This window comes from Cyanobacterium sp. HL-69 (assembly GCA_002813895.1).
Taxonomy (GTDB): Bacteria; Cyanobacteriota; Cyanobacteriia; order Cyanobacteriales; family Cyanobacteriaceae; genus Cyanobacterium.
Genome location: CP024912.1, coordinates 576,715 through 807,400 on the forward strand (window position 1 = coordinate 576,715; position 230,686 = coordinate 807,400).

General features: G+C 37.9%; 193 protein-coding genes, 5 tRNA genes and 5 pseudogenes (2 of these 203 running past the window's edge). 107 read left to right on the forward strand and 96 right to left on the reverse strand.

The window, feature by feature from the left end; genetic code table 11:
• The 3 genes from AA637_RS02670 to AA637_RS02680 all read left to right on the forward strand — a co-directional run.
• Window positions 1-2,465: the 3' portion of a DEAD/DEAH box helicase gene (locus tag AA637_RS02670; protein ID WP_446683786.1), read on the forward strand. The gene continues 1,009 nt to the left of window position 1, outside the view; the window shows 2,465 of its 3,474 coding nt (coding positions 1,010-3,474); its start codon lies beyond the left edge, outside the window; it ends in the stop codon at window positions 2,463-2,465.
• Between the two features lie 21 nt (window positions 2,466-2,486).
• Entirely contained in the window at window positions 2,487-4,505 is a 2,019-nt protein-coding gene (locus tag AA637_RS02675) for a Zn-binding domain-containing protein (RefSeq protein WP_446683787.1), read from the forward strand.
• A 188-nt stretch (window positions 4,506-4,693) separates the two neighbouring features.
• The gene (locus AA637_RS02680) at window positions 4,694-5,779 is read left to right on the forward strand and encodes a hypothetical protein (protein WP_446683788.1); all 1,086 of its coding nucleotides are present in this window, start codon (window positions 4,694-4,696) and stop codon (window positions 5,777-5,779) included.
• Here the strand turns inward: AA637_RS02680 and AA637_RS02685 are convergent.
• Window positions 5,772-6,619, reverse strand: a pseudogene (locus AA637_RS02685) (IS630 family transposase). The gene AA637_RS02680 and the pseudogene AA637_RS02685 overlap by 8 nt on opposite strands.
• 152 nt (window positions 6,620-6,771) lie before the next feature.
• Window positions 6,772-7,068, reverse strand: coding sequence for a transposase (locus AA637_RS02690; protein ID WP_446683789.1), 297 nt, complete (start codon window positions 7,066-7,068; stop codon window positions 6,772-6,774).
• Window positions 7,069-7,173: 105 nt separating this feature from the next.
• Between AA637_RS02690 and AA637_RS02695 the strand changes: the two genes are divergently transcribed.
• Together AA637_RS02695 and rplI are read left to right on the forward strand one after the other, a co-directional pair.
• A complete protein-coding gene (locus AA637_RS02695; protein WP_446683790.1) occupies window positions 7,174-7,416 on the forward strand; it encodes a hypothetical protein in 243 nt (80 codons plus the stop codon).
• Between the two features lie 370 nt (window positions 7,417-7,786).
• The gene (gene rplI / locus AA637_RS02700; protein WP_446683791.1) at window positions 7,787-8,245 is read left to right on the forward strand and encodes a 50S ribosomal protein L9; all 459 of its coding nucleotides are present in this window, start codon (window positions 7,787-7,789) and stop codon (window positions 8,243-8,245) included.
• A 171-nt stretch (window positions 8,246-8,416) separates the two neighbouring features.
• Here rplI and guaA read toward each other — a convergent pair whose 3' ends face one another.
• The 6 genes from guaA to cimA form a co-directional block, all read right to left on the reverse strand.
• A complete protein-coding gene (gene guaA / locus AA637_RS02705; protein WP_446684518.1) occupies window positions 8,417-9,964 on the reverse strand; it encodes a glutamine-hydrolyzing GMP synthase in 1,548 nt (515 codons plus the stop codon).
• Between the two features lie 469 nt (window positions 9,965-10,433).
• Window positions 10,434-10,523: transfer RNA gene (locus tag AA637_RS02710), tRNA-Ser, on the reverse strand.
• A 118-nt stretch (window positions 10,524-10,641) separates the two neighbouring features.
• A complete protein-coding gene (locus AA637_RS02715; protein WP_446683792.1) occupies window positions 10,642-11,736 on the reverse strand; it encodes a pyridoxal-phosphate-dependent aminotransferase family protein in 1,095 nt (364 codons plus the stop codon).
• Window positions 11,737-11,874: 138 nt separating this feature from the next.
• Entirely contained in the window at window positions 11,875-13,341 is a 1,467-nt protein-coding gene (locus AA637_RS02720) for a GAF domain-containing SpoIIE family protein phosphatase (protein WP_446683793.1), read from the reverse strand.
• 238 nt (window positions 13,342-13,579) lie between these two features.
• Complete coding sequence (locus tag AA637_RS02725) at window positions 13,580-15,244, reverse strand: DUF6930 domain-containing protein (RefSeq protein WP_446683794.1); 1,665 nt, start codon at window positions 15,242-15,244, stop codon at window positions 13,580-13,582.
• A 142-nt stretch (window positions 15,245-15,386) separates the two neighbouring features.
• Window positions 15,387-17,015, reverse strand: coding sequence for a citramalate synthase (gene cimA / locus AA637_RS02730; protein ID WP_446683795.1), 1,629 nt, complete (start codon window positions 17,013-17,015; stop codon window positions 15,387-15,389).
• 220 nt (window positions 17,016-17,235) lie between these two features.
• On the opposite strand from cimA, the gene purL reads away from it, so the two are divergent.
• Window positions 17,236-19,515: a phosphoribosylformylglycinamidine synthase subunit PurL gene (gene purL, locus AA637_RS02735; RefSeq protein WP_446683796.1), complete on the forward strand. Its 2,280-nt coding sequence runs from the start codon at window positions 17,236-17,238 to the stop codon at window positions 19,513-19,515.
• On the opposite strand, the gene AA637_RS02740 is transcribed toward purL, so the two are convergent.
• Window positions 19,516-20,520 carry a pentapeptide repeat-containing protein gene (locus AA637_RS02740; RefSeq protein ID WP_069791032.1) on the reverse strand — a complete coding sequence of 335 codons (1,005 nt, stop codon included), beginning with the start codon at window positions 20,518-20,520 and terminating at the stop codon, window positions 19,516-19,518. It abuts the gene before it with no gap.
• 390 nt (window positions 20,521-20,910) lie between these two features.
• Entirely contained in the window at window positions 20,911-21,735 is an 825-nt protein-coding gene (locus tag AA637_RS02745) for a hypothetical protein (RefSeq protein ID WP_446683797.1), read from the reverse strand.
• 281 nt (window positions 21,736-22,016) lie between these two features.
• On the opposite strand from AA637_RS02745, the gene AA637_RS02750 reads away from it, so the two are divergent.
• Window positions 22,017-23,174 (forward strand): cysteine desulfurase family protein, encoded by a 1,158-nt coding sequence (locus AA637_RS02750; RefSeq protein WP_446683798.1) that lies wholly within the window; start codon window positions 22,017-22,019, stop codon window positions 23,172-23,174.
• A 3-nt stretch (window positions 23,175-23,177) separates the two neighbouring features.
• Here the strand turns inward: AA637_RS02750 and AA637_RS02755 are convergent, their stop codons facing one another.
• Entirely contained in the window at window positions 23,178-23,603 is a 426-nt protein-coding gene (locus AA637_RS02755) for a hypothetical protein (RefSeq protein WP_446683799.1), read from the reverse strand.
• Between the two features lie 71 nt (window positions 23,604-23,674).
• The gene (gene lipB / locus AA637_RS02760; protein ID WP_446683800.1) at window positions 23,675-24,328 is read right to left on the reverse strand and encodes a lipoyl(octanoyl) transferase LipB; all 654 of its coding nucleotides are present in this window, start codon (window positions 24,326-24,328) and stop codon (window positions 23,675-23,677) included.
• Window positions 24,329-24,774: 446 nt separating this feature from the next.
• Here lipB and AA637_RS02765 point away from each other — a divergent pair, with 446 nt between their 5' ends.
• Window positions 24,775-27,189 carry a phosphoketolase family protein gene (locus tag AA637_RS02765; RefSeq protein ID WP_446683801.1) on the forward strand — a complete coding sequence of 805 codons (2,415 nt, stop codon included), beginning with the start codon at window positions 24,775-24,777 and terminating at the stop codon, window positions 27,187-27,189.
• 243 nt (window positions 27,190-27,432) lie between these two features.
• Here the strand turns inward: AA637_RS02765 and AA637_RS02770 are convergent, their stop codons facing one another.
• Entirely contained in the window at window positions 27,433-29,976 is a 2,544-nt protein-coding gene (locus tag AA637_RS02770; protein ID WP_446683802.1) for a DUF3536 domain-containing protein, read from the reverse strand.
• Window positions 29,977-30,407: 431 nt separating this feature from the next.
• Window positions 30,408-31,580: a 2'-O-glycosyltransferase CruG gene (gene cruG / locus AA637_RS02775; RefSeq protein ID WP_446683803.1), complete on the reverse strand. Its 1,173-nt coding sequence runs from the start codon at window positions 31,578-31,580 to the stop codon at window positions 30,408-30,410.
• A gap of 140 nt (window positions 31,581-31,720) precedes the next feature.
• Between cruG and AA637_RS02780 the strand changes: the two genes are divergently transcribed.
• A tRNA-Gly gene (locus AA637_RS02780) sits at window positions 31,721-31,791 on the forward strand.
• Between the two features lie 87 nt (window positions 31,792-31,878).
• On the forward strand, window positions 31,879-32,010 hold the full coding sequence (locus AA637_RS02785) for a hypothetical protein (protein WP_255365546.1): 132 nt from the start codon (window positions 31,879-31,881) through the stop codon (window positions 32,008-32,010).
• Window positions 32,011-32,238: 228 nt separating this feature from the next.
• Here the strand turns inward: AA637_RS02785 and AA637_RS02790 are convergent, their stop codons facing one another.
• Both AA637_RS02790 and AA637_RS02795 read right to left on the reverse strand, forming a co-directional pair.
• Complete coding sequence (locus AA637_RS02790; protein ID WP_446683804.1) at window positions 32,239-32,568, reverse strand: HepT-like ribonuclease domain-containing protein; 330 nt, start codon at window positions 32,566-32,568, stop codon at window positions 32,239-32,241.
• Window positions 32,522-32,875: a nucleotidyltransferase family protein gene (locus tag AA637_RS02795; RefSeq protein ID WP_446683805.1), complete on the reverse strand. Its 354-nt coding sequence runs from the start codon at window positions 32,873-32,875 to the stop codon at window positions 32,522-32,524. The genes AA637_RS02790 and AA637_RS02795 overlap by 47 nt, the downstream gene beginning before the upstream one ends.
• Window positions 32,876-33,079: 204 nt before the next feature.
• On the opposite strand from AA637_RS02795, the gene efp reads away from it, so the two are divergent.
• Together efp and accB are read left to right on the forward strand one after the other, a co-directional pair.
• Entirely contained in the window at window positions 33,080-33,640 is a 561-nt protein-coding gene (gene efp, locus AA637_RS02800) for an elongation factor P (protein WP_446683806.1), read from the forward strand.
• A 56-nt stretch (window positions 33,641-33,696) separates the two neighbouring features.
• Window positions 33,697-34,194, forward strand: coding sequence for an acetyl-CoA carboxylase biotin carboxyl carrier protein (gene accB / locus AA637_RS02805; protein ID WP_446683807.1), 498 nt, complete (start codon window positions 33,697-33,699; stop codon window positions 34,192-34,194).
• Between the two features lie 95 nt (window positions 34,195-34,289).
• Here accB and AA637_RS02810 read toward each other — a convergent pair whose 3' ends face one another.
• Complete coding sequence (locus AA637_RS02810) at window positions 34,290-34,490, reverse strand: hypothetical protein (protein ID WP_069790953.1); 201 nt, start codon at window positions 34,488-34,490, stop codon at window positions 34,290-34,292.
• 156 nt (window positions 34,491-34,646) lie between these two features.
• On the opposite strand from AA637_RS02810, the gene AA637_RS02815 reads away from it, so the two are divergent.
• From AA637_RS02815 to AA637_RS02825, 3 genes are all read left to right on the forward strand, one after another.
• Window positions 34,647-35,384 carry an HAD family hydrolase gene (locus AA637_RS02815; RefSeq protein ID WP_446683808.1) on the forward strand — a complete coding sequence of 246 codons (738 nt, stop codon included), beginning with the start codon at window positions 34,647-34,649 and terminating at the stop codon, window positions 35,382-35,384.
• A gap of 36 nt (window positions 35,385-35,420) precedes the next feature.
• Entirely contained in the window at window positions 35,421-36,863 is a 1,443-nt protein-coding gene (gene dacB / locus AA637_RS02820; protein ID WP_446683809.1) for a D-alanyl-D-alanine carboxypeptidase/D-alanyl-D-alanine endopeptidase, read from the forward strand.
• 279 nt (window positions 36,864-37,142) lie between these two features.
• Window positions 37,143-38,156, forward strand: coding sequence for a thiamine phosphate synthase (locus tag AA637_RS02825; RefSeq protein WP_446683810.1), 1,014 nt, complete (start codon window positions 37,143-37,145; stop codon window positions 38,154-38,156).
• Window positions 38,157-38,261: 105 nt separating this feature from the next.
• Here the strand turns inward: AA637_RS02825 and AA637_RS02830 are convergent, their stop codons facing one another.
• On the reverse strand, window positions 38,262-38,810 hold the full coding sequence (locus tag AA637_RS02830) for a deoxycytidylate deaminase (RefSeq protein ID WP_446683811.1): 549 nt from the start codon (window positions 38,808-38,810) through the stop codon (window positions 38,262-38,264).
• A 57-nt stretch (window positions 38,811-38,867) separates the two neighbouring features.
• Window positions 38,868-39,170 carry a 30S ribosomal protein PSRP-3 gene (locus AA637_RS02835; protein ID WP_201150064.1) on the reverse strand — a complete coding sequence of 101 codons (303 nt, stop codon included), beginning with the start codon at window positions 39,168-39,170 and terminating at the stop codon, window positions 38,868-38,870.
• 140 nt (window positions 39,171-39,310) lie between these two features.
• Here AA637_RS02835 and AA637_RS02840 point away from each other — a divergent pair, with 140 nt between their 5' ends.
• Both AA637_RS02840 and AA637_RS02845 read left to right on the forward strand, forming a co-directional pair.
• Window positions 39,311-40,081: a TIGR01548 family HAD-type hydrolase gene (locus AA637_RS02840; protein ID WP_446683812.1), complete on the forward strand. Its 771-nt coding sequence runs from the start codon at window positions 39,311-39,313 to the stop codon at window positions 40,079-40,081.
• A gap of 285 nt (window positions 40,082-40,366) precedes the next feature.
• A complete protein-coding gene (locus AA637_RS02845) occupies window positions 40,367-41,359 on the forward strand; it encodes a DnaJ C-terminal domain-containing protein (RefSeq protein ID WP_446683813.1) in 993 nt (330 codons plus the stop codon).
• 30 nt (window positions 41,360-41,389) lie between these two features.
• Here AA637_RS02845 and AA637_RS02850 read toward each other — a convergent pair whose 3' ends face one another.
• On the reverse strand, window positions 41,390-41,704 hold the full coding sequence (locus AA637_RS02850; protein WP_446683814.1) for a hypothetical protein: 315 nt from the start codon (window positions 41,702-41,704) through the stop codon (window positions 41,390-41,392).
• Between the two features lie 230 nt (window positions 41,705-41,934).
• Here AA637_RS02850 and AA637_RS02855 point away from each other — a divergent pair, with 230 nt between their 5' ends.
• A complete protein-coding gene (locus AA637_RS02855; RefSeq protein WP_446683815.1) occupies window positions 41,935-42,552 on the forward strand; it encodes a hypothetical protein in 618 nt (205 codons plus the stop codon).
• Window positions 42,553-42,586: 34 nt separating this feature from the next.
• Here the strand turns inward: AA637_RS02855 and AA637_RS02860 are convergent, their stop codons facing one another.
• Window positions 42,587-44,008, reverse strand: a complete 1,422-nt coding sequence (locus AA637_RS02860) for a methyltransferase domain-containing protein (protein ID WP_446683816.1) — start codon at window positions 44,006-44,008, stop codon at window positions 42,587-42,589.
• A gap of 250 nt (window positions 44,009-44,258) precedes the next feature.
• On the opposite strand from AA637_RS02860, the gene AA637_RS02865 reads away from it, so the two are divergent.
• Together AA637_RS02865 and glpK are read left to right on the forward strand one after the other, a co-directional pair.
• Window positions 44,259-50,354, forward strand: a complete 6,096-nt coding sequence (locus tag AA637_RS02865) for a translocation/assembly module TamB domain-containing protein (RefSeq protein ID WP_446683817.1) — start codon at window positions 44,259-44,261, stop codon at window positions 50,352-50,354.
• Between the two features lie 33 nt (window positions 50,355-50,387).
• Window positions 50,388-51,875 carry a glycerol kinase GlpK gene (gene glpK, locus AA637_RS02870; protein WP_446683818.1) on the forward strand — a complete coding sequence of 496 codons (1,488 nt, stop codon included), beginning with the start codon at window positions 50,388-50,390 and terminating at the stop codon, window positions 51,873-51,875.
• A gap of 15 nt (window positions 51,876-51,890) precedes the next feature.
• Here the strand turns inward: glpK and lpxC are convergent, their stop codons facing one another.
• Both lpxC and AA637_RS02880 read right to left on the reverse strand, forming a co-directional pair.
• Window positions 51,891-52,694, reverse strand: coding sequence for a UDP-3-O-acyl-N-acetylglucosamine deacetylase (lpxC, locus tag AA637_RS02875; protein ID WP_446683819.1), 804 nt, complete (start codon window positions 52,692-52,694; stop codon window positions 51,891-51,893).
• A 111-nt stretch (window positions 52,695-52,805) separates the two neighbouring features.
• Window positions 52,806-52,878 (reverse strand) — tRNA-Thr (locus AA637_RS02880).
• Window positions 52,879-53,288: 410 nt separating this feature from the next.
• Between AA637_RS02880 and AA637_RS02885 the strand changes: the two genes are divergently transcribed.
• A complete protein-coding gene (locus tag AA637_RS02885; protein ID WP_069790967.1) occupies window positions 53,289-53,792 on the forward strand; it encodes a TIGR02652 family protein in 504 nt (167 codons plus the stop codon).
• Window positions 53,793-53,856: 64 nt separating this feature from the next.
• Window positions 53,857-54,291, forward strand: coding sequence for a VOC family protein (locus AA637_RS02890; protein WP_446683820.1), 435 nt, complete (start codon window positions 53,857-53,859; stop codon window positions 54,289-54,291).
• Window positions 54,292-54,355: 64 nt separating this feature from the next.
• On the opposite strand, the gene dnaJ is transcribed toward AA637_RS02890, so the two are convergent.
• Both dnaJ and AA637_RS02900 read right to left on the reverse strand, forming a co-directional pair.
• Window positions 54,356-55,495, reverse strand: coding sequence for a molecular chaperone DnaJ (dnaJ, locus tag AA637_RS02895; protein ID WP_446683821.1), 1,140 nt, complete (start codon window positions 55,493-55,495; stop codon window positions 54,356-54,358).
• Between the two features lie 113 nt (window positions 55,496-55,608).
• Window positions 55,609-55,692: transfer RNA gene (locus tag AA637_RS02900), tRNA-Leu, on the reverse strand.
• 141 nt (window positions 55,693-55,833) lie between these two features.
• Between AA637_RS02900 and AA637_RS02905 the strand changes: the two are divergent.
• A pseudogene (locus AA637_RS02905) lies at window positions 55,834-56,230 on the forward strand (transposase).
• Window positions 56,231-56,259: 29 nt separating this feature from the next.
• Here AA637_RS02905 and AA637_RS02910 read toward each other — a convergent pair.
• The gene (locus tag AA637_RS02910; protein WP_446683822.1) at window positions 56,260-57,582 is read right to left on the reverse strand and encodes a TIGR03279 family radical SAM protein; all 1,323 of its coding nucleotides are present in this window, start codon (window positions 57,580-57,582) and stop codon (window positions 56,260-56,262) included.
• A 416-nt stretch (window positions 57,583-57,998) separates the two neighbouring features.
• On the opposite strand from AA637_RS02910, the gene AA637_RS02915 reads away from it, so the two are divergent.
• Window positions 57,999-58,682, forward strand: a complete 684-nt coding sequence (locus AA637_RS02915) for a DUF4033 domain-containing protein (RefSeq protein ID WP_446683823.1) — start codon at window positions 57,999-58,001, stop codon at window positions 58,680-58,682.
• Window positions 58,683-58,831: 149 nt separating this feature from the next.
• Window positions 58,832-59,107, forward strand: a pseudogene (locus AA637_RS02920) (glycosyltransferase family 1 protein); the annotation flags it as partial.
• Window positions 59,108-59,117: 10 nt separating this feature from the next.
• Here the strand turns inward: AA637_RS02920 and AA637_RS02925 are convergent.
• Window positions 59,118-59,875 (reverse strand): IS5 family transposase gene (locus tag AA637_RS02925; protein ID WP_446684519.1). Its coding sequence is split into 2 segments (ribosomal slippage): window positions 59,118-59,536 and window positions 59,536-59,875, totalling 759 coding nucleotides; the frame shifts between segments, so codons are not numbered across the junction.
• 76 nt (window positions 59,876-59,951) lie between these two features.
• On the opposite strand from AA637_RS02925, the pseudogene AA637_RS02930 reads away from it, so the two are divergent.
• Window positions 59,952-60,809 (forward strand): annotated as a pseudogene (locus AA637_RS02930) (glycosyltransferase family 4 protein); the annotation flags it as partial.
• Between the two features lie 572 nt (window positions 60,810-61,381).
• Here the strand turns inward: AA637_RS02930 and AA637_RS02935 are convergent.
• Both AA637_RS02935 and AA637_RS02940 read right to left on the reverse strand, forming a co-directional pair.
• Complete coding sequence (locus AA637_RS02935; protein WP_446683824.1) at window positions 61,382-63,424, reverse strand: amylo-alpha-1,6-glucosidase; 2,043 nt, start codon at window positions 63,422-63,424, stop codon at window positions 61,382-61,384.
• 110 nt (window positions 63,425-63,534) lie between these two features.
• The gene (locus AA637_RS02940; protein ID WP_446683825.1) at window positions 63,535-64,617 is read right to left on the reverse strand and encodes a glycosyltransferase family 4 protein; all 1,083 of its coding nucleotides are present in this window, start codon (window positions 64,615-64,617) and stop codon (window positions 63,535-63,537) included.
• Window positions 64,618-65,003: 386 nt separating this feature from the next.
• On the opposite strand from AA637_RS02940, the gene AA637_RS02945 reads away from it, so the two are divergent.
• From AA637_RS02945 to AA637_RS02990, 10 genes and pseudogenes are all read left to right on the forward strand, one after another.
• On the forward strand, window positions 65,004-65,684 hold the full coding sequence (locus AA637_RS02945; protein ID WP_446683826.1) for an RNA-guided endonuclease InsQ/TnpB family protein: 681 nt from the start codon (window positions 65,004-65,006) through the stop codon (window positions 65,682-65,684).
• 151 nt (window positions 65,685-65,835) lie between these two features.
• The gene (locus tag AA637_RS02950) at window positions 65,836-66,114 is read left to right on the forward strand and encodes a zinc ribbon domain-containing protein (RefSeq protein ID WP_446683827.1); all 279 of its coding nucleotides are present in this window, start codon (window positions 65,836-65,838) and stop codon (window positions 66,112-66,114) included.
• Between the two features lie 124 nt (window positions 66,115-66,238).
• A complete protein-coding gene (gene pedR, locus AA637_RS02955; RefSeq protein ID WP_069789706.1) occupies window positions 66,239-66,508 on the forward strand; it encodes a photosynthetic electron transport-dependent transcriptional regulator PedR in 270 nt (89 codons plus the stop codon).
• Window positions 66,509-66,698: 190 nt separating this feature from the next.
• The gene (locus tag AA637_RS02960) at window positions 66,699-69,221 is read left to right on the forward strand and encodes an exonuclease domain-containing protein (RefSeq protein WP_446683828.1); all 2,523 of its coding nucleotides are present in this window, start codon (window positions 66,699-66,701) and stop codon (window positions 69,219-69,221) included.
• A gap of 100 nt (window positions 69,222-69,321) precedes the next feature.
• Entirely contained in the window at window positions 69,322-70,503 is a 1,182-nt protein-coding gene (gene dnaN, locus AA637_RS02965; RefSeq protein WP_446683829.1) for a DNA polymerase III subunit beta, read from the forward strand.
• 121 nt (window positions 70,504-70,624) lie between these two features.
• Window positions 70,625-71,587 (forward strand): serine/threonine protein kinase, encoded by a 963-nt coding sequence (locus AA637_RS02970; protein WP_446683830.1) that lies wholly within the window; start codon window positions 70,625-70,627, stop codon window positions 71,585-71,587.
• A gap of 54 nt (window positions 71,588-71,641) precedes the next feature.
• Window positions 71,642-72,076 (forward strand): SH3 domain-containing protein, encoded by a 435-nt coding sequence (locus AA637_RS02975; protein ID WP_446683831.1) that lies wholly within the window; start codon window positions 71,642-71,644, stop codon window positions 72,074-72,076.
• A 198-nt stretch (window positions 72,077-72,274) separates the two neighbouring features.
• Window positions 72,275-72,952, forward strand: a pseudogene (locus AA637_RS02980) (M15 family metallopeptidase).
• 150 nt (window positions 72,953-73,102) lie between these two features.
• The gene (locus AA637_RS02985; protein WP_446683832.1) at window positions 73,103-74,818 is read left to right on the forward strand and encodes a protein kinase domain-containing protein; all 1,716 of its coding nucleotides are present in this window, start codon (window positions 73,103-73,105) and stop codon (window positions 74,816-74,818) included.
• A gap of 39 nt (window positions 74,819-74,857) precedes the next feature.
• Window positions 74,858-75,526 carry a protein kinase domain-containing protein gene (locus tag AA637_RS02990; RefSeq protein ID WP_446683833.1) on the forward strand — a complete coding sequence of 223 codons (669 nt, stop codon included), beginning with the start codon at window positions 74,858-74,860 and terminating at the stop codon, window positions 75,524-75,526.
• A gap of 91 nt (window positions 75,527-75,617) precedes the next feature.
• On the opposite strand, the gene AA637_RS02995 is transcribed toward AA637_RS02990, so the two are convergent.
• The 6 genes from AA637_RS02995 to AA637_RS03020 all read right to left on the reverse strand — a co-directional run bounded on the left by AA637_RS02995 (window position 75,618) and on the right by AA637_RS03020 (window position 79,740).
• A complete protein-coding gene (locus AA637_RS02995; protein WP_446683834.1) occupies window positions 75,618-76,319 on the reverse strand; it encodes a sugar transferase in 702 nt (233 codons plus the stop codon).
• Window positions 76,320-76,450: 131 nt separating this feature from the next.
• Window positions 76,451-77,575, reverse strand: a complete 1,125-nt coding sequence (locus AA637_RS03000; RefSeq protein WP_446683835.1) for a glycosyltransferase — start codon at window positions 77,573-77,575, stop codon at window positions 76,451-76,453.
• A gap of 6 nt (window positions 77,576-77,581) precedes the next feature.
• On the reverse strand, window positions 77,582-77,938 hold the full coding sequence (locus AA637_RS03005) for a single-stranded DNA-binding protein (RefSeq protein WP_446684520.1): 357 nt from the start codon (window positions 77,936-77,938) through the stop codon (window positions 77,582-77,584).
• 196 nt (window positions 77,939-78,134) lie between these two features.
• Window positions 78,135-78,611 carry a ribonuclease HI gene (rnhA, locus tag AA637_RS03010; RefSeq protein ID WP_446683836.1) on the reverse strand — a complete coding sequence of 159 codons (477 nt, stop codon included), beginning with the start codon at window positions 78,609-78,611 and terminating at the stop codon, window positions 78,135-78,137.
• A complete protein-coding gene (locus tag AA637_RS03015; RefSeq protein WP_446683837.1) occupies window positions 78,604-78,804 on the reverse strand; it encodes a hypothetical protein in 201 nt (66 codons plus the stop codon). Before AA637_RS03015 ends, rnhA begins: the two co-directional genes overlap by 8 nt.
• A 129-nt stretch (window positions 78,805-78,933) precedes the next feature.
• Window positions 78,934-79,740: a TPM domain-containing protein gene (locus AA637_RS03020; RefSeq protein ID WP_446683838.1), complete on the reverse strand. Its 807-nt coding sequence runs from the start codon at window positions 79,738-79,740 to the stop codon at window positions 78,934-78,936.
• A 211-nt stretch (window positions 79,741-79,951) separates the two neighbouring features.
• On the opposite strand from AA637_RS03020, the gene AA637_RS03025 reads away from it, so the two are divergent.
• Window positions 79,952-81,688 (forward strand): ABC transporter ATP-binding protein, encoded by a 1,737-nt coding sequence (locus AA637_RS03025; RefSeq protein ID WP_446683839.1) that lies wholly within the window; start codon window positions 79,952-79,954, stop codon window positions 81,686-81,688.
• Window positions 81,689-81,714: 26 nt separating this feature from the next.
• On the opposite strand, the gene AA637_RS03030 is transcribed toward AA637_RS03025, so the two are convergent.
• Window positions 81,715-82,143: a SufE family protein gene (locus AA637_RS03030; RefSeq protein ID WP_069789721.1), complete on the reverse strand. Its 429-nt coding sequence runs from the start codon at window positions 82,141-82,143 to the stop codon at window positions 81,715-81,717.
• A gap of 83 nt (window positions 82,144-82,226) precedes the next feature.
• Here AA637_RS03030 and AA637_RS03035 point away from each other — a divergent pair, with 83 nt between their 5' ends.
• A complete protein-coding gene (locus tag AA637_RS03035; RefSeq protein WP_446683840.1) occupies window positions 82,227-82,670 on the forward strand; it encodes a hypothetical protein in 444 nt (147 codons plus the stop codon).
• 10 nt (window positions 82,671-82,680) lie between these two features.
• Here the strand turns inward: AA637_RS03035 and AA637_RS03040 are convergent, their stop codons facing one another.
• Entirely contained in the window at window positions 82,681-83,448 is a 768-nt protein-coding gene (locus AA637_RS03040) for a glycerophosphodiester phosphodiesterase (protein ID WP_446683841.1), read from the reverse strand.
• 432 nt (window positions 83,449-83,880) lie between these two features.
• Window positions 83,881-84,792, reverse strand: coding sequence for an alpha/beta fold hydrolase (locus AA637_RS03045; protein ID WP_446683842.1), 912 nt, complete (start codon window positions 84,790-84,792; stop codon window positions 83,881-83,883).
• Window positions 84,793-85,002: 210 nt separating this feature from the next.
• Between AA637_RS03045 and AA637_RS03050 the strand changes: the two genes are divergently transcribed.
• The gene (locus tag AA637_RS03050) at window positions 85,003-86,901 is read left to right on the forward strand and encodes a S9 family peptidase (RefSeq protein ID WP_446683843.1); all 1,899 of its coding nucleotides are present in this window, start codon (window positions 85,003-85,005) and stop codon (window positions 86,899-86,901) included.
• 184 nt (window positions 86,902-87,085) lie between these two features.
• Here AA637_RS03050 and AA637_RS03055 read toward each other — a convergent pair whose 3' ends face one another.
• From AA637_RS03055 to AA637_RS03065, 3 genes are all read right to left on the reverse strand, one after another.
• Complete coding sequence (locus AA637_RS03055; RefSeq protein ID WP_069789726.1) at window positions 87,086-87,595, reverse strand: transcriptional repressor; 510 nt, start codon at window positions 87,593-87,595, stop codon at window positions 87,086-87,088.
• Between the two features lie 135 nt (window positions 87,596-87,730).
• Entirely contained in the window at window positions 87,731-88,792 is a 1,062-nt protein-coding gene (queA, locus tag AA637_RS03060; RefSeq protein WP_446683844.1) for a tRNA preQ1(34) S-adenosylmethionine ribosyltransferase-isomerase QueA, read from the reverse strand.
• 9 nt (window positions 88,793-88,801) lie between these two features.
• Window positions 88,802-89,818 (reverse strand): succinate dehydrogenase/fumarate reductase iron-sulfur subunit, encoded by a 1,017-nt coding sequence (locus AA637_RS03065; RefSeq protein ID WP_446683845.1) that lies wholly within the window; start codon window positions 89,816-89,818, stop codon window positions 88,802-88,804.
• Between the two features lie 314 nt (window positions 89,819-90,132).
• On the opposite strand from AA637_RS03065, the gene AA637_RS03070 reads away from it, so the two are divergent.
• Both AA637_RS03070 and AA637_RS03075 read left to right on the forward strand, forming a co-directional pair.
• On the forward strand, window positions 90,133-90,531 hold the full coding sequence (locus AA637_RS03070) for an AbrB family transcriptional regulator (protein WP_069789729.1): 399 nt from the start codon (window positions 90,133-90,135) through the stop codon (window positions 90,529-90,531).
• Window positions 90,532-90,944: 413 nt separating this feature from the next.
• Window positions 90,945-91,445 (forward strand): CPBP family intramembrane glutamic endopeptidase, encoded by a 501-nt coding sequence (locus tag AA637_RS03075; RefSeq protein ID WP_446683846.1) that lies wholly within the window; start codon window positions 90,945-90,947, stop codon window positions 91,443-91,445.
• Between the two features lie 5 nt (window positions 91,446-91,450).
• Here AA637_RS03075 and AA637_RS03080 read toward each other — a convergent pair whose 3' ends face one another.
• The gene (locus tag AA637_RS03080) at window positions 91,451-91,759 is read right to left on the reverse strand and encodes a DUF3067 family protein (protein WP_446683847.1); all 309 of its coding nucleotides are present in this window, start codon (window positions 91,757-91,759) and stop codon (window positions 91,451-91,453) included.
• A 293-nt stretch (window positions 91,760-92,052) separates the two neighbouring features.
• Here AA637_RS03080 and petC point away from each other — a divergent pair, with 293 nt between their 5' ends.
• The 3 genes from petC (at window position 92,053) to AA637_RS03095 (ending at window position 94,909) form a co-directional block, all read left to right on the forward strand.
• The gene (petC, locus tag AA637_RS03085; protein WP_069789732.1) at window positions 92,053-92,592 is read left to right on the forward strand and encodes a cytochrome b6-f complex iron-sulfur subunit; all 540 of its coding nucleotides are present in this window, start codon (window positions 92,053-92,055) and stop codon (window positions 92,590-92,592) included.
• Between the two features lie 66 nt (window positions 92,593-92,658).
• On the forward strand, window positions 92,659-93,639 hold the full coding sequence (gene petA / locus AA637_RS03090; protein WP_446683848.1) for a cytochrome f: 981 nt from the start codon (window positions 92,659-92,661) through the stop codon (window positions 93,637-93,639).
• A gap of 568 nt (window positions 93,640-94,207) precedes the next feature.
• On the forward strand, window positions 94,208-94,909 hold the full coding sequence (locus AA637_RS03095; RefSeq protein ID WP_446683849.1) for a hypothetical protein: 702 nt from the start codon (window positions 94,208-94,210) through the stop codon (window positions 94,907-94,909).
• A gap of 84 nt (window positions 94,910-94,993) precedes the next feature.
• On the opposite strand, the gene mtnA is transcribed toward AA637_RS03095, so the two are convergent.
• Window positions 94,994-96,121, reverse strand: coding sequence for an S-methyl-5-thioribose-1-phosphate isomerase (gene mtnA, locus AA637_RS03100; protein ID WP_446683850.1), 1,128 nt, complete (start codon window positions 96,119-96,121; stop codon window positions 94,994-94,996).
• A 165-nt stretch (window positions 96,122-96,286) separates the two neighbouring features.
• Window positions 96,287-97,162, reverse strand: a complete 876-nt coding sequence (glyQ, locus tag AA637_RS03105) for a glycine--tRNA ligase subunit alpha (RefSeq protein ID WP_446683851.1) — start codon at window positions 97,160-97,162, stop codon at window positions 96,287-96,289.
• A 121-nt stretch (window positions 97,163-97,283) separates the two neighbouring features.
• Here glyQ and AA637_RS03110 point away from each other — a divergent pair, with 121 nt between their 5' ends.
• The 3 genes from AA637_RS03110 (at window position 97,284) to argF (ending at window position 102,475) form a co-directional block, all read left to right on the forward strand.
• The gene (locus tag AA637_RS03110) at window positions 97,284-98,462 is read left to right on the forward strand and encodes a response regulator (RefSeq protein WP_446683852.1); all 1,179 of its coding nucleotides are present in this window, start codon (window positions 97,284-97,286) and stop codon (window positions 98,460-98,462) included.
• 83 nt (window positions 98,463-98,545) lie between these two features.
• On the forward strand, window positions 98,546-101,380 hold the full coding sequence (gene polA, locus AA637_RS03115; RefSeq protein WP_446683853.1) for a DNA polymerase I: 2,835 nt from the start codon (window positions 98,546-98,548) through the stop codon (window positions 101,378-101,380).
• 171 nt (window positions 101,381-101,551) lie between these two features.
• Window positions 101,552-102,475: an ornithine carbamoyltransferase gene (argF, locus tag AA637_RS03120; RefSeq protein WP_446683854.1), complete on the forward strand. Its 924-nt coding sequence runs from the start codon at window positions 101,552-101,554 to the stop codon at window positions 102,473-102,475.
• Window positions 102,476-102,902: 427 nt separating this feature from the next.
• Here argF and AA637_RS03125 read toward each other — a convergent pair whose 3' ends face one another.
• Entirely contained in the window at window positions 102,903-104,291 is a 1,389-nt protein-coding gene (locus AA637_RS03125) for a DUF4912 domain-containing protein (RefSeq protein ID WP_446683855.1), read from the reverse strand.
• 284 nt (window positions 104,292-104,575) lie between these two features.
• Here AA637_RS03125 and AA637_RS03130 point away from each other — a divergent pair, with 284 nt between their 5' ends.
• The 3 genes from AA637_RS03130 (at window position 104,576) to dps (ending at window position 106,016) form a co-directional block, all read left to right on the forward strand.
• Window positions 104,576-104,956, forward strand: a complete 381-nt coding sequence (locus AA637_RS03130) for a hypothetical protein (RefSeq protein ID WP_446683856.1) — start codon at window positions 104,576-104,578, stop codon at window positions 104,954-104,956.
• Window positions 104,949-105,422, forward strand: a complete 474-nt coding sequence (gene tadA, locus AA637_RS03135) for a tRNA adenosine(34) deaminase TadA (protein ID WP_446684521.1) — start codon at window positions 104,949-104,951, stop codon at window positions 105,420-105,422. The genes AA637_RS03130 and tadA overlap by 8 nt, the downstream gene beginning before the upstream one ends.
• A 108-nt stretch (window positions 105,423-105,530) precedes the next feature.
• Window positions 105,531-106,016 (forward strand): DNA starvation/stationary phase protection protein Dps, encoded by a 486-nt coding sequence (gene dps, locus AA637_RS03140; RefSeq protein WP_069789742.1) that lies wholly within the window; start codon window positions 105,531-105,533, stop codon window positions 106,014-106,016.
• A 32-nt stretch (window positions 106,017-106,048) separates the two neighbouring features.
• Here dps and AA637_RS03145 read toward each other — a convergent pair whose 3' ends face one another.
• The gene (locus tag AA637_RS03145) at window positions 106,049-107,659 is read right to left on the reverse strand and encodes an ABC transporter substrate-binding protein (RefSeq protein ID WP_446683857.1); all 1,611 of its coding nucleotides are present in this window, start codon (window positions 107,657-107,659) and stop codon (window positions 106,049-106,051) included.
• Window positions 107,660-107,881: 222 nt separating this feature from the next.
• Here AA637_RS03145 and pilM point away from each other — a divergent pair, with 222 nt between their 5' ends.
• The 5 genes from pilM to AA637_RS03170 all read left to right on the forward strand — a co-directional run bounded on the left by pilM (window position 107,882) and on the right by AA637_RS03170 (window position 114,754).
• Window positions 107,882-108,997, forward strand: a complete 1,116-nt coding sequence (gene pilM, locus AA637_RS03150) for a type IV pilus assembly protein PilM (RefSeq protein WP_069789744.1) — start codon at window positions 107,882-107,884, stop codon at window positions 108,995-108,997.
• Between the two features lie 3 nt (window positions 108,998-109,000).
• Window positions 109,001-109,825: a PilN domain-containing protein gene (locus AA637_RS03155; protein WP_446683858.1), complete on the forward strand. Its 825-nt coding sequence runs from the start codon at window positions 109,001-109,003 to the stop codon at window positions 109,823-109,825.
• 20 nt (window positions 109,826-109,845) lie between these two features.
• The gene (locus AA637_RS03160; RefSeq protein ID WP_446683859.1) at window positions 109,846-110,613 is read left to right on the forward strand and encodes a type II and III secretion system protein; all 768 of its coding nucleotides are present in this window, start codon (window positions 109,846-109,848) and stop codon (window positions 110,611-110,613) included.
• A 75-nt stretch (window positions 110,614-110,688) separates the two neighbouring features.
• On the forward strand, window positions 110,689-112,875 hold the full coding sequence (locus tag AA637_RS03165; protein WP_446683860.1) for a type II secretion system protein GspD: 2,187 nt from the start codon (window positions 110,689-110,691) through the stop codon (window positions 112,873-112,875).
• A gap of 466 nt (window positions 112,876-113,341) precedes the next feature.
• On the forward strand, window positions 113,342-114,754 hold the full coding sequence (locus AA637_RS03170) for a glycosyltransferase (protein ID WP_446683861.1): 1,413 nt from the start codon (window positions 113,342-113,344) through the stop codon (window positions 114,752-114,754).
• 136 nt (window positions 114,755-114,890) lie between these two features.
• On the opposite strand, the gene AA637_RS03175 is transcribed toward AA637_RS03170, so the two are convergent.
• From AA637_RS03175 to AA637_RS03195, 5 genes are all read right to left on the reverse strand, one after another.
• Window positions 114,891-115,445 carry a hypothetical protein gene (locus tag AA637_RS03175; protein WP_446683862.1) on the reverse strand — a complete coding sequence of 185 codons (555 nt, stop codon included), beginning with the start codon at window positions 115,443-115,445 and terminating at the stop codon, window positions 114,891-114,893.
• A 246-nt stretch (window positions 115,446-115,691) separates the two neighbouring features.
• Entirely contained in the window at window positions 115,692-116,213 is a 522-nt protein-coding gene (locus AA637_RS03180) for a YqeG family HAD IIIA-type phosphatase (RefSeq protein WP_446683863.1), read from the reverse strand.
• Window positions 116,214-116,414: 201 nt separating this feature from the next.
• The gene (locus tag AA637_RS03185) at window positions 116,415-117,842 is read right to left on the reverse strand and encodes a phosphoglucomutase/phosphomannomutase family protein (protein ID WP_446683864.1); all 1,428 of its coding nucleotides are present in this window, start codon (window positions 117,840-117,842) and stop codon (window positions 116,415-116,417) included.
• Between the two features lie 94 nt (window positions 117,843-117,936).
• Entirely contained in the window at window positions 117,937-118,944 is a 1,008-nt protein-coding gene (locus tag AA637_RS03190) for a phosphoribulokinase (RefSeq protein WP_446683865.1), read from the reverse strand.
• Window positions 118,945-119,133: 189 nt separating this feature from the next.
• Window positions 119,134-120,141 carry a LysR family transcriptional regulator gene (locus tag AA637_RS03195; protein WP_069789753.1) on the reverse strand — a complete coding sequence of 336 codons (1,008 nt, stop codon included), beginning with the start codon at window positions 120,139-120,141 and terminating at the stop codon, window positions 119,134-119,136.
• Window positions 120,142-120,414: 273 nt separating this feature from the next.
• Between AA637_RS03195 and AA637_RS03200 the strand changes: the two genes are divergently transcribed.
• The 5 genes from AA637_RS03200 (at window position 120,415) to AA637_RS03220 (ending at window position 123,927) form a co-directional block, all read left to right on the forward strand.
• Entirely contained in the window at window positions 120,415-121,092 is a 678-nt protein-coding gene (locus AA637_RS03200) for an NnrU family protein (protein ID WP_446684522.1), read from the forward strand.
• Window positions 121,093-121,258: 166 nt separating this feature from the next.
• Window positions 121,259-121,600 carry a thioredoxin family protein gene (locus tag AA637_RS03205; protein WP_069789754.1) on the forward strand — a complete coding sequence of 114 codons (342 nt, stop codon included), beginning with the start codon at window positions 121,259-121,261 and terminating at the stop codon, window positions 121,598-121,600.
• A 35-nt stretch (window positions 121,601-121,635) separates the two neighbouring features.
• Complete coding sequence (coaD, locus tag AA637_RS03210; RefSeq protein WP_446683866.1) at window positions 121,636-122,112, forward strand: pantetheine-phosphate adenylyltransferase; 477 nt, start codon at window positions 121,636-121,638, stop codon at window positions 122,110-122,112.
• An 87-nt stretch (window positions 122,113-122,199) separates the two neighbouring features.
• Complete coding sequence (locus AA637_RS03215) at window positions 122,200-123,162, forward strand: glycosyltransferase family 9 protein (protein ID WP_446683867.1); 963 nt, start codon at window positions 122,200-122,202, stop codon at window positions 123,160-123,162.
• Between the two features lie 186 nt (window positions 123,163-123,348).
• Window positions 123,349-123,927, forward strand: a complete 579-nt coding sequence (locus tag AA637_RS03220) for a D-glycero-alpha-D-manno-heptose-1,7-bisphosphate 7-phosphatase (RefSeq protein WP_446684523.1) — start codon at window positions 123,349-123,351, stop codon at window positions 123,925-123,927.
• Window positions 123,928-123,988: 61 nt separating this feature from the next.
• On the opposite strand, the gene pstB is transcribed toward AA637_RS03220, so the two are convergent.
• Entirely contained in the window at window positions 123,989-124,798 is an 810-nt protein-coding gene (pstB, locus tag AA637_RS03225) for a phosphate ABC transporter ATP-binding protein PstB (protein ID WP_446683868.1), read from the reverse strand.
• Window positions 124,799-124,972: 174 nt separating this feature from the next.
• Here pstB and AA637_RS03230 point away from each other — a divergent pair, with 174 nt between their 5' ends.
• Both AA637_RS03230 and AA637_RS03235 read left to right on the forward strand, forming a co-directional pair.
• A complete protein-coding gene (locus AA637_RS03230; protein WP_446683869.1) occupies window positions 124,973-126,169 on the forward strand; it encodes a tetratricopeptide repeat protein in 1,197 nt (398 codons plus the stop codon).
• Window positions 126,170-126,369: 200 nt separating this feature from the next.
• The gene (locus AA637_RS03235; protein WP_446683870.1) at window positions 126,370-127,275 is read left to right on the forward strand and encodes an alpha/beta fold hydrolase; all 906 of its coding nucleotides are present in this window, start codon (window positions 126,370-126,372) and stop codon (window positions 127,273-127,275) included.
• Window positions 127,276-127,436: 161 nt separating this feature from the next.
• Here the strand turns inward: AA637_RS03235 and mutS are convergent, their stop codons facing one another.
• The gene (gene mutS / locus AA637_RS03240) at window positions 127,437-130,058 is read right to left on the reverse strand and encodes a DNA mismatch repair protein MutS (protein WP_446683871.1); all 2,622 of its coding nucleotides are present in this window, start codon (window positions 130,056-130,058) and stop codon (window positions 127,437-127,439) included.
• Between the two features lie 109 nt (window positions 130,059-130,167).
• Between mutS and AA637_RS03245 the strand changes: the two genes are divergently transcribed.
• Window positions 130,168-130,911: an Eco47II family restriction endonuclease gene (locus tag AA637_RS03245; protein WP_446683872.1), complete on the forward strand. Its 744-nt coding sequence runs from the start codon at window positions 130,168-130,170 to the stop codon at window positions 130,909-130,911.
• Window positions 130,904-132,211, forward strand: coding sequence for a DNA (cytosine-5-)-methyltransferase (gene dcm / locus AA637_RS03250; protein WP_446683873.1), 1,308 nt, complete (start codon window positions 130,904-130,906; stop codon window positions 132,209-132,211). The genes AA637_RS03245 and dcm overlap by 8 nt, the downstream gene beginning before the upstream one ends.
• A gap of 56 nt (window positions 132,212-132,267) precedes the next feature.
• Here the strand turns inward: dcm and AA637_RS03255 are convergent, their stop codons facing one another.
• Window positions 132,268-133,023: a winged helix-turn-helix domain-containing protein gene (locus AA637_RS03255; RefSeq protein ID WP_446683874.1), complete on the reverse strand. Its 756-nt coding sequence runs from the start codon at window positions 133,021-133,023 to the stop codon at window positions 132,268-132,270.
• A 156-nt stretch (window positions 133,024-133,179) separates the two neighbouring features.
• On the opposite strand from AA637_RS03255, the gene AA637_RS03260 reads away from it, so the two are divergent.
• Both AA637_RS03260 and AA637_RS03265 read left to right on the forward strand, forming a co-directional pair.
• The gene (locus tag AA637_RS03260) at window positions 133,180-133,302 is read left to right on the forward strand and encodes a hypothetical protein (RefSeq protein WP_255365533.1); all 123 of its coding nucleotides are present in this window, start codon (window positions 133,180-133,182) and stop codon (window positions 133,300-133,302) included.
• Between the two features lie 12 nt (window positions 133,303-133,314).
• Complete coding sequence (locus tag AA637_RS03265; protein ID WP_446684524.1) at window positions 133,315-134,964, forward strand: MBL fold metallo-hydrolase; 1,650 nt, start codon at window positions 133,315-133,317, stop codon at window positions 134,962-134,964.
• Window positions 134,965-135,101: 137 nt separating this feature from the next.
• On the opposite strand, the gene AA637_RS03270 is transcribed toward AA637_RS03265, so the two are convergent.
• Window positions 135,102-136,793: an alpha/beta hydrolase gene (locus AA637_RS03270; protein WP_446683875.1), complete on the reverse strand. Its 1,692-nt coding sequence runs from the start codon at window positions 136,791-136,793 to the stop codon at window positions 135,102-135,104.
• A gap of 172 nt (window positions 136,794-136,965) precedes the next feature.
• Here AA637_RS03270 and AA637_RS03275 point away from each other — a divergent pair, with 172 nt between their 5' ends.
• From AA637_RS03275 to AA637_RS03285, 3 genes are read left to right on the forward strand one after another with little or no spacing between them, the layout of a single operon-like run.
• A complete protein-coding gene (locus AA637_RS03275; protein ID WP_201150047.1) occupies window positions 136,966-137,535 on the forward strand; it encodes a sigma-70 family RNA polymerase sigma factor in 570 nt (189 codons plus the stop codon).
• On the forward strand, window positions 137,532-137,900 hold the full coding sequence (locus AA637_RS03280; protein ID WP_446683876.1) for a hypothetical protein: 369 nt from the start codon (window positions 137,532-137,534) through the stop codon (window positions 137,898-137,900). Before AA637_RS03275 ends, AA637_RS03280 begins: the two co-directional genes overlap by 4 nt.
• Window positions 137,901-137,957: 57 nt before the next feature.
• A complete protein-coding gene (locus AA637_RS03285) occupies window positions 137,958-138,464 on the forward strand; it encodes a Spy/CpxP family protein refolding chaperone (RefSeq protein WP_446683877.1) in 507 nt (168 codons plus the stop codon).
• 371 nt (window positions 138,465-138,835) lie between these two features.
• Here the strand turns inward: AA637_RS03285 and AA637_RS03290 are convergent, their stop codons facing one another.
• From AA637_RS03290 to AA637_RS03310, 5 genes are all read right to left on the reverse strand, one after another.
• Window positions 138,836-141,082 carry an ATP-binding protein gene (locus tag AA637_RS03290; RefSeq protein WP_446683878.1) on the reverse strand — a complete coding sequence of 749 codons (2,247 nt, stop codon included), beginning with the start codon at window positions 141,080-141,082 and terminating at the stop codon, window positions 138,836-138,838.
• Between the two features lie 148 nt (window positions 141,083-141,230).
• Window positions 141,231-142,646 (reverse strand): GAF domain-containing sensor histidine kinase, encoded by a 1,416-nt coding sequence (locus AA637_RS03295; protein WP_446683879.1) that lies wholly within the window; start codon window positions 142,644-142,646, stop codon window positions 141,231-141,233.
• 110 nt (window positions 142,647-142,756) lie between these two features.
• Window positions 142,757-144,394: a SpoIID/LytB domain-containing protein gene (locus AA637_RS03300; RefSeq protein WP_446683880.1), complete on the reverse strand. Its 1,638-nt coding sequence runs from the start codon at window positions 144,392-144,394 to the stop codon at window positions 142,757-142,759.
• 3 nt (window positions 144,395-144,397) lie between these two features.
• On the reverse strand, window positions 144,398-145,036 hold the full coding sequence (locus AA637_RS03305; protein WP_446683881.1) for a DUF3038 domain-containing protein: 639 nt from the start codon (window positions 145,034-145,036) through the stop codon (window positions 144,398-144,400).
• Window positions 145,037-145,280: 244 nt separating this feature from the next.
• Entirely contained in the window at window positions 145,281-146,366 is a 1,086-nt protein-coding gene (locus AA637_RS03310; protein WP_446683882.1) for a linear amide C-N hydrolase, read from the reverse strand.
• A 207-nt stretch (window positions 146,367-146,573) separates the two neighbouring features.
• Here AA637_RS03310 and AA637_RS03315 point away from each other — a divergent pair, with 207 nt between their 5' ends.
• Window positions 146,574-147,416, forward strand: a complete 843-nt coding sequence (locus AA637_RS03315) for a mechanosensitive ion channel family protein (protein WP_446683883.1) — start codon at window positions 146,574-146,576, stop codon at window positions 147,414-147,416.
• Between the two features lie 8 nt (window positions 147,417-147,424).
• A complete protein-coding gene (locus tag AA637_RS03320) occupies window positions 147,425-147,856 on the forward strand; it encodes a YidH family protein (RefSeq protein WP_069790195.1) in 432 nt (143 codons plus the stop codon).
• On the opposite strand, the gene AA637_RS03325 is transcribed toward AA637_RS03320, so the two are convergent.
• Together AA637_RS03325 and AA637_RS03330 are read right to left on the reverse strand one after the other, a co-directional pair.
• Window positions 147,857-148,042, reverse strand: a complete 186-nt coding sequence (locus tag AA637_RS03325; protein WP_069790194.1) for a DUF3285 domain-containing protein — start codon at window positions 148,040-148,042, stop codon at window positions 147,857-147,859.
• 60 nt (window positions 148,043-148,102) lie between these two features.
• Window positions 148,103-148,987, reverse strand: coding sequence for an AEC family transporter (locus tag AA637_RS03330; RefSeq protein WP_446683884.1), 885 nt, complete (start codon window positions 148,985-148,987; stop codon window positions 148,103-148,105).
• A 188-nt stretch (window positions 148,988-149,175) separates the two neighbouring features.
• Between AA637_RS03330 and AA637_RS03335 the strand changes: the two genes are divergently transcribed.
• From AA637_RS03335 to AA637_RS03350, 4 genes are all read left to right on the forward strand, one after another.
• Complete coding sequence (locus AA637_RS03335) at window positions 149,176-150,690, forward strand: TonB family protein (RefSeq protein WP_446683885.1); 1,515 nt, start codon at window positions 149,176-149,178, stop codon at window positions 150,688-150,690.
• An 84-nt stretch (window positions 150,691-150,774) separates the two neighbouring features.
• Window positions 150,775-151,146: a PilZ domain-containing protein gene (locus AA637_RS03340; protein WP_446683886.1), complete on the forward strand. Its 372-nt coding sequence runs from the start codon at window positions 150,775-150,777 to the stop codon at window positions 151,144-151,146.
• 19 nt (window positions 151,147-151,165) lie between these two features.
• Window positions 151,166-152,203, forward strand: a complete 1,038-nt coding sequence (locus AA637_RS03345) for a bifunctional heptose 7-phosphate kinase/heptose 1-phosphate adenyltransferase (protein WP_446683887.1) — start codon at window positions 151,166-151,168, stop codon at window positions 152,201-152,203.
• A 61-nt stretch (window positions 152,204-152,264) separates the two neighbouring features.
• Window positions 152,265-153,740, forward strand: a complete 1,476-nt coding sequence (locus AA637_RS03350) for a Ycf66 family protein (protein WP_446683888.1) — start codon at window positions 152,265-152,267, stop codon at window positions 153,738-153,740.
• On the opposite strand, the gene AA637_RS03355 is transcribed toward AA637_RS03350, so the two are convergent.
• A complete protein-coding gene (locus AA637_RS03355) occupies window positions 153,737-155,887 on the reverse strand; it encodes a ComEC/Rec2 family competence protein (protein WP_446683889.1) in 2,151 nt (716 codons plus the stop codon). The genes AA637_RS03350 and AA637_RS03355 overlap by 4 nt on opposite strands.
• Window positions 155,888-156,422: 535 nt before the next feature.
• On the reverse strand, window positions 156,423-157,067 hold the full coding sequence (locus AA637_RS03360) for a lysophospholipid acyltransferase family protein (protein ID WP_446683890.1): 645 nt from the start codon (window positions 157,065-157,067) through the stop codon (window positions 156,423-156,425).
• Window positions 157,068-157,396: 329 nt separating this feature from the next.
• Here AA637_RS03360 and AA637_RS03365 point away from each other — a divergent pair, with 329 nt between their 5' ends.
• The 4 genes from AA637_RS03365 to AA637_RS03380 all read left to right on the forward strand — a co-directional run bounded on the left by AA637_RS03365 (window position 157,397) and on the right by AA637_RS03380 (window position 160,636).
• Entirely contained in the window at window positions 157,397-158,281 is an 885-nt protein-coding gene (locus AA637_RS03365; RefSeq protein WP_446683891.1) for a D-alanyl-D-alanine carboxypeptidase, read from the forward strand.
• A 121-nt stretch (window positions 158,282-158,402) separates the two neighbouring features.
• Complete coding sequence (locus AA637_RS03370; protein ID WP_446683892.1) at window positions 158,403-158,792, forward strand: DUF3110 domain-containing protein; 390 nt, start codon at window positions 158,403-158,405, stop codon at window positions 158,790-158,792.
• A gap of 99 nt (window positions 158,793-158,891) precedes the next feature.
• Complete coding sequence (gene murQ, locus AA637_RS03375; RefSeq protein WP_446683893.1) at window positions 158,892-159,797, forward strand: N-acetylmuramic acid 6-phosphate etherase; 906 nt, start codon at window positions 158,892-158,894, stop codon at window positions 159,795-159,797.
• 2 nt (window positions 159,798-159,799) lie between these two features.
• Complete coding sequence (locus tag AA637_RS03380) at window positions 159,800-160,636, forward strand: alpha/beta fold hydrolase (protein ID WP_446683894.1); 837 nt, start codon at window positions 159,800-159,802, stop codon at window positions 160,634-160,636.
• On the opposite strand, the gene AA637_RS03385 is transcribed toward AA637_RS03380, so the two are convergent.
• From AA637_RS03385 to AA637_RS03395, 3 genes are all read right to left on the reverse strand, one after another.
• Window positions 160,633-161,439, reverse strand: coding sequence for a GAF domain-containing protein (locus tag AA637_RS03385; RefSeq protein WP_069790206.1), 807 nt, complete (start codon window positions 161,437-161,439; stop codon window positions 160,633-160,635). The two genes, AA637_RS03380 and AA637_RS03385, sit on opposite strands and share 4 nt — an antisense overlap.
• A 281-nt stretch (window positions 161,440-161,720) precedes the next feature.
• Complete coding sequence (locus AA637_RS03390; protein WP_446683895.1) at window positions 161,721-162,662, reverse strand: glycosyltransferase; 942 nt, start codon at window positions 162,660-162,662, stop codon at window positions 161,721-161,723.
• Window positions 162,663-162,705: 43 nt separating this feature from the next.
• Entirely contained in the window at window positions 162,706-163,026 is a 321-nt protein-coding gene (locus tag AA637_RS03395) for a hypothetical protein (RefSeq protein WP_446683896.1), read from the reverse strand.
• 367 nt (window positions 163,027-163,393) lie between these two features.
• On the opposite strand from AA637_RS03395, the gene AA637_RS03400 reads away from it, so the two are divergent.
• The 6 genes from AA637_RS03400 to AA637_RS03425 all read left to right on the forward strand — a co-directional run bounded on the left by AA637_RS03400 (window position 163,394) and on the right by AA637_RS03425 (window position 170,400).
• Window positions 163,394-164,506, forward strand: a complete 1,113-nt coding sequence (locus AA637_RS03400) for an S-layer homology domain-containing protein (protein ID WP_446683897.1) — start codon at window positions 163,394-163,396, stop codon at window positions 164,504-164,506.
• A 107-nt stretch (window positions 164,507-164,613) separates the two neighbouring features.
• Entirely contained in the window at window positions 164,614-165,108 is a 495-nt protein-coding gene (locus tag AA637_RS03405) for a pentapeptide repeat-containing protein (RefSeq protein WP_446683898.1), read from the forward strand.
• Window positions 165,109-165,413: 305 nt separating this feature from the next.
• Window positions 165,414-165,896: a DUF4079 domain-containing protein gene (locus AA637_RS03410; protein ID WP_069790178.1), complete on the forward strand. Its 483-nt coding sequence runs from the start codon at window positions 165,414-165,416 to the stop codon at window positions 165,894-165,896.
• 89 nt (window positions 165,897-165,985) lie between these two features.
• Entirely contained in the window at window positions 165,986-168,625 is a 2,640-nt protein-coding gene (locus tag AA637_RS03415; protein WP_446683899.1) for a chloride channel protein, read from the forward strand.
• A gap of 131 nt (window positions 168,626-168,756) precedes the next feature.
• Window positions 168,757-169,794, forward strand: a complete 1,038-nt coding sequence (gene glpX, locus AA637_RS03420; RefSeq protein ID WP_446684525.1) for a class II fructose-bisphosphatase — start codon at window positions 168,757-168,759, stop codon at window positions 169,792-169,794.
• A 198-nt stretch (window positions 169,795-169,992) separates the two neighbouring features.
• Window positions 169,993-170,400 (forward strand): hypothetical protein, encoded by a 408-nt coding sequence (locus tag AA637_RS03425; protein ID WP_069790176.1) that lies wholly within the window; start codon window positions 169,993-169,995, stop codon window positions 170,398-170,400.
• A gap of 12 nt (window positions 170,401-170,412) precedes the next feature.
• Here the strand turns inward: AA637_RS03425 and pap are convergent, their stop codons facing one another.
• The 5 genes from pap to def all read right to left on the reverse strand — a co-directional run bounded on the left by pap (window position 170,413) and on the right by def (window position 175,772).
• A complete protein-coding gene (gene pap / locus AA637_RS03430) occupies window positions 170,413-171,900 on the reverse strand; it encodes a polyphosphate:AMP phosphotransferase (RefSeq protein WP_446683900.1) in 1,488 nt (495 codons plus the stop codon).
• 235 nt (window positions 171,901-172,135) lie between these two features.
• Window positions 172,136-173,278 carry a radical SAM protein gene (locus AA637_RS03435; protein ID WP_446683901.1) on the reverse strand — a complete coding sequence of 381 codons (1,143 nt, stop codon included), beginning with the start codon at window positions 173,276-173,278 and terminating at the stop codon, window positions 172,136-172,138.
• A gap of 105 nt (window positions 173,279-173,383) precedes the next feature.
• A complete protein-coding gene (locus tag AA637_RS03440) occupies window positions 173,384-174,034 on the reverse strand; it encodes a hypothetical protein (RefSeq protein WP_446683902.1) in 651 nt (216 codons plus the stop codon).
• Between the two features lie 125 nt (window positions 174,035-174,159).
• Window positions 174,160-175,275, reverse strand: a complete 1,116-nt coding sequence (gene lptC, locus AA637_RS03445; protein WP_446683903.1) for an LPS export ABC transporter periplasmic protein LptC — start codon at window positions 175,273-175,275, stop codon at window positions 174,160-174,162.
• 5 nt (window positions 175,276-175,280) lie between these two features.
• On the reverse strand, window positions 175,281-175,772 hold the full coding sequence (def, locus tag AA637_RS03450) for a peptide deformylase (RefSeq protein WP_446683904.1): 492 nt from the start codon (window positions 175,770-175,772) through the stop codon (window positions 175,281-175,283).
• A gap of 44 nt (window positions 175,773-175,816) precedes the next feature.
• On the opposite strand from def, the gene scpB reads away from it, so the two are divergent.
• The 3 genes from scpB to AA637_RS03465 all read left to right on the forward strand — a co-directional run bounded on the left by scpB (window position 175,817) and on the right by AA637_RS03465 (window position 177,771).
• Window positions 175,817-176,305, forward strand: a complete 489-nt coding sequence (scpB, locus tag AA637_RS03455) for an SMC-Scp complex subunit ScpB (protein ID WP_446683905.1) — start codon at window positions 175,817-175,819, stop codon at window positions 176,303-176,305.
• Between the two features lie 71 nt (window positions 176,306-176,376).
• On the forward strand, window positions 176,377-176,703 hold the full coding sequence (locus AA637_RS03460) for a DUF760 domain-containing protein (RefSeq protein ID WP_069790169.1): 327 nt from the start codon (window positions 176,377-176,379) through the stop codon (window positions 176,701-176,703).
• Between the two features lie 312 nt (window positions 176,704-177,015).
• Window positions 177,016-177,771, forward strand: a complete 756-nt coding sequence (locus AA637_RS03465; RefSeq protein WP_069790168.1) for a hypothetical protein — start codon at window positions 177,016-177,018, stop codon at window positions 177,769-177,771.
• Window positions 177,772-177,809: 38 nt separating this feature from the next.
• On the opposite strand, the gene AA637_RS03470 is transcribed toward AA637_RS03465, so the two are convergent.
• Window positions 177,810-178,181, reverse strand: coding sequence for an AbrB family transcriptional regulator (locus AA637_RS03470; protein WP_069790167.1), 372 nt, complete (start codon window positions 178,179-178,181; stop codon window positions 177,810-177,812).
• Between the two features lie 171 nt (window positions 178,182-178,352).
• On the opposite strand from AA637_RS03470, the gene AA637_RS03475 reads away from it, so the two are divergent.
• Window positions 178,353-178,796, forward strand: coding sequence for an Rrf2 family transcriptional regulator (locus AA637_RS03475; RefSeq protein WP_446683906.1), 444 nt, complete (start codon window positions 178,353-178,355; stop codon window positions 178,794-178,796).
• Window positions 178,797-178,804: 8 nt separating this feature from the next.
• A complete protein-coding gene (dprA, locus tag AA637_RS03480; RefSeq protein ID WP_446683907.1) occupies window positions 178,805-179,986 on the forward strand; it encodes a DNA-processing protein DprA in 1,182 nt (393 codons plus the stop codon).
• Window positions 179,987-180,050: 64 nt separating this feature from the next.
• Here dprA and AA637_RS03485 read toward each other — a convergent pair whose 3' ends face one another.
• From AA637_RS03485 to aroB, 3 genes are all read right to left on the reverse strand, one after another.
• Window positions 180,051-180,767 carry a hypothetical protein gene (locus AA637_RS03485; protein ID WP_446683908.1) on the reverse strand — a complete coding sequence of 239 codons (717 nt, stop codon included), beginning with the start codon at window positions 180,765-180,767 and terminating at the stop codon, window positions 180,051-180,053.
• Between the two features lie 129 nt (window positions 180,768-180,896).
• Window positions 180,897-182,519, reverse strand: coding sequence for an MFS transporter (locus AA637_RS03490; protein WP_446683909.1), 1,623 nt, complete (start codon window positions 182,517-182,519; stop codon window positions 180,897-180,899).
• A 94-nt stretch (window positions 182,520-182,613) separates the two neighbouring features.
• A complete protein-coding gene (gene aroB / locus AA637_RS03495; RefSeq protein WP_446683910.1) occupies window positions 182,614-183,699 on the reverse strand; it encodes a 3-dehydroquinate synthase in 1,086 nt (361 codons plus the stop codon).
• Between the two features lie 99 nt (window positions 183,700-183,798).
• Between aroB and petL the strand changes: the two genes are divergently transcribed.
• Window positions 183,799-183,894, forward strand: a complete 96-nt coding sequence (petL, locus tag AA637_RS03500) for a cytochrome b6-f complex subunit PetL (RefSeq protein ID WP_069790161.1) — start codon at window positions 183,799-183,801, stop codon at window positions 183,892-183,894.
• Window positions 183,895-184,002: 108 nt separating this feature from the next.
• Window positions 184,003-185,175, forward strand: a complete 1,173-nt coding sequence (locus tag AA637_RS03505; RefSeq protein ID WP_446683911.1) for a tetratricopeptide repeat protein — start codon at window positions 184,003-184,005, stop codon at window positions 185,173-185,175.
• 17 nt (window positions 185,176-185,192) lie between these two features.
• Here the strand turns inward: AA637_RS03505 and AA637_RS03510 are convergent, their stop codons facing one another.
• Window positions 185,193-185,573: a DUF7682 family zinc-binding protein gene (locus tag AA637_RS03510; protein ID WP_069790159.1), complete on the reverse strand. Its 381-nt coding sequence runs from the start codon at window positions 185,571-185,573 to the stop codon at window positions 185,193-185,195.
• A gap of 721 nt (window positions 185,574-186,294) precedes the next feature.
• Between AA637_RS03510 and proS the strand changes: the two genes are divergently transcribed.
• From proS to AA637_RS03535, 5 genes are all read left to right on the forward strand, one after another.
• Window positions 186,295-188,082, forward strand: coding sequence for a proline--tRNA ligase (gene proS, locus AA637_RS03515; RefSeq protein ID WP_446683912.1), 1,788 nt, complete (start codon window positions 186,295-186,297; stop codon window positions 188,080-188,082).
• A 322-nt stretch (window positions 188,083-188,404) separates the two neighbouring features.
• A complete protein-coding gene (hflX, locus tag AA637_RS03520) occupies window positions 188,405-190,090 on the forward strand; it encodes a GTPase HflX (RefSeq protein ID WP_446683913.1) in 1,686 nt (561 codons plus the stop codon).
• A gap of 111 nt (window positions 190,091-190,201) precedes the next feature.
• Window positions 190,202-190,933, forward strand: a complete 732-nt coding sequence (locus AA637_RS03525) for a dienelactone hydrolase family protein (RefSeq protein ID WP_446683914.1) — start codon at window positions 190,202-190,204, stop codon at window positions 190,931-190,933.
• 99 nt (window positions 190,934-191,032) lie between these two features.
• Entirely contained in the window at window positions 191,033-191,608 is a 576-nt protein-coding gene (locus AA637_RS03530) for a TerD family protein (protein WP_069791923.1), read from the forward strand.
• A 194-nt stretch (window positions 191,609-191,802) separates the two neighbouring features.
• The gene (locus AA637_RS03535) at window positions 191,803-195,138 is read left to right on the forward strand and encodes a ribonucleotide reductase N-terminal alpha domain-containing protein (protein ID WP_446683915.1); all 3,336 of its coding nucleotides are present in this window, start codon (window positions 191,803-191,805) and stop codon (window positions 195,136-195,138) included.
• A gap of 112 nt (window positions 195,139-195,250) precedes the next feature.
• Here the strand turns inward: AA637_RS03535 and AA637_RS03540 are convergent, their stop codons facing one another.
• The 9 genes from AA637_RS03540 to AA637_RS03580 form a co-directional block, all read right to left on the reverse strand.
• Window positions 195,251-195,787, reverse strand: coding sequence for a DoxX family protein (locus tag AA637_RS03540; protein ID WP_069791856.1), 537 nt, complete (start codon window positions 195,785-195,787; stop codon window positions 195,251-195,253).
• A gap of 292 nt (window positions 195,788-196,079) precedes the next feature.
• A complete protein-coding gene (locus AA637_RS03545) occupies window positions 196,080-196,787 on the reverse strand; it encodes a Crp/Fnr family transcriptional regulator (RefSeq protein ID WP_446683916.1) in 708 nt (235 codons plus the stop codon).
• A gap of 326 nt (window positions 196,788-197,113) precedes the next feature.
• Window positions 197,114-198,610, reverse strand: coding sequence for a diguanylate cyclase domain-containing protein (locus tag AA637_RS03550; RefSeq protein WP_446683917.1), 1,497 nt, complete (start codon window positions 198,608-198,610; stop codon window positions 197,114-197,116).
• 310 nt (window positions 198,611-198,920) lie between these two features.
• The gene (locus AA637_RS03555; protein ID WP_446683918.1) at window positions 198,921-199,637 is read right to left on the reverse strand and encodes a Crp/Fnr family transcriptional regulator; all 717 of its coding nucleotides are present in this window, start codon (window positions 199,635-199,637) and stop codon (window positions 198,921-198,923) included.
• Between the two features lie 120 nt (window positions 199,638-199,757).
• Window positions 199,758-200,843, reverse strand: coding sequence for a substrate-binding domain-containing protein (locus tag AA637_RS03560; protein ID WP_446683919.1), 1,086 nt, complete (start codon window positions 200,841-200,843; stop codon window positions 199,758-199,760).
• A gap of 126 nt (window positions 200,844-200,969) precedes the next feature.
• Window positions 200,970-201,686 carry a hypothetical protein gene (locus AA637_RS03565; protein WP_446683920.1) on the reverse strand — a complete coding sequence of 239 codons (717 nt, stop codon included), beginning with the start codon at window positions 201,684-201,686 and terminating at the stop codon, window positions 200,970-200,972.
• 23 nt (window positions 201,687-201,709) lie between these two features.
• Window positions 201,710-203,341, reverse strand: coding sequence for an extracellular solute-binding protein (locus tag AA637_RS03570; RefSeq protein WP_446683921.1), 1,632 nt, complete (start codon window positions 203,339-203,341; stop codon window positions 201,710-201,712).
• A 314-nt stretch (window positions 203,342-203,655) separates the two neighbouring features.
• Window positions 203,656-204,516: a metal ABC transporter permease gene (locus tag AA637_RS03575; protein ID WP_446683922.1), complete on the reverse strand. Its 861-nt coding sequence runs from the start codon at window positions 204,514-204,516 to the stop codon at window positions 203,656-203,658.
• A 104-nt stretch (window positions 204,517-204,620) separates the two neighbouring features.
• Complete coding sequence (locus AA637_RS03580; RefSeq protein ID WP_446683923.1) at window positions 204,621-205,343, reverse strand: metal ABC transporter ATP-binding protein; 723 nt, start codon at window positions 205,341-205,343, stop codon at window positions 204,621-204,623.
• A gap of 73 nt (window positions 205,344-205,416) precedes the next feature.
• Here AA637_RS03580 and AA637_RS03585 point away from each other — a divergent pair, with 73 nt between their 5' ends.
• The 8 genes from AA637_RS03585 (at window position 205,417) to AA637_RS03620 (ending at window position 214,326) form a co-directional block, all read left to right on the forward strand.
• Entirely contained in the window at window positions 205,417-206,433 is a 1,017-nt protein-coding gene (locus AA637_RS03585) for a metal ABC transporter solute-binding protein, Zn/Mn family (protein ID WP_446683924.1), read from the forward strand.
• A 195-nt stretch (window positions 206,434-206,628) separates the two neighbouring features.
• Window positions 206,629-207,510, forward strand: a complete 882-nt coding sequence (gene cruF, locus AA637_RS03590; RefSeq protein WP_446684526.1) for a gamma-carotene 1'-hydroxylase CruF — start codon at window positions 206,629-206,631, stop codon at window positions 207,508-207,510.
• Between the two features lie 151 nt (window positions 207,511-207,661).
• Complete coding sequence (locus tag AA637_RS03595) at window positions 207,662-208,540, forward strand: 4-hydroxybenzoate solanesyltransferase (RefSeq protein ID WP_446683925.1); 879 nt, start codon at window positions 207,662-207,664, stop codon at window positions 208,538-208,540.
• 12 nt (window positions 208,541-208,552) lie between these two features.
• Window positions 208,553-209,302, forward strand: a complete 750-nt coding sequence (locus AA637_RS03600; RefSeq protein WP_446683926.1) for a pantothenate kinase — start codon at window positions 208,553-208,555, stop codon at window positions 209,300-209,302.
• A 296-nt stretch (window positions 209,303-209,598) separates the two neighbouring features.
• Window positions 209,599-210,003 carry a rhodanese-like domain-containing protein gene (locus AA637_RS03605; protein ID WP_446683927.1) on the forward strand — a complete coding sequence of 135 codons (405 nt, stop codon included), beginning with the start codon at window positions 209,599-209,601 and terminating at the stop codon, window positions 210,001-210,003.
• A 103-nt stretch (window positions 210,004-210,106) separates the two neighbouring features.
• Window positions 210,107-210,574 (forward strand): DUF3122 domain-containing protein, encoded by a 468-nt coding sequence (locus tag AA637_RS03610; protein WP_446683928.1) that lies wholly within the window; start codon window positions 210,107-210,109, stop codon window positions 210,572-210,574.
• Window positions 210,575-210,888: 314 nt separating this feature from the next.
• Window positions 210,889-213,522 (forward strand): TIGR03960 family B12-binding radical SAM protein, encoded by a 2,634-nt coding sequence (locus AA637_RS03615; RefSeq protein ID WP_446683929.1) that lies wholly within the window; start codon window positions 210,889-210,891, stop codon window positions 213,520-213,522.
• A 279-nt stretch (window positions 213,523-213,801) separates the two neighbouring features.
• Window positions 213,802-214,326: a YdcF family protein gene (locus tag AA637_RS03620; RefSeq protein ID WP_446683930.1), complete on the forward strand. Its 525-nt coding sequence runs from the start codon at window positions 213,802-213,804 to the stop codon at window positions 214,324-214,326.
• A 45-nt stretch (window positions 214,327-214,371) separates the two neighbouring features.
• On the opposite strand, the gene AA637_RS03625 is transcribed toward AA637_RS03620, so the two are convergent.
• A tRNA-Val gene (locus tag AA637_RS03625) sits at window positions 214,372-214,443 on the reverse strand.
• Window positions 214,444-214,493: 50 nt separating this feature from the next.
• On the opposite strand from AA637_RS03625, the gene AA637_RS03630 reads away from it, so the two are divergent.
• Window positions 214,494-215,099 carry a metal-binding protein gene (locus AA637_RS03630; RefSeq protein WP_446683931.1) on the forward strand — a complete coding sequence of 202 codons (606 nt, stop codon included), beginning with the start codon at window positions 214,494-214,496 and terminating at the stop codon, window positions 215,097-215,099.
• On the opposite strand, the gene AA637_RS03635 is transcribed toward AA637_RS03630, so the two are convergent.
• The 9 genes from AA637_RS03635 to AA637_RS03675 form a co-directional block, all read right to left on the reverse strand.
• Window positions 215,096-216,616 (reverse strand): class I SAM-dependent methyltransferase, encoded by a 1,521-nt coding sequence (locus AA637_RS03635; protein WP_446683932.1) that lies wholly within the window; start codon window positions 216,614-216,616, stop codon window positions 215,096-215,098. The genes AA637_RS03630 and AA637_RS03635 overlap by 4 nt on opposite strands.
• Before the next feature lie 159 nt (window positions 216,617-216,775).
• Window positions 216,776-218,311 (reverse strand): anthranilate synthase component I, encoded by a 1,536-nt coding sequence (gene trpE, locus AA637_RS03640; protein ID WP_446683933.1) that lies wholly within the window; start codon window positions 218,309-218,311, stop codon window positions 216,776-216,778.
• Between the two features lie 224 nt (window positions 218,312-218,535).
• On the reverse strand, window positions 218,536-219,156 hold the full coding sequence (locus AA637_RS03645; protein WP_446683934.1) for a cytochrome c oxidase subunit 3: 621 nt from the start codon (window positions 219,154-219,156) through the stop codon (window positions 218,536-218,538).
• Window positions 219,157-219,353: 197 nt separating this feature from the next.
• Window positions 219,354-221,009 carry a cytochrome c oxidase subunit I gene (gene ctaD, locus AA637_RS03650; protein ID WP_446683935.1) on the reverse strand — a complete coding sequence of 552 codons (1,656 nt, stop codon included), beginning with the start codon at window positions 221,007-221,009 and terminating at the stop codon, window positions 219,354-219,356.
• Between the two features lie 143 nt (window positions 221,010-221,152).
• Complete coding sequence (locus AA637_RS03655) at window positions 221,153-222,118, reverse strand: cytochrome c oxidase subunit II (protein WP_446683936.1); 966 nt, start codon at window positions 222,116-222,118, stop codon at window positions 221,153-221,155.
• A 155-nt stretch (window positions 222,119-222,273) separates the two neighbouring features.
• Window positions 222,274-223,332, reverse strand: coding sequence for a DNA cytosine methyltransferase (locus tag AA637_RS03660; RefSeq protein ID WP_446683937.1), 1,059 nt, complete (start codon window positions 223,330-223,332; stop codon window positions 222,274-222,276).
• Window positions 223,325-224,434, reverse strand: a complete 1,110-nt coding sequence (locus tag AA637_RS03665; protein WP_446683938.1) for a hypothetical protein — start codon at window positions 224,432-224,434, stop codon at window positions 223,325-223,327. Before AA637_RS03665 ends, AA637_RS03660 begins: the two co-directional genes overlap by 8 nt.
• Window positions 224,431-226,377 (reverse strand): ABC transporter ATP-binding protein, encoded by a 1,947-nt coding sequence (locus AA637_RS03670; protein WP_446683939.1) that lies wholly within the window; start codon window positions 226,375-226,377, stop codon window positions 224,431-224,433. The genes AA637_RS03665 and AA637_RS03670 overlap by 4 nt, the downstream gene beginning before the upstream one ends.
• 150 nt (window positions 226,378-226,527) lie before the next feature.
• Window positions 226,528-227,958 (reverse strand): FAD-binding domain-containing protein, encoded by a 1,431-nt coding sequence (locus AA637_RS03675; RefSeq protein ID WP_446683940.1) that lies wholly within the window; start codon window positions 227,956-227,958, stop codon window positions 226,528-226,530.
• A 729-nt stretch (window positions 227,959-228,687) separates the two neighbouring features.
• On the opposite strand from AA637_RS03675, the gene AA637_RS03680 reads away from it, so the two are divergent.
• Window positions 228,688-230,686, forward strand: the start of a protein-coding gene (locus tag AA637_RS03680) for a hypothetical protein (RefSeq protein ID WP_446683941.1). 3,257 nt of this gene lie beyond the right edge of the window; only the first 1,999 of its 5,256 coding nucleotides appear in the window; the start codon lies at window positions 228,688-228,690; its stop codon lies beyond the right edge, outside the window.

Sequence of the window (230,686 nt, forward strand, 5' to 3'; positions counted from 1 at the left end):
GCGATATTCAGCAGAATCCGCCCCATATTTTGCTGACTAATTATGTGATGTTGGAGTTAATGTTAACCCGTGTTCATGAGTTACCGTTAATTGTCTCCCCTCACCTAAAATATTTGGTATTGGATGAATTACATACCTATAGAGGTCGTCAGGGGGCGGATGTGGCTTTGGTTATCCGCAAACTAAAACAGCGTAATCTAGCCAAACATAGGCAACAGAATATACTTTGCATTGGTACATCTGCCACCATGTCCACGGAGGGAACGAGGGAAAATCGTCAAAAAACCGTGGCTACGGTTGCCAGTAAACTTTTTGGGGTAGAAATTCAACCACAACAGGTGATTGATGAAACCTTAGAAAGAGCTATTACCCGTTCTTTTCCTACCATAACAGAATTACAAGATAGTATTAATCAGGGTTTACCCCCTGTTGAGCAACAAACAGAGGAAGCATTTAAAAATCATCCTCTTAGTGCTTTCATGGAAATGACGTTTGGATTGGAAAAAGAAGATGGTCATTTACAACGAAAATCCCCTATTTCTCTGGGGGAAGGGGCAACTGAACTAGCTAAATTAACCGATATTAACCTCGAAACCTGCTCAAATGTCTTAAAGGGGATGTTTTTATGGAGTAGCAAGTTAAACAGTGAAAATGAAAGTAATAAACTTCCTAAAGGCTTACCATTCCGACTCCATCAATTTGTCTCTCAGGGGGGAAGTGTTTACGCAACCCTTGAATCCCATGACAAAAGAGAATTAACCCTTGAAGGACAGTATAAGACTACGGGCGATCGCCTCTTATTTCCCTTACTATTTTGTCGTGAATGTGGTCATGATTATTATGGGGTAAAGTACGATAGGGAACGAGATCAAGTAACACCGCTTTTGCCTACTACCCTTGAAGATGATGATGAAGACACCCAAGAAGGATATATAACCTTAGATGAACCAGATTTATGGGATATACAGAATGAGGATCGTTTACCTGATAATTGGTATCGTAATCTTAAGAGTGGTAGAAAGATTAAAAAAGATTTTGAAGAGTTTGTACCCAGAGAACTTTATATTTACTCCGATGGTCATATTTTAACTGGGGCAGTGAGCAAAGATAATCCTATTCAACCAGTCCGCTGTTGGTTTATCCCTAAACCTTTTTTAACTTGTCTTAATTGTGGGGTGGTTTATACCAAGAAACCTAGTGAATATATAAAACTTGCCCGTTTGAGCAGTGAAGGACGTAGTACCGCTACGACTTTACTTTGTTTATCCACTATCAATCGTTTAAAATTAAATCCTTTAGTGGATGAGAGTGCAGAAAAAATTCTCAGTTTTACTGATAATCGTCAAGATGCTTCCCTACAAGCAGGGCATTTTAACGATTTTGTCCAAACTTCTTTTTTGAGGGCAAGTTTAAATAAAGCCTTACAAAAGGAAACCATATTAACCCATAAAAAACTAGCTTCTACAGTGGTTAAATACATGGGATTGTCTCAGGCTGACTATGCGGAAACTCCTTCCGACTCAGGTAGTGGCAAAAGACGTAATGAGGAAGCCTTTGAGCATTTAATCGAATATCGCCTCTATGAAGACTTAAAACGAGGATGGCGTATCGTTCAGCCCAATTTGGAACAATCTGGCTTATTAACCATTGAATATGACGGCTTAAAAGAACATTGTAACAATCAATCAGCATGGGAAAAACATCCTCACCCTATTCTCTTAAAAGCTACTCCAGAACAACGATTTCAAGGTGCGATCGTCCTTTTAGATCAACTACGAAAAAAATTAGCCCTTGACGCTGAAATACTACAAGAACAAGAAATAAGAGAGTTAAAACGAGAGGTAAATCAAGCCCTAAAAGAAAATTGGAAGATTGATACAAATGAATATACTCCATTTGCGACCTCTGCCACCATTGTAAACACTGGGGGTTCAGTTAAATTAACTCCCCGTAGTAAAGTAGCAGGTTATTTGCGTTCTTCTGCGGTATGGAATTGGTTGATAAATCCTCTGAGTGAAGATGAATATGAGAAGTTAATTGAAACCTTTATTAATATTTTGAAGGATGGGGGTTATTTAAAGGGTGAAAAGGATAATATTCAACTCAGAGTTGATTCTATGGTCTGGAAAGCTCAAAAAGTAGCTTCTATTCCTATTGACCCCACTACCATCAAAAGGTTGCAGGGCAGTAATCAAGATAGTCAACAGGTAAATAGGTTTTTTCAAAATTTTTATGAAGTCCAAGCCCAAACCATACAGGCAATGGAAGGGCGGGAACACACTGGACAAGTAACAAATCAAAACCGTCAAATGCGAGAGGATAAATTTAGACAAGGGGAATTATCCGCTTTATTTTGTTCTCCTACCATGGAGTTAGGTATTGATATTAGAGATTTAAGTGTTGTTCACCTCCGAAATGTTCCCCCCAATCCTGCGAATTATGCACAACGTAGTGGACGGGCGTGAAGAGGGGGACAAGAAGCATTAGTGATTACTTATGCGGCATCGGGAAGTGGACATGATCAGTATTTTTATCATCGTCAATCGCAGATGGTGTCAGGGGTAGTTGCACCGCCAAAGTTAGAGTTGGGCAACCCAGATTTGATTAAATCTCATCTTTACTCGTTATGGTTATTTCACACTAAAACCAGTTTTGGGAACTCCATGAATGAGATATTGGATTTAACTAAGCCTGATTATCCTATTTTGGATAGTTTGAGAGATCAATTCATTCTTTCTGAACATGGGTTACAGGTTTGTATTAAAGACGCTCAAAGGATTCTTCATGATGCCTTTTGTCAAGAGGATTTGAACCGTACCAGTTGGTATAGTGAGGATTGGGTTAAACAAGTTCTTGAAAATGCCCTTTATAGTTTTGACCGTGGGTGCGATCGTTGGCGTAAACTCTATCATGAGGCGGAAGTTCAATTACAGGAAGCCCGTGAGATTAAGGATAAAAGTCGTACTGGTAGTCTAACGGAATCGGATAGGGAAAAAGCGGATCGGTTAGAAAAAGATGCTTCCCGTCAGTTGGATTTATTGGTTGGGCAAAGCAGTAAAGGACGCTCTCAGAGTGAATTTGAGTTTTATCCTTATCGCTATTTTGCCAGTGAAGGATTTTTACCCGGTTTTAATTTCCCTCGTCTTCCTTTACGTTGTTTTATTCCTGCTGGGGATAAGGGTGAGTTCCTCTCTCGTCCTCGTAATGTAGCTATTCGGGAGTTAGCACCCCGTAATGTTGTTTATTATGAAAGCAGTAAGTTTCAAATTACCAAAACCAGAGTATCCCTCAAGGGGGTAAACTACAATTCGGTAAGTTGCTGTGAAAAATGCGGTTATTTCCATGAAGGTACAACCTTTAATCATAATACCTGTCAAAATTGTGGCTCTGCTGTAACCGATCGTTTAGATTATGGTTTAAAAATGGACACCATGATTACCCGAAGACGGGAACGCATTACTTGTGATGAAGAAGAGCGATTAAAATACGGTTATAATCTCACTACTCATTTTCGTTATGCCGATGGGAAGAAAAAAGAGGGTGTGGTTAGTTTAGAAGATGGAACGGAACTATTAAGGCTAACCTATGGGGAAACGGCGGAAATTAGGCGCATTAACAGAGGGTTACGCCGTTCTCAAGTTAAAGGTTTTACTTTGGATACTCAGACGGGGGAATGGGGTGATACCAATGGTAATAATTCTACTCCTAGCCAACAGCTTCAATCAGGGGTCAATTTGATGGTATCGGATACTTGTAATATTTTGGTAGTTGAGCCTCTCAAGTTGCCCGGTAAGCAAATGAATGAATTTCTAACTACTTTTCAATATGCTTTGGAACGAGCAATACAGGCATACTATAAGCTAGAAATGGATGAGTTAGGTTCTGAACGGTTGGGAGAGGGACGTTATCTTCTGTTTTGGGAGGCTTCTGAAGGTGGTGCAGGGGTTTTATCTCAATTATTTAACGACTCTCATGCTTTTCGTCATTTAGCCGATCGAGCTTTGGATATTTGTCATTTTATCCATGATAAGCCCAGTTGTTCTGTTGCTTGTTATGAGTGTCTGTTATCCTATCAAAATCAGTTCGATCACCCTTTGTTAAATCGTCATCTCATCAAGGATTTCTTAACCGAATTAACCGAAAGCGAATTAAGTTGTCTAAACTCTCATTCTAGTAACCATTTTGATGATTTAATGGCACATACTGATCCTAATTCTGATTATGAACGGGTAGTTCTAAGGGCGATCGCCCAAATGGGGTTACCTTTACCTGATAAGGCACAAGACTATTTTGCAGAAGCTCAATGTAAGCCTGATTTTACTTATACTAAGGCGAGGTTAGCAATCTTTTGTGATGGTTCAGTTCATGATAATCCTACTCAGATACAGTGCGATCGTATTAAGCGTCAAGATTTAGAGTTTTTGACGGGCTATAAACCTTTTGTTTTTGATTACAAAAAAGATTTAATGAAGCAAATTTCCTCGTTAAAACATTTACTGGATTGAACTTAATCAGTGAATAAATATGATTGTTTTGCAATAAAGCTAGAACCAGTAGTTTCTTTCAAAAATCGATGTTAAAAATATACAACTTTATTCCCATAACTTTATTGACCTCTAATTTATAGGTAATCTAGTCAGCTTTAAAATTATACAACTTTATTTTTAGGTAACAAAAAAATACAACGAAAAAAATGGTTTATAGACCCTCAAATTATATAACTTTATTACCTCGCTACAAAAGTAATCCTTTTACCTTTGATTTTACTCCTGCGTATTTACTTGATGAATCTGAAGAAACAAAATATCAATATCTACTATACTGGTTAAGTAACATTGGTAATTGTAGTTGGCAATTATTTAAGCAAACTTGTGAGTTATTAAATTTAGTAAATCCTCAAAGAATTATCAGAAGATTAAAATTATTAGGTCATGTTGAAATATCTGATGATGGAGCAAAATGTTTTATCAATCCCTGTATTCTACTAAAAATATTATCTAATTCAGAAGAAGAAACATTTATTTTATGTGGACAAAGAAACCAGAAGTTAATATCAATTTTGATAAACTATGGTGAGATAATATATAGTTCTCACCCCTTAAAAAATGCTCCTTATACCATAGAAATAAAATTTAACCACAGTCTTGATGTTAAAAATATTATTCAAGAGATTAAGAGCAGATATAATTTGGTAATTTATTATTATGATTTAACTATTTGTCAATTAGAAAATCTACCTAATTTTGAGCAATGGTTTGATGATTTACCGACTGTACAAGGTATTATACCTAGTTTATATGATTGGAAATATTTAGTTAATAATGATTTTACTGACTGTTTAAATCCAGATAAAACGGGAATGTACCAAATGTTCAAACATAATCAAGAAAAATCTTTAGATGCTATCAATTCTTTTTCAACAAAACCGATTGCAACTTTATTTTACGATCGAGATAAGCAATATTTTAAACAAGGGGATTGGTACGGTTTAAGATTTTTAACTTTAAAGAAAAATAATGAAAATATTTTATGGAAATATGATGTTAAATGGAAATATGATGTTAATAAGAGGCGTTTAGCTATTCCTTACAGTCAAAGATTACCAGAATTATATGAACGATTTTTGGTGTTAGCAGGAGGAATTTTACCTAGTTACAGCAAAACAGAAGACGATAATATCTGGTTAATTTATGAAAATATTAGCCTTGAATTACTGCAAACATTAGCAAACAAACTTGATCTTATAGTCAATCAAAATAAGACTGAGACATTTAGCTAGTACAATAATTATAAATTATTTCATATAAAGTTATTGTACTATTGCTATACATTTTTGCTCTTTTTAAAGCACTAAAATCGTGTTCAATATCATTTAAATCTGGTGAATAAGTTGGTAAAAACATTACTAGATGACCTGCTTCTTCTACTAATTCTTTTATCATATTTTTTCGGTGGATTGGTGCATTATCCATTATTAGTATTGAAAATTGTTTTAGTGATGGTAATAAATACATTTTTAGCCATGATTCAACACTTTCTGCATTTAAACTTCCTGTAAAGATCATTGGAGCAATAAAATCTTTTTCTTTCTTTCTTCTTCCTGCTACTAAATTTTCTCTTTTTCCTCGTTTTCCTTGTTTCTCATCATAAATTTTTTTTCCTTTTTTTGACCACCCATAAATGCAAGTACTTATTTCCTCAAATCCTGACTCATCAATAAATACCATACTCTTACTTCCGTATTTTTTGACTAATTCTCTTAATTTTTGTAAGTATTCTATTCTTTGTTTTCTATTTCTTTCTCTATAACGTAACTGTTTTTTTTTCTTGTTATGTTCATTTTTTTGAATGCATGAGATATTGCTGACATTGTTACTCCAAATTTTTTCGCTCTATCTATTAATTTATCATCTGGATTTTTCACTACATCTTCATATAGTGCTGATTTATCTAATTTTCTTTGACGAGTTTTGACCACTGTTGGTCTTAAATCTTTTCTATTCAACCATCTATATATTGATGCTCTTGATATTCCAAATATTCTCGATGCTTTTGTTACGTTACCTCTATTTTCTACATAGTCAATTACTTTTTGTCTTAATTCTATATCATGGGGCATTATACTTAAATATAAAAATAATTACTTCATCCATTATTTTACCCTTGATTGGTTCATACTTAAGTAAAGTGACTATAATATTAAGTTTGGATAATTCGTTATAAATAGATTGTATCTTCACAGTTACCCGACTGCTTGAGAATCAATGATTATTAATCGAGTCCAAGTGGATTTTTTTTTACTTTTTCCCTTAGTTGCTTATGAAGCTCACACATCACCATTTCAAAGATACCCTCTTTTTTCCAGTTTTTATAATGCCAGTAAACTGTAGAATAAGGCGGTAAATCCTTGGGTAAATCAGACCAATTACAGCCATTTTTGAGTTGATAAAAAATACCATCCCAAATTTGTCTTTTAGACCACTTTGGTGGACAAGTTCGTTTCTTTTTTGGTAACAGAGGTTTGATTACTTCCCATTCTTCATCACCTAGACTGCTAGAATATGCCATCCTTCTATTTCTCTATGTTTTCATCTCAATATTCTACTAGATACCAAATGGGTTCTATATGGCTTAATTGATGACACGCCCTAGAAAAAGAGAATATCTAAGAAATTGTGGTGTGACAAAAAAGAATGTGAACGAGAAATAAGAAAAGAATTAAAAAGAAGAAAAGTAGGATTGAGAAACCAATTAGGAAAAAGAACAGAAAAAGTAACAATGAGATGGATATTCCAATGCTTTCAAGGAATATATCTAGCAAAAATAAATGAAGAAGAAAGAATCGTGAATATGAATAAAGATAGAGAAGAAATATTAAAATATTTACCAGCAAAATGTCGTGAATACTATCAATAAAAAAACCTTGATAGTTAGTTAGGAAAACATCAACAAAAATAAGAGCCATTACAACATAAAATAAAAGTTGATGGCATAGGTTTGTGGTGAGAAAATATAGAGATAGTCCAAGAGTAAAATAGCAGAGAAAAAGACATATCGCCTTAAATTTGTTAAATCAGGAAAAGAGTTGTTCTCGAGGTAAAAAGGCAAAATGACTTAAGGCAGGATGGGATAATGATTACTTACTTAAGATTTTATCTGCTTGAGTATGCGTTCGCTCTGCCTTGTATTTATAATTAATTCCCATGGTTTGAGAAATTACTGTATAATTGTAATTTGTGACTAAATATGCTAACTATAAGAATTTCATAAACTAAAAGAGGTTAATATGGCGAAAAGATTACAAGTAGTCTTAAATAAAGATGTAACAAAATTAGGTAAAAGAGGGGATGTGGTAGAAGTTGCTCCTGGTTATGCTCGTAACTACATCGTACCCCAAGGATTCGGAGTATTAGCCACCGCTGGAGTATTACGTCAAGTAGAACAAAGAAGAGCAAAACAAGCCGAGCGTTTAGCCGCCATTCTCGAAGAAGCAAAATCTCGCAAAACTGCATTACAAACCATCAACAACTTTGTTATCCGTAAGCAATTAGGGGAAGATCAAGCAATTTTTGGTACTGTAACTACCCAAGATGTGGTAGAAGTTATCAAAACCAGTGCCGGTTTGGACATTGAACGTCAAGCCATTGAATTACCCGAAATCAAAAGAATCGGAACTTATAAAGCTCAAATCAAATTACACGCTGAGGTAATCGCGGAAGTTTCCATCGAAGTTGCTCCTCTTTAAGCTGACAATTGTTTCAGTTTACAATGAAATCACGACAAAAAAAGGGTCAAGGATTTAACCTTGACCTTATTTTTTTATATTGAGGAATGGTGACTATATTTTCTCGAGAGAATTGAAAATTGTATATTCTATGAAAGTTTAATTATCAATTCTCCATTATCAATTAATTACCTATTCCCATTCGATAGTTCCGGGGGGTTTAGAAGTAATATCATAAACTACTCGATTAACGCCTTTAACCTCATTAACAATACGGTTAGAAATGGTTTCGAGTAAATCATAAGGAGGTCTTGCCCAGTCTGCGGTCATACCATCTTCACTGGTAATTAATCTTAAAACAATGGGATAAGCATAGGTGCGCTTGTCACCCATTACTCCCACACTTTTTACAGGTAAAAGTACCGCAAAGGCTTGCCAAAAATCATGGTACATTCCCGCTTTTTTGATTTCATCCCTAACTACAAAATCAGCATCCCGAAGAATGTTGAGTTTTTCGGAAGTAACTTCCCCTAAGATACGAATGGCTAAACCAGGCCCGGGGAAAGGATGACGAGAAACAATCTCTTCTGGTAAATTGATGGCTCTTCCCAACTTACGAACTTCATCTTTAAATAGTTTGCGTAAAGGCTCAACTAATTTAAAGCGAAGATTTTTAGGTAAACCACCTACATTATGATGACTTTTAATTTTAACAGCTACTCTCTCCCCAGTTTTGGGATCTACATTGGTATCGGCAGATTCAATAACATCGGGATAAAGAGTACCTTGGGCAAGATAATCAAAAGGTCCTAGACGGGTAGATTCTTCTTCAAATACTTGGATGAATTCATGACCGATTTTACGGCGTTTTTCTTCAGGGTCGGTTACTCCTTCGATTTGGGCTAAGAAGCGATCGCGCCCATTGACATATACTACATTGATATGGAATTGATCATTAAATAATTCCACCAACCTTTCAGGCTCCCCTTTACGCATAAACCCTTGGTCAATAAACATACAAGTTAATTGATCTCCGATGGCTTCATGGAGTAAGAAAGCAAGGGTAGAAGAGTCAACCCCTCCCGAAAGAGCCAATAAAACCCTTTTATCTCCTACAGTTTCCCTAATCTCGGCAATGGATTGTTCTAAAAATGTTTGAGTAGTCCAAGTGGGTTCACAACCGCAGATATGATAAACAAAGTTACGAATCAGGGCAGAGCCATATTCAGAATGGATTACCTCTGGGTGAAATTGTACCCCAAATAATTTTTTGTCATGCTCGGCGATCGCCGCACAGGGAGTGTTTTCTGTATGGGCAAGAATTGAAAACCCCTCTGGTAATTGGGTACAAGAATCGCCATGGCTCATCCACATAGTCGAACCATTGTCCACATTGGTTAATAAATCGGTAGGATCATCAATAAACAAAGAAGCTTTACCATATTCGCCTCTTTTTGCCCTTTCAACTCCTCCCCCCAACTGTTTTACCATTAGTTGCATACCGTAACACACCCCTAAAACAGGAATGCCAAGACTCCATATTTCGGGATCACATTGAGGAGCATATTGATCATATACAGAATTAGGACCACCAGATAAAATGATACCCTTGGGGTTAAGTTCTTTGAGTTTTTCTGCACTGGTGCGATAGGAAATTACTTCAGAATAAACTTCCGTTTCTCGTATGCGACGGGCAATCAATTCGGAGTATTGTGAACCAAAATCAATAATCAGAATCATTTGACGTTTTGTTGTATCGTTGTTAGAAGAATTATTATTAGGTTGATCTTGCTTAGGAGGGAGGGGAGTTTCGGTTATAGTCACTTTCTCTGGTTGGTAAAGGTTGAGTAATCAAAAAATAAAAAATTCTAGCCTGAGAATAGCTAGAGTTTTCCTTAGAGGTGAAGAATTTTCGACCCTAATTTAAATATTCTTAACATCATATCATTACCTTTGAAGAATTTGGAATGAGGTTTGATAAAAATGGGTTTTTATACAAAATCCTGTTTGAATAATATACTAATTAGGGTGGGGAACAGGCAAAAGATATTAATTATTTATTGTCAGTTGTTACACGGTGGACAATAGTAAACTTTACTAATCGGATTTGGTATTATTTTGTTGAGGAAATGGAAAGAACACCAAGGAGCAATAAATTGATAATTGAAGTCACTCCTCTCTCCAATAATCAATACTCATTACTCTAAAACGGAGAGGGAGGGATTCGAACCCTCGGTGGAGCTATAAACCCCACAACTTCTTAGCAGGAAGCCGCTTTCAACCGCTCAGCCACCTCTCCAATTGCACTTAACAATTATAGCAGAAACTTAACTTTGTATGCAACTAAAATTGTGTGTATTTTAGGGGCTAAGGGCGATCGCCCCATAAACTAGAAAAATCGCCCTTAATATCTATCATTAACCCAACTCTTGTAAAGTAGCTTCAAGACTTGAAATAGCAGTTAAAACATCACGATCAGACATAAATCCGAGGTGTCCGATACGGAAAATTTTACCTTTAAGGTGATCTTGTCCTCCTGCTAAGGCAATATCATATTTTTTGCGCATAGTAGAGCGAATCGCTTCCGCATCATGCTTATCAGGGGCTACGGCAGTAACCGCATAACTAGCACAATCATCAGGGGCAAACAAAGGTAAACCCAAGGCTTTTACTTTGTCTCTGGTGAGGTGAGTTAATCTCTTGTGACGAGCAAAGATATTTTCTAACCCTTCCTCTTTCATCATCTGCAAAGATGCTTGGAGAGCAAACATTAAATTAATAGGAGGAGTAAAAGGAGAGCTATTTTTAGCATTAGCTTTTTTGTAGGGAGCTAAATCTAAATAGAACTTAGGTAAAGTAGCGGTTTCATAAGCCTTCCATGCCTTATCACTCACCGAGATAAATCCCAATCCGGGGGGAATCATATATCCTTTCTGAGAACCCGATGCCACCACATCCAGGGCCAACTCATCAATTTTGAGATCCACCGCTCCTAGGCTGGTGACAGCATCAACAATGATCAGAGCTTCCCCATGGGCTTTAACGTGTTTGTTGATGGTTTTAAGGTCATTTAACACCCCTGTGGAGGTTTCGGAGTGGGTAATGATGACAGCCTTAATTTTTTTCTCGGTGTCAGCTTCTAATTTTTCCCTAAAGGCTTCTGGATCTAATGGTTTTCCCCATTCGGCAGTAATTTCCTCTACTTCTAAACCGAATTTACGGCTCATGATTGCCCAACGCTCACCAAATTTACCATTATTGCCGACTAAGACAGAATCTCCAGCACTCAAGAAATTGATGATACCAGCTTCCATGGCTCCAGTACCAGAAACACAGAGGGTTAAAACCTCATTGGTGGTTTGATGTAACCATTTCAAATTATCATTAAGCTCTCCTATAATGGCACTAAAATCACCGCTACGATGCCCTATGGGATGTTGCGCCATGGCGAGTAAGACTCTTTCGGGAACAGGAGTAGGTCCCGGAATCATCAACATTAGTTTATCTTGCATATTCTTTCTATCTTTAAAACTTAAGTCTTCAGTTTAATCGAAAAGGTGTACAGGAAACAAATTTGCGTCTTTTTATTAATAAGATTTTTTTCGTTTCTATCGGAGTAAGTTTTTTGAGAAAAGTCCATAATGCAGACTTTACGCACAATCTTCATCACAGGGGCAATAATCAGCAGATGGCTTATGGCGTAAAATAATCATGGTCATATCATCTACATTGGAATGACCACCACCAATAAAGTTTTTGATTTCATCAAGAATATAATCGAGGATTTCTTGGGCATGGTCAAAATTTTCACAGGCATATTGAAAGGAGTTGACCAAATTTTCTTCATCAAACCTTTGGTTATTTTGATTAATGGCATCAGTTAAACCATCGGTATAGTATAAAACAGTGTCATGAACTCCCAATATAACTTCATCATCTTCATAATTAGAGTTGGGTTGTAAACCTACCAACATTCCCTCGGTATCTAGTTTTCTGACGTTGTTTGTGGAGGCATTCCAGTAAAGAGGGGGATTATGGGCGGCATTAGCATATCGGAGGGCATGACTACGGGGATCGTATTCTGAGTAGAAAAGAGTTACAAAGCGGTGGGAATTGTCGAGATCTGCATACATAACCCGATTTAGATGTTTTAGTACCCTAGCGGGAGAGTGACGGTTTAATACTTCTGCTCTCAACATTCCCCTCGTCATGGTCATAATTAGTCCTGCGGGTACTCCTTTTCCCATGACATCTCCAATGACAATACTCCATGATTGGCAGGGGGAATCGGGTACTTGTTCGGTATCTTGATCCCATTGATCGTAGTTGGCTGGGATAAAGTCGTAATAGTCTCCCCCTACTCTGTCGGCGGTTTCACATTTGGCAGCGAGTTCTAGTCCTGTGATGGTGGGACATTGTCGGGGTAATAGTCTGACTTGAATTTCTGAGGCGATTTCCAGTTCTCGATCTTGTCTTTCTTTGGACATTAATTTTACTGTTAATTCATGATTGGCGATCGCCACGGCGGTCTGATCAGAAACTAACTGAGTAAGGGTTTTACGGCTTTGAGTCCAAGAAAATTCGGGTTCGTGACTAAAAACATATAATCTTCCTTTTTCAACATTTTTACTCACCACAGGACTACTATATATCTGTAAATAACCAGAGAAATGATTATGGATTTTTTCTTGCACAAATACGGGAAAACAAGCTAACTTTGGATATGATTGTTCATTGGATTTATGCTTAGTTTCATAGGTATTTATTTCTTGAATAACCTGCAAAAAATCTTGATTTATTCTTTCTCTCAAAAGATTATTTTGACAATAAAACTGCTCTAATTCTACTTGATTATTTTCTTTATATAATACTAAAGCTCCCCCTTCTGCGTCAGTAACTCTAGTCACCATTAAGGGAGTTAGTTCTAAAAACTGATTTAAATTATTAAAATTACGTAGGGCAAAACTAAGGGATGTTAATAAATTCTGAATTTTATTTTGCTCTCTATGGAGATTAGAGATCATTTCTTTTAACGCTAAAACACTGGTATAGTTACCAGATTGGTAATTCTGGCTGATGGTTTTGGGATCTAGAGAATTAGAGTTAAAAATAGACACAGAAGTATGGGGATTAACGGTTGATAGTGAATATTAAGCTATTTTGGTTCAATTGACAATAAACTACGGGTAATTGAGAATTAATTTTTAGGGAAAAATTTTTAAGTCAAATTTTGACTATCCCTAGGGGTTTAGGGAAAGTAAAATATAGTTAAAGGATTTCTAGTATAGTGCTTTTCTTTAGTTTTAGGGATCTTTCTTTTAAGGTAAACCAAATAACAGTTTTTAAATGTCGTTATTACATCATTTCTATGTTTAAAACTAATTTATCTAATCCTGCCTTTTCTTTGGAAACTAACTCTGTAGCAAAGAATGCTAATATATGTTGTTCTTTGGGACTACCTCTATTTACCCCTGTAGAACCCATGGCGATCGCAACCCCACATTTACCCTGCCACTTTTTCGTTTTTTGAGACCATTTTTTAACAGTATTGGCAAAAGTTTCCCCTTCCTGTTCAATTTCTGCAATCACATGATTAATTCCCCCTTGGGTTTTAATCATGGGAAGGTCAAAGGTTCCACCATAAAAAGGATCCTCCCCTGACGTGAAAAATAAATACTCGATGCCTTCTTCTTTGATCAACTGTTCTACTACTAACTTACCTTTAGGGCGGGTAGTTTGTATAATAATTACGGGAATTTTGTCATTCTCATTTTCGAACTCTATTCCCTCCATATCAACCCATACCGAAGGTTTTGCCTCAATGGATTTAATAATATCTTCTGGGAAAGAAGCAAAAGAAATTACGCAATCCTCTGGGAATAAGTCACTGGAGATAATATCTGTGTCTTCCTCCTCAGCAAAATCATCATGCAAATTTCCTTCAATGGCTTCTAACTCGGCGGTGACTTCTGGCATGGTTCTCACCTTGACAGGATGAGGTTTATTATTCCCCCAAGGAAGTTTGATGGAATATTGATGGGAAATGTTTTGGGTTGGATCTTTTTCGAGGCGTTTTTTATTTTTCTGAACAAATTTGCCGAGGGCTTCTATACCAAGATAGAGAGGATCTAATTCTTCCACATCCACTAGGGGGCGGATACCTTCGTAGGGATGGATACTGCCAAACACCACTTGTACAGGGACATCATATTGTGCTTCGGCGAGAAATAATTCGTACCACAGTTGTTGCTCTTCGTCTTCTTCGTCAAAGTCTGAGTCATCAAGGGAAAAGTTAACAAACCAGCAATCTTGTTGCAAAAAGGCTCTTTCTATATCTCCTTCTTCCATGGTACTGTCACCTATTTCCCCTGCCATGAGTCTAAATTTTTTCATGGAATCAAGGGAACGATAGAAAATAACTCCAAATTCTTGACCCATCATGCCCATGACACAGGCGTACAATGATTCTACGTTGTAGGCATTGATTTTGATTTCGATTAAGTTATATTCTGCCAGGAGAGTCCAGGGGGCTTGTTCCCACATAAGGGCGATCGCCCTTTCTTCTAGTTTTTCTAATAGTTGAGGAGGAATATTTCCCACCTTTTGGGGTTGAACTTGTTGTAAGTTGTTCCATAACTCATCAAGGAGGGGTAAATCTCCCTGATAATCTACGTCAATGTCTAAACCCTGTAATGCTCCGCGCAAGAAAAATTGTAATTCCCTATCCCTGACTACCACTTTATGGGGACGAGCAGGTTCTGCGGGGCTTTGAGGTTTTTCGATCGCCTTTAATAAAGCCCTAACCATAGCCTCTGGTCCTGTATTACCTTTTACCACATCCATGGTACGAATAAAACCTTCTGAGCCATCTACCCAAACAATACACTGACCATTACTTTTTAATTCAGGCTCTAGGTTATCAAGCATCTCCCCAATGGGAAAAATATCCCCCTCCCAAACATGGGGAATTTGGGGAATTCTGTTAATACGATGTTTTGTGGTAACGGGTAAAGAGGACATAGAATTTCTATTTAGATAGAACAGGGGAGCGGGAAAAACCATTAATAATTGATAGTTGCCAACAAACAAAATCAATTAAAGTTGAATTTTCGATTTTCCCTTGATTTGTACATTGTACATTGTTAATCGGCGAATAAATGGATTAACTTTCCATGACAATAGCCGAGTTTTGCAAAAGGTGATTAATACCATATTCTAAACCTTCTACCACCGCTTGATAGGAGGCATCGATGATGTTGGTAGATACTCCCACCGTAGTCCACCTTTGCGCCCCATTGGTAGATTCTACCAGTACCCTTGTTTTGGCATTTGTTCCTGCGGTACTGTTTAAAATTCTAACCTTATAATCAGTAAGATAAAATCCAGCTATTTGGGGATAAAATTTTACCAAGGCTTTGCGCAGGGCCGCATCAAGGGCGCTAACGGGCCCATTTCCTTCGGCTACTTCTAACAATTCTTCGTTGCCCATGACTAATTTTATGGTAGCGAGGGCGTGGGTATAGGGTATTTGTTCGGTAATGGTAATGTCGGAGTGAACTTGAAAACCTTTTATTTCAAAAAGTTGTTTTCTTTTACCCAAGGCTTCGAGCATCAAAAGCTCAAAACTGGCTTCTGCCGCTTCAAATTGATAGCCTTCATGTTCAAGGGTTTTCAGTCTTTGTAAAATTTCTCGACATTTGGGGTTATTTTTGTCTAAATCAATGCCAAAGTTTTGGGCTTTGGAAAGTACATTGCTCAATCCTGATTGATCTGAGATGACGATACGCCGTTCATTACCGATGGCCTCAGGGACTATATGTTCATAGGTAAGGGGATTTCTAGCCACGGCAGACACATGGATACCGCCCTTATGGGCAAAGGCGGAACGCCCCACAAAGGGGGCATGGTCATCGGGGGCAAGGTTGACTATTTCGCTAATTAAACGGCTATTGGGGGTTAGTTGGGTTAGTTGTTCGGGTTCTAAGCAATGATAGTTTAGTTTTAGTTGTAGGTTGGGGATAAGGGTGCAAAGGTTGGCGTTACCACATCTTTCTCCATAGCCATTGATGGTTCCCTGTACCATGGTTGCCCCTTCTAGGACAGAGGCGATCGCATTGGCCACCGCTGTACCACTATCATTATGGGTATGAATCCCCAGTTGCACAGCGTCTGGATCATCCAAATCAAGGTTTAATTTATCCACCACCTCCCCTACAATCTGCCCGATTTCGTGGGGTAAAGTGCCTCCGTTGGTATCACAAAAAACTAACCATTTAGCCCCTGAGGCGATCGCCCCTTGGAGGGTAGCCAAAGCATAGTCTGGATTTGCTTTATAACCATCAAACCAATGCTCCGCATCATATATCACCTGCCTTTGCTGAGAAATTAGATAGCTGATACTATCCTGAATCATAGCAATATTTTCATCGAGGGAAGTTTTTAAACCCTCCGTAACGTGCAAATCCCAAGACTTCCCAAAAATAGTCACCCAGTGAGTGTTGGCCGCCAATATCGCCTTCAACATCGGATCTTCTGCCGCTTTTTTGTGGGGACGACGGGTAGAGCAAAACGCCACTACCTGAGCCTGTTTCAACGGCTCTTCCTTTAAACGCCAAAAAAACTGCACATCCTTCGGATTAGCACCCGGCCACCCTCCCTCAATGAAAGGAATACCCATCTCATCAAGTTTGCGCACAATTTGCAATTTATCATTAAGAGATAGTGAAATTCCCTCCCGTTGAGAGCCATCTCTGAGGGTGGTATCATAGAGCCAAATTTTTTTCCGAATCATAGTAGCTATTATATTTAACTTGTTTCAAAAAGATGCAAATTTTTCTGGCAATGGTTTAACGGTAAATAAATAAAACCATCTATTCATATTGTACCTTAGACCATTTATCCCCATGGCAAATAAGTTATTACTATCAATGTAGCGCCAAGAAAAAAGTTTGATTAGGATATGTGAATATGGGATAATAAAAGCGTTAATTCACGAAAATAAATAATTATTTATGTCAGCGCCCTTTACCCCTGAAGAAATTGCATCCGAAGGCTTGAAACCTTCTGAATATGAAGATATAGTCCAACGCTTAGGCAGACACCCCAACAAAGCAGAATTAGGGATGTTTGGGGTAATGTGGTCAGAACATTGTTGTTATAAAAACTCCCGTCCTCTCCTTTCCCAATTTCCCACTACAGGAGAAAGAATTTTAGTCGGCCCTGGGGAAAATGCAGGGGTAGTAGATTTTGGGGACGGTTTACAGGTTGCCTTCAAAATTGAATCCCATAATCATCCCAGTGCGATCGAGCCTTTTCAGGGAGCCGCCACAGGGGTAGGGGGCATCCTCAGAGACATTTTCACCATGGGAGCTCGTCCTATTGCCATTCTTAATTCTCTCAGATTTGGAAATTTAGATAACCCCCACACCAAAAGAATTTTTAAAGGAGTAGTAGAGGGTATAAGTCACTATGGCAATTGCATTGGGGTTCCCACCGTGGGGGGTGAAGTGTATTTTAACTCGGCCTATAAAGGAAACCCTCTTGTTAATGCCATGGCTATTGGCTTGATGGAAACAGAAACTATTGTCAAATCAGGAGCTTCTGGGGTAGGTAATCCTGTTTTATATGTGGGTTCTACCACAGGGCGTGATGGTATGGGGGGAGCAAGTTTCGCCAGTGCCGAGTTAACGGACGATTCTATGGACGATCGCCCCGCAGTCCAAGTAGGAGATCCTTTCCTCGAAAAATCCCTCGTAGAAGCCTGTTTGGAAGCATTTAAAACAGGGGCAGTGGTAGCGGCTCAAGACATGGGGGCAGCAGGAATTACCTGTTCCACCTCTGAAATGGCCGCCAAAGGGGGATTGGGCATCGAGTTAGACTTAGACAAAATCCCAGCAAGGGAAACAGGGATGATTCCTTACGAATATCTCCTTTCCGAGTCTCAAGAGAGAATGTTATTTGTCGCCCAAAAAGGCAGAGAACAAGAATTAATCGATATTTTCGAGCGTTGGGGACTCCATGCCGTGGTAGCGGGGAAGGTGATCGAAGAGCAAATCGTCCGTATCCTTCACCAAGGAAGCATCGCTGCCGAAGTGCCTTCCACCGCCCTAGCGGACAATACCCCTGTTTATCATCATGAGTTACTCTCCGAAGCCCCCGAATATGCCCAAAAGGCATGGGCTTGGAACGAAGCAAAATTGCCTGAGTGCGACGAAAACGGGGTAAAAGATCAAAAATGGTCTGAGGTTCTCTTAACCCTCCTCGATCAGCCCACTATCGCCTCTAAACGGTGGATTTATCGCCAATATGATCACCAAGTACAAAATAATACTGTCATGCTCCCTGGGGGCGCTGATGCGGCCATTGTTCGGGTGCGCCCTGTGAATGGTAAGCCTGAATTGGCGAAAACGGGTATAGCGGCAACCACAGACTGCAACCCCCGTTATGTCTATCTGGATCCTCATTGGGGGGCATCTTTGGCAGTGGCAGAAGCGGCTCGTAACCTTAGCTGTGTGGGGGCTGAACCCATTGCAGTGACGGATAATCTTAATTTTGGTAGTCCTGAAAAGCCCATCGGTTATTGGCAATTACATCACGCCTGTAGTGGTATTTCCGAAGCCTGTCGTCAGTTTGAAACCCCTGTAACGGGGGGTAATGTTTCCTTGTATAACGAAACGGTGGATAGCGATGGTAATCCTCAACCCATCTATCCTACCCCTGTGATTGGCATGGTGGGTTTGATTCCTGATATTACCAAAATTGCGGGGCAAGGATGGCAACAGGAAGGGGATTTAATTTATTTCTTAGGGGCTTTTAATCCTAGTTTGGGGGCTTCTGAATATTTAGCCACTATCCACGATACCATCGCTGGAAAACCTCCTACCCTTAATTTTGATTTAGAAAAAGCGGTACAAAAAGCCTGTCGTGAGGGGATTCGCCATGGTTTGGTAAATTCTGCCCATGACTGTGCGGAGGGTGGTTTTACTGTTGCTCTTGCAGAATGTTGTATCGGTGGCAATTTGGGTGCAGTGGTTAATTTACCTGCTTTTGATGGTCGTTTCGATACGGCTTTATTTGGGGAGTTGGCTAGTGCCATTATCGTCTCTGTTTCTCGTGATAATAAAGAGGCATGGGAACAGTTTTTGGCTGATAATTTACCTAATAATTGGCAGGAGATTGGCACGGTTAAGGGTAATAGTTTGGAAATTAATTCGGCTCAATCCCTTATCAATATTGACCTTGATTCTATGGTTGATACTTGGGAAAGTGCGATCGCCCGTCGCCTTAATTAACTATAAATGAACCTTCCCATCAGGCATGGTTGCCCCTGTCAGAATTGCATCTGATAAATCTATGCCTGATAAATCAGCATCCCGTAAATTTGCTCCTGTAAAATTAGCACCCCTGACAATAGCCCCATCAAGACAAGCCCCCCAAAGGTAAGCCCCGTGTAGGTTGGCATTACTTAAATCAGCACCCTTCAAATTAACCAAATTAAGATTAGTAAAACTTAAATCCGCCATTCTCAAATCCGTTTCACTCAAATCACTTTTCATCAAATTTGCTTGAACAAATTGAGCACCTTTTAACTGGCCTTTATTTAACACTACATTTTTTAAATTGGCCTTATCCAAAACACTGCGACGCATATAGGCAGACTGCATATTACTGCCACTAAAATCACTGCCATAGAGTTTCATGCCGCTCATTTTTGTCTCTTGTAAATCCATGGCACTAAAATTGATACCGTGTAAATCTAAGCCGTTGAGAAAAGCCCCTTTTAACTTAATGCCATAGAGTTTTGCCCCTCGCAAATTAGCACCACTTAACCTTGCCCCACTTAAATTTGTCCAATTCAAATTAGCCTTTTCTAAGTTAGCACCCCGTAAATTAATCCCTTCCAAGTTAGCACCACAAAGATTTACGGCTGGTAGATTTGCCATATAAAGGTTAACCCAATTTAATACCGCACCGCTGAGGGTTGCCCCTTGTAAATCTGCTTTGTGTAGTTGAGCTCCCTGTAAGTCAGCTTTAGTTAAATCAGCCTCTATTAATAGAGCTTCTTTGAGCTTTACAAAACTTAGATTTGCACCATAAAGAAAAGCACCGCGCAAATCAGATTCAAGTAAAAAACATCGTTGTAAATCTGACCAAGCCAAATGAGCTTCCATCAATTTAGAGCGAGACAAATTAGCATAACTTAAGTTCATGCCGCTTAAATTACTCTTACTAAGATTGATTTCTCTAAAGTCGCGATCGCCCTGATTATAACGCTTGAGTATATCACTTATTTGCATTTCTTCTCTCCTGAAACTAGGGGTTAAAATAGATTAATCAGTGATAAATAGCACCAAAAACAATTATCTTGATAATCTTTATTTTGTCTAAAACAGATGCTTTTTATAGAAACTAATCCTAAATTAATCAAGTCAAAATAACCCCCAGAGCTTAACTATTATCAATATACTGAGTGATTCCCTTGAGTTATTTGTCTTTAATTATATTATCCCCATTTCAAAAATAGTTCTATTATTAATAAAACCTAGCCAAAGTTATCTAAACTTGATTTTTAGTTACAAAAATATACAAAAAAAATCCGTAAAAAATACGGACGTTAATAAAAATAATAGGGGGCTTAAACCCCTTCTCTCCCCATAGATAAAAAAAAGAATTAACCCTGAGTAAATCTAAGACTCCCGAGGAATAAACTCTTTTTCCTCCTCTTTATAAAACCATGGAATGCCATCAGGATCTCGACTTTGACTCCAAATTCCGAAATCATCATCTAACTTTCTCTTACCCACAGTGCTAGGGCTAACCTCCAGACGCTTTGCCAACTCAGTTTGATTTAAAACTAAAGTAGAAGTCTCGATAACTTCCCCCAAATCAGACTTAATCACCTCTGGGGGGGCTACAGAAGGAGTATCATCCTCCTCAGAGATACTTTTGTTACTATGGTCACTAATAGATTCTTTGGTTGTCGATGAATCATCCGCGTCAACCGAAGTATCAACAACGGCAGAAGATTGGCTCGGAGTTTCAATTACTGTGGTAGCATTCTCATCGGAACAATGAGAATCAGATGAAGAGATTAAATTAGTTTTTGGTGCAGATTCGGTTTCACTATCATCAAGAATACTGCCCAAAGTGTTGGCTGTTAAAAAATAATAAACAACTCCTTGATCATCATAAAGTCTTTTTACTGCTCCATATTCCTCTTTTTTACGATCTAAATACCATTTAGATATACGAGAGCTTAAACCTGTTTTTGAAGATAAATCCAATATAGTTAAACATCCTTTATTGACGTTAACTAGTTGATTAAATAGAGGATCAATTTGTGTAGATAGTTGTTGCCATTGGTAGGTTTGCCATAGCTTCCACCCTAGTGCAAAAGCAAAAGCTCCCACTATTAGGGGCCAGGCGACAAAAACCACCATGGTTATAAGAGCGAAAGGCAGTAATACTAATAGTAAACCGTTAGCACCACTATCTATTACTTTTCCAGTCATAGTGTTAAGTGGTTAATTTGATTATGAACATTCTATTTTAGCTGATTTTGGGCTATCTCCTAAAATTGCAAAAAAAATTAATACGTTATTGTCAAAAGTGGTGTTACAAAGGTGGGTAATGGGGAATGGGCAATGGGGAATAGGCAATGGGTAATGGGGAATGGGCAATGGGGAATAGGCAATGGGCAATGGTAAACCATAATTGACAATCAACGACGATTAATGGACAATTAATTTATTATTAATTCTCGATTATCCATTATCCATTATCAATTAAGATCATGCGTCCAATATATTTAGATTGTCATGCTACTACTCCCATGGATAAAAGAGTTTTGGAGGCGATGATGCCTTTTTTTACGGATTATTTTGGCAATGCCTCTAGTGTTGCCCATGTTTATGGTTGGGAAGCAGAAGCAGGAATAAAACAGGCTAGAGAAATTATTGCGAGCGCCATTAATGCCAAGGAAAGTGAAATTGTTTTTACCAGTGGCGCCACGGAAGCAGATAATTTGGCCATCAAGGGGGTGGCAGAGGCTTATTTTGATAGAGGAAAACATATTATTACCGTGGCAACGGAGCATAAGGCGGTAATTGAGCCTTGCGAATATTTGATGGATTTAGGTTTTGAGGTGAGTTTTTTACCAGTAAATCAAAATGGTTTATTGGATTTGGATTTATTACAAAAGACGATGCGAGAGGATACTATTTTGGTATCCGTGATGGCGGCTAATAATGAAATTGGAGTATTGCAACCTTTAGCCGAAATTGGGAAGATTTGTTATGATAGGGGGGTTATTTTTCATACTGATGGGGCTCAGGCTATTGGTAAAATCCCCATTGATGTGCAATCAATGAATATTGATTTGATGTCTTTGACGGCTCACAAAATTTACGGGCCAAAGGGTATTGGGGCTTTATATATTCGTCGTCGCAATCCGAGGGTAAAAATTGCACCCCAAATTCAGGGGGGAGGGCAAGAAAATAAAATTCGCTCTGGTACTCTGTGTACTCCTAATATTGTGGGGTTTGGTAAGGCGGTAGAAGTGGCGATCGCCCTTATGGAAGCAGAAAACCTCAAACAAAAACAATTGAGAGATTATTTATGGCAAGAAATCAGTCAACTAGAAGGAGTTATCCTTAACGGTGACTTAGAAAAAAGACTACCAAACAACCTCAATATTAGTGTTAAAAATGTAGATGGTTCAGCTTTATTACTCGCCCTACAGCCCACTGTTGCGGTTTCTTCGGGTTCCGCTTGTACCTCCGAATCCACCAAACCTTCCCATGTTTTGACAGCCCTAGGACATTCCAAATCCCTTGCTCAAGCCTCCCTAAGATTTGGCATTGGTAGATTTAACACTGAGGAGGAAATAAAAAAAGTGGCACAAGCCACCCTAGATGCGGTTACAGCTCTACGAAAATCAGGCAGACAATAATTTTTAACAGGAGCGAGAAGTGCGATTTAAACGGCGGTGAATATCACTCAATGCCTTGGTATTTTTCACAGGCTCTCGGGGAGATGGTAATTCATTATTGGGCCAGTTATCCAAATCATCACACACACAACTAGACTCTTGAAACCCAACCGCAATAATAGGAACAGGCATACTACAACGGGCGCAATCACTAATATCCCACTTAGAAGAAAGCAATTCTTGAATCGTTTCGTTAGTACCTTTAACATAACAATCACCCGTGGCAGGATCTGAAATTAAATCCCAACATCTCTCAAATTCTAGGCTATAGCGATCGCCCATAACCACCCTCTTGGGCAAAATAGCCTTATTTTGACGGGCGATTATCACTGGTTTTTGTAACTGAAACCAATAGGCCAAATATTTTTTTACCGCTTCTGGAGATGCCATATATATCTACTTTTTTAGGTGTGTTAGCTCCATCCGATCATAACCCGTGATTTTCAAAACCCCCCAAATCTTTAGCTATTCTCAAGATTTGAATCATAACCAAAAACGTTTTTAAACATCATCACCAATTGTTTTTTAACCTCCTCCATGGACACATTAGACACAAAATTAACCAACCTCGTCACCGACTTATCTCGAATCCCACAGGGAATAATCTGCTCAAACCCCTCTAAATTACAGTCCACATTGAGGGCTAAACCGTGCATAGTAATCCATCTTTTAACCTTAATACCCATAGCACAAATTTTTTGCTCATTCACCCAAACCCCCGTTAAACCCTCAATTCTTGTTCCTTCCACCCCATAAAAAGCCAACAATTGAATTATCACCTCTTCTAATTGCCGTAAATACCAATGTAAATCCTGCTGATGGTTGCGTAAATTCAAAATGGGATATATCACAATCTGCCCTAGGCAATGATATGTTACCTCCCCGCCCCTTTCTGTGCGAAATAGCTGACCAGAAAAATCATTTAGGTCAAATTTGAGGTTGTCAAGGGTTGAACCCGTACCAAGGGTATAAACTGCGGGATGTTCTACTAATAATAAAACATCATCTAAATCGGCATGGTCTAACCTGTTTTGTACCAATTTTTTTTGATAATTCCATACTTTTTCATAGGGCATGACACCTAAATTTTCGATTAATAATCTTTTTTTTGCCATTATTAAACAAATAAATAAAAATTAATTAAATACTAAAAAAATAATTTATTTAACCTAATATTATAGTTGTTAAACTATCCATAGTGTAACTCTTAGCAAATTGTAGATGGTGAAATTTGCATGAAATAAAAAAATAGAGAATTAATTATAAAGTGATAATAAACAAAAAGAGAACTATCCATTATTAAAAATTTCCCCATTAATCATGATGTAACATGGATTAATTCGTCCTAAATCATCAAAAAGAGTTAAATAATATTTGTATTTGTGAAAAATATTGTCATCTTTTTTTAGTAGCCAATTATACTCTTATAACATTAATTTAATAAGCACATTTTTCAGAAAAAGTACACAAGGTTAAGCAATAGTTAAAAAATGCAAAAAAAGTTGAACCTCAAAAAATCTGATGCTAGACTGAGTACAAATACTGAAAGTATATTGCAATTATGGTTCAAACTCCCACACAACTAAATCAAGAGTCTTTAGTGTTAGACTCTGAGGAACTGAGAAAAATAGATGCCTACTGGCGCGCCTGTAACTATTTGGCGGTAGGAATGATCTATTTGCGTTCTAATCCTCTTTTAAAAGAACATCTAAAACCAGAAGATATTAAGTATAGATTATTAGGTCATTGGGGTTCTAGCCCAGGATTGAGTTTTGTATATGTGCATCTCAATCGCCTTATAAATAAGTATGACCTCAATATGATTTATTTGGCAGGACCTGGCCATGGGGCCCCTGGTATTCTTGCACCCGTATATTTAGAAGGTACTTATTCCGAGATTTATCCAGATAAAAGCATGGATGAGGAAGGAATGCGCAAGTTTTTTAAACAGTTTTCTTTTCCTGGCCATATTGGTAGCCATGTAACCCCAGAAACCCCTGGTTCGATTCATGAGGGGGGAGAGTTGGGTTATAGTTTATCCCACGCTTACGGCTCTATATTGGACAATCCTGATCTTATCTCCGTGGTGATGGTGGGTGATGGGGAGTCGGAAACTGGTCCTTTGGCGACTTCTTGGCACTCCAATAAGTTTATTAATCCTATCCGTGATGGGGCAGTGTTGCCGATTTTGCACCTCAATGGTTATAAGATTGCTAACCCTACTATTTTGTCTCGGATTTCCCATGAGGAGTTACACGCTTTATTTGTGGGTTACGGTTATGAGCCTTATTTTGTGGAAGGGGATGACCCTGAAATTATGCACCAGAAGATGGCTAAAACCCTTGAGGAGTGTGTTAATAAAATTAAGGAAATTCAGTCAGAAGCAAGAAACAGTGGTGTGCCTAAGCGTCCTAGATGGCCGATGATTGTTTTTCGCTCTCCGAAGGGGTGGACTGGCCCGAAAAATGTTGATGGTCATAAGGTGGAGAATTTTTGGCGATCGCACCAAGTTCCCATGGGCAATATGCACAGTAACACAGAACATTTGCGCCTATTAGAGGAGTGGATGAGAGGTTATAAACCAGAGGAGTTATTTGATGAAAATGGTACCTTGATTCCCGAATTACGAGAATTAGCACCGAAGGGGGCTAGGCGTATGAGTGCCAATCCCATTGCCAATGGGGGATTATTAAGAAAAGATCTTGATTTACCTGATTTTAAAGATCCTGAATATGCCCTACAAATTACCTCTCCTGGTAAAACTCGTTTTGAAAACACCAAAGCCATGGGGATTTTCTTGCGAGATGTTATGGCTCGTAATATGACCAGTTTTCGGGTATTTGGCCCCGATGAAACTGCTTCTAACCGTCTCCATCCCATTTATGAAGTCTCCAAAAAGGTATGGATGGCGGATTATTTACCCGAAGATGAAGATGGTGGAGAACTTTCCCCCGATGGTAGGGTAATGGAAATGTTGAGTGAGCATACCCTCGAAGGATGGCTCGAAACTTATCTCTTGACAGGGCGCCATGGTTTATTCCACACCTACGAAGCCTTTGCCCATGTCATTGATTCCATGTTTAACCAACACGCTAAATGGTTGGATATATGTAAAAATCATGTGCCTTGGCGATCGCCCGTATCCTCCCTCAATATCTTACTATCCTCCACAGTGTGGAGACAAGACCACAACGGCTTTTCCCACCAAGATCCAGGTTTTGTGGACTTAGTCACCAATAAAAGTGCAGATGTTACTAGGGTATATTTTCCCCCCGATGCCAACTGTTTATTAAGCGTCATTGACCACTGTTTGCGCAGTAAAGACTATGTCAACGTCATCGTCGCCGACAAACAAAGTCACCTCCAATATTTAACCATTGAAGATGCCGTCAAACACTGTACCAAAGGCATTGGCATTTGGGATTGGGCAGGGAATGACCATGAAAAAGGCAAAGCCAACGAGCCAGATGTAATTATGGCATCCTGCGGTGATGTACCTACCATGGAAGCCCTCGCTGCCACAGCGATTTTAAGGGAAGAATGTCCTGATCTCAAAGTAAGATTTGTTAACGTGGTGGACATCTTCAAATTGCAAGATGAAACCGAACATCCCCACGGCTTATCTCACCGAGACTTTGTCACCCTTTTCACCGAAGATAAACCCATTATCTTTAATTTCCATGGTTATCCTTGGTTAATTCATAAACTAGCTTATCGTCATCCTAATCCTGAGCGTCTCCATGTGAGAGGTTATAAGGAAGAAGGTAATATTAATACTCCCCTTGAGTTGGCTATTAAAAACCAAATTGATCGTTTCAATTTAGTTATTGATGTCATTGACCGTGTCCCAAAACTAGGATCTAAGGCAGGATACCTTAAGGAATTGATGAAAAATGAAATCATCGATAATCTTAACTATGCCCATACCCATGGTATTGATAAGGAAGAAATGCGCAATTGGCAATGGCCTTTTTAGGAATTATACTAAATCCCGTTCTAATAATATACTAATTAGGGTGGGGAACAGGGAATAGGGAACGGGGAACAGTTTTTCAAGGTTGATAGTTGTAGATTGATAAGCTAATTATCTCTATTCATAAGTTAACCCATAGGTATATTACCCAAGAAGAATTTGGTATTACTGCCAAGTAAGGCAAGGGGTTTAAACCCCTTGTTATTCAAGAAACAATTTCCCCACAGGGTCTAAAATTGCTAAAACCTATCTACCACAATGGACTGATAAATATTCCCCTAGCTTAAAGAGCGATCGCAATTTAGGACTATTGGGTATTAATGTTTCTTTTTCGATGATACTCTCGATGGATTTTTGATGAACAAAGAAATATAATTGCTCTTGTACCTTATGTAAACAAAGATCAATTTTTAATAGTTTACCCAAATCGATGATACTTTTAATACTATCAATATCCTGTTCAATGGTTTGAATCGAAGCACCATCCAAAATTTGAGTCAAGAAATCTCCCATCAGTTTTTCCAAAGTTTCCTTAGCATCTGGTATCTCTAACTTACAGTTTAAATGATCCGCCTCCGATGCGATCGCCTCTAACTCCATCAAATAACCCTCCACATTACAAGACATGGGGCATTTAGTCGCCAACTCCTGAATCACCTGAGTACAACGATAGGAAATTGCCACCTGGGCCGCCACCTGCAACTCTTGAGGCACGGGCATATCATCCCGATAATAAGCTAAAAGAATACTGTAATTATCTCGATATACCTGAGTATAAAGTTGATCAAGATGTTTTTTGGTCGTCTCCATCAACTTATCACGGATAATTAATTTCTCCTCCCCGAAAATCTGTTGCAAATCAAAAGACTGATTACCAAACAACTCACTCATCAACAAAATAACTTCCACCACACTTATATCCTTAAGGGCAGAGAATAATTTAGACTTAATCTGACTATAGGCTAAACGACTGGTAAAAGGTTGGATACAACAATGGAAATCCCACCCTCCTAGATGAATTACCCCAAAAACATAGTGAGAGCTTTCTAGGGTAATCTGAGAAGTTAATTTAACCTGCCCCACCGCTAAAGTTAATGAACCAACTTGCTGTTTTTGATAGTCTAATTGGTGCGCATCATAACAGTAGATTGTCTCATCCGTTGAATAATTGGTATAGAGAGAACTAATAGCATAATGGGCGGCTACTTGCTTGAGGGTAATTTGACTAGGGATTACCGACTGTAGATATACTTGTCCACCATTGCCATAACTCTCCACATTACTAGGTGCCTTTTTGAGACGCTTAATAAACTCTTTTTCTAATTGGATACCCGAAATTTCCCCCGCTAACTCCATAGCCCTTGAAGCATAACGTAATATCTGCGTACCCTCTGGACGGGAAATTTCTTCAAAAAACCATCCGCAACTGGTAAACATCAATAAAGAATTACGCTGCATCTCCAACAACCGTAAAGCGTCAATTTGTTCAGAAGGAGGTAAGGATTGACGGCTATGGTTTGCCAAAAACTTGTCCACATTGTCGGGGCTACGATCTAAAATAACTTTCACATACTCATCCCTCGCCTTCCAAATATCGATGAAATAGTTAGGGGCAACTTCTTCATATACCTTGGTTAACTCATCTCGTAACCAGTTGAGGCTATCCCGTAAAGGACGGCGCCATTTGAGGTGGAAACCTCCACCGCCCCCACAACCACAATCATCCTGCCACCTATCTACCCCATGGGAGCAACTCCAAGCGGTGACGGGTTTTAGTTCCACTTCCCAAGTGGGTTCTACTAAACTAAGATAGTGGGCATAATTGGTTACATTCCAGCCTTGCTGGGGAAATTCTTTTGTAAAGGCATAGGCGAGACATCTTTCGGTATCTCTTTTGTGGTGTCCAAAGGTTTCTCCATCGGTGGCAACAGAAATTAACTGAGATTTTCGGTCATCTCCTCTGATGGCTAACTTGAGACGGGAATAAAAGTTATGGCTACTAGATAACACATCCCCAAAACCCATATCTCCTGATATGGGGCCATCATAAAAGAATAGATCAATGTGACCATGTCCTTTAACATAACAACGATAGGGACGAGTAGGATCGATTTGTCCTCCTCCTACTTCTAACCATTCTCCTTTTGTGCCGTCGGGATTTGTGGGGCGACATTTTTTGGCTTGGCCTGGAGCAAGGATAATAAACTTTATCCCTTCATCGATTAACACTCCTAGGGTGGCGTAATCCACGGCGGTTTCTGCTAACCACATTCCTTCTGGATGGCGTCCAAATCTTTGATAGAAGTCGGTGATACCCCAGCGCACTTGGGTATATTTATCTTTTTCGTTGGCTAGGGGCAGAATAATATGATTATAAACCTGGGCGATCGCATTTCCGTGACCATTAAGCCTTGCACAACTCGCCTTATCTGCTTCTATAATCTTCTCATATACTTCTTGATCATATTTTTGCAACCATGACATTAGAGTAGCTCCAATATTGAAGCTCAAATATTCAAAGTTATTGACAATGCCCACTATCTGCCCTTGATCATTATATATACGAGCAAATACGTTGTTACGATAACATTCATGAAAAATTCTTTCATTCCAATCATGGAAAGGATGGGCGCTCGGTTGACGCTCAATGGCATTTAAGTAGGGGTTTTCTCTGGGAGGTTGGTAAAAATGCCCATGGACGGTTACATATATTCCTGTAGCTGTAGGTCGGGTATTTTCTTGCTTTTCAACGGTTAAATTCTTAGGGTTTGTTGCGGTAACTGTACTCATGGGGCGTAATCTGATAATCTATGTATCTTTAAATATTCTCGCTTTCTTTAGCCTAACACCTATTCTATAATATACAAATTAAGTGCGATCGGTTGTTAATATTTACTGAACTAACCACCCATTTTCCCTCAAATTATTTTTTTATTCATACTGTTATTTCCTTGTCCCCTCTACGTCCTAGTTCTTTTAGAGAATAATATTGTTATGAAAAACAACAACTCATTAAGATGTTAAGAATAGTTACAAAAATTGATTTTTTTGTTGACTTTTGTTCAAAAAACCCTGATAATAAGAGTGTATTTTATATAATAAAGTCCCAACTGTTTTTAGTCGAAAAACATTATATCTCCAATATTAATCATGATAGTACACTGGGCATTAAAAGCCCAGCCCAAACGCCCTTTTTTTAATATAAATTTACAAAATATTTACTACCCATAAGCTCTGCCTCGCCATGTTTTGGGTTTAGTGATAGCAGATATAAAAATACGGATGACGGCGAAAATATCGGCGGTGGGAGATAGCCAAAATAAGAAACGACTCGCTGATTTTCCTTTTTCATAGCTAGGGGCGATCGCACCTAAAAGAGCAAAACGAATTAACAATAAAAACAGATTAAGAATAAATAACAACTTAAAAGTCAGATAATCATAATGATGATAATTGAAGATACCGAAAATAGTTAGAGGTAACGGTAAACCCTGCACCAAAGCCAAGAAACCACACTCCCCCCACAACTGAGCCTTAGAAGCCGCATCCTTCAAATCCAAAGAGCGCCCCCACTCCTGCCAAGTTTCTTGCAAACCCTCATACATTCTCACCTTAATCAACTTTGCCCCATCCGCAAAACCCACCTTATAACCCTTCATCGCAGCCCCACGGGCAAGGGTAACATCATCACAAAAAGAATCAGAAGCCATGGAATATCCCTCTAAATCTTCCAATACCTTACGCTTAATCAAAAAACATTGACCATTGGCCATCACCGTTTCAGGAGTCATGGCATTTACCCCCGAAGACTCGAAGCGATATAACAAAGTCATCAACAAAGCAGGTTGCAACCACCATTCTCCCCCAGACTTGAGAATAAACTGAGGAGATAAGGACAAAACATCATAATTCTGAGTTTGGGCAAAATCAATCAAGCTAGGCACTAAACCGGGTTGGGGTTGAGTATCCGCATCAATGCCCAATATCCATTCACTATCTGGGGAACTAGACAAAAATCCGTTATGTAAAGCCCATGGGCGCCCTACCCAATTAGAAGGTAAAGGAGGATCACTTAGGAGTTTAACACGGGGATCTTTTTGTGCCACATCTTTTACTTTTTCCCTCGTGCCATCTTTCGAGTCGCTGTCAACTATTAATATCTCTCTTAGTTCATAGGTTTGACGGGTAATACCTGATAACATTCCATCAATGCGGTTTACTTCGTTGAGGGTGGGTACTACTACGGAAACTTTTGCTAACTGCTCAGGTTTTGCTGATTTGGGGGTAAGAGGGGGAAATCTTCTTGCCCCTCGAAATAGTCTGGCTAAAAGAATAAAGGTACAAACTCCCTGAAATAACAATAAAACGAAAAAAGTGAAGGTAACTATATCCATATTTCTTAATAAAATGTAATATGATTTTACCGTGATCAGGGTTATTTTTGAATTAAAAGGGGTTTTTTTAAGAGAGAAACTGAAAGTATCCTTGCACAATAAAAAAAGTTTCGCTATAATAGTTAACCAGCAAAGCGCCTGCGGGTGTAGTTTAGTGGTAAAACCTTAGCCTTCCAAGCTAATGATGGGGGTTCGATTCCCCCCACCCGCTTTGTAGATAAAAGTTGTTATACAATTCAGTGACGACCTTCTGTTGTACGTCAATAAAAAAACACAACTAAAACCTTAGGAAAATCCAATGGTTGCTCAAAAAGTCAAAAAATACCAAGACCTAGGGCTAAATTTGGACATGGTACAAAAAATCCTCGCCGATTTACAGATGAAAAACGATATATTCATCACTCAAGTGTTGATGAAAAATGTCAAATAATTTTTTTCCGCATAACTTTTTATTATTGAGGGAAAGTTTCTAGGGATCATTTTAGCCATGATTAATATATTTTTTCGATATTGATTTAATAATAATAAGTAGGTTGGCGAAATTAATTATAGCTCTTATTTTATTAAGACTCTTATGAACAAGGGGTTTAAACCCCTTGTTCATAAGAGTCTTAATTATGTCCACTTACTTAAGTGTTTTTTATTTAACTTTATGATTTTAACTCTCTAATTTATCAATAGACTCTAATAATTCAGGCATATTAGATTGAGTCACTTCCCATAAAATTTGAACATCAACTTCTTTATATTCATGGACAACACGATTACGCATTCCCCGAATCGCATTAAAGGGAATTTGAGGATATTTAGCAATAAAATCAGGAGTTAATCTGTTAACTGCTTCACCAATAATGATTATTTGATATAAAACCGATGATTGAGTTTTTTCGTCATTCAAAAAAGATTCCTGATCTAAATTAGTACAGAATTTAATAATCAAATTACAGGCTTTCATTAAATCTAAGATTGCTTCCTGATTTCTGTTCATAGATTATTTGAAAATGGTTTAAAACATTATTTTTTCTGATCCAGTTATGGCTATTTTCGATCGATCTTTTTGTCACCACATCAACAGCACGATTAAATAATAAACTGAATTGATATTCAATGGTGTCGAGATCGAAAAAAGTGATTTTTGCCTCTTCCGCAAAGGTGACTAATAAATCAATATCGCTGTTTTGATTAAAGTCATCTCTCAAAACTGAACCAAATAGGGCTAATTCGGTAATTTGCCATTGTTGACATACTCTACTAACATCAGTAATTTCTGTGTTTAGGCGGTGATAAATGTCCATAGCTAAATATCAAAACTTTCTACATCGGGTATATTTTCTAAGTTAGCATAAAGGAAATCCTCTCTTTGCACATTACCACCATAGTCATTAGAGTTATGCATTGTTCATTGACTTTTGCGTTGTCAATTGTTCCATTTTGAGGGAATATAGTTTAGGCGTTTTTATCGCTGTTGTATAAGATTTTGATTTGTATTAATAAATTGTATGATTTCTAGTAATGATTTTCGCACGGGTGTCAGCATCGAATTAGATGGCAGTGTATGGAAAGTTGTTGAGTTTCTCCATGTAAAACCGGGTAAAGGTGCAGCCTTTGTCCGTACTAAGCTCAAAAATGCCCGAACTGGTAACACCATGGAAAAAACTTTTAGGGCGGGGGAAACTGTACCCCAAGCGAACCTTGAGAAGCGCACCATGCAACATACCTACAAGGAAGGGGATCAATATGTGTTTATGGATATGGAAACCTTTGAAGAGGCGAGACTATCTGAGGAACAAATGGGCGATCGCTTCAAGTACCTAAAAGAGGAAATGGAGGTTAATATTCTTTTCTGGAATGATGCAGTTTTAGATGTGGAATTACCTACTTCTGTGGTATTAGAAATTACTGAAACTGATCCAGGGGTGAAAGGAGATACCGCCACAGGAGGCACAAAACCTGCCATAGTGGAAACAGGCGCCCAAGTTATGGTGCCTTTATTTATCTCTATCGGTGAAAAGATTAAAATTGATACCCGTACCGATACTTATTTAGGTAGAGAAAACTAAGCTAAGATTAACCTTGACTTTGTTAACATAAACCCTTTAGATCATAAAATTTAACAGTGCCAATAGATTTTAAGCAACTACAAGAATTTATAGAGGCGATCGCCACTACAGATATTACCGAGTTAACCATCAAAGAAGGAGACTTCGAGTTAACGGTTAATAAAAGTAAACCTGAGGTGGCCATGCCCAACTATACCATTACTCCAGCCCCTGTGCCTGTCACCCCGACAGTAGAAAATCCAGCCCCAGAGGCGATCGCACCTCCTAGCAATAGTATAGAAAAACCAGCGGAAGATCACAACAAAAAACGAGATAACTGGAAAGAAATTACCTCCCCCATGGTAGGTACATTTTACCGAGCATCAGCCCCTGGAGAATCCGCCTTCGTTGAAATAGGTGATAAAATTAGTGTGGGTAGCGTGGTATGTATCATCGAAGCCATGAAACTGATGAACGAAATTGAGTCTGAAATTACTGGGCAGGTGATGGAAATTGCCGTGGAAAATGGCGAACCCGTAGAATATGGACAAACCCTCCTTTGGGTTGCTACCTAAACCCCAATCTCATTAACTAAATTCCATGGTCATATTCAAGCCCCTAAATGACAAACCCTATTTCCTCACTCTTAGAAAATAGGGTAAAAACATCGTTAAATCTCATCAGGAATAACCCATTTAGGAGGCTCACTCAACTTCTTCAACCGGGCGGCCTCCGCCATTTCTAGCATCTTATCTAAAGAAGTATCATTCAAAAACTTTTTGGTTTCCTGAGCATATTCCTTATGGGGACAGTCATCCCCCAAAATACAACCGTTGACACACTCCACCTTACAATTTACATCTCTAGTCATAATCAATAATTGTCTTATCTGTGTTATTCCTCATCTGAAATTATCTCATATCTCGCCCCCCATCAAAGGATAGATAAACAAAAAAGGGCGATCGCCCCTTAAACATGAGTAAATTAGAATAAATTAACATCCCATATCCTGCCAAAACTTATCACCATGAAAACAATCACCTGCCAAGGGAAAACATTTGAAAACATAGAAGCCATCATCTTCGACAAAGATGGCACCCTAGCCGACTCCGAGAGCTTCCTACGAGAATTAGCCTTCAAACGTGCCAGACTCATTGACGTTCAAATACCAGGCACCAGCGAACCTCTACTAATGGCCTATGGAGTAGAAAGAGACTATCTCAACCCCACAGGATTAATGGCCGTCGGTAGCCACCACGAAAACTTGATTGTCTCCGCAGGATATATCGCCGAAACAGGTAGAAGCTGGTTTGAATCCCTCACCATCGCCCGAAAAAGTTTTGAAGAAGCCGATAAATCCCTACCCAATCGGGGTAACACCTCCCCCTTATTTGCAGGAAGTTTAGAAGTATTAGAAACCCTCTCCTCCGCAGGATTGCCCCTTGGCATCCTCTCCGCCGACAGTACCCAAGGAGTAGCCGAATTTGTCAAAAATCATAAACTAACTCCCTACATAGACCTTATCATGGGCGTAGATAGCGGATTATCGAAACCCGACCCCCGTTTATTTCTTCAAGCCTGTGAAAAAATGAAAGTCTCCCCCCAAAAAACCCTCATGATAGGAGACTCCCAAGGAGACATTGCCATGGCAAAAAATGCAGGGGCAGCAGGGGTAATTGGTATTTGTTGGCATAACCCCCAAGCCCATCACCTCAATACCGCCGATGTGGTAATCTCAGACTTAGCCATGGTTTCTGTTAGTTAACCATTAAAATGATTTTGTTATCATCATAAAAAAATCATGTTAAAAACCAGTTTAAAAGTTGTTTTTTCCCTTGTCTTTGCCCTTAATCCCCTTTATGGATATGAAGTCAAAGCAAAAGATAGCCCCAGAATATGCGAACAGGATTTAGGTAGAGAAATAGATGCCATTTTAAACAATCCAGCCCACCAAAGAGACACTTGGGGCATTTTGGTTCAGCAACTTAACTCAGGAGATACCATTTATCAGCGCAACAGCGAACAATACTTTATACCAGCCTCCAACGCCAAATTATTAACTACCGCCGCCGCCCTTCTCAAATTTGGAGCAAACCATCAAATTTCTACCCCCGTCTATTACACAGGGGAAATGCCCAATATAGATAGTTTAATCATAGTAGGTAACGGAGATCCCACCATTACCACCGCCAAGCTAGATGAAATAACCCAAACACTAGCAGAAAAAGGCGTTACCAGTATTAACCAACTGATTATCAAAGATGATGCCCCCTTTAGCGACATTATTAACGGTACATGGGAAAATTCTGACTTACCTTATTATTATGCACCCCCCGTCAGTAATATTATTCTTAATGAAAACACCGTCACTCTAAGTCTTTTAGGGCAACGAGTTAATCAACCTGCCACCATTCAATGGTCAGATAATCTTGGGGGAAGACAATGGCGAGTTATCAATAACGTTATTACTACCAATAATCCTGATGATAATAGTATTAGATTAATTCCTAATTGGCGGGAGTCAACGGTGGAGATTACAGGAGAATTAGGCGTAAATCAAGAATCTCGTCAGTGGTGGTTATCTATTCCTAATCCCCATCAATACTTTTTAGATAGTTTACAAGGGGCGCTCGGAGATCAAAATATTTCGGTTTCATCTACCCAAATTATTACCGATAACAACTTAGATAATTTAACTTCAGAAAATCAGTTAATGGAGATAAAATCAGAGCTTTTGTCAGACATTGTTAATGTCACTAATAAAGATAGTAATAACCTTTTTGCAGAAATATTATTAAGACAATTAAGAGAAGAAAATAGTAGCCAAAGTGAGCAACAAAAAGAGCTTTTGAACATGATAAACGTTGATCCTCAAACACACAATCTTCGAGATGGTTCAGGACTTTCTCGCCAAAATTTAATTACCCCTTCTGCGGTAACTGCTACCCTACAGGGAATGGCTAACACTGAGTATAGTAATCTTTTCCGTCAATCTTTGCCCATTGCGGGGGTTGATGGGACCCTTAGAAATCGTTTTCAAGATAGCCTCGCCCAAGGAAATTTTGCAGGTAAAACAGGAACTTTAACGGGGGTAACTGCTCTTTCGGGTTATTTGGAGGTGGAAAATTATCCTGATTTAGTAGTAAGTGTAATGGTTAATAAATCTGTACAAAATGCTGTTATGTTAAGGGAGACAACCGATAATATTATTGATACTGTTGCTCGAATAAAGGTATGTGAATAAACAAGATAAGCGAGTTGGACTGAAAAAGTGGAGTAGTGAAGGTGAGGAATGAGAAATCGGTAATGGTTTTTTTAAAGGGTTGAGCAATAAAATTTAAGTAGGTTGGCGAAATTAATTATAGCTCTTATTTTATTAAGACTCTTATGAAGAAGAGGTTTAAACCCCTTGCCTAAATCGATTTAATTATGCCCACTTACTTAACCCCATAAAATAAACTTTCTGGCAAAGTCTTTAAGGGATAACTCTAGGGATAAAATTTTAAAAATTAAACTAATAAATATGATTAATCAAAAAACAGCTATATATCGAATTTTAGATGCTAATTTGGACAGGGCAAGGGAAGGACTCAGAATCATTGAGGAATGGTGTCGTTTTGGGCTAAATGACGGCGATACTGCTTCGGTGTGTAAGGAGATGCGTCAAGACTTGGCTAGCTGGCACAGTGACGATTTACGCACATCTAGGGATACTCCTAATGACCCTGGGACGCAGTTAAGCCATCCCCAAGAGGAGGAAAGGGAAAGTTTAGAGGCTTTGTTACAGGCGAATTTTTGCCGTGTGCAGGAGGCTTTGAGGGTATTGGAGGAATATGCCAAGTTATATAACGGGGAGTTTGCTTCGGGGATGAAGCAGTTACGATACCAAGTTTATAGTTTGGAGAGTAAGTTGATTGGTAAATCTCGGCAACAGTTGTTGAGTAAGGTTAGTTTGTATTTGGTGACGATGCCTGTAGATAACTTTTTTGGGGTTGTGGAGTCGGCTTTGAAGGGGGGTTTAAAAATTGTTCAATATCGCCATAAAAATCAGGATGATTTGATTAAACTGAAGGAGGCATATAAGTTGAAACAATTATGCCATCAGTATGGAGCTTTATTTATTGTAAACGATCGCCCCGACATCGCCTTGGCAGTGAATGCGGATGGGGTACATCTGGGGCAAACGGATATGCCTGTGGGTTTAGCCCGACAAATATTAGGACAAAATAAAATTATTGGTAAATCTACCACTAACCCTCAAGAAATGGCGAAGGCTTTAGGAGAAGGGGTTGACTATATCGGGGTAGGGCCAGTTTATGAAACCCCCACCAAGGCAGGTAAAAAAGCATCGGGATTGGAATATGTGCGCTACGCCAAAGCTAATGCTACGGTACCTTGGTTTGCCATTGGGGGCATTGATGAAACTAATATCTCTGATGTGGCGAAGGCGGGGGCAAGTCGTACAGCGGTGGTGAGGGCTATCATGGAAGCGGAAAATCCTATGATTATGACTCAAAATCTTTTGTCACAATTGTAGATGAGGGGAATGGGGAATAGGCAACGGTAAAAAAAAATTGTTGTTTTGCTCCTAAAACACCTACCTATTCTGGAGAAATTTAATCTTAATGGAATATTTTTCTCCTTATTTCCCGATGCTGTCTTTTTTCAGTGAAACACAGTCGTTTAAAAATTCACTGGCTTTGATGGATATTCCGTGGGGAATGGACATTTTATGAAGTCTGATTAGTCCATCTTCTATATAATAATCTCTTACTGTCAGACGATCGCCCTTATTAAAATTCGTTTCGTAAAAAACTTCCCTAATACCAGCGGAAATAATTAATTTTAAACAGGAAATACAAGGCTCAAGGGTGACATAAATCGTGGCCCCCTCCGTAGAAATACCATGACGGGCTGCCCGCGCGATCGCATTTGCCTCGGCATGAACTGCCCTAGAAGGTAAATCCTTACTAGCATCACAACTGCTCAAACCCTCATAACAAAAACCTTGGGCTGTGCAATGTACCGAGCCAGAAGGGGGCCCATTATAACCCGTCGCCAACACTTGACGATTTTTGACGATGACAGCGCCCACGGGAAAAGCTAAACAAGTGGAGCGAGTAGCTGCCAACTTAGCCATTAGCATAAAATATTCATCCCATGAAGGGCGATTTTCTTCTCTATCAATCATTTATCAAATATAATAGTTTCTGAAGGGATAAATTTTACCCCTCCGATGAAAAAAGAATTAGTTTGTACCTGAGAAAACAACTCCAGGAAACTTTTGTTGAGCCTGTACCATAGAGGTAACTTTACCTTTTTCCTGCCAGAAATTGATGATTTCGGTGGCTTGGTTTAGTAATTCAATTTTTTCAGTCTCAGTAATCCAATTTTTTTTGTCTAACTCGTCTTTCAAGTCTTGCCAAGCATCACTACGAGGCCAGAAATAATAAGGAGTTAGGGGGCTTGTACCTTTGCTGATAACATAATCCACCGCTAAGGCAACGTCTTTATCTAACCAAACTACTTTTAATACAAAGCGACCGTCAATCTTAGTTTCTAAGGTTTCTACTGTGGCTTCCAATTAAACCTCCAAATAATAATTTTATATATAGTAACAATTTTGGACAATACTATATTATAGCTTAAATTGCATAGTGACAAAGTCTAGTTTTGGGGTAATTATTTTTTATGAGAACAATTGTAATATTTGATATTGATGGCGTACTTCGTGATGTAACTAATTCCTATCGTCGGGCTTTGGGGGATACGGTAGAGCATTTTACCCCAGGAAATTATCGCCCTACCATGGCGGACATTGATAGTTTGAAGGGTGAAGGGTTATGGAATAATGATTGGGAAGGCTCTCAGGAGTTGATTTACCGTTACTATGAAGGGGTGGGTAAATCTCGCTCTGATGTGAGTTATTCTTATGAGGAAATTGTACACTTTTTTCAGTGTCGTTACCGTGGACAAGATCCTGAAAATGCCGATACTTGGGATGGTTATATTACCCAAGAGCCTTTATTGGTGGATACAGATTTTTTTGAGAGTTTAACGAATAGGGGCTATCACTGGGGTTTTTTTAGTGGGGCAACAAAAGGTTCGGCTGAATATATCTTAACCCGCCGTTTAGGTTTAAAAGATCCTGTTTTGGTTGCCATGGAAGATGCCCCCGGAAAGCCTGATCCCACAGGTTTATTTTTGGCGGTAAACTCTATTAGGGAGAGGGATAATATTCAGGAGTCTTTGCCGATTATTTATTTGGGGGATACTGTCGCAGATATGATGACTATTTCTCGGGCTAAATCTATTAAACCAGATCATGATTTAAGGGCGATCGCCATTTTACCTCCTCACATCCATGGGCAAGACAATTTAATCAGCGATTATAGTCAAAAAATGCTTGATGCAGGGGCGCAAGAGGTTTTAACCAGAGTCACAGACTTTCTCAAAGGTTAAAAATTTAAAATAGTGGGTAATAACTATCGAATTACCCATTATTAACAAGGAACATATCACAGATAGGTTATCGTAGCAATTCTGTAAATCATTTTTTGAGTGGCGTTAAATTCATTGTTTTTGACGGTGACAAAAAAAGTAATTTAATCAAAAGTCCTGTTCGTATCATTTGCTTATCTCCTTCTTATTCTATACTAAGGTAAATGTTATACTGTTTAAGTAAAGTAAATTCTTCCTTACAAATTTCTAAATTTGATTTACTCATGGGAAGATGTCAATATTGTTATGAGTTTTGACAAGGGAAATTTGCGCACTACTGTGAATAATTATTATCAAATTTTAGGGGTTGAACCCTCAGCAACACTAACAGACATAAAAAAAGAATTTCGTACCCTTGCCAGGCGCTACCACCCAGACTTAAACCCGGGTGATAAAAGTGCCGAAGAAATGTTCAAGAAAATTAACGAAGCATATGACACCCTTTCCGATGATACTAAACGTTCTCAATACGATTTGTTAATTGGTAATTCCCGTCGTCGTGTTGTTCGCCCCAAAAGTAACAATAGCTCTGGTTTTCCTTTTTCCAATATCAATACGGTATGGGATGACCTACGCAATAATACAAAAGCCAATAGCCCTCGGGGAAATGTTTCCGATAATTCTCCCTCCAACTATAATCGCACCCGCCCCACCCGTACAGAAGACTATCAATCTAGCACGGCTAAACGCATTAAATCTGTACCTCCTCGCCCCAAATCAAAGGATATTGAGGCAAAGTTATCTCTACCCCTAGAAAAGGCATATTTAGGTGGTAGAGAGCGCATTCGTTTAGAAGATGGACGCTCTTTAGAGATTGATATGCCCCCAGCGATGTATCATGGACAAAAAATCAGACTCAAAGGGCAAGGTATTCGAGGAGGTGATTTATACCTCAAAATCCTAATTGAAGAGCATCCCTTTTTCAAGTTACAAAAAACAGACATTTCCTGTGAAATTCCCCTGACCCCTGCAGAAGCTATCGTGGGCGGTGCTATTGAAATTCCCACCATTGATGGCTTAGTCAAAATGAACGTCCCTTCAGGAGTTAAATCTGGACAGAGGTTGAAATTAGCCGACAAAGGTTATCCCAACATCCGAGGAGAAAGGGGTGACCAAATGGTTATTTTACGCATTGTACCCCCTAATCAGGTTTCCGACAAAGAAAAAGAACTATATAAACAAATTAGGGAAATAGAAACTTTTAATCCCCGTCAAGATTTATTAGATTATTATCAGTAATAATTTCTCCCAAGTATCTTGTCAAAACTTTTAAACTGCTTCTGCTGCTTTTTTGCTTTGAAATTTAGCCCTAGCCTTTGATTTCTTTTCTTCTTCCTCTTGGTCAAATGGTACAAACTCGATATGATTAAATAAAGTAGTTACGAAGGCAAATAGTAGGAAAGGTAAAGATAAAACCAAAACAATACCCACTGTAGCAAAAGCATAAATTTGTCTTGTACTACTCCAAAGGGCAAGGGTACTTGCCAGACTAATAAAAATTACAATCAACCAAATAATAATTTGGGCATAAATATCCCCAAAGGATAAAGTACAAATCATGCGATATTTATTTTCGTTATTCATAGTGCTAATAAAAAATTACTATAGTTAAACTAAACCTGTAAGTCCGTTTTAGCTCAAATTTTAAGATTTTTACCAGATTTGCAATAACAATTTACATTGTTTTTTTCTTTAGAAAAAATTAAGATTTCCTGAAAAAATGAGTAACTATCAATATTAGGATATTTTTTTCATAATTCAGTTAAAAATTTTAGCTATGATTCCTTATAGAAGAGATTTTAAGGAATTATATTATGGATATAAATGAATTGGTTGATAATAGGGACTACACCTTAATTATTGATAAAAGTAGTAGCTTAAACACTGATGACGGCATGGGCAAAACTCGCTGGCAAATTGCCCAAGAATCAACTTTTGCCCTCGCCCAAAAATGTGATGAGTTAGACTATGATGGCATCACTATTTATCTTTATTCAGGGCGCTTCCGCCGTTATGATAACGTTACTGCTGACAAAATAAAGGAAATCTATGCGGTAAATGAGCCTATGGGAAAATCTGACTTGAAGAGTGTACTTCAAGACGCGCTTGATAATTACTTTCAGAGAAAAGCAGAAGGTAAAGCAAAAACTAATGGAGAAACCATGTTGATTATGACTGATGGTATTCCTGATGAGCCAAAAGAAATTATAAAATTGATCATTGATGCTACCCACAAAATAGATAAAGATGAAGAATTAGGAATTTCTTTTATTCAAATCGGCAAAGATAAAAAAGCAACGGAATACTTTAAGGCATTGGATGATTTGTTAGAAGAAGCTGGGGCAAAATTTGACATTGTAGATACTATCACCCTAGAAGATATGCAACAAATGCCTCTTTCTCAGGTACTTCTAAACGCTTTGATTGATTAAATCGGTTTAAGGTGGGCATTGCCCACCAGTGTTTTTAGTGTAAAAAGCCCATGACGGCATAATCTTGACAACCATAAAAGTATTCACTAAACCTCAACGCTAATTCATCCCCTGTTAGACTATGATTAGGGATGGGATGTAGGTTTAACACTTCAACCTTCGGAAAACCTGCACATTCCAACATAAATGCTAAAGTTGAACTAGGAATAGGATTACGGTGAGTAGGATCATTATAAAAGTTGCGACTACCTACTAAAACATTATCAGGGTTTGGTGTCTCAAATATAACCATACCTTGGGTTTTCAAGACTCGTAAACACTGACGGAATAGATTGAGAATAATTTCAAGAGGTAAATGTTCGACTATATGAAATCCCGTAACTACATCTACGGAGTTATCTTCGAGAGATTGTAAATATTCGACACAGTCACTGATAATTACGTTTAAGCCATGATCATTACAATCTTGACTCATTACTTGATTTAGATCAACTCCTATTCCTTGATAACCCAATTCTTGAACTATTTCTAACCATTCTCCTCTACCACAACCAACATCGATAAAAAGAGAGTCTGCTTTGTTAATATTTAAATTTTCAATTAAATAACTATAGTCTTTTTTCAATACCGTTTTAATATCTTCTCTATCTCCTCTGAATTTATTTTCAAAGGCTAAATAAAAACTATCTAAGCTGTGATTATTTATTTTTTTATTAATATTTTCAATTCTAGATAATTTTTTATCTGTATCTTCATTATTTATTATTTTTACTAAATATTTAATTATTTCTTCTTGCTGATTTAATGTTTTGTTTAAATAAACATTTTTTTGTATTAAGTCATCATTTTCTCTTTTTAGTTGTCCAATAGATAACTTAACTTGTTCTATTTCCCATTGATTTTTAGTAAAATTTTCATTGATTTGTTTTTGTAAAATACGATTATTACTCTCAATATTTGCTGTGTTTTTATCTTTTAATTGATTAAAACTATGTTTGATTTCATTAGTAAAATGTATATTGTTATAAAAAATAGATTCTATTTTTGTATAGTTATTTTTGATAGACGTTAATAAATTTTTGTCTTGTTTTGTGAGAGTATCTAATGTATGAAATAAGTTTTTATTGACTTCTCTTTGATCCTTAAAAATATATGATAAACACTTTAATAATAAGCTAGCAAAAGGTTTAAATATTAAACGAGGAAACTTATTAAATGAATTAGGTAAACGGTTTCTTACTTTACTTCTTTCTAGGGCAAGTTTAGTAAAATGTTCAAATTCGTTGACTTGATGTTGAAATTCTTGTTCATTAATAGGTTCGATTTGAATTTGATTTAATTCAGTGCTTTTTATCTCTATATTATTAAATGTTGATGAAGTTACTTTTTGAGCATTGAGTTTAATTTTCTGGCTAATTTCATTAATGGTAATCTTAGGGGTATGGGTTTCTAACATAAAATACTAAATAAAAATGAATAAGACAAATTAATTATACAAAAACTGTAGGATTACGAATAACAGGAAAAAATTAATCTATTATTTTTCCATCATGAGAATAAAGAAAGTGTGGGGTTAGATAAGCAAGAAAAGGCGAAGTTTTAAAAAATAACCATTATCAAGGAAAGAGAAAGTATGAAGAAAGATGAAAAAAATCGGAAGTTAAGGTAACTTATGATTAGCAACCCTAACGGTGTGAGTGAGGCAAATGACAAATCCACAATCCCCCCAACCCGAAGACAATTCTAATACTTTTTTCCATAAAGTCAAACGAGTAGTCACTTCCCCACGAACTATTATTATTGTAGTAGTAGGTGGAGGTGCGATCGCCTCGGGAGCCTATTTAGGTGCAAAATATATTATTACCGAAGTCATACCCACCACCATCGAAGAAGAATTAGAAAAAGCCCTTGAAAGAGAAGTAAATATCGGCGAAATAAGCAGTTTTGGCTTCTCTCACCTCACCATCGATGATGTAACTCTTCCCCCCACCAGCGAAGATAACAGCTTTGTAGAAATCAAAAATATTAACGCCCGATTCAACCCCCTCCATATCCTTTTCCAAAGCCATCTCCCCCTCGATATTACCATCGAAGAAATTACCGCCCTTGGGCAACTAGACACCCTCATAACCGTTGATGAAGAAGAAGAAACCGAAATCCCCGAGAGTATCGACTTACCAGAATTACCCATCACTGCCGACATCAATCTCACCATCCAACAAGCCACCCTTGCCATTACCCCAAACCAATTAACCCAAGCCGTTGACATAGAAAACAAAATCAACCTTAACCTTCTCTATGACAACGACACCAACCCCCTCAGTTACAACATCCAATCCCAAATCGATGATAGTAATATCAACATTACAGGGAAAACTATCCTCACCACCACCCAAAGCGATAATAGAATCGAGATAGATAACTTTGACTTAACCCAAATTAATCCCATTCTCTCCACCCTTCCCCTCAACCTCACCCAAGGATTAGTAAATACCAACCTTGAAATTAATATCCCCTCCTTTGATAATTATCGTCAAACTCAAAGCAGGGGAAGTATAGCCATTACCGAGGTAGAAGGAGATTATATTTTCATAGGTGAAGATGAAAGTCAAATCATTATCCAACCCCTTCGTAGTGAAGCCTACATCACCGTTAACGGACAAATTATTAACCTTCAAGAAATTAACGCCAGTCTTGGCAACCTAGCAGGAAACCTCACGGGAAACATAGACTTAAACGAAGGTTATGACATCCAAGGAAATCTTAGCCCTATCAATGTTAACGATGCCCTTGCCTCCCTTGCCGTGATTTCCCCCGTTATTGTTAACGGTATTCTTCAAGGAGATTTAGCCGTCACAGGGGAAATTGATAACCCCCAAATTAACACTAATCTTGCCATTGAAAATACCATAGTTGATAAATTAGAATTGGGACAAACTGTTGTTTCTTTAGATAGTAATTTAGATGAAATTCGTTTAAACAGACTACAGATAAACCCAATTTCAGGGGGAGAAGTTTTTATCTCAGGTTTAATTAATACTAATTTGAAAGAAAAAATAGCTAATGAAGAAGAAATAACTATAAATGATTTGCCCCTACAAATAAATCTTAATGCCGACTTACCTACCCAAGAATTAATTAACGTCTATAACCTCTTACCTCCTGATATTAGGGTTAATAGATTACAAGCCACGGGAAACGTTACAGGCAATATTGGTAATCCTACGGCTTCAGTTAACTTTAATATCCGTGATGATGGTAGCCAAGAATTAGGCAACATTGCTGGTAGAGGAGAATTAACCTATGGTAATAATCAAGTAAAGGTTAATAATACCCAATTAATAGTCAATGATGGCACTATAGATATTGATGCCATAACGGATTTAGAGACAAACAATTGGAATGCAGACTTAGCCATTAATGCCATTACCCTTACTCCTTTTGTGCGTCAATATTGCTTAACCATGGGTAACTGCCCAGAAAATATAAACACCGCCACCCTCATCAGCGCCAATGAAGGTAATATTCAGGCAAGGGGTAATTTTAACAATCTTGATTTAGATAACATAGACGCTATCAGCAACTTACAACTAACTTTAGATGGAGGCAGTGTAGAAGTAGATAGCCGTCTGGAAAACGGTGTTATCCTTGCCAATGCTGATGCCAAGGAAATTAATCTAAATAATTTGATCACCGATTTTGCGGTAGATACTAATATTGTTACCAGTAACTTACAGCTAGAAAGTAGTATCCAAGAATTAATTACCTTCGGGCAACAAAACCTTACAACCCTAAATCTCAATCTAAGTAGTGAAGTATTGGTAAACGGAGGGTTAGTCAATTTATCAGGAAGTCTTAACCCCCAAAATACCGCTTTTCTTGCCACTGCTTCAGGAATTAACTTAAATAATCTCACCTCTCCCATTACCATCGAAACCAGTAGGGTAAATTTATCCCTCCTTACTGCCGAATTAATTAATAATCAAACTAACTTCACATCCATTGATAATGTCATCGCTTCTTTACCTAGTTTGATAGTTAATGCCGATAATCGCCTTCGTGGAGGAGGAGGAATTGTTAACAGTCAGACAAATATTAGTAATGGCTTAGTAAGAGTTAATGCCAATGCCCAAAATATTAACGCCCAACAATTAATTGCTGATTTTCCCCTCGATGTCAATCAAGTTAATAGTCAGATAAATATTAATGTATCCCTCCAAGAAGTTATCGCCACGGCAATTAATTATCTTGATACTCAAACTCTTTCCCCTCTCAATAGTCTGGTATTAAATGCCAATAGTAACTTTAACCTTGCCCAAGGGGGAGGGGTTGCGGTGACGAATATTAGTAACAATCAATGGGGTATTAATTTAAATACTGAGGATATAAATATTGATAACTTTGCCCAGCAATTAGACTTAAATTTAGATAATCAACTACTGGCTAACTCTCCCCTTAATAGTCAAGTGAATTTGAGGGGTAGTCTTGCCCCGTTATTAACTAATAACCCCACTGCCATGGTGGAAGTTACCCAAGCCTTGGTTAATTTGGGTGACAATAACCTTAATGCTAGGGGAAGATTTGATGTTGTTAATTTATTCTCGAATATCGATATAAATAATCTGGCTTTGGATATAGAAACCCAAGCAGATTTGGAGACAATTCCTGCCAATGCTATTTTGGCGCAATTTCCTCAAGAAGAGGGCATTCGGTTATTACCTGATGAGGCAAATTTATCGGGGGTAGGTAATTTTGTAGGTAGGTTTACGGGAAATAATTTGTTAACAAATCCCCTCGGAGAGAATAACTTACGTTTGGTGGGAGATGTGGAGTTAGCTAATTTAATTTTCAATGATATTCGATTTGAGCCTTTATTGGCTGGTAGTTTAAATGTGAATGGTAGTGAGGGAATTATTCTTGATTTACGGGGTGAGGAGGATGTTATCTATGCAAGGTTGATACCTAATAATATTACCCCTGTTACTTCTGATAATTATATTGCGTTTATTCCTGATCAAGTGTTAATTTCTCAGGGGGGAGAAGCTGGTTTTTTGGTGCAAGGGGAAAGAAGAGGAGAAGAGTTTACAGCTACGGTTAATAATTTTGATTTGGCTAGTTTAAGGATTAGCCCTGTGGCAAATTTTGGTATAGTGGGTAATTTACAGGGTAGGGTAGAGCAACAAACGACGGTTAATCTGAGGGATTTTAGTAGTAGGGGAAATATTCGTTTAAGGGAGATTGGTATTGGTAATATTATCGCTAATGAAATTAGTGCAGATTTTGTTTTAAGAGATGATATGGCGCAGTTGCAGGATGCTTCTTTACGTTTTGGTGATAGTGTCTATGCTTTGCAGGGTAGTTTTAATTTTGCAACTCAGGATATTGAGGGTAGGTTAAATGTGGATGGTGATGTAAGAGATATTTTCACGACTCTACAGATTAGTGATGTGGAAACGTTAGCTTCTATTGTGCAACAGATTCAAACTCAGGATGTTTTTGCGTCAGCGGATAGTATTCCTTCTCAATCGGTGGGGGATGGTAACGATACCATTGGTAATCAGGTTAATTTGTTGGGGAGTATTGATAGGCAAATTCAGGAGATTGCTAGACAAATTCAGGAGGGCGGGATGCCCACTAATTTGGATGTAATGGGGGCTTATCAAGGAGAAATTCTCATCGGTGGTAATTTGAGTAATCCCGTTGTCAATGTAGATTTTGAGGGGCGTAGTTGGCAATGGTTGCCTCAACCTTCTTATCCTGATATTGTGGATGGTTTGGGTTTAATTATCCAACAAAGTCAACCAGTTATAATTCCTCAAGTAACTTTACAGGCAGAGTTTCGGGATAATAATTTGGAGATACAACCTTTTGTGTTGGGGATAAATGATAGTGAGGTGGCTTTTGCTGGTAATTTATCTTTGAGTCAGCAGGAAGGGGATTTTAGGGTTTCTAATTTATCCTTAGATACTTTCAGCGCCTTTATTCCTGATTCTGATTTTGGGGGAATTATGGATATTGAGGGAAGTTTGGCTGGTAATTTATTAAATCCTGTCATTGAGGGTAATGTTTTGGTGCGTGATAGTAGTTTTGATGGGGCAATTTTAGCCCAAGAAGTCAGGGGTGATTTTTTGTATGAAAATTATTTGTTTAATTTTGTTTCTACGGCACCAGAGGAAATTCAGATAACTTCTACTTTACCTTATCATCCTTTATTTGCTACTCCTTTTCCTGCTACTTTGAATGTCTCTCTTGCTAAGGAGGCTTTGGAGGTGTTGGGAATTCTAACTCAAGGGCAGTTAGCTTTGACGGGGGGAGATGCCAATGCGGAATTCGATGTGGAAATTGCTTCTCTCAATCGTTTTATTGAAAATCCTGATTTGAATCAGGTGCAGGTTAGGGGTAAGGTTAATTTGGATAATGCCCAGTTGGAGTCTTCTAGTATTGAGGATTCTGTGATTGTGTCTGGGGAAGTAGATATTGATGGCAGGGCGATCGCCCTTAACCAAGTACAAGCTAAAATAAAGAATACTGAGATTAATCTGGAAGGTAGTTTACCCCTAACCAATGCCCAACCTGACAACGAAAATCCCCTCATCATTTCTATCCCTAACCAAACCCTTGATTTAACAAACCTCTACCGAGGGAGAGTCAACGCCGAAATTCGCATCGATGGCACAGTTTTAAACCCCCTTGTCGGCGGATTTTTCCAACTAGCAAGGGGTAGAGTCAGCATACCTAACCTCAACAATAACGGGCAACCTCTCACCCCCGAGGAAATCAACATCGCCAGTCAATGGCTAGGGGAAAATGGCCTCACCGCCGAAAGTGTTTTTCAACCACAAATCAACGACTTTGAAGTTAGTTTAAAAGATTTAGATATTTCCCAATTTGGGGTTTATCGCTTCTTATTTGACGGCGATTTAGTAGTTAACGGGAGGGGGATAAATCCCGATAATATCACCGCCCAAGGTCAATTAAACCTCCGTAGAGGACGCATTAATATAGGGGCTTCATCGGGGACTGGAATTTTAAGCAGTAGTATCAATGAACAAAATACCTTCTACCTCTCACGCACCAACGAAAACAGAGTTATTTTTCGACCTGATCAAAGTATATTAAATCCAGAAGTTGATATATTAGTAGAAGGGGATGTCGTGGACTATTCCCGCCAGCTTAACGCCACCAGAAATAACGAAATTTTAGATCCCATTGTCCGAGGAGGTAGGGGAGAAGCTGTTAGGGTAGAATTAGCCATCACAGGAAATTTGCAATCTCTCACCCCTCTAATCACGGGGCAAACTGCTAACAACTCTTGCGATACCTCTTCTTCCGATACCGTCATAGTCGACAAACAACAAGGGGGCTGGACTCAAGAAAAACTGGACTCAGTAGCCAGATGTACTACCATAGCAGGTAGATTTAATCCCGACAATTCCAATCTCGAAATCCTCAATTCTCCCCTAGTCAGATTAACAAGTATTCCGGGGCGTGGTCAAGGAGAATTAGTTAACTTAATCGTTGGGGGACAGTTTTTGGGCTTACTCAATCAATTAGAAGGTGCTGGGGAAATTGATTTAATTGAGAGCGGATTATTACAATTTATTGTTGTACCCTTGCTTGGAGATGTCACTTTTGGTATCAATGAAAGGGTTAGTAGTTGGGGAAGTCCTTTGGGGATGAGTGATTTAAGGGTTTTTCCTCTTGTTGAAGGGGTTTATCCTCTCGAAAATCGTTCTAATATTTCTGTATCCTACGACTATATCTTTAACGAATTTAGGGTACGGTATCAAAAAAGATTTTAACCAAAAAATTTTTAGTAACTATAAAATACATTCATGAATAAATACATTTTAGCCATAGATCAAGGAACAACAAGCACAAGGGCAATTCTTTTTCAAAAAAACGGTCATGTTTTGGCCACCGCCCAAGAAGAATTTACTCAATATTATCCTAACCCAGGGGAGGTAGAACATGATCCTCAAGAAATTTGGCAATCAGTTTTATCAGTGGTAGAAGGAGTATGTAATAAAGCCAATATAGAAAAAAAACAAATAGAAGCTATTGGGGTTACCAATCAACGGGAGACTACAGTAGTTTGGAATAAAGAAACAGGAAAACCCATTTATAATGCCATTGTCTGGCAAGATAGACGCACCTCCGCCACCATCGATGATTTGAAGGGAAGGGAGTTGCAAAAAGAGGTAAAAAGTAGATCTGGACTTTTGCTCGATGCTTACTTTTCTGGTAGTAAAGTAGAGTGGATTTTGGACAATGTCAAAGGGGCAAGAAAACTTGCTCATGCAGGAAAACTCGCTTTTGGTACCATTGATAGTTGGTTAATTTGGAATTTGACTGGGGGAAAAACCCATATTACTGATGTGGGTAATGCTTCTCGCACTCTTTTACTCAATGTTAACAAGGTACAATGGGATGTGCTTTTGTGTGAATTGTTTGATGTACCCATGAATATGCTTCCAGAGTTGTGCGACTCTAGTGGTATTGTGGCATATACTGATCCTAGCATTTTTGGGGAAGAAATTGCGATCGCAGGTATCGCAGGAGATCAACAGGCGGCTACTTTCGGACATACGGGCTTTCATCCTGGTATCGCCAAAAATACCTATGGCACGGGATGCTTTTTGATTTCTCCCACAGGAAAAGAGTTAGTTCCCTCAGAAAAAAGTCTTTTATCCACCATCTGTTGGAGCCTCAATGGGGAGATTACCTATGGTTTGGAGGGGAGTATATTGGCGGCAGGATCGGCTATTACGTGGCTTAGAGATGGCTTAGGTTTAATCAAGTCAGCCTCAGAAATTACCGAGTTGGCGGAATCTGTACCCGATACGGGGGATGTGTTTTTTGTTCCTGCTTTAGCGGGGTTAGGCTCTCCCTATTGGGATCAATATGCCAGAGGTACTATTGTAGGTATTAGCCGTGCTACTACGAAAGCTCACATCGCAAGGGCTACTTTAGAGGGCATCGCTTTTCAGGTGTATGATGTGGTACGCAGTTTGGAAACAGAATCAAATATCCCCCTCGAACTGTTGAAGGTTGATGGGGGGGCAGCCCGTAGTGATTTCCTGTTACAATTCCAAGCAGATTTGTTAGGGGTACCTGTGGAGCGCCCTGCGGGGGTTGAGCTTACAGCTAGGGGTGTAGCCTATTTTGCTGGGTTAGCAACGGGTTATTGGAAGGATTTACAAGAAATTCAACAGTTGGAAACCACTACCACTACTTTTAAGCCAAAAATATCCCAATCCCAAAGGGATGCCCTAACCAGTCGTTGGGCTGATGCTGTGGTGCGATCGCACGGTTGGGCTTAATTTTTAGGTAATCAATTACCTGTTATGGGCTTGAATTTGTCGGGCTAGTTGGGTGTGTAGTTGATGACTTGCTTTGTAGGCGAGATAATGGGCGGTAGGAATAGTGCCTAATAAACTCAAGTCACCCACTAAATCAAGGATTTTATGGCGCACTGGCTCATTATCAAACCGTAGGGGAGGGTTTACCCAGCCATCATGGCTACATACCAGGGCGTTACTGAGGTTACCCCCTTTGATTAATCCTTGACTTTGTAAGTATTCAATTTGTTCGGCAAATCCAAAAGTACGGGCAGGGGCGATCGCACTGGGGAAAGTTTCTCGCTCAGGATACCATGTAAACCATTGATTTTGAATAGCTTTGTAAGGAAAATCAACACCATAGGTAAACACCATTTTATCCGAAGGTAAGGCCGCCACAAAAGCATCTTTATGGCGTATCCAAATAGGCTCTTTAATAGTGTATTTACTCTCACTAAAATTGTAATTAGGTTGGTAAAGGCGATCACACCATAACTGCCCAGAGCCGTCCATCAGAGGTACTTCCGCCCCATCAATCTCCATACGCACATCATCAATACCACAGGCACACAAACTTGATAGCAAATGCTCCACCGTGCGCACCTTAGCCTCTCCCACCGCCAACTCCGTCGATAACAAAGTACTATCCACAGAATCGATAGTTGCAGGAATAGAAGGACTATCAGGCAAATCTACCCGCACAAAATATCTTCCTTTTCCCTTCTCCTCGGGAAACAGTTTCACCGTACTAACTTTACCTGAATGAAGTCCTACCCCTGTCAACTGAAAAGATTTAAACATAAAAAATAATTGAGAATTGATAATGGATCATTGAATTTTATTGTTTTACCATTGCCTATTCCCCGACAACGTTAATTGTCCATTGTACATTGTCCATTGTCAATTATTCCAAGCTACCTATGGGACTCGAACCCACAACCTAATCATTACGAATGATTCGCTCTACCAATTGAGCCAAGGTAGCACACAAATTTACCGATAACAATTATAACAAAACTCCCATAATAAGTCACTACTTGATTCCCAAAATATATTGCTGTGGTACAAAAATTTTAGCTCAAAGGCAATAGGTAATAAAAAAATGTACTTTGTAACTGTAAAAACGCTATGAGCAAGACAAAATGAATAAAAAAATAGATAGCTAACTTCTAGGAACAATAATGTAGCTTACAATTAATTAACTATATCCCTCTTTTGTCCCCAAAACAGGAATAATTAATTACTTGAGCTTGATATTCTGAATCAGAAAAAAGCCTGAAAACACTATTTGAAAATTAATTATCAATTATCAATTATCAATTATTAACACCTGCCCTGTTTTTGAAAGAAAATGTTAGATTTTGGATAGAGGAAATTAAGTACAGTAATTATTCGATGAACCTAAGTTTACAATATCCTGTTTTTGGCCCCCATATTCAATGCCCCCATTGTCGTCAACAGATAGAAGCCTTAACTCTAACTGATAGTTATTTATGCTCCCGTCATGGCGCTTTTGAGGCCAATCCTGAAACAAAAGTATTAGTACATTTACAATCAGGGCGCCATTGGCGATTGTGGGAGGAAAAGTGGTATCGGCAACATACCCATCCTGATGGCATTCGTTTTGAGATTCATGAAGCCCTTGACAGATTATATACAGAGGGTTATCGGGCTACTAAAGTAATTATTGCTCAACGGTATTATCGCTTAATTAGCTCTTATCTGGAGAAGGGTAATAATTGGATAGGAGATGGCACAAAGATTTATAAACTTTATGGTTTACCTGTAGAATTTAGTCCCGATGATGATGATTCCGAGCGCTGGGAAATTATTAATTTTAGCCTTGAAAAAGAAAAGGGAAGCCCCTCCCGTTATCCTTATTTTCGCCTTTTTGAATAATAAAATCATTGAGAAATTTGGTTTTTTTACCATTGCCTATTCCCTATTCCCCATTCCCTGATTTATGTTACATCACGTATCTATTCGCACTGCTAATATTTTAAGGGCGATCGCATTTTACCAATTATTAGGATTTTCGGTAAAAGAAAGATTTACCACAGGATATACCCTTGCCTGTTGGATGGAAGGGTTAAACAGTCGCATCGAATTAATAGAAATCCCCGAACCAAAACCAGCCCGCGATGCCTTCGGAGATGAACATTATGTAGGTTACTATCATTTATCCTTTGACGTGGGTAACTATACCGATAGCTTACCCCAATGGTTAAACAACCTCACAGAAACATTTGTAGAAGAAAACAAAGCAAACCCCCAACAAATAAAGCCCCTCAAAATTTTGTTACACCCCCAACAACAAATGATAGAAGATAAAGTTTTTGAAGTAGCCTTCATTGCCGACGATGACGGATTACCCATCGAATTATTATGTCAATGCTGATAAAAAAATCACAATTTAGTCCCCCCGAATTAACAGGGGGCAATAAAAGAGTAGATTAACCGAATTATTTCTTATGGAAAATACTTTCCAAGAAACCCTCAAAACCTCCCTTAGAAGTATGATCTCCTTTGATTTGAGCTAGTTTTTCTAGTAGATCTCTTTCCTCAGAACTAATTTTTGTCGGAATTTCCACATGAACAGTTATTAAATGATCCCCTCTACTCACAGCATTTCCTAACTTTGGTACCCCCTTATCACGGAGAGTGGTCACAGTATCAGGCTGTAAACCAGCGGGAATGGTAATTTCCTCATGCCCATCGATGGTAGCAACCTTGAGACGGCAACCTAAAATCGCTTGTAAATAACTAATAGTAATCTCTGAGTAAATATTATTACCATCGCGTTTAAATTGACTATCAGTTTCCACCGAGAGATAAACATACAAGTCTCCAGCAGGACCTCCACGGGTACCGGCATCCCCTTCCCCTGTCACCCTAAGACGAGTGCCATTATCTACCCCTGCAGGGATAGTAATTTTTAACTTTTTGTTTTGTTGTTTTCTACCTTGCCCACCGCAAGACTCACATTTTTCCTCAATAATTTGCCCCTCTCCGTTACAAGTAGGACATACCGTTACCTGAGCAAAACTACCAAAAGGAGTACGAGTAGCACGGCGCACCTGCCCCGCCCCATTACAAGTAGGACAGGTTTTTACTCCACTACCTTTTTTCGCCCCCGTGCCGTCACACACCTCACAGGTTTCTAGGTGAGGGATTTTGATTTCTTTTTCACCACCAAAAACCGCTTCACGGAATTTTAATCTTAAATCTAACCTGAGATCATCTCCTCTGGCAGGACCACGACGACGAGCGCCCGTAGTCGCACCACCACCGCCACCAAAACCACCGCCAAAGAAGGTTTCAAATATATCGGCAAAACCACCCATATCATTAGGATCAAAGCCTGATGCCCCGGCACCAGCCCCACTTACTCCAGCTTCTCCGAAACGATCATAACGGGCTTTAGTTTCTGGCTCTGAAAGCACTTCATAGGCCTTATTTATCTCTTTAAATTTATCTTCTGCCCCCGGCTCTTTGTTTACGTCGGGATGATATTTCCGCGCTTGTTGTCGATAAGCTCTTTTTATTTCTTGTTTGGTTGCATCACGGGAGACTCCGAGGATTTGGTAATAATCGCCTGACATATTGCTTGGTTCTATTTTCGTGATTGGTCTGCTTTTTTTACACTATTGTTTAACATTCTACTAGATTGCCTTAACATTATGTTACTTTAATCTAGTTTATGGTGTAAAAAAGATGCGCAAACCGGGACTTGAACCCGGAAGTCCTTAAGAACACTAGAATCTGAATCTAGCGCGTCTACCAATTCCGCCACTTGCGCCTTTAATTTCTAATAATAAAATATCTTACAGTTGTTGATCACTTTTTAGTTATTTTTTTCAGGAGCAAAGTAATTTGGTATTTAGAAGCTGTTTGAAAAGTCTTGGTGTAGAATATTTTGGTTAATAACTGAATGAAAAACATGACAAGATTATCATACGATACTGACCTCACTGATGACCAGTGGAAAATTTTAGAACCTTTAATTCTTCTGGCTAAAATTGGTGGGAGAAATCGTAGTTTGGACATCAGAGAAGTTCTAAATGGGATCTTTTATCTTGTTACTAACGGAATAAAATGGAGAGCGATGCCTCATGATTTTCTGAAGTGGCAGAGTGTTTAGAACATATCAAACGTACAGATTCAGACCCCTGTTTTAGTGTAGTTCCCAAAAATGGATCGTAAAGAGAACTTATTCTTGGCTTAGTCACTACCGAAGATTGAGTAAAGACTATGAATTTTTGCCCATTACTAGTGAAATGATGATTTTTGCTTGTATGATTCATTTTATGGTCAGACGATTAGAACCTCAACCTTAAAATATTTAAATCTCTTTATAAGTAACTTTTCAAACAGGTTCTGAAACTACTTCCATTAATTCCTTAATACCATTGACAGGAATTACTTTAACATGAAGTTTTTCTTCCAACTCTGCGATGGTGACGTCATCTAAAAATTTCGCCTCATCATGTTTTAACATTACCGAAGGCAAAAGAATCTTTTTCGTTAGTTTTTTTTCTGGTAATTTAGCCAATAAATCTTGCCCTGTAATTAAACCTGTTACTGTAATTTCTTGCCCCCAATAGTCACTATTTAAAGCCACTAAATTAACATTCAAATTCTCTACTTGGTTTAACTTCGCCACGAGGGGTTGAAAAGCCGTTTCCACTGCATTACCCACAATCCAAGTATATTCCTGTGGCTGGGCAATTTTGGCAGGTAAATTTTCGTTAGCGATGGTTTCAAACTCCTTTAAAAATTGTCTAATTGAGCCTACACCATTTCCAATTTGAGGATAGTCTTCGTAGTGGGATTCTGGGGGTAAATCTTCTTGGGCAATTAAAAACCATTCATCGGCCAACCAAGCAAAAGTAGAGCCACATTTTTCCCTAAATTTATCCTGTAAGGCTTGGACTTGTTTAATAACTTCTTTGGCTTTTTCTCGGCTAACGGGAATCAATTCATCTTCTTGGGGGCGAAATTTGGTTAAACCCACTGGCACAACAGCGGCACTAATTACCGCAGGAATTTCCCCTTGATGGAAGGAAAATAAATCGTTGAGGGTGGTTTCTAGGTGCTTACCGTCATTAATATTGGGGCATACGACCACTTGGGCATGGACTTGTAAACGTTTTTCTTGAAACCATGCTAAATTTTGCTTGATTTCCCCTGCCCGTTGATTTTTTAGTAGTCTAATTCTAATATCTGGCTCGGTGGCATGGACGGAAACATAAAGGGGAGAGAGGCGCATTTGTTCGATGCGATTCCATTCTCTGGTGGTTAAGTTTGTTAGGGTGAGATAACTACCATAAAGAAAACTGAGGCGATAATCATCGTCTTTGAGGTAGAGACTTTCTCTTTTCCCGTCAGGTTGTTGATCGATGAAGCAAAAGGGGCATTTATTGTTACACTGGATTAGCCCATCAAAGAGGGCATCTTCAAATTCTAAACCTAAGTTTTCGTCGTAGTCTTTTTCGATTTCTAGTAGGTGATTTTTGCCGTATTTATCGATAACTTCTAGTTCGAGATATTCATCGCTACAGAGAAATTGATAATCGATTAAGTCTCTTGGTTGCATTCCGTTGATGCTAACGATGGAGTCTCCTATTTCAAAGCCTATTTCTTCGGCAATGGATTGGGCAAGTATCTTACTAATACGGGCAGGTTTCATATTAATTGATAATGGGTAATTGATAGTTAATAATGGAAGATTTATCAGTAAAAAACCGAGGGAAACTTAATTAACTCCTAATCGTCTATTGTACATTGTTTCATTCTTGTCTTGGTTCACCCTCATCTTAATCCCCATGAAAAAAGGGGTTTTATCTATGGCTTTGTTGCATGAATGAGTAAGAAAAAAGGTTAGTTATATATAAAATGAAAAACTGTTTAATTTACCAGGAAGACAAACACAGGGAGGGAGTATCTCATTTAGGCAAAAACAAACAACAGTAATCCAAAACCCGTTCAAAAATTTTTTATTGTTGAGGGTTATTTTGCTGTCAATAATTTGAAATTGACATATATGTTAGATTCAAAGAAGAAACCTTAAAAGTTTTCACAACATTTAGTGAGTAAAAAGCATTTATGAACCTAGGGGAAAAAAGCACTACTGCTAAAACCGTTTACCATGATAATTTTATTGATCGTTTATTTATCGCCTTCTTTTGCCGTAAAATGGCGATCGCACTGGGGACAACAACAACCCTAAAAGGCTATGATGCCTTTGTGGATTTATCTCAAAAAATGGTTCAAGGGCGAAATCCTCAAGAGCAACAAGACTTAGTCGAAATAGTTCTAAAATCCTTGATACCATCTCCCATACTATACCTTACCCGTACTTTTGTTCCTGCCAATAAATGGGTATGTGAAGCCAATGCCAAGTTTGCCAAAATTTTATTTCCATGGTTAGTAGGGGTTTGTGAGTTACGAGAAGTAGAAATTGAAGACCAAAATAACCAAAAAATAGTACAAAATAGTGGAGTACATATCAAAAAATGTCGCTATCTCGAACAAAGTGGCTGTGCAGCCATGTGTATTAATATGTGCAAGTTACCCACTCAAAAGTTTTTTACCGAGTCTTTCGGCATTCCTGTCACCCTAACTCCCAATTTTGAAGACTTTAGTTGTGAAATGGTATTTGGACAAAATCCCCCTCCTTTCCATGAAGAAGATGCGTCTCGTCAACCCTGTCTCAAAGAGGTATGTGATACTGCCGTAACTTCCTCCTTCAGTAAAAATATCTCCCCTTGCCCTAAAATAGCCAAGTAACTCCTAGGGAATTATCCATTAATTTTATGGTCACAACTCATTTACCCATTTTCTCTGATAATCAAGAATGGCTGTCTTAATTTGACCAATAAGGGGGATAATTGTTAGTTAACGTTTATAAAGTATAGTAAAAGTTAACATTTAATTGAATGCACATTGCTTGGCTAGGGAAAAAAACACCTTTCTGTGGAAACGTGACATACAGCAGAGAAATTACTAATGCTTTGATGTCTAGGGGCTACAAGGTTAGTTTTCTCCATTTTGGTCAAGAAAATGATGATTCTATAGATGACCCTTACAATGCAGAGGTTAATTTACCTTTTATTTATAAATCTCAAATATATACCATTCCCACTCCTAAATCTAGTCAAATTTTATTACGATCGCTTCAGGAATTGCAACCCGATTTAGTCCATGCCTCCCTAGGGCGTGTCATCAATTAAGCCATATAACGACTGCGGCTAGATAAATAGCACCAAGAAAATTTATTTTTCGTTTATCATACCTAGTGGCTATGGCTCTATATTGTTTTAATCGGGCAAAAAAGTTCTCAATCAAATGTCTTGCTTGATATAAATACTTATCATATTCTCGTTGTTCTTTTCTATTTCTTTTTGGTGGAATAACCGCTATTTTATCCTGCTTCTTTAGCTTTTCCAGAACTCTTTCATCCGCATCATAACCTTTGTCCCCTAACAAAATATCTGCCTTTATTTCTTTTAGTAAAACATCTGCACCGTCCAAATCACATTTTTGTCCTCCGGTGAGGAAAAAACCTGTAGGATTACCTAATGCGTCAACCGTAGTATGAATTTTTGTACTTAAACCTCCTTTACTTCGACCTATTGCTTCCTCGTTTTTATCCCCCCTTTTGCACCAGCACTATGCTGGTGTGCTCTTACTATGGTTGAATCAATCATGGCATATTCATCGTCACTATCTCCTGCCAAAATTTGAAAAACCTTTTCCCAGACACCTTTTTTATTCCAACGACTAAAACGAGTATGAACCACTCGAAAATCACCAAATCGACTAGGTAAATCTCGCCAAGGAATACCAGCTCGATACCTGTACAATACCGCTTCGACAAAAAGTCGATTATCTTTGGCGGTGACTCCCACTGTACCAAATCGACCCGGTAATAAATCTTTAATTTTTTCCCATTGATCGTCTCTCAAACCATACCTGCGCATCTCTACCATATCCTCACTTTTGTCACAATTACTATCATCCTTATTTTATCTGTTATTCTCTTCTATTTGATGACACGCCCTAACCCTTTCTCCCCTAGATTTTAAGCTACCCGAAATTTGTCAACAACTCAATATTCCCCTCGTTGCTACCTTTCATCCCCCCTTCGATAGCCATTGGCGCAACATCAAATCTAGTACCCAATATCTAACCTATCAACTATACGCCCCCACTTTAGCTCGTTATGATAAGACCATTGTCTTTTCTCAATTACAACGGGATTTATTAATTAAGTTAGGAGTTGCTCCACAAAAACTGGCTATTATTCCCAATGGAGTCGATACGGACAAATATAAACCAGGACAGTCTTATTTTAAACAACAATTTCCAGACCATCATCTTTATGTGTATCAAGGTAGGGTAGCCGTAGAAAAAAATGTAGAATCTCTTTTGAAGGCTTGGAAATTATCTTCTCTCAAAAATGATAGTCGTTTATTAATCGTTGGTGATGGACACCTTACCCCCAATCTTAAAGGTAATTATAACCAAGATGATGGCATTATATGGTTAGGAGCGATCGCCGATGAAACTAAACGTATCGATATACTAAGGGGAGCAGACGTATTTATCTTACCATCCTTAGTAGAAGGATTATCCCTTTCACTCCTAGAGGCCATGGCCTGTGGTTTAGCCTGTGTCGCCACCGATGCAGGTGCCGACGGAGAAGTATTAGCCAATGCAGGTATTATTCTTAGTACCCAAGGAGTCACCACCCAACTAAAAACCGTACTACCCATGTTTTCTCACCATCCAGAATTATCCTCCTTGTTAGGGAAAAAAGCCAGAGCAAGAATTTTAGAAAAATACACCCTTCACGATAACGTCACCAAATTAGAAAAACTCTATCTTAGTTTACACAATAGAATTCTCATATAAGACAAAAATTTCCAGCATTGCTTAGTCATGTTATGAAATATGATTGAATGACGCTAGAAATTGAGACATCAAAATATTATCAGCATTGCCTGTTCTCTGCGGAGGTTTACTCCACAATTTTAATCAGCAAATAAAAACATTTTAATTCCTTATTCTTTATGCGATCGCCTGATTATTTATTTATATAAAATAAAAGATAATACTAAATCCCGTTTCAATAATATACTAATTAGGGCGGGGAACAGGGAACGGATAGTAATTGTTTATTGTCAATTGTTACACGGTGAATAATAGTAAACTCTACTAATCGGATTTGGTATAAGTAGGTTGGCGAAATTAATTATAGCTGTTATTTTATTAAGACTCTTATAAACAAGGGGTTTAAACCCCTTGCCTAAATCCATTTAATTATGCCTACTTACTTAACTAAAAATTGAGAAAAATAAATTGTAGTATATGTAAGTTTTGAATTCTCAAGAGTTATGTAATCAATTAATAGTAAGTAAAAATGGAAAGTGAAAAAAGAGGGTTAAGTAACCTGAGTTAGTTGATTGACTCTCTTGAATTTAGGCTCAGTAAGGGACAGAAATATTTAATTGTCCATTATCTATTATTTCTAGTAATTGAAAAATTACTCCCGTTGCCCATGCTTGGGGTAAACAAGCCACTGGGTATTTTACGGGGGTATGATTTTCTTGGCGGGAAAAGCCACAGAATAGCTCTGAGGGGCGATTATTCGGTTGTAGGCTAATCATGGCAATTAATCCTTCTGTCACTATTAGGGCTTGATCTACCATACCGATGTGATGTAATCCTTGGGCAATGATGGCACTGTCATGGGGCCACACAGAGCCTAGATGATAGCCCATGGGGTTATAGGCAGGGGATAGACTGCTAAGGGTACGAATGCCCCAACCACTAAACAAATCGGGCTTACAGAGACGATCGCCCACAGCCCTAGCTTTTTCATGGGTAAAAATATCCCATAGTAAACAGTGACCAGGATTAGAAGTAATACTATCGATGGGATTGCCCGTTTCATCTAAGCCCAAAGCACAATAATTTTCCGACTCTAGCCAAAAATCACGGTTGAACCTTTCTTTTAGTTCCTCCGCTTCAATTTTCCATTTTTGAGCAAGAGATAAATCTCCTATGATTGATGCAATTTCGCTCATCCTGATTTTTGCCCCATATACATAACCCTGTACCTCGCAAAGGGCGATCGCACCTTCTACCAATTCTCCCCGACTGTTAACAATACAATCACCCGAATCCTTCCAACCCTGATTCTGAATACCCCTGGAGGAGCGACATAAATAGGTTAGATAGCCTGTTTTTTTTGATTGGTCATCAATCCAGTTCATAGCGGCGATCGCATTTGACCATAACTTATCAAGAATATCTCGATCTCCAGTGCGATGAAAATAATCCGCCAACAAAATCAACCATAGGGGAGTAGCATCCACCGAACCATAGTAGGGGGTATGGGGAATCTCATCACACCTTGCCAACTCTCCTAACCTTAACTCATGGAGAATTTTCCCAGGGGATTCATCTCGCCAATCGTTATTCTCCGAACCTTGAAAATGTGCCAACGTCAGAAGAGTATCCCTAGCAATGCGAGAATCAAACGTTAAAGTTTGTCTTGCCGCAATCAAAGAATCCCGTCCAAACAAAGTCGAAAACCAAGGAATCCCCGCCACTAAAACCTTACCAAATCCAAAAGATTGTAGTAATAAATAAATATCCTCCTGAGCTTGTTCAATAATATTATTTATCACCGTGGAATCAGTACGAATTTTAGTAATTCCCTGATACCATTCCTCCTCCTCCCTTTTTGCCTCCTTGATTGCCCCTTGATAACTTTCAGGTAATGCAACATAGGAGCTAGGTTGATCATTCATTTTCGTCTGTAAATAGTAACCGAACTGAAAAACCTCTTGACTGTCAATCTTTACGTGCCAGACGACTGTATTACCCTTAATATAATCGGGCGGATGATGACAAAAATTAATTAAAGACTCTGCCAAAGAATTATCTAAACCTTGATAAGCAAAACTCAAATAATTATCTTCTATCGATAACTGTTTTAAATGTTGTCCTCTGTGATTGCGGCGATCATAATTTCTAATTTTAAATAAATCTTTAAAATCAGCCTGAAAACTTAAACTTACCTCAAACTCCAAAGGTGACGTACTATAGTTGCGCAGCTCGATTTCTTCCCACAAAGCACCGCGTAAGGCAATTTTCCTTTTGATACCCACTGCTCCCGGTTTTAAAACTCCCTTAATGGTAGGATTCGTACTATCAACAATGATAGAGTAACCTGTTTCGGCACAACTACCCAACAACACAGGGGAAACCCCTTCTATCTGTAACTCTGAACGACTCAAAAAACGGGTATCCTGACAAAATAACCCTGTCACGGTGTACTTTTGAGTATCAGCATAGGCAACTGTGTTTCCCAATGTATCTGTAATCAGAAATAAGTCATTGTCTTTAATAACGAGAGTGGGTTGACTTTGAAAATCTACGGCATAGGGTAGCTCTGATAATTCATTATCTAAAGCGGGTAAAAAGTTTTTACCATATAACTGATATGTTTTTTGAGCCATAGTTATTTAATAGACAATTAATAGTTGAGAATTGAGAATTAAACTTGATTCAATTTTGTTTTTTATAATACCAACGGGAAATAGGGTGGGCATTGCCCACCATTCTCAGGTTAACTAACTTTGGGTAAAATAACTCCTTTGGGACGACCATTGATAGAAGCAAAGCGTTGTTCTATTAGTTTCGTGTAAACTTCCTCGTAACCTTCGGTCATGTGTCTTGCACTAAATTTTTGCACCACATGATCTCGACAGGCAAGGCGATTTATATTACCTATTTTATCTATGGCACTAATCATCTCATCTAGGTTTTGGCATAGAAAACCTGTTTTTCCATGGGCGATAACTTCAGGGGCGGCCCCCATGGCGATCGCAATTACGGGAGTACCTGTTGCCATGGACTCTGTCATCACTAACCCAAAAGGTTCGCGCCAATTAATGGGGAATAAAGTGGCGATCGCACCTCCTATCAATTCACTTTTTTCTTTAGAACTAATTTCTCCCATCAACTGGATTTGTTTACCATCCACATGAACTAGAATTTCCCTTTCAAAAAATTCTCGATCAACTTCATCCACCTTACAGGCCATTTTTAATTTATAACCCGTACGCTTAGCTATTTCTATGGCACGGTGCGCACCTTTTTCAGGAGATACCCGCCCTAAAAAAGCTAAATATGGTTCTTTATCTGGGTGACTATGAAACTGATAAGCATCGATATTGATGCCATTATAGACATTCCCTACATAGTTTAAGTCGGGTAAAGGTTCCCGTTGAGAATAGGAAATACTCACATAATTTTGACGTTTACATTGACCAAACAAAAATCTATTTTCTGCGGATAAAGGGCCATGTAAAGTGTGAACAGTAGGTGTTTTCGTAAAATTAGCATAGGGTAGTGCTGCATAATCCACATGGGAATGAATTATGTCAAACTCATCAGCACGTTTATATACTTCTTGTAATTCCAAATTGAGATAAACATTGTAATCTTTCACTGTACTATCAGTACGGATAGCACGGGGATAAACAGAGTTTAGTTTGGCTAAGGTGCCAGAATCTCCCGAAGCGAACAAGGTAACTTCATGACCTCGTTTTACCAGTTCATCAGTCAACAAAGCTACCACTAATTCAATTCCGCCGTAGCCTGTGGGAGGAACTGTTTCCCACAATGGCGCAACTTGAGCGATACGCATATGTAACCTCCTTTATTATTTTGAGATTAAAATATTAAAAATATTGTAATTATGAATTGATTAAATATACTTAAGTAAAGTGATCATTCATACGTAAGTATTTGTCTCTTAATCCTAGTTAATAAACTATCCTTGTTGTCTGTAGTAGTTACCGTACTTAATGTTCGGATATTTCTACGAATTTTTGTGTGCTTTTATTGAATTTTATGTTAAGTATTAACTTACTTGACTAAGATTAAAGTTTTGAGTTTTTGTTCGTTAAAAATACTTTCCTTATTGTCACTTCAAGAAAAAATATAATTGGTCACAATATTAAGTGCGGAAGGTTGGCTTAATTATCTATCTTAAAATGTCGTTCGGTCTGGAATTTTGCACTGAGGGAGAGGATGGATTGGTCAAATTCCAGAAAATCAAGGATAAACGCCTGTTCAATTCAACAGGAGTATATTATATCTGCGGATGCTCCCTACCCCAATTACCATGTTCAAGCGAAGGCACTAACTAAAGCTAGAAAGGAAAACCCCAGACTAGCTTCTGTAAATGCACAAGTACAGCAACAAGTCTTAAGGACTCTGGAGAGAGCTTTTTTAGACCGTGAACGTAAAGGATTAGGGTATCCTCGTTTCAAAAAACATAGTCGGATGCGGTCATTCGTTTTTCCTCAAATGCTTAAAAATTGCATTAAAGGTAATCGAATCAAATTACCGCAATTAGGTTGGGTTAAATTTAGACAATCTCGTCCACTTCCCGATGGTTTCTTGGTAAAACAAGCTCGGATAGTGAGAAAAGCTACAGGATATTTTGTCATATTGTCCTTGCACTCAGATGTGGATATTCCCCAACCAATCCCTCATGGTCATCCTAAAGGTTTGGACATCGGCTTTATCTCAGCTGTGGTAACATCCGATAATGAACCCATCCCTAGACCTAGGTTCTTAAATAAGTATTCACGGGAGTTGAAAAGACTACAACGAATGCTGAAAAAGAAACAGAAAGGGTCTTGTGGATGGAAAAAGTTACAAAAGCGTATCGCTCGTTTACATTTTAAGACTACTCTCCCATCGTAAAGATTACCATTTCAAACTTTCCCATCATTTAGTGAAGGATGCAGGGATGATATTTGTCGAGGATATAAATTTCCGAATGTGGCAACGGTCATTCTTGTCAAAATCTAGTGCCGATTTTGGTTTTGGACAGTTCATTGATATTTTGGAATGGGTGTCTTTCCGAACAGATACTTACTTCTCCAAAGTAGATCACCGTTACACAAGTCAGGAGTGTCCTGAATGTGGGGCTAGAACAGGGAAGAAGGACTTAAAGGAACGAGTACACGAATGTCCAGAGTGTGCTTACACCACTGGGCGAGATCATGCTTCTGCTTTAGTAATCAGGAATCGTGGTTTAGATTTAGTGGCGGTCGGGCAGCCCGTCCAAGAAAAAGCGAGTGGAGATGGTCGCAGCGGGGGCGAGTTTACTCGTCTAGCCACGAATCTGTGAAGCTAGAATCCCCCGACATAATCTTTGATTTGTCGGTGGGAGTGTCAAATTTTTATATGTATAAGTTTTCGTTACAATAACCATAGGTAAATATTTATGTATCAATTAGGTAAAGCAAAAGAACATGGCGAGTGGTAAAAACCCCGACAATAATAGTTTATCCCAGAGAGAATTAGAAATTTTGGAGCTGGTAGCTACTGGCTTAACCAATAATGATATTGCGGAAAAATTGGAAATCAGCAAAAGAACAGTAGATAACCATATTAGTAATATCTTAACTAAAACGAAGACTGATAATAGAGTCGAGTTAGTTCGTTGGGCTTTGCAGTGGGGCAAAATTTGTCTTGATGAAGTTAATTGTTGTACGTTACCTGAGCATCTACCTTCAGAATAAACAATTAATCCTCTATTTTGATCATTAATTTCTTTTTAAAATATTTTATTTTTTAAATAGGTTTAATTAAAACAAACATTTAAGATGATAGTTACTCATACGAATACTTAACATAAAAGTTTTAAAAATATTTATATAGTATAGTAAAATATTATCATAAGTAATAAATCTAATTGTTTTTATTTGTCCTTTGAACTCTACTAATAATTCTGATAAAATTCAGTCTTCATTGTATTTTAACCCGCTTAAAAATGACCATGATTATATAGTTGTTGATACTGAAGGGCAAGATATTCTTAGGGAAATTGCTATTATCGATAATCAGGGAAAATTAGTCTATGAAGCCTTTGTAGAAGGGCATTATAATAATGGTTCACAAAAAATTAAATGTAAATCTTTAATACAAATTATTGATGATTTAGATAATTTATTACAGGGAAAAAATATTATATGTCATTCCGCAACCCATGATAAAAAGATATTAAAAAATAGTTTTCAAGCTACTACAAAAAAGTTTCCTGTTTGTAAATTTGTTTGTACTTTTCAACTTGCAAAAAGGTATTATCCTCACTATCCTAACTATTCTCTTGGGTATCTTAGTAAACAACTGAGACTTAAGGTTAAAAATCGCTTTTTTAATGATAATTTAGCCCATAGTGCGGTATATGATGCAAAATTTACCCATCAATTGTATTTACATTTACTTAGTATAAAAACTATGAATAAAACAATTATTTCTAAGTCAGAATTAAGTCAGTATCCTAACCCTTTTACTAGCAGCAGAGTAGATAATCCTTTTCAAACACACCTAGATTTTCAGCAAGTTTATCAGATAGAATATGAAAGTTTAAAGTCGATTTTAAAGGCTGTTAAAGTAGATGATAATAATCAGAGTAAGGGTGCTGTAGTTATTGGAGAGGCAGGAACAGGTAAAACTCATTTAATTATGAGAATTGCTAAGGAATTATTAGTAAGAAATCGTGTTTTATTTATCAGACAACCTAATAATCCAGACTATATTTTTTATCATATTTATAGTCGTATTTTAGAGTCTTTTAATGAGTCTGTAGAGGGAACAAATAGAACTCAATTAGAGCTTTTGATTGCCCATAGTTTTGTAAGTATTTTATCGAAAATTGATAAAGTTTATAATAGTCCTCAAGGAAAAAAAGTTATTGATAATTTTCGTGATGATAGTTTAAATATATATGAAGTGCTAGGTAAGGAAGACAGTAAAAAATATCAAGATAATTGGAATTTTATTGAACGTAATATTATTAATTGGTGGTCAGAAAATTTTTCTATTGGCGGTTATGGGTTAGAAATTTTAAAAGGGATGATCAAATTTTGTCGTTATAGTCGCTCTGACTTTAAAGATATAATTAGACGTTGGTTATCTGGGAAAGAATTAAGTGATGAGGAAGCGAATAAAATAGGTTTAAAAAACTGGAATGATGACCTAAGTAGAGAAGAATTTGCCCTGGATGCGATCGCCGTTTTCGGTAAATTATCAATGCTAGATGAACCATTAATTATGGTATTTGATCAACTAGAAGGACTAGGATTAAAACAAAATCAACATATATTGGAAAACTTTGGTTTAGCTATTAAAGAGATATTAACCCATGTACATAATAGTCTCGTTATTTTAAATCTTTTTCCTGACCGTTGGCAACAGTTTAAAGACTATTTTGATAGTTCGGTAGTTGATAGACTATCTCAAAATTGTATCACTTTATCTCCTCCAAAACCTCAACAAATTCGAGAAATTTTAAATCTAAAAACCCAAGCCGTTGGTTTGTCAATTACGGACTTTTGCACGGAAGCAGAATTAACAGATATTTTATCTCAATCATCTGTCAGAAGTATTATTAATCGAGCATCAGACTATTACCGTTATAAGGCTGAAAATGTTCCTCTTCCCGAAACAAAAACTAGCGTTAATTATAATTCCAGTAACTTAGAAAAAAGAGTTCAAGAGTTAGAAAATATTCTGCAACAGATAGCAAAATTAACTAATAATTTTCTTATAGAAAAAGATAATGATGAGGATGGTATTTCTTTATCTACCCTTTTTCTTGATGTACCATCACTCAAAAAAGAAGATACTAACAGTAAACAGGATGAGCTTTTTAAAGATAAATTAATAGAATCATTAAGACAGTTAAAAAATAATATTATTCAAGAATACCATCTCCCACAAATCATCACCGATTCTGATGATATTGGAAAACTGATTACTATTACGGAAACCATAGCTATTTATTATCAGAATGTAGAAATAAATCAGTTAAGATTAGGCAATAAAAGATTACCTGAACATATTGTCATTAATACTCAAAAAGAAGAATTTATTATAGGATTTCTTAATATAAGTAGTTCTAGTTTTAGTAGCAGATTACGTAATATTAACGAGTTAGTAAGTGCTAATTCTAAAAGTAAATTTTTGTTATGTAGGGATGAAAGAGAGCCTCAGATAAAAGGTAAAGTTGGCAAGTTAGAAATAGAAAAATTAAATAATACAAAAAACGGTCAATTTATTATTCTCGATGAAACTAGCCGTATTAACTTCGAGTTGGTTTATCAATTAATTATTCAGATTCAAGAGAAAGATTTAGAATTAGATTTAGCAAAATCTTTTTCTTTATTACCTGAAATCTTGGACGAAGATTCTTTGATAACCTTATTACTCAAAAAAATCATTAAAAATTAAAATCAGATTCTGAGTTAAAATATTGAGTCTGTGCAAAACTAACCATCTCCAGCGTTAGTTACTAATTCAGTATATTTATTTATATTCAACATAAAAAACCGTGAAGATTATCTGTTCTCAAAGTGAGCTAAAAAATAACTTATCCTTAGTAAGTCGTGCCGTACCAGGGCGTCCTACCCATCCTATCTTAGCTAATGTGTTATTGGTGGCGGATAGTGAAAAAAATACTGTTACCCTCACTGGGTTTGATTTAAGTTTGGGAATGCGTACCAGTTTTGCGGCGGAAGTTGAGGAAGAAGGTAGTATTACCATCCCTGCTAAATTATTTAATGATATAGTCAGTCGTTTACCTGAAGGGGAAATTACCGTTAGTTTTGATTCTGATGATGTTGATGATAATCCATTAGTTGCGATCGCATCTATGTATGGTAAATTTCAACTTAGGGGAGTATCAGCGGACGAATTTCCAGAATTACCAGCCGTAGAAAAGGAAGAAGCCTTAATGTTGCCCGTAACAGCATTGAGTGAAGGTTTAAAAGGCTCTTTATTTGCCGCTAGTGGTGACGAAGCCAAACAAATTTTAACAGGAATACACCTTACCCGTAACCTCGACACCCTCGAATTTGCCGCCACCGATGGACACCGTTTGGCAGTGGTAAAAACTACCGATGATAAAGAAGTATCGGAGGATGGAGAAGAAACCACCGATGAGGATATTTCCATCAGCGAAGAGCAAAATTTCACCATGACAATTCCAGCCCGGGCTTTACGGGAATTAGAGAGAATTTTAACCATGGCAAAAGAAGAAGATAACGTTGCCCTCTATGTGGATGATGGACAGGTGGTTTTTGAGTTGGGGGCGCAAAATTTAACCAGTCGCAAACTAGATGGCGCTTATCCTAATTATAACCAGTTAATTCCCACTTCTTTTGATCGCACCATGGTAGTAGAAAGAAAAAGAATTATTGAGAGTTTAGAGAGGGTATCAGTATTATTAGACCAAAAAAATAACATGGTTAAATTCACCCTTGATGGCAAAAATGACCAACTATTTTTATCCGTAGAAGCCAACGAATTAGGCAATGCAAAAGAAAGTATTGTCGCCGAAATTACAGGGGATGATTTCGAGATTGGTTTTAATATTCGTTATTTAATGGATGGTTTAAAAGCATTATCTTCTAACGAGATTACCTTCCATTTTAACGGGGCAATTCAACCAGTAATTGTTACTCCCCTTAGTGGTTTACAAATGAAATATTTAATCATGCCTGTTAAGCTATAGTTTTTTGTCGATGGTGGGCATTGCCCACCCTAATTTATTTCCTATCAAGATGTTTTTATGATCCCAAAAATAGCTATCATAAAACAAGGTTTATCACGTCAAATCCGTGGGGAAAATCCTGATGGGCAAAATAATTAATGGTAGATATGAAATAGTAGATAACCTTGCCAAAGGAGACATAAGGGAAACATTTCTCGCCAAAGATACTCAAATGCCCTCCGAAAAATTGGTGGTTATCAAAACACTAAAACCCCTTGATAGTCAAAACAATAACCTCGAATTAGTCCAAAATTTATTTGCTAAACAAGCTCAAATATTAGAACAAATAGGGCAAAACTCTACTCAAATCCCTACCCTTTACGACTATTTTACAGAAGATGAGCAGTTTTATCTCATTCAAGAATATATCGAAGGAAAAACCCTTGCAGACATAGGTATTATCAATTTTGCACGGTGTGAAGTCATCCTCTCATCCCTCCTCAATACCCTCAAATATATCCATAGTCAAAATATTATTCACCGTGACATTAAGCCAGAAAATATAATTATTCGTCAAAAGGATGGTTTACCCGTATTAACCGACTTTGGGGCAATCAAAGAAACCATGGGGGCGGTTGATAATCTTTCCGCAGAAAGCCCTAAAATAAATGCTACCACAGGTTTTATCGCTCCAGGGCAAAGCGCAGGAAGAATTATATTTAGTAGTGATTTATATGCCCTTGGGTTAACCATGATTTATGCCCTCACAGGGAAATATCCCCTCGAATTTGCCAATAATCCCCTCACGGGAGAATTAGATTGGGATAACTCATTGCCCAATATTCCAGCGCCCCTTAAAACCACCTTACAAAAAGCCATCAAAATAGAAGCGGGGCAAAGATACCATACAGCCCAAGAGATGTATTTAGCCCTCCATCAAAGTCAACCCCAAACCATCACCCAAGATACCGTGTTAGTCGCCCCCAATAATCCAAGGGAAATGAATACTTCTAGTTATAATCCCACCGTGGTAGTATCCCCTTCAGGACAAAAATTTACCCAAGGAAATTATCCCCATCCTGTCACTGGTGTCAATTATAGCTAAGGTTATTATCAACCGTCCAATCAAGGTAATAACAATAATAACATTATCATAATTTTGTTAACGGCTATCCTTGTCGCCATAGGGGTTTATGGGGGCTTTTTTATTGCCCAAACCATGAGAAATTCTCAAGGTGAATTTACCGCTACCCAAGGAGAAAGGGAAGAAGAAATTTTGCAGGAATTCATAGAAGAAACGGAAACCCCAGTGGAGGTTAACGAGGTGCAAACTCCTGCACCAAATCCTCCTGTAAACAACTCCCCTCCCCCTTCCGTAAATGTTCCTACAAATGCCCGTATTGGAGGCTCTATGGGAGTTAAAAATATTCGTTCGGGACCGGGTACGGCTTATGGAGTGGTGGGTAGTGGAGTGACAGGAGAGGGCATCGATATTTTAGATAGTGGTTATGATTCGGGAGGTTATTTGTGGTATCGGGTATATCATCCTGCTTCGGGGGTGACGGGATGGATGGCGGCACAGTTGGTTAATTAATTTGGGGTTGATTTTATGATGAAATTTTTTCGCTCTTTATTTTCTAATGTTCAATTTATTAATTTTTTCATCGCTTCTTTGGTAGTAGTGTTACTTTTTGGCTGGATTCATTTATCTAGTGATTCGGTAGATGATGGAGTGGTGAGAAATAATTCGGAGATTGTTATGGAAGAAATACCCACGGATGAAACTCAACCTATGGAAAATATCATTTCTCCCCCTTCTTCTGATGATGGGGATAATTCGCCCGAGTCTGAGTCGCAGGAGTTTAGTATTACTCCTGATTTACCGCCCCCTCTACCATCCTCAACTTCTCAACTACCCTCTGAAAATATGACTAATTCTTTGTTATCGGTGGCAAGTTTTGGGCATTTTCCCTATGCAGAAACTCCCCCAGAGCGATTGGTAAATATGGGTAAATACTATCACCGTACAGAATATTTGGACCAAGAAGAGGCGATCGCATTTAATGCTATGAAGGAGGGGGCTAAGGTTGAGGGGGTAGATTTAGTATTGATTTCAGGCTTTCGCTCAGTGCCTTCTCAAACGACTCTTTTTAATAATCAGGTGAGTAAAAGAGGTTCAGCGGAAGCAGCGGCAAGACTGAGCGCGCCCCCTGGTTATAGTGAACATAACACAGGATATGCGGTGGACATTGGGGATGGTAAATAACCAAATTTTGATTTTAAACCAGGGTTTGAATCTAGCAACGCTGGAAGGTGGCTTTTGATGAATGCTTCTCGCTATGGTTTTGAGTTGTCCTTTCCTCGTAATAATCGTCAGGGGGTTACTTATGAGCCATGGCACTGGCGTTTTGTGGGTTCACCCCGTGCTAATGAAATTTTTAATGTGGCTCGTCAATTTGCCCAAAATTAGTTTTTTTATTAATACTAATAATCTTTTAATAGTGTTATTTTAAAAGCAAAAAAAGGGTATCCTTATAGTAGTGTGAAAATATTTTTTTTACCCTAATTTAAACATAAAAAAAGTTAAGGGCGCTCACGAAGTGGCAGCCTACGGCTGATCATGAAATGGCACTGTGCGATCGCCTTTATACCCCAAAATTTAAAATATACCCTCAATCGAGCAAATGTCATGGCAGAAATAATTAACGGTCGCTACGAGATAATAGACACCCTTGGCAAAGGAGGCTTTGGAGAAACATTCATCGCCAAAGATACCCAGATGCCCTCAGCCAAATTAGTAGTTATCAAAAAACTAAAACCCCTCGATAGTCAAAATACCAACCTCGAATTGGTTCAAAACCTATTCGCCAAAGAGGCCCAAGTATTAGAACAACTAGGGCAAAATTGTACCCAAATCCCCACCCTTTACGCCTACCTCATCGAAGATGGGGAATTTTACCTCATCCAAGAACATATCGAAGGAGAAAGCCTTGCAGATATAGGTATCATTAACTTTGCTCGGTGTGAAGCCATTCTCTCATCCCTGCTCAATACCCTCAAATATATCCATAGTCAGAATATTATCCACCGTGACATTAAACCCGAAAATATCATCATCCGCAAAAGCGACGGTTTACCAGTATTAATAGACTTTGGTGCAGTAAAAGAAACCATGGGCGCCATGACAAGGAGTAATAGCTCAACGGTAAGCTCTGTAGTGGTGGGTACAAGGGGCTTTATGGCACCCGAACAAAGTGCAGGAAGAACCCTATTTAGTAGTGATTTGTATGCCCTAGGGTTAACTATGATTTATGGACTCACAGGCAAATATCCCATCGAATTTGCTAATAACCCCCTCACAGGAGAACTAGATTGGGATAGCTCATTACCCAATATTCCAGCACCCCTTAAAACCACCTTACAAAAAGCCATCAAAATGGAAGTAGGGCAAAGATACAGCACCGCCCAAGATATGTATTTAGCCCTCCATCAAAGCCAAACCCAAAGTACAACCCAAGATACTGTTTTAGTTGCCCCTGCCAATAATACAGGGGGAATGAATTCTTCTAGTTATAATCCCACCGTGGTGGCATCTCCTTCAGGACAAAATTTTAGTCAAGGCAGTGCGCCCCATCCCGTCAGTGGTGCCAATTATAGTCAAGGTTATTATCAACCCCCCAATCAAGGAAACAATAACAATATTATCGTAATTTTGTTAACCGCTATTCTTGTCGCAATTGGTGTTTCTGGGGGCTTTTTTGCCATGGAACAAATGAGAGCCAATCAAGCCGAGTTAGAGCGTATTGAGCAAGAAAAGGCGGAAGCAGAACAAAAACTAATTGAGGAACAAAAAAGAAGAGAAGAAGAGGAGGCAAAACGATTGGATTCGGAAAGATTGGCCTCAGAAGCTAACGACGCTAGGCTGAGGGCAGAAGAGGATAAGAGAAGGGCTGAACAAGAAGCCAGAAACAGAGTTATCCCAGTAAATAATCAACCTACCTCAATAAATAATCCTGATGTCAACACTGTAGATATTTCCGACGCTACTGTTTATATTCATTATCAGTCAAACGAATCAGGCGCTCGTTCTTTACAAGATCATTTGTTTTCGAGGGGAGTAAACATTGCGGATGAGATAGATCAAATAAATGGTATAAGAAAAAATGACATACGTTATTCAAATTCTTCAGCTCTACCTTTAGCAAGGGCAGTAAAAAATGAAATAGAATCATTTTATAGAAGTAGAGGTATTAATAAAAATCTCGAAATGATTGATTTATCAGCAAGAGGTTTTCAAACTCCTACGAATCAAATGGAAATATGGATTAATGAGTAGGCTACCGTAAAATGATTGAATCAACTAAATAAAGGCATAATGAATAGTCTTTTAATTAACCGTTATGAAGTAATTGACACCCTCGGCAAAGGAGGATTTGGAGAAACATTTCTCGCCAAAGATACCCAGATGCCCTCGAAGAAATTTGTTGTTATCAAAAAATTGAAACCGCTACATGATCAAACTGATAACCTCGATTTTTTACAAAAATTATTTCAAAAAGAAGCCCAAGTATTAGAACAGTTAGGGCAAAATTGCACCCAAATCCCCACCCTCTACGCCTCTTTTACAGAAGATGGTCAGTTTTACCTAATTCAAGAACATATCGAAGGAGAAAGCCTTGCAGATATAGGCATCATTAATTTTGCTCGGTGTGAAGCCATTCTCTCATCCCTGCTCAATACCCTCAAATATATCCATAGTCAAAATATTATCCACCGTGACATTAAACCCGAAAATATCATCATCCGTAAAAGCGACGGTTTACCAGTATTAATCGACTTTGGTGCAGTAAAAGAAACCATGGGTGCCATGACAAGAAGTAATGGCTCAACGGTAAGCTCTATGGTTATTGGTACGAGAGGCTTTATGGCACCCGAACAAAGTGCAGGAAGAAGCCTATTTAGTAGTGATTTGTATGCCCTAGGGTTAACTAGGAGTATTTCGTATTCGTCAGAATGCAATACAAGCAGAACAAACTTTGATTAATGTTGGTTTTAATCCAATTCTGATACCTCAAAATTAAAAGTAACAGAGTTGCTTATTATATATATTGTTTGCGTTTACTTTTATTATTCATCTAATACGCACCATTACTTTTAGTAAAAAACATGACGACAATAGTTTTAAGAATAATCCAAACATCAAAGAAAAAACTATTATTAATGACATAATAAACATCCATTAATACTCTACGGTGGTAGGGAATATCATTTCTGCCTGATACCTGCCATAATCCAGTGATACCTGGTTTGATGGTCAACACCTTATCAATTTTGTTGCCATACATATAAAGCTCATCAGGAACAAGGGGGCGAGGCCCTACGATACTCATGTCACCCTTTAAAACATTCCAAAATTGGGGAAACTCATCTAAGCTACTAGCCCTTAAAAATTTACCAATCCAAGTAATACGAGGATCTTTTTTTAGTTTAAAGTTATGTTCAAATTCTGCTCTTTTTTCGGGACATTCTGCTAAAATCTGATCTAAAATTCGGTCAGCATTTTTGACCATTGTTCTAAATTTTATACATTTAAAAGTTTTAAAGTTTTTTCCTACCCTTTCTTGATAATAAAAAATAGGTCCAGGAGAGCTAATTAAAATCAGTAAGGCGATGGTAAAGTACAAGGGAAAACAAACGATTAACACCGTAGCGGAAAAAATAATATCAAATGTTCTTTTATAACGATAGCTGTCCGAAATGTTTTGTCTTGCGATCGCACTGGGATTTGCTACGCGAGACGAACGTTTGCGAGACACAAATTGGGTATTGATGGTCATTGTTACTCCTCTAGTCACACCTGATTAGTTATCATCGAGAATAAAATGCTTTATATCCCGATAATTGAGGGAAAATAGTTAATTTATTAAGTTGATTTTATTATTACTCAAAATTGTTATCAATGAATGGTTTATTTTGAACTAAATCGATTTAAACATTGATCCACAAATCCTTGGTAAGAGTCTTGGAATATTTTGAGACTAAATTTTTGAGCATTGATAAGACAATTTTCCGCCCTGAAGTGAGGGGCTAAATTTTCAAAGGTGTTGACGGCTTTTATTAATGAATCTATGGTTTGAGACGGAAAAAATACCCCTGTACCTGTGTCGGGGTTCGTTTCCATGTCGATGACGGTTTCTAATGCACCTCCTCCTTTATAGGCTATTACGGGAGTGCCACAGGCCTGAGCTTCGACGATCGCAATGCCAAAATCTTCACAAGCACCGTATATAAAAGCTTTAGCGGATGATAAATATTTTTTGAGAGTTATATCATCCACCGACCCTAAAAGGGTAATATTGGGCTTGGCAATGGCTTCTATGGACTTAAATTCTGGTCCATCCCCAATAACTACGAGGGGTTTTCCCAATTTGTTAAAGGCTTCCACAATGAGAGAGACTTTTTTATAATTGACTAAACGAGATACTATTACATAAAAATCGGATTTTTGAGCTTCAAAGGGAAATTCATCTACTTGGACGGGGGGATAAATCACTTTGGCTTCCCGACGATAACAACGCCATATCCTTCGGGCTGTGTGGTGAGAGTTGGCGATAAAATAATCGACTCGGTTAGCAGAAATTACATCCCATTGCCTGAGTTGGTGCAAGATATAACGGGCAAAAAATCCTTTTAGGGCTGAAGTGCGATCGAGATAATCAAAAGTTAAATCCCACGCATAACGCATGGGAGTATGGCAGTAACATATATGTAGTTGATCTGGTCTGGTGATAATGCCTTTTGCCACGGCATGGGAAGAGGACAACACCAAGTCATATTCCGTCAGATTAAGTTGCTCGATGGCGATGGGTAATAAGGGTAAATACTTTTGTACTCCATTTTTGCTGAGGGGAAAATGTTGGAGAAAAGAAGTACCTATTTTTCGTCCATAAAGGTAACTTTGGGGGTTGGAAGACTCGAAATCGATCAAAGCGTATAGTTGAGCGTCTATTAGCTCTAAAATCTCTTTGACCACTAGCTCAGAGCCTCCCGTTGCCTTGGGGGTTAACCATTCATGGACTAACGCTGTTTTCATGAAAACTTAAAATTCATCATTATCGGAATTGTAGCTTTCATTATCCCGTTTTGAGCCTAATAAATCAAGGCGATCTACTCTTACCACAGGTTTTGAACGATTTACTCCTGTGTTGCGATCGCTCCAGGTATCAATTTTGAGGGATCCTTGAATACCTATCAAACTACCTTTTTTCGTATAATTAGCGGCGATTTCAGCGGTTTTTCCCCAAATTTCCAACTCAAACCAATCAGGCCCTTCATCTCTTTTACCACGACGATTTACCGCTAGGGTAAGACGACATTTGACACTCCCAGAATCAAAGTAACGAATTTCTGGATCTGCGCCGGTACGACCTACTAAATTAACCATGTTTAGACTCATGTTTTTGCCTATGCTCCGATACTGTACTAATATCTTACTATAATTTTGGGAGTTGGTGATATTAGATATGATTTCTAGTTGATTAGGGAACAGGCAACAGGCAATGGGCAATGGTGATAATATTTTGAGATTTAAATTTCTAATATCATTTAATTCTATTTCGTACAATAATTGAGCAACGCCCAATTTTTCTTTGTTAATTATAATTTTCATCGGGGGGCAAATCATCCCCATGGGCGGCCTCGAAGGCAAGGCGATCGCACCTTTCATTTTCTCTATTTCCTGCATGACCTTTCACCCAAATAAATTCTATGTCATGCTGCCGACACAGAGCCAACAAATCTGCCCACAAATCAGGGTTTTTCGCCTTTTCTTTGGCATTACGTTTCCAGCCATTTTTCTCCCACTTTTGCGCCCATCCTTTTGTGATGGCATTTACCACATATTGGGAGTCTGTATATAGTTTTACCTGACACCTTTTTTTTAATGTGCGCAAACCTGCGATCGCTGCAAACATTTCCATACGGTTATTAGTGGTTAAACTAAATCCCCCTGACAACTCCTTGCGATGGTCGCCATACAACAATACTACCCCGTAACCCCCCGCCCCCGGGTTGTGCAGACAAGAGCCATCAGTATAAATTTCTACCTGTTGTAATTCCTGTTTACTCATGGCTATTCCCTTTAAATATTCTATTCATCTGACTATTAATAAAATCCGTGATTGCTTTTTCATAATTAGAGGCGATCGCCAATAAAATCCCCCCAAAAATATACCACGGCAAAGGAGCAATAAAATTTTTTACCCACAACCCAAACTGAGCCAAAACAAACAACAAAACAAATAAAACTAACCAAGCCTTCATTATCAATTAACTCCTCACAACTGCCCACAATGTACCATGATACCTCGTAGATTTAAGAAAAAATCTTCCCTCTCCACAGAGGAGAAAGAAGAAAGACTGAGTATCATTTTTTAATAAATTTACAAAAAATTAAGTTTCCGACGCGGACTGCTGATTGAGTAAAGGAGAAAAATATGCCACCAAAGCCCCTAAAATAAAACCAATTACATTACGGAATAAAGGTAACCATTCACTCGTCCGAGTTACCACAGGGCCCATCCCAAAAGCAAAGAATAGAATTCCCCACAAAGGAGAAATAATTAATACCCACTGCCAAGCAAAAACTTGCCCCTCCTTACGAGGTAAAGCAGCCAAACCAAAAATAACTCCCCCCACCACAGAAGTAATCAAAGTTAAAATCCATTGCTCTTGAGGTAAACCAGGCACCACCAAACAACCCCCATCCTTTAAACAAGTTTCCACAGTGTCCATGGCTGTAACAATAGAATTATTCTCCCCGTTTTCACGGACATAATACATATTACCGAAGCGAGTTTGTAACTCAATCCAAAAAGTACGGGGCAATAAAGGGTAAACATCATCTCCTACACTAAAAGCAAGTAAATTTCCACCCCTGCCGTCAGCTACCAATAAAATACTCTGCTCATCCAAATTCCAAAACTTAATTACCGCTCTTCCAGGAGATTGATCATACTGAGTCAATATTCTTAACTTCCATCCCGTCTCCTGTTCAAATTTGTCAAACTCTTCAATCAAATTTTGTTCCTGCAAATCTGGCAAATAATTCGCCAAATCTAGTACGGGGGTAACTTCACTGGGTAACAATTGTGGATTGTTTACCGCTTGGGCCGGTTGAGGAGTAAATAACCATGTTGTTAATGTTAAGAGACAAACGGTTAAGGATAAAAAGATTTTAGTAAGAAGACGACTGTGCATAGTTTCTAACGAAAGATTACTTTTTGATAAGGGTTTTTAAGGTTTGTTACAAATATTAACCTTTATTCTAACTTACCTTTGGAATGGAAACACAGAATCAGGAAAAAAAACAACACACCAATAGATTTAAAATACTTTTTCTCATTTTGTAAGCCATCAAAAAGGTTCATTTTCAGGTAAACTTCATAAAGTCTATTTCAATCTACCAATCTTGGAAAAAAAAGCAAAATCGATTTATTGGCAACTAACCCCCTATGTTCGCCCTCAGCTAAAAACTATTGTGGGAGCATTCCTCTGCACCATTGGATTTACTATTTTCTGGCCTATATTGGCTTGGTTAGCAGGAGAAATGGCAGAATATGTTGGGCAGGGTGATTTAGCTTCTATTGTTTCCTTGGCAGGGTTCGCGGCCATAATATTTTTCATTCGGGGCATCGTACAATACGGGCAAGATACCCTTATGGCAAAGGCTGCGTTATACATTGCCCTCGATGTACGCAAATTGGTTTATGGACATTTACAAAAATTAAGTCTTAGTTATTTTGAGTCTGCAAAAACTGGGGATTTATCCTATCGTTTAACGGAAGATGTGGACAAAATAGGAGAGGTAATTAATAAAATATTTCAGCAATTTCTACCTAGTATTTTGCAATTAATTGCGGTTTTAGGGTACATGATTTATGTCAATTGGCAGCTAACTATTTCTACTTTAATTATTGCTCCTTTGATGGCTGTATTAATTGGAGCTTTTGGTTCAAGGTTGTTGGATTTGACTAGAAAAAGCCAAAATCGTATCTCTAATTTATCAGCATTGATTACGGAGGTTTTTGGTGGTATTAGATTAGTACAGGCTTTTGCGGCGGAAGAATATGAAATAAATCGCTTTGGTATTGAGGCAGAAAGTAATAGAAGAAGCAAGTTTGCCGCGGAAAGAATTAAGGCTCTGCAATTTGTGGTAGTGGGCTTTCTTGAGGCCATGAGTGTAATTTTGCTATTTTTCCTTGGAGGTTGGCAAATTTCTCAGGGTAATATGACGGGTACTGATTTTGTGAGCTACATTGCAGCGGTGGCTTTGTTAATTGATCCTATTTCTATTACTACGAATAATTATAATGAGTTTAAGCAGGGGGAGGCTTCGGTAGAGCGTGTTTTTGAGTTGTTAAGTTTACAACCTTTGGTAGTAGAAAAAACAGAACCTATTATTCTTGAAAAAGCTAGTGGTTTGGTAGAATATCGTAATGTTAGTTTTGCTTATAATGAAGAGAAATATGTTTTAAATAATATTGATTTATCAGTAAAAAAAGGAGAAACGATCGCCCTTGTGGGTACTTCTGGAGCGGGAAAAAGTACCATGGTGAACCTGTTACCTCGTTTCTATGATGTAACCGCAGGAGAGATTTTAATTGATGGTATTAATATCAAAGATTTAACCATTAAAAGCCTGAGAAAACAGATCGGAATTGTACCCCAAGAAACTAATTTATTTTCAGGAACTATTGCGGATAATATTGCTTTTGGTCAAACAGATTTTGATATTCAATTAGTAGAAAGAGCGGCTATAATTGCCAATGCAGATCATTTTGTGAAGGATTTAACCCAAGGTTACTATAGTTATGTAGGGGAAAGGGGTGTTAGTCTTTCTGGTGGACAAAGACAGCGCATTGCGATCGCACGGGCGATGTTTTTAGATCCCCCCATTCTCATCCTTGACGAAGCCACCTCGGCCCTCGACTCAGAGTCCGAAGCCCTGGTACAAGAGGCTCTCGAAAGGATTATGCAAGAGCGTACCGTATTCGTCATTGCCCACCGTCTAGCCACCGTCAGAAGGGCTGACCGCATCTTGGTATTGGATAAAGGTAAAATTATAGAGTCAGGTAATCATGAGCAATTATTAGAACAAAATGGACGTTATGCCCGTTTTCACGCTCAGCAATTCTATGATAATTAATAGTTTAAACCTCCATTGCCCTATCGTTAAGCCATAGACACAAGGGCTAACTGTTGCATCTTTTTAAAAATATTGAGAAAACCATTGGCACGGGAAGGAGTCAAACTAGCTTGTAAACCAGTTTCCTCGATAAAATCAGGTTCAATGGTAACAATTTCTTGGGGGGTTAAACCATTCAGAGAATCAATTAAAAAAGCCACTAATCCTTTTACCAATTGAGCATCAGAATCTCCCTGATAAAAAATTTGACCATCTTCTATATTTGAAATAATATAAACCTGGGATACACAACCAGAAACCTTATTTTCTGAAGTTTTAGCAGTTTCGGGTAATGTTTCTAACTTTTTGGCATACCATAGCAACTGCTCATATTTTTGCTTAGGATTTTCCCTACGTTTAAATTTCTGAACAATCTTATCTAATTTTTCAGGTCTTGTGGTGGAATTAGAAGTCATTTTATCGAATTGTAAATATGGAGAACATTTAACTGTACTTTCTAGTCTAGGATAGAAAACGGGAAAAAAAAGGCGAACTTAAAATGAATCACACAATTTTTCTATTTATCTCTAGGTGTAAGAAAGGTAATTTTGTTACTTTACAGGCTGTTTCAATTTTACTCTTTTTAGGTTCTTTTCTCGCTCCTCTTGCTATGGCACAGGGTTTGAGTAGGGAAATTAATGGCAATATGGGGGGAAGTGTAAATAGTGGCGATTGTGGTTATATTGGTGCTAATCCCCATCATGTTATCAACCTCAGTGAGCAAAATTTTTCCCTTCATCTTCGGGTAGAAGCTAGTCAAGGGCAACCTACTTTATTAATTATAGGACCAAATAAGGGCGATCGCACCTGTATCTTAGGAGATACGGGGGCTGGAAAATTACCGCAAATGGGTGGAGTTTGGGCCCCAGGGCAGTACTCTATTTATGTAGGAGAAACAAGGGGTAGTCAACATCCCTTTACCCTCAAAATTGTTAATAGATAAAAAATAATTGCTAATTTCTGCTAGAAGAATATTGTATTTGTCTGATAGTGTTAAGGTTATTTGTTGTAATCGAGTTTATCCCTATTTTTATAAATTTTTCAGCTATTTTTTTATTATCAACAGTCCATAAATGATATTCATATCCTCTGGCAATAAACTGATAAATATAATTTTTATTAAGAAATTGAGATACAGATGTACTGATACCATCTGCATCAATATCATCTAGTTTTTTTAATAATTTATGAGCTGATAAACTTGAGAGTTTAATGCTATTAAAAGTTTTTAGACTTAATAATAATAATGTTTTTAACTCTGGCATTTGCTGTTTTACATTTTTCAAAGTTTTACTATTAAAAGAGATAATTACCAACTGATTTAAATTGATTCTATTATTTTTTAGGATACGCAATAAGTAGGGGACAATCTCAGGATCTGATTTTATTTCTAAAAACAGCTTTGTCTCTGAAGGTAATATTGCTAAAACTTCCTCTAGGGTAGGAATTTTTTCATTTTTAAAAGCAGAATTAAACCAATATCCGACATCTAATTTTTGTAATTCTGCCAAGGTCGAATCCTTAACAATTAACTTTTTATTAGCAACTCTAGCCGTGTGTGAGTCGTGAATACAAACAATCCGTTTATCTTTGGTTAAGTGAAAATCTCCTTCTATGCCATCAGCCCCTTGGGCTATAGCCAATCGAAAAGCTGCAAGGGTGTTTTCAGGGCTTTCTTTTGGTAAACCTCGATGCGCTATTATCATTGGCTGTATTGCCATTATTCCTCCTCGTCAATAAAGTTGTGTAAGTTGTTAGTCGATTATAAATAGAGCAAAAAAACTCTCATCTCCCTATGGCTATATAATTTTGGAGATATTTGCTTATAATTTTACAACCCATATTATCAATGGGAAATATTTTATGAGAAATCGTGGTAAGACAACTATTTTTTTATTTCACTCAATCGACAAATTTATTTAGAAATAATAATCTTAATAATTTTCCATAAAATTTAAGATATAACAACAAAAATCAATGGTCAAATATATGAATTAAAAAAATAAGAATTAAGTTACAAATGTTCAAACAAAAGATTTAATTCTACACAAAAGGTAGATTTATTTTTTACCTTATTGATATTGAAAAGATTAGTTACTTCTTGAGAGACTAAGTGGATTTTATTACGATAGTGAGATATGTTTAAATAAAGTTTAAAGTAGCTCAATATATTTACGAATAAGACTAATGGTAACGGCGGGAAGTTCGAGATGGGGAGTTAATCCTACTTCTTCGATGACTTGGAAATATTTAATCGCATTGGGGTTCATCTCGGCAAGGCGTTTGCCTATTTCGGGGCTAGTAAATTGAGATTCTCTACCCCAGACTATGGCAGTGGGGATGGTTAGTTGCTCGATATGTTTGGATAAGTCAAAACATAAGTCTCCTCTGACAAAGGATAGGGCCGCATATTCGCCATTGGGTTGGGAGGCACTTTTGAGGTAGGAGGCGACTAATTCGGGGAAAATTCGTTGAGGATTGGCAAATTGTCTTTTTTCTAAAAAACTTTTAATGCCTGATTCACTGGCAACGCCGACATTATAAAAGAATTTATCTACTATGGGGGTACTGATTATTTGAGCAAATAGGCTTTTGGTGTAGTTTTCTTCAAAGTCTGATAATCCTGCGGGGGTGAAGAGAATTAGTTGTTTGAAAAGGTAAGGCTGTGCGATCGCCACTTGCACTAAAAAGGCGGCGGTAAGGGAGGAGGCGACAACGGTGGTAGGCTCTTGACATACCTGCTCTAAAAATTCTGTAATGGTAGTGAGGTAATCTTCTATGGTGTATTCTTTTTCGGGGTGAGCCGATTTTCCCCAACCAATTAAATCAGGGGCAATGATGCGATATTCCCCCGCAAAAGCAGGATAAACCTGTGACCACTCGTAAGCGGATGAACCTCCGCCAAAACCATGTAAAAACACTAAATTAGGTTTTTTTTCTTCTGATGAGGAAGATTGACCTAAATTTTGTACCGATTGCCAAAAAAAACTGTCGGAGGAGTAATAAACCATATCTCCTAGGCTAGTATTGACAATATTTTCGATGAATCCAAGAGATTTAAACATAAAAGAAACAGGAAATATTTTTGTATTTTGATATTAATTATTATGTTAATCCAATTCCCATCATAATCATTTATTCCTTAACTTATAATTTATCGGTTATTACTTCTTGTCTTTAACTTCTTTTTCTTCTATTTTTCTGGAGAGGATTCTTGTGTATCACAATCAATTTGTATGTCAAGATGATTATAAAGAAATTATAAAATTAATCCTATGACACCATCGAAAATAGCTAGTTACGGTGAATGGCGATCGCCCGTAACCTCCGATTTAATCGTCTCAGGGAGCATTGGTTTAAGTTCCGTCAAATTTGACCAAAAAGACGTTTATTGGCTCGAAAATCGCCCCTCAGAAGGGGGTAGAGCCGTTATAGTTCGCTATACCAACGGAAAAAAAGAAGATGTCACCCCTGCTCCTTTTAACGTCCGTAGCCGAGTCCATGAGTATGGAGGGGGAGCTTTTTTGATTGATAACGGTACCATTTATTTTAGTAACTATACAGATCAAAGGGTATATGTGCAGAAAATTGGACAACAACCCCACCCTCTCACCGCCGAATCAAAAGTACGATATACCGATTTTTGTCTTGATAAAAACCGTCATCGTTTAATTTGTGTTGCCGAAGATCATAGTAACCCAGAAAAAGAACCAGAAAATAAACTTGTCACCATCGATTTAAACACAGGGAAAGTAGAGAATTTGGTGCAAGGGGCAGACTTTTACACCTCCCCCCGCCTAAGCCCCGATAAATCGCAGTTGGCTTGGCTTTGTTGGCATCATCCCTATATGCCTTGGGAAAGTACCTTTTTACATCTAGGCACCTTTGATGAGGAAGGGAAAATCAGGAATGATGAAACCGTAGCAGGAAGCGACACCGAATCTATCTGTCAACCTGAATTTAGTCCTAACGGTCTTTTATATTTTAGTAGCGATCGCACCGATTGGTGGAACTTATATCGTCGTAACCAAGATGGCAAAATCGAATCGGTATATCCCCTTAACGCAGAATTTGGTTATCCCCATTGGGTATTTGGGGAATCTGTTTACGGTTTTGCCAATGAAAACACCATCGTTTGTACCTATACCCAAAACGGAATTTGGCATTTAGCTAGTTTAGACACCGAGAGAAAAAACCTTACTAATCTCAATATTGCCTATACCAATATTGCCTATTTACAGGTAAACGGCAGCCAAATTTTATTCACCGCTGGTTCTCCTAGTCAGCCCACCGCCGTGGTTTTGGGAGATACCATCAGCCAAGAAACTGACATATTACAACAGGCTAGTAACCTTGACTTAGACGTAGGTTATCTTACTCAACCCGAACAAATCGAATTTCCTACCAGTAACGGTAATACCGCCTATGCTTGGTATTATCCCCCCCAAAACAAAGACTATCAAGCCCCAGAAGGGGAATTACCTCCTTTGTTGGTAAAAAGCCACGGTGGCCCCACTGCCATGACTACCGCTGGTTATAATCTGCGTATTCAATACTGGACAAGTCGAGGTTTTGCCTTTGTGGATGTGAATTATGGTGGTAGTACGGGATATGGTCGAGAATATCGCCAAAGGTTAACTAAAAACTGGGGCATCGTTGATGTGGAGGATTGTATTAATGTTGCTAAATACCTGGTAGAAGCCAAAAAAGTTAATCAAGAAAAATTAGCAATTTCGGGGGGGAGTGCAGGGGGTTATACTACCTTAGCCGCTCTTACTTTCCATGATGTATTTAAGGCAGGGGCGAGTTATTATGGCATCGGAGATTTAGAAGTATTAGCCACCGACACCCATAAGTTTGAATCCCGTTATCTTGATAACCTCATCGGTAAATATCCCGAAGAAAAAGAAGTTTATAAAGTGCGATCGCCTTTATATCATATAGAAAAGCTATCCTGCCCCGTTGCCTTCTTCCAAGGATTAGAAGATAAAGTAGTACCTCCCAACCAAGCAGAGATGATGGTTAACGCCCTCACAGAAAAAGGAATTACCACCACCTACGTTACCTTTGCCGATGAAGGACACGGTTTTCGGAAAGCAGAAAATATCAAAAAAGCCCTCGATGGAGAGTTCAACTTTTACGCAAAAATTTTCGGATTTTCTTGCCAAAATTAAAACCCTTCAGTTATAATGTAACTACCTAACACTTAAACCACACCTAATAGCCAGAGCGAAACCCCTTTGCTCTGGCTCCCCTTTTTGTATAAAAGAGTTGGGTGTGAAATTGTTCGATTAGGGGAATGGGGAATAGGCAATATTTTTATTCAAAAAACCTTCATTATCCATTCTCAATTATCCATTACTTATGGTGCCCCTCAGCGATCGCACGACTGCAACACCACTCACTAGGTAAAGTAGAAGGCCAACCCATTTCCAAGGCTTCCTGACAAATAGTCATCACAGTCAATTGACAGTCAATTAGCTGAAAATCTTCCTTCTGACACTGTTTTAAACTGTGCTTGAGAATAGAATCGTCTTGAAATTCAATGGTTTTATTACACTGAATGCAGACAATATGATGATGGTGATGGGGATAGGGATGGTTTAACTCATAATGTTTATGACCCTCTGCCAATTCTAGCTCCCGTAACACCCTCATTTTAGTCATCAATTTAACACTACGATAAATAGTCGATAAACTAATGTTTTCCCCTTGCTCATCCAAGAGATTGTGTAACTCCTCAGCACTCAAATGATTTCCTTGGGGAAGGTTATAAAAAACATCCAAGATTTTCTCCCTTTGGGGAGTCATACGCCATCCCCTAGAGTTGAGCTTTTTTTTGATTGATGCGGTGGTGTCTAAAGCCATAAAGATTCCTGACAATTCTTTCTTTATTAATAATACTTCTCTTTGATGGCTATTTGCAACTACTTGGCTCTAATTGAGAATAAACCTCAAATATCTGTACAGATATAATTGATAATAATAGTTAATAATTAGGCTTTATCGTTTTGGTGCAATAAACATGGCATCGCCAAAGGAATAAAAACGATATTTTTCCTCGATCGCCCTTTGATATATACTAAGTAATCTTTCCCTACCAATGAGCGCTCCCACAAGCATCAACAGACTAGACTTTGGTAAATGAAAATTAGTAATTAATCCATCAATAACCTTAAATTCATAACCAGGGTAGATAAAAAGATTGGTTTTGCCACGGTAAGGCATCAGGGCATTATGATGGGCAAAAGTCCCCTCCAAAGCCCTAACTACCGTCGTACCGACACTTATTACTCTCCCCCCACGGCTTTTGGTTTCCTTAATTTTATGGATGGTTTCCTCATTTACTTCAATCCATTCTTGGTGCATGTCATGGTTAAGAATATCCTCAGTTTCCACAGGGCGAAATGTGCCGATACCCACATGGAGGGTGATATGGGCGATCGCTACTTGTTTCTGGGCTAAATTATTAAATACATCCTCCGTAAAATGTAGTCCTGCTGTTGGCGCTGCGATCGCCCCTTGCTTTTGGGCGTAAATAGTTTGATACTGGGATGGTAGTGCCTCGGAATCCGTCACATAGGGAGGAAATGGAATATTACCCAACTTATCCAAAACATCCCAAAAAGAAGCTCCATTACCCACCGTAAACTCTAAAATCCGTCCCCCGGTAGCCTCATCCTTATCAACCACCGTTGCCTTCAAATAAGCCCCCGTAGCTTCATCCTCAAAAACAATTTCCGCCCCCATACTAAATCGTTTTCCCGGTTTCACCAAAGCCAACCAACAAAGGGGAGACTTTTCCTCCACCAGCAACACCTCCACCATGGCACCCGTGGACTTTTTGCCATATAAACGAGCAGGAATTACACGGGTATTATTCAATACCAACAAATCCCCTGGTAAGAGTAAATCGGGAAGGCTAGAAAAAATTTTGTGGTCAATTCCTTCCTCTGGTTTTACCACCAACAGCCGAGATGAATCCCGAGGGATAACAGGATTCTGGGCAATTAATTCTTGGGGTAAAAAATAATCGTAACTAGATAACTTTAAATTTGGATCCATTTATTTATATTATTTGTTAATATCTGTTTGTAAGGGAACATTATCTTTTGTAGCAGATTGAACAGCATTTATGAGCGATCGCACTTCCAAAACTCCCTCAGAAGCCTCAAAAGAAAAAGGTAACTTTCCAGCCGCCAACACCTTCAAACCTACAGGGGCAAGACTCAACAATCCTCGTAAATCTCGAAAATAATTTCCCACCACCATCACCGCAAACTTACGCTCATCCACCCAACCCCCATCCTTCACCAAATCTACTAATACCTTACGATGACGAACAGGAGTACTACTTTTGCGAGACTCACGATCCAAAATTTTACCCTTTATCTTCGTAATTTGGTCTAAAGGTGCCACATCCATGGGGCATACCTCATTACACATATAGCAACGAGTACAACCCCAAGCCCCCGACTCAATATTATTATATTTAGTCAACCTATCATCCCCAAAATCATCCCTCGAATCATCCACCATTCGATAGGCTTTTGCCAAAGCATGGGGGCCGACAAAACTATCATTAACCTCCTTTGCATTACACTCAGAGTAACAAGCACCACAAAGAATACAATTTCCCGTTTGTTCTAATAATTTTCTTTCTTCTGGACTTTGTAAAAACTCTTTTTCTGGAATATTTCGGGCGTTGCTACTTACGTAGGGTTCAACTTTTTCTAAATCATTCCAAAAGTTCCCCATATCAACCACTAAGTCCTTCAATACGGGCATATTTCCTAAAGGAGAAATAATTATTTCAGGATTTTTTTCTTTTTCCCCAAAAGAAATTTTACTTAATTCTTCTCCCACATTTTCTTTACAAGCTAACGCCGAACGACCATTAATTTTCATGCCGCAACTACCGCAAATTGTGTTGCGACAATTTTTCCGAAAGGCAAGGCTACCATCGATTTCCCACTTAATTCGATTTAAACATTCAAGAATAGTATTCTTGGGATTTACCTCTAGGGTATAGTCTTGAAAATGGGGAGATAAATTATTGTTTTGACGGAGAATTTTAAAAGTAACTTTCATTTTTGCCTATAATTATTAGTATCACTATTTATATTCTCCGATCTTATTTTATAACCTACAAGGGAAATGATCTTAATTTTTGTTAAAAGTTCAATAATTATCCATATTTTTTTATTTTACTTCTTTAGATAATCTAAAAGCCACAAAGAAGAATTAATAAGTATTTTAGCCTTAGCTTACCTCAAGAAAAACGGAACTTAGGCAGAGAAAATATTAATAAGTCCATAAAAAAAGAGTAAATAATAGTGATTTAATGACATATTTTTGTTATGATAAATAGTGTAAAGAACAAATAACAAATGAGGAAAAAATATATGACAGAAGTAGCAACTACACCTTTGTCAGGGAAAGAGCTGTTACAAAAAGTAAAAGAATTATCTGATGTTCCCCGCCGTGAAAGGGCAAGACGTTGTGGCTACTATACCGAATCAAAAAACGGTAAAGTTAGGGTAAATTTAACTGATTTTTATGATGCTGTTTTATCTGCAAAAGGCGTTCCTTTAGATCCAGAAAGAACTAAAGATGGAAGAGGAAGAGAAGCAACTTTCCGTGTCAGTGTTCACAAAAACGGTCAAATCGTTATTGGTTCTAGCTACACTAAAAAAATGGGTTTACAATCAGGTGATGAATTTGAAATTAAGCTAGGTTACAAACATATTCACCTTAAACAAGTGGGAGAAGGAGACGATTTTGATATGGATGATGATGAATAAATTATCCTTAAATCTACCGAGATTTTATCGTTTAAAAAAAAATCTAATAATTTCCTTTTATTGAACCTTGTAAATAAATAATGATTGACTGGGAAAGCAATTTCATAACCTCAACCCTAATCAATGGCAATGGCATTATCAAAGTTATTTTGTTCTTGATAATATGGGGGGTTGTTTGGTTGCCAATTGCATTTCCCCTTACAAGGTTAATTAACTGGCACCCCGCCACCCCAATTTCAAACTCTCAAAAGCTAACACTAATCGTATCTCTTTATCTCATTGCTCCCTTATTGGCATGGGGAGTAATGAGCATAGATTTGCATAAAATAAGTTTGACTTTCAGTCTTAGCAACTTCAATTGTATCTTATGGGGTTATGTAATAGGAATTGTTACTATCATATTTACAAATCTGATGACATTTGCGTTCGGGTGGGCGGTATGGAAAAAACCTTCCCAGTTTTTAATGTCTGTGGTTAAAACTTTACCCCTATTATTATTGGTTAGTCTCCTCATCGCTTCGGTGGAAGAATTGATTTTTCGGGGGGTATTCAAGGATTTTTTGAGCCAAGACTATAATATTTGGCTAACAGCAATCATTTCTAGTGCTATATTTGCGGTGCTTCATCTTATTTGGGAGAGAAAAAACACTATTCCTCAGTTACCCGGATTATTTTTAATGGGAATGGTCTTGTTTTATTGTGTATATCTTCTCAACGGTAATTTATCTATGGCCATAGGCATCCATGGGGGATGGGTAGTAACCCTTGCTACCCTCGATACCCTTGATTTGTACGAATATAATACCGATGCTAATCCTTGGCTATGGGGATGTAAGGAAAGACCTTTGGGCAGTGTGGCAGGGATGTTTATATTATTGTTAACGTTATCAATTGTTCAATATTTTTTGGCTTAAATTTTTTAAACAATCCATTCCGAGGCGCGATCGCCCAAATCCAAGAAAATACTAACCGCTTTACCCAAACGAGGACGGTTTTTAGCTTCCAGAATGCCCACTTGTACTTGATTTACCACTCCCCAACCACTAAGATAGGTGGCAATTTGTTCTAAATGGGCATCATATTCTTCTATGGACAGGGGGAAAGAGCTTTGTTCTAAATATTTCCACATTACCTGAAAATATATACGATCCTTGATCCGTAAAATTTGTACATCATAGGAACAACCCCATTTATTGAAAATTAATGCTTGTAATTCTTTTCCTGTCATAGTTACACTGTTTTATCCTGGACATTTTAAGGTAAATCATGCTCATTTATTGAATTTGCTTATAGCAAAAATCAGAAAAAATGATATGTAGTTTATAATAATTCATAGAAGGGTTTGATCCTTAACACCGTAAATTAAGGTTTTTCCCCAGAAAACAGGGAATAACAATACTCAAAAAGGTTCATTTTTTGTAATAATTAAATAATAACTTGGATTTACCTCCCAAAAAAAGCCTATTTGCATTATTATTGGTCAAACCAAAGTTAAACATAATAAATTAGATAAATTTAAATATGACACAGATTCCTGCTAACTCTGATGTACCTGATATGGGGCGCCGTCAGTTCATGAATTTACTGACCTTTGGAACAATTACTGGTATTGCTGCGGGTGCTTTATACCCCGTAGTTAGTTATTTTATCCCTAAATCTGCTGGGGGTGCTGGTGGTGGTATCACGGCAAAGGATAAACTAGGGAATGATCTTTCTGCTAGTAAGTTCACTGCTAACCGTCAACCAGGCGATCGCAGTTTAGCCCAAGGATTGAAAGGAGATCCCACATATCTTATTGTGAGTGAAGATCAACAAATTGCATCCTATGGATTAAACGCCGTATGTACTCACCTTGGTTGTGTAGTACCTTGGAATGCCTCAGAAAATAAATTTATCTGTCCTTGTCACGGCTCCCAGTATAACAACGAAGGAAAAATGGTTCGTGGACCTGCTCCCCTTTCCCTTGCCCTTGTCCATGCCGACGTTAACGATGACAAAGTTATCTTAACCGATTGGGAAGAAACTGATTTCCGTGATGGCTCCAAACCTTGGTGGGCTTAGTCAATTTTCCTTATAAACCTTTAACGGTAAACAATTTAACAAAAATTAAGTAATTGTAAAATATCGATGAGAAATCATTTTCCTTTAGACAGTATAGTCAAAAATATTAGTAGGTTGTTGTTAGTGGCGATCGCCTCTACTTGCTTCTTCCTCGTCAACGACATCTTCCTACCCCAAGCAGCCAATGCTTACCCCTTCTGGGCTCAAGAAACCGCTCCTATGACCCCCAGAGAAGCCACTGGTCGCATTGTATGTGCCAACTGTCATCTCGCTGCCAAACCTGCCGAAGTGGAAATTCCCCAAGCAGTACTACCCGATACCGTATTTGAAGCAGTGGTCAAAATTCCCTATGATCATTCCCAACAACAGGTATTAGGAGATGGCTCTAAAGGTGGATTAAATGTCGGTGCCGTATTAATGCTACCCGATGGCTTCCAAATCGCTCCTGATGACCGCATTCCCGAAGAAATGAAGGAAAAAATCGGTGGAGTTTATTACCAATCTTACCGTGAAGGTCAAGAAAACTGGGTATTAGTCGGACCCATGCCTGGAGATGAATATGAAGAAATCGTCTTCCCTGTACTATCTCCTGACCCTGCCACCAATCCTAACATTCATTTTGGTAAATATTCCGTTCACTTGGGCGCCAACAGAGGTAGAGGACAATTATATCCTACTGGTCAATTAAGTAATAACAACGCTTTCAAAGCTCCCGTTGCTGGGGTAGTTAGCGACATTACCGAAGAAGAAGCGGGTGGATATTTGGTAACTATCACCACCGCTGAAGGTGATACCAATACCGTTAATATTCCTGTAGGCCCTGAATTAATCGTTAGTAATGGTCAAGAGGTTGCCACTGGAGAGTTGTTAACCAATGATCCTAATGTGGGTGGTTTTGGACAAAAAGATACGGAAGTAGTATTACAAAGCCCCGCTCGTATTGCTTGGTTACTCTTGTTTATTGGCGGTATTATGTTAGCTCAAATTCTTCTTGTATTGAAGAAGAAACAAATCGAAAAAGTACAAGAAGCAGGGATGTATTTCTAATCAAAATATCATTTTTCTCTGATTTACTTTTAAGGGGCATTAGCCCCTTTTTTTTGTTTATTAATATGCTAAAAAAGCATAAGGGCGATCGCCTTTATAAAACCATCAATAATATATATTCCTAAGACTATCAAAGTTTCTCAAGATGAGAAAAAGTTGATTAGGATTAAGTACCACTGATTAATTTTCAACATATTGAATTCTATCAAAATTAATTTTAGATTTTCTTTATATTTAATCGTTATAAGTTATAATCATAACTAACAAGAATAAAGTAAAATTGTAGTAGCACTTTTGAGTAATTTAGTAAAAAAGTAACCTTAAAAAAGTAAAGTAAATGGGTGAAAACCTTTGTTTACGAATAGGATCAAGATTTTTTACTATTTTAAAAAAAATTACAAATTGCATGACAGCGTTATATTTCCTAAAAAACGGTATCACAAAATACAAAAAAGTTAGTGAGCAGAGCAAATTTAGCAAACTTAATTTTAAAAGATGTTTTTTATGGAAATAAACTATTTTAGAAAATTTCTTCGATAAAAAATTCATTATTAAAATGGGGCAAATAATGAAAGGTGATATAGCGATGAAAGAAAATATTAATACTTCTGAAAAAAAACTAATAGGAGAAATACTGTTAGAGGCTGGATTAATAACTCCATCTCAATTAGAAGTAGCATTGGCAGATCAAAGTCAGTTTTTTAAATTAAAAATAGGGGAAATTTTAGCCCTTAGAGGCTGGTTAAAATCGCAAACCGCTGATTTTTTAGTGGAAATAGAAAATAAGAAATCGGCAAAAGTTTATAAAAAAGAATATCCTATCGGATACTATTTTAAAAAAGCTGGTTTACTATCCCATGAACAAATTGATAATATTCTTGTGGAGCAAAAAAAACTAGGCATAAAATTTTGTGAGACAGCGATACTCAAAGGCTACTTAAAACAGCAAACTGCGGAATTTTTTCTCGATTTTCTCTCCAAAGATGGACAAGATTATCATAATAATGATGATGATGATATAGATTGCGATGATACTATTTTACGAACTGAAGAAAAAGATATTACCAATGGTAAAAATATTAAGGTGACAAGAATAATGAAGGATACTAATGGGGATGATTTTCATAGTGCCGAGACACACATAGCACCTATCACAGAAGAAGAGGATATAATAATTACTCCCCAAGAAATAATTATTATCTCTAATACAGAAGCGAAATGTTTTTATTATGGTGGTGTTGCCTACAGTCCTATTTCTATTGACAATTGAGACTTACACCATATCAAATCAAAGATTGTGATGGGGGTGATTCTTGGTTCACAGACACTTAACTAACTTTATCAAAACCTCATATTACAAGACAACTGGACTTAAATCTGGATAAAGATTAGCTATACCCTCAGCACTAGCAGGGCATACACCCCTATCGGTAATTAAACCAGTAATTAGACGGGCGGGGGTTACATCAAAACCATAGTTAACCGCAGGGCTATTTTCGGGAGTTAATAATACTTCGGTAATTTCCCCATCTTTTAATCCTTTAATATATTTTACTTCCGTAGCGTCTCGTTGCTCAATGGGAATTTGTTTCACACCGTCGCTAATTGTCCAATCAAAGGCTGAATAGGTGAGGGCAACGTAAAAGGGGATGTTGTTATCCTTGGCTGCCAATGCCTTAAGATAGGTGCCGATTTTATTAGCTACATCTCCAGTATAGCTGGTGCGATCGCTCCCTACTATAACTATATCCACCATACCATGTTGCATGAGATGACCACCCACATTATCAGGGATGACGGTATGGGGTACGCCCTGTTGCCCTAACTCCCAAGCTGTCAACCTTGCCCCTTGGTTACGGGGGCGAGTTTCATCCACCCACACATGGACTTTTAATCCTTTGCGATGGGCTTCATAAATGGGGGAGGTTGCGGTGCCATTATCCACACAACCAAGCCATCCTGCATTACAGTGGGTAAGAATGTTTACGGTGTCACCCTGTTTTTTGTTGCTAAGGGCTTGTATCAACTCGAAGCCGTGTTCCCCGATACTCTTACATAATTGTATATCCTCAAGGGCGATCGCCCCTGCCACTTCCAAAGTTTTTTTAATGATTGCCTCGATGTCATTCCCCAAGGGTGCAACGGCTTCCAATTGACGATTTACCGCCCACTCTAAATTAACTGCGGTTGGTCTAGTAGCACACAGTTTCGCCCCCATTGCCATCAAAAACCCTTGCACCTCAAATTTTTCTTGAGCCTTAGCTTCAAGGGAAGCTAGGTACATTCCATACCCCGCAGAAGCACCGATTACCCCTGCACCCCTCACGTGCATTTCCTTAAGGGCGATCGCCACGTCTTGCACCGTCCTTAAATCCTCAATCACAAACCGATGGGGCAAATGCCGTTGATCAATTATCTGTATTACCGTAGGCTCATCAGCCTTTAACCAAATAGTACGAAAAGGCTTCCCATTAACATCCATATAACAACTTCCCCGTGATTCTCAAAGAGGAAAATCATATCACAATAAGAAACCATTAACATCGAAAATGTTAAATAATGCAGTGTATCATAAGCAGATTCCTTTCAAAACAGTTTTGATGGATAGTTAGTATGCAACAAAGAATAAGGGGGAATTTTGATGATTCTACTTTGCTATGAGAGGGAATCCCAGACTTTCCCTTTGGGCTAGGTATTGATGGGCGACTTCACGGGCTAAATTCCTGATTCTACCTATATAACGGGTTCTTTCTGCCACAGCAATTACCCCTCTAGCATCGAGGAGATTGAAACAGTGGGAGCATTTGAGGACATAATCAAGGGAGGGTAAGACTAGATTCTTGTCAATGAGTTGTTTTGCCTCTTCTTCGTACAAATTAAAAAGTTTGAAGAGTAAGTCGGGGTTAGATGCTTCAAAGTTGTAGGTACATTGTTCAATTTCCCCTTGCAAAAATATATCTCCGTATTTAAGTTTGTCATTCCATTGGATGTCGTAAATGCTGTCAACGTCTTGGAGATACATAGCCAAACGCTCTAAACCGTAGGTAATTTCGATCGCCACGGGCTTACAATCAATACCGCCACACTGTTGAAAATAAGTAAACTGAGTAATTTCCATACCATCTAACCATACTTCCCAACCCACACCCCAAGCACCGAGGGTGGGAGATTCCCAGTTATCTTCTACAAAACGAATATCATGATCTTCTGGATGAATACCAAGGGCTTTGAGGGATTCAAGGTAAATTTCTTGGATATTGTCGGGGGAGGGTTTGATAATTACTTGGTATTGATAATAGTGTTGTACTCGGTTAGGATTTTCCCCATAACGACCATCGGTGGGGCGCCGACAAGGCTCTACATAAGCCACCGACCAAGGTTCAGGGCCGATCGCCCTTAGAAAGGTATGATGATTCATGGTACCAGCACCTTTTTCTGTATCGTAGGATTGAGCTATCATACAGCCCCTTACACTCCAAAAATCATTTAAACTAGCGATAATATTTTGAAAGTTAATAGTCATGAATTACAATAATAATTATTAAAATAAAAATTTCTTAATTTACTAAACTGAATCAACAAGTATGAGACTATACTTAGAAATCAGTTAAATTTTGCTCAAGCATACATATAATTTATCACTAATGGATACGCCCCCAACTGAAAACTACAGTGTCCCCATCAAGGAGTTTGTAGCTTCAAAGCAAACTTATTTATTCAATACCCTGAAAAAACATCAATTCACAGGAGAGTTAACCCTGAGTTATCCGGGTAATACTGAATGGAAGTTTTATTTAAATTTGGGCAGAATCGTGTACGGCACTGGGGGAGAGCATTCCGTAAGGCGATGGCGCCGTAATTTGACCGCTTATTTACCAGAAATCGCCACTGACCAAAGTTTTTTGGAAAAGGAGTTACAGTGGATTGCGGAGCAAAAGGAAATAAAAATTTGTTGGGATTATGATTTATTAAAGCGCTGGTTATCTTTGGGAAAAATTTCTCGTAATCAAGTATTAGAGATGATTAATGCGATGTTGATGGAGATATTTTTTGACCTTAATCAAGTCCCTGAAATTATTTTTCGTCTTGATTCTGATTTTGAAATTCCTTTATCTGAACAAATCTTTTTGATTGATAGTAATAAGATTATTACCCCCGCTTGGAAGGCTTGGCAACAGTGGTTGGGGGCAAAAATGGCAGATCGTTCTCCCAATAAGGCTTTGGGCATTAAATATTCCGAGGAATTAAAGTTAAAATGTCCTCCCAAGGTATATCAAGTTTTTACTAAATTAATCAACGGGCGCAATACCATTCGGGATTTGGCATGGCAACTAAAAAGGGAGTTGTACCAAGTGGGCAAGTTACTTTTGCCTTACATTGAGGAGGGTTATATTAGTCTTAATTCCATTGCTGATTTGCCTCCCCCAGTTTCTGCTACTACCATTGTTCAAGAGGAGAGAAATATTTTGGTGGCTTGTATTGATGATAGTCCAGCTATCTGTCAAACTCTCCAAAGTATTGTTAAACCTGCGGGTTATCGTTTTCTAGCTATTACTGACCCCATAAAGGCGATCGCCACTATTCTAGCATCAAAACCAGACATAATATTCCTTGATTTGGTAATGCCCAATGCCAATGGTTATGAAATCTGTGCCAGTATTCGTAAACTTTCTTTTTTCCGCAATACTCCCATTGTTATCCTCACTTCTAATGATGGCATGGTGGAAAGGGTACGCACAAAAATAGTCGGTGCCACTGATTTTCTCTCGAAACCCATACAGCCCGATGAGGTTTTAAATATGATTAGTAAACATCGACCGTAAAACAATTGACAATGGACGATGGACAATGGACAATTACGGTAAGCTAAAATCTTCTGATTCATACCATACAAACATCATTCTTCATGGATTCATTATTTCTCCTCATTGATGGACATTCCCTCGCTTACCGTGCTTACTATGCCTTTGCTAAGGCAAAAAAAGGACCGTTGCGCACCTCTACGGGTATTCCTACCAGCGTTTGTTATGGCTTCCTAAATTCCTTGTTTCAGTTGATTGACAGTTATCAACCACAGCTAATGGCGATCGCATTTGACCTCAGAGAAGCAACTTTCCGCCATACTGCTGACGCTAATTATAAGGCAGATCGCAAGGAAACCCCCGATGATTTTATAGAAGATTTATATAACCTTCAGCAACTATTACAAGCCCTTAATATCAGCATTGTCACCGCCTCTGGTTACGAAGCCGATGACGTTTTAGGTACTCTTGCTCTTCAAGCATCCCAAGAAAATTACGCCGTAAAAATAGTAAGTGGCGATCGGGATTTATTTCAATTGGTAGATGATGAGGGAAAAATTAGCGTTCTTTATCCCGACAAAAACTTTGGTAAATACAACGAATTTACCGAAAAGGAAGTTTTTGACAAAATGCAGGTAAAAACCAAGCAAATAGTCGATTTTAAAGCCCTCTGCGGAGACAAATCAGATAGCATACCAGGGGTGTTAGGTATCGGAGAAAAAACCGCCGTTAAATTATTAGAAGAATACGATAATTTAGCTAATGTTTACACTAATATTAACCAGATAAAAGGGGCAACTCAAAAGAAACTAATAAATGGGGAAAAAGATGCCCTTCATTCTCAATATTTAGCTCAAATAATTACTGATATAGCATTAGAAAATGATTTAAATGATTATCAATTAACAGGGATAAATCAAGAACAAGTAATAACTTTATTAGAACAATTAGAATTAAAAAGTTTTATAACTCAGATCAACAAAATTCAAGGGAAGTTAGGAGGAGAAGAATTTAAACTCACATCTCCCAATGAAGCCCAAGAAAGTGAACAATTATCTTTATTTAATACTCCTAGTAAACAGGCAACTATCAATCCTATTATTGTTGATACTGAGGAAAAATTAGCCGATTTAATTACTAAGTTAAAACAACAAACTGATAGTAAAAAACCAACCGCATGGGATACCGAAACCAACTCCCTAGATACCCAAGAAGCCGATTTGCTAGGGATAGGTTGTTGTTGGGGTGACACAGAAAAAGAAAGTGCTTATATTCCCCTCAAACATACCCAAGGGCAACAGTTGGCCTCAGATATGGTGTTAGAAAAATTAAAACCTATTCTTGAAAGTGAAGAATATCCTAAAACCTTGCAAAATGCTAAATTTGATCGTTTAGTTTTTGCCCATCAAGGTATGGAATTAAAAGGGGTTGTCTTTGATACCATGTTATCTAGTTATGTGTTGCAACCCGAACAAAGTCATAAGTTAAGTAGTCTTTGTTTGCAATACTTAACCGATACTGTATCCCAAGATTATGATGATTTGGGGTTAAAAAAAGGAGAAACCATTGCTAATTTATCCATTGAAACCGCTGCTTCTTACTGTGCCTTAGATGCGATCGCTACTTATAAATTAACGATAATCTTAGAAAAAGAATTAAATAAAATTCCCGAATTACAAAAAGTATTTAACCTTGAAGTAAAACTAGAGCCAATTTTGGCACAAATGGAAAAGGATGGCATCGCCGTGGATAAAGAATATTTAGAGCCATTATCCCAACAAATCGGTCAAGATTTAGAACAAATTGAACAAAAAGCCTATGAATTAGCAGGGGAAAAACTTAACCTAGCTTCTCCCAAACAATTAAGCGAATTACTGTTTGAAAAACTAGGACTTGATACCCGCAAAACCAAGAAAACTAAAACAGGATATTCCACCAATCAAGTAATATTAGAAAAACTAGAAAAAGACCATCCCATCATTCCCGAAATCCTACAACATCGCACCCTTTCTAAACTAAAATCCACCTATGTAGATAGTTTACCAACCTTAATTAATTCCCATACCCAAAGAATCCACACCCACTACAATCAAACCGTCACCGCCACAGGCAGACTCTCATCATCCAATCCTAACTTACAAAATATCCCCATTCGCTCCGAATTTTCTAAGCAAATTAGAAGAGCATTTATTCCCCAAGAACATTGGTTATTTTTAGGGGCAGACTATTCACAAATTGAACTGAGAATTTTAGCTCATCTTAGCCAAGAACCTATTTTAATTGAAGCCTACCAAAATAATCAAGATATTCATACCGTCACCGCTCAATTATTGTTAGATAAAACAGAGATAGATTCCTATGAAAGAAACCTCGGAAAAACTATTAATTTTGGCGTAATTTATGGCATGGGAGCGCAGAAATTTGCCCGTAAAACAGGGGTAAGTGTAAAAGAAGCTCAACAATTTATCCAGATTTATCAAGAAAAATATGCAGGTATTTTTAATTACCTAGAAAGAATGAAAAGAGAGGCTCTTGGCAATGGTTTTGTCACCACCATTTTAGGACGTAGAAGATACTTTAATTTTGGAAATAGTGCCTTAGCTTCATTACGAGGAAAAGCACCAAAGTCTATTGATTTAGATAAATTAAAACTAAATAATTATGATGCCCAAGCCTTGAGGGCGGCGGCTAATGCACCCATTCAGGGTTCTAGTGCCGATATTATAAAGATGGCTATGGTAAAAATTAATCAATTATTATCATCCTATGAAAGTAAGTTATTATTACAAGTTCATGACGAATTAGTTTTTGAAATACCCCCCTATGAAGTAGAAGAATTAACTATTAAAATTAAAGATATTATGGAAAATGTGGTTAGTTTATCTATCCCTTTAATTGTGGATATTCGCACAGGAAAAAACTGGATGGAAACAAAGTAAGTAAATTAATGAAGAGTTAATAATAAAAAATTGATTTTTTGTTTTTCATTGTTTTCCTAACTCCACTTTTTCATGAAACCCTTAATAATATTTTCATAAAAAAAATCAACACCATGGGAATTGTTCGTTAAAATAAGGGATTATTAAAATTAGTCTAAAACAACTTAATTTATGAGCAATTTGACAGGAAGAGACTTATTAAATATCACAGACTTAAACGCAACAGAAATAAAAACCATTCTTGACTTAGCCATTGACTTAAAAAATGGCAAAAAAGAGTTTAACTGTAATAAAACTCTTGGGCTATTGTTTTACAAGGCTTCCACCCGTACCCGTGTATCTTTCAGCGTTGCCATGTATCAATTGGGGGGCAATGTTATTGATTTAAACCCCAGTCGTACCCAAGTGGGTAGAGGAGAGCCAATCCAAGACACAGCAAGGGTATTAAATCGTTATTTAGACATACTTGCCATTCGTACTTTTGCCCAAGAAGACATAAAAACTTTTGCGGATTACTGTGATATTCCTATTATTAATGCTCTTACTGATTTAGAACATCCCTGTCAAATTCTGGCGGATTTACAAACTATCCAAGAAAAATTTGGAACATTAAATGGTTTAACCATGACTTACCTCGGAGATGGTAACAATGTGGCCAATTCTTTGCTTTTAGGTGGTGTGCTGATGGGGATGAATGTCCGTTTGGCTTGTCCAGAAGGTTATCTTCCTTCCCCTAACATTGTGGCACAAGCCCAAGCCTTCGCCACTAAACCAGAGCAAGTAGTTATTACCCAAGATATTCAGGGGGCGGTAGAAAATGCCCATGTTTTATATACGGATGTATGGGCAAGTATGGGGCAGGAGGAGGAAACTGAGCAACGAATTCCCATTTTTATGCCCTATCAAATTAACAAAGAATTACTTAATATCGCTGATAAAGATGCCATTGTATTACATTGTCTTCCTGCTTATCGAGAAAAAGAAATTACTAATGAAGTGATGGAAGGCTCTCAATCTCGTATTTGGGATCAAGCGGAGAATAGGATGCACGCCCAAAAGGCTTTGATGGCTTGTTTATTGGGGTTAAATAACTGATGTTACGCAAAAAAGATAATTAGTTCTTGGTTTGAGGTGTCAGGTATCGGGTATCAGGTTCAAAAATTTAGAAAAATTCTATGTTAATTAATGGTCTGATTTTCACTTTCTCAATAACCTAATAAAAACTTTTCGTATTTTTAACGTAAGAAGATACAATCTATCTATAAAAAAAGCCCCTCTCCATGGGAAAGGGGACAAAAACTAGATTATTATTTATTGCTTTTTGACGGGCAGGGGTCATTCAAAGTAGGAATAAAAAACCCTTAAACTCTTATCAATACTAGAATACGGCGTTTGGGAAAATTCAAAATTAAGAAGTAGTTAAAAATGTTTTGATTATTAATTTATAACCATAAACCATTGAAAACTATTGCCTATTGCCCATTGCCTATTCCCTGCCCCGATGAAAAGATTTTAGAATGAATTACCCCTGCTTTTTGACGGGGGGAAACCATTCAAGGGTGGCTTCTTCTTTGGTGTTGGTATTACGGGAAGGGGTTTCACGGGTAAATTCCATGTGAATGGAGCGGGTTTGCTCACCATCGGCAGCTACGGCAATGATGGGATAGTCAATTAGACCGTCTTGGAAGGACATCTGGAAGCGGAAAGTGCCATCAGGGTTGAGTTTGATAGGTCTTCCACCAATGGTGACGGTGGCATCAGGTTCGGTAGCACCATAAACGATTAATTCAGCGTCAGCTACCAACCAGAATTTGCGAGGTTGGGCGGTAATGCCTAATCCAGCCCCTGAGCCACTAGCCAATAATCCGGCACCAGAGCCACTGGCCATCATGCCAACCCCTGAGCCTCCTGCGTAGCCCACCATGCCCATTCCCGCACCAGAGGCGGTGGGTACAGCCCACATACCGATCCCTGAAGGAAATACATAAGAACTAAGGGCATTTTCGGGGATCATGGAGCTAGGGGCTTGTTGCATACTGCCATACAGTGAACCTGCTACCCTCTGGGCTTCGGTACCTTGTGCCATGCCAAATATTTCGTCGTAGATTTCGCTGTTTTGTTTGGTGGCTTCTTGGGCTTGTTGAGCATGAGCAGCGGCGATCGCAGCTTTTTTGGCAGGAGGGGTTAATTGATGAACAGTTTTACCGTTCAAGTCTTCTTCCCAATTAACAGTAATAAATACATCTTCTACCCAATCGCTAGGATAAACGGGGGGAACACGTACGGGGGCAGAACGAGCCAACACTAACCAACGTCCATCCACACAACGATAACCGATGTCGATCAAATAATCGCGATCGCTCACAGGAATAGGTAAATACCACTCTCTGGCTAATTCATCACAAAGATACTCTTGGATATTGTGGGGGCTTTGATATTCAATGTTAATGTCAGTAACATCATATAATCGTAGGGCTAACTGTTGCCCCCCTTGCATTCTAAAAGTTTCTTTTTGTTCGTGAGGTACATCCCAATAAGCATAAGCCCATTGAGGATCCCGGGGTAATAATACAATTCTACTTTCTCCATAACCTCCAGGAAGCTCTCCGATGCTATCATCAACGGAGGCTAGGGTTGCCATGGAAAGATCTTCTTGCCCTTGTCCGACATCAAATTTTGACACTTCCATTTTCGGTTCTCTCTGATTATTAACTGGACTAGATTTTGATAAATTATTGGTATTAACAGTATTTATTGCGTTGGTGGGTGTGAGTTCTTTTTGCTTGACTTGGATCGCATTTAGTAATTGTGCTTTCCTCATGCGACTATAGCGAGGAATATTAAGCTCACTCGCTACCTTGCGCAGTTGCCTTAAAGTCATTTCCTCAATAGGTGGTCGTGATTTTGACATGAGATCAAATCTCCGTGGGATTGGTAAGTTAATATGTTTTTGGCCATATTAGAACCTGTTTTTAAGCGATATATTTAGTGATTTTCTCTCTTTTAACAAGATCGGGGATCACTTATTTAGCCCTATCTAACACAATAAATCCTTTATTTGTCAAGGGCTTTAGGGATTAGTTTTCTTTTCATGACGAAATATTAAGGGTTTGGGGATCATTATTGTTAAATTTTCATGACATTATATTTTAAGGTTATGTTTTCCTAGCAAAATTTTTGTAAAATAATGCCATCATGATAAAAATTAAACTTAAATGGATCATCGCCCTGGGTACTTTTATCTCGCCGTTATTTTTTACGAGTACCCATAGTCATGCCTCCCACTGGTTGGAATGTAATTTTGAGGTGAAAATTAACCAAGTTTCCGCCACCCATGTGCGCATTAGCCCAAAGCGTTTTAGGGGAGGAGATGGCTCGATAGAAATGGATAGACGCTCTTGTCTTCGAGCCATTGGTAATAGTGACGTGCCCATGTCACAGGTGAACCAAGGAAAAAATTTATTACATCCTGGGGCCATTTTACATGGACGCTGGGCAGAATATGGTGCCATGACTCCCAACGGTGCCATATCTTCCCGTGGTTGGTCGTTTACGCCCCTCCCAAAGGATGATTAATTCCACCTATCAAACCCATTTAAAATGGATGAATGAGGCCTACAAACAAGCCCAAGAAGCAGGAAAAGAGGGAGAAATCCCCGTGGGGGCTGTCATTGTCGATGAAAATGAGCAGTTAATTGCGATCGCCCATAACCGAAAAGAAAGAGATTTTGATGCCACCGCCCACGCCGAAATCCTTGCCATCCGTCAAGCATCACACATCAAAAAAAATTGGCGATTGGATGGGTGTACCCTATACGTCACCCTTGAGCCATGCCCCATGTGTACAGGAGCAATAATTCATAGTCGCATATCTACCCTCGTATATGGAGTCGATGACTACAAAACAGGCACCGTGCGCACCGTCATGAATTTGCCCGATAGTTACTGCTCCAACCATTCCTTAGAAGTGATAGCAGGAATCAAAGAAAAAGACTGTAAAATATTATTACAACAATGGTTCAAAACTAAAAGAAACCTGTAGAGTTTGCAGTTTGGGGTAAATATTTGTTAAGGTGAAAAAGGTAAGTAGCTAATTGTAAGCTATACACCATAAGAAATAGCAATAATTTACTAGGAGAATAATACATATATGGGAACCCATTTATATAGTACCCGTTTAGACTTAAACGAAGAAGTCCGTGACAAAGTCGCAACCTTATTAAACCAAACCTTAGCCACCACCCTAGATCTCAAAACCCACACAAAACAAGCCCATTGGAACGTAAAAGGTAAAGACTTTTACCAACTTCATAACTTTTTCGATGAAATGGCAGGAGAATTAGAAGGGTATGTGGACATGGTAGCCGAAAGGGTAACAGCCTTAGCATCTGTGGCTCTTGGTACTGCAAAAGTAGCCGCCACCAATTCTGTCTTAGAAGAATATCCTCTAACCGCAGTGACAGGAGAAGAACATTTAAAGGCTTTAGCCGATAGATATGCCGCCTATGGCGCCCACTTAAGAAAAGCCATTGACATAACCGATGGATTAGGGGATGCTGATACTGCCGACTTATACACCGAAATTTCTCGTACCATCGATATGCGTCTTTGGTTTATCGAAGCCCATTTACACTAAGGTTAGTGATGAGGGTTGTGGTCAATAATTAATTATTTACGATGGATGGTTTTAAATTCAAACTTATAACCATTTTCACTCAACCCCTCAAAGTCTGGAACTATTTGCACTAGGGGGATTTGTAACAAACTATCTTTTTCTTTTCCATAGTCCGATAGTTTAATGCCCTCTTGTAATAGTTTATTTAAATTTCCTCGATGGGGATTAAGAGTCATAGCACTGACAACTTCTTGAAAAATATTATAAACTAACTCCTCATTCCATCCCTCCATCATCTGCCCATGGACAACAACATCAGAAGAAAATCCCCAAGGTAAAGCCATAACCATTTGATCCACCGCCTCGGCTCCTTCGGTTAGGGTGTTATCATTAAATAAATTTTCGCTACTTAAAATCGGTAAAAAATAATTGTTTTCCTTGGCAATGTTGATGGCTTCAGAAAGTCGATTTTGCCCCAATGCCATCACTATCGTATTCGCTCCCGTAACGGTTTTTAATGTTTCTTCGGGGGTAGAATTTTGACTCACATCTACTTCTACTATTACATTACCCTGCCACAGAGGTAAGTTTTCGATGATGGCTGACTTAAACTTGATACTATCATCATCCTGAGAGTCGTAAAATATAATCCCGTTAGGAGGAGAATTGAGACTGTTACCATAATTCAATAAAGCCTGAGTTGCCATGGTTAAGTAAATATCCTGCCGATTTTCTGGCTCAATGATTTGTAACTCTTCTTCTTGTTGCTTCCATTGAATATTCATGGGAGAAATGACTCCCAAACCCTGCTCTTGATAGATCGATAAAGCTAAATAACTATTCGCATCCAGACGATAATCTATTATTCCTAGAATGTTATTAGCATTGAGGATATTTTGGCTCAAGGTTTCTATGTCTGCACCCTGATAATTAACTATTACCACTTCTAATAATCTTTGGTCATCATTACTGGGTTGTTGGTTAAACTCTTTTTGATAACGGGCGACCCCAGAGAGTAAATTTATATCTTTTTCCATGTTGCCTGTAATAGTAATGGCGAAGGTGAGGGGATTTCCACGACTATGGGCGATCGCATTTTGCTGGTATATTTGAGCCTCATAATCATCCCCATTATCCTCTATATATTCCCCATAAAGGGCGATCGCCCTTTGCCAATGCCCCCGCCCAAAAGCATCAGCGCCCGAACGTTTGAGAGGATTAACCTCAAAAAAAATTTTTTCCCCCTGACTAATAAAATTATTTCCATCTTTAGAAACCAAACCCACAGATAAATTATTGCTATATTCCCCCAAAATTCTTTGATTTAAAATAACCATCGATAAATTAGTTAAAATTATTCCCAAAATCGTTCCTAAAATTAAAAATCTCCAACCAACACCAACACTTTTATCTCTCAACAAAAAAGCAACCAAAGAAAAAATATTTTCAGAATCATCAATCTCTTTTTTATTCAACTCAACTTGTCCTACCCTCGTCTCATCAGACCCACTAAAAACAGATTTTCCCGCCTCCCTAGGCAAAAAACAAATAGGACAAATATCAGTGAAATTTTCCACCACCTGATGATTTCCAAGACAAAGGGGATAATCCTGATTATTTTTCGCCATACCATCACAAATCCAAGGACGTAAAACAGTAGCCATAAAAAATTGTTGAAGATAGCTTACCAAACAAGTTATATGTACATATTAGTATCAAATCATTTTCCAGTAAAAAAAATTAATAGGACTTTTTTCTCAATGTTTATATAATCTTGGATAAGCTAAATAAAAAAACTTGGAAAGAATCGCAGAAAAAACTTAAAATAAAATAAATTATTAAAAAAAATCCCTTATTAAGTAAAAATACGTAAAAATCAAAATAAAATGGTAGGTTTTTTAAGCAATTTACTGGGAGGACAAGGAAAAGGAGTAGGGATAGAAATTAATCCCGATCGCATTTCCTTGGCACAAGTAAGCAAAAAAGGGCAACAATATAAACTTCTCAAATATCAATCTCTGGAAGTACCCGAAGAAATATTTGAAGAAGGACAAATAAAAGACTCCGAAGCCCTTGCCGAATTGATCGAACAACTGCTCAAAGAAGCAAAAATCAAACCCAAACAAGTGGCCACATCAGTGCCGATGAGAGAATCGATCATCAGAATTTTGCCCATTCCCGCAGAATTAAATGATCAAGAACTCAAAGACACAGTTTTAAATCATGAAGCTAGTCTGTATCTACCCTATCCCAAAGAAGAAGTAGATCTTGACTATCAAAAACTAGGTTACTTCGTAGATGATAGTGACGGCATCGAAAAAGTCCAAGTTTTACTGGTGGCTACCCGTAAAGAAAACACCGATCTTTACCTAGAAACATTCCAACAAGCGGGAATGGATATTAAAGTCCTAGAAATAAATAGTTTCTCCCTCATTAGAACCCTCAAACCACAACTACAGCAGTTTAGCGCCAGTGAAGCAGTTGTATTAGTTGACATTGAATTTGACAGTACCGAAATCGCCATCATTGTCGAAGGAGTACCCCAATTTTCCCGTACCGTACCCATCGGCACTTATCAAATGCAGATTGCCCTAGCTCAAGCCATGAATCTGCCCACCTCTAAAAATACCGAAATTCTCCAAGATATTACCATTCCTAACAATCCCGACCAAACCTCCACTAGCAGCACCAGTAGCCAAACTTGGATTAACCCCGGTATGGATTCATTGTTGAGAGTATTAGGGGAATTGGTGGACGAATTAAGGCGATCGGTTAACTTTTATATCAACCAAAGCGGAGATGTAGAAGTTGTGCAAATTTTGATCGCAGGCCCCGGAGCTGGACTGGCTCAAATTGACGAATTTTTCACCAAAAAACTTAATATTCCAGCCACCCTCTTTGATCCCGTAACATCATTAGGAATTACAATGAAAGAGGAATTATCAGGTATGGAAAGATACGGTTTAGGAACAGTGTTGGGTTTAGCCATGAGGATGAATTAGATTATGCACAATATTGACATTAACTTTCTTAAAGAAAGAAAACAAGATGCCATCACTCAGGTAGGTAAAACCGCTGGTTTTAAGAAAGAAACCACCATGGCGGAGAGAATCCCCATTTTTATTGGTTCGGGGGTTGCGGTGTTCCTCATCGCCGCGGTGGGGGGAGCTTCTTTGTTGCTCAATAATCAAAAAACATCCACTGAAGCTAGTATTGGTCAATTAGAGTCAGAAATTCAAAGACTACAGGGACAAAACGCCGAAGTTAATCAAATTCAACAGGAGATTGATAATATTAATGGGCAGGTGGGGATTTTGGTGAGTGTTTTTGATGAGATTAAACCTTGGTCCGCTATGTTGCGGGAGATTTCGTTTTTAACACCCCCCAATGTCCAAATTCAATCGATCACTCAATCAGGAAGTAGGGGACTTACCATTGCTGGTTTTGCTGATTCCTATGATGATGTAAACGATTTTATGTTAACTCTCAAGGCTTCTAGTTTTCTTAATGGTAATGAAACTCGCCTGACTAGCACCAGTTTAACCGAAAACCCCAGTACTGTAGCCACTAGCCGAGCGCAACTGGAGGCTGCCGATGGTGATGAACCTGTAGCCGCTAATGATAGTTTGATCATTTCCTTGGGTCAGGTTGTATCTTTTAATATCACTACCGAAATTAATGATGTTCCATCTACGGAATTGGTTAATTTACTGGATAGTCGAGGGGCGATCGGTTTGGTGAGCCGTATTGAGGCTTTAAGACAATTGGGGGCTTTAGATATTGAACCCATTGTACAAGAACAACCCGCTGAAGAAGAAACTACTCAATAACTAATAACAAAGGAGGAATTATGACTACATCTTTCACCACTACCGAAGATTTTGGCGATGAGGCAGAGGGTTTTGGCCCGGAGTCAAACTATCCAGAAGTATTTGGTATAATTTTTACCCCAAAGGCAACGGGGATTACTATAGGCGTGGTGGGCTTTATCATTGCCGCTTTTTTGGGCTGGACGCAATTACGCCCTGTAAGTGAGGAGTTATCGACCTTACGAGCAGAAAAAAGTGAGAAAGAAGGACAGCTTAATCAATTGAGCGAGAGTGATTTAGAACAAAGAATCACTACGAAGCGAGGGGAATTAGAACAGGCAGAAAATCTAAAAGTTCAGGTGGAAAGTTTGTTCGCCCAAGAGCGCACCTTAGAGACTGTTTTATTGGACTTGAATCAATTTGTTAATAGTTCTAATGTCACTATGACCAGTTATACTCCTTCGGGGGATAGGGCTGCGGTAAGTGATGATAGTTTTGGACAGATTGCTATTAATAATATTCAAGTTAAAAGTTATAATCTCAACCTAGAAGGTAGTTTTTCTAATTTAATATCTTTTGTGCAAGATTTGGAAAGATTGCAACCTTTTTTGGTGGTGCAAAATTTTAATGCCACGGTTTCTACCCCCCAGCAGTATTTGTTGGAAAATAATCAGGTTTTTCCTTTTGGTTCTCCCGAACTCAGTACCACTATTACTATTAGTGCTTTATTTTCTGATGTTCAAGATATTGCTCCCCCAGCAGAAGAAGGAGAAGCTACAGAAGGAGCCACGGAGGAAACTACTGAATAATTTTTTTTAGGTTTACTGTCTGAGCATTTTTTTATAATTATTTTTTAACCCCATTGTGTGTAGGAGTTTAATTTCATGAGTTTATTGTCTTCCCGTCAAGTTCGGTTTGTTAGTAGCACCGTTGCAATTCTTCTTGGTTATCAGTCATGGGCGATCGCCTCCCCTAACCGCCATAATGCCCCCCCTAATGACCTCGTACCCCTACTACTAGCCCAAAATAACGAAGTATTATTTCCCAACCCTGACGTACGCATCGACGGGCAACCCGTACGTCCCACAAACATTGAAGCGGCTCCCCCTTTCCAACAAAGAGCAGTAGCTCCGCCTACTGGTGATATATCCGTTTCCAATACCGATATTAGCACTCAAAATGTAAATCTTGGAACCACTGCTGTCGTTCCTCGCTTAGTTCTTCGGGATGCTCCCCTTGATGAAGTTTTAAAAATACTTGCCCGTGCCGCTGGTCTGAGTATTATGTTTGATTATTCTAAAGCACAAGAACAAGGAGAAGGGGCATCAATACTTAGAGAACTTATTACTATTGATTTGGAGGGGGAAAGAGTACAGGATATATTTAATAATCTTTTAAAACTTAATCGTCTCGAAGCCTATAGACAAGGTAACACAATTTTTGTGGGTGAAAGTTTACCTTATTCTGTTAATGACACCATTAGTCGCACCCTTAGAGTTAATCAAGCAAATGCTGGTACTCTTGCCGCTCAACTAGCCCTTGCCGGTGCTACAGTTCAAGAAGTATCAGAAATTTTTCAAGAAGAAAGAAATGCTGAAGGTGTTTTGATTGGTAGAACTGTTACAGGCAGGGAAATTAGACCGTTAAGTGCCGCTGATAATCAGGCTAATCAAGGAACTCCTTTACCTTTGAGAAGGCTAAGTGCTACCGTGGATGAGAGAACCAATGCGATTACTCTCACAGGAACTCCAGATCAAGTAAGAATTGCCAGTAACTTAATTCTTCAATCAGATGTGAGATTAAGACAAGTTGCTGTTAACGTCCGTATTGTAGATGTCCAATTAGACCAAGGCACCAGCTTCGGCTCTAGTTTTTCCTTTGGAGTTGATAACACAGGTATCGTACAAGATGGAGGAACAGGAGTAATCAACTTTGGAACTAGAGATCAGAATGTGAGTTCTGAGGATTTTCGTATAGGTCCTGATGGTAACTTAATTCCTGGCTTTGATGAGTCGATTATCATTACAGAAGGATTCACCAGAGATTTAGCTCAAACTTTAACAGAATCTTTAGCTAATGATCTGACTTCAACGAACAATGATGATTTAAACCGCACCTTCCAAGACACTATTGATAGAACCCTTGGGCAATTTGGTAATAATACAGCTTTTAACCGAGATCAAGCGGAAGATTTACAAAGAGCTTTAGTTAATAACCTTGCCAGAACCATTACTGAATCTAACGTTAATAATGATACGACTAACATAACTGATAACATTAGTCGTAACGTAGTGAGAACCCTACAGGGTTTACCCATCGGAAGTCCTCGTTCTGGTCGTATTTCTCCTTTTGGCAGTGACTTCAACCCCGCACAGCCGGGGGTAGGTGCTGCTACAACCCCCGGAAGAAATTTTAACCTTCCCCAAGCCTTCCTTGCTCAAATTCGCTCTAGTATTAGCTCAGGTAACGCCAAAATCTTGACAGATCCCACTCTTGTAGTACAGGAAAGCCAAACAGGAAGTGTTTCTTTGGTTGAAAATGTTGTGACTAGTGTATTAACGGAGGTTGATGTAGAAAGTGGCGTGAGAACTGTTACCCCAGTCATTGAACCAGCAGGACTTAATCTATCAGTGCAAGTTGATCGTATTGATGATAACGGATTTATCAGTTTATTAGTCAATCCCAGTATCAGCGCTCCAGGTAACCCTCAAATATTCGATAGTGGTGGCGGTGCTAGTAACGTTATTACTCCCTTGGTGGAAAGAAGTGTCTCTTCTGGCTTAATTCGCCTTCGGGATGGTCAAACTTTGATTCTTTCAGGTATTATTCAGGATGCTGAACGGGTACAAGTATCTAAAATTCCTATCCTCGGAGATTTACCCCTCATTGGTAGTTTATTTCGTTCTACTTTTACAGATAAAACCAGATCTGAGGTTATTGTTATGTTAACACCCCAAATTCTAAATGACTCGGAAGGTTACAGTGGTATGGGATACCAATATACTCCTAGTGCAGAAACGGGACAAATTCTCAGAAATCGTGGGGTAAATATTCCAGGAAGTCCTTTTTAAGGATATTTTAAGACAAGGGGTTAGATCCCCTTGTTTGCGGTATTCAAAGGAAACAATTTTTTGTGGAATTATTGAAGTTATACCAAATCCGTAAATAAAAATATACCTTAGTTCAATTCATTGAACGATAAACTGTTAGCCTTGTAATTCATTGCAAGGCGGGGGTGATGTACTCTACCATTCGGATTTAGTATTAGACATATGAGACGCTTATGGTGAGCGTTGATATATCTTGTAACATACAGAGTCGTATAAAGCTGAATCATATCTGACTTTTGATGAACTGGAGGAAAGTCTTGACTAGGAAAATTAGTTTTAATTTGATAGTCGAAAAAGAATTAAAAAAACTGGATAAATTAGCTCAAAAAAAGATTCTTATTTGTGGCTAAAAATAATTTTGTGCATAAGTCACGTTAGAATAAAGAAGATTTTAGGTAAATGGAAGAAAAGGAGCTGATATTTAACTATGCCAGACAAAAAAAACCCAGAAATTGACCCTATTCCCTCGTTATTAGCGGAATTTTCGGATCCTGAAATGGAGGAGGAAGAGTTTAGAAATGATTTCTTTCAGGGGTTGTCGGGCAGAAGAAAAAAGGCCGCTTTTGCTTTAACTCTTATTTGGGGTGTAACTATTGGTTTACATCTTTTTCCTTGGAATTTTTCCCTCATCATATTTTTAGGGCTATTGATTTTTGTTGAAATGGTGAGATTAATTTTTAGCACGTCTAAAAATGCGAATCTACCTGAGTTTGAGCAGATGGACAGTTTACCTTTTGTTTCTTTGTTGGTTTCGGCAAAAAATGAGGAGGCTGTGATCAAGAAATTGGTAAAGATGTTGCTAAATATCGATTATCCTAGTCATTTATATGAGTTATGGATTGTGAATGATAATAGCGGCGATCGCACTGGTAAAATATTAGATGAATTAACCCAAGAATATTCCCAATTAAATGTCATCCACCGAGACGGTTTGGCAAAGGGTGGTAAATCAGGGGCGTTAAATTTTGCCTTTTCTAAGTGCAAGGGAGAGGTTATCGGAGTGTTTGATGCTGATGCGGTAATTCCTGAGAATTTATTACAAAAGGTTGTACCTCTGTTTGTCAGGGAAAACATTGGGGCAGTGCAAGTGAGAAAAGCGATTTCTAATCCTGCCGAAAATTTTTGGACGAGGGGGCAATGGGTAGAAATGTCCCTCGATAGTTATTTCCAAAGACAGAGAATTAACTGCGGTGGCATCGGAGAGTTGAGGGGTAATGGGCAATTTGTCCGTCGTGATGCCCTTAATAGTTGTGGTGGTTGGAACGAGGAAACTATCACCGATGACCTTGATCTTACCATTCGTTTACATCTTGATCACTGGGACATCGATATTTTAGAACATCCTGCGGTGGGTGAAGAAGGGGTTAAAAGTGCGATCGCACTCTGGCATCAGAGAAGCCGTTGGGCAGAAGGTGGTTATCAACGTTACTTCGACTATTGGCGTTTTATCCTCAGTAATCGCCTCGGGTGGCACAAAAAATTTGACCTCATTTTCTTCTTTATGGTTCAGTATATTTTCCCTACCGCCGCCATTCCCGACTTAGTAATGGTGTTAACCCGTCATCGCTTTCCCCTTGTGGCACCCCTCAGCAGTATTACTCTATTTCTCGCCTTTTGGGGTATGTACACAGGTTTAAAACGCAGTCAGAACAAAAAGTCATTTACCATAGCTCAACATATCATCATGATAGGACAAAGTTTCCTTGGCTTGGTTTATATGGTTCACTGGTTTATCGTCATGCCAGTTACTACTGCCCGAATGTCTGTACGCCAAAAACGCCTCAAATGGGTTAAAACTGTCCATGAAGGAGACACCGAAGAAAACCTCGAATTAGCCTAAAGTAATCTTTCTGTTGTTAATTGGGGGTTGCCGCAAAAAATGGATTCGTGAGGGCAGGAAATAGGCAAAAGTTTAATGTGACTCAGCGCACTCTATTGGTTAAAAAATAAACCAAAAATATAAACAAACTAGAAACCTACAAAAACAAATTAATATCCCTCGCTAAAATCCAACCTCTACGTAAATCATCATCTTTTCCTAATTCACGGGGTTTTTTTGTGCCATAGAACCAAGGGCGAGATGAACTATCGGCAGTTATGGCAATAATAATATTTTCTTCAATGATTATTTGACAACTATTTTTTTTACAGTCAAAATCATTGATTTTTTTATCTAAAATTAACGGTTGAAAATCATCCCATGTTTCCAATGGTGACAAATATCTCCCCTCTTTATCCTGACTATACATTGTACCTGTGAGGGGTTTTTGTTGAGAATACTGGGTAGGATGGCAGCTTAACCATCTACCGTTAACCGTTAACCAGTCATTAGCACTAAAAATGGTACACACCAACCACTCTTGTTTTCTTTCTTTGATTTGACTCAACCTTAAGCCAAAAAAACCATAACCTCCCATACCATAGCTACCAGCATAATAAGTAATATCAACAATGTAGCGATTGTTCACTAGAGCCGAATTTGCATAGGTAATAAAATCTTTGCTGTGGGAGGCATTGATAATTTTATCCATTAATAATTGCTTTTTTTATTATTATGATTATTCAAAATATCTACCTAGTATAAAGGACATTCTGCCGTAGCAGAATGTCCCGTCATTTTATATGGAGTTATATATACTTAAGGTCTTTATATAAGCTGACCTCAATTTATCTTCGAAAACTATAATGACATATATCTAAAGTTTTCTTAATTTTCTTAAGATTTATTTAATATTTATTTGCACAAGATAAACAAATTATAAGAAATGTTACAAATGTTAATTTTTATAAACAGAAACACCTATTTTTTGGGAAAACCAAACTTCAAAATTACGAATAGAAAATAGAGGACTTTTTGATATTTCGGTGCTTTCCATGGGTTCAACAAAAATTGTAAACATACCCAAACGATTTCCTGCTAATACGTCAGTAAATAATCTATCTCCTACCATGGCAACCTTATCTACGGGGTGATTCATGGCATCAACTGCCTGACGGAGTTTTTTACGGGATGGCTTTCTAGCACCAAAAATAAAAGGAACATCAAGGCTAGATGCGATCGCACTTATACGACTTTTACTGAGATTATTACTAACTAACCATAAATCTACCAGAGGACGAACTTCTGTAATCCAGTCCATTAATTCAGTGGAAATAATACTTTGTTTAAAAGGTACAAGGGTTTCATCCACATCCAAAACTAAACCCTTTAAACCATATTCTTGAATGATAGAAGGGCTTAGTTTTGTAACAACATCGCCCAAAACTAAATCTGGTTGTAACAAAAGAGATTTTGACATAAAAAAATTAGTTATTTTAAATTTACAGTAGTTTTCCAATAACTAAACCACCATAAAAGAAACTATACCCTTTAAAATGGTTCAACCCTATGAAAAATGACTGTAAGCATTCTATTCGAGACTAGATAATTTAAACAGTATAAAAATTATTGATTCAATAAATGCGATCGCCTCATAATTTGTTGTAGCAAAAATAGCACTTTAACCAAACTCTACCTTAGCCCAATTAAGATTTTCATGGACAGTTTTCAAGGAATTCCCCTCAGAATATAACCGCAATAAAGGTTCAGTACCACTAAAACGAATTAATAACCAACTCTCATCCTCAAGACGATATTTATAACCATCAATAGCAAGACAATCAATCACCTTTTTCCCTGCAATTTCTTCTAAAGGCTTACTAGCGAGGGTAGCTTGTAACTGATTTTTTTGCTCCATACTCCCAAGGGTTAAATCAATGCGATCATATTGAGATACAAAATTAGTTTTTTTCTGTAAATCTCCGTACAATTCCCCAATGCCCTTCCCTGACTTCACCATGGCTTCAAGGACATATAAAGCCGATAAAAGAGCATCTCGTTCGGGAATATGGGTACTATACCCCACTCCCCCAGATTCTTCTCCCCCCACCAACACCTGAGTTGTTAGCATCTTCTCAGCGATGTATTTATAACCGATAGGAGTTTCTGAGAGAGGAATATCAAATAAATCTGCTACTTTGGGGATTAAATCTGAACCGCTGACAGTTTTAATAATTTCTCCCTTCAACCCTCTTCTTTGGGATAAATGCTCGATAAAAATAGGAATTAAAATTTGTGTACTACAATAATTACCCTCACTATCCACCGCCGCAATGCGATCGCAATCTCCATCAAACACTAAACCGACTCTAAGGGCATCAGAATCGTTTTTACCCCTTTCCTTAACCTCACGAAACAACTCAGGGATATACCGAGCCAAAGGCTCAGGAGCATTCCCCCCAAACAAAGGATCTCTTTGACTATTTATTTCATTGATATTACATCCAAGGATACGACCCAACCCCGTAGATGCCGCTCCGTGCATCACATCCACAATTACATCTAATTTACCCGCCGAAATCCCTTCCACAATGGCAGACACATCCACCAAACTAGCCAACTGCTTAGTATAACTATCCCAAGGATCAAACTTTGTAATCGTACCCACCTCAGTCGGTTTCGGTAAATCCGTATCCAGCAAAGCCTCAATCTTACTTGTCACATCCCCAGAAACAGAACCCCCAAAACCACCCTTCACCTTCAAGCCCAAATACTGAGCAGGGTTATGACTAGCCGTCAACACCAAAGCCCCCAAAGCATTTTGACTATAAGCCGCCCAACTAAAAGCAGGGGTGGGGGCATAACTATCCGCCAACAATACATCGTAGCCATACTCCTGTAACGCTTGAGAAGCTACCAACGCAAAATCTTCCGCCAAAAAACGACGATCAAAACCCACCACCATCAACTTACCATGGGGGTTGTCTTCTTGTAACACCTTCGCACACAGGGGAGCCAACTTCGCCACCCGTTCCATGGTAAAGTCAGCGGCAATTACTCCACGCCACCCATCAGTACCAAACTTAATTGGATTAGCTTGAAAACCCATAACAGTAACCTACAACACTAAGTTAAGAGCGGAATCATTAATAATACGAGCCTAAAAATTTCCTAACACTTAAAGCCCACCACCTAAAAAAAAATTAAACCTTAGCAACCTCTTGGGCTTCGCTATTGGCTACGGTACCAGTAATTTGTTCGTAGGTTTCACGCATTTTTAGACCGACTAAAACTTGGAATAAACCAGTACCATTATTAGAACCAGGGTAGTCCTTATGTTTTAACAATAATTCGGTCATTTCGCCATAGTATTTAGTACCTGTACGGCTGAGGTGACTTTCAACATAGATCATTTCTTCTAAATTGTCGAACTGACCATCAATTTCAAGGATAGAAACTTCATTACCCATGTAGTTATCAGGTCCATAATACATTTTTAGACCAGGATAAGAACAGGTTAACTTACGTCCACAGGGGCGCCAATCAATGGTAGAACCTTCATCAAATAAGTAGGTAGGATTGAAATGTTCGATACCTTCTTTTTCGATTAAACGAACTCTCAAGATTTTACCTTCTTTTTCTTCTATTAATTGAGTAGGTAATACTTGGATAACAATATCTGCGTGTTGTTTTTGTGGCTCAATGTAAGCGGTGAAGTCAGGTTTTCTAGCATTGATAGAAGCTACAACATCATCATAACTGTGACCTCTTTCGGCCATATCACGCTGAATTTTCCACTGAATTTTTACTTCTTCGCTAATGTCGAGGTAAACGCTGAAGTCAACTAATTCTCTTACTCTAGCATCATAAAGAGGATGTAAACCCTCGATTACAATTACTTTATTGGGTTCAATTTTTTCGGGAGGATCTAATTCTCCAGTTTCGTGGTTATAAATAGGTTTATCAATAGCTTGACCATCTTTTAAGGCTTTAATTTGTTCTGCCATTAAGTCGAAGTTGTTGGCTTTAGGATTCAAAGCGGTAACACCTGCTGCTTTTCTACCTTTACGGTCTAAACTATGATAGTCATCAAGACAGATAACGGTCATAAATTCTTTACCGAATAAATCTTCTAAACGACGTAAAAAGGTTGATTTACCGCAGCCAGAGTCTCCGGCTACTCCAATAATTACTACTTTATCTTGAGTCATTTTTTCCTCTATATGTGAAACTAATATACTTTATATAAGTAATCTTGCTATTGATTGTTATCTTATCAGTCAATTGCACACTATTCTATATCTAATTGTTTTGTTTGTTAATCTTAATTGTTGAAAAGGTGAATAAGTGATAACACAATTAACAATTACCCTTGGGGAAATTAGGTATGGTGATAATAATTAAACATCTTCTGCAATTTCTACTTCTGTTTTCTCCAAAAATACTTGATTCTCTTGGGATAGTTTTTCTAGGGATTGATTATAATTTTCGGTGGAAAACTGGGGTAATATTTCTTTAATAAATGCTTCGGCGGCTTTGGAGCGATAGCGATTGGAGTTGACAATAACCGAAAGAGTGCGCCTAATTTCTACTCCTTCGATGGGGGCGCGGTGCAATACTCCCATTTTTAGTTCTTTTTCGATCGCCGTTATGGACACAAAAGAAGCTCCTAATCCTGATAAAACGGCATTTTTAATGGCCTCTATGGAGTTTAACTCCATTTCTACTTTTAGATCATTAGTATTAATACCGCTACGGGTTAAAACCTGATCAATGACTTTACGAATAGTAGATTGGGAGTCGAGGGTAATGTAATTGAGGTGGTATAAATCATCCTTGGCAATGGTTTCTTGTTCAGCAAAGGGATGATTCGAGGGGATTATCAACGCCAATTCATCCTCAGCATAGGGGATAATCTCTAATACATCTTGTAATTCGGAAGGCACTTCACCGCCAATTATAGCTAAATCCACTTGTCCGTTTGCCACGGCCCAAGAGGTACGACGGGTGGAGTGTACCTGTAACTGTACGGAAACATAAGGATATTTTTGGTGAAATAAACCAATCATGCGGGGTAGTAAATATGTTCCTGTGGTTTGGGAAGCTCCCACAATCAGGGTTCCCCCCTGCAAATTTTGTAAATCTTCAATGGCACGGCAGGTTTCTTGACAAAGGGTAATAATTTTTTCACCATAGGCAAGTAAGAGATTTCCCGCTTCAGTTAATTGCGCTTTTCTTCCTCCCCTGTCGAATAAAGGTACTGTTAATTGTTTTTCCAAATTTTGTATTTGTAAACTGATAGCGGGTTGAGAGACATAGAGACTATCTGCCGCCCGTTTAAAACTACCCTCATCGGCAATTGCCTTCAAAATCCGTAATTGATCAAGGGAAAAAGGAATCTCAGCCATAGTAAAATTAGATTTCGTTATTTAGAATTTTAATTTATTTTCTGAAAATAATGACCAAAACTAGATATTAAATAGATTGGGATCAGTTTTGACCCTATTTATTGATAAGATCTAGGTAATCAGTAAAATAAGTATTTATTATATATTTATCCCATAAGTATAAACTTTATGTTCCCCTTTGCGGTAGAAATAATTAACTTTTTTCCTCAATATTTCCCCCCCCTATTGGCCGTTGTCAATCTTCCACCATGGTTAACCCCTAGTCATTTAATCATGGTGGGTTTATTGGTGGGCTTTGCGATCGCCCATAGCGGTTTAGCCGCCCTCAGACCATGGGGAGAGAGTAAAATAGGAGCAAGACTATATCGGGTACTATTTGCCCTTGTTAGCATCCCCTTTGCCACCGTATTAATTATTTACTTTTTTAACCATCGTTATGATGGAGCCGTATTATGGCAAATCCAAGACGTGTCAGGGGTAAAAACCACCGTTTGGATATTATCCGCCATTTCCTTTATATTTCTTTATCCTGCTACCTTTAACCTATTGGAAATTGCCGCTATCCAAAAACCCCAAGTACATTTATACGAATCAGGCATTATCCGCATTACCCGACATCCTCAAATGGTAGGACAAGTAATCTGGTGTATTGCTCACACCATCTGGCTAGGCACTACTTTTACCATTGTCACCTCCTTGGGTTTAATTGGTCATCATCTTTTTGCCGTTTGGCATGGAGATAAAAGACTGACTAAACGTTATGGAGAAGCATTTTTGAAAGTCAAAGAAAGAACCTCTATCTTACCTGGGTTGGCCATTTTTGATGGCAGACAAACCCTACAAGGTAAAGAATTTTTGAAACCTGCCTATGTGGGAGTAACTGCATTTACTCTTTTATTTTGGTTTATTCACCCTTGGTTAATGACTGTAACAAGTCGTGTCAATTGGTAATTTGATTGGATGATTTTCCCTTCCATCTTGCACAATATAGGTAGGGGATCAATAATGGCACTAAGAAAAATTATTTAAAAGACTTATTTTAAGTTACCTTCTTAGGCTATTATCTGATTCGACATCGCTATTTTATAAATTTTTAAACTATTAGAAATAAATTAATATGATTTCTGTCACTCAAGAATCTTTTGATAGAGAAGTTTTACAATCTTCTCATATGGTTTTAATCAATTTTTGGGCGCCTTGGTGTGGTTTGTGTACCATGCTGCAACCTATCCTCAATCGTCTTGAGTCGGAGTGGGAAACGGAGTTAAAAATAGTTAGTGTTAACGCTGACCAAAATTTACGTTTAGCTAATAACTATAGTCTTAGTAGTCTGCCCACCCTGATTTTGATGCATCGAGGGGAAATTATTGAGCGTTTAGAAAGTTTCCATAATAGAGAACATTTATATAAAACTGTTAATGATGTGATGTTGCATCTACTGCACCAAACCACTGCTTAAATATAATTAATTTATTCTCCATTTTCTTTAAATTCATGATTGCAATATACCCCGGTAGTTTTGATCCTATTACCCTCGGACATTTGGACTTAATACAACGGGGTAGTGTTTTATTTGAACAGATAATAGTGGCGGTATTAAAAAATCCTAATAAAAAACCTTTATTTAGTTTAGAAACTAGGGTAAAACAGATTCGTCTTTGTACCCAAGATATTCCTAATGTAGAAGTAGATACCTTTTCGGGGTTGACAGTGGAATATGCCAAGTTAAAACAAGCAGGGGTATTATTAAGGGGTTTGAGGGTTTTATCAGACTTTGAGCAGGAGTTACAAATGGCTCATATTAATAAAACTCTGGCGAATAATGTGGAAACGGTTTTTTTGGCAACCAATACGGAGCATAGTTTTGTTAGTAGTAGTGTGGTTAAAGAAATTGCTCGATTTGGCGGTAAAATTGATCATCTGGTACCAGAGGCGATCGCCCCTGATATTTACAAAGCATTACAAAAGTAACCTAAGATTTTTTACAAAACATAACAGCTATGGTCAACGGATACCTTAAAATTAAGCTCATATAGATAGTTAATTTATTTTATTACAATGCGGATTTTAGCTCTTATTCCAGGTGGTATCGGAGATCAAATTTTATTTTTTCCCACCCTAAAAAGTATTAAAGATCAATACCCCAAGGCAATTATTGACGTATTAGTAGAACCTAGGTCAAAAAATGCCTACCGTGTCTGTCCTCACGTCAAAGAAGTTCTAGTATTTGATTATAAAGATAAAAACGGACTAGCCGACTACCTAAACCTCCTTGGTATCATTAGAGATAGGGAATATGAAGTAGCCGTAACCCTCGGACAAAATTGGGCTGTCGGCTTCTTATTATGGCTTGATGGCATTCCTACCCGTGTAGGTTACAAAAGTTCTAAATCTTGGTTTATCAATAACCCTGTCGAACTAAAAACCGAGCAATATGCCGCCTATATGTACCATGACTTAGTCCATGGATTAAACATCACTCAATCTTGCCCCCCTGTGTCTATTAACGTACCCAAAGAAGACATTGAATGGGCAGAGGTAGAACAAAAACGTCTCGACATCAAAGAATCTGGTTATATCCTCATTCATGGGGGATCCAGTGAGCTCGCCAAAACCAAAGGCATCGATAAAATTTACCCTGTGCCAAAATGGCAAAGAATTGTCGAAGATGTCCAGAGAAAACAACCCAATCTTCCCATCGTTTTACTAAATGGTCCTGATGATCAAGAATGGATAGCAGAAATGTTGCAGTTATGTAACAACCTTAAAGTAATTAGTCCCCCAGATATTGGCAAACTATCCGCCTTTATCGCAGGTGCTAACCTAATGTTATGTACAGACAGCGCCCCCATGCACTTATCCGTAGCGGTAGGTACTTATACCATAGCCCTATTTGGTCCTACTCAAGCCGATAAACTATTACCGCCCCACAGCGATAAATTTATTGGTCTTCAATCCCTTAGTAAAAACATTGCCGACATATCCACAGACAAAATTTTAGAAAAAATGTGGCAAGGTTAAAAATAATTGTCAATTAATATTATAGGTTTAAAACCTTATCCTTTATGTAAGGTGGGCATTGCCCACCAATATTATTAATATTAGATTACGCTAATAAAAGGTAAAAAGATAGGTTAAAAATCAAAAAATATCAAGTTAAATAAAATTAGTTAAAATTACTTTTCAGCAAAAATAAAGGTTATGGTCGTGGCGAAAAAAGCAGTTTTTTTAGATCGTGATGGTGTTTTAAATGTTGAGGCAGGATATATACATAATGTAGAAGATTTACAACTAATACCCAATGTTGCCAAAGCGGTTAAAAAAATTAACGATAGTGGCTTTTTTTGTTGTCTAGTTTCCAATCAATCAGGCCCTGCGAGGGGTTATTATCCCGATAGTCATGTTAAAGCATTACACCAAAGATTAGAACACTTATTATGGCAAGAAGCCCAAGCCAAACTAGATGCCCTTTATTACTGCCCCTATCTCAGTCCTCAGGCAGGGGGAGTAAACCCTGAATTTACCTACTGGGGTACATGGCGAAAACCTAATACGGGAATGCTGGTGGCAGCCGCATGGGAGCATAATTTAGACCTAAAAGGTAGCTTTATGGTGGGAGATAAAGCCACAGATGTAGATTTGGCCCACAATGCAGGGTTAACAGGTATTCTGGTTACTACTGGTTATGGTACTAAGGTTATGGGGGGGCAGTATCAGCACAAAACTCATCCTGATTACATTGCCTCAGATTTGAGTGAAGCGGTAGATTGGATTTTGCAGTGTTAGAAGTGGAATATTGACGCTCTCATCTTTGATTTAATAGTGGGCGATGTGTCGCCCTACTTTTCTAACCAAAACGTCCGCTTACATATTGTTGGGTGGCTTCTTCGGCTGGATTTTGGAAAATATTTTCGGTTTTATCATATTCCACCAAATAACCTAATTTTCCTCCTCCTCCTTCAACGCTACGGGCATTAAAAAAGGCGGTTAAATCTGATACCCTAGAAGCCTGTTGCATATTGTGAGTAACAATGACAATGGTATAGTCTCGTTTCAATTCATGGATGGATTCTTCTACCTTTAGGGTGGAAATGGGATCTAGCGCAGAACAAGGTTCATCCATTAAAATAACATCAGGTTTAATGGCAATGGTACAGGCGATACATAGGCGCTGTTGTTGCCCCCCAGAAAGGGCTAGGCCACTTTGCTTTAGTTTGTCTTTTACTTCATCCCATACGGCTGCTTTACGTAAGGAGTCTTCTACTAAGTCATCCATATTTCCTTGATAACCATTGAGCCTTGCCCCCCAAGCAATATTTTCGTAGATAGATTTGGGAAAGGGGTTAGCTTTTTGGAATACCATACCTATTCTAGATCTTAATCCCACAGGATCTACTCCTTTGGCGTAGATATCTTTGCCTTTGAAGGTGATTCTCCCCTGGACTCTAGCACTGGCGACTAAGTCATTCATGCGGTTAATACATCGAAGGATGGTACTTTTACCACAACCAGAAGGCCCGATAAAAGCAACGGCGTTATTTTTGGGAATGTCTATGTTTACCCCTGCTACGGCTTTATGAGTACCATAATAAACATCTACGTTTTCGATCTGGACTACGGGTTCTTGTGCTATATTTTTATCTGATTCTGGACTCATGATTATTTTTAGTAATTTAAAATATGGGGCTAAACCTTTTTGTCTGGATAAGGTTAAACTAAATTATTGTAAGGCTCGGATGAAAGTTGAGTAATAAAAAAACAAATTTACAGTAATTATAGTCTGAGTGTAGCGGTTATAAGTTAAGACAAAATTAACAAATTTGAAAATACGATGAGTAATATTTCCCTATGTATGATTGTCCGAAATGAGGCGAAATCTTTGCCTAAGTGTCTTGGCAGTGTGAAGGACTTGGTTTCAGAGATGATAGTTGTGGATACGGGTTCAACGGATGATACTAGGGAAGTTGCTCGGGGTTTTGGGGCGAAGGTGGTGGATTATGGGTGGAATGATAATTTTGCTGAGGCGAGAAATTTTGGTTTGGGGTTTGTGGAGTCGGATTGGGTGTTGGTGTTGGATGCGGATGAGGTTTTTAATGGTCAGTTAATTTCGGCGGTGGAGAAGGCGACTAGGGTGGATGACAATTTGGTAGTCAATTTGGTGCGCCATGAGGTGGGGGCTAATTCTTCTCCTTATTCGTTGTTGTCTCGTTTATTTCGTCGTCATCCTAAAATTAAGTTTTCTCGTCCTTATCATGCTTTAATTGATGATGCAGTGATGGATTTGTTGAGGGAGGAGAGTCATTGGCGGGTGGTGGATTTGCCTGAAGTGGCGATCGCCCATTATGGTTATCAACCTGCTATCATTGAGGCACAGGATAAGGCTAAACGGGCAAGGGTTGCCATGGAGTCTTATTTACAGGACAATCCTAATGATAGTTATGCCTGTAGTAAATTAGGGGCTTTATATCTTCAGTTAGGGGAAAGAAAAAAGGGTTTAAAGTTATTAACTAAGGGTTTGAAGTTACATGGTAGTAGCCCTGCGGTTACGTTTGAGTTGCACTATCATCTTGCTAATGCCTCAGTGAAAGATAATCAGTTTGACTCGGCCATAAAACACTATGAAAAGGCGATCGCCCTTCCCCTTTTACCTATCATAAAATTAGGGGCATATCATAACTATGCTAGTTTAGCTTATCAACGGAAAGAATATCTAAAGGCGATCGAGTTGTACCAAGAATGTTTGAAAATAAAACCCGATTTTCCCCTCGTTTATTATAATCTTGGTTTATGCTACAAAGCCCTAGGACGCAATTTCAAAGCCATCAGTGCCTATCAAACCGCCATTAAACTTAATCCTACCGATGCCTATTCCTATCAAAATCTAGGGCTATTGTTATACAGACAAGCACAATACGAAGAAAGTCAACAAGCCTTACAACAAGCCGTAATGCTTCATCGTCAACAAAATCCGAATTTTGCCCTACAATTAGAACAAGAGTTAAAGGCGATCGGTTTTTCCTTTGAATAAGTAGTGATTAATGGATAATTAATTTTTACCAATTCTCACGCCTCTACTGTTCTTTGACATAAAAAATCTGATACTTAACGTAGATAAATCTTTAGAATGAATCCCCCCTGCCCTTTTAACGGGAGATGTCGAAGACAGAGGAGTAGGGATTTAGGGGGCAAAACGGTAATGCTTTTCACAACTGATTACTTGAACTTAATATGACTTGGAAAGAAAAAACAGGAAATCAAAGGGATTGGCATTGGCGAGGGTGGAAAATTCGCTATAGCTACATCAGAGTTAACCCTGAAAATAAAAACAACGATATTCCCATAATTTTATTACACGGTTTTGGGGCTTCTATCGGACATTGGCGCCACAATATTCCTGTATTAAAAAAAAATCACACCGTTTATGCCCTAGATTTACTTGGTTTTGGGGCATCCCGCAAAGCCTACACCAATTATGATGTTACTTTATGGTCTGAATTAGTGTATGATTTTTGGCGAGAATTTATCAATGTACCCGTAATTATCATAGGTAATTCTATCGGTTCATTAATTGCTCTTTTTGCCACCGCCCAACATCCTACCATGGTGCATAGATTGGTAATGTTGAGTTTACCTGATTTATCGGCAAGGCAGAAGATGTTACCCAAGTTTGTTTTACCTTTAGTTAAAACCCTTGAAACTATTGTGGCTTCTCCTTTACTTATCAGGATAATATTTTTGGTTGCTCGTCGCCCTGGGGTAATTCGTAAGTGGTTGGGGGTTGCCTATGTGGATAAAACTTCCGTGGATGATGAATTGGTGGATATTATTGCCACACCTCCCCAAGATAAGGGGGCAGCGCGCACTTTAATCGCCCTGAGTAAGTCCGTTAATCAATCTGATTTTTCTTTATCTGCAAGGGAATTATTAGGGCAGGTTAATATTCCTATGTTACTACTTTGGGGTAAGGGCGATCGCTTCATACCCCCTACCATAGCCCCCCAATTAGCTACGGTTAACCCCTTAATTACCTTAAATTTATTGGATGATTTGGGGCATTGTCTCCACGACGAAAAACCCGATTTATTTCACCAAATTTTATTTGATTGGCTGAGAGTAATAGACACTAATACTTAGGGGAGAAAGTAATAATATCGATTATTTCTCTTTTGCCACTTTCCAAAAGAAAAAGTAAGAACATTACTAGCTTTTACACCTCATGATAAATAGTACATGAATAAATCAAAACTAGAAAACTGTTTCAGTCTTCACTACAAAACTTTTTCATCAAAGCCTAATTATTCAAAAATATCTAACTGATTCATAATTTCCTCGGTATTATCTTGATTAGAAGGGGTTAACTTTTTAATATTTTTCCTCAAACCCATGGCGATTTTACTGTGTTTTTCGATTTGAGTCATAACTTGTTTCGCACGGCTAATTACAACTTTTGGTAAACCTGCCAATCTTCCCGCTTCAATACCATAGGATTTATCAGCACCCCCAGGTTTGACTTCATGGAGAAAAATTATTTCGTTTTCTAACTCCTTCACCGTTACCTGATAGTTAGCCACATTATCTAAAATAGAAGCCAATTCGTTTAACTCGTGGTAATGGGTAGCAAAAATAGTACGACTTTGGATTTCAATGGCAAGGTATTCGGCAACCGCCCAAGCAATGGATAAACCGTCAAAGGTGGCTGTACCTCTACCGATTTCATCTAATAACACCAAAGATTTATCGGTGGCATGGTTAAGAATGTTGGCAGTTTCGTTCATTTCCACCATAAAAGTAGATTGCCCTGTGGCGATGTCATCCACCGCACCCACACGGGTAAAAATGCGATCGCATATACTTATTTTGGCACTTTCTGCAGGAATAAAACTACCTATTTGAGTCATTAATTGAATCAAACCAACTTGGCGAAGATAACAACTTTTTCCACTAGCATTAGGTCCAGTTAATACTATTAAATCAGGGGTTTTTTCTGCCCCCAAAGAGGTAGAATTAGGCACAAACATGCCAAAACCTAATATTTTTTCCACCACAGGATGACGACCATTTTTAATTTTAATGGTACGATCTTCGGTAATTTCAGGACGGTTATAATCTTGATATACTGCTAACTCCGCCAGTCCGCTTAATACATCCATAGCGGCGATCGCTCTTGCAACTTTCCTTATTTCGTCAGTTTTTTGTGCCACCGTAGAACGTAAATCCACAAAAATTTGATACTCAAACTTTGCCAAGTCATCTTTTGCATTTAAAATGCGATTTTCCTTTTCTTTTAACTCAGCAGTAATGTATCTTTCTTCATTCAATAAAGTTTGTTTACGCTGATAATTTTCGGGAGCAAATTCTGCCTTAGAACGGGGCATACTGATATAATAACCAAAGGTTTTGTTATAACCCACCTTCAAATTATTAATTCCCGTGCGCTCCCTTTCCGTCACCTCCAGATTAGCCAACCATTCCTTATCCCCATCAATTAAACGGCGCATCTCATCCAACTGCTTATTTACCCCATCTCGGATAATACCCCCCTCCTTCACGTGTTGCGGAGGAGACTCCACCAAAGAATCTACCACCTCTTTACCCAACTCCTCCAACTCAGGCGGTACATTTTGCAAAGCTTGGAAATAGAGCGATTTACCTTCTTTCGCCAACTCTGCTAAATAGGTCAATTTTAATAAAGAATCCCCCAAATTGAGCAACTCCTTCGGATTTGCCGTACTTGCACCAACTCGGCCCGTAATACGTTCTAAATCATAGATACTCTTAAATAAACTCCTCATTTCCTCCCGCAAGGGCAAATTATCAATTAACTCAGCAATGGTATCTTGACGGGCTATAATTCCCCGCTTACTGAGTAGAGGTTGCAATAACCAACGCCTGAGCGCCCTTGCCCCCATAGCGGTACAAGTCTTATCCAAAGCCCACAATAAAGAGCCATGAAAGGTGTTGTCTCGCACCGTAGTAGTGATTTCGAGGTTTCGTCGTGAGGTGGCATCTAGCATCAAATAATCTGCAACACTGTAAGTGCTAATAAGTTGCAATGGTACTTGATTCGCCTTTTGGGTATCCTGCACATAGTCGAGTAAACCTCCTGCAGCCCGAATGGCGAGGGGTAAATGTTCACAACCGACTCCCTCTAAGGATTTGAGTTTAAATTCTAATAATAATTTGGGTTTAGCTTCGTTAATATCAAAGGTTTTTTGCGATCGCAACGTATAACAAAAACAATCAGGAAGAAACTCAGGGAGATGTTCCGACTTTTGCCCCGGACGCAATAAACTATTAATATCAGGAGCATTGATAGGAAACAAAATTTCCGCAGGTTGCAACCTCAACAATTCCGTCGCCAAACTGGTTAAATCTTTGCTCTGGGTAGTAAAAAATTCCCCCGTAGAAATATCTGCATAAGCCAAACCCCAATGCTCTTTTGCTACCACCACCGCCGCTAAAAAATTGTTTTGCCGAGAGGGTAACATCTCATCTTCTGTTACCGTGCCGGGGGTTAATAACTTAGTAATCGCCCGTTTAACTAACCTTTTCTCCGCCGTTGCCTTAGAAGCATCCTCCACCTGATCACAGATTACCACCCCATACCCCTTTTCTACCAATTGTCTCGCATAACGATCAAGGGCGTGATGGGGTACACCAGTCATGGCAATTCTACCCACATTTTGCCCCGCATCCTTACTGGTAATGACTAACTCCAATTCTTGGGCAATTGTCACCGCATCCTGAAAAAAGCACTCAAAAAAATCTCCCACCCTATACAGTAAAAGACAGTTAGGATATTGTTCCTTTACCTCCACATAATGATGATACATGGGGGTTAAGTCTTTGATGTTGATTAACCGATAATCTTCGTGGGGAGCGTTTCTGGTGGCTTTGGTGGTAACAATTTCCGTCATTATTTCCTATCAATTTTTGGGCTTTTCCTATTCTATTATTAACTACGATGAGGAAACTAATCAATAATCAACCACTAATATTTTTTAAACTTACTTACAAAATTCAAATATGTCAAAATATAATCTCAGGTTTATAACCGACACGGATTTATATAATCATACGAAAGAAACCGTTGAAAAATATACATTTAAAATAAACTTAAAAACCTTTAGTAAGAATTTAATTGATCCTATTAAATTAACATTCAATTCTAAAGTTTATAACAAAAATATTGTTGATGTTATTGAAAACGAAATAATTAGACAAATGGATAAGTCAAATACTAATCACATTGGTTATTTTCATCAAAATATTTTTCAATATATGGGTAATGGATGGGAAGTGCCAAAACGGGGTTATGACGTAATAAATAAAAAATTAAATTACTATGTTGAAATGAAAAATAAACATAATACGATGAACTCTTCATCATCACAAAAAACTTATATGAGAATGCAAAACACATTATTAAATAATCCTGAAGCAACCTGTATGCTGGTTGAAGTAGTGGCAAAAAAGAGTCAGAATATAGTGTGGAATATTAATTTAGATGGTAATACTGTTTCTAATGGTCAAATCAGAAGAGTATCAATAGATAAATTCTATGAATTGGTAACAGGAGAAAAAACTGCTTTTAAACAACTATGTGAAATTTTACCATCGGTAATTGATGATATTATAAGTAGAACAGAATTAGATGAAAAACAAAATACTGTCATTTCAGAATTATTAGAAATATCACCTAATTTATTAAAAAGTATTTATTTACTATCTTTCCGTAAATATCAAGGATTTGATCAGTTTAATGTCTAAAGAATTTGTCACAGAAGCTCTACTAGCTGATATTTTGTCAGTGTCTCGATCCACCATAGAAAAATGGAAAATCAGCGGTAAAATTACACCCTCTAAAAATGGTGAATATTGCTTAGAAGATTTACAATATTTTCCTTCTATTAAATCAATGATAAATTCTCAGTGGGAAAAACAACAAAACATAATTCCTAAAAGAAAATATCAATCCATCGAACTTTTTGCAGGGGCTGGTGGTTTAGGCATTGGCTTAGAAAAAGCAGGTTTTGATACCATTGCTTTAAATGAAATCTATAAAGATTCTTGCAATACTTTACGACATAATCGCCCCCATTGGAATGTAATTGAAGGAGATATTAGTAAGGTTAATTTTTTAAACTATAGTCAATATAATATTGATTTATTATCAGGAGGATTTCCTTGTCAGGCTTTTTCCTATGCTGGAAATAAATTAGGATTTGAAGATACTAGGGGCACTTTATTTTTTGAATTTGCTAGGGCTATTAAGGAGTTACAACCCAAAATTTTTGTAGGGGAAAATGTACGAGGTTTACTAAATCATGAACAGGGTAAAACTTTAAATGCAATTAAGTCAGTAATTTCTGAATTAGGGTATGTTTTAATTGAGCCGAGAGTTTTAAAAGCTATTTTTTATCGTGTACCTCAAAAGCGAGAAAGATTATTTTTAATAGGTATTAGACAGGATTTATTTAACTATACAAATTTCATTTGGCCTGAGCCTTTTTCACGCATTATGACTTTAAAAGATGCCTTAAAAAAAGGAGAATTATATAATAGTGATTGTCCTCCCTCTGCTGGTCAAAATTATCCTGTTAAAAAACAAAAAGTAATGGATTTAGTACCCCCAGGGGGTTGTTGGACAGATTTGCCAGAAGATATTAAACGTGAGTATATGGGCAAAAGTTATTTTTTGGGGGGAGGAAAAACGGGTATAGCTAGAAGATTATCTTTTGAACTTCCTAGCTTAACTTTAACTTGTTCTCCTGCTCAAAAACAAACGGAAAGATGTCACCCCCAAGAAACTAGACCTCTAAATATTCGGGAGTATGCTAGGATTCAAACATTTCCTGATGATTGGAGTTTTATGGGTTCAATCAGTAGTCAGTATAGGCAGATAGGTAATGCTGTGCCTGTTAATTTGGCTTGGGCTTTGGGTAATTGTCTGATAGCTGTGTTGAATCAAATAGAGGATAAGGTTGAGTTACAGGATAGGGAGTTTAATGAGACTGCTTTTGCCAATCACCAACAAATGGATTTATTTGACTCAAGTTGCTATGGGTGAATTATTTTTTGTTAATACTTTATCCATAATTCACCTTTTTGTTAGATAAACTCAATTTAGCCAAAACGATAACCAAAACCTCTTACGGTAATGATATATTCTGGATGACTAGGATCTAATTCTAATTTTTCTCTTAGCCAACGGATATGAACATCAACGGTTTTTGTGTCTCCGAGAAAGTCTGCTCCCCAAATGTTGTTGATTAATTGATCTCTATCCCATACTCTTTTAGGATAGGTCATGAATAGCTCTAAGAGTTTAAATTCTTTGGGAGATAGGCTTACGGCTTGGTTTCTGACGGTTACTCTACATTCATCGGGGAAAAGGGTAATTTCTTTGTATTGTTTTACGTTTTCTGGAGGGGCGTTGTTGATGCTGTTGCGACGAATTAAGGCACGACAACGGGCGACTAATTCTTTCATGCTGAAAGGTTTGGTTAGGTAGTCGTCGGCACCTACTTCTAGTCCTAATACTCTATCGGTTTCGGCGGTTTTGGCACTTAGAATGAGGATGGGAATATTATTTCCTCGATGTCTGAGTAAGCGACATATATCTAAGCCGTTTACTTCTGGTAACATTAGGTCTAAGATTATCATGTCAAAACCTTGTTTTTCGGTGGTTTGGCTGGTTTGACGTTCTAGTAAATTCAGTGCTTCTCTGCCGTTGTGGGTATTGGTTACTTGGTATCCTTCTTCTTCAAGGTTGAGACTAATCATGTTTCGGATTAAGTCTTCGTCTTCAATGACGAGAATACGGCTGGGAAGTTGTCTTTTGGTAGTGGAGGCAATGGGTGGTAAGTCCAGAGTAAGCATAAAAACTCTCTATGTTTTGTTCTCTAATAACATTTATATCAGAAATATGACTTGGGGATTCGATTTTGGTTTATTAATTTTATTAAAAGTTTTTGTCCTATGGTTGGGTAATGGATTAGATTAGTAGTTAAGTAGTTATTAGAGATTTAAGCAATTATGGATGTTAAACTATTATTATTGATTTTGACTGGTTTATTTATCGTAGCGGCTCCGTTTTTCGGTACTAGAAATGGTTTTTATGATTCCGATAATTATGACGGGAATGGCTCTGCTCACTAATTTATGGCGGTTATGATTCAACAGCAGGAATGTTCTTCTTCTCCATCTTTTCATTTGTCTTGCTCTCCTTTGGCAGTGGGTCATGATACTGAAGGATTGGCTATTATGTTAAATGTGGGAGAATACCGCATTTTGCTTGATTGTGGTTTGGAGAATATAAAGTCTCTTCTGGTTGATCAATCTTTACCGCCCCATTGGGTTTTTTGTACCCATGCTCACCATGATCATGGGAGGGGTTTGCTTTCTTTACATGAAGTATATCCTCATCTTCCTATTTATTGTAGTGAGGTTACAAAAAAACTTTTACCTCTCAATTGGTTGAGGGCTGATGGCTCCATGGTGGAGCCTTTTTGTGATAGTATTCCGTGGCGATCGCCTTTACAATTAGAAAAGAATTTAAGTGTAGAATTATACCCTGCTGGACATCTACCGGGGGCCGCCGCTGTTTTATTCCGTTATCATCACGGGGATAGGGTTTATAAAATCTTCTATACGGGGGATTTTTGCCTTTCTAATCTTCAGTTGGTGGAGGGTTTATCCCTCGATAATATGCGTGGTTTAAGCCCTGATGTGTTGATTATTGAGGGTACCTATGGCACTGCCCGTCACCCCCATCGTCGTCAACAGGAAAAACATTTGATGACTAAAATTCGAGAGGCGATCGCATCTAACATCAATGTTATTCTACCAGTACCAACCTTCGGTTTAGGACAAGAATTATTAAAATTGTTGCGATCACACCATCAATTTACAGGGGCAAACATTGATATATGGGTAGATGGTAACGTGGCGATCGCCTGTGACCTATACTTAGAATTAATAGATTATTTTCCCGCTAATGTCCAAAACTTTGCCAAACATCAACCCCTGTTTTGGGATGAAAAAATTAAGCCAAGAATGAGAAGATTAACCCCTAACATTAATAGAAAAAAAATAGGGGAAGAAACATCTATTATCTTGACCGATGACCTATCAAAAATAGACGAATATTGTCAAAATAATGACTATAAATGGTTAATATTGACCCCAGAACATTCAAAAATTAATAAAAGTAAAACCTTTAACCAAATTATAAATAAACTAAATACCGAAAAAGTAATCGTAGAAAATTATCTATTAGCAGAACATAGCGACGGACGAAATACCACCCAACTAATCCACAACCTCCGTCCTCAACACGTCATTTTTGTCCATGGCACCCCCAACTACCTCGCCGACTTAACCGCCCTCGAAGAATTACAAAATCGTTACCAACTCCACTGCCCCGAAGTAAACATCAAAGTAGATTTACCCATCGGAGAGCAATTTATTCAACCAAAAATTAGCCCCCAACAAAACTACGAAGGAGAATTAAACGAAACAGGAGCATATATTACCATCACCTTACCAGAGCAACTAAACAAAGATTCTCGTTGGCAAAATTTTGCGGATACAGGGCTAATAGAAGCCCGTTGGCAAGGGGAAGAATTAGTTTTAAGGGGTTTATCTCAACGGGAATTATTACAGCAAAATAGCTCTATTCGTCGTCAACTAAATGCCGAATCATGTCATAACTGTGCTTATTATGACGAAGATTGCTGTCACAACGAAAAATCCCCCCTCAATGGTTTTGAAGTACCAGAAGATGGATTTTGCCCCGCCTTTGAAGATAATGGACAATAAAACTTATTTCCCATTGCTGAATAAATCAAAAGCTGTAAATATAAAGAATTTGGGCATACTCATAGCTGTCAAAAAAATACGCAAAAATCGCCATTATAAATTAACATCATGACCCCACTTTTTTCATCACATTCTAATTAATTATTAGTAAAAATAATGTTGAAATTTTGGTCAACAAATCGTTGATAAACCTCTCGTAAAGGAGGGATAGATTGCTCATTTACCACATAGGTTTTAAACTCTTGACCTTCGCTCAAATATTCAGCATATCCAGCTTGAAGGTAGGGTTTATAGTTTTCATTATTCCTCTGATGCACTTCAAAAAATGCCAACATCATCGAATGGGTGTATTCATTCAAAAGTACGGGAGAAGGAAGAGTTAAATTTGTAACCGTGCTGATTAAATCACTAATCCCTGCATCTAGCTGAGAAAAATCCACATGAGCTTGTCCTTCTTGTAGTTGCAAATATACATCAGGAATTTCTAATAGAGGATGAGTTTGAGCCAACTCAAACACAAAAGGCGTTGCAGGATCATAACTACCCGCTGCGATAAAAAGGGGAACTTCTAAAGAGTTAACTCCCTCTGGTCCAAAAATGCCACCGTTAACGGGATTCATGGCAAAAATAGCTTTTATCCTCTCATCCCTAAATTGATAGTCTTCTTGGGGCAGTTGTAAGGCTCTACATTGCAAAATAAGGGCGGTATTGAGGTTGCCTATATCTAGGTTGCAACGTTCATTGAGTCTGTCCCAGTCAAAGGTTGCGCCTCCCACGGCCAGAGCGGTATATCCTCCAAAGGAATGTCCGAAAATACCTACGTTTTGGGTATCTAGTCTGCCTTGCCATCGAGATTGATTCAAAAGTTCTAATTCATCAAGGGTGTGAGTAATATCGAGGGGACGGTTGATAAATTCTTCTCTGACAAATAGTTCTCCTGTAAATCCTTTGATAAAGTCTTCGGTTTGTTTGATGTCACTGCCAATATGTTGGGGCATAATTACGAAGTAACCATAGGAGGCTAGGTGTTCGGCCCTGGCGTGAAAGTCTTCGGGACGGGAACTAAGTCCATGGGAAATGATAACTACGGGGGTATTTTCTACGGTTTGGGTGGGGTAATATATTTCGGCGTAGTATCTTCTGTTACGGGATTCATCTAGTAAGTTAATGGTTTCTTGGCGAAAGGGGATGTTTCCTTGTTGGCGAATATCAGGCAGGTTGGCGTAGTTGATTCCCCTAGATTCACGGCTTTGTATTTCTGCTTGTTTGATAACTTCTTGTTCGTAGATGGCGCTGGCTTGGAGGACTGTTTCGACTTGTTGGGTATAGCGTAGGATGCGCTGAATGTCTATTTCGACATCTACGGCAAGGTTTTTGAGGATGTTGATGAGGGTTAGTCCTTCGGGTTGGAGGGCTGATGTTATTAATGCTCCACGAATTAAGTATTTGCCGTTACTTCCTCCTTTGATGTTGATTACGCTACCGAAGTAGGTGAGGAGTCTTTCGGCTTCTTCTGTGTTGAGGGAACGAGAAATTAAGATAGGATCTACTGCTACGGGGGTTATGAGGGCTTCTCTAAACTGTTGTTTTTGTTCTTCGTTTACCCCTGCGAGGTTTAGATAGGTTTGTAGGTTTCGGTTAACGGTACCTGTTTCGGCAAATAGTTGTAGAGATTCTACTTTGAGGGTTAAACTAAGGGGGTTATAGATGAATGATATGTTACGGGCGATCGCCTCTTGTGTGTTAATAATTTCAGCAATCCCGATGGTAGTTAACGTTGCGATCGCACTGAGGGCAATGGCGCTAATTTTATTTACTCGAAAAATCATAAATAATTAGTTTTTATAAATAATGGAATGAGCAGAAGACACAAGACAAGGCAATGGCTTTTCTATATTAGTCTAATACCACAATAACGACTTATCGATTATCAATTATTTATTGAACCTTTTAAAAATCTTCCATGTCTAAAATGGTGAGTCAATTAAAAAACAAAGATTTATGACAGTGTTAGCGGATGATCACACCAAAATGACCGATTCTGAATTAATTCAGAGGTGTCAACTTGGCGACGAGAGTTCCTTTCGTTTAGTATATCAACGTTACCGACACAAGGTAAGAGCAACTTTGTTCAAGCTATGCGGTCAAGAAATACTTGATGATTTAACCCAAGAAGTTTTCTTAAAAGCGTGGAAGGCGTTGCCAAAACTTAGGGAATCGAGATATTTTTCAACTTGGCTATACCGCATTTGTTGGAATGTTGCGTGCGATCGCCGTAAACAATTAGCCAAAATTCGTAGAGACAAAAAAACTCTTTATCAATATGCTCCTGAAGTAGTCCTTGACCAAGGACAGTTATTACAAATGCACTATCAGGAGATAGTACAACAAGGGTTACAAAATCTCAAAATGGATCATCGTGTGGTTTTAGTTTTACATGACCTAGAAGACTTACCCCAAAAGGAGATTGCCGAAATACTATCTATTCCCGTGGGTACAGTAAAATCAAGATTGTTTAATGCTCGTAAAGCCATGCGTAAATTTTTAGAACATCAGGGGGTTAAAATATGAGCAAATTTTTCCATCACCATTCTTCTGAGGATGAAGAACTTGTCGATTTCCTCAAAAACTATTGTCCTGATAATCCTTTAGAACGTTCTAACCATGAACAATTATTATTTAGGGCGATCGCACAAGAGGGAAAATCTAGTCATAAAAAAATGTTCCGTTGGCGTTGGGCCATTCCCACCAGTTTGGTGACGGGTTTATTAATTGTGTGGGGCGCATCCACCACTCAACAATTTAGCCCTCAAGTAGCCCAAGAAACAACAGAATTAGAAGCCTTTATGTTTGAAGTTTGGTCTTACTCCTCTACCAGTCAGAATGCAGAATTTAACCCTGACTCTGACTACGTTACTTTTACTAACGACTACTAAAGAGTTTTTTAGAACTCACAACTTAACATTACACCATTCATTAGGAAAAAAAAGATTATGAAGAACAATATTAGCCGATTATTAGCTTTAACTACCATTTTAACCCTCACTGGTGGCACAAGGGCGATCGCCCTTGACGTTGATACCATCAACCTTGAAACCAGCCTAAACGAAACCATCGAACTAGCCCAAGCCAGAGAAGGAGGCAAAAGATGGGGGGCAAATAAACCAGGACAAAGCCGTTTAATTGAAGAATTAAACCTTACCTCAGAACAACAACAACAGATGGTTGAAATAAAAAATAAATATGAACCTCAAATGACCAACCTCCGAGAAGAAATTCGCACCGAGCGCCAAGCCCTGCGAATCATGATGAATAACAATCAATCCGCCGATGCTATCCGTGCCAAAAATCAAACCATCTCGAACCTAACTCAACAAATGCGAGAACTAGGTTTTGAAACCATGCTCGAAATGCGCGAAGTTTTGACCCCACAACAAAGGGAGCAACTAAGCCAAATCATGAACGAAAGAAGATCTAGTAACCGTCGAAATCCTCAATAATTAAAGTTTATAGTAAAAAGTAGTTTCAACTCTTTCTATCATCAAACTTCAAAATTATACTAAATCCTGTTTCAATAATATACTAATTAGGGTGGGTAATGAGGAACAGGCAACAGACAAAAGATAATAATTGTTTATTATCAATTGTTATACGGTGGATAATAGTAAACCTGATAAATCGGATTTGGTATTACGTTCCGAAGGTGGGTAATGCCCACCTCAACTACAACTAATAAAAAATGCACAAATAATGGTTATTTGTCGCCAAAATCTGTGCATATTTTTCCTGTATCAGTAGCTGTTGCCATTAATGTCTTCCATTGGTTTTTTAAATCTCTGAAATATAAAAATTTCAAGTAAATTTCTAAACCCTAACTAGCTCTTTCCATTACTTTATTAATCTTTTTAAGCAAAATGCGAGGTTGCAAAGGCTTCAATAAATATTCATCCACCCCAAAATTAGATAACTCCTCCCAATCTTGACCACTAATTTCATCCCGAATAATCATCAAATAAACATCAGGATTACTCAAAGCCTTAATTTCCATGGCTAAAGTTAAAGAAACCGATTGATTTTGTTCTAAAACAATCACCCGAGGATTTATTAAATCAATCTTACTAACGGCATCTGTAACATCAAATAACCAAATCACCTGATAATCGGCCGCTGTCAGCAACTCACACAAAAAAGTACCAATTTCGTCATCTTCACAAATAACCACCACAGTCTTATTCACCTCGCCATTAGGCAAAGAAGTAGATTTTTCTGGCTGTCGAATCAAAGGACTAGAATCAGAATTGGGTAAATAAACCGTAAAGCTAGAACCCTTATCAACCAAGGACTCTACCTCGATTATCCCCCCATGAAGTTCCACCAAATGCTTAGTTAGAGCCAATCCCAGCCCTGTTCCCGGATTCGTACGAGTACGATAATTTTCTAGTTGTTGAAATTTAGTAAACAACAAAGGAAGTTGCTCTTCACAAATTCCAATACCTGTATCCTCCACCTGAAAAACCCCTTGATTACCTTCTCTCCATACCCTTAAAATTACCTCTCCTCCTGCCCCTGTAAACTTGATGGCATTGTCAATCAAATTAAGCAGTATTTGATAAAGTCTTTCTCCATCAGCATAAAATAAATCTTCATTCTCTTCCACTCGATAATCCATTTGTACCATCACCCCTTTATTACGGGCAATTTCCAAACCATAAAGCAAGACCATCTGAGCGATACTTTTAAGGGCGATCGCCTCTATATTTAATAAATACTTACCCGACTCAATTTCTGTAAAATCAAGAATATTATTAATTAACTGTAATAACTTTCGTCCATTATCTTGAATTATTTTTAAATATCTAGTTTGCTTTTCTGGAGTTAAAATGCGATCGCTACCATCCTTCGACCAATGTAACAAAGTTCCCGATAAACCAATAATACAAGTCAAAGGAGTTCTTAATTCGTGACTAATACTACCCAAAAACTCACTCTTAGACTGTTGGGCTACCTCCGCCAAAATTAAAGCATCCTGTAGTTGCTTTGCCTTCTTTTCTACCTGCTTCTCTAGGGCTTTTTTTTGTTCCTGCAACTGTTGATAATAATCATATTGATACACTGCCACAGCTAAATACTCGCTAATATGCTTTAGAAACTTAATCTCATTATCATGCCAAACCCTGACACTTTCGCACTGATGAGCAACGAGTAAAGCCCATGTTCGGTGCTTAACTACAATAGGAATAATTATTTTGGCTTTTACCTTTAATTTCCCCATTACTTCAACTAAATAATCATCTAAACTACTGTTACCAACATCATCAACAATGAGGATAAAATCTTCCGCATACTTACCTTCACAATCAATGCCCTTAAAGTAATCATCATTACTCAAACTTAGTAAAGAGTCGATGTTTTTTGATGCCTTAGTTTCATAGGTGACAATATCAATACACCTTTTTTCATCATCCTTTTCAAAAGGGACGTTGATTTGATAGATAAACAGACGATCTATTTTTAATAAACTTTGAACCTGATCCAAAGTAGTTTGAATAATAGATTCTAAATTTATATTATCTTGAATTTTTTGAGTTAATGTATGCAAGATTTCTTCTTGCTTAATTCTATTTTCTAAAATAGTTTCAATGGAATAAGTCTCTGTAAGAGCGTTATTCTCCGCTTTCTCTTTTAGATTAAGAGGATTACTAAAAATTTCTAAAACGTCAACAATAAATTGTTGACCATAACTATTATTTCCTATAGAAATATGATCAAGATTTTTTTCTATTTTTTTATTATGTTGTAAACTAAAAAAAGGTTTAATTTTGTCATAAAACTTTTTAATTTCTTGAAGACAAAAGCTAATAGTTACCTGAGAATAAAAATCGTTAATTTCTTTTTCTATCAAAAGAAGTGCTTGAAATTCAGGATTAATAATTAACTTAAAATTATGATAATAAATATTTTTTATGGCTGTTTTTTTCGTTTTACTAAAGTCACTCTGACTGAGAAAAATGAAATCATCCTCCTGTTTTTTAGCAGTTTCTTCCCAGAGATGATAAAGTTTATCTAACATCTGTTGAGAGATAATTTTGTTATGGAGAGAGAGATTATAGTTAGCCATTAGATATATTTTATTTAAATGAGTTGGCTAAAATTAATTCGCTTATATTACTATGATGAATCTTATTTAGCTATTTTGATAAAACTGTAATCTTTTCTAAAGATTAGAGAATAATATAATGATGAAGCTACGGAGATAGTATATCAATTTAGTGGGATTCAAGGTGATGAGGGGTTGTGGGAATATTCACCTCAAAGCGATAGCCCAATTCTGGGGTTCCTTTTAGTTTGATATTGCCTTGTTGCAATTTTGCTAGATGACAACTAAATAATAGGGTTATCATATCGTAGCTACAGGTTTTAATCTCATCCAAATAAGATTTTATTTGCTCTTCAGATTTATTTTTTTTATCTGTGTCATAATACCGTTGAATTGCTTTGAGATAGCTTTCTGTTTTTTCGTAGGGAATACCATCTCCTAGCCATGGATGTTTGATGATGGTGGTTATTTTAATCTCAGATTGCTGGTGGGAAAAATGGACTTGAATATTGCCTCCCGGTCTAGCGGTTTCTATAATAGTTGTGACAAGATAATAAATGGTCTGTTTAATTTTTTCTCTATCCAAATACCAAAGTTTTTCCCCAGGTTCGAGGGATATGCGTAGGGAACATTGTTTATTTTGAGCAGAAATTTGTAAGGACTGAGTAATTTGTCCTGCTATTATTTCAATATCAACTAGGCTTAGTTCTAAATTGTTGTTATTTTCTATGACTCCAAGGCTAGTAATTTCATCTAATAAGGCGGTGATTTCTTGACCACTATCATAGATAATGTTTAGGTATTCCAGTTGTTTTTCATTTATTTTGCCATAGATACCTTGTTTTAGGACGCTAGACATACCTATAACGGAGGTTAGGGGGAGGGATATTTTTTGAATTAATTGATTAACTAATTTTATCCTCAGATTAATTGAATAAGTACTTTGATAGTCTAGGTTATGGTCAGATAGTGTTTGAAGAGAAGAGGAGAGTTGATTTATGTTGCTCTCATAGCTTATGTTTTGGGGTGTTTGAGCGTTATTGATTAAAAAGTCTCTTTCATATTCTGCGATGCACCAACGGGCGGTAAGGGAAAAATATTCGATTTGTTCATCGGAAAATGGACGAGATTCTAGGTCAAAGATTTCTAAACAACCAATACATTCTCCCTCGGCGGTAATGAGAGGTACACCTAAGTAGGCTTTAATTTGATGATGTTGCACCAAGACATTTTGGAAAAAAAAAGAATCTTTTAGGGTATTCTCAATTTTGAGGGGTTTTTTACTATCAATTACGTAGGTGGCGAAAGAATCTTCTTTGGGGATTTTACGAGAGCGGATTAATTCACTATTGAAGCCAAAGTTGGCAACCCCGAATCCTGATTTAAAGTTGTATTCTTCCCCATGGAGAATGCCTAAGATACATATGGGGGCATTAAGCACACGGGCTGATATTTGGGTGGCTTCGTCAAACATGGGAATGACTTTATTTTTATTCAGCTCTAACCGTGCGATCGCCTCTTGGTGACGATTCTTTCTCTCCTCTGGAGATTCATTATGCCAATGACAAAATAGGGGTGTCAGCATCCGACTGGGGAGTTAGTGTTGATTGTATTTTAAAATTCTATAACTTTTTTGGTCAATGAACCTCAGTAATTTAAAAGAATTGTCAATTTTGAGTTATTTATTATCAATTATCAATTATTTGCCCCTTGCCACCAAACAATGGAAGTATTAAGGGGCTGAATTGTTGCTTCTGGATAATAAAATTCGAGAATTTGTTGGGCAGAATAACCCCGACTAGCAAGATTATAACTGCCAAATTGACTTAAGCCTACCCCATGACCAAAACCACCTCCTACAAAACGATAGCCATCCAATTGATTACCATTTGTATATATTGGCTCAAGGTAAAATAAGGTACTCACAGGAGGCTCAAAAGCGCTTCTTACCTCATTTTTTTCTAGTTTTACCATACCTAAATCCGTTTCCACTTCCATGACCAAGATTCTACCTGATATGGAGCGTTGAGTAACTTCCATTTTTTTGATGGTTGTAAATTCTGCCAAGGGATGACGGATTCGCTCCAAATACTTACGTAAATCGTTGTTAAGATCATCAAGGGCGCGGGGACGATTCCAGCGAAATAGACGGCGCCCCACCTCGTTAAACCCCCTATCAAGGGAGATAAAACGTCTAAAGTTTGCCTCAACGCTAAGGGGATTTTGTTCTAAATTCCAAATGGGGGTAGGGGCATCGATCACTGGTTGAAGGTAAGATCTATCTTCCCCATTCCAAGTGTCACTAAAGGCTGATGTGATGCCCCCAGAGGTGGAAAAATAGAGAGCATCCACCAACTCATCATCATAGGTTAATACTAAACCACGGGTAGAGGCGATCGCCCGATCCGACAGATTAGAAGTTTGTGCCAATCCATAATATACCTGACAATGGGTTGTAGCACACATTTCATAATTATCAGCCTCAAAGCGACGGGTATTACGCAGGGCATAAGTACGGGCAATAATGGTTTGTGCTTCCGCAGCCGCTCGGGGTGCATTAGCCCCAATTTCATGGGGTACCACCCCTCGTAAATAAGTTTCTATATCAACCCGATTCACAAGGGTATAGTTACCGTAGGCATTGGGTTGGATGTTTAAACGACCACCATACAAACGCACAGGACCATCATTTCCTTCCCTTACCCTCACCAAATTTTTATTGGTCAAAATATCAAGGTAATCAACCGTATAACTACTGTTGCCCACAGAAAAAGCCACTTCAGGAATTTCTAATAAAACCTCCGTTTCAATATAAACCCCCTCCATATCCGAGGCTTTAATGCTATTTAACAACAACCTTTTGAGTAAAGGAGTATTGTAAACATCCCTTTTTGCCCATACCTGCCAGCGTCCTGGTTGAGTAATTTCCACCTCAATGCCCAAATTTCGCCAACGGTTAGCATCATCCTCCGCTGTTTCAAAGGTAGCATGATCTCCCAAAATAACGATTTCCTGAATTTTTCTTTCTTCAAGGGCTTTTGGGGCAATGGTCAAAGTAACTTGATTTGTGGCAAGATTACGCACAGGGTTATTACCATCCTCTCCCCGCTCACGAAATCTGAGGTTAAGACTATCCCCCTCCGTACTACTGATAATTAACTTATCATCTCCTTCTTCCCCAAATCGTTGTACCACACCAACCCTCAACTCCACCCCTTGGGCGGCAGAATAGGGTATATTAACCCCCAAAAGAAGCATAGAAGAAAAAAGAATAGACCACTGGTTAGCCAAGAGATTATGGCACACCAAGGAAGTTAACGATTTATGACTCATGACTTAATCTACCTCTCCATCAAATAAACGAACCCATAATCTTTCCATTCCCCTTGTACCGCTGTAAAACAAAAGTTCCTCTAACAAAGAAAGAGCCAACTGATTCAACTCTTGGGGAGATGCTAAATATACAGAAACTTTAGCTCTTTTGGGGTTCATCCTAGAAATAAAGTGAGACTTAAAACGGGTGAAATATTCTGATAATCGAAAATTGTTCTCCAAGGGTATATCCTTATCCCTCATCTGTTGTACTGCCAATAGTAACTGAGTCATTGGCACAAGCAATTGTTTTGCACAAGTGTGGGTCAAAAGAATTAATGTTTTTAATTGTTCGGGGCTTAATATTTCTCGGTTATAACATTTACGCCAAGGGTTCGTACAACGTAAGCGCCACAAATCAACTCGGTTATTGATAATGCCCTGAAGTCCCACATGGTGAGAAGTTGCCAACATTTCTTCTGATGCTCCTAATCTCAGAGCTTCGATCGCCAATAGTAACAGATCTAACTGTTGTTGTACTCTTAACATTCCTCTGGTGGGGGGAGAGGAAATATCTGGTAATGTGTCGAGAATCACGGGAAATGGATTACCTCCACTAGAATCATTATTCGGATTAGGAGTTAAGGGTACAGACTGGGTCATCTGGAAATTGTTGGTAAAATTACTGATCAATATTAATACTTTTGATGTACTGGATTGAAAAAAGTTTCCTTTTTGATCCGATTTTTATATTATCACAAGGTCTAATTATCTTTTTCTAGTATATATTCCTGTTTCAATCCCTTATCTACCACCCAAATTAAGTTTATTCTTTATATCTAAAAAATAGTCTCTGATTTGAGTGGCAGAAAATATATTTCATTTATGTAGAGTGGCTGTCTAAAATTTAATCCGCTGCTGGAAGAAACTGCATTGTTTCGGTCGTTTCAAATAGTCCTGAAGTATCCCCAGAAAAAATTGTACCGTCAGTGAGGGTTAATTTTCGGCTTGGACTCCCCGCTGATAAGTCTAAGTTAGCCATATCGACCCAAAAAACATTGGGCTGACGAGTTGACTCAAAGAAATAGCGTCGATTTTTTTGATCGGCCACAGTACGCCAAATAGTTGAGGAGATTTCGGGGCGTTCGGGAGTTGAAATACCTAGGGGAACGGAAGTGTTACGCATTACGGAAAAAACATTGGCAATTCCTTGCACCGCATCGGCGGTTTTAGGGACGGCATTGATATAAAAAGAAGCTCTCACAAAGCGATCGCTCGCTCGATTAGTACCGGGTAACATGGTTGTACCACCAATATTTTGCCAATAACCATTTAATGCCATTTGTTGCTCAAAGGGGGGCGAGTTGGTCATAACTTGATAGTCTCGGCTATGGTGAATTTGCAACTTCCCATCAATATATTCAAAAATGGCCGAATCCCCTGTGGCATCAGAGATAGAAAGGTGAACGGTTCCTTCTTTTCCGTCGGGGGATTTCATGGGGATAACATAAAATTCGTCTTTCTCCATGGCCGCCACTGCTTCTTCTACGGTGGCGAAGTTGTCGAGCATATACTGTACCCATAGGGATAATGATATTGCTTTACGAGAATCATCCGCACTGGGGGTGGGAAATTCTGTTTCAGTGAGATAAAGCATATTAGCCACTAACCCCATTTCGTTCATGCCATCGGCGATGCCAATATCCCAAACACTAACCCCCACGCTACCATATTTTGATGTCCAAGCCATGGATTTTGCTCCCGCTAGTCCACTTCTTTCTATGCCCCTTGGAAATGCCCACAGGTTGCTATCCATCTGGGTTAGCCAATCCATGGTACGACCAGTGATGACTAGATTTTCGTTTCCAAGATATACTGCTCTGGTACAGCCTAAGACAGGGAGTTGAAGCAAATTAACCATCATGGCTGAAAGTGCGATCGCTTTGACGAAGTCGGAATTATTGATAAGGTTGGTAAACGATGATAAAAACATCAAGATTTTTCCCATTTTATGAATAGTTTAATCTTTTACGATGATATTTAAATTCAACTTTCTGGTTATATATTTATAATTATTTGTTACATTCTGATGATGCTCCCGTAGTTTCTTTTTTTCTTCGTAATTAATTTTAATAGTAGGGGCTATAATTATTAGAAATAATAATAAGTTTAGATAATTTAGATATAAAAACATAAATTTATGGGTAAGGAAATAGGAAAAAATTTGGTTTTTGCTCCGGCAGACATGGCAGAAGATGTCTCGCAGAAGTTGGCGACAAATTTTACTCTCGAGAAAGTACTTTATGCTCTTTTAGCCTTATTTCTTGCCTATGGGGCTGTTTTTTTCATCCAAAAAATTACTAATTGGATTGCAGAAAGAGTACCTCGCCGTTATCGCTTATTAACAAAGCAATCTTTACCTTTTTGGAAGGGGTTAATTTTAATTAGCACTATTACTTATTTGATAAGGTTATTTTTTAATCTATCTGAATCTAATTTGTTAGCGTTGACTGGTAGTATCGCCGTAGCCGTGGGTTTTGCTTTTAAAGATTATATTAGTTCTATTATTGCTGGGGTGGTTGCCTTATTTGAAAGTCCTTATCGTGTGGGCGATCGCGTTCAGATAGGCGATCACTATGGAGAGGTTGTCAGCTATGGCTTACGGGGTATTCAAATTCAAACCCCCGATGATAATACTGTCACCATACCCCATAATAAAGCATGGACAGAAGCTATCTCAAACTCCAATGGTGGTAATTTAGAAGCTCAAGTTGCCACAGAGTTTTTCTTTGAGCATGATGCGGATGATGAAATGATTATTAATATTCTTTATCAGGCGGCCTATAGCAGTAAATATACTCAATTAAAATTACCTATTGCTGTGTTGATGAAAGAGGAAGAATGGGGAACAAAATTTAAACTACGTTGTTATCCCATGGATGCAAGGGATGAGTTTCCCTATCAAACAGATTTAATTCGTCGAGCAAAAAAAGCCTTAGCCCGTCATAATGTTGCTTATCTAAAAAGACTTTCGGATGGTTAATTTTTCCCATGTCTAAATTACCAAAAATAGACCGCCAAAGAGAGCATCAAGCCAACGAACGCACCTTCTTGGCATGGTTACGTACTTCCATTGCCCTTATCGGTTTTGGTTTTGCCCTCACCCGTTTTGGTATTTTCCTTAAACAGTTAGAAATATCTTTAACAAGGGAAAGACTTAGTCAAAATGGCTTACTCAACTCGGAAAATTTAGGTGTTGTCCTCGTGGTTTTAGGAATATTAGTCATTGGAGTTGCCCTTCATAACTATAATCGAGCTTTTTGGCAAATTGAAAGGGCTGAGTATCAACCTAATCGTTTTATGGTGTTTATGACAGCCCTTCTGGTGGTTATTGTGGGTTTTCTGAGTTTGGCGGTGATGATTAGACGCAATCCTTTACCTATTTACAATCCTCCGTCACCACAAAATTATCTCGACGACTAACTATCTAGTTAAATAAGAAACTCCTACCAAAAAAGCCAATAAACCAACAGTAGTTAAAAAGAAATGCTTTAACGAAAGCCCCCCCTTATTAACCATATTACGCATGGCTAATTTTACATAACTAGGTTTTTCCTCTACATTATTTTCAGGCTTCGTATCCACAGACTCAGGACGAGAATTAGTCATAATTATTTATCTAAAAATTAATTTAATATTCCTGTCTTAGCTTAACAAATTCAAAAGCCATTATATTAACCAAATCACCACAGGTAAAGTAATAAAACTCATTACCGTAGAAATGATAATAGTTTGAGCTACAATAGTCCCATTCCCCCCAAACTCCTTCACCATCACAAGAGTATTAACCGCCGTAGGCATAGCCGTTTGTAATACCAACACCTGTAAATCTATCCCCTCCAATCCCGTTATTCTGCCTACTCCCACCGCTATCAAAGGGGCGACAATTAACTTAGCCAAAGCCAATAAACACTCCCCCAGCGTCAAAATAAATTTGCTTTGTGCCAACTGCATTCCCAAAATGATCAAAGCAATAGGAATTGCCGAAATTCCCAATAACTCCATACTTCTGCCTAAATTAAACGGCAACTCAACCCCACTAATATTGAGCATAGCCCCAAAAACCATCGCCCAAATCAAAGGAAGCCTTAAAGTTAAAATAATTCCCTTTTTGATTCCTCTGTTACTCAAAATAGCAGGAAGCATTCCAAATAAAAAAATACTAGAACCAATCATATAAATAATAGCTCTATCTAAACCCTCATCTCCTAATGCAAAAGTAGTTATCGGTAAGCCCATATTGCCATTATTCGGGCAAAGAATCACTGCAAAAATACTTTGTCGGTTATCCTTATCAACCTTGAGAATGAATGCAAATAACCAAATTACACCATAAATAACTAGAGAAATTAGCCCATAAGTTAAGATAATGAGTACGACACTTCTTCCCGAAACCGTATTACGATAGAGGCTATCTGCCACAATAGCAGGGGCAAGAATATAAATACTCAACTGACAAAGACTAGATTGATCTAAATTTAGCTTTTGCCCTGCGATGTAACCGATAATAATTATTAACCCGACAGGTAAAACCGCCGACAAAATTACATTCATAAAACTTTTTACGAGGATAATACAATATATACTAGCCTCGTATCACTCCAGAAAAGTCATTTAACTATTCTGAAGCAATGCTTTTAAACTTAATCTTATTTATCCGAAAAGTAACCATTCACCAGTTGCCAATAAACTTGTTAAAATACTGAAGGAATATTACAGTTAAATTTTTAGGCTTACATAATATGGTAGTCACCGCAAATCGTAAGGCATCCTCCCTCGGTAAATTTAAGAAACCATTACAAAAAATTAACTGGTCATTACTGGCATCCATTGCATTTCATGGAGCATTCTTTGGTCTTATTTTACCGGAACTAAACTTAAATTCTCAGTCAGAAAACGCTGATATATCGGGGGAAACTAACGTAATTGAATTAAATGCCCTTGAACAAACAAGACTACCTAATGTTTCTAGCCCCCAAAGGTTTGCTAATTTCAATAATTTGAACCTTCCCAACGGCACAGAAAATGGCATTGATAGCATTCCTATGCCCAATTTTGATGGTTTACCATTTTCCTCCTATGACAACTCCTTTTCTTCCTTACCTGCCCCCCCACCTTTACCACCTATTTCAGGGGGGTTTAACTCTAACTATGGCGGTAATATTATTGACATTCCAGCGCCCATAAATTTACCAGCGCCCCCTCCCCTCAGTTTTAACGCTAATATTCCAGCGCCCCCTAGTTTCAACGATACCCCTATTACCAATAATAATTTTGACAACTTAGAAGGAAGAGTTATTGATATAGTGCCAAAATCTCCTGAAGAAGAAGCGGAAATTCGCCGTGCTATTTTTCAGGGTAGAGATGAGCAAGATATTGCCAATCCTCGGGATGTTTTTAATAATCGCAACTCTTCTATCGCGAGAAATGAAACTAATGAAAATGATGAGCCTTTAGTTAATATTGTCTCTAATAATCCCAATAATAATACCCAAACGGAAAATTTAACCCCTAGAATAGCCCCAAGGGATGAAAATGTTAGTGATGAAGAAGCGAGAAAAAATTACATCGCTTGGCTTCAAGATGTAGAAAATCCTACTCCTCAAGAAATTACTATCACAGGTATTTATCCCTCAGAGGCTTGTGCTAACGACATTGAAGGAATAGCAACCTATGGAGTAAGTGTTAATAGTCAGGGAGGTGTAATTAACACTCAACTTATTAAAAGTTCGGGTTATCCTTTACTTAATAGTCAAGCCCTTGAACAAATTAAAGCAAGAAGTTTTGAAAATGGCACAGGGGCAAACAAGCCTTTCCATGTTTATGTGGAATTTAAGCCCACTAATGAGGTATGTGCATCTAGTGCTTCCACTACTAATAATAATTCCCCAACTCCAGTTAATAACTCGCCTAATAACAATCAAACTCCCACCGTTAATCCTCCTGCCAATAACAGTCAAAATCCGGTGGACAATAACCCCCCAAGGGCGAGAAACAATGCCCCAGAAATAAATTCTTCAGGGGTAACTCCAGCCCAACTTAATATTAATCCTCCAGCTAATCCTCCTAAAACTCCCGAATCGGTGAGAGATATTCTTTCTAATACTCAATCTCAGAATAGTAATAATAGCTCGGAAAATCAGTCTCCACAAAACTCTAACGATGAGGAGTTAGATATAGAAAATGGTGCTAATTCCCTCGGAGGTGAGCCTATTACTCCAGAAAACAAAGATTTAGAATTAGAATTTATAGATTAATTTTCATTAAAAAAGAAAGTTATAACAATGTAAAAAAAGATAAAATAGTATCATAACAAAACTAATAAAAAAGGTATTTTTTTTATGGCGGAAATAAATAATAAAAGAAGTAGCCGTCGAGTTTTGGCTGTATGTAAGGCATTAGATAATGACGGGCATTTTGTGGGTTTTACCCTCGACATTACCAAGGATGGTATCCATTTGATTGTGGAAAAATCGTTTAACCCTTCATCCACCTTTGATTTAATGCTTAATTATCATTTTGATTCTGATACTCAGTTGTCTAATGTCCCCATTACCGTGGAGAAAATGTGGCGTAAATCTACCAATGATGAATATGATCAAATTGGTGCTAAAATTGTTGACACAAAACAACCAGAAGCCCTGGCACAGTTAGTGGCTTTTTGTGACAAAAGAGCGAAAGAAAAATATGAATTTTCTCTCGAATTAATTTAATTTACCCCGTTTATTTATCATGATTGATGAGCAGGAATTTATCCTTAAATTAAGACAAGAAAAACATCGATTAAATGAAGTTTTAGATAGTTTTAAAAACCTTAATTTACTGGTGATAGGAGATTTAACCCTTGATGAGTTTTTGACAGGAGAAGTTGAGCGACTTTCGAGGGAAGCCCCTGTCTTAATATTACGTCATGAAGACACTAATCAAATTCCCGGGGGCGGTGCCAATGCTGTTTATAATTTGGCTAAACTGGGGGCTAATATTCGAGTGGCTGGATATGTGGGAAACGACATTCAGGGGGATGCCCTTTTAAAAATTTTTGAGTCTGCCCATATCGACACGAGGGGCATCATAAAAGATTATAGTCGCCCTACGGTGACCAAGACTCGTATTGCTGGTCATGCGAGGCAGTCTGTTACTCAACAAATCGTTAGGGTTGATAGAAAATCTGATGCTTTACCTTCTGAAGAGTTACAGTTAGAATTATCAGATTATATCGAAGGTCAATTGTACCATGTGGATGGGGTAGTTTGTTCGGATTATGGGGATGGGGTATTTACTCAACCTATTATTAAGTCTTCTTTAAATCATCATTTGGTGGTGGTGGATACTCAAAAGGATTTACAACGGTTTTCGGGGGCAACGCTTTTTACTCCTAATTTACCTGAGGCTGAATTGGCGGTGGGTTATGCTATCAATGATGAAGCTAGTGTGTTGTCGGCAGGAAAGGATTTATTAGCTAAGACTCAGGCTAAATATATGTTGATTACTAGGGGTGAGGAGGGAATGAGTTTGTTTTCTTACCAAGATAATCAATTACGGGTAGAGCATATTCCTGCTTTTAATCGCACGGATGTTTTTGATGTGACGGGGGCAGGAGATACAGTGGTGGCGGCACTTTCTTTGGCTTTATGTAGTGGGGCGACTCCTTGGGAGGCAGCGGTTTTGGGCAATTTGGCTGCTAGTATTGTGGTAAGAGTATTTGGCACGGCAACTACTTCTATTGAGGAAATGAAGGAAGCTCTTAATATATATTTAGAGGAAAACTAGCGTTACTCCTTCCATTATAATAAAATGGTACAGCACAGCATAGCCATAAGGGAAACTCGTGATGTTAAGCTACTTTCTCGCCATTATTATTGTCATTGCCAGTTTAAATTTATATTTAAGCGCTTTTATTCGTCCCAAAATTCACCGTCGAGATGATTTTCTCTGGAGTGGGTTAGGATTATTTTACGGTTTGACTCTATGGGTTTGTGCGGGGAGAGTGAGTGGGGCTATTTTACTTTCTCAATTGGCTATTGTAACCGTTGCGATCGCCTTTATGTGGGAAAATATAAGTTTACGCAAGGCATGGATAGCTGAGGAAAAAAATACTTTAGAAGGTTTTTCGATACTAAGTTTTGTTTTAAATACTTTAGGTAAATTTTCTAAACCTAAAAAGAAAAAAGAAGTTATTTCTCAACAGGTAAAAGAGGAAAAAACTGCACCATCTGAGGAAGAAAATTTCCCCGAAATTACCCCAGAAATAAAAGAAGCCCTAGAAAAAGTTGAGGAAGAAGAAATTACTCAGTTTTCAGAAATAACCACCCCTGAAACTGTCAAGGAAACGGAGGAAAACAATTTAGAGACTCCACAAGAGGTAGTAACTAATGATTTAGCCCAAGAGTTGGAAGAAAATGCTCAACCTTCTCCACAAGAAGATGAATCTTTGATGATAAACCAAAAAGAGGATAAACAAGAAAATTCTTCAATGGTAGATGAGGAAGAAAAATCAACAGAATTACCCCAGAAAAAAAGTTTTCTCGGTGGAATCTTTAGTATTTTTAGCAAGAAAAAGAAATCAATTAAACAAGAAGAAAGTATCAGTAAAGAAGAAGATGACATAGGAGATAATTTTATTGATAATCCCGAAGATGAGAATAATAACGATGGATTTTTTGATGAGGAAGAAGAAGAAAATAAACAAGCCTCTCAAGACGCAGAAGAAAACACCTCTGATTTACCCATTGATGAGGAAACTTTAGCAGAATTTTCCCCTGATGAACAAACTGTTTCTGATAATGATGACATAACAGATTTAGAAGCCTCGGCGGATGATGAGACTGTGTTAGAAGATGATAATTATATAGATGACTTAGAAACTTCCTCTGATGATGAAACTGTTTTAGAAAAAACCTCTACGGATGAAGCACAAAACGATTTGTTAGAAGCATCTGCGGATGATGAAACTTTATTAGAGGATGACAGCTTTAATGAGGAAGAGAATATCTCCTTTAATCAAGATATGGATAGTGAGGATATTTCTGATGTTTCTAAAGATACTGGTGAGGAAAATTCTCTAGTTTCAGAAGTGATGGAAGAAGATAGTAATTTTATAGATGAGAATCCAGCGGAAATACCTTCAGAAGATACTATTAATTCTTTTGATGATGTAACGAATAAATTAAACTCCGAGAATCTTGTGGAGTCTGATAACTGGGATTTTTTGGATGATGAAGAGGAAAAAAAACCAGAGGATAATTCTTCGGCTGATAAGGGTGAAAACATTGATGACATCTTGGAGGAGTTTGATAAGAAAGATTAGTATAAAATTTCTTGGTATGGTAAAAAGCCTTTATCTGGTTGCCATTGAATTGTGCCTATTTCGTTTAGGGAATAGGTTTTGATATTTTTGGATTCTAATACTTCTTGTTGATTAAAATAGTTATAGTTAATGGCAATGGATGGGTTTAGTTGTTCAATTTTTGACATTGATAGGTTATTTCCAGACCATATTAAGTTATCAATTTTACCTATACTAGATGTATCTAAGTTAATGGTTTTGTCTGCATTTACTAGCATCCATTTTTTTTCTGCTATTTCCCATGTGATAATATTTAAGTCGTTGGAAATAGGATGTAAGTTAATAGGGTTATTTTGATTTTGGTAAATGTTTTTTATGTTAGTTTTTTGGTTTAGGTAGTTGAGGGATAAGTTGTTTTCGTTATTTGCTTTGACTAAAATTAAGTCAATGTTATTTATTCCTTGATGATTAAGAAAGTTCGTGACAGTATAATTTATATTATTTTTTTCTGGCAAATTAATAACATAATTACGAAGGTTATTCTCTATAACTATAATTGCCTGTTGATTACTCCTCATGATTGTAATTTGAGTTAAGTTTATTTTTTGGTAAGCAATGGGAATAATCATTAAACAAACTATAAAGATGCTTAATTCTCTCCATCTTTTTTGTAGTCTTTTATTAAAATAAATGGCGATATAAATAGAATAGGCAATTAGTATGGTTATTAGAGATATGTTACCCATTGCTAGGGATGAAAACGGTAAATTATTACTAATTTTTACAATCTCAATCATCAACCAAATGAAAGGATATAAAATAAGGGCGATCGCACTTGCTATAATAGGAAAAAATAAACCGATAAAACCACTTATGATGCCCCCCAAACTGACAATTAACACCAACGGAGAAACAATAATATTCGTCAAAATACTGTAGGGAGGAAGACGGTTAAAAATATAACCCTGTAAAGGTAAAATCCAAATAGTAGCCGACAAAGGCACCGCAATTAACCCCGCAACATTAATCGGTAAAAAATCTAAGCGGGAAACAATAGCAGGAAGAGTAACAATTAAGCCAAAAGTAGCCAAAAAACTAAGCTGAAAACCTAAATCCCAAATCCACAGAGGATTGATTAACAGTAAAATAAATCCCGTTAAAAATAAACTAGCAAAAATATTCACCCGACGATTATCATCCAAAAGGGCAATCAATACCCCCAACCCCATAAAACTAGCCCTCAATACCGAAGGATAAAAACCTGTAAGAGTCAGGTAAAACAAAAGACTAATTATCCCAAGACTTAAACGCCACCCAGAAGAAAGTTTTTTTGTTAGCCATAAAACAAAGCCCAATAAAAGAGATACATGGAAACCAGAAGCCGCTAAAATATGGGCTAATCCAGCATCCCGAAAAGAATCTTGAATATCAAAAGATAAATCAACCCCCCGACTACCAATTACCATGGCACTAACCAGAGTACCATGGGGAATATTAAGATAACGTACATGGGTTTGAATGACTCTTTTTCTCAACCAATATACTGACTGTTGATAAACGTTACCAAATTGATTTAACTCAACTTTTTCTGCGGTAAAACCAGCCCAAATTCCTTGCCTTGACAAAAAACTAGCAAAATCAAAACCCCCTGGTTGACTTGCCATGGGTGGTTGATACAATCTCCCTGTTAAAGTTACTTCCATGGAGGGAAATAAATCAATGGTTTCCAATAAGGGCGCTGTTACATATAGTTTACCGTTTACCTTTTTTCCTTCAAATTCCTTGGCTTCAAGGGTAAATCTTGCCCTTTGGTTACGATTTACTTGTAAGGGGGTAATAATTTTTCCTTTGACTTGTAAAGTACTATCAAAGTTGTTTTCTATCTGGTTGAGTTGATGACTTACATCAATATTTGAGGGAGTCGGTAAGCGCCATTGATAGTAATAGTAACCACTGACAATAGTTAAACCTGCTATTAACCACCATATCTTTTTTGGGGCGAAATGCCATTTTAAGGGAATAACAAAAGCGAGAGTTACACTGACAACAATAACTCCTAATATCAGTAATATCTCATTATTTTCAAAGATGCTTAACCTTGTCAAGAATAAGCCGATTACATAGGATATGATGAGCAAATATATTTTATAACTATCTCTATTAGGCATTATCTTAAGCCAAGATGCTATCTATTAATTGACATAATTTTAAATCATTTCCTAGAAAGTCAATCTTTTTATTCTATTTTGGGCGTTGCTGATTTTAAATATGATTTCTCGTTTAGGTGGAGAATAGGGAATGGTGATAATATTTTCATGTCTCAATTTTGAGCTACAAAAAACGAACTTTTCTTTTAAAGTACTCTCAAGTCAAAACAAATTCCTTAAATGTCTCTTTGTGTCCTTCGTGTGTTTGCGAGATATGATAAACGAGGGTCGATAGAATATTACAAAATGTTAAAGAATCGCTTTTTTTTCTTGACTTTTATCCTTTTACACGGGATGATAAAAATGTCTATAATACAATAGAAATCTGACTGTTTGTATTTATTTTTGTCAAGCCTCTCATTTTTTAAAAAATAACATAAACTCGGACAAACAACCACAACAAAAGCCAAAAAACTCATTTTTTTAACGTGAAAACCTTTATATTTATAAGATGCTAGTACTATCTAACACTTACCTCTGCTAAAACATTTTATAGTTAAACCCGATCATGAAGTTTATTAATTTCATCGGCGCAACTTTGCGTAACTAACTCTAAATCTTTTTTCTTGGTGGAAGCAGGAGGGGTAATAACATTCCCTATTCTGATAGTCACAGATGCAGGTTGAGGTAACTTTTTGCCATCTACTAAAATGTTTTCGGTACCACAAAGACAAACAGGTAATATGGATGCCTGAGATTTGGCAGCAATTAGGGCGGCTCCTAATTTGGGGTTGTAAACCCTACCATCAGCGGTGCGAGTACCTTCGATAAAGACACAGGTAGTCCATTCTTGCTCTATTCTAGCTAATGCTTGACGGATGGCGTTACGATCGCCCTCACCCCTACTAACAGGGTAAGCCCCTAAAAAGGAAATTAATTGACCAAAAAGACGAGAATTAAATAACTCTTGTTTTGCCATAAAAGAAATTCTGCGAGGAATGGCACAGGCAAGGATAGGCGGATCAAAAATACTGGCGTGATTACTGACAATCATCAACTTTCCCTCAGGGGGTACATTTTCCACATTTTCTACTTTGCCCCGAAAATAGAGATGAAAAAAAGGAGATACTACCAGAAACCTTGCTAAATAATAAATTGCTGGATTAGTCTTTTTAACGGATAATTTTGAATCCTTAGTCATTTTCTAATTCTTCTGTTAAGATACTTTAAGTCAATAAACCTGAGGGAAGCAGACACTGCCTAAAAGGAATGAAAGTTTTTTACTTTAGTAAATAGAGCGGGAATAATTGGTCCTTCGATTGAACTCCCATAGCGGTAATATACCTATCCCACAAGGTGTATGGTCAACCACCAACAGTTAATTATTATTCAAAATACATAAGTAGTATGGATAACTTATAAACCTTAATGCTTACTTTTAAAAAACCATAACCAATTTTTGAAACTTAAAATAATTAATTACTTCTAACACACCATAAAAACAATACATTTAACTCCGTTCATTATCATATGATTAAAAAGCAACATTTTATCACTTGGCTATCAATTCTTTCTTTTGCCTCCGCTGGGGCTGTATCAGCCCAAACCAATGCTTCTATCCTTGAGTTTAATCCCTCCTCTGAAGGGCAATCTATTCCCATCCCTATTATTCCTCCAGAAACTAGAAGTGTAGCTCCTAATATCTGTACCCCTGAATTAAACGCATCTATTCAACAGGTGATTGATGCCTACGGTGGAGGTTGGGGAATTTTGGTGCAAAGTCTGGAGACTGGGGAAACTATTTATCATTACAATGCAGATCGAGGTTTTATTCCTGCTTCTAATACAAAAATATTAACCACAGCGGCGGCTTTACAAAGAATGGATCCTAATGCTACCTTTAGCGGTAGCACTTCATTAAGGGAATGGATTAATGTCACTAATTTGAGAAGTAATAATTATTATGCTGATACATTATTGCGCCGTGTGGGTGGTTCGGCTACTGCTAAACAAATTTTGGCACAGATGGGGGTGAATCCTAGTGCTTTTCATTTTGCTGATGGCTCTGGATTATCTCGTAATAATGTTGCTACCCCAAGGGCGATCGTTGAGACTTTAAGAGTAATGTATAATGATCGTCATCGGGATGTATTTTTGGCATCTTTACCCACGGCAGGGGTAAGTGGTACTCTAACTAATCGCATGAGACAAACCCCTGTGCAGGGCATCGTGAGAGCAAAAACTGGTACTCTCAGGGGTGTAAGGGCTTTATCTGGTTATTTAGATCATCGGGAGCATGGTACTTTAATATTTAGTATTATGGCCAATCATCCTACTAATGTGGGTACTAATTTGGTAGGGGCGATCGATCAAATGTTAATTCGTATTAACATGGCTGGGCCTTGTGATTCTTAAAGAATTTGTAACAAAATTGACATAGGCATTTAACCATGAAAATATAGTTTATTAGCCCTATCCGTGATGGTTTTTGGTGGTGGGGGAGGTAATCTATATTTACAGTTTGGGAGTATGGTCTATGATTGTTTATGTCTTATTATACAATTCGGGAACGAGTAACGAGGGTATTCATACCTTACAAATAGGCGATCGCGATTGTGTGTTAATGTTTGAGTCTGAGGATGATGCGGTGCGCTATGGTTTGCTTTTGGAGGCTCAGGATTTTCCGTTGCCCTCGGCGGAGGGTATCGAAATAGAGGAAATTGAGGATTTTTGTGCCAGTGCGGGGTATGACTACAAATTTATCTCTGATGGGATGTTAGAAGTCCCCCCTGAGAATAATGTTGAGCATATGGACTGGGATATTGATGGTACTCCTCAAGCACCCATTACGGAAAATTCTTCGGAAGCGGAAATGTCTGCTTTTGAATTAGAGCGCATTCGGCGCCAATTGGAGGGGTTATTATAATTAATTGATAATTGAGAATGGATAATGGATAATGTTGTTTGACTGTTAATTAAAGTTTTAATGGTCAATAAACAACGTTGATAATTTTGGTTTTTAATCATGAATAATGAAATCACTAGGGGACATCTTTTAACTGAACAGATTAATCCTCTTAGTACTAATTTGGATCAGCTTTCTTGTTTGGAAATTGTTGATGTTTTTAATCAAGAGGATCAAAAAACCGTAGATGCGATCGCCCTTGCCCGTGAATCTTTAGCCCAAGCCATTGACATTACGGCTCAATCCCTTGGTAAAGGGGGGCGATTATTTTATATCGGAGCAGGTACCAGCGGACGCTTAGGGGTGCTTGATGCGGCGGAATGTCCCCCCACCTTTTGCACCGATCCCACCCTCGTACAAGGTATTCTAGCAGGGGGAGAAGGGGCTATGTTCAAAAGTTCCGAAGCCCTCGAAGACTTACCCGAAGATGGGGCAAAGGCGATCGCTCTTAACGACATTACCGAAATTGATGTAGTAATAGGCATCACCGCAGGAGGTACCACCCCTTACGTCCATGGAGCCTTAGAAGAAGCCAGAAAAAGAAAAGCCAAAACTGTTTTTATTAGTTGTATCCCCCAAGAGCAACTAAAAATAGAAGTAGATGTCGATATTAGACTACTCACAGGCCCTGAAGTTCTAGCAGGTTCAACCCGTCTCAAAGCAGGTACAGTAACAAAAATGGCATTAAACATCATTTCCACAGGGGCAATGGTAAAACTAGGCAAAGTTTACGGCAACAGAATGATCGACGTATCCGTCACCAACAGTAAACTATTAGACAGAGCCTTAAGAATTATTACCGACTTAACCGACTTAGAGCGAGAAAAAGCCCAAGAATTATTAACCGCCAGTGGCTCAAAAGTAAAATTAGCCCTATTAATGCACTGGAAAAACCTTAGTAAAACCCAAGCCCAAACCCTCCTACAAAAATATCAAGGCAACCTACGTCAAGCCGTCAACAACTAAAAATGGTCACCAGAAAAACATTTATAACAAACCATAACATCGAAATATCTTACCTAGAATGGCATCAAGGAAAAACCCCCCTACTACTATTACACGGCATGGCAGACCATAGCCTAGTATGGGAGAATTTAGGAGAATATTTACAACAAAAATATCATATCATCGCCCCCGACCTGAGAGGACACGGCAACAGTAGTAAACCAGAAAAAGGTTATTTCAACGATGATATTATCCATGACCTAGAAGCTCTCCTCCATCACCTACAATGGGATAAAATTCACGTCATCGCCCATTCTTGGAGTGCCAAATTAGTTCCCATTTGGGCAACCCAAAGCCCCCAACTTTTCAAAACCATGACCCTAGTTGATCCCTTTTATATCAACAAAATTCCCCGTTGGAGCAAAATCACATTCCCTTTTTTGTACAAAGTCTTGCCCTTTCTCAAAATGACAGGCACTTTTCCTGACTACCAATCCGCAGAAAATACCGCCAAATCTCTCAAACAATATCAAGGTTGGTCAGAATTACAACAAAAAGTATTTGAATATAGCATTACCCAAAACGAAAATAAACAATGGTCTAGTAAATTTGCATCCCACGCCAAAGATGAAATTTTTACTGACGTCATGCTACAAGCAGGATTAAGCGAAAAATTAACCATTCCTACCCTTTTTATTAAACCCGAAAAAGGACTAAACAAAAGTCCATGGCAAATCAAACCCTTTGAAAAATATCTCCCTAATTTAACCATCAAAACAGTACCAGGAAATCACTGGGCTTTTTTAGTGGAACCAGAACCATTTAATCAAGTTATTGCCGAATTTTTATCTCAAAATTAACTTTCGTCTTTATGAATTTTTTCCCTTAATAAATCAAGTATTTCTCCCGTAATATTAATAATTTGATTAGGACCAAAACCCCCTTTATCAAGTTCCTTAAAAATAGCCTTTGCTACAATATCCGAAATCTTAGCAGGATCTGGAGTAATATTTGAAATTTTATTTCCTTTTTCTTCTACCTCCTTAGATACCGCAATTTCAAGAAATCTTGATTGCAACATATTTTGTAATTCGATAATTTGAATAGATTTACCAATAAAAAGAGCAAATATTTTTAAAATTTCTAAATCCTTATTATTAAAAGGTTTATCATTATTTTGTTCACTCACATTAATAACCCCAATCACCTGATTACCAATAAAAATAGGTGCAGAAATTAAACTTTTATAATCATGCTCTTTTTGTCTCGCCACTTGCACAAATGGAGATTTATTAATATCCTCCACTAGCAAACACTCTCCCGTAGAAGCCACATACCCCGCAATGCCATCATTTAGATGGGTAACTTCCTCATAGGCTTCCTTGGGTAAATCCCCATAATGGGTAAACACCCTTAAATAAGGCTCTTGTTTTTTATTACCTTGACTATCTATTACTCTGGTTTGTAAGAGCATAATAGAACATTTTTTTGACTCTAAAATTTGAGCCGTCATATACGCCAAGTCTTTTAAACCTGTTTCAACATTGCTATTTTTTTCTAAAAAATTAGTAACCCCTAATAATTGGAATAAAAAGCCTTCAGACTTAAGGGAGGGGTTTTCGTTTACGAGATTTTGAGAATCACTGGATGTTGTTTTTATCATTTTTTCTGCCATGGTAATAAAATTATTGATAATATTGACAAAATTATAATCCTAAATTTTGCTTACTTTTTTCTTTTCTGTAGTGTTTTTTTAATATTTTTTTATCAATAAAGTTAGGGAAAACTATATGGAAATATTCATAAAGTATCAATCAAATTTTTAATAAGTTTAGGAAAACAATTGTTGTAAATATCTATATGTGAATGTCTATATTTGTATGTTAACCAAAATACTATTAATACTCTATGCTTTTCTTAATGAATTGTAATAATGATAATCTTTTATAAATGATCAATTTCTTTTGCTTTATCAGGTAAATCAGCATTTTTTTGACCATTACTTCTGAGTTTACCGACCATCATATCTAAGGGAGTTTGAATTAAATCAACAAAATTTCCCTTTCCGATTAATAATTTTAAAATGTTTTTAGGAAACTCCTTAATCAACCAAACTAATAAACGATAACTATATTTTGAAGTGGAATAGTCTGGCATTAATTTTGAGCCATGGAGTTGATGGAGGTATTTGGAGGATTTACCATAACGTTTCCATTGACTTTTAAAATCTTTCATATTATCCCGATGACGATGCAATACTAAAGCATCAGGAACAAATTTTATTTCTGACTCAATTTCTTTAAGAATACGCCAACAAATATCCGCATCTCCGCCAGTCGTCAAATAGGGGCGAAATAATCCCACTACTTTAAGGGCTTCCCTTCGTACAGCCAGATTTGCGGTTTGTCCATAGGGAAAAAACTCATTGGCTAGAGTATATTTTTGGGATAATATATCTCTTTTGTCGGCATATTTTTCCAATATATTATCTCCTTTAATTGCTTTTATTTCCCCTGCCACAATCATAGTTTTAGTATCATTAAATGGTTGTATTAGTTTTTCTAACCAATCTTTTTGAGGACGACAATCTACATCGGTAAAAGCAATAATTTCTCCTTGAGCTTCTTTTATTCCTCTGTTACGAGCAGCGTAGGAGCTTTGAATTTCATTTTCTTGAACACATTTAATATTGATGTTTTTGAGAATTTTAGCCTTTTCTTCTATTAATTTAAATGTATCGTCAGAACTATTATTATCAACTAAAATAAATTCTGTTTTTTCATGATTATAGGTTTGATTCTTTAAACATTCTATTAATTCTGGAAGATCTTTTTCGCCATTATATATCGGAATAATTACGGAGACAAAAAGTTCAATTTTGCTCATGATGATGATTATTTTGTGATGAATTAAAGATGTTTAGGTTATTTTAGAAGGTTGGTAAAGTGTTTCTATTGGATGGGGGTGGGGTATTATTAGGGAGATTTTGAATATTCGTATTTACTGGTTGATTGGTTTGATTTGGTGTTGTTACTTCAGGGGTGGTAGTTTGATTAGTGGGAGAATTTTGAGTTTCTTGGGGAGGAGAAGATTCGGTAGAGATTATTTCTATATTACAAAGGAATCCTAGATTCACTACTTTTCCTCTGGTGTCGGTAAAGTAGCATTCTGGCATAGCAAAAACCCCTTGGGCTGTAATAGTAGCAAGGCTAGTGATGGTTAATATTTGTAGTAGTTTATGGTTAATCATCTTTTTAATTTAATTTACCCTTTATTTCTATTATATATTAAGTGCTATTTATCTCATTTTTTGATACGATTTTATTTTCCTAAAGGTTTTATAAATTTGAAATACATAGATAAATTGACCATGAAGATAATTCGATTGTTTCCTATGATGTGGTATTTAATTATTTGTTGACTATTCTTATCGGACATAAAAAATTAATAAGCAGAGAAATTATGGCAAAATTTCTGAAAAGGGAATGGAAGAATAAAAAATTGAAGATTTTGTGATTGCCATGATTCATATGTGAATTAATAAAATCTTGTTAGTGAGATAGGTTTATACAATTTCATAAATAATATAATGTAACAAATCGTTATTGTACATATACATGGCTATACTTCGTTATTTTTCATTTTTAGTTCTAGCTATATTTATTTATGGTTGTAGTGGTAATCAAACTCTTGAATCAAGACTTACTCCTGACGAGAGTTTGACAACGGAGGAGGAAGTAAATACCCAAGGGGAAGGAAATGTCACTACTGAGGAGTTGGAGTTACCTGAGGATTTTCCCCAAGATATTCCTATTTATCAGGGGGCTGAGTTGATTAGAGTTGAGGGAAATACCTTTGTGTGGACTTCTTCAGATCCTATCAATTTGATTATAGATGCTTATGAGCAAGGTTTAATGGGTTTTGAGTGGCAGGTGGAAAGGGGGGAGGATGATTCTTTGGTGGCAACAAAAGCCGATGAGGATACTACTGTGATGATGAATTTTGAAGTCAACGCAGATGAAACGCAATTTAGTTTGACTGATAGCCGTATGGTATCAGAAGATAATAGTCAGGAAGAGGAACCTACGGTTTCGGAGGAGGATTCTCCCCCACGGGTGACAACGTCTGAACCTTTGCAACAATTGGCACAAGTGGGAGTTATCGAGGAGGGTAAGGAGTCTATCAATGAAGAGGAGATGATTACTCGTCGTCAATATGCCCGTTGGTTAGTGAAAACGAATAATGTTATATTTGGTAGCGATAATGGTAAGTTGATTCGTTTGGCTAGTGCCAATAGTGAGGCAGTTTTTCGGGATGTACCGAATAATGATCCTGATTTTCCTTATATTCAGGGTTTGGCCAATGCGGGGTTGATTCCTTCTCGTCTTACTAATAATCCTGATGCGATCGCATTTAACCCTGATGAACTATTAACCAGAGAACATTTAATCGCTTGGAAAGTGCCTTTTGATTTTCGTCAAAGTTTTCCTACTACCACCCTTGATAATATTCGAGAAACCTGGGGTTTTCAAGATGCAAACCAGATGAATCCTGAATTATGGCAAAAACTTTATATCGACTGGCAAAACGGTGATAACGCCAATGTACGCCGTACTTTTGGATTTACTACCCTATTTCAACCACAAAAAACCGTCACCACAGAGGAGGCGGCTATTACTCTCAACCGCTTTGGTTATCAAGGGGATGTTCGTTCGTTAGATCAGCTGTAATGATTCGGTAGATAATATGAGATATTTGTTGTAATTTAATAATATTTCATTCCATCATTAAACAACGCCGTTTATTATATAGAGGATAGTTTGCAATTTTTATTTTTATGAATCGTTTATTAAAAGTAGTTATAATTTTATTTCTTGCCGTTGGCTTTATCCTTGGCAGTGCTACTCCTGCCTATGCTCAGGAAATGGTTAATTTAACCTATGCAGATTTAGATGATCAAGATTTTTCTAATCAGGAATTGGTGGGGGCTGTGTTTGCTGCCTCTAGCATGAGAAGGGTATCCATGCGTAATTCTGATTTGACTAATGCCATGATGACAGAGAGCGTATTATTAGACGCTGATTTACATGGGGTTAATTTTTCTGGGGCGTTAATTGACCGAGTTACTTTTGATTTTTCTGATCTTAGTGATGCTATTCTTACAGGTGCGATCGCCACTAGAACCAGATTTTATGACACCGACATCACAGGGGCAGATTTTACCGATGCGGTAATTGATCGTTATCAAGTTTCCTTGATGTGTGAAAGAGCCGAAGGAGTTAACCCTATAACGGGTATATCTACCAGAGACAGTTTGGGTTGCAAGGATTAATTAATCAATTATCCATAATATAGCCGTTTCTGCATCAGGAGGCACAGTAAGACCAAAAGGCAGACGTAAATCTGTCTTGAGTCATGAGCTGTTGAATGATGAAGCTCCCGACGAGAGCTAAAGCGGTCGGGTAGTAGTTCACCACCTTCCTTATAGTTAATTAATTGTAAGCTACATTGTTTTTCATGGAAGTTAGCTATCTATTTGTTTATTCATGCAACAAAGCCATTTAGAATTATCAATTCTCAATTATTTACCGCTATACTTCATAGTAAGTTAAGAACTATAAAGAACTACTAAAAAATATGAAGGAAACAATTAGAGAGATATTGCAACCAGTGGCGGACATTTTTTCTGGGTTTAATACCCCTGAAGTCGTGGTACATTGGGGACATCCCTTTTTCATGGGCATTGTAATTTTCTTTATGGGTAGTGCCGTAGCTGTTACTGGTTGGCGTAGTCGTCTTTTAACTACGGAAGGAGAAGTGGCAGAAAATAAAATGAATCATCGCAAAATTGCTCCTTTGATGACCTTATTTATCATTATGGGTTACAGTGGTGGTTTATTATCCTTGATAATGCAAGGAGAGCCTATTTTATCTAGTCCTCACTTTTGGACTGGTTCATTGGTAATCGGTTTATTAAGTGTAAATGGTTTAATCTCTGCCACTGGCTTTGTAGGTAACAAAGATAGTTTACGCACTGCCCATGCTTACCTTGGTAGTATTGCCGTAACTGTAATGGTTATCCATGCAATTTTAGGATTAAAACTAGGACTTTCTATCTAGTTATCCCCGTTTTACCATAAAATATTCCTCATTCCCCCCATGTAAAATTTAACCCCTAAAATTCACATATTATTGCTGTGGATAGTTTTTTGCCCCAGAAATTGCTCCAAAAAGGTTTAGTTTGGCTAAAATCTCGTCATTGGGCGAGAAACTCCATTTCTCCCCGTTATGCTCTCGTTGAAGCCGCCTTAATTGGAGTTTTTGGGGCTTTAGCCGCTTTGTTACTTAAACAGGGTATTGGGTGGTTAGGGGGTATGAGGATTAATCTCGTCAATCAATGGGGGGCGATCGCCGTTTTACCCCTTTCTGGACTATTTTTCGGCGCCCTAGCAGGATTATTACTAGAATATGTGGCCCCTACGGCAGGGGGGGGAGGGGTAGCCCAAGTAAAAGCCTCCCTTGCTCGTTATGCGGTGCCATTATCTCTCAAGATAGCCTTGGTAAAAATTATCGGTACAATCTTAGTTTTGGGGGGAGGGTTAACCCTTGGCAGAAGAAGCCCGACGGTGCATATAGGGGCAGCCTTGGCCGCGGAATTAACCCGTTTAGTACCTACATCCCCCGAACATCGTCGTCAGATTATCGCCGCCGGGGCCGCCGCAGGACTTGCCGCAGGATTTAATACCCCCATTGCAGGGGTGATGTTTGTCATCGAAGAATTGATGAGGGATGTATCTAACCTCACCCTAGAAACCGCCATCGTCGCATCTTTTACAGGGGCGGTAGTATCGATTATTTTACAAAGTCCAGACTTAAATCTTCCTTCTAGTTTATTACCCGCTGATAGTATTAGTTTTTCTCCTCAAGATATTCCCCTTTATTTGATATTAGGTATTATGGGGGGACTATTGGGGGCTTTGTTTAATAAGGGAGTTCTAAAAAGTGTCAAGTTCAATCAGCAGTTGAAAATGCCCCTATGGCAAAAAATTGGCTTAACGGGGTTGGTGTGTGGCAGTGCGATCGCACTTTTACCCCCCTATTTCCGTGATAATGCAGGATTAAGGGAATTTTTGGTCAAAGGTGAACTACCGTGGGAACAAATAGCACTGGTATTGGGTGCCCATTTTATCTTAACTATCATCGCCGCAGGTTCTGGCGCTCCGGGGGGATTATTTGCCCCAGCCCTGATTATGGGTTCTTCTTTAGGCTATCTCGTTGCAGACATGGGTAGTATTTGGATAAATATAGATGCAAGGGCAACCTTTGCACTGGCTGGGATGGGGGCATTTTTTACGGGGGTTGTGCGAGTGCCTGTCACCGCCATCGTGATGATTTTTGAACTGAATGCCAATTTTAACTTGGTATTACCCCTCATGATTACCTGTGCGGTGTCTTATATCAGTGCGGAAGCGCTGCAAAAAGGCTCCATGGATCAATTATTATTACATCACATGGGCTACGATTTAAACGATGAAAATCATAATGATAGTAGTCGTCAAAAAGATTTTTTGCGGGAATTGAAGGCAGGAACAGTAATGCAAACCAATGTAGAAACGGTTTCTCCCCGTCTTAAGGTGATTGACTTGTTAGATTTAATGTCCTTATCATCCCATCGGGGCTTCCCTGTGGTGGATAATGGCAAGTTGGTGGGTATCGTAACTCAGTCGGATTTAGTTAAGGTGCGCAATCCTTCCTCTTTGTTACTGACAAAAGAAATTATGACTCCTAACCCCATCAGTGTGCCTCCTGATGCTTATTTAAGTGATGTTTTGTACCTGTTAAACCGTTATACCCTCTCCCGTTTACCTGTGGTGCAAGAAGGGCGTTTGGTGGGCATTATTACCCGTACGGATATTATTCGGGTGGAGGTGGATGAGTTGAAAGCTGATGTGGCCATTAAGACTCAGGTGGCTTACACGGTGTATCAAAGTCGTTCCCCTGCTACGGGTAGAGGTTCTATTTTAGTTCCTGTAACTTCTGAGGATGATTATGAAAGTTTGGCAAAAATTGCCGTGGCGATCGCCCTTTATAATGATTATGAAATTGAATTTATAAAGGTATTAAAAATTGCTAAACATTTAGATCCTCATAGTACCTATGTGGACACAGAAAATGCTAGGGAATTAATGTTAACCTTGGAAGAAATAGGAAAAAAATCTAACATCCCCATCCACACAAGAATCGTCATAACTCATCACCGCACAGGATTATTGTTAGAAATTATTAAACGAGAATATATTGATTTATTAGTAATGGGATGGGGTAAAAATTCCAGTTCTCAAGAGTTTATATTTTCCCATTTAGTCGATAATTTAATCACCCAAGCCCCCTGCGAATTAATTTTAATTAAACTAGGCAACAACCATAGTTATCCTCACAATTTGATGGCCAGAGGTAGTTGTTTAGTTCCCATGGCGGGAGGCCCCAATGCTAGAGAGGGGTTAAAACTTTTACCCGCTTTTCTTAATGTTTATCACAAAGGAAGTTTACCCCCTGTATGGTTAGCTAAAGTTTCTCCCCCCAGCGAGAAAAAAGTAGATTCCTCGGATTTATATTTTGCTGTGGAGGAGTTACAACCCCACGTTGAAACCATGGTCAAACCCCTTTCTATCGCTTCCCATTCGGTGGTGGATGGTATTCGCCTAATTGCCCACAACCAAAGGGCAGAACTGGTTATTATCGGCGCTTCTCGGGATAGTTTATTAAAACAGACTATCCATGGTAACATCCCCGATGCGATCGCCTCAAAGCTTGACACCACCGTTATCTTAATCCGTTTACCATCTTAAAACTATTCCCTGTTCCCTAGAAAAACTTTTTTTGTGGGAAATCCCTCACTCTGATAGACTTTAATCTTGATGAGATTTACTCAAATCATTATAGAAAATTAAATTTAAAAATCCTCGGAGGATACACGATGATAGAAACTACTATCGGACTAGAGATTATTGAAGTAGTAGAACAAGCGGCGATCGCCTCATCCAAATGGATGGGTAAAGGCGAAAAAGATATTGCTGATGAAGTAGCAGTAGAAGCTATGCGCGAAAGAATGAATAAAATCAATATGCGCGGCCGAATCGTAATCGGTGAAGGAGAAAGAGATGACGCTCCCATGCTTTACATCGGCGAAGAAGTGGGCGTATGTACCCAAGAAAACGCCAAAGACTTCTGTAACCCTGATGAGTTAATCGAAATTGACATCGCCGTTGACCCCTGCGAAGGTACTAACCTAGTCGCCTATGGTCAAAATGGCTCCATGGCTGTACTCGCCATCTCCGAAAAAGGTGGTCTATTTGCAGCCCCCGACTTCTACATGAAAAAATTAGCTGCGCCCCCAGCCGCCAAAGGTCTTGTGGACATCAACAAATCCGCTACTGAAAACATTAAAATCCTTTCTGAGTGTCTAAAACGCGCTCCTGAAGAATTAGTAGTCGTAGTAATGGACAGATCTCGCCACGAAGATTTGATTAAAGAAATTCGTGCGGCTGGTGCAAGGGTTCGTCTTATCAGTGATGGTGATGTAAGCGCCGCTTTATCCTGTGCTTTCTCTGGTACTAACATCCATGCCCTCATGGGTATCGGTGCGGCTCCTGAAGGGGTTATTTCTGCTGCTGCCATGCGTTGTTTGGGTGGTCACTTCCAAGGACAGTTAATTTATGACCCTGCGGTGGTGAAAACTGGTTTAATCGGTGAAAGCAGAGAAGGCAACCTCGCTCGTCTCACCGAAATGGGTATTACTGATCCTGATAAGGTTTATACTGCTGAAGAATTAGCTTCTGGAGAAACTGTTTTATTTGCGGCCTGTGGTATTACCCCTGGTACTTTAATGAATGGTGTTCGTTTCTTCCATGGTGGTGCCAGAACCCAAAGTTTAGTTATTTCTAGTCAGTCTAGTACCGCTCGTTTTGTGGATACTGTTCATATGTTTGATAAGCCTCAAACTATCCAATTAAGATAAGATTTTTTTTGGTAGAAGACATAAAAAGTTTAGGTAGGAATATAAAGTTTTATGAACCTTTGGGGTAATTAAAATAATTAAAAGTTTTCCTCCTTATATCCCTCAATTTTGAGGGATTTTTTCATGTCCATTTTATTCTCTAATCATTTATAGTGGTAGTATTTCCTATCACTTTTTTAGTTTTCATGATGACATAAAATGGTTATTTCTTTTCTTATTAATTGCCTAAGATTATTTGGTATTATTTGGATTTTGGGTGGTATCGTTACGATCAAAGAGTCTTTTAATAATAAGTTCTTTAACAGTGCGATCGCCCAGATTACCCTAAAAAAAGAAGATCAAAGCGATACTATTTTTATTTTTCTTTGTGGTATTGAAACCTTAGTAAGTGGTATCGGTTTATTTTTAGCTCAAAAATGGGTTATTTTTCCATTACTTTTACTGATATTTTCCCAAATAAGTTTTTTTATTATCCGTTTTTATCAATCTCTTAAGGTTGAATCACCAGAAGAAAAAGAGAATTTTACCATTCAATCCACCACAAAAAATGCCTTTATTGTTTCTGTGGCAGTGACTATTATTGCTTTTTTATTACTTTTTGAATAACTTTTATAAAAGTTACCCATGGTGTAGTTTTTGCTTAATAGCATTAACGATGGTTTCTATGACGTACACTCTGGCGTAATATTTGTCGTCTCCTGGAACTATTTTCCATGGGGCGAGGGGAGTGCTAGTACGGGCGATCGCCTGATTAACTGCCACATCATACAAGTCCCATTGCTCACGGTTACGCCAATCTTCTTCGGTTAATTTATAACTTTTGAAAGGATCATTTTTTCTTGCTTCAAAACGATTTAATTGTTCTTCTTGGCTAATGTGAATCCAAAATTTAATAATCAGATAATTATCCGTTGCCAATTGGGCTTCAAATTCATTAATTTCTCGGAATGCCCTGCGCCATTCTACTTCCGTGGCAAAGTTTTCAATTCTTTCTACCAATACTCTACCGTACCAAGTGCGATCGAAAATGCCAATATTACCTAACTGGGGCAACTTACGCCAAAAACGCCAGAGATAATGATGGTTTTTCTCCTCTTCTGTGGGGGCAGCAAAGGCATGGACTTTATAGTTACGAGGATCTAAAATGTCGGTAACTCTTTTTATGGCTCCCCCTTTTCCAGCAGCATCCCACCCTTCAAATAACAGCATAACTCCCAGTTTTTTCTCAAAAATTTCGCGCTGTAATTTTCTCAATTCTACTTGGGCAGATTTGAGCCTAGTTTTATATTCATCTTTGGGTAAATGTACGGTTAAATCTACTCTATCTAAATAATCAGGCTCCGTGGGTAATAATTCGGCTTGGGGAGGAAGGGAAGGAGTTTCAGATAATATTTTGCGTTGGGCGAGCGCCCCTCTAATGGTGGATACTAATTGAGTTAATACCTTTACCCTTGCCCACCGTTTGCAGTCTGCTTCTACTAATGTCCATGGGGCAAACCCTGTGCTGGTATAGATGAGCATTTCTTCAGCGAGGGCAGAGTATTGCTTATAGTTTTTCTGTTGGTGCCAGTCTTCGGGGCGCACTCTCCATGAATCTAGTTCATCTTCTTGATAGTCTTTGAGTCGGCTTTTTAATTCTTTTTTGCTTAAATGTAACCAAAATTTAGCCATAATGGCGCCATCATCAATCAATTGACGTTCAAAGGCGTTGATGTCTCTCATGACGAGAGGGACTTGATTTTCTGAAAGTCTGTCAAATAGTCGATCTTCTAACACATGGATGTACCAACTATGGTAAAAGATGGCAACACTGCCTTGGGGGGGAAGATTTTGCCAAAAACGCCACAAAAAAGGATATTTTTCTTCTTGGGGAGTGGGTGGTAGGGTGGGATATACATCGAATCCTCGAGGATCCATATAGTTAGTTATTTTTTGAACTATTTTCCCTTTTCCTGCCGCTGCCCAGCCTTCTAGCACTACTATGATGGGTATTTTTTCTTGCCAGCAGGTGTTTTGAAGCGATCGCAATTCAACCATTAAGGCTTCTATCTGGTCATGGTAGCTTTTTTTGTCGAGGGATAAGCTCAAGTCAAGGGTGTTTAACATGGATTAGGGATTAGGGGATAATCAAAGGTTATTTAAGTGAGTAGATAAGACCAAATTGATTTAGTCAAAGGATAACAAGGGGCTTAAGCCCCCTCTTTGGTTAATAAACGTTTTAGTATAATAAAAGTCATAACTAATTTAGCCCATCTACTTACGAAAAAATAAGTTATTTTAGTCTTAATCTCACCATAATATCTATTACTTTTTTTGGCACCATAAGTTAATAATTCATAACCTACAATTGATATTCTGTGGATAACTCTGGGGAGATGCTGTAGGATTTTAGTAATAGTTGGGCTTGGGGTGACTGTTTAATTTGTTGAATTATGAATTGAATCATGGGTTTGGCGATGGTACACTCTAGCTCTCCTTTTTGATTATAGGTGCGATCGCTCTTTTGAGATTCAGCTATGGGAATTTGATGACACTTTTGATCAAATTGACAACGGCGACAGGTTTCCATCCTTTTTTCCCTCATGATTACGGTTTGTTGATGGTGGGAGGATGTTAAAATTTCTGATAAACTTTGCCTAAAAATATTACCCATATATCCTTGGGGTAAATAAGCCTCACCATAGTTATAAATATCTCCGTTAACATTGACGATGGCTACCCATTCTTTTTTTGCCGGTTCAAATCGACGTACTTTTTTCTCGGTGAGGTAACGCATGGCAGCCAAGAAATAATCCCGTAGAGGATATATTTTGATATTACTTTGGGTGCTAAATTGTTCTAAGGCAATGATTTGATAAGCTTGAACTATTTGCTTATGGTTGACCATCAGCGGTTGCATTCTGGGGGGTGGCTCAACCATACTAGATATGGGCAGAATACGATAGTCAATGGCAAGGTTATTAAAGAAATGGAAAGTATTGATAACGTAGTCTATGTTTTGGGCGTGTAAAACATTGATAACACCGAAAGACATTCTACGGTCAATTAATTTTTGCAGGTTGTCCATGACGTTATCCCTTGAGTCTTTTCCTTTTATATCCACCCTTTGCTCTCCAAATACATCAAAGGATACTCCTAGGGATATGTCTAATTCTTGTAATAAGTCTAAGGTGCGATCGCCCACTTGAAATAAATTAGTTTGTAAGCTGTTGCGATACTTAATACCTTTACTGTCTAAATATTTTTTTTGTAGGTCACAAAAAGTCCGAAAATAATCATGGGGTAACAATAATGGCTCACCTCCATGAAAAACAAACTCTGGTACCAAGGAGGGAGATTGATGCTCAAAATAATCAGCTACATGACGAAAAAAAGATTCTAATTCACCGATGGACATTCTTTCTTTGTTTCCCAATTCGTCATACTCATAACAATAATGACAGCGAAGATTGCAGAGTTTACTTAGCTTGATGACAAAATACATAAATAGGGTTCAATGAAAAAGTGCTGTAGGGAAAATGCGGGTTAATGATGGGACTAAAATCTATGGGCTGATGGTGGGCAATGCCCACCCTACAAGTTTTAGGGATTAAAAATGATCTCCGGGGAATTGGTTAGAAGGACTGTCAGGCTGAGTGCGGTTTGGAGTCCTATTAGGGGTGATTCTAGGTTGGGTACGATTAGGAGTCATATTGGGGGTGATACGGGGTTGAGTACGGTTATTTAAATTACCAGGACTAATTTGTTCAAAAGTACCTCGCACATCCCTTTCTCTTTCCATACCTCTTTGGGGTATTATTTCTCCTTCAGGCTCATCAGGACATTTTCCCCCTGGGCAATATTGAAGCCACATAGGTTCATCATCTCCGCCGTTGCCACAACCATCACAACTGTTGACAATGCCATTTTGTACGGTGAATATTAGGCTATCATGGCGATAGGCTCCATCGGGGAGGGGCATTTGTTTGCCACCATCAAAAAGCGCGATCGCCTTTTGTCCTTCAATGGCGATACTGTTTGCCCCAGACTGTTTTAAAAACATATCCACCGCCATAGCCCGTGAGCGAATATCAGGGGTAATAGAAGGCATCATCTGGGCTTGAGCCGATGAAACCATGGCATTATCGAGAAAACCTGCCAACTGATTAACCAAACCATAGTTTCCTACAACAGCTAATCCTGTAATGGAGGCAATAATAATCGCTGTTTTACCTTGGTTATTAAGGTTGAATTGAGACATTTTTAGTTTTTACTTTACTACACTGTCATCGCAGCCACTTTTAAACAACATTTCACTGATGACATTAATTGCATAGACGAAATTTGATGGAAAAAGTTTCACGGTTATCAAAAAAAAGGATTGTCTTAAGGATAAATAGTTGTAACAACCCTATTATCTCCCTGCCCAGTAACCACCACTTGATTATCTTGTAGTCTCCCCTGCGCCCTATCTCCCCGAAAATTGACCACGGGATTAACCTGTTGATAAACTACATTGCCTTGAGCATCAATATTTTGGTCATCCAAATTCCATATCACACTATCAGCATATAACTTCCCTTGATTACTCACGGATTCTCCAAAAATTTGCCGACTCAGATAAACCTTATTTTCCGTTAAGTCAATCCTGCCTTGATTTGCTGTCATGGTGATGTCCTCATCCACTTCCACTAGGCGAATCATTTTATCGGTTTCGATAATTCTTTGGTCATAATCCCAACGCATGGCACTGGTGGCACCCTGTAGGGGGGGGTTTAGGGATTGATATTCGATGTTATTTTCTACTATCAAAATACTGTTATTGAGATCCATTTCTGCCACACTGGCGCTGAGGGTGTCCGTCACCTGCTCATCTTCATAACGGGTAATAGTAAATGGTAATTCTGTACTAATTATACCCTGTTCCACTTGCCATACAAGGGCATCGGCGAGGATTTTTAATTGGGGTTCAGAGGTATTGGCGGTAATTTCTTGGTTTAGTTGTAATACTTGGGTGGCGGTGTTATATTCTGCTTCTTGGGTAACTAGTCTAATTTGTTCGTGGATTATTTCGATATTTTCTTGGAGGGTAAAGTAATTTTGTTCTGGTTTCCAATTCAATTTTTCTCCTCGGACTTCCATGTCATTACGGGTATCAAAGGCTATAATTTCCCCCATGAGGTTTATTTCTTCGCCGTCATTGAGCACTTCTCCATTTTCGGCACTAATTTTGAGGACGATTTCTCCATTTTGTAACAGATTGGCGGTAATGTCTTCGATAATGGCATTTTTGTTATCTTCGGAGTAAGTAACCTTGCCTACTTTTAATCGCCAAAAGTTTTCCCCGTCGTTGTTGGATTGTTCTATGGTGGCATCGCTTAGGATAATGCCTGATTGCACTTCTTGATTACTATTTTCGGCGTTATTGTCGAGGGATTGATTTTGATTTTGACAGCCGCTGATGAGGAGAATGGTAAGAAGAATAACTATTTTTCGGTACATCTGGGTTAAACGGTGACGGTTTTAAGGGCTTCTTGGACGTGATCTACAAACAGGATTCCGTTGAGGTGATCTATTTCATGTTGTACGATTCTAGCAATAAAACCATCAAATTCTTTTTTTTGTTCTTCTCCATCTCTATTGTAGTATTTAAGGGCGATCGCCCCATAGCGTAATACATTTCCCCTTTTACCCCGCACACTCAAACAACCCTCCTCCCCTTGTATTAAATCCTCGGAGTGGGAAAGAATTTCAGGGTTAATCATGGCGATAGGTTTCATCAACGGTGCATGGGGATAACGGGCATTAGGATGGGAAGCCACCACTATCAGCCGACAAGAATAGCCAATTTGAGGGGCTGCCAACCCCACCCCATTCCTCTCAAATACCATTGCCAACATCAAATCTACTAAATCTTGTATGTCAGGAGCATGAATATTTTCGACAGGGGAAGCCACTTTTCGCAAAATAGGACTACCAATTTGTAAAATTTCTCTCATAGGCTTGTATGATATTAAGCTAAACTCTAAAAATACTTTTGTGCATGGGAACAGAATATAACAATTCTAATTTAGTAACTCAAATAGAAGCGATACTCTATCTTAAAGGGAAACCAACCACCTGTGAAGAAATAGGAGAATTAACCCAAGCCGAGGAAGAAGCCATCGAATCCGCCCTCATCAAATTGATGTCCGACTATGCCCACCGCCCTGACAGTGCCTTAGAAGTGGTAGAAACCCCCGCAGGATATGCCTTACAACTGCGTAACTGTTGCCAAAATTTGCTCGAAAACCTGGTCCCTGCTGACCTCAATACCGCCACTCTGAGGACTTTAGCTGCGATCGCCCTTACCAATCCTATCCTACAAAGTGACCTAATTACTGTACGCGGTAGCGGGGCTTATCAACACGTCCAAGAACTGCTAGAATTAGGTTTTGTTCGTAAACGTCCTCAAGCAGAAGGACGCTCATATTGGTTAGAAATCACTGACAAATTTCATCAATATTTTGAAATTGACCAACTACCAACCTAAAAAACGTTTATATTAATAACAGGTAAAGAGGAACTGAGCAAAAGAAGAACTACTATAGAGGAAAAAAGTACATGGCATTTAACGCAAATTTCTTTGGCGGAGAATCAGATGCAACCCTAGACAACAATTTAATCGATTACTTACAAAGACAAAAACCAGAAACTCTTGAAAGAATTGCACAATCAGCAACCCCAGAAATAAAAGAAATTATTACCCACAATGTACAAGGGTTATTGGGGATGTTGCCCACGGAGGGGTTTAACGTGCAAATTGTCACAGATAAACAACATATGGCGAATTTACTAGCTTCTGCCATGATGACAGGTTATTTCCTTTGTCAGATGGAAAAAAGAAAAGCCTTAGAAGAAAATCTCTCTGATACCGATTCTGTAGAATAGTCAATGTTATCATTGATTTAATTTGGTGGCAAGGGGTTTAAACCCCTTGTTAGACGAAGAAAATAACATATAATCAAGGTTTAATTATAAATTATCTATTACTTGTCAGCCTCCCTTTGCAAAGGCTGCCATAACAATCAAAGATAAAGATAAACCAGGTACTAATAGTACGACTAACATTAAAAATTGATCACTGGTCATAATATTTATTGCCTAAAAGTATTTACATTAATTATCATTTTAAAGGATGAGAAAAAAAACAAACTTTAAAAGATGGTTTAAATTAATGTTTAACAGTCAGTGGAGTAGGAGATGCTAGATGTGAAGGATTTTTTTCTGGGTTTATTTTTATGGTTAGGAAGTTCAACTTTTTTGATGGTTTTTTTGAGTAGTCAAACCTCATCCGAAAATAAGTCTATTTCTACTCCTCGGCGCAAAAAGTTATTACAAATTTCTGAGCAACAAAAGCTAATTATTAGTAATTTACAAGGGCAGTTAGCTATCAAAGTAGAGGAGTTAAAACAAGCCCAAACGGATATTGTTGAATTACAGTCAGATTTGAATGACTCTTGTGAGGAATTAGAATCTACCCAAGATAAATATGAAGCACTCCAGAAAGAGTTTACTCGGAAGGTGGCGCAGGTGACGAATAAAATATTGGAATTAGAGCAACAAAATTCAGTGTTATCGCAACAGTGCCAAAGTTTACCAGAGGAGGTAAGACAAAACTTACAGACACAATATTTTGAGCAATTGCAGTCTTTACTTACCAATTATCCCACCGCTAAAATTATGGTTAAGTTTAAGCCAGATTTACCCGCAAAAAGTGTTGTTTGTCTCTTAAAACCCCTAGAGGAGTTGTTGGCAGGATGGGAAATAACTCCCGTTGGGCAACCATGGCGACGGGTAAATTTTGACCCTAATTTACACCAACCAGATGCTGATGATATTAGGGAGGGGGATTTGGTTTATATACGTTTTGTCGGCTATGCCCAACAGGATAAGGTTTTGATTAAAGCCAAGGTTAGTCGTTTTTTACCAGGACAAGAAGAACACAAAACCAATTAAGCTAAGGAAGGTGATGAGAAAGGGTGAGTGGAGGGAGTTTATTCTTCCTCTACCTGTTTGAGGTGAATATTTTTACGCCCCAATACTACTTCAAATTCATCTCCTGGCTTTAATCCCATTTTTTCGGTGTAGGCTTTACCGATGGATAAGTTACCGTTGGATTGTACATTAATGCGATAGTTCGCACTTCTGCCTCTTTTTTTTGCTTCGGCGGTAACATCGTTATCGAGGCTAATGCCTTCTGCTTCGATGAGAGCATTAAGAAATTTCACCATACTTACTCTTTTTTGTTTCCCTGATAGAGTGTAATAACCGCATTCAATGGCTTTTTCTTCCCGGGATGCGTCACCCATCTTTTTTACTTTTTTTAGTAGCTCTTTTCCGGTTAATGCTTTTGGTTTTTTTGACATTTACTTTGATTTTACTATTTTTTGACTAGCTATTTTTTTTTGATTTACAAAAGACTAATAACTCTTTTTGTTTCTGATCTATAATATACTAAAATAGCAATTTTTAATTTTATTTCTAAACTTATTGTTGTTTGATATGTTATCTCTGTTTTTTTGATATTTTTTCTTTATATGAAGTTAACTACTAAGGGACATTATGCGGTTAAGGCTTTATTAGATCTTAGTTTACAACCTAATTTTAAACCTACTTCTGTAAGGGCGATCGCCCTTCGCCAAGATATACCAGCACCTTATTTAGAAAAGATATTAATAAAAATTCGTCACGCAGGACTAATAAATTCGGTACGAGGATCCCAAGGAGGCTATCAATTAGCCTATGAAACTGACCAAATATCCCTCGGGCAAATACTAGAAGCAGTGGGGGAAAATTTAGAATCAATGCCTTTAGGTATTAATAACCAAAACACCTCTACAGACTGGGTTACCGTGGCTTTATGGCGTAAATTAAACCAAAAAATAAAACAGGCAATTTATAGTATAACTTTAGCAGATTTGTATTATGATGCGCGTAGTCGTCAAGCTTCTCAAGGAGAAGAAAATAATTTTATCGTATAGGACGAAAAATGATTAATAACCGAGAAAAAAAGTATTGGTTGGCATGGTCAAATATCAAAGGATTAGGAGCAACATCTATTAGAAAAATAGATCAAACTTTTGATAGTTTAGAAACAGCTTGGCAAGTTTCTTCTCAAGAATTATTAAGGGTGGATGGCATCGGTAAAAAACTTAGTGAAACTATCGATCAACAAAGAAGAAAAATTGACCCTGATACCCTTTTTCAACAACACATTGAAAAGAATCCTTTTTTTTGGAGTCCTAGCGACAATTTATACCCCCATTTATTATTAGAAATTCCTAGTCCTCCCACTATTCTTTATTACCAAGGGAAAGTAATTGAAAAAGAAAATAATGGCACTATACCGATGATAGGTATTGTCGGCACTCGTAAACCCACCGAACACGGTCGTCGCTGGACTTATAATATTAGTAAGGCATTGGCTCAAAAGGGTTTTATCATCGTGTCAGGGTTAGCTGAGGGGATTGATGCGGTGGCCCATCGTGCTTGTTTGGATGCAGGAGGAAGAACTATTGCGGTGTTGGGTAATGGATTAGATCGAGTTTATCCCCCTAGTAATCGTGACTTGATGAGGGAGATTGCCCAAAAGGGTTTAATTATGACGGAATATGCCTATGGTAGTCGCCCTGAAAAGGGAAATTTTCCTGCTCGTAATCGTATTGTGGCGGGGTTGTGTCGAGCGGTGTTGGTGATGGAAGCCCCAGAAAAGTCGGGGGCTTTGATTACGGCTAGTTATGCTACGGAGTTTAATCGGGATGTTTATACCTTGCCTAATACCCCTGATAATTCTCAGGCGAGGGGTTGTTTAAGGTTGATTCATAAGGGGGCAGAAATAATCGTCACGGCAGAGGAATTATTATCTAGTTTGGGGAGTATTCCTAGTTTAGACCAACCGCAACAGTTATCGTTATTTGAGCAAAGTTTGGAGAAGTCTTTGGATGTTTTGGTTTCTAGCCCTACACCTTTACCACCCATACAACCTAATTTAACTCCTCCTTTGAGTATAGTGTATGGGGCGATCGCCCCTGAACCGACATCCTTAGATATTATTGTTACAAAAACTCAAATGCCCACCGCCCAAGTATCAGGGATTTTATTACAACTAGAATTAGATGGACTAATTACCCAATTGCCTGGTATGAAATACAAAAAAACAATGGATAATTGAGAATTGATAATGGATAATTAGTCATTGGAAATAATTAAGCCATTACCGATTCTTTATTGTTCAATTAATAACTTAAACTAGAGCGCAGAGTTAAATCTAAATCTCTTCTGGTATCAAAAGAAATTACCTCAGCAGAAGAAGGCCCTTGACGGAGGAATAAACCGGCCAAAGCACCTAAACCAGCACCACCCAAGATTTTCTCGGTGGAAATAACTCTATTACCAGTCACCCCAGAGATTAAGGTGGCAGCAGCAGCACCGGCTAAAGCCCCTTGCCACACAGAATCACTATTACCTCCTCTCTCGATGACTTCGGTACGGGTTACCACATTAGACTCAATGTCAATGGGCATTTCGGTACCATTAGGATAAATAATAGTTCTACCTACAAATAAAGAACCTCTACGGTTTCTTGCGGGGCGAATTTCACCTCTAATGCGACTGTTGACGGGAATAACGATATTGTTATTGTTATTTCTAATATCTCTATCTACCGTTAAAGTGAGGGGTAAAGTTTCCTCTTTGGTGACATAAATTCTAGTAGCGTTTCTATCTTCTGCGTAGATAGTAGGAACATTAGTTCCTGTAGGTAGGGTTGATCTACTATTCTGAGATATATTGTTGTTACGATTGTTTTGAACAGGGGTAATGCCTCTGCCAGGGAAAGAGTCATTGCGAAAATGTCTGGAGTTTCGACTTTGGGCAGCCACTGAGCTAATTCCTGTACTAGAAATCATCCCAGCACACAGAATCAGGGCAATGATAGATTTAGAGTTACCCAAGGAAAAAACTTTTTTTCTGCTTGAGTTTGGGGAAGAAAAGTTAAACATAATAATAAAATATTCTAAAAATTATCAGCTATTCTTTTTAGACGGTGAATAGAAATAAAAAGTTTCAACGAAAATATATTATTATGAGTTTCTTTGATCTAACTTTAGTCTTATTTGACTGTGATATTCTCTGGTAATGGGATAAAAATAGGCAAGAATTACCCCTATAACTAATACGATAGCGGGTAACACGGAAACCACTAGACGGATGGCAAGAAGAGCCGAAGAGGGTTGGGTGGGAATTGCTTCCCCCGGGATGGTGCGCACAAATCCTGATGCGTCTAGGGCGATACCCACGAGGAATAAGCCCAAGGCTAATCCAAATTTTTGTAACAATACCATGAAGCCATAAAAAATACCTTCTCGTCTTTTGCCTGTGTTTAGTTCGTCAAGGTCAATAACATCAGGTATCATTGACCAAGGGATAAGATAAGCCACAGATACTCCAAAACCCGCTAGGATGGCGAGGAAATATAATAAGGCTGTTTGCCCGGGTTGAATGAGAAATAACCCTATTTGAGCTATAATCCAAATGGCTGATCCAAGGAAATACACAATCTTTTTATCTAGTTTTTTACTGACTATTTGCCACCCAAATAACATTACTAAGGCTGTACCTTGAACTGCGATCGCCACTTGAGGAAAAGCACTTTCGGGCAATCCCATCCAATTAACCACGAAAAAGAGCAATATGGAGGCGGTGAGTTGCACGGCTAACCATGAACAAAGATAGATACCGATAACGAATAGAAATGGTTTATTACTAAATACGATTTTCAGTTGGCGAAAAAAGGGAATTTGCTCTTGACTTTGATTATCTTTAATTTCTTCTGGAATGAGTAAATGTTCTTCGGTTTTACCTGTGATAAATGTCCACGCCATGGCACTTAACATAATAGTAAAAAACAAAAATATTATTCCTTCAAAAATATCTTGAGGGCTAGTATTATTGACAATATTTAGAGTCGCAAAGATAGCTAAAACTGTGGCGATTATAATTAATAAAAATCCTAGATTTTTGCGTTTATCTCTAGTTAATAATGGTTTTTTCCCTCTTTCTTGTAGTTGTAAGGGACACCATAACAAAGCCACTAGGGCAATAAGGCTCGATATAAAACCTAAAATTAGATATTTTTCTTGGTCTTGTCCATCATAAATATCAAAAATTATTCCTGCTAAAATTAGAGAGAAAATACTAGCACCTATGGAAAAACTGAAGCGAAAACTATTTAAATTGGTGCGCTCGTTATAGTCTTTTGTTAATTCTGGGGTGAGGGCTTGATAGGGTAAATTAACGGAAGTGTAGCAAATGTGAAAGGCGATCGCCACTACCATATAATATATAAATAGGTAAATGCTGTTAGTGCGAGGGTTATCACTAAAATTGGGTACTACCCACATCAAGAAAAAGAAGACGACAAAAGGCACTGCCCCTAATATCATCCAAGGAATACGACGGCCCCAAGGGGTTGAGGTGCGATCGCTCGACATACCTATAATAGGATCATTAATAGCATCACTAATCTTGCCAATCATCAAAATACTACCGGCCACACTAGGGCTTAAACCAGCCACATTAGTAAAAAAAGGTAACAAGAAAAAAATTAATAAATTAGCCGATAAAGCAGTGCCAACATCCCCCGCCCCAAATGCTAACTTAGTAGTAAATGCTAACTTTTCCGTCTTATTTGTTGATGCAACCATCTTTTTTTATTCCTAAAAATTAGTGTAGGGCGAGGAGTTAAACATTATAAAATAACACCCCATAGTAAATATTACATTTCCACAACGTAACACATCACCTAAAACAATCCCTCAATAAATCGGTCTTAATTTCGTCCGTAATCACTACTTTTCCAACTTCAGTGGGTAAAATAAAACGTACCTTTCCAGCCTTCACCTTCTTATCCAACTGCAAACTATCCAATAAATCTTCCTTATCCACCGTTGCAGGAATATCCAAAGGTAATCCAGCCTTTTTAATCAAATCATTTTGTCTGACTAATTCATTCTCCGTCCATAAACCCGCCCGAAAAGCAATTTTTCCAGCCACTGCCATACCAATAGCTACCGCTTCCCCGTGGACAAAAGTATTATAATTCGTCAAACTCTCTACCCCATGGCCCACCGTATGCCCATAATTAAGAATAGCCCTTACTCCCCCTTCCCTTTCATCCTGTCGCACCACCTCCGCCTTAGCAAGACAAGAACGTTCTAAGATATAACTAAGTAACTCAGGGCTTAAAATATCCATAGATTCAAGACTCTGTGCCAATTCTAGGCAGTCAAAAAGCTCTTTATCCCAAATCACTCCATATTTAATCACCTCCGCCATACCAGCCCTAAACTCTCGCTCTGGTAATGTTTTTAAAACCGTAGGATCAATTAAAACCAACTTAGGTTGATAAAAAGCCCCTATTAAATTTTTGCCTTGGGGATGATTTACCCCAGTTTTGCCCCCCACCGAAGCATCCACCATAGCCAGTAAGGACGTCGGAATTTGAATAAAATTAATACCTCTCAACCAAGTAGAAGCCGCAAACCCCGTCATATCTCCAATGACGCCGCCCCCCAAAGCTACCATGGTTGAATTTCTTTCTAAGCGTAAACTTAAGGCTTTATCATAAACCTGAGCAATAGAATCAAGGGTTTTATAACTTTCTCCTGCAGGAATTAGATGATAATTAACCTCATATCCTTGTTTCGTAAAAGCATCTATCACGGTTTGCCCATAATAGTTAAAAATTTCAGGGTTAGAAATGACTAAAATTTTCTTACCAATATTTAAAGACTTTGCTTTCTGCCCAATTTCTCTTAATCCATCAGTAGCGATGTGGATTTCGTAGGCATTTTGGGGTAATTTTACAGGGATGATTGAGTGCATCGTTAATAATAAAGAGACTGAGCTACCATAACTTATGATTGACTTAACAGTTCATTGTACAATATATGGGTTATCCATTTTACTAAAGGAGTTTTATATATGTCTGGTGTAATTGCTTATGTCGGCATCATCGGTGGTTTCACCGTGGCTGCGGTTGGTTTATATTATGGTTTCCGTGCTTTAAAATTATTATAAAATCCATGACCCTATCTATGTCACCAGATAGGGTTTTTTGTTTTTCAACTTAGAAGATTTTTGCAAAAGACTATAATAGGTAACGGTTTAAATTTTCCTACATATACCATGTTCCTTAAAAAAGGTTTTATTATCTATTCTTGGTTGCTGTTATTGTTAACTATATCTTCCGTTTCTAGCCCTGTTTTTGCCCAAAGCAGGAGGGCTAATCCCATCAATAACAATGTCAGGGATGAATTGTTGCCAAGAAGAAATAATTTAACTCAGGAGGAGAGAGAAGCCCTCACCATCGCCTTGGAGGAGTTGAATCAGTTGGCACAAAGTCAATGGGAGTTGGGTAATGATGATGAGGCGTTTGAGATTTGGTATCGTCAAATTAGGTTAACTCGTTTTTTGGGGGTAAGGGAAGAAGTTGAAATAATTACTGAGGTTGGTGCGTTAGCTTGGCAGAGGGGTAGAGGTGATGATGTTAATTTTTTGAGTGAGAGATTATCTGCTTTACAGTCTCAAAATACTACTAATAATCGTGTTAATCCTCAGTTATTACCTTATTTTTTGGAAGCCTATGAAGGTTTGAAGGATGTTGATAAGTCGGCATTGTTGAGAAAGCAGTTATTGGAAGTTGCTCGAGAGCAAAATAATCGGGAGGAAATAATAAGTAATCTGGAGGCTTTGGGTAGTTTATATTTAAGCAAGTTTGACTATTTAAATGCACAGCCTATTTATGAGGAGTTGTTGGTTTTTGCTCAAGAAGATAGAAATTTTTTGGCGGAGTCTAATTACCTAAGAAGGTTATCTCAAATTAATGGGGCGATGTTACTCCCTGAAAATACTGTGGAATATAATAAGCAGTTGATTGCGAATCATGTCCGCAATAATAATTTGAGGGCTGTAGCGTTGGTTGAAATTTCCACGGGTGATAGTTATCGGTTGTTGGATAATCCAGAGGAGGCGGCAAATTTTTATCAGGAGGCTTTTAATACAGCATGGGCGCAAGGACAATTTGCGATCGCCACGGAGGCCCTCAGAAGATTAGGAAATCTATATCAAGAATATGAACAATTAGATTCGGCCTTAGTTGTTTATAATGAACTAATAAAATTGCAGCAACAGGCTTATGATTATTTTGGATTAATGGGAACCCATGAGCAAATAGGGATAATTCATCAACAAAAACAAAATATTGCCGAGGCGAGAAACTCTTTTATGAGGGCTTTACAAATCGCCCAAGAAATTAACCACCGACAAGACTATTATCAAGATTTACTATCTCAATTGTAATTTTTTATAAAAAAGAGCTAAATGCCAGGTTTACAAACATTGTAATCTTCATGGGATACCACTGCTTCGGGGGCTACAAAACTCCCACAGTCTCGACAAATTAAACGGTAATGCCTAGTTACGGGAATACTAATAATGAATCTATTATGTCTTAATCTTTTTCCCCTAAAGTGAGTATAACTGGTTTTATTTTGTAGTTTTTTGATAATATCTCTAGCTTTTAAAACAACATTTTTCGGCAAAGAAGTTAGGTCAATGGGATCATGGTGAAAGCTCTGTCGCCAAGCATTTTTTGCCCTTCTTTTTTCTTCCCATATAGACTCTTGCTGGGCGCATCTATGACATTTACTACCGTATCCTACATGGCCACAAGCAAATTTTTTCTTTCTCCGAGACATTGCTTTTCTCCTGATTACATAACAACTTTAATTAATTATCAAAACAGAGATCAATGGCTAATTAAATTATTAACTTTAAAAATAAATAAAGTAACTATTTTTATTAGCTAATACTGGATATAGAAAAATAAAAACTAACTATTTATATCAGTTATTTTTAACTAAAAAATATGCTGATTCTACAACTATCCCTTTGAAAAAGGTTTAAAAACAATTATTCTTATTAATTTGTTTTACATTTCTCAAGTTTTAATTTCTATAGAAGAATTTGACCAGAAAAATCACCACAAATTGATAAAAACTATGACTTTTAACATAATTTTCTTCGGTCGATGCTGTTTTAATTTTGATTGTTATTTTTTTTAGTTATGTTAACTAATATGATCTTTATTGATGGTTCTAATGTTTCCAGAATAGCTTGTAACTGGAAAACCTTAAAGGCTCTAATTTAGCATTGATCCCCACTTTTTTAGCATACTAGAATGAACGACGAACAGACAATTATTGTTGCGAATTATTAAAATTTAGATTAACAAAAGTTAACAAAAAAGAGGATAAATGAAAATTAATTATGTAAGTCCTGAAAAAATAACCTCAAAATTCCTATTTAATTCTCAAAATAGTTAAAAAAGAACAAAAATCGATGACACTGAAGATTTTATACTGAACTGAGTTGATTCTGATATAATCAGACATTGTCAATGGATGATCAATTTAGAATATGCGTTTATCTCAGATGTTATGGGTTACTTTACGAGAAGACCCTGCAGAGGCTGAAATCCCTAGTCATAAGTTATTATTGAGGGCTGGTTTTATCCGCCGTGTCGGTAGCGGTGTTTATGCTTATATGCCTTTAATGTGGCGTGTATTACAAAAAGTTTCCCAGATAGTCCGAGAAGAAATGAACGCAACAGGGGCATTAGAGTGTTTATTGCCCCAAATTCAACCTGCGGAGTTGTGGCAGGAGTCGGGGCGTTGGGATACCTACACCAAGGCTGAAGGTATTATGTTTTCTTTGGTAGATAGGCAAAAAAGGGAGTTGGGTTTGGGCCCTACCCATGAAGAGGTGATAACAGCGATCGCCCGTGATATGATCAAGTCTTATCGTCAGTTACCCCAACACCTATACCAAATTCAAACTAAGTTTAGGGATGAAATCCGCCCCCGTTTTGGGTTAATGCGTGGTAGGGAGTTTATCATGAAAGATGGTTATTCTTTCCATACTAGCCCTGAATCTTTGAAGAAAACCTACGCAGACATGGATAAGGCTTACCGTAATATTTTAACCCGTTGCGGACTCAGTTTTAGACCTGTGGAGGCTGATTCTGGTGCCATTGGAGGTTCAGGCTCTCAAGAATTTATGGTTTTGGCGGATGCAGGGGAAGATGAGATTTTATACACCGAAGATGGTACATATGCGGCTAACGTGGAAAAGGCGATTTCTTTACCTGCGGATGTGGTAGCTTCTCCTTTTAGTAGTTTTGAAAAAAAGGAAACTCCTCATACGGAAACCATTGCCAAGGTAAGCGAGTTTCTAAAATGTTCTCCTACTAACATTGTTAAAAATGTTCTTTATCAAGCTGTTTATGATTCAGGAAAAACAGTTTTAATTTTAGTGAATATAAGAGGGGATCAAGATGTTAATGAAGTTAAGTTAAACAATGAATTGGTAAAGCTAGCCCCTGATTATGATGCTAAAACCATTATTAGTTTAACGGTTCCTGATCAAAATGCCCAACAAAAATGGGCTAGTAAACCTTTACCCTTGGGTTATATTGCCCCTGATTTAAGTGATGATTATATTACGAAATCGGCACAGGTGGAAGGTAGTTTCTTGCGTTTAGCCGATGAAACCGTGAAGGATTTAGAAAACTTCGTCACGGGTAGTAATGAAGTGGGTTATCACGTAGTGGGTGTTAATTGGGGCAAGGAGTTTACTTTACCTAAATTGGTGGTGGATGTTCGTAAGGCTATGGTAGGCGATCGCACCTTACATGATCCTACCCAAGTGCTACAAACCGCCAGAGGTATCGAGGTAGGGCATATCTTCCAACTGGGGACAAAATATTCTGAAGCCATGGGCGCCACCTACACCAGTGAGGCAGGAAAAGAAGAACCTTTTGTGATGGGATGTTATGGTATTGGGGTATCTCGTCTTGCTCAGGCAGCGGTAGAGCAATCCTATGATAAAGATGGTATCATCTGGCCAAGGGCGATCGCACCTTATCAAGCCATTGTTATCATTCCCAACGTCAGTGACGAGCAACAGGTAAAAGCGGCAGAGCAAATATATAACCACCTTAACCAAGCTGGAATTGATACCCTTTTAGATGACCGTAACGAAAGGGCGGGGGTAAAATTCAAAGATGCTGATTTAGTGGGTATTCCCTATCGGGTTGTGACAGGGCGCTCTCTCAAAGACGGTAAAGTAGAATTTGTGAAACGTGCCACCAAAGAAGCCCAAGACATTGCCATCGAGGATGTAGTTCAAACTATCCTTAACGATTAAATAGTTTTTTCCCTCTCCCTTAGGGAGAGGGGCGAGAGTATTAGGTTATAAAACCCCAAATTACTGTTCTTAGACAGTAAAAGCTATTAAGCAAAAAGACTATTAATAGAATTATTGGCATTGCTTAATCATGGTATGAAGCATAATTGAATGACGCTAAAAATTAAGACACCAAAATATTATCACCGCTCTCTGTTCCCTGCCTAAATGAGAAATTATATCTAAAATCAGCAACACCTTAAATTAAGCAAGACTATCAATTATTTAACTGTGGTTTTTGGTTAAGATAAAAGAGGTATCACTATTAAATAATCTTTGCTGAATGTCGATCGCACCTATTTACGGAAATCTACAAGGAATCAAGCCCAATCAACTCAAACAATTACAAAGATTATACCAACAAAGAATAAGGAGCGATCGCCTGACAACCTCCGAATTTGCTGAAAGAATTGCCTCCATCAGTAGTGATCTCAAACAGGCGGTATGTGTCTATTTAAATCGTCGTGGACAGGTGATCAGAGTAGGTGTAGGAACCCCCCGTCAAACCCAAATTCCTCCCCTTGAATTACCCCGTTACGGGGCGCAGAGACTATCGGGCATTCGGTGTTTGAGTACCTCCATCAAGCCCATTCCCCCCAGTGAAGCCAGTTTAACCGCCATGGCAAGACAAAGGTTAGATGCTCTTTTGGTGTTTACCCTTACAGGGCAAGGAATACAAAGGAAAGGAGGCGGTGCATCAGGATTTATCAAAGATGTTTATTTAGCCCACCTCATTCCAGCCCAAGATACCCAAACCTATTGGGAAGTGTCCCCTGCTCAAGAGATAGAGGCGATCGCCCAACAAGACTTTCTCACTCTCGTGGACGGTTTGGAGGAGGAATTTAGCAGGGAATTTGTTGCCCAAGAAGTAGATGACTCCCAAGAGCGAGTATTATTAGTAGGGCTAATGACAGATCGCATAACACCCCAAAAATTTGACGATAGTTTACAAGAATTACAAAGGCTCGTGGAAAGTGCAGGGGGTAAAGTATTGGCAACCCTCGAACAAAAAAGGAGTCAACCCCACCCTCAAACTTTGGTGGGAGCGGGTAAAGTGGAAGAAATTGCCCTGCAAGTGCAGAGTATGGGAGCCAATTTAGTCGCCTTTGATCGAGATTTATCCCCCTCCCAAGCCCGAAACCTCGAAACTCAATTTGGGGTAAAAGTAGTCGATCGCACTGAGGTAATATTAGATATATTTGCCCAGAGGGCGCAATCACGGGCAGGGAAATTACAAGTAGAATTAGCCCAACTAGAATATATGCTACCTCGTCTTAAAGGTAGAGGAAGGGCTATGTCAAGGTTAGGGGGTGGTATCGGTACCAGAGGGCCAGGGGAAACCAAGCTAGAGACGGAAAGAAGGGCAATCCAGAAACGTATTACCCGCCTCCAACAGGAAGTTAATCAACTCCAAAGCCATCGCGCCCGTATGCGTCAACAAAGACAACACGAAGAAATACCTACCGTGGCCATCGTGGGTTATACCAATGCAGGGAAATCAACCCTCATCAATGCCCTTACTAACGCTGAAGTATATACCGCCGATCAACTTTTTGCAACCCTTGACCCCACCACCCGCCGATTAACCATCACAAAGCAAAATACAGGGGAATCCAACATTATTTTATTAACTGATACCGTGGGCTTCATCCATGAGTTACCCCCCTCCTTGGTGGATTCCTTTCGGGCAACCCTAGAAGAAGTCACCGAAGCGGATGCTCTCCTTCATGTGGTCGATTTATCTCACCCTGCTTGGCAAAGTCATATTGAATCGGTAAAAAATATTTTGGGAGATATGCCCCTTGCCCCTGCGGAGGAATTAATTGCTTTTAACAAAATTGATCAAGCGGATATTGAACATTTAGAATTAGCTAAACAAGAGTATCCCACCGCCGTTTTTATCTCCGCAAAAGAACGCATTGGTTTTGATAATTTGCGATCGCGCTTAATGGGTAGTGCTGATTACTAACGATAGTAAACTAAACATTGCAAGAAACTTAAGCCACTGATAAATAGCCTTGATTTTTTATGATTGTTGAGCTAGTTTCATTTAAGTTCCATTAACAACACAATATAGATTATGGATATTACAACTCAGTCTGTTACTCTTGGTGGTGAAGATATTAATATTCCTGCTTTTTTGGTTACTCCCGAAGATGAGGGAATTTATCCTGGGGTAATAGTAGTACAGGAAATTTTTGGGGTAAATGAGCATATTCGGGATGTTACTTCGAGGATAGCCGCCAAGGGTTATGTGGCGATTGCCCCTGCTATCTATCAAAGAATTGCCCCCCATTTTGAAACGGGCTACACTGCCGAGGATGTAAAGGTTGGTAGGGAGTACAAAAATCAAACCAAAGCATCGGAATTACTAAAAGACATTCAAACCGCCATTAACTATCTTTATACCCTGCCCAATGTGAAAAAAACAGGAGTCGGCACCATGGGTTTTTGTTTTGGCGGTCATGTCACATATTTAACCGCCACCCTTGAGGATATAAAAGCCACTGCATCTTATTATGGGGCTGGAATTGCGAATTGGTGTCCGGGGGAGTGTGATCCGACTATTACCCGCACCAAGGAGATAAAAGGAGCCATAAACTGCTATTTTGGCATGGATGATCAAAGCATCCCTCTTGAGCAGGTAGATCAAATCGAAAAAGAATTACAAAAGTACGACATAACCCATAAAGTATTTCGTTATCAAGGGGCAGAACATGGATTTAATTGTGACCGCCGTTCATCTTACAATGAAACTGTAGCACGAGAAGCATGGCAAGAAACCCTTAACCTATTTCAACAGACGTTGTAGTACGCCCATAACGTCTGTAACACAAAAAAAGATGCTGATTAAGCAGAATTAGCATTTATGATTGATAGGGTAGTAGAAAAAAACCGAACAAAGAAAATTATGGCAATATCACTACAAAAAGGACAAAGAGTTTCCCTCGATAAAGTAGCCCCAGGATTAACAGCAGGATTTATTGGCTTGGGGTGGGATACCAATGTAACCGATACGGGCAAAGATTTTGACCTAGATGCTTCCGTATTTTTACTCAATGATCAAGAAAAATTAATATCCGATAATCACTTTATCTTTTATAATAATTTGACCAGTCCAGATCCTGCTAAATCTGTCAAACACATGGGAGATAACCTCACGGGAGAAGGAGAAGGAGATGACGAGGTAATCATCGTTGATTTAAGGAAAGTACCTGAAGATGTGCAAAGAATCGTTGTCACTGTTACCATCCATGAAGCCGATAAAAGAGGACAAAATTTTGGACAGGTGCGTAATGCTTTTGTAAGACTGGTGGATGTGGCTACCAAGGAAGAAGTTTTACGTTACGACTTGGAAGAAGATTTTTCAGTGGAAACAGCACTTATTATGGCGGAGTTGTATCGCAAAGATGGAGAGTGGCGTATGAATGCCGTTGGGGCTGGTTATCAGGGTGGTTTACAAGCCTTACTCAATCGTTATGTGTAGATAATCCAAGGACAATTGACCATTAAAATTTACTAGTTAATTGTCCATGCCCATTGCCTGTTTTTTATTCCTCACCCTAACCATTTCAAAGGGTAGTATCGCAACTTAAATTGTGAATTGTTTTATGTTTGTAGTACACAGTATATGCTATAATAAGATCCTTATAGAAGGAATCTTTTAGGTAAACGACACAAATGTTATTCGATACTCAAGAACAGGCAATCGAAACGTCAATTAGTGACAGCAATAAATCAAGTAATCATGTAGAAAATCAATCTAGTACCATCAAGGTGGTAAAAAGAAGTGGCCGTTTAGCAGATTTAGATATAAGCAAAATCAGGAATGTAGTTAACTGGGCTTGTGCTGATAAAGATGTAAATGCGATCGCCCTTGAGGCTGGATTGAAAACCCGTATCCGTTACGGCATCAGCACTAGGGAAATCCAAGACAACTTAGTCAACTGCGCCCTAGAAATGTGTAATATTGATGAACCTGATTGGCGTTACGTTGCTGGGCGTTTATCGATGTGGAGTCTATGGAAAGAGATTCTTGTAAGTCGTGGCTACAATTATGGAAACTATGCCAAAACTGTCCAATCTTTTGTAGATGCGGGTAAATATGACGATCGCATCTTAGTCTATTCAGCAGAAGAATTAGAAACCGCTAATGGTTGGATTAACCCCGATTGGGATTTGGACTATGACTATGCAGGTACAGTGTTACTTACTTCCCGTTATTTGTTGCCCGATGAATTACCCCAAGAAGCCTTCTTAACTTGTTCATTACTACTGGCTAGTCAAGAAGCACCAGAGAATCGCTTAACCTATGCCAAAAAGTTTTATGAGGCGATCGCATCTCGCCGTATTTCCCTTGCTACACCAATTTTAGCGAATTTGAGAGTGCCTAACGGTTCCCTCACCAGCTGTTTTATTATCAGCATGGAAGACAACCTCGAAAGCATTTATCGAGAAATCACCAATACCGCCCGTATTTCCAAAAATGGCGGTGGTGTGGGGGTTAATGTATCACGCATTAGGGCCACAGGTAGCGCCGTCATGGGCAAAAAAAATGCCTCTGGGGGGGTTATTCCTTGGGTAAAACTTTTGAATGATACTGCCATCGCCGTAAATCAAGGGGGTAGAAGGGCAGGGGCTGTCACCGTTGGTTTGGACATTTGGCATTTGGATGTACCCGAATTCCTTGAAATGCAGACAGAAAATGGAGATCAACGCCGTAAAGCTTATGATGTATTTCCTCAATTAGTAATTACCGATGAGTTTATGCGTCGGGTAAAAAACAAACAGTCATGGACATTGGTTGATCCCCTAGAGGTTAAGGAAAAACTAGGTTATGATTTACCTTTAATGTGGGGAGATGAGTTTGAGAAAGCCTATCAAGACATTGAAGCCAATCTTGATACTGTTATTAAACTGCATAAGCAGATAAACGCTAGGGAATTATTTAAGCATATAATGCGATCGCAAGTGGAAACAGGTATGCCCTATCTTGCCTTCAAAGATACTATAAATAAAGCCAATCCTAACAAACATGATGGCTATATTCCAGGGGTAAATTTATGTGTGGCAGGAGAAACAAAGATATTAACCGATATGGGGCAAATGGCGATCGCCGATTTAGTGGGCGAAAAAGTTAATATTTGGAATGGCTCGGAATGGTCAAACGTTTTAATAAAGAAAACAGGGGAAAATCAGCCTTTATTAAAAGTTCATTTTTCTAACGGTGAATTCCTCGAATGTACTTATTATCATAAATTCCACATTCAAGAAAACTACAAAGGAAAAGTCAAAATTGTTGACGCAAAAGACTTACAAGAAGGAGACAAACTCATTAAATATCGTCTTCCTTTGGTAGAGTCAGCATACGATGTAGAATTTCCCTATGCCTACACCTCTGGATTTTTTAGTGGTGATGGTAGCCACGATGGCATGGGCAAACCAGAAATAGATTTATACGGAAGCAAAAAAGAATTATTACCTTTTATTAATGTTCGTAATAAATATTATGGAGGTAGTTCTAAAAATGGAAATTGGCGAGTTGAACGAGATCAATTAGCCATCTATGATGACGTTAATCACGATAGAATCGTCTGTAAACTTCCCTTAGATATTCCTCAGAAGTTTAGTGTCCCTGTCAATGGTTATACCATCAAATCCCGTTTAGAATGGTTAGCTGGGTTATTAGATGCTGATGGTACAGTGGCCAGAAATGGTGACAATGAATCCTTACAGATTGCTTCTACTCATAAACAATTCCTCCTAGATATTCGCCTAATGCTACAAACTTTAGGAGTTGATTCTAAAGTAGTTAAAATGGCGGACATGGGTTTTCAATCTCTTCCTGATGGAAAAGGAGAATATCGGGACTATCTTTGTCAAGCAAAATATCGTTTATTGATTTCTTCTAACGGCTTATTCCAGTTGGGACAATTGGGGTTAAAAACTAATCGTTTACAATGGACATTAAGAGAACCTCAAAGGGAAGCAACTCAGTTTATCCGTGTGGAAAAAATAGAGTTAACTTGTCGTTATGATGATACTTATTGTTTTAATGAGCCTTTACGCCATCTAGGGATGTTTAACGGTATCCTAACAGGGCAATGCACCGAGAGCTTTAGCAATGTAACATCTGGGGAATATGCCCACTGTTGTAACCTCGTATCCCTGAACCTTGCTAACCTTGAGCAAGAAGAATTAGACGAAGTTTGCACCCTTGCGGTTAGAATTCTTGACAACACCATTGATATTACTAACCCTCCCTTTGCTGATGCCAAAAAGCACAATAATCGTTATCGTACCATTGGGGTAGGCGCCATGGGTTTAGCGGATTGGTTAGCCAAAAAAGAATTACGTTACAACAACCTTCAAGAAATTAGTAACCTATTTGAGGATATGGGTTTTTATTGTACCCAAGCATCTATGAAATTAGCCCAAGAAAGGGGTGCTTTTGATGCTTTTGATGGTAGCGATTGGAGTAAGGGTTTGTTAATTGGTTCAAAACCTGTGGCATGGTTCAAGGAAAATGCCTATAAACCTGACCGTTGGCAGATTTTAGCCGACGACATTCAAAAATACGGTATCCGTAATTCCCACGTAACAGCGATCGCCCCTAATACCTCATCTAGTTTGGTACAAGGTTGTACTGCCAGTATTTTACCCGTTTATAGCCGTTTCTTTTATGACAAATGGGCAAAAGGTACTGTACCCATTGCCCCCCCCTATATCAGCGATAAAATCTGGTTTTACCAAGAAAATAAAAACCTAGACCAAACCATGGTGGTTAAAGCCACAGGAGTAATACAACAATGGATTGATACAGGTATTTCCATGGAGTTGTTATTTAACCTCAATGAGGGAGTATATCACCCCCATGAGCCTGAAAGAGCCTTAAAAGCTAAAGATATATTTAATACTCTCATCATGGCATGGGAGGAAGGTTGTAAAGCAGTCTATTACGTCCGTATAGTCCAAAAAGATAACTTCAAAGATGAATGCACCGCCTGTGCAAACTAATTTTTATCTTTAACCCTCTCATAGTAGAGAGGGTTTTTTTGCTTCACTATTACTATTCTCAAAAAAAAATCCCCTACCAAGAGGGGATAAAACTAAAAGATTGTATTAATTCTTAAGACAGTGATTTTTGTTGCTCAGAATTAGAATCTTGGTAAACTTTTTCTAGTAACTTCGCCTGTTCAACCTTTTGATTAACAAGACTTTTGTCCATCATATTGAACAATAAAGCATCCACAGAGAATAAACCTCCACCATTAACCAAGAAAAGGAGGAAACAACCCGCATAGATAGCAGATAACTCCAGATAAGGAAGACTTAAACCCGCCACTAAAATGTGATGATACATCGCCACACACATAGTAGCAAACAAGCCCAAAGAAGCAGGTCTAGTAAATAAACCAATGGCAACCAAAGGCGCCCCAATTAACTCGGTGTAAGCCGCTACATAGCTAAAGAAGATAGGGAAAGGTAAGCCGATATAAGACACATAAGCCTCGGCAAAACTTTCGATATTACCTAACTTATCTAAGCCGTTATGAATCATCATGATACCAATGACGGCTCGTAATACAGTCCAAGTAGTTTGCTCTGCCCAGCGAATATCGCAGTTGGGTTGCAATGCCCTACTAATAATTGAATAGAATTTCATTGTTATTACTCAATAATTGCTTTTATTAAGTTTGATTGATTTGGAAAACTTAATTTTTGCTTTACATTTATTAATATAACGTACAATCCTTCAATATGGAGTGTTAGAAGTATATTGATAAGTTGATACTTTAGTATTTTTCGATACTATTTAGGTAAAAAAGATCATTAATTGTCTTTATTTGCTGACAAGTCTTAGAAAAATTTATATTTTGTAATAATTATATAGAAATTGATATAAGGGCGATCGCATCCTAGTACCCATATGGACAACGTTCCATGATCACATCCTTCTAAGTAAAATTAAGAAGTCTTTTAAACTCCCCCTTAACAACGTCATAACATTCGCAGGACATAGAACGAAGAAGGTCCCTACTTAAAATTGTTATGCTTCCCCTCGTGTAACGAATAACACCAGCCTTTTGAAACTTTTGAGCCACTTCTGTTACACTAGCTCGTCTTACCCCCAACATTTGAGAAATAAACTTTTGAGTTAATGGTAACTCATCTTGATCTACCGAAGTATGGACAAAAAGTAACCAAGTCGCCAACTGTTGATTAATAGAATGATGACACTTGCACACAGCATTTTGAGATATTTGTGTTAATCGAGCCTGAGTATATAATAATAATATTCGTTGAAGTTCTCCTGGTCGTCTCGACTCCGCCAAAAAAATATCAGCACCTAATCTCATAGCACTATCAGGAATCTGGACAATAGTATCATTAGTGGCATAATTTCCACCCAAAAAAACAGGAAGTCCAATTAACCCTTCATTGCCAATTAAACCAACCTCAATTGTTGCTTTATTCAACAAAGTTGATACCAAAGAAATCATCGAATGAAGAGGAAAATATACATAATCAATTTTTTGATCTTGTTTATAAATAATCTGTCCAGATATTAAAGAAACATACTCTAAATTGGAAAAAAGTATTTTATATTCATCCTGAGAGATAGAAGCTAATATTTGATTATCTGAAGTTTTATTATTTATCACTATAAATTTATGCCGTTATACTATCATAATAGCTTAATAAATTTATATATTTCTATATTTACTAATTCTCTTAATCTTTATAGCTAATTTTTCCCTAAATAAAATAAAATTACTTTACCTTAAATAGAAAAAAATATGAGATATTAACTGACGTTACGCACCCATTTATAAGTTAGGTTTTATCTGTAAATTTTAACAAGGGGCGCGAGGCCCCTTGCCCAACTCCTAGCCCCTTGCCCAGCGCCTCTACAAACATAGCCTGAACATCGAACTTTTTTACCACTTCAAACTAATTAATTGTATTTTTGCGTAACATTAGATATTAACTAATCATCATGTATATAAAATAATTCTTTTTCTTTTTTTGCCTTATACATCGCCATGTCTGCGTGGGATAAAATTTTCGGTAAATTGGAACTGTCCATATCACCGATGACAATACCAATACTAACCGTAACCATAATTTCCTTTTGGCTAACATGAAAACAACTAGACAAAGACTCTTGAATACGATAAGCACATTCTTTGGCTTCATGGGGAGAACGAATATGAGTTAAAACTATCATAAACTCATCTCCCCCCAATCGAGAAACATGGTCAAAACTTCTTATACAAGTCATTAACCTTTTTGCCAAAATAACTAAAACTTCATCCCCAGTAGAATGACCAAAAGTATCATTAATACTCTTAAATTTATTTATATCAAGAAAAAGAACCGCAAATTGATTATTTTTTCCTTTTTGCTCTTGATCTAAAACCTTCTCTAAAAACTCTAACAATGAGCGACGGTTGGGTAAATTAGTAAGGGAATCATACCGAGACTGACGAAAAAGATCATCATGGGTTTCTTGTAGATTGGTGATGTCATGAAGGGACAAATGCCACCCAATCATTTTATGCTCACAATCCCAGATAATATTTGCCTTGACACTAACACAAATCATTTCACCATGGGGCAAGGATAACTTAATAGTAAAAAAATGATTTTTTTGATCTAAATTTTTTCCATTTCCATTATTTGTCTCGCACATTAAATGTAATGATTGTTGAAAATCACCATTCTCCGTAAACAAATTTACAGAACTATTCATTAACTTCTCTTTGGAAGTTTTGAGCATTTCTTGAGCATTACCATTAGCCAGTCTAATGATTCCATTATTATCAATAATTAAACAACTATCAGGAGAAAACAAAAATAAACTTTCATAGTAGTTTTTTTCAAACTTTGCATACTCCAAGTCATCCCATAACTGCTCATTTTCTACCTGTAAATCTTTTACATCCCTATTTATAGTTAGGGAATCAGGCTCAAAATATTGATAATCGAAAGTAATTTCTTCTGCTTTTTCTTCTATTAAATCTTCAATATAACCATTACAATTTTCCTCCGCTTCTCGTAAACTATCAAAAGGACCAAAATAATAAGTCATAGCAGGTTTCATGGTATCAATTCTAATCCACCAAAACACTTCTGAAAATGGAACTAAATTGTTTTTAGGAATAACTTTTTTATCTACAACACTAAGAACTTGGTATTCTGTCACAACTTCTCTGATATATTCACTAATTTTTTTCCTGATTAATAATATTTCATCTGTCACGCCAATACAGAAAGTGTTATCATCTATATAATTAGTTTGATCATGTATCAATACATGATGATTAGGAATATTATTAAGTATTTTTGTGACCAATTTATTACGGAAATAAGGCAAAGATAATGCTTGTTGATGAAAATCTTCTAGGGCAGAATTTTCCGAAAAATGATCAATTTCTGTTTGGACAATGGACAAAGTGGAATTAAATACTCTATAAGACATCATCTTTCTCCTTCTTTAAGTAAAAAATAGTGAAAAATTTAATTAATTAATGTCATCCTGAGTCCAAATACTAACGACAGTCAAAATATGTAAAAGTTTTCAGCATTAAACTTTATATTTAATGTTTATCCCTATACCGAAACCATAATTGTTTTTTTGAACCCGCAGTCAAATTACATGGGTAAATTTTTCTTTTTCCGAGGGTCTTTTTAAATGTTACTTAAGTAAAATAACTTAAGTAATTCGTACTAACCATATGACTTAATCATAATCTTTATTCAACTGTTTCACCGTACGATAACGTACGGAATATTTACCCTCGACAAGAACCTAGTAGGCGGATAAACTCATTTTGTACGATTCTATAGCACTCACAAGATGTCTGTTCTAATTTCTTATGATCAACAATCAATATTTTTCCTCGGTTATAGCGAATAATGCCTTTATCTTGAAGGGCTTTTGCTGCAATGGTGACTCCTGCCCTACGTACCCCTAGCATATTAGATATAAATTCCTGAGTGAGATCTAACTCATCTTGTAGTACGCAGTCGTACACTGATAATAACCACCGTGCCAATCGGGCTTCTATTTTGTGTTGTCGGTTACAGGCGGCACTTTGGGCTATTTGAGTGAGCCTGGCTTGAGTATGAAGCAGTAATATTTTTTGCAGCGCACCAGCTTCTTTAAACTCTCTAACTAATACATCCGATCGCATTTTAAGACTTTTACCTTTCATTTGAACAATGGCACGACTAATGGTATATTGTCCCCCTAAAAACACGGGTAGCCCTATCATTCCTTCATTACCAACCAAACCGATTTCTGTGGTAGAGCCATCTTCCATGATGGAAACAAGGGAAATCATTGCCGTCAAAGGAAAATAGACCACTTTAATTGGCTCATAGGCTTCATGAAGAATTGTTCCCGATGTTAAATTTACTTCTTGGAAGTAAGGCGATATTTTCTCAAATTCAGACTCTGTTAATGTACGGAGTAGTTTATTGAGAGAAATGGAATTTTTGTTAATCAAGGTATTTTGCACAAACAGAGTCTTAATAATTATTATATAAAATAATTTTCTTGTCTGTACGCTACCGTACTTAAAGATTTTTGTGATAATTCAAACAGCTATATTAATAATTAGTTTGTTTTAATTTCTAAGCCATACTTTTTGAATTTCATTAATAATTTCAGGGGAAGGGGAAGATTTTATTTCTACGGGGGGATTTATTTCCATCCCAAGAATATTGTTACTCCAAGGGGTGTCATTAATGGTTGTTAAATTAATGTTATTATTTATGGGTCTAAAGCCATATTTTGCTAAAGTAATTTGTTGATTGTCTGCTAATAAATAATCGATAAATTTTTCTGCTGATTGTTGTTCACCTTGGCTTAAATTATTATTTAGAATTACGGCCGTGGAAAAAGTTTCGGTGGTTGGATTTGGATAATAAATTTGATACACTTTATTTTGATTTGTTTGTGACCAGCGATATAGGGCAATGCTTTCGTAAACTAAACCAACATCAGCGTCATTTTCTCCTCGTACAATAAATTCTTGTAGTAAAATATCAGTGGATCTTGGTGGTTGATAGACGGAGTTTTTGAGTAAAGAAAAAAGTTGTTCTACTTCGTTATTAGCAAGATTATTAATGGCTAAGGTATTCTGATTTAGTTTATTTTCTGCCCATAAATTAAGGGTTAATTGCCCACTATTGGAGCGGGTAGGATCTGTCATGAGAAGATCAAAACTTCCCCAGTTACTATTACCTCCTATATCTTGCCAATTTTTGCTTATTAATGCTTGTTCTAATTGTTGCCAATTAAATTGATTATTAGGAAATAAAATATTTCCTCTCTCTTGCCATGCGATCGCCACTAAGAGGGTTTTCGCGATGGGTTGAGGATTATTATAAAATGGTTTTTCTTGCCCGATCGCCCTTAATCTCGTCTCTAATTGACTAATTAATTCATCACTAGCAGGGATTACAATGGCTGGTTGAAAATCATTTTTTTGATTGATAATGTTATTAACAATATCTTGAGATCCTTGTATTTTTAAGTTAACTTGAATATCGGGATAATTTTGTTCAAAAGTTTTTTCTATTTCTGCTAAAGGTTCTTCTAATTCTGAGCCAATGACCACATTTAAAGTTTTATTTTGATTAGGTAATGGTACATAGGCGATGATAGTAGATATGGTTATAAGGGCGCTGGAAATAATTTTTTTATTCATAACTTTTTACCTAATTATATATAGCAGTCCTGAATTATTTGTCAGATTTTTAAATTGAGTTCTCCCTTATTAAAGGGAGCTAAGGGCGATCGTATTTTCATAACTAAAAATTTAATTCAAAAAAATTTATACCAATACATCCATACTTTCTTGAAAATTATTTAATTCATTATTTAAATCTTTTAATTCTTGTATTTCTTCCGAATTATCTAAATTAGCAGACCTTAATTTATTTTGTAATTGCTGTAAAACCCCTGCAAATTCAGTAATAATAGTAACGATAGAAAAAACTTGGGCTTCCCTTGCATCTTGTCCTTCTTCTACCAACTGTAAATTATTTTTTAGGGTATTTTCTAATTGTTGTAATTGTATTAAAGCCCTTCCTTTACTATTTTTTTGTTGGCTTTTTACTTGTTGTAATTGTTTGTTTAATTCTTCCCTAGATAACAAGGAATCTCCCCCCGCTAATTTTTGGGTTAAATGATTTATTTTTTCTGGTAGTTCTAAGGTGCGCTGGCAGGTGTATTCTACGGCGGTTAATAATTCCATTTGGGAAGCATTTTGTAATAGTTTTTGGGCTTCAATTCTTAAATGTTCTGCTTTACTAATTAATAGTTTTGCTTGGATTTTGGCATTGTTTAATTCTTGTTCTAAAATAGGGTTATTTAAGTTAACTTTGGGAGGTTCTTTTTTTGCTAGATAACCAGCCCCTACAAAGGAAATAGCCCCTGTTATGGGCAACATTAACCAAGGAGAAAGTTTTATCACCCTTGCCCCAAAAATCAAACAAATACAGGCAAATAAAACCGCTAAAGGATAATTAAGAGGATTAACTATTTTCATGGATTTTTAGATAGATAAAAGTATTAAAATTCTACTTGCAAATTTTCCATAACTTGGGCAATGGTTTCGGGATCTCCTTTGCGATAATAACCCCCATTTATCTGAGCAATTTCTTGTAAAATATCGGGGTTAAAATCTCCTTCATTACCATAACCAATGGTAAAAAAAGCAATCCTTTCATCACTATTAAAGCCACTTTGTTGTAATTCTTGTTCTAATTGTGATAAATTGACCTGTGAGCCTGAATCTTCCCCATCAGTCAAAATTAACACTGCATTAATAGCTTCATCTTTGAGATTTTCCCTTAACCAATTACGGGCAAAAAGGGCGCTGTCATAGAGCCTTGTGCCTCCCCCTGCCTGTAAGGAAGAAATATAACGAATGGCTCTGTCTTTATCTTCTGGTGAGCTACTAACTCGTAAGGGTTGCCCTATTTCATTATTAAAGGGGATGACCACGATTTCTTCTTTGCTACCCAGATTGTTGATATAACTAAGTAAGGTATTTTGAACAGAACTAAATTTAGTTCCTTGCATGGAGCCAGAAATATCTACCACCACCGCTACTAGGGAGGGTTTTTTGGCGTAGTTTTGCCAACTTTCTAACATCACCTCTACCACTTCGGGCTGAGGGGGACGATAGGATTCGTAGGTGGGGTTTGGATTTACCCCAAATTCGGCACTAAATTTGTTTCCCAATGGTACTCCAGGCACCCCAGGGCGTAATCCCAAGCTAACGGCGATCGCCTGAATGTCTGGTTGACGCATAAATTCGATGATGGCTTCACTAGCTTCTTTTTCTTGGGGCGTAACCCAAGGAGCATCGGGTAAAATGGAGCGAATATCGGAACTGAAGGTGGATTGAGGATATACTGCTTGATATTTTTGGCTGTTATCCCCTTGACTGTTGGCGGCAATAACCAAAGACTCGTACACCGAACCAACAGAAGCCCAAAATACCCCATTTTCTACCATGGATTGGGCGAGAGTACCAGTGGAAATTCCGTAACGGGTAACTTTTTGCTGAATCTCCCTCACTTCCTCTTGATGGGCTTCTATGTCGGCGATGGTTAAATCTTCGGGAGGTTTGTTGGCAACGGAAGCAAATTGTGCCACAAGGGTTTGTAGTCCTGAATTAGAGCGGGTGGGTGCTGTTTGTACAAAGTGTATGGGTAGGGGAAGGGCGCTCGAGTCTAGTTGCTGATAGTTGTCATATTGTTGTAATACGGTATATAAGTTTGGAGCTTTAGCCAAGGCTGGTGCCAATTCGGTGGTGGTCATAAACACCATAGGGCTATACACCAATAGGGGAGAATCGGTAATGGGGGGAATGTAGTTTTGTCCTGGAAATATTTTATCGATTTCGTAAATTAGTTGATTTTGATAAATGGGGCCGTCGAAGGAGATAAGGCTAGGAAATCTCTCGTCATCAGAGGAAATAGAGCCGTTGGCTAGTTGTTGAGAAAGTGATACTACTTCTTGAAATACATCTCCGCTTCCTTTGATGTCGCACACTAGATAATATCTTTCTCCGCTACTCAACTGGGGTTTGGTGGCGTTAAGTTTTTCGGCGGATGCTTCGCAAAATTGCTTTAAGTCGCTTCCTGCTAAAAATCTGATGGGAATACCCTGATTGTTGTTGACTTCATCGGGCATAGACTCACAGCTGATAAGGCCTATGAGGGATGAAATACAAAGAAAACTGATAATTCTTTTTTTCCTAAGCATAAAAAACTAGGGTTAAGGGCGCTGGTACTTTTATTTTAATCAGGAAATGTCAAAAACTATCATAATAATATTTATCTTAATAAAAAATAGTTTTTATCATCAGTAAATAAGCATAAATCATTTTTTAATCTTTACTAGATGGCTAAGTAGGTTGGCGAAATTAATTATAGCTCTTATTTTATTAAGACTCTTATGAACAAGGGGTTTAAACCCCTTGCCTAAATTGATTTGATTATGTCCACTTACTTAATTAACTTATTTTGTTTGGTAAAAAATGGAGGACGGGTTAAAATTCCTTCTTTGGGGCTAAATAAAAAGGCTAATAAAAACATCACTGTTACGACTAATACAATGGCAGCACCAGAAGGGGCATTGAAATAATAACTGATATAGATTCCAACAACACCACTAATGGCTCCCAAAATTCCCCCTAACATCATCATGTGATGCAATTCTTTTACCAATAAATAGGCGGTAATACTAGGGCCAACAAGCAAAGATACGACTAATACTACCCCTACGGCTTGCATACTGGCGATGATAGTTAGGGTAATGGCGGAAACTAAGCCTATATTAATTAATTGTACTGGTAAACCGATCGCCTGAGCGCCAAGGGGATTGAAAGTATAAAAAAGTAAATGGGGATAAAATAATTTAACAAAAATTAGCACGGAAATGGTTATAAAAAATGTTCTCCATAAGTCATTTCCTCTGACTCCTAAAATGTCTCCAAAAAGAAAACTATGTAAATCAATTCTACTTTGTAAAAGGGTAATTAATAGGATTCCCAAAGCAAAAAAACCAGAAAAAACTAAGGACATGGCTACATCTACTTTTACCCTCGATTGGGATTGAATCCACGCAATTATTAAACTACTCAACATCCCTGATATGAATGCCCCTAAAAAGATGTCTATGCCAATGTAAAAGGCGATCGCCAATCCGGGTAACACAGCATGGGCAATGACTTCCCCTAAAAAGCCCATCCTTTGCACAATCAAAAAACTACCTGTAACGGAACATAAAACTCCTAACAAAATAATCATTACCATAGAATTACGAATAAAACCAAATGATAAAGGTTCAAGCAAAAAATCTAACATATACTCCTCAAAAAACAACTAAACTAATCTTATTTATTCAGATCTAAATCATTGGTAAAAACTTAAAATTCAGTTCCCCATTCCCTGTTCCCCGTTCCCTAACTTTAATTATTAGTCAATAAAATTACATTATCTCCATAGGCTTTTTGTAAATTTTCTGGGGTAATAACTTCAGCCCTAGAACCATTGGCAATTAACTTTTTATTAATTAATAAAAAACGGTCATATTCCCTTGAAGTTTCTTTTAATTCATGCCCTACCACCAACAAAATTTTGCCCTGACTTTTCAACTCATCCAACACATTAAAAATCATCCCCTCTGTTTTTTTATCCACCCCCGAAAAAGGCTCATCAAATAAAAATAACTCCGCTTCCTGAGCCAAGGCTTGGGCTAAAAATACCCTCTGTTGTTGCCCCCCAGACAACTGCCCGATGGGACGTTGCCGTAAATCCCACATTCCCACCCTTTCTAGGGCTGTTTTAACTATTTCCTTGGACTGTCGAGAAGGAGGACGAAATAAAGGACGATGACGAATCCTCGACATCATTACAACTTTTTCCACTGTAATGGGATAATCCCAATCAATTTGCGCCCTCTGAGGGATGTATGCTACTTGATCCAACTGTTTGGACAAGGCTTGGGAGCGAAAAGTAATTTTTCCCTGTGCCAAGGGGATTAAGCCCAAAATTGACTTGATCAAAGAACTTTTACCTGCTCCGTTAGGGCCAATAATCCCGACTATCTGCCCTGACGTTAAACAAAAACTAATATTTTCTACGGCGATAATACCTCGATAGTTGACAGCAACTTGATCAACCTCTAACATAGATTTTATAAATAAATGATTATCATTCTCATAAAAGTTTGCACTACTACCATAATAAAAGATTAAAGTAACAATGTTAAATTTTCACCGCTACAGTAAGTTTGTTTTGCCTTCTTTAGTCTTATTCGGTTTATTAGGATGTGATTTTCCTACCACTACCAATAATCAAGTAACGGAAGATTTGGAAACGGAAACAGAAGTAGTAGATTTGCCCCTCGTGGTGGCCACTACGGATGTTATTTGTGATTTAACCCGCCAAATTGCCCAAGAAACCATTGACTTAAATTGTTTAGTAAGTGCAGGAATTGATCCCCATGTATATCAAGCGACTCCTGATGATCGAAGGGCGATCGATCAAGCAGATGTGATTTTGTATGGGGGTTATGGTTTTGAGCCAAATTTAATTAATTTAGTGGATGCCACTGATAATACTGCTCCTAAAATTGCCGTATATGAAGAGGCAGTGGCAAATCCTCTCATGATGACGGAGGACGATGGACATGATCACGGACATAGCCATGGTGATGGTGATGAATTTCCAGACCCCCATGTGTGGCATGATGCTAGTAATGGTATGTCCATAGTTAACGTAATTTCGGAACAGTTAGCCCTATTGCAACCTGGTCAGGCTCAACTATACCAAGATCAAGCCAGTATGATCAACAATGACTTAGAAGCCATGGATGGATGGATTAAAGCCCAGATAGAAACTATACCCACAGATCAAAGAATTTTGGTTAGTAACCATGATGCCCTCGGTTATTTCGTTGAGGCCTATGGTTTACAGTCGAATACTGCTTTACAGGGGGTCAGTACTGAGGAAGCCCCTACGGCGGGAAGGGTGGGGGAATTGGTGAGAAAAATTCAAAACACCAACGTGCCGACGATTTTTGTGGAAAGCTCTGTTAATCCAACTTTAATCAATACGGTGGCTAACGAGGCAGGGGTGCAGGTGGCTGATAATCCCTTGTTTGCTGATGGTTTAGGGGAATCTGGTTCGGGAGCAGAAACTTATCAACAAAAATTAATGCTCAATACTCAGACTGTTGTGGAAGGGTTGGAGGGTTCTTTTTCTCCCTTTCAGGGATAGTCGTTCGAGGGTATGGAATAACCAAAAATAAGGTAAATTAAACTTTTATTCTCCATTATCAATTTTCAATTCTTAACTTTTCTTAATATTTTTGGAAAAATTTAATAAAATAGGGACTATAGATATAAATTTGCCCTGTAAGGGAAAGTAAGAATGTCATCAAATTACAGAAAATAAAGAGGGTAAAGAAAATTGATTAAACAAATAATTAGAGAAAAAGAAGGTTATTTTTTCATCGGGCATATATTAGCGATGTTTTTTGGTTTGGCGGGATTATTGTTGGTGTTGCCCCATCCCGAATTTGTTGCCAGTTTACCCCCTATCGGACAATCAGCCTTTAGTTGGTCAATGATTGGAGGGGGTGTGGTATATATGATTTTAGGATGGGCTACGATCGCCATTTTTGCTTATCGTAAACTAGGGTTATGGCACTGGTTAGGGTTTATGATTCCCGCTTTAGGCATTTCATTGACAAGCGAATTGTTAGGAACTAGCACAGGTTTTCCCTTCGGTGATTATCATTACCTTTCTGGGTTGGGATACAAAATTTCTGGGTTAGTACCCTTTACCATTCCCCTTTCTTGGTTTTATCTTGGTTTTTGTGGTTATCTCATCACTAGGGTAGGTTTAGAAAAATTATCATTACCCGTGTTTGTAAAAGATTTAGGGGCGATCGTTTTTGGCTCGTTATTGCTTACCTCATGGGATTTTGTACTAGATCCAGCCATGAGTCAAACCTCTGTACCATTCTGGCTATGGGATCAGCCGGGAGCCTTTTTCGGAATGCCTTACCAAAACTTTGTTGGTTGGTTTGGTACAGGAGTAGTCTTTATGAGTGTATCTACCCTAATTTGGCGCCTAAAACCTATGGACTTTAACCAAATTCCCCTAACCATTCCCATCGGAGTTTATATTGGTAACTTTACCTTTGCCATGGTAATGAGTATCGGGGCAAACTTTTATATCCCCGTACTATTAGGAATTTTCACAGGAATATTACCCCTAGTAATTTTTGTCAATCTTGCCAATAAATCAGATTCTGGTAACTCCATTCCTTTACCATTTCTATCCCAATAAAATCAAGGCAAGAAATATAAAATTTTGCCACTAAACCCCTCTGCCTTTGGCATCTCTCCTTTATAAGGAGGGAAAGAGGGATTTTTTGTGTTTATTGCAGTATTAAAGTTAGGATAAAATAAGCTAAAGGCAACCATATAAATAAACTATCATGACTTCTGCAGAAGTTAATAACCCTAATACCTTACAAAGCATAATTAAATTATTACGGTGGGATAAACCAGCGGGGCGACTGATTTTAATGATTCCAGCCCTTTGGGCAATATTTTTGGCAGGGGAAGGAAAACCGCCCGTTAGTTTAGTATTTATCGTTATTTTAGGTAGTCTTGCCACCAGCGCTGCGGGGTGTGTTGTCAATGATTTATGGGATCGTAATATTGATGATAAGGTAGAAAGAACCAAAAAACGTCCCCTCGCTTCTCGGGCGTTATCTGTAAAGATAGGTATTGCTGTTTTTATTATTTCCCTTGGTTGTGCGGCAGGATTAGCTTTTTTCCTTAATCCTCTCAGTTTTTGGTTGTGTGTGGCTTCTGTGCCTGTGATTATTTGTTATCCTTTGGCGAAAAGGGTTTTTCCTGTGCCTCAGTTGGTGCTATCCATTGCTTGGGGTTTTGCGGTGTTGATTAGTTGGAGTGCGGTAACAGGGGATTTGAGCGATAATGCTTGGATTTTGTGGGGGGCAACGGTGTTATGGACTTTGGGCTTCGATACGGTTTATGCCATGTCTGATAAAAAGGATGATTTACAGGTGGGGATTAATTCTAGTGCTATCTTTTTTGGGGATTTTGTGGCGGATGCCGTGGGTTTATTTTTTGCTCTGACTGCTGGTTTATTTGCTTATCTTGGTACTATAAATGGTTTTTCCTTTATTTTTGGGGTGTCATGGGCGATCGCCGTTATTCTTTGGGTTGGACAGTATATAGAGTTAAGAAAACCTAACCCCGATACCATTAACTATGGTGGTATTTTTGGTCAAAATGTAACCATCGGCTTTATTTTATTATTGGGTATTATTGTAGGCATTCGTTAGGGAAAAAAGGCATTGAGTCAGGAAAATTGGTTAGGTTTAATGATTGGCAATTCTCGCTTACACTGGGCTTATTTTGCCGATAATCAGTTACAACAAACTTGGAATACCATCAAGGGTGATTCTTTACGAGAATTAGAAGATATACTCCCTCCAGAAATTAATAATTATTTAAAAAGAGCAATTCCCCTTTATGTGGCTTCTGTGGTGCCTTCTGCTACCCGTCTATATCTCCAATTGCCCCAAACCATCATCATCGATGTTCAATCGATTCCCATTGAAGGTATCTATAAAACCATGGGGTGCGATCGCACTTTAGCCCTTTGGGGGGGCGGTTGCAAATATGGATTTCCTTCTCTTGTTATCGACAGCGGCACAGCCCTTACCTTTACAGGGGCAAATGAGCATATGGAATTAGTAGGGGGGGCAATCTTGCCAGGGGTAAAACTACAAATAGAAACCCTATTTTTCAACACCGCTGCCCTGCCAGAAGTGGAAATATTAGAAGAGTTTATTCCCCGCTGGGCAAAAAATACCCCCAATGCCATCCAAAGCGGAGTTATTTACAGCATTCTCGGCGGTATCAAAGGATTTATCGATGACTGGTTAGAGAAATATCCCTCCTCTTCCATCATTTTAACGGGGGGAGATACCATCTTATTAAAACAATATTTTGCTAAAATTTATCCATCTTTAGCAGATAAAATTATCTTTGATTCTGATCTAATTTTTTATGGTATGAAAGAGTATAAATTAACTATTTAATTATAATTAGATCATAATATTTTTTATTAATGATAAAAAAAGTAACTTACAAAAAAATTAATGAAAGCCTCACCACAAAATTTAATAAGTTTGTTATATTCATTCATATAACCAAGAATATATTTGCGGTTATTTAAATAATTTTTGCCAATTTTTTTTATTTAACCTAAACTGCAGTTATGAAATTAAAACAATCAATCAAAATTTTGCTATTCGAGGTAATTTTGTCATTCTGTCTTTTTTTCACCATTGAATCAGACTTAATGGCATCAGAAAATTTTATCCCATCAAATTCAATGATTGAATCTTCCGTCGTGTCTAGTGTCGAAGATTATCCCACATTAGAAACAGCCGTAGAACAGTATCTTAAATTCATACCATCAGATTACTATAAAGTCTCCAGTGTCCAAGAATTAAAAGATTTGATGGTAAATAGTCAAGCATTATTAGTTGACGTTAGAGAGCCATCTGAATATAAATCTGGTCATATTCCTAACGCCATCAATATTCCTTTGCGTAGATTATCTCAAAATTTAGATAAAATTCCTTGCGATCGCCCCGTAGTATTATATTGTTCAACGGGTTATCGTTCTTCTATGGGAGTGATGACTTTGCATCTGCTCAACTATGAAAATGTGAAAGGTTTTCCCCCTAGCTTCAGAGCTTGGAAAAATGCCCAAGAGGCGATCGCCTTAAAATAGAAAAAAACAAAATTGATCAATTTATGAGGATTTTTTTATGAACTCAATTTCCTTGAATAAATCTCAAATTAAGTGGATAAAATCTCTATTAATGGTTTGTATTATGTGTGTTTCACTAATTTTGGGAAGCACTTCACCAGCTTTTGCTACCATCAGACAAATAGAAGAATCCCCCGGTCAAATGCTTTATCAATCAAGGCAAAATTTACTAGATGACATGGGAAATTCTTGGCAAACCATTGCATTTAAACGCACCTATCCTGAACGTAGTGCCACTGTTTCTTTACGACTTATCAGCTTGTTTAGTGAAGTAGATTTAGACCATAATCAGCCTTTAATTTTGACCACTTCGTTGGGAAAAACTCTTAGTGCCAAGGACATTTCCAGCACAATTTCTAAAGATAAACCACCCCTAGGAAGTGTTGGAGAATATGATTTTAATTCAGTTTTATCACAACTACAGGCAGAAATTCCCGTTAATTTAACTCTATCAACTACCAATGGAGAATCCATCAGTTTATCTGTTCCCTCTGCTGTTATCAAGGAATGGAAAAAGCTCATAATCGATTGATTAAGTGATAAGCAGGAGGTAATAATTATTGATTGTTTATGCTTCAATCCTTGTTAATAAATATTTTTGAGTTACTGAGTAGAAGCAAATTAATTGTTAATAGCCTATAAAGTTTTTGCTTATTTAACTAACTCTATATAGCTATAAATGTCAATAATTTAAGAACTACTTTTTTTATCAAAAAATGTGGAAATAACTACTTTTTAAAGTTAACAAACTTGATTAATGGTGATGACCCCAATTCAAATCATCATCACCAACATAACGTTTATAATTGAATGAGGAAATAGTTTTAATCACAATATTATATAGTAATGCCGATCGCACCTAGTACCAGTATTAAACCAGAAAATTTAATCACCCCAGACATCTTTAAACCAGCTCGTTATTTAGGTAATGAATTAGGGTCAAAACATAAAGATTGGGAAAGCGCCTCAGTGCGTTGGGTGTTGACATATCCCGAAATTTACGAAGTTGGAGCGTCAAACCTTGGGCATATTATTCTCTACAATATCATTAATGCTCAACCACGGCAAATGTGCGATCGCGCTTACCTTCCTGCCCCCGACTTATCCCAAAAAATGAGGGATACCCATACTCCCCTTTTCGGGCTAGAAACCAAAAAAGACGTAAAAGAATACGACATACTAGGCTTTAGTTTAAGCTATGAACTAGGCGCCACAAATATCCTAGAGATGCTCAGTTTAGCTGATATTCCCCTTACATGGGAAGAAAGAAAAGATACTGATTACCCCCTCATCTTTGCAGGGGGGCAAACAGCCACCTCAAACCCCGAACCCTATGCCGATTTCTTCGATTTTGTAGCCCTCGGTGACGGAGAAGAATTATTACCCGAAATTGGTTTAGTCATTGAAGAAGGCAAAAAAGACGGTTTAACGAGAACAGAATTACTACTTGATCTTGCCCAAGTGCCGGGGGTATATGTACCGCAATTTTATGATATGCAACCCGATGGCAGTGTTAAACCTAACCGTGACGATGTTCCAGAAAGAATTTTGCGCAGGGTAGCCACTCCAATCCCAGCCTATTCTATCGGTTTAGTACCCTATGTGGAAACTGTCCATGATCGCCTTACGGTGGAAATCCGTAGGGGATGCACGAGGGGATGTCGCTTTTGTCAACCAGGAATGTTAACCCGCCCTGCTAGGGATGTGGAACCTGAAGCGGTGGTTGATAGTATTGTAGATGGTATGAAAGCCACGGGGTTTAATGAGTTTTCTCTATTATCCCTCAGCTGTTCTGATTATCTCTCTTTGCCTTCCGTGGGTATCGAAATCAAAAACCGTCTCAAGGATGAAAATATCTCCCTTTCTTTACCTAGTCAAAGGGTAGATCGTTTTGATGAAAACATTGCTAATATTATCGGCGGTACTCGTAAAACGGGTTTAACTTTTGCCCCTGAAGCAGGCACCCAACGAATGCGGGATATTATTAATAAGGGTTTAACCAACGAGGAATTGTTGCGGGGTATTCAAACCGCCGTCAGGGAAGGATGGAATCAGGTCAAACTTTATTTCATGATTGGCTTACCTGGGGAAACCGATGAGGATGTATTGGGTATTGTGGAAACCGTCAAATGGTTACGTCAAGAATGCCATCACCTCAGTAGTAAGCGTCTCAATTTTAATATCACCATCTCCAACTTTACCCCCAAACCCCATACCCCTTTCCAGTGGCACTCTGTTTCTACCTCGGAATTTTTGCGCAAACGGGATTTACTCAAGGATGCTTTTTATCATCTTCGGGGTGTGAAGGTGAATTATACCGATGTGCGTATCTCCGCCATTGAGGATTTTGTGGGTAGGGGCGATCGCACTTTAGCCCCTGTGGTACGTCGGGCGTGGGAATTGGGTGCCGGGATGGACTCTTGGTGGGAAAGCATCGACAAGGCTTATCAGGCATGGGAAACCGCCATCGAAGAAGCCGGGTTAATCTGGAAATATCGTAAAGTCGAAAGTGGTGAATGGAATATTTTTGATGCTCAAAGCCCAGAAGAAAACCATGATAACATCAACTATTATGCCCCGTTACCATGGGATCATTTAGATACGGGTATCGATAAAACATGGCTCAAAGAAGACTTAGAAAAAGCCTTAGCCGAAGCCACCGTGCCAGACTGTGCCTTTGATGGTTGCAGTAGTTGCGGTGTTTGTAGCCCCGATTTTGGTCATAACATCGTTGTCACCCCTCCCCCCATTCCTGACTATGTGGGCAACTTTAAACCTAACCAAGAAAAAGCCCAACGGATTCGAGTATGGTTTGGTAAACAGGGGGATATGGCATTATTAAGCCATCTGGATTTAGTACGCTTGTTCGATCGCGCCGTGAGAAGGGCAAGTCTTCCCATTTCCTACACAGGAGGTTTTCACCCTGGCCCTAAAATTTCCATCGCCCTCGCCCTATCTTTGGGGATGACAAGTAACAGTGAAATTGTTGATTTTGAAAACCATACCCGCATAGATATTGATGAGTTTGTAAAAAAATTACAGGCTCAACTTCCTATGGAATTACCTTTAATTAAGGTGGAAGAATTACCCATAAAATCTGCTAAGGCAACGCAAATATTAGACATAGCGGAATATTTGGTAACCCTATCTGCTGACAACAATATTAGTCTTCATCAGTGGCAACATTGGATTAATGAGGTTAACAATTCCTCGGAAATATTGATGGAAAAAACCTCTAAAAAACGTAAGAAAAAAATGGTCAATTTAAAGGCTAATTTATTAAGTTTATGCTTGGCTGATGATAATTTTGAGGAGTCAGAAACTATTACTATTAAATATACAGGAAGTGCCAAAAATGATGGCTCTTTATTAACCCCTGATCATGTTTGTTATATGTTAGAACAGGTTAGCTCAGAAGCATTAACGATTACTAAAGCCCATCGAGAAATCATCCTTTTAACCGATCATATTACTCAATAAAAAACCCATCATTTAACAAGGGGTTCAAACCCCTTGCCCCCCATTGTTATGATAGATTAGAGCCACCTTTGGTATCTTGTTAACCATGAAAAAATTTACTGCCAAAATATTCAGCTTAAGTTTCATACCAAATCCGAATGGTAGAGTATGCCATCCCCGCCTTGCAATAAATTACAAGGCTAACAGTTTATCATTCAATGAATTGAACTAAGGTATATTTTGATTCACGGATTTGGTATCATTACCCTAACCACTGTCTTTTTATTGGTAGTTGCAAATGTGCCAACTCAGATTTTTTTGACTAAGTTGCGATCGCCCCAACCCCAAGCTATATTAGTATTAGGTGGTGGTACAGGTAGAGAACGTTTTGCTTTGGAGTTTGCACAGAAACACCCTAACTTACCTATTTGGGTTTCTGGTGGTTCACCTTCGGAGAGACAAGTCTTGATTCAGGCTGATATAGATTCTCAGCGTGTCCATTTAGATAACCGTGCCACGGATACGGTTACGAACTTTACCACCACGGTAAATGCTTTACTGGAAAATAATATTCATCATGTCTATCTAATTACCTCAGATTTTCACATGAGGCGCTCCCGTGCCATCGCAACGGTGGTGTTTGGGAGTAGGGGAATTATTGTAACTCCTGTTTCTGTTTCCTCTGGACAACCAAGGGAAGAAACCTCTCGAGTTCTTAGGGATGTGGCTCGATCTTTTTTATGGGTATTTAGTGGTCGTACGGGAGCAAGTCTTAATCCTCGATTAACCCAACAAGCCCAATTTTCCATCAGAGACTTGATTTAACACAAAAAAAATCTCCTAACTATTAGGAGACTTTTTTGATTACAATGGGCGATACTGGATTTGAACCAGTGACGTCCTGCTTGTAAGGCAGGCGCTCTACCACTGAGCTAATCGCCCTTGTTGCGTTCACCTTTATAATTATAGCAAGTCTTTTTTAAAAATGCAACATGCCTTCAGGAAAAAATCATGATCGAATTACATGGCTTTGTTTACCATGGATTTTTATAGGTACTATTATCGTCTCAAAAGACCTATTGACAGGGTTTGTAGTAGCTTCTGGATTTTTGTTTAGTGGACTGATGTTTGGCCCTGATTTAGATATTTATTCGGTACAGTTCAAAAGATGGGGTTATTTTAAGTTTATCTGGCTACCTTATCAAAAATATTTGCGTCACCGTTCTTTTTTTTCCCATGGGTTTATTATAGGCACGGTAATTCGCAGTTTATATTTTTCTTTGATTATACTATTACTTGGTTTTATAGTAGGGGCGATCGCCCATTACGCCTTCCCTCAGATATGGCAATGGCAACAAACCATAGGTAACCTACAGCGAATAAGAGAAATATATCTAAAAGAAATCATCGCCCTGTTTATGGGCTTAGAATTAGGGGCTATGAGCCATTATATCGCCGACGGCATTGGCTCATGGTTAAAAAAAAGAACTAAAAAGAGTAACAGAAAATCCCCCAGAGCAAAAAAAACTACTCAAAAAAAACCCCAACTCAAAAATAAACCCCCTAGAAAATATAAATCTACTCGTAGAAAAAATTAATCAATACCTAATCTTTTGAGAGTGTCGAGACGACTTCCATAAAAAGTCTTCGCCACACTTTCAATATAAGTAATATTTTCCTGTGGCGTTTGCAAAACCTTATTATCCTTAACCAATCTTTTACCCTGTTTCGAAAAAATATCCCACAAAAACTTTACAGGATTCTCATCCCTCGACTTAGCGTATAACAAAAGTTGTTCCAAAGAATTTACCCCAACCCCTGAGCCAATCAACGGAGAAGCCAAAGAAGTCATCTCATCGGTAATAAAAGACCTCTTTTGAAGCATTTTATTAAAAGCATCCGTTGACTGCTTCCTCCTCTTACAAGTCTCATCATCTACCGCAGGATGAATATAGCCCAACCCAGTCAAAACAATCAAAGCCTGATAAATATTATTGACCGCAATTTTTTTGACATTGACATCAGTTTGTAATTCCCCCATGGTTAAAGGAGACTGGCTCAAAGCACTGACAATGGGGACATAAATTTCCTCCTGCAACGAAACCTCCCCCACAGCAAAATTATGCTTTAACTTAATACTGTCTATAGGCACTATCAAAGCATAGCGAAAATTGCTCATAATATTCACCTGCTCCCCCGCCATCATAGCTAACTTACCCTTAGCAAAAATATCCCGACGAAACTGAGTATTCAAACAAAAGTCCTTAACAACTTCCTTATAGCTATAATCTTTTATCTCCGCCAAAATCTTTTGCGCCTCAGCAGAAAAATTTAACACATCAATATTATCCATAACCTGTGCCGAAGCTACATAACTCAACTTTGCGTCTTCTAGTTCTTCCGCTACTTGATCAAAATAAAAACTATTCCATTGTTCATTAAAATATTCATGGACTAAATAGTTACGATTTTGGGACTTTAAATTATCAAATCTTGATTTAAGAGAAGGATTTTGGACAAAATAACCAGCATTAGCATTCATTAACCTTTCCGTAAAACTCAATGCCCCCTCAATACTTTCTAAGATAGGGGCTGATGAGTGCTGACGATGTTTCAACATCAATCCTTGCATGGGCATAGCCGCTGACCAACCAGGCAAAGTATTATAAGAAATATAAACGATGCCTCCTACCTTCAATTTTTGACGGATAAAATCAACAATCAGACGACGATTTTCTGGGGTAATCCAGCTATAAATTCCATGTAAGACTATAAAATCAAAAGAAGGCAAGTCTTGATGGATAAATTCTGCAAAGCTATCATCAAAAAACTGAACATTTTTTGTTCCTGCTGATTCTGCCAAGGTTTGGGCTTCAAAGATGTGATTCGGATTAAAGTCATTAGCATAAAATTGGGCTTCAGGATAAGTTGAAGCCAAAAGATTTGTTGTGTACCCTCTACCACAAGCCAACTCACAATAGGTAAATGGTTTTGTGGTGTTGGGAGGATGAATGGATTTTAATGCCGTTGCTAAGGACAATTTTAGAGGGCTTAATTCTCCATAAAAGCCGTTGGTATAATTGATTTCGGAAACATAACCTTCACTCCAAACCATAGTTACTCTTTTTTAATACATAATTCCTATTTTCACCAATTATAAAAGTTCCCCACAGTTGGTCTTTCTATAGTTACAAAAATGTTTCAGACACAATAATATATTTTTAGACACTGTGAGCCATTACTTTGACTTTACTTATTGATTATTTGTGACAACCTAACCCAAACTCCGAATAGCTTCCAATAAACCCTTCGCTTTATTAATAGTTTCTTGATACTCTTTATCCGGATCAGAATCTGCCACTAATCCAGCCCCCGCCTGAAGAAATACTCGGTGATTTTCCGCACCCTCTCCTTTTTCCACAATCATGGTGCGGATAGTGATGGCGGTATTTAACTGACCTTCAAAATCATAATATCCATACACCCCAGAATAAGGCCCCCTTCTTTCAGGCTCTAACTCATTAATAATTTCCATAGCTCGGATTTTGGGCGCACCGCTAACGGTACCAGCAGGAAACGCGGCTTTGAGTAAATCCCAAGGGGTATATTTTTCTTCTAATTCCCCTGTCACATTACTGACAATGTGCATAACGTGGGAATAACGCTCGATTACCATCAACTCATCCACCGTAACCGTACCTTTGTTACATACCCTGCCGAGGTCATTTCTTCCTAGGTCAACCAGCATAACATGCTCTGCGATTTCTTTAGGATCTTTGAGTAAATCTTCGGCAAAGGCTTGATCTTCTTGAAAAGTTTTCCCCCTCGGGCGTGTACCCGCAATGGGGCGTAAGGTGGCTTTGGTTTTGCCTTGTTCGTCTTTTTCGGCTTTTACCATCACTTCAGGGGATGAGCCTATTAACTGCCATCCATCAAAGTTATAGAAAGCCATGTAGGGAGAAGGATTAATTAATCGAAGGGAGCGATATAACTCAAAGGGATCTCCATCGTAGTGGGTTTGTAATCTTTGGGATATAACTACTTGAAAAATATCCCCTGCTTTGATGTACTCTTGGGCTTTTTTTACACTAGCCGTAAATTGTTCTTTGGTGGTATTACTTTGATAGTTTTCGGTGTTTCCTGTGATACTGGAAGGTTTATGGGGGTTGAATTCGAGGGGTTTGGCGCTGGTGGGGAGGGGGAGTTGTAGTTTAAATACTAATTTATTTAGTTTGTCACAGGCTTGTTCGTAGATTTCGTCTAGGGTAAGGTGTTTTTGTCTTAAGTCTGCATAGGCGATCGCCCATATTTTACGCTTTACCTGATCAAAAATCAAGAGATTATCAACTTGCATCCAAATGCCATCGGGCAAATCTCCTTCTTTGGGGGGATATACCTTAACCTTGGGTTCAATCCAAGAAATTAACTCATAACCCCAATAACCAAACAAACCACCAATATCGGGAGGAAGCTGAGGTAAATGGACGGGTTTAATAGATTCGAGACAACTAGAGAGAATATCGAAGGGATTTCCAGTAAAAACTTCTACTTTACCCTGACGATGGGTTTTTGTGGTGTGATGTCCTTTTGCCTCTAATGTCCAAACTGGATCACAACCTAAGAAACTATAGCGTCCTAGTTTTTCGCCACCTTCTACTGATTCCAATAAAAAACTATAGGGTTGATCTGCGCATACCTTATACCAAGCTGAAACGGGGGTTTCTAAATCCGCCACTAATTCTTGATAAACAGGAATAAAATTTCCTTGGTTGGTTAATGAGCAAAATTCATCGAAATCAGGGTAAATCATCTATTACCAAATAGCATGTAAGAAATATATCAACCTAGATTTTACCATAAATCAGGACTTGACCATTAACGAAGGATGAAGAATTAAGAATGGAGAATAAATGATTTACTGTTCTAGTGCAGTGACTACAATTTTGTACTTTTAATTATTTTTTCAACAAAATTTGTACATTTTTTTACACTTTATTTTAAATTCTAAATTCCACATTCTAAATTCCACAAACCCTAAGTAAGAGGTAAAAGATATACTAAACCGAAAAGGATTACCCAAACCACATCCACAAAGTGCCAGTATAACTCGGCAGCTTCTACGCCGAAATGGCTTTCTGCTGAGTAATGACCTGCTTCGCGCGATCGCCACAAAACCGCCAAAATAAACGACAAACCAGCGGCAACGTGTAACCCATGGAAACCAGTCAACACATAAAAACAACTGGCAAAAAGACTATCAGTTAAGCCAAAACCTGTCGTCGCATATTCGTAACCTTGCCCTGCGAGGAAGATAGCCCCCATGAGTGCAGTAATGCCAAACCAGAGTTTTAAACCCTTCTCATCATTATTTTTAATGCAGCTTTGCCCTTTGTGCATGACAAAACTACTAGAAATCAAAATGACGCTGTTAATACCGGGCAAGAGTAATTCTAACTCAATTCCCCCAGTAGGCCATTCTGGCATGGTGGCATAATAAATCATGTAGGCGCTGAAAAGACCAAAAAAGATCATACTCTCAGCAATCAAAAACATCACCAAACCAAACATCCTTAAATCTGGATGTCCGTGATGTCCGTTTTCGGCTTCTTTTTCGTAGCCAACGGTAACTTGTGAATCTATTTCTGTACTTTGCATAATTACTTATTTTCTTAGAATGTGCATAATTTTTTCTATGAGGTTTATCCTTATTAATATATCTACCCATAAATCGGGCTAGAAGCCCGAAATACGGTGCAAAAATATTAATTTTTAGAGATGTCTAATGACGAATTACTCAAATAATTGATAAGTAGCAAGATACAATCAAGTAAAATTTAATTATTAATTCTCAATTACTTAACCGCCACATCTGCCAACATATCAGAGATAGTTTCCTCCTCATAACCAGCTTCCTCATCAATACCATAATCATAAGGGCCACTCCATAAAACAGGCTCTTCCTCAAAGTTTTCAATGATAGGAGGAGACGCAGTTTGCCATTCTAGGGTAAGAGCACGCCAAGGATTACGCTCGGCTTGAGTACCTTTAAACAAACTCCACGCTACATTGATCACGAAAGGAAGGGTAGATATGGCCATGGTATAAGCCCCAGCGGTACTAAGAAGATTTAAGGGTTGAAATTCGATGTCATATAGGGCGATACGGCGATTCATTCCCATTAAACCTAGCTGGTGCATGGGCATAAAGGTAAGGTTTAAACCCACAAAGGTAAGGATAAAGTGTAGTTGTCCTAAACCTTCATTATAGTTTTTCCCTGTCATTTTGGGAAACCAGTGGTAAAAACCAGAAAATAGGGCGAGGGCTGAACCTCCAAACAATACATAGTGGAAATGTCCCACAATAAAGTAAGTATCATGGACATGAATATCGAAGGGTACAGAAGCTACCATTACTCCTGTGATGCCGCCGATAAGGAAGGATGACAGAAAACCAATGGAGAATAGCATGGGGCTATTGAGTTCGATTTTTCCGCCCCACATGGTGGCACACCAGCTAAATACTTTAATGCCTGTGGGTACAGCGATTAACATGGTGGTTGCCATGAAAAACATCCTTAACCATCCAGGAGTACCACTGGTAAACATATGGTGAGCCCAGACGATTAACCCTAAAAAGCTGATGGCTAAACTGGAATAGGCGATCGCACGATAGCCAAAAATAGGTTTTCTCGAATGGACAGGAATTACCTCGGAGACAATGCCAAAGAAGGGCAAAATCATGATATACACCGCAGGGTGAGAGTAAAACCAAAATAGGTGTTGATAAACTACAGGATCTCCACCACCAGAGGGATTAAAGAAATTTGTCCCTGCCATCAAGTCAAAAGAAAGGAGAATCAACGCCCCTGCTAAAACGGGAGTAGAAAGTAAAATGAGGGCAGAAGTTGCCAACATAGCCCAACAAAATAGGGGCATACTGTGCAAATCCATATCCTTCATGCGCATCTTTAAGATGGTAGTGGCAAAATTAATTCCCCCTAAGATAGACGATGTACCCAACAATAAGAGGCTTAAAATCCAAAACTCCTCTCCCCATTTCCCCGTCATCAAACTGAGGGGAGGGTAAGAAGTCCAACCCGATTGGGGCGCCCCCACAAGGAAGCTACTTAATAATAAAATACCCCCTGGAGGAATCATCCAAAAGGCGATCGCATTTAAGCGAGGAAAAGCCATATCATCCGTACCAATCATCAACGGAATTAGATAATTAGCAAAAGCCGCCCCCGCAGGTACAATCCATAAAAAGATCATAATCGTACCATGAAGCGTAAAAATCTGATTATACAACTCAGGGGAGACAAAATCAGGGTCAGGGGTAGCCAACTCCGTGCGTACTACCTCCGCAAAAGCTCCGCCGATGAAATAAAACAAAAATGAAGTTACCAGATACTGAATACCGATTACTTTGTGATCGGTATTAAAGGTAAAGTAATCAATTAATTTACGCTCCTTATGGTGCGTATTTTCCGAAATACTGTTTGTCGTCATAAAAAAAATATTGCTATGAAAAATTTTGAGAAACTACAAAAGATTATTAACGAGAAAGTTTAGGTATGATACTGAGGATTAAAAATGTAGAAAAATAAAAATGTTTTCACAAAAAAACAGTTAATACAGACACTACACTAAGATCATAAAACCTCATAATTGTCAATTATCAATTGTTTCAAAACATCCTCATCAATACCTAAATGATGGGAGTGCATTTCTAAACGACTTTCATACGTCATCGGTGCCGATAAACTTGCTATGGTATCAGCCTTTTCTTGGGCATTAGCGAAAGTATTATCCTGTACCCATTGCTCATACTCCTCCTCACTATGGACATAGAGGAAAGTTTTCATACCACCATGGTAAGGGCCACACAACTCCGCACAAATAATAGGATATTTACCCTCCCTATTGGCGGTAAAAGTCAAATTAGAATCCCTACCCGGTAAAACATCTTGTTTTAACCTAAGCTGAGGTACCCAAAAAGCATGGATAACATCCCCAGCCTTCATGTTTAACTTAACCCGCTTATTTACAGGCACATGAAGTTCCCCAGAAACAATGCCATTATCCTGCCCCGTAAAAATCCAAGCATACTGAATCCCATTAACATCCACCTCCATATCAGCATTAGCATTACCAATGCCTAAAGATAAATGTCCTTGGTGAGGATTATAGGCAACCATTTTTCCTTGATTGCTACCCTGGGCCATCTGCATTTCTTGGGGATAATCTCTGGAAGTTTCAGGATCTAAACCCCCCAAACCGTTATATACTTCAAAACTATATAATGCCAAAATAAAGACAATTACCGTAGGAATAGCAGTCCAGACAATCTCTAGGGGTACATTTCCTTCGATGCCTGGCCCATCGGTTTGATCTCCTTTTTTACGCCTAAATTTGATCATGCAATAGACAATTACCCCTTCTACAATGAGGAATAATCCCGTGCCAATGGTCATCATTAGGTTAAATAATTCGTCGACGTCTTGTGCTCCTTGAGATGCTTCTATGGGCATCAGACCATGATTTTGTCCGTACCACAAACTGATCAGGGTTAGAGCAATTCCTGCTATCAGCGTGATAATATTACCTGGAATATTCACAATTATTTATCCTAATCTTGTTCGATAATTTAATCATCTAGTTCCTAGGATAAGATAATTTTCTCGATCTGTTACGGATTTATTATGTTTGTGTGACTATTCTTTAGGTTTTTTTTAGGTTGTGCCTTGGATTCAAGGGATATTGTTAAAAATACTTATTTTGATGGTTCTACTAACAATCCTAAGTCAAGTAAGGACATTTGTTGTGGAGATGAATGGTGTTGTATTCTATGATCAGGATTAAAAAATTGCTCCTTAACCTGTTTTGCTATTTCCTCAACCATTGGAACAACTATTGAGTTTCCTACTCTGTTATAAAGTTTTCCCTTACTACCGACTAATTTAAAATTATCAGGAAAACCCATTAAGCGATAACATTCTCTGATGGTTAATTTTCTCACTTTTCCATCGTGTAGGATATAGTATCTACCTGCAGATTCTTGAGAAGATAAAGTCGGGTGAGTACCTTCGGAGGAGTAAATTCGGTTTGGCTGTTTATGTACTCTTGATAAATGCTTTGTGTTAGGACGGATGCCATTTACTCTTATCTTTTTATTCCTATAACCAGCAAAAATCAAGCCTGATACTTGTTGTTTAGGATTATTAATTAACGTATAATCTTCTTCTTTTAAATATTCAAATTCTTGTTTATTATCATCTTCTAAAATATCTTTAAGTTTTGGTGATGGAAGTTTTGTTAATCTACAAAAATCAAACTTTATATTATCTAAGAAGCCAATAATAATGGTTCTTTCTCTATTTTGTGGAACTCCAAAATTAATGGCATTTAATAAACTCCAATTAGTTGTATAGCCCAGGCTATTTAAAGTTGTTAATACGATCGCCAAAGTTTTACCATTATCATGATTCTTAAAGTGTTTTACATTTTCTAAAACGATAACTTTTGGTCTATGATATTCAACAATTTTAGCAATATCAAAAAATAAAGTTCCCCTAATATCATTAAATCCTTTTTTTTCTCCAGCAATACTAAAAGGTTGGCAAGGAAATCCAGCTAGTAAAATATCAAAATGGGGAATTTCTTTAATGTTAATTGCTTGTATATCTCCTGCTGGTAATTCACCAAAATTATGAAAATACATCTCTCTGGCATGGGAATTCACTTCTGAGCTAAAAACACATTTAAACCCAATGTTTGCAAACCCTATTCTAAACCCCCCTATTCCTGCAAATAAATCAATAAATTTATACATTATCTTCTAAGTTTTGTATTAGTTCACTCCATTTTTGTTTATGAATAATTTTTAATTCTGAGTCATTTTCCATGAGATGAGAATATAGATTAATGAATTTATCTAAACTAGAAATTAATCTTAAGTAATATTTGAGTGTCGGAATTATTCCATTGACTATAATTTGACAGCCATGATTGTTTTTCACCTCATTGATAATATCATTAATAATATTAAAATCATCTTGCTTAACTTCTAAATACGATAGAATATAATACCTTTCTGGATTATATTTTATAATTTTTTCTTGGGCAATTCTGACTATATTACCATCAATAGGTTTATCTAATTTAATTTCTAAAACTTCAAATAATTTTTCTTGCTTAATAATTTCAATATCTCCTGCACTTTTAGAACTTTTATCAGAAGCAGTATGACTTCCTAACGGTTTTAATTGACAGCCATTATATCTTGTCATTTCTTCCATTAAGATTTGATAAATACCATAAAAAGCCAATACTGGTAATTTAGAACCACCAAAAATGTTATAGTTAAAAGAAAATTGATAATTTAAAACATTTATAACTTTAGAAATAGTTAGTTTATCTGGATTAATTAAAGGTTGAATAACAACTTCATTTTGTTTTTGAATATTAATTATTTTTTTAAATAATTCCACTAATATATATTTGGGATTAACTCTTTCAACTTCTATGGTATTAACTAATTCTAAAAATGCTTTTTTAACCTTTTTATTTCCTATTTTTCCTTGATAGTCTAAGGTGTAAGGATATGGTTGTTCTAATGAACGAGTTGTCCAACCACTTTCTCGCATTGCTGGTAAACCCAATTGTCTTAATGTTGGCGAGATATATTTAGTATCAATAACTCTTCCTGAGAAACCATTTGCAATTTGTTTTTGATGATTCCTAATATCTTGTTGAGGATGTATAATTTTATAAATAGACAAGGTAATTAAAACAGTATAAACAGCCTTTTGACTAAAACATTTTTCAGCAATAATCTTTATATTATTTAATGTTTTTTCATTGAATTCTGCTTTATAACAATTTCCTTGTTTTGCTTCATTATAAATAGATATTAATAGTTTTTTGTAGTTCATTCTTCTAACATTTCTGATAGGGTCATCCATTTTTCTGTGGCGGTATCTAATTCTTTATTAATAGTGGACAATTCTTGAGTTAATTGTTGTAAGTCCTCGTAATCTATTTCTTTATTTTGATACAGTTTATTTTCTATATTCGCTTTTTCTTCTTCTAAATTGGGAATAATTTTATTCTCTAATTTGTCCAGTTCTCTGAGTTCAAAGTTAGATGGTTTTTTGTTTGATTTTTTATTTTTAGTTTCTTTTTTGTTACTATTTTCTTGTTTTTTCTTGTTTTTTTCAACGGCTTTAATTTCCTCTAATACTTCTTTTTCTCTGGCTTCTTGTCTTCTTTTATACTCTAAATAAATGGAATAGTTACCTGGATATTGCTTTAATGTGCCGTCTTGTTGGAAAGCAAAAATTGTTTCAACGGTGCGATCTAAAAAGTAACGATCATGGGATACTACTATGACACAACCTTTAAAAGATTCGATATATTCTTCTAAAACAGCGAGGGTTTGTACGTCTAAGTCGTTGGTAGGTTCATCGAGGATTAGTACGTTAGGATTACTAATGAGCATCCTGAGCAAAAATAAGCGTCTTTTTTCTCCCCCTGATAGTTTCTCGATGGGGGCGTATTGTTGATTGGGGGTAAATAAAAATCTTTCGAGGAGTTGACCTGCACTAATTTGGCTACCGTCGGAGGTTTCGATGTAGGTGGCTACTTCTTTAATATATTCGATCGCCCTTAATTGATTTTCTTTAGCGGTAATTAAATCATCGGAATGTTGGTCAAAGTAACCAATTTTAATAGTACCCCCGATGTCCACATGACCATCGTCTGGCTCAATTTTACCCATGATCATATTCATGAGGGTTGATTTTCCTACCCCATTTCCGCCGATAATGCCTACCCTGTCATCGGGTTCAAATATATAGGTAAAATCATTAATTAAAGTGCGATCGCCATAACTTTTGCCAATACCGTGTAACTCAATTACTTTTTTACCGATACGACGACTAGGGGTATCAATTTCCACCTTCCCTTGAGCCTTCCGAAACTGCTTATCCTTCATGTCCGAGATGCGATCAATCCTTGCCTTTTGCTTCGTGCTACGAGCCTTAGGGCCTCTTTTAAGCCACTCCAACTCCCTGCGTAATACCCCTTGGTGTTTGCGCTGACTACTAGCATCAGACTCCTCTGCTAGGGCTTTTTTCTCAAGGTAATAACTATAATTTCCCGCATAACTAAAAATTTCTCCCCTATCTACCTCTAATATACGGGTAGTTACTTGATCAAGAAAATAGCGATCGTGGGTAATGAGGAAAATCGCCCCCGTAAACTGTTTTAAATACTCCTGTAACCACTCCACCGACTCCGCATCAAGATGGTTAGTAGGCTCATCCATTAATAATAAATCAGGTTCAGCCATCAACACCGAAGCTAGGGCAACCCGTTTACGATAACCCCCCGACAGACTGCCCATTTTGGCATCAAAATCCTGAATCCCCAATTTATCAAGGATAATTTTGGCTTCTGCTTCCAGATTCCAAGCATTGTGACTGTCAATTTTTTCCGTAACCCTTGCCAATTGCCCCATCAACTGCTCTTGGGTGGCTTCATCTGCTTGGGCTATGTGGTGGGATAAATCCTCATATTCCTTTATCCACTGCATTTGTTCCCCGCAATCAGCGAACACCTGTTCTAATACCGTATGGTCAGGGTTAATATCTGGTTGTTGGGGTAGATAGATAATTCTCCCCCCCGACTTTGTCACCATTTCTCCCCCGTCAGTGGGTTCAATTCCTGCCAACATTTTGAGGAGGGTTGACTTTCCAGCGCCATTCACCCCAATCAAGCCCACCTTGTCGTTATCTTCAATGCTGAAACTAGCATCCTTAATGATTTCTTTGATGCCAAAGTCTTTCTTGAGGGATTGAACAGTTAAAATGGTCATGCTTAATTATGGTAACGGGAAACTTGTCTCTAGTTTATATTAATCTTCCATTATTTGTAAGGCATTTATTCTCTAGCAAAGAGTTTAAACCCCTTATCAAATAACTAGCTTAAAATGATTTTTTGTACTCTATTATTAGACACAATAAAACTATGACTTGACTTGAGCGTATAAAGCCTTAAACTTTCTTTGTTGCTCTTTATGATCAACTATGGGGGTTACATATGCGTAGCTCCTCGCATCCATAGGCAGTATCTTACCTGTTACCAGCTCCCCCGTATCTAAAGAGCTAATTTCGGGCAACCATTGGCGAATATACTGGGCTTCTGGGTCGAATTTTTGGGCTTGGGAAGAGGGGTTAAAAATTCGCAGGGGTTTGGGATCCATTCCACTGGATGCACTCCACTGCCAACCGCCATTATTAGCAGCCAAGTCACCGTCATAGAGTTTTTGCATGAAGTATTTTTCCCCCCAACGCCAATCAATAATTAAGTCTTTGGTAAGAAAACTGGCGACTATCATGCGACAGCGATTGTGCATCCAGCCTGTTTCGTTTAGTTGACGCATGGCAGCATCTACGATGGGATAACCTGTTTTGCCTTCACACCATGCTTGAAATTTTTTCTCGTCATTTTCCCAAGGAAAGTTTTTGAAATGTTCTCTATATGCCCCTTGGGCTAATTCAGGGAAGAAGTATAGGCAATGTTGATAAAATTCTCGCCATGCTAATTCTTTCCGCCATGCGGTGATGTTTTCCCTTGCTTCATCACTCTGGGTGTTTTCCCATTCTGCGACGGTTTTTTGCCAAATAGTCCTAGGTGCGATCGCACCAAATTTAAGAGCAGCACTTAATAAAGAAGTACCATCAACCGCAGGGAAATTACGATTCTCATCATAGTTTACCAGTAAATCAGAACAAAAATAATCTAATCTTTTTAAAGCTGCATTTTCTCCGGGGGATAACACCAAATTTCTTTGCCAACCATAACCCAATTCCTCTGCGGTAGGTAAATCAATTGCCCCCATTTTTTTGACTATTTTTTGTTCATTTTCATCCAAACCAATTAACGATGAAGGAGCAGTAAAAGGCAGCTGTTTTTCTAGTTTTTCCCAGCTACGCCAAAAAGGTCCATACACGGTATAGGGAGTGTTATTGCTTTTGGTTAAAACATCTCCGGGGGGGTGCATTAATTGATCCCAAAAAACGTTATAGTTTATGTTTTGTTTTTTTAAAATACTAGCAATTTCCCTATCTCTATTTCTACTATAAGGCTCTACATCTTTATTCCAAAAAATTGATTCAACTTGTAATTTATCAGCTAATTCAGGAAGAATAATTGTAGGATTACCTCTAAATATTAGAAAATTTCCTCCCCTTTCTTGGTAGTTTTTTCTCAATTCATCTAAACAACCAAGCATATATTCTATTCTTGCTGGTGCTATATCATCTCTATTTAATATATTTGTATCTAAACAAAATACTCCAACTATCTTTTTACTTTTTTTATTAGCTTCATACAGGGCTAAATTGTCATTTATTCTTAAGTCTTTTCGATGCCATAATAAAATTAAATTATTCATAAATATTCTCTGGTTTTGTCAAATTTTATCATATTATGTATATTCATATTTTTTAAAATAAATATATTTGTCAACACAGATGTTTTACTTTTAAAAAACATAGCTTTTCTATATATTTTTACTATAAACACTTATGGAAAAGCGATAATTATTCTTTTATAAGAGACTTTTTTTAATCATAAAATTAGTAAATATATAATTTGTTGTGTATCCTAATATTTATAGTAATAATCAATGATTTATCACAGAATAACTCTCTCTAGTTTTCAAGGAGAGGGCTTATTAAGTAGGTTGGCGAAATTAATTATAGCTCTTATTTTATTAAGACTCTTATGAACAAGGGGTTTAAACCTCTTGCCTACATCGATTTAATTATGCCCACTTACTTATTTTGAAAAAACAATCAGTACAATATTTTTTACTTTAAATCTTTTTTCTATGAAATGGCCATAATATATTTGTTTATGCTCTCATCAATAATAAGAATAAAGGTTCATGAATTGTGTTAAACTTAATTCTCAAATCTATAACTGCTCCCGTCAACTATGAACCATAGGCATTTATTTAACTATTTATTGTTCACGAGTTTTCACATTTAATCTCTTACTTTTTTAGTCCAGCATATTCTTACATAACCCTATCTATAATAAAATATAATTATTTACTGTCAATATCATGAATCCTAGTAATAACTATTTATTCAGTATCAATTTTAAACTTTATCAAAAAATGAATAGTTTGCCTACTCCCATACGGGCAGATTTACTAGGATATTTTGAGGCAATTATTGAGAATCCATCCTTTACAAAAGGGATTAACAGAAAGGCTAAGGATAACTCAAATACTATTCATCGCATTAATTATAATTATCGTCTCGAATTAATTGCTCTTTCTGTGGTGAAAGGGGAACAAAAAATTATCAAGTTTCTAAGTATTTCTGATAAAACTAAATTAAAACAAGCTATTGTCGTAAGCAATAATTTTGCCCATCAAATTGTTGATATTGATATTAATACTGAACAAAATAATATTTCCTTAAAACCTGAGCATCTAAAAATGTTTCAGGGAAAAAGTAGCGTTAAAATTAGCGAAAAAGATTTTGAAATTAAGTCTAATGATTTTTATCCTTATCTAATGACAAGTAAGGATGATGACATTAGTTTATCTTTTTTACTTTCTGAGGAACAAATAACCATTACTGAAGCCCCATTACCTTTGTTATTGAAGGGTAATGGTAAAATGGGTAAGACTAAAAATTTACTGTTAAAGGCGTTTAATACTAGTTTACAGGATAAATACAAAGATTTAGTAGTGGTAAGCACCGATAATGTTAGTCAGTATCGTTTAGAAAACAATTATCAACAATTAACGGAAAATTTTACTCATAATCTGCAGATTAATAATTATATTAATTTGGTTAGAAATACGGCTTATGGTTTAGGTTTAATTTCTGAAAATAGTTATAGACGATCGCATTTAATTGACTATAATAAATTTAGGGAATTGTTTGTTGGTGATTGGGATTTACCAGAAATTGAAATCCTTTATTTGTGGGAAGAAATTCAGTATATTATCAAGGGAAGTTATAGTTATTCTTATAAGGAAAAAGGAATCATCTGCCTCCATGATTATGACCAAGAAAATGAGAAGAAAGATAAAATAGTATCGAACCTAGAAGCAGATAACATCTATCGTATTGCAGAAAAATATCAAGACTGGTTAGAAGAAAATCAATACTGGGATATAGGGGATTTAACCCAAATAGTATTAAATAAATTACCTTCTTATTTTAGAGGGGAATATGACACCATTTTTGTGGATGATATTAATAATTTAAGCGACTTATCTTTACAACTACTTTTGCGATTGGTAAAAATAAATCCAGGGCAAAAAAAACCTAGGGTGGTATTTACCTATGATGAAGCCCTATTACATCAAAACGAAGGCGCTGTTAACGAAAAACTAGAGCAAATTTTTGCAACTATTTTAAGAGACTTAAATTTAGATGGGGAAACACCTTATTTTCAACCAGCCTTAAATCTAAAGGTTGCCCAAACCGATAACCATGAATTAATCGAATTAGAAAAAATTGTTGTTAATTTAGCTCAGAAGATAGAATATCAACCTAATATTAACCATGTTATTAACACCATTGAAAATTGCCATTGGTTAGTATCATCCCATGATAATATCATTTCTGCCCTAGAGGAATTACAACCAGATACCGTCATCATTGTACCTAGTTTAGAAGAAAAACAAACCCTTTTAAAAGACGTAGCAACCTTAGAGAAAAAAACAGCCCAAATCTTAACAATTCACCAAATAAATAACTATGAATTTAGCCAAGTTATAATTTGGAATTTCTTTAGTTATTTTAATCAAGTTAATCCTCATTCTCTTAGTCAACTCATTCAACGATACCTATACCCTTGTCTTAACGCTGTTAAAGATAAAGTCTTTTTCTATGAAAGCAACTATGATATTTTTGAACATTATCCCATTCTAAATAATTATATTCATAAATCAGGGCTAAAGGCGATCGCCCCTATACTCAATCAAAAAAATAGAGAAGAAATCGAAAAATTAGCCCATAGCTATAGTCAACAAGGTGCATGGAAGATAGCCCAACAATGTTATACAACCCTAGGTAATCATCAACAAATCAAATATCTTGATACCCCCATCGCCCAACTAGAGGGAAACTGGGATGTAGCAGGGGAATTATGGA

What these genes read in the sequence shown, in the direction of transcription:
- AA637_RS02680 (WP_446683788.1), top strand. Translation starts at nt 4,694, where the DNA reads ATGGTTTATAGACCCTCAAATTATATAACTTTATTACCTCGCTACAAA.
- AA637_RS02690 (WP_446683789.1), bottom strand. Translation starts at nt 7,068, where the DNA reads ATGGCATATTCTAGCAGTCTAGGTGATGAAGAATGGGAAGTAATCAAA.
- rplI (WP_446683791.1), top strand. Translation starts at nt 7,787, where the DNA reads ATGGCGAAAAGATTACAAGTAGTCTTAAATAAAGATGTAACAAAATTA.
- guaA (WP_446684518.1), bottom strand. Translation starts at nt 9,964, where the DNA reads ATGATTCTGATTATTGATTTTGGTTCACAATACTCCGAATTGATTGCC.
- AA637_RS02715 (WP_446683792.1), bottom strand. Translation starts at nt 11,736, where the DNA reads ATGCAAGATAAACTAATGTTGATGATTCCGGGACCTACTCCTGTTCCC.
- AA637_RS02725 (WP_446683794.1), bottom strand. Translation starts at nt 15,244, where the DNA reads ATGTCCTCTTTACCCGTTACCACAAAACATCGTATTAACAGAATTCCC.
- cimA (WP_446683795.1), bottom strand. Translation starts at nt 17,015, where the DNA reads ATGATTCGGAAAAAAATTTGGCTCTATGATACCACCCTCAGAGATGGC.
- purL (WP_446683796.1), top strand. Translation starts at nt 17,236, where the DNA reads ATGTCAGCGCCCTTTACCCCTGAAGAAATTGCATCCGAAGGCTTGAAA.
- AA637_RS02740 (WP_069791032.1), bottom strand. Translation starts at nt 20,520, where the DNA reads ATGCAAATAAGTGATATACTCAAGCGTTATAATCAGGGCGATCGCGAC.
- AA637_RS02745 (WP_446683797.1), bottom strand. Translation starts at nt 21,735, where the DNA reads ATGACTGGAAAAGTAATAGATAGTGGTGCTAACGGTTTACTATTAGTA.
- AA637_RS02750 (WP_446683798.1), top strand. Translation starts at nt 22,017, where the DNA reads ATGCGTCCAATATATTTAGATTGTCATGCTACTACTCCCATGGATAAA.
- AA637_RS02755 (WP_446683799.1), bottom strand. Translation starts at nt 23,603, where the DNA reads ATGGCATCTCCAGAAGCGGTAAAAAAATATTTGGCCTATTGGTTTCAG.
- lipB (WP_446683800.1), bottom strand. Translation starts at nt 24,328, where the DNA reads ATGGCAAAAAAAAGATTATTAATCGAAAATTTAGGTGTCATGCCCTAT.
- AA637_RS02765 (WP_446683801.1), top strand. Translation starts at nt 24,775, where the DNA reads ATGGTTCAAACTCCCACACAACTAAATCAAGAGTCTTTAGTGTTAGAC.
- AA637_RS02770 (WP_446683802.1), bottom strand. Translation starts at nt 29,976, where the DNA reads ATGAGTACAGTTACCGCAACAAACCCTAAGAATTTAACCGTTGAAAAG.
- cruG (WP_446683803.1), bottom strand. Translation starts at nt 31,580, where the DNA reads ATGGATATAGTTACCTTCACTTTTTTCGTTTTATTGTTATTTCAGGGA.
- AA637_RS02785 (WP_255365546.1), top strand. Translation starts at nt 31,879, where the DNA reads ATGGTTGCTCAAAAAGTCAAAAAATACCAAGACCTAGGGCTAAATTTG.
- AA637_RS02790 (WP_446683804.1), bottom strand. Translation starts at nt 32,568, where the DNA reads ATGAACAGAAATCAGGAAGCAATCTTAGATTTAATGAAAGCCTGTAAT.
- AA637_RS02795 (WP_446683805.1), bottom strand. Translation starts at nt 32,875, where the DNA reads ATGGACATTTATCACCGCCTAAACACAGAAATTACTGATGTTAGTAGA.
- efp (WP_446683806.1), top strand. Translation starts at nt 33,080, where the DNA reads ATGATTTCTAGTAATGATTTTCGCACGGGTGTCAGCATCGAATTAGAT.
- AA637_RS02810 (WP_069790953.1), bottom strand. Translation starts at nt 34,490, where the DNA reads ATGACTAGAGATGTAAATTGTAAGGTGGAGTGTGTCAACGGTTGTATT.
- AA637_RS02815 (WP_446683808.1), top strand. Translation starts at nt 34,647, where the DNA reads ATGAAAACAATCACCTGCCAAGGGAAAACATTTGAAAACATAGAAGCC.
- dacB (WP_446683809.1), top strand. Translation starts at nt 35,421, where the DNA reads ATGTTAAAAACCAGTTTAAAAGTTGTTTTTTCCCTTGTCTTTGCCCTT.
- AA637_RS02825 (WP_446683810.1), top strand. Translation starts at nt 37,143, where the DNA reads ATGATTAATCAAAAAACAGCTATATATCGAATTTTAGATGCTAATTTG.
- AA637_RS02830 (WP_446683811.1), bottom strand. Translation starts at nt 38,810, where the DNA reads ATGATTGATAGAGAAGAAAATCGCCCTTCATGGGATGAATATTTTATG.
- AA637_RS02840 (WP_446683812.1), top strand. Translation starts at nt 39,311, where the DNA reads ATGAGAACAATTGTAATATTTGATATTGATGGCGTACTTCGTGATGTA.
- AA637_RS02845 (WP_446683813.1), top strand. Translation starts at nt 40,367, where the DNA reads ATGAGTTTTGACAAGGGAAATTTGCGCACTACTGTGAATAATTATTAT.
- AA637_RS02850 (WP_446683814.1), bottom strand. Translation starts at nt 41,704, where the DNA reads ATGAATAACGAAAATAAATATCGCATGATTTGTACTTTATCCTTTGGG.
- AA637_RS02855 (WP_446683815.1), top strand. Translation starts at nt 41,935, where the DNA reads ATGGATATAAATGAATTGGTTGATAATAGGGACTACACCTTAATTATT.
- AA637_RS02860 (WP_446683816.1), bottom strand. Translation starts at nt 44,008, where the DNA reads ATGTTAGAAACCCATACCCCTAAGATTACCATTAATGAAATTAGCCAG.
- AA637_RS02865 (WP_446683817.1), top strand. Translation starts at nt 44,259, where the DNA reads ATGACAAATCCACAATCCCCCCAACCCGAAGACAATTCTAATACTTTT.
- glpK (WP_446683818.1), top strand. Translation starts at nt 50,388, where the DNA reads ATGAATAAATACATTTTAGCCATAGATCAAGGAACAACAAGCACAAGG.
- lpxC (WP_446683819.1), bottom strand. Translation starts at nt 52,694, where the DNA reads ATGTTTAAATCTTTTCAGTTGACAGGGGTAGGACTTCATTCAGGTAAA.
- AA637_RS02885 (WP_069790967.1), top strand. Translation starts at nt 53,289, where the DNA reads ATGAACCTAAGTTTACAATATCCTGTTTTTGGCCCCCATATTCAATGC.
- AA637_RS02890 (WP_446683820.1), top strand. Translation starts at nt 53,857, where the DNA reads ATGTTACATCACGTATCTATTCGCACTGCTAATATTTTAAGGGCGATC.
- dnaJ (WP_446683821.1), bottom strand. Translation starts at nt 55,495, where the DNA reads ATGTCAGGCGATTATTACCAAATCCTCGGAGTCTCCCGTGATGCAACC.
- AA637_RS02910 (WP_446683822.1), bottom strand. Translation starts at nt 57,582, where the DNA reads ATGAAACCTGCCCGTATTAGTAAGATACTTGCCCAATCCATTGCCGAA.
- AA637_RS02915 (WP_446683823.1), top strand. Translation starts at nt 57,999, where the DNA reads ATGAACCTAGGGGAAAAAAGCACTACTGCTAAAACCGTTTACCATGAT.
- AA637_RS02935 (WP_446683824.1), bottom strand. Translation starts at nt 63,424, where the DNA reads ATGGCTCAAAAAACATATCAGTTATATGGTAAAAACTTTTTACCCGCT.
- AA637_RS02940 (WP_446683825.1), bottom strand. Translation starts at nt 64,617, where the DNA reads ATGCGTATCGCTCAAGTTGCGCCATTGTGGGAAACAGTTCCTCCCACA.
- AA637_RS02945 (WP_446683826.1), top strand. Translation starts at nt 65,004, where the DNA reads ATGGATTGGTCAAATTCCAGAAAATCAAGGATAAACGCCTGTTCAATT.
- pedR (WP_069789706.1), top strand. Translation starts at nt 66,239, where the DNA reads ATGGCGAGTGGTAAAAACCCCGACAATAATAGTTTATCCCAGAGAGAA.
- AA637_RS02970 (WP_446683830.1), top strand. Translation starts at nt 70,625, where the DNA reads ATGGGCAAAATAATTAATGGTAGATATGAAATAGTAGATAACCTTGCC.
- AA637_RS02985 (WP_446683832.1), top strand. Translation starts at nt 73,103, where the DNA reads ATGAAATGGCACTGTGCGATCGCCTTTATACCCCAAAATTTAAAATAT.
- AA637_RS02990 (WP_446683833.1), top strand. Translation starts at nt 74,858, where the DNA reads ATGAATAGTCTTTTAATTAACCGTTATGAAGTAATTGACACCCTCGGC.
- AA637_RS02995 (WP_446683834.1), bottom strand. Translation starts at nt 76,319, where the DNA reads ATGACCATCAATACCCAATTTGTGTCTCGCAAACGTTCGTCTCGCGTA.
- AA637_RS03000 (WP_446683835.1), bottom strand. Translation starts at nt 77,575, where the DNA reads ATGAAAACAGCGTTAGTCCATGAATGGTTAACCCCCAAGGCAACGGGA.
- AA637_RS03005 (WP_446684520.1), bottom strand. Translation starts at nt 77,938, where the DNA reads ATGAGTCTAAACATGGTTAATTTAGTAGGTCGTACCGGCGCAGATCCA.
- rnhA (WP_446683836.1), bottom strand. Translation starts at nt 78,611, where the DNA reads ATGAGTAAACAGGAATTACAACAGGTAGAAATTTATACTGATGGCTCT.
- AA637_RS03015 (WP_446683837.1), bottom strand. Translation starts at nt 78,804, where the DNA reads ATGAAGGCTTGGTTAGTTTTATTTGTTTTGTTGTTTGTTTTGGCTCAG.
- AA637_RS03020 (WP_446683838.1), bottom strand. Translation starts at nt 79,740, where the DNA reads ATGCACAGTCGTCTTCTTACTAAAATCTTTTTATCCTTAACCGTTTGT.
- AA637_RS03030 (WP_069789721.1), bottom strand. Translation starts at nt 82,143, where the DNA reads ATGACTTCTAATTCCACCACAAGACCTGAAAAATTAGATAAGATTGTT.
- AA637_RS03035 (WP_446683840.1), top strand. Translation starts at nt 82,227, where the DNA reads ATGAATCACACAATTTTTCTATTTATCTCTAGGTGTAAGAAAGGTAAT.
- AA637_RS03040 (WP_446683841.1), bottom strand. Translation starts at nt 83,448, where the DNA reads ATGGCAATACAGCCAATGATAATAGCGCATCGAGGTTTACCAAAAGAA.
- AA637_RS03045 (WP_446683842.1), bottom strand. Translation starts at nt 84,792, where the DNA reads ATGTTTAAATCTCTTGGATTCATCGAAAATATTGTCAATACTAGCCTA.
- AA637_RS03050 (WP_446683843.1), top strand. Translation starts at nt 85,003, where the DNA reads ATGACACCATCGAAAATAGCTAGTTACGGTGAATGGCGATCGCCCGTA.
- AA637_RS03055 (WP_069789726.1), bottom strand. Translation starts at nt 87,595, where the DNA reads ATGGCTTTAGACACCACCGCATCAATCAAAAAAAAGCTCAACTCTAGG.
- queA (WP_446683844.1), bottom strand. Translation starts at nt 88,792, where the DNA reads ATGGATCCAAATTTAAAGTTATCTAGTTACGATTATTTTTTACCCCAA.
- AA637_RS03065 (WP_446683845.1), bottom strand. Translation starts at nt 89,818, where the DNA reads ATGAAAGTTACTTTTAAAATTCTCCGTCAAAACAATAATTTATCTCCC.
- AA637_RS03070 (WP_069789729.1), top strand. Translation starts at nt 90,133, where the DNA reads ATGACAGAAGTAGCAACTACACCTTTGTCAGGGAAAGAGCTGTTACAA.
- AA637_RS03075 (WP_446683846.1), top strand. Translation starts at nt 90,945, where the DNA reads ATGACATTTGCGTTCGGGTGGGCGGTATGGAAAAAACCTTCCCAGTTT.
- AA637_RS03080 (WP_446683847.1), bottom strand. Translation starts at nt 91,759, where the DNA reads ATGACAGGAAAAGAATTACAAGCATTAATTTTCAATAAATGGGGTTGT.
- petC (WP_069789732.1), top strand. Translation starts at nt 92,053, where the DNA reads ATGACACAGATTCCTGCTAACTCTGATGTACCTGATATGGGGCGCCGT.
- petA (WP_446683848.1), top strand. Translation starts at nt 92,659, where the DNA reads ATGAGAAATCATTTTCCTTTAGACAGTATAGTCAAAAATATTAGTAGG.
- AA637_RS03095 (WP_446683849.1), top strand. Translation starts at nt 94,208, where the DNA reads ATGAAAGGTGATATAGCGATGAAAGAAAATATTAATACTTCTGAAAAA.
- mtnA (WP_446683850.1), bottom strand. Translation starts at nt 96,121, where the DNA reads ATGGATGTTAATGGGAAGCCTTTTCGTACTATTTGGTTAAAGGCTGAT.
- glyQ (WP_446683851.1), bottom strand. Translation starts at nt 97,162, where the DNA reads ATGACTATTAACTTTCAAAATATTATCGCTAGTTTAAATGATTTTTGG.
- AA637_RS03110 (WP_446683852.1), top strand. Translation starts at nt 97,284, where the DNA reads ATGGATACGCCCCCAACTGAAAACTACAGTGTCCCCATCAAGGAGTTT.
- polA (WP_446683853.1), top strand. Translation starts at nt 98,546, where the DNA reads ATGGATTCATTATTTCTCCTCATTGATGGACATTCCCTCGCTTACCGT.
- argF (WP_446683854.1), top strand. Translation starts at nt 101,552, where the DNA reads ATGAGCAATTTGACAGGAAGAGACTTATTAAATATCACAGACTTAAAC.
- AA637_RS03125 (WP_446683855.1), bottom strand. Translation starts at nt 104,291, where the DNA reads ATGTCAAAATCACGACCACCTATTGAGGAAATGACTTTAAGGCAACTG.
- AA637_RS03130 (WP_446683856.1), top strand. Translation starts at nt 104,576, where the DNA reads ATGATAAAAATTAAACTTAAATGGATCATCGCCCTGGGTACTTTTATC.
- tadA (WP_446684521.1), top strand. Translation starts at nt 104,949, where the DNA reads ATGATTAATTCCACCTATCAAACCCATTTAAAATGGATGAATGAGGCC.
- dps (WP_069789742.1), top strand. Translation starts at nt 105,531, where the DNA reads ATGGGAACCCATTTATATAGTACCCGTTTAGACTTAAACGAAGAAGTC.
- AA637_RS03145 (WP_446683857.1), bottom strand. Translation starts at nt 107,659, where the DNA reads ATGGCTACTGTTTTACGTCCTTGGATTTGTGATGGTATGGCGAAAAAT.
- pilM (WP_069789744.1), top strand. Translation starts at nt 107,882, where the DNA reads ATGGTAGGTTTTTTAAGCAATTTACTGGGAGGACAAGGAAAAGGAGTA.
- AA637_RS03155 (WP_446683858.1), top strand. Translation starts at nt 109,001, where the DNA reads ATGCACAATATTGACATTAACTTTCTTAAAGAAAGAAAACAAGATGCC.
- AA637_RS03160 (WP_446683859.1), top strand. Translation starts at nt 109,846, where the DNA reads ATGACTACATCTTTCACCACTACCGAAGATTTTGGCGATGAGGCAGAG.
- AA637_RS03165 (WP_446683860.1), top strand. Translation starts at nt 110,689, where the DNA reads ATGAGTTTATTGTCTTCCCGTCAAGTTCGGTTTGTTAGTAGCACCGTT.
- AA637_RS03170 (WP_446683861.1), top strand. Translation starts at nt 113,342, where the DNA reads ATGCCAGACAAAAAAAACCCAGAAATTGACCCTATTCCCTCGTTATTA.
- AA637_RS03175 (WP_446683862.1), bottom strand. Translation starts at nt 115,445, where the DNA reads ATGGATAAAATTATCAATGCCTCCCACAGCAAAGATTTTATTACCTAT.
- AA637_RS03180 (WP_446683863.1), bottom strand. Translation starts at nt 116,213, where the DNA reads ATGTCAAAATCTCTTTTGTTACAACCAGATTTAGTTTTGGGCGATGTT.
- AA637_RS03185 (WP_446683864.1), bottom strand. Translation starts at nt 117,842, where the DNA reads ATGGGTTTTCAAGCTAATCCAATTAAGTTTGGTACTGATGGGTGGCGT.
- AA637_RS03190 (WP_446683865.1), bottom strand. Translation starts at nt 118,944, where the DNA reads ATGACTCAAGATAAAGTAGTAATTATTGGAGTAGCCGGAGACTCTGGC.
- AA637_RS03195 (WP_069789753.1), bottom strand. Translation starts at nt 120,141, where the DNA reads ATGGCTGAGATTCCTTTTTCCCTTGATCAATTACGGATTTTGAAGGCA.
- AA637_RS03200 (WP_446684522.1), top strand. Translation starts at nt 120,415, where the DNA reads ATGGTGGGTTTATTGGTGGGCTTTGCGATCGCCCATAGCGGTTTAGCC.
- AA637_RS03205 (WP_069789754.1), top strand. Translation starts at nt 121,259, where the DNA reads ATGATTTCTGTCACTCAAGAATCTTTTGATAGAGAAGTTTTACAATCT.
- coaD (WP_446683866.1), top strand. Translation starts at nt 121,636, where the DNA reads ATGATTGCAATATACCCCGGTAGTTTTGATCCTATTACCCTCGGACAT.
- AA637_RS03215 (WP_446683867.1), top strand. Translation starts at nt 122,200, where the DNA reads ATGCGGATTTTAGCTCTTATTCCAGGTGGTATCGGAGATCAAATTTTA.
- pstB (WP_446683868.1), bottom strand. Translation starts at nt 124,798, where the DNA reads ATGAGTCCAGAATCAGATAAAAATATAGCACAAGAACCCGTAGTCCAG.
- AA637_RS03230 (WP_446683869.1), top strand. Translation starts at nt 124,973, where the DNA reads ATGAGTAATATTTCCCTATGTATGATTGTCCGAAATGAGGCGAAATCT.
- AA637_RS03235 (WP_446683870.1), top strand. Translation starts at nt 126,370, where the DNA reads ATGACTTGGAAAGAAAAAACAGGAAATCAAAGGGATTGGCATTGGCGA.
- mutS (WP_446683871.1), bottom strand. Translation starts at nt 130,058, where the DNA reads ATGACGGAAATTGTTACCACCAAAGCCACCAGAAACGCTCCCCACGAA.
- AA637_RS03245 (WP_446683872.1), top strand. Translation starts at nt 130,168, where the DNA reads ATGTCAAAATATAATCTCAGGTTTATAACCGACACGGATTTATATAAT.
- dcm (WP_446683873.1), top strand. Translation starts at nt 130,904, where the DNA reads ATGTCTAAAGAATTTGTCACAGAAGCTCTACTAGCTGATATTTTGTCA.
- AA637_RS03255 (WP_446683874.1), bottom strand. Translation starts at nt 133,023, where the DNA reads ATGCTTACTCTGGACTTACCACCCATTGCCTCCACTACCAAAAGACAA.
- AA637_RS03260 (WP_255365533.1), top strand. Translation starts at nt 133,180, where the DNA reads ATGGATGTTAAACTATTATTATTGATTTTGACTGGTTTATTTATCGTA.
- AA637_RS03265 (WP_446684524.1), top strand. Translation starts at nt 133,315, where the DNA reads ATGATTCAACAGCAGGAATGTTCTTCTTCTCCATCTTTTCATTTGTCT.
- AA637_RS03270 (WP_446683875.1), bottom strand. Translation starts at nt 136,793, where the DNA reads ATGATTTTTCGAGTAAATAAAATTAGCGCCATTGCCCTCAGTGCGATC.
- AA637_RS03275 (WP_201150047.1), top strand. Translation starts at nt 136,966, where the DNA reads ATGACAGTGTTAGCGGATGATCACACCAAAATGACCGATTCTGAATTA.
- AA637_RS03280 (WP_446683876.1), top strand. Translation starts at nt 137,532, where the DNA reads ATGAGCAAATTTTTCCATCACCATTCTTCTGAGGATGAAGAACTTGTC.
- AA637_RS03285 (WP_446683877.1), top strand. Translation starts at nt 137,958, where the DNA reads ATGAAGAACAATATTAGCCGATTATTAGCTTTAACTACCATTTTAACC.
- AA637_RS03290 (WP_446683878.1), bottom strand. Translation starts at nt 141,082, where the DNA reads ATGGCTAACTATAATCTCTCTCTCCATAACAAAATTATCTCTCAACAG.
- AA637_RS03295 (WP_446683879.1), bottom strand. Translation starts at nt 142,646, where the DNA reads ATGCTGACACCCCTATTTTGTCATTGGCATAATGAATCTCCAGAGGAG.
- AA637_RS03300 (WP_446683880.1), bottom strand. Translation starts at nt 144,394, where the DNA reads ATGAGTCATAAATCGTTAACTTCCTTGGTGTGCCATAATCTCTTGGCT.
- AA637_RS03305 (WP_446683881.1), bottom strand. Translation starts at nt 145,036, where the DNA reads ATGACCCAGTCTGTACCCTTAACTCCTAATCCGAATAATGATTCTAGT.
- AA637_RS03310 (WP_446683882.1), bottom strand. Translation starts at nt 146,366, where the DNA reads ATGTTTTTATCATCGTTTACCAACCTTATCAATAATTCCGACTTCGTC.
- AA637_RS03315 (WP_446683883.1), top strand. Translation starts at nt 146,574, where the DNA reads ATGGGTAAGGAAATAGGAAAAAATTTGGTTTTTGCTCCGGCAGACATG.
- AA637_RS03320 (WP_069790195.1), top strand. Translation starts at nt 147,425, where the DNA reads ATGTCTAAATTACCAAAAATAGACCGCCAAAGAGAGCATCAAGCCAAC.
- AA637_RS03325 (WP_069790194.1), bottom strand. Translation starts at nt 148,042, where the DNA reads ATGACTAATTCTCGTCCTGAGTCTGTGGATACGAAGCCTGAAAATAAT.
- AA637_RS03330 (WP_446683884.1), bottom strand. Translation starts at nt 148,987, where the DNA reads ATGAATGTAATTTTGTCGGCGGTTTTACCTGTCGGGTTAATAATTATT.
- AA637_RS03335 (WP_446683885.1), top strand. Translation starts at nt 149,176, where the DNA reads ATGGTAGTCACCGCAAATCGTAAGGCATCCTCCCTCGGTAAATTTAAG.
- AA637_RS03340 (WP_446683886.1), top strand. Translation starts at nt 150,775, where the DNA reads ATGGCGGAAATAAATAATAAAAGAAGTAGCCGTCGAGTTTTGGCTGTA.
- AA637_RS03345 (WP_446683887.1), top strand. Translation starts at nt 151,166, where the DNA reads ATGATTGATGAGCAGGAATTTATCCTTAAATTAAGACAAGAAAAACAT.
- AA637_RS03350 (WP_446683888.1), top strand. Translation starts at nt 152,265, where the DNA reads ATGTTAAGCTACTTTCTCGCCATTATTATTGTCATTGCCAGTTTAAAT.
- AA637_RS03355 (WP_446683889.1), bottom strand. Translation starts at nt 155,887, where the DNA reads ATGCCTAATAGAGATAGTTATAAAATATATTTGCTCATCATATCCTAT.
- AA637_RS03360 (WP_446683890.1), bottom strand. Translation starts at nt 157,067, where the DNA reads ATGACTAAGGATTCAAAATTATCCGTTAAAAAGACTAATCCAGCAATT.
- AA637_RS03365 (WP_446683891.1), top strand. Translation starts at nt 157,397, where the DNA reads ATGATTAAAAAGCAACATTTTATCACTTGGCTATCAATTCTTTCTTTT.
- AA637_RS03370 (WP_446683892.1), top strand. Translation starts at nt 158,403, where the DNA reads ATGATTGTTTATGTCTTATTATACAATTCGGGAACGAGTAACGAGGGT.
- murQ (WP_446683893.1), top strand. Translation starts at nt 158,892, where the DNA reads ATGAATAATGAAATCACTAGGGGACATCTTTTAACTGAACAGATTAAT.
- AA637_RS03380 (WP_446683894.1), top strand. Translation starts at nt 159,800, where the DNA reads ATGGTCACCAGAAAAACATTTATAACAAACCATAACATCGAAATATCT.
- AA637_RS03385 (WP_069790206.1), bottom strand. Translation starts at nt 161,439, where the DNA reads ATGATAAAAACAACATCCAGTGATTCTCAAAATCTCGTAAACGAAAAC.
- AA637_RS03390 (WP_446683895.1), bottom strand. Translation starts at nt 162,662, where the DNA reads ATGAGCAAAATTGAACTTTTTGTCTCCGTAATTATTCCGATATATAAT.
- AA637_RS03395 (WP_446683896.1), bottom strand. Translation starts at nt 163,026, where the DNA reads ATGATTAACCATAAACTACTACAAATATTAACCATCACTAGCCTTGCT.
- AA637_RS03400 (WP_446683897.1), top strand. Translation starts at nt 163,394, where the DNA reads ATGGCTATACTTCGTTATTTTTCATTTTTAGTTCTAGCTATATTTATT.
- AA637_RS03405 (WP_446683898.1), top strand. Translation starts at nt 164,614, where the DNA reads ATGAATCGTTTATTAAAAGTAGTTATAATTTTATTTCTTGCCGTTGGC.
- AA637_RS03410 (WP_069790178.1), top strand. Translation starts at nt 165,414, where the DNA reads ATGAAGGAAACAATTAGAGAGATATTGCAACCAGTGGCGGACATTTTT.
- AA637_RS03425 (WP_069790176.1), top strand. Translation starts at nt 169,993, where the DNA reads ATGGTTATTTCTTTTCTTATTAATTGCCTAAGATTATTTGGTATTATT.
- pap (WP_446683900.1), bottom strand. Translation starts at nt 171,900, where the DNA reads ATGTTAAACACCCTTGACTTGAGCTTATCCCTCGACAAAAAAAGCTAC.
- AA637_RS03435 (WP_446683901.1), bottom strand. Translation starts at nt 173,278, where the DNA reads ATGTATTTTGTCATCAAGCTAAGTAAACTCTGCAATCTTCGCTGTCAT.
- AA637_RS03440 (WP_446683902.1), bottom strand. Translation starts at nt 174,034, where the DNA reads ATGTCTCAATTCAACCTTAATAACCAAGGTAAAACAGCGATTATTATT.
- lptC (WP_446683903.1), bottom strand. Translation starts at nt 175,275, where the DNA reads ATGTACCGAAAAATAGTTATTCTTCTTACCATTCTCCTCATCAGCGGC.
- def (WP_446683904.1), bottom strand. Translation starts at nt 175,772, where the DNA reads ATGAGAGAAATTTTACAAATTGGTAGTCCTATTTTGCGAAAAGTGGCT.
- scpB (WP_446683905.1), top strand. Translation starts at nt 175,817, where the DNA reads ATGGGAACAGAATATAACAATTCTAATTTAGTAACTCAAATAGAAGCG.
- AA637_RS03460 (WP_069790169.1), top strand. Translation starts at nt 176,377, where the DNA reads ATGGCATTTAACGCAAATTTCTTTGGCGGAGAATCAGATGCAACCCTA.
- AA637_RS03465 (WP_069790168.1), top strand. Translation starts at nt 177,016, where the DNA reads ATGCTAGATGTGAAGGATTTTTTTCTGGGTTTATTTTTATGGTTAGGA.
- AA637_RS03470 (WP_069790167.1), bottom strand. Translation starts at nt 178,181, where the DNA reads ATGTCAAAAAAACCAAAAGCATTAACCGGAAAAGAGCTACTAAAAAAA.
- AA637_RS03475 (WP_446683906.1), top strand. Translation starts at nt 178,353, where the DNA reads ATGAAGTTAACTACTAAGGGACATTATGCGGTTAAGGCTTTATTAGAT.
- dprA (WP_446683907.1), top strand. Translation starts at nt 178,805, where the DNA reads ATGATTAATAACCGAGAAAAAAAGTATTGGTTGGCATGGTCAAATATC.
- AA637_RS03490 (WP_446683909.1), bottom strand. Translation starts at nt 182,519, where the DNA reads ATGGTTGCATCAACAAATAAGACGGAAAAGTTAGCATTTACTACTAAG.
- aroB (WP_446683910.1), bottom strand. Translation starts at nt 183,699, where the DNA reads ATGCACTCAATCATCCCTGTAAAATTACCCCAAAATGCCTACGAAATC.
- petL (WP_069790161.1), top strand. Translation starts at nt 183,799, where the DNA reads ATGTCTGGTGTAATTGCTTATGTCGGCATCATCGGTGGTTTCACCGTG.
- AA637_RS03505 (WP_446683911.1), top strand. Translation starts at nt 184,003, where the DNA reads ATGTTCCTTAAAAAAGGTTTTATTATCTATTCTTGGTTGCTGTTATTG.
- AA637_RS03510 (WP_069790159.1), bottom strand. Translation starts at nt 185,573, where the DNA reads ATGTCTCGGAGAAAGAAAAAATTTGCTTGTGGCCATGTAGGATACGGT.
- proS (WP_446683912.1), top strand. Translation starts at nt 186,295, where the DNA reads ATGCGTTTATCTCAGATGTTATGGGTTACTTTACGAGAAGACCCTGCA.
- hflX (WP_446683913.1), top strand. Translation starts at nt 188,405, where the DNA reads ATGTCGATCGCACCTATTTACGGAAATCTACAAGGAATCAAGCCCAAT.
- AA637_RS03525 (WP_446683914.1), top strand. Translation starts at nt 190,202, where the DNA reads ATGGATATTACAACTCAGTCTGTTACTCTTGGTGGTGAAGATATTAAT.
- AA637_RS03530 (WP_069791923.1), top strand. Translation starts at nt 191,033, where the DNA reads ATGGCAATATCACTACAAAAAGGACAAAGAGTTTCCCTCGATAAAGTA.
- AA637_RS03535 (WP_446683915.1), top strand. Translation starts at nt 191,803, where the DNA reads ATGTTATTCGATACTCAAGAACAGGCAATCGAAACGTCAATTAGTGAC.
- AA637_RS03540 (WP_069791856.1), bottom strand. Translation starts at nt 195,787, where the DNA reads ATGAAATTCTATTCAATTATTAGTAGGGCATTGCAACCCAACTGCGAT.
- AA637_RS03550 (WP_446683917.1), bottom strand. Translation starts at nt 198,610, where the DNA reads ATGATGTCTTATAGAGTATTTAATTCCACTTTGTCCATTGTCCAAACA.
- AA637_RS03560 (WP_446683919.1), bottom strand. Translation starts at nt 200,843, where the DNA reads ATGAATAAAAAAATTATTTCCAGCGCCCTTATAACCATATCTACTATC.
- AA637_RS03565 (WP_446683920.1), bottom strand. Translation starts at nt 201,686, where the DNA reads ATGAAAATAGTTAATCCTCTTAATTATCCTTTAGCGGTTTTATTTGCC.
- AA637_RS03570 (WP_446683921.1), bottom strand. Translation starts at nt 203,341, where the DNA reads ATGCCCGATGAAGTCAACAACAATCAGGGTATTCCCATCAGATTTTTA.
- AA637_RS03575 (WP_446683922.1), bottom strand. Translation starts at nt 204,516, where the DNA reads ATGTTAGATTTTTTGCTTGAACCTTTATCATTTGGTTTTATTCGTAAT.
- AA637_RS03580 (WP_446683923.1), bottom strand. Translation starts at nt 205,343, where the DNA reads ATGTTAGAGGTTGATCAAGTTGCTGTCAACTATCGAGGTATTATCGCC.
- AA637_RS03585 (WP_446683924.1), top strand. Translation starts at nt 205,417, where the DNA reads ATGTTAAATTTTCACCGCTACAGTAAGTTTGTTTTGCCTTCTTTAGTC.
- AA637_RS03595 (WP_446683925.1), top strand. Translation starts at nt 207,662, where the DNA reads ATGACTTCTGCAGAAGTTAATAACCCTAATACCTTACAAAGCATAATT.
- AA637_RS03605 (WP_446683927.1), top strand. Translation starts at nt 209,599, where the DNA reads ATGATTGAATCTTCCGTCGTGTCTAGTGTCGAAGATTATCCCACATTA.
- AA637_RS03610 (WP_446683928.1), top strand. Translation starts at nt 210,107, where the DNA reads ATGTGTGTTTCACTAATTTTGGGAAGCACTTCACCAGCTTTTGCTACC.
- AA637_RS03615 (WP_446683929.1), top strand. Translation starts at nt 210,889, where the DNA reads ATGCCGATCGCACCTAGTACCAGTATTAAACCAGAAAATTTAATCACC.
- AA637_RS03630 (WP_446683931.1), top strand. Translation starts at nt 214,494, where the DNA reads ATGCCTTCAGGAAAAAATCATGATCGAATTACATGGCTTTGTTTACCA.
- AA637_RS03635 (WP_446683932.1), bottom strand. Translation starts at nt 216,616, where the DNA reads ATGGTTTGGAGTGAAGGTTATGTTTCCGAAATCAATTATACCAACGGC.
- trpE (WP_446683933.1), bottom strand. Translation starts at nt 218,311, where the DNA reads ATGATTTACCCTGATTTCGATGAATTTTGCTCATTAACCAACCAAGGA.
- AA637_RS03645 (WP_446683934.1), bottom strand. Translation starts at nt 219,156, where the DNA reads ATGCAAAGTACAGAAATAGATTCACAAGTTACCGTTGGCTACGAAAAA.
- ctaD (WP_446683935.1), bottom strand. Translation starts at nt 221,009, where the DNA reads ATGACGACAAACAGTATTTCGGAAAATACGCACCATAAGGAGCGTAAA.
- AA637_RS03660 (WP_446683937.1), bottom strand. Translation starts at nt 223,332, where the DNA reads ATGTATAAATTTATTGATTTATTTGCAGGAATAGGGGGGTTTAGAATA.
- AA637_RS03665 (WP_446683938.1), bottom strand. Translation starts at nt 224,434, where the DNA reads ATGAACTACAAAAAACTATTAATATCTATTTATAATGAAGCAAAACAA.
- AA637_RS03670 (WP_446683939.1), bottom strand. Translation starts at nt 226,377, where the DNA reads ATGACCATTTTAACTGTTCAATCCCTCAAGAAAGACTTTGGCATCAAA.
- AA637_RS03675 (WP_446683940.1), bottom strand. Translation starts at nt 227,958, where the DNA reads ATGAATAATTTAATTTTATTATGGCATCGAAAAGACTTAAGAATAAAT.